217 protein-coding genes, 12 tRNA genes and 4 pseudogenes (2 of these 233 running past the window's edge) are annotated in these 230,686 nt (G+C 35.5%); 130 read left to right on the top strand and 103 right to left on the bottom strand.

Going from position 1 to position 230,686, the window contains the following annotated elements; genetic code table 11:
- Positions 1-818 carry the 5' portion of an iron-containing alcohol dehydrogenase gene (locus ABWU75_RS02400; RefSeq protein WP_353287001.1) on the bottom strand. Its footprint begins 520 nt before the window's first position, so the window shows 818 of its 1,338 coding nt (coding positions 1-818); its start codon is at positions 816-818; its stop codon lies beyond the left edge, outside the window.
- A gap of 42 nt (positions 819-860) precedes the next feature.
- Between ABWU75_RS02400 and dapE the strand changes: the two genes are divergently transcribed.
- From dapE to ABWU75_RS02385, 3 genes are all read left to right on the top strand, one after another.
- Positions 861-2,066, top strand: a complete 1,206-nt coding sequence (gene dapE, locus ABWU75_RS02395) for a succinyl-diaminopimelate desuccinylase (protein WP_353287000.1) — start codon at positions 861-863, stop codon at positions 2,064-2,066.
- Positions 2,067-2,720: 654 nt separating this feature from the next.
- Complete coding sequence (locus ABWU75_RS02390; RefSeq protein ID WP_253309627.1) at positions 2,721-3,248, top strand: c-type cytochrome; 528 nt, start codon at positions 2,721-2,723, stop codon at positions 3,246-3,248.
- A 1-nt stretch (position 3,249) separates the two neighbouring features.
- Complete coding sequence (locus tag ABWU75_RS02385; RefSeq protein ID WP_353286999.1) at positions 3,250-3,999, top strand: alpha/beta hydrolase; 750 nt, start codon at positions 3,250-3,252, stop codon at positions 3,997-3,999.
- On the opposite strand, the gene ABWU75_RS02380 is transcribed toward ABWU75_RS02385, so the two are convergent.
- Complete coding sequence (locus ABWU75_RS02380; protein ID WP_353286998.1) at positions 3,936-4,877, bottom strand: Rpn family recombination-promoting nuclease/putative transposase; 942 nt, start codon at positions 4,875-4,877, stop codon at positions 3,936-3,938. The two genes, ABWU75_RS02385 and ABWU75_RS02380, sit on opposite strands and share 64 nt — an antisense overlap.
- Before the next feature lie 200 nt (positions 4,878-5,077).
- Positions 5,078-6,991 (bottom strand): ATP-dependent helicase, encoded by a 1,914-nt coding sequence (locus tag ABWU75_RS02375; RefSeq protein ID WP_264731011.1) that lies wholly within the window; start codon positions 6,989-6,991, stop codon positions 5,078-5,080.
- 260 nt (positions 6,992-7,251) lie between these two features.
- Between ABWU75_RS02375 and ABWU75_RS02370 the strand changes: the two genes are divergently transcribed.
- The 10 genes from ABWU75_RS02370 (at position 7,252) to ccmE (ending at position 15,099) form a co-directional block, all read left to right on the top strand.
- Complete coding sequence (locus tag ABWU75_RS02370; protein WP_353286997.1) at positions 7,252-7,428, top strand: hypothetical protein; 177 nt, start codon at positions 7,252-7,254, stop codon at positions 7,426-7,428.
- Between the two features lie 155 nt (positions 7,429-7,583).
- On the top strand, positions 7,584-8,243 hold the full coding sequence (locus ABWU75_RS02365) for a hypothetical protein (RefSeq protein WP_353286996.1): 660 nt from the start codon (positions 7,584-7,586) through the stop codon (positions 8,241-8,243).
- A gap of 60 nt (positions 8,244-8,303) precedes the next feature.
- Entirely contained in the window at positions 8,304-8,891 is a 588-nt protein-coding gene (locus ABWU75_RS02360) for an NADH-quinone oxidoreductase subunit J (protein ID WP_353286995.1), read from the top strand.
- Positions 8,882-9,190 carry an NADH-quinone oxidoreductase subunit NuoK gene (gene nuoK / locus ABWU75_RS02355; RefSeq protein ID WP_019236815.1) on the top strand — a complete coding sequence of 103 codons (309 nt, stop codon included), beginning with the start codon at positions 8,882-8,884 and terminating at the stop codon, positions 9,188-9,190. Before ABWU75_RS02360 ends, nuoK begins: the two co-directional genes overlap by 10 nt.
- A 4-nt stretch (positions 9,191-9,194) precedes the next feature.
- Positions 9,195-11,042 (top strand): NADH-quinone oxidoreductase subunit L, encoded by a 1,848-nt coding sequence (nuoL, locus tag ABWU75_RS02350; RefSeq protein ID WP_353286994.1) that lies wholly within the window; start codon positions 9,195-9,197, stop codon positions 11,040-11,042.
- A 3-nt stretch (positions 11,043-11,045) separates the two neighbouring features.
- Positions 11,046-12,488, top strand: coding sequence for a NuoM family protein (locus ABWU75_RS02345; RefSeq protein ID WP_353286993.1), 1,443 nt, complete (start codon positions 11,046-11,048; stop codon positions 12,486-12,488).
- Positions 12,485-13,849, top strand: a complete 1,365-nt coding sequence (locus tag ABWU75_RS02340) for an NADH-quinone oxidoreductase subunit N (RefSeq protein ID WP_353286992.1) — start codon at positions 12,485-12,487, stop codon at positions 13,847-13,849. The genes ABWU75_RS02345 and ABWU75_RS02340 overlap by 4 nt, the downstream gene beginning before the upstream one ends.
- Positions 13,850-13,866: 17 nt before the next feature.
- Positions 13,867-14,589: a biotin--[acetyl-CoA-carboxylase] ligase gene (locus ABWU75_RS02335; protein ID WP_253309436.1), complete on the top strand. Its 723-nt coding sequence runs from the start codon at positions 13,867-13,869 to the stop codon at positions 14,587-14,589.
- Positions 14,586-14,723, top strand: coding sequence for a hypothetical protein (locus tag ABWU75_RS02330; protein WP_182158513.1), 138 nt, complete (start codon positions 14,586-14,588; stop codon positions 14,721-14,723). Before ABWU75_RS02335 ends, ABWU75_RS02330 begins: the two co-directional genes overlap by 4 nt.
- Positions 14,707-15,099, top strand: a complete 393-nt coding sequence (gene ccmE / locus ABWU75_RS02325; protein ID WP_253309438.1) for a cytochrome c maturation protein CcmE — start codon at positions 14,707-14,709, stop codon at positions 15,097-15,099. Before ABWU75_RS02330 ends, ccmE begins: the two co-directional genes overlap by 17 nt.
- Before the next feature lie 77 nt (positions 15,100-15,176).
- On the opposite strand, the gene ABWU75_RS02320 is transcribed toward ccmE, so the two are convergent.
- The 4 genes from ABWU75_RS02320 to ABWU75_RS02305 form a co-directional block, all read right to left on the bottom strand.
- The gene (locus tag ABWU75_RS02320; RefSeq protein WP_353286991.1) at positions 15,177-15,575 is read right to left on the bottom strand and encodes a hypothetical protein; all 399 of its coding nucleotides are present in this window, start codon (positions 15,573-15,575) and stop codon (positions 15,177-15,179) included.
- Positions 15,576-15,696: 121 nt separating this feature from the next.
- On the bottom strand, positions 15,697-16,011 hold the full coding sequence (locus ABWU75_RS02315; RefSeq protein WP_264730999.1) for a hypothetical protein: 315 nt from the start codon (positions 16,009-16,011) through the stop codon (positions 15,697-15,699).
- A gap of 62 nt (positions 16,012-16,073) precedes the next feature.
- A complete protein-coding gene (locus ABWU75_RS02310) occupies positions 16,074-17,309 on the bottom strand; it encodes an MgtE intracellular N domain protein (protein WP_353286990.1) in 1,236 nt (411 codons plus the stop codon).
- A gap of 369 nt (positions 17,310-17,678) precedes the next feature.
- Positions 17,679-17,754, bottom strand: a tRNA-Ala gene (locus ABWU75_RS02305).
- 442 nt (positions 17,755-18,196) lie between these two features.
- On the opposite strand from ABWU75_RS02305, the gene ABWU75_RS02300 reads away from it, so the two are divergent.
- Together ABWU75_RS02300 and nuoF are read left to right on the top strand one after the other, a co-directional pair.
- Positions 18,197-18,269 (top strand) — tRNA-Lys (locus tag ABWU75_RS02300).
- A 19-nt stretch (positions 18,270-18,288) separates the two neighbouring features.
- A complete protein-coding gene (gene nuoF / locus ABWU75_RS02295; RefSeq protein WP_353287062.1) occupies positions 18,289-19,542 on the top strand; it encodes an NADH-quinone oxidoreductase subunit NuoF in 1,254 nt (417 codons plus the stop codon).
- A gap of 28 nt (positions 19,543-19,570) precedes the next feature.
- On the opposite strand, the gene infC is transcribed toward nuoF, so the two are convergent.
- The 4 genes from infC to nuoI all read right to left on the bottom strand — a co-directional run bounded on the left by infC (position 19,571) and on the right by nuoI (position 22,736).
- Positions 19,571-20,089, bottom strand: a complete 519-nt coding sequence (gene infC, locus ABWU75_RS02290; protein ID WP_353286989.1) for a translation initiation factor IF-3 — start codon at positions 20,087-20,089, stop codon at positions 19,571-19,573.
- A 12-nt stretch (positions 20,090-20,101) separates the two neighbouring features.
- Positions 20,102-22,003: a threonine--tRNA ligase gene (gene thrS, locus ABWU75_RS02285; protein WP_264730991.1), complete on the bottom strand. Its 1,902-nt coding sequence runs from the start codon at positions 22,001-22,003 to the stop codon at positions 20,102-20,104.
- Positions 22,000-22,188 (bottom strand): hypothetical protein, encoded by a 189-nt coding sequence (locus ABWU75_RS02280; protein ID WP_187297136.1) that lies wholly within the window; start codon positions 22,186-22,188, stop codon positions 22,000-22,002. Before ABWU75_RS02280 ends, thrS begins: the two co-directional genes overlap by 4 nt.
- Positions 22,189-22,253: 65 nt before the next feature.
- Positions 22,254-22,736, bottom strand: a complete 483-nt coding sequence (gene nuoI / locus ABWU75_RS02275) for an NADH-quinone oxidoreductase subunit NuoI (RefSeq protein ID WP_038199316.1) — start codon at positions 22,734-22,736, stop codon at positions 22,254-22,256.
- Positions 22,737-22,949: 213 nt separating this feature from the next.
- Between nuoI and mnmE the strand changes: the two genes are divergently transcribed.
- The 3 genes from mnmE to ABWU75_RS02260 all read left to right on the top strand — a co-directional run bounded on the left by mnmE (position 22,950) and on the right by ABWU75_RS02260 (position 25,595).
- A complete protein-coding gene (mnmE, locus tag ABWU75_RS02270; protein ID WP_264328417.1) occupies positions 22,950-24,278 on the top strand; it encodes a tRNA uridine-5-carboxymethylaminomethyl(34) synthesis GTPase MnmE in 1,329 nt (442 codons plus the stop codon).
- 47 nt (positions 24,279-24,325) lie between these two features.
- Positions 24,326-24,413 (top strand) — tRNA-Ser (locus ABWU75_RS02265).
- 168 nt (positions 24,414-24,581) lie between these two features.
- The gene (locus tag ABWU75_RS02260; protein WP_353286988.1) at positions 24,582-25,595 is read left to right on the top strand and encodes an NAD(P)/FAD-dependent oxidoreductase; all 1,014 of its coding nucleotides are present in this window, start codon (positions 24,582-24,584) and stop codon (positions 25,593-25,595) included.
- A 750-nt stretch (positions 25,596-26,345) separates the two neighbouring features.
- On the opposite strand, the gene ABWU75_RS02255 is transcribed toward ABWU75_RS02260, so the two are convergent.
- From ABWU75_RS02255 to rpmE, 4 genes are all read right to left on the bottom strand, one after another.
- The gene (locus ABWU75_RS02255) at positions 26,346-26,540 is read right to left on the bottom strand and encodes a hypothetical protein (RefSeq protein ID WP_353286987.1); all 195 of its coding nucleotides are present in this window, start codon (positions 26,538-26,540) and stop codon (positions 26,346-26,348) included.
- Complete coding sequence (locus ABWU75_RS02250) at positions 26,509-27,477, bottom strand: hypothetical protein (protein WP_353286986.1); 969 nt, start codon at positions 27,475-27,477, stop codon at positions 26,509-26,511. The genes ABWU75_RS02255 and ABWU75_RS02250 overlap by 32 nt, the downstream gene beginning before the upstream one ends.
- A gap of 347 nt (positions 27,478-27,824) precedes the next feature.
- Positions 27,825-28,619, bottom strand: coding sequence for an NAD kinase (locus ABWU75_RS02245; RefSeq protein WP_264730981.1), 795 nt, complete (start codon positions 28,617-28,619; stop codon positions 27,825-27,827).
- A gap of 27 nt (positions 28,620-28,646) precedes the next feature.
- Entirely contained in the window at positions 28,647-28,859 is a 213-nt protein-coding gene (rpmE, locus tag ABWU75_RS02240) for a 50S ribosomal protein L31 (protein WP_253309449.1), read from the bottom strand.
- Positions 28,860-28,987: 128 nt separating this feature from the next.
- Between rpmE and fabD the strand changes: the two genes are divergently transcribed.
- Positions 28,988-29,968: an ACP S-malonyltransferase gene (gene fabD / locus ABWU75_RS02235; RefSeq protein ID WP_264730980.1), complete on the top strand. Its 981-nt coding sequence runs from the start codon at positions 28,988-28,990 to the stop codon at positions 29,966-29,968.
- A 31-nt stretch (positions 29,969-29,999) separates the two neighbouring features.
- On the opposite strand, the gene gpmI is transcribed toward fabD, so the two are convergent.
- The 3 genes and pseudogenes from gpmI to ABWU75_RS02220 all read right to left on the bottom strand — a co-directional run.
- Positions 30,000-31,574: a 2,3-bisphosphoglycerate-independent phosphoglycerate mutase gene (gene gpmI / locus ABWU75_RS02230; RefSeq protein WP_353286985.1), complete on the bottom strand. Its 1,575-nt coding sequence runs from the start codon at positions 31,572-31,574 to the stop codon at positions 30,000-30,002.
- 33 nt (positions 31,575-31,607) lie between these two features.
- Positions 31,608-31,679, bottom strand: a tRNA-Asn gene (locus tag ABWU75_RS02225).
- A 67-nt stretch (positions 31,680-31,746) separates the two neighbouring features.
- Positions 31,747-32,062 (bottom strand): annotated as a pseudogene (locus ABWU75_RS02220) (transposase); the annotation flags it as partial.
- Between the two features lie 89 nt (positions 32,063-32,151).
- Here ABWU75_RS02220 and gatA point away from each other — a divergent pair.
- Positions 32,152-33,621 carry an Asp-tRNA(Asn)/Glu-tRNA(Gln) amidotransferase subunit GatA gene (gatA, locus tag ABWU75_RS02215; RefSeq protein WP_353286984.1) on the top strand — a complete coding sequence of 490 codons (1,470 nt, stop codon included), beginning with the start codon at positions 32,152-32,154 and terminating at the stop codon, positions 33,619-33,621.
- Positions 33,622-34,473: 852 nt separating this feature from the next.
- On the opposite strand, the gene alaS is transcribed toward gatA, so the two are convergent.
- Positions 34,474-37,173 (bottom strand): alanine--tRNA ligase, encoded by a 2,700-nt coding sequence (gene alaS / locus ABWU75_RS02210; RefSeq protein WP_353286983.1) that lies wholly within the window; start codon positions 37,171-37,173, stop codon positions 34,474-34,476.
- A gap of 174 nt (positions 37,174-37,347) precedes the next feature.
- Here alaS and ABWU75_RS02205 point away from each other — a divergent pair, with 174 nt between their 5' ends.
- The 5 genes from ABWU75_RS02205 to purH all read left to right on the top strand — a co-directional run bounded on the left by ABWU75_RS02205 (position 37,348) and on the right by purH (position 40,986).
- Entirely contained in the window at positions 37,348-37,791 is a 444-nt protein-coding gene (locus tag ABWU75_RS02205; RefSeq protein WP_253309455.1) for a PAS domain-containing protein, read from the top strand.
- 98 nt (positions 37,792-37,889) lie between these two features.
- Positions 37,890-38,096: a 50S ribosomal protein L35 gene (rpmI, locus tag ABWU75_RS02200; protein WP_064125368.1), complete on the top strand. Its 207-nt coding sequence runs from the start codon at positions 37,890-37,892 to the stop codon at positions 38,094-38,096.
- 20 nt (positions 38,097-38,116) lie between these two features.
- Positions 38,117-38,482 (top strand): 50S ribosomal protein L20, encoded by a 366-nt coding sequence (rplT, locus tag ABWU75_RS02195; RefSeq protein WP_064125369.1) that lies wholly within the window; start codon positions 38,117-38,119, stop codon positions 38,480-38,482.
- Between the two features lie 12 nt (positions 38,483-38,494).
- The gene (gene fmt / locus ABWU75_RS02190) at positions 38,495-39,394 is read left to right on the top strand and encodes a methionyl-tRNA formyltransferase (RefSeq protein ID WP_353286982.1); all 900 of its coding nucleotides are present in this window, start codon (positions 38,495-38,497) and stop codon (positions 39,392-39,394) included.
- 80 nt (positions 39,395-39,474) lie between these two features.
- Positions 39,475-40,986: a bifunctional phosphoribosylaminoimidazolecarboxamide formyltransferase/IMP cyclohydrolase gene (gene purH / locus ABWU75_RS02185; protein ID WP_353286981.1), complete on the top strand. Its 1,512-nt coding sequence runs from the start codon at positions 39,475-39,477 to the stop codon at positions 40,984-40,986.
- A gap of 16 nt (positions 40,987-41,002) precedes the next feature.
- Here purH and ABWU75_RS02180 read toward each other — a convergent pair whose 3' ends face one another.
- Positions 41,003-41,137: a hypothetical protein gene (locus ABWU75_RS02180; RefSeq protein WP_264730966.1), complete on the bottom strand. Its 135-nt coding sequence runs from the start codon at positions 41,135-41,137 to the stop codon at positions 41,003-41,005.
- 855 nt (positions 41,138-41,992) lie between these two features.
- Positions 41,993-43,423 carry a glutamate--tRNA ligase gene (gltX, locus tag ABWU75_RS02175; protein WP_353286980.1) on the bottom strand — a complete coding sequence of 477 codons (1,431 nt, stop codon included), beginning with the start codon at positions 43,421-43,423 and terminating at the stop codon, positions 41,993-41,995.
- Positions 43,424-43,570: 147 nt separating this feature from the next.
- Between gltX and ABWU75_RS02170 the strand changes: the two genes are divergently transcribed.
- Both ABWU75_RS02170 and ABWU75_RS02165 read left to right on the top strand, forming a co-directional pair.
- Positions 43,571-44,287 carry a hypothetical protein gene (locus ABWU75_RS02170; RefSeq protein WP_264730962.1) on the top strand — a complete coding sequence of 239 codons (717 nt, stop codon included), beginning with the start codon at positions 43,571-43,573 and terminating at the stop codon, positions 44,285-44,287.
- Between the two features lie 63 nt (positions 44,288-44,350).
- The gene (locus ABWU75_RS02165; RefSeq protein ID WP_353286979.1) at positions 44,351-46,429 is read left to right on the top strand and encodes an acetyl-CoA carboxylase biotin carboxylase subunit; all 2,079 of its coding nucleotides are present in this window, start codon (positions 44,351-44,353) and stop codon (positions 46,427-46,429) included.
- Here ABWU75_RS02165 and ABWU75_RS02160 read toward each other — a convergent pair.
- Genes ABWU75_RS02160 through ABWU75_RS02135 form a run of 6 tightly spaced genes read right to left on the bottom strand, consistent with a single transcriptional unit; the run spans position 46,412 to position 50,985 of the window.
- The gene (locus ABWU75_RS02160) at positions 46,412-47,410 is read right to left on the bottom strand and encodes a COX15/CtaA family protein (protein ID WP_253309463.1); all 999 of its coding nucleotides are present in this window, start codon (positions 47,408-47,410) and stop codon (positions 46,412-46,414) included. The genes ABWU75_RS02165 and ABWU75_RS02160 overlap by 18 nt on opposite strands.
- Positions 47,392-48,990: a glycosyltransferase family 2 protein gene (locus ABWU75_RS02155; RefSeq protein ID WP_309166964.1), complete on the bottom strand. Its 1,599-nt coding sequence runs from the start codon at positions 48,988-48,990 to the stop codon at positions 47,392-47,394. The genes ABWU75_RS02160 and ABWU75_RS02155 overlap by 19 nt, the downstream gene beginning before the upstream one ends.
- A gap of 14 nt (positions 48,991-49,004) precedes the next feature.
- On the bottom strand, positions 49,005-49,481 hold the full coding sequence (locus ABWU75_RS02150) for a hypothetical protein (protein ID WP_064125097.1): 477 nt from the start codon (positions 49,479-49,481) through the stop codon (positions 49,005-49,007).
- An 8-nt stretch (positions 49,482-49,489) separates the two neighbouring features.
- Positions 49,490-49,969: a hypothetical protein gene (locus tag ABWU75_RS02145; protein ID WP_264730954.1), complete on the bottom strand. Its 480-nt coding sequence runs from the start codon at positions 49,967-49,969 to the stop codon at positions 49,490-49,492.
- 3 nt (positions 49,970-49,972) lie between these two features.
- On the bottom strand, positions 49,973-50,200 hold the full coding sequence (locus tag ABWU75_RS02140; RefSeq protein WP_353286978.1) for a F0F1 ATP synthase subunit C: 228 nt from the start codon (positions 50,198-50,200) through the stop codon (positions 49,973-49,975).
- 59 nt (positions 50,201-50,259) lie between these two features.
- On the bottom strand, positions 50,260-50,985 hold the full coding sequence (locus tag ABWU75_RS02135) for a F0F1 ATP synthase subunit A (protein ID WP_353286977.1): 726 nt from the start codon (positions 50,983-50,985) through the stop codon (positions 50,260-50,262).
- Positions 50,986-51,215: 230 nt separating this feature from the next.
- On the opposite strand from ABWU75_RS02135, the gene ABWU75_RS02130 reads away from it, so the two are divergent.
- Entirely contained in the window at positions 51,216-51,503 is a 288-nt protein-coding gene (locus tag ABWU75_RS02130; RefSeq protein ID WP_253309467.1) for a hypothetical protein, read from the top strand.
- A 120-nt stretch (positions 51,504-51,623) separates the two neighbouring features.
- Positions 51,624-54,020, top strand: coding sequence for a phenylalanine--tRNA ligase subunit beta (gene pheT / locus ABWU75_RS02125; RefSeq protein ID WP_353286976.1), 2,397 nt, complete (start codon positions 51,624-51,626; stop codon positions 54,018-54,020).
- Here the strand turns inward: pheT and ABWU75_RS02120 are convergent.
- From ABWU75_RS02120 to hemJ, 4 genes are all read right to left on the bottom strand, one after another.
- Positions 54,017-56,695, bottom strand: coding sequence for a hypothetical protein (locus tag ABWU75_RS02120; RefSeq protein WP_353286975.1), 2,679 nt, complete (start codon positions 56,693-56,695; stop codon positions 54,017-54,019). The two genes, pheT and ABWU75_RS02120, sit on opposite strands and share 4 nt — an antisense overlap.
- Positions 56,696-56,763: 68 nt before the next feature.
- Positions 56,764-60,150 (bottom strand): isoleucine--tRNA ligase, encoded by a 3,387-nt coding sequence (gene ileS / locus ABWU75_RS02115; protein WP_353287061.1) that lies wholly within the window; start codon positions 60,148-60,150, stop codon positions 56,764-56,766.
- 334 nt (positions 60,151-60,484) lie between these two features.
- Positions 60,485-61,804, bottom strand: a complete 1,320-nt coding sequence (gene miaB, locus ABWU75_RS02110) for a tRNA (N6-isopentenyl adenosine(37)-C2)-methylthiotransferase MiaB (RefSeq protein ID WP_264688421.1) — start codon at positions 61,802-61,804, stop codon at positions 60,485-60,487.
- A gap of 269 nt (positions 61,805-62,073) precedes the next feature.
- Positions 62,074-62,502, bottom strand: coding sequence for a protoporphyrinogen oxidase HemJ (hemJ, locus tag ABWU75_RS02105; RefSeq protein ID WP_353286974.1), 429 nt, complete (start codon positions 62,500-62,502; stop codon positions 62,074-62,076).
- Between the two features lie 65 nt (positions 62,503-62,567).
- Here hemJ and pdhA point away from each other — a divergent pair, with 65 nt between their 5' ends.
- Entirely contained in the window at positions 62,568-63,548 is a 981-nt protein-coding gene (gene pdhA, locus ABWU75_RS02100; RefSeq protein WP_253302779.1) for a pyruvate dehydrogenase (acetyl-transferring) E1 component subunit alpha, read from the top strand.
- An 86-nt stretch (positions 63,549-63,634) separates the two neighbouring features.
- Here the strand turns inward: pdhA and ABWU75_RS02095 are convergent, their stop codons facing one another.
- Complete coding sequence (locus ABWU75_RS02095) at positions 63,635-63,892, bottom strand: hypothetical protein (RefSeq protein ID WP_353286973.1); 258 nt, start codon at positions 63,890-63,892, stop codon at positions 63,635-63,637.
- Positions 63,893-64,120: 228 nt separating this feature from the next.
- Here ABWU75_RS02095 and radA point away from each other — a divergent pair, with 228 nt between their 5' ends.
- Complete coding sequence (gene radA, locus ABWU75_RS02090) at positions 64,121-65,464, top strand: DNA repair protein RadA (RefSeq protein ID WP_353287060.1); 1,344 nt, start codon at positions 64,121-64,123, stop codon at positions 65,462-65,464.
- On the opposite strand, the gene ftsY is transcribed toward radA, so the two are convergent.
- Positions 65,451-66,362, bottom strand: coding sequence for a signal recognition particle-docking protein FtsY (ftsY, locus tag ABWU75_RS02085; RefSeq protein ID WP_264731680.1), 912 nt, complete (start codon positions 66,360-66,362; stop codon positions 65,451-65,453). The two genes, radA and ftsY, sit on opposite strands and share 14 nt — an antisense overlap.
- 192 nt (positions 66,363-66,554) lie before the next feature.
- Here ftsY and iscU point away from each other — a divergent pair, with 192 nt between their 5' ends.
- From iscU to hscA, 4 genes are read left to right on the top strand one after another with little or no spacing between them, the layout of a single operon-like run.
- The gene (gene iscU, locus ABWU75_RS02080; RefSeq protein ID WP_114516867.1) at positions 66,555-66,947 is read left to right on the top strand and encodes a Fe-S cluster assembly scaffold IscU; all 393 of its coding nucleotides are present in this window, start codon (positions 66,555-66,557) and stop codon (positions 66,945-66,947) included.
- Between the two features lie 10 nt (positions 66,948-66,957).
- Positions 66,958-67,362: a HesB/IscA family protein gene (locus tag ABWU75_RS02075; RefSeq protein ID WP_264328899.1), complete on the top strand. Its 405-nt coding sequence runs from the start codon at positions 66,958-66,960 to the stop codon at positions 67,360-67,362.
- Positions 67,355-67,813, top strand: a complete 459-nt coding sequence (locus ABWU75_RS02070) for an iron-sulfur cluster co-chaperone HscB C-terminal domain-containing protein (RefSeq protein ID WP_353287059.1) — start codon at positions 67,355-67,357, stop codon at positions 67,811-67,813. The genes ABWU75_RS02075 and ABWU75_RS02070 overlap by 8 nt, the downstream gene beginning before the upstream one ends.
- Complete coding sequence (gene hscA, locus ABWU75_RS02065; RefSeq protein ID WP_353286972.1) at positions 67,791-69,548, top strand: Fe-S protein assembly chaperone HscA; 1,758 nt, start codon at positions 67,791-67,793, stop codon at positions 69,546-69,548. Before ABWU75_RS02070 ends, hscA begins: the two co-directional genes overlap by 23 nt.
- Positions 69,549-69,551: 3 nt before the next feature.
- Here the strand turns inward: hscA and lepB are convergent, their stop codons facing one another.
- Positions 69,552-70,298, bottom strand: a complete 747-nt coding sequence (gene lepB, locus ABWU75_RS02060) for a signal peptidase I (protein ID WP_264732601.1) — start codon at positions 70,296-70,298, stop codon at positions 69,552-69,554.
- Between the two features lie 45 nt (positions 70,299-70,343).
- Positions 70,344-70,598 (bottom strand): hypothetical protein, encoded by a 255-nt coding sequence (locus tag ABWU75_RS02055; RefSeq protein ID WP_353286971.1) that lies wholly within the window; start codon positions 70,596-70,598, stop codon positions 70,344-70,346.
- Between the two features lie 196 nt (positions 70,599-70,794).
- Here ABWU75_RS02055 and ABWU75_RS02050 point away from each other — a divergent pair, with 196 nt between their 5' ends.
- Complete coding sequence (locus ABWU75_RS02050; protein ID WP_353286970.1) at positions 70,795-71,982, top strand: phosphoglycerate kinase; 1,188 nt, start codon at positions 70,795-70,797, stop codon at positions 71,980-71,982.
- A 58-nt stretch (positions 71,983-72,040) separates the two neighbouring features.
- Positions 72,041-72,868, top strand: coding sequence for an EndoU domain-containing protein (locus tag ABWU75_RS02045; RefSeq protein ID WP_353286969.1), 828 nt, complete (start codon positions 72,041-72,043; stop codon positions 72,866-72,868).
- A gap of 177 nt (positions 72,869-73,045) precedes the next feature.
- Here ABWU75_RS02045 and ABWU75_RS02040 read toward each other — a convergent pair whose 3' ends face one another.
- The 6 genes from ABWU75_RS02040 to der form a co-directional block, all read right to left on the bottom strand.
- Positions 73,046-74,011: an RluA family pseudouridine synthase gene (locus tag ABWU75_RS02040; RefSeq protein ID WP_353287058.1), complete on the bottom strand. Its 966-nt coding sequence runs from the start codon at positions 74,009-74,011 to the stop codon at positions 73,046-73,048.
- Positions 74,002-75,768, bottom strand: coding sequence for a hypothetical protein (locus tag ABWU75_RS02035; protein ID WP_353286968.1), 1,767 nt, complete (start codon positions 75,766-75,768; stop codon positions 74,002-74,004). Before ABWU75_RS02035 ends, ABWU75_RS02040 begins: the two co-directional genes overlap by 10 nt.
- A 61-nt stretch (positions 75,769-75,829) precedes the next feature.
- Complete coding sequence (locus ABWU75_RS02030) at positions 75,830-77,836, bottom strand: collagen-like protein (RefSeq protein WP_353286967.1); 2,007 nt, start codon at positions 77,834-77,836, stop codon at positions 75,830-75,832.
- A 170-nt stretch (positions 77,837-78,006) separates the two neighbouring features.
- The gene (locus ABWU75_RS02025; protein WP_253302799.1) at positions 78,007-78,549 is read right to left on the bottom strand and encodes a demethoxyubiquinone hydroxylase family protein; all 543 of its coding nucleotides are present in this window, start codon (positions 78,547-78,549) and stop codon (positions 78,007-78,009) included.
- Positions 78,524-79,054 (bottom strand): disulfide bond formation protein B, encoded by a 531-nt coding sequence (locus ABWU75_RS02020; protein WP_353275574.1) that lies wholly within the window; start codon positions 79,052-79,054, stop codon positions 78,524-78,526. The genes ABWU75_RS02025 and ABWU75_RS02020 overlap by 26 nt, the downstream gene beginning before the upstream one ends.
- The gene (der, locus tag ABWU75_RS02015; RefSeq protein ID WP_353286966.1) at positions 79,051-80,376 is read right to left on the bottom strand and encodes a ribosome biogenesis GTPase Der; all 1,326 of its coding nucleotides are present in this window, start codon (positions 80,374-80,376) and stop codon (positions 79,051-79,053) included. Before der ends, ABWU75_RS02020 begins: the two co-directional genes overlap by 4 nt.
- A gap of 134 nt (positions 80,377-80,510) precedes the next feature.
- On the opposite strand from der, the gene ABWU75_RS02010 reads away from it, so the two are divergent.
- Positions 80,511-81,608: a hypothetical protein gene (locus ABWU75_RS02010; protein WP_353286965.1), complete on the top strand. Its 1,098-nt coding sequence runs from the start codon at positions 80,511-80,513 to the stop codon at positions 81,606-81,608.
- Positions 81,609-81,723: 115 nt separating this feature from the next.
- Positions 81,724-83,250 carry an acyl-CoA carboxylase subunit beta gene (locus ABWU75_RS02005; RefSeq protein WP_353286964.1) on the top strand — a complete coding sequence of 509 codons (1,527 nt, stop codon included), beginning with the start codon at positions 81,724-81,726 and terminating at the stop codon, positions 83,248-83,250.
- 53 nt (positions 83,251-83,303) lie between these two features.
- On the opposite strand, the gene ABWU75_RS02000 is transcribed toward ABWU75_RS02005, so the two are convergent.
- Positions 83,304-83,376: transfer RNA gene (locus ABWU75_RS02000), tRNA-Thr, on the bottom strand.
- 19 nt (positions 83,377-83,395) lie between these two features.
- Between ABWU75_RS02000 and ABWU75_RS01995 the strand changes: the two genes are divergently transcribed.
- Genes ABWU75_RS01995 through pdxH form a run of 3 tightly spaced genes read left to right on the top strand, consistent with a single transcriptional unit; the run spans position 83,396 to position 84,930 of the window.
- The gene (locus tag ABWU75_RS01995; protein WP_264731704.1) at positions 83,396-83,539 is read left to right on the top strand and encodes a hypothetical protein; all 144 of its coding nucleotides are present in this window, start codon (positions 83,396-83,398) and stop codon (positions 83,537-83,539) included.
- Positions 83,505-84,320 carry a bifunctional DNA-formamidopyrimidine glycosylase/DNA-(apurinic or apyrimidinic site) lyase gene (mutM, locus tag ABWU75_RS01990; protein ID WP_264731702.1) on the top strand — a complete coding sequence of 272 codons (816 nt, stop codon included), beginning with the start codon at positions 83,505-83,507 and terminating at the stop codon, positions 84,318-84,320. The genes ABWU75_RS01995 and mutM overlap by 35 nt, the downstream gene beginning before the upstream one ends.
- 16 nt (positions 84,321-84,336) lie before the next feature.
- On the top strand, positions 84,337-84,930 hold the full coding sequence (gene pdxH / locus ABWU75_RS01985) for a pyridoxamine 5'-phosphate oxidase (protein WP_264731700.1): 594 nt from the start codon (positions 84,337-84,339) through the stop codon (positions 84,928-84,930).
- Positions 84,931-84,968: 38 nt separating this feature from the next.
- Here the strand turns inward: pdxH and ABWU75_RS01980 are convergent, their stop codons facing one another.
- Positions 84,969-85,148, bottom strand: a complete 180-nt coding sequence (locus tag ABWU75_RS01980; protein ID WP_353286963.1) for a hypothetical protein — start codon at positions 85,146-85,148, stop codon at positions 84,969-84,971.
- A gap of 82 nt (positions 85,149-85,230) precedes the next feature.
- Positions 85,231-85,944 carry a helix-turn-helix domain-containing protein gene (locus ABWU75_RS01975; protein WP_353286962.1) on the bottom strand — a complete coding sequence of 238 codons (714 nt, stop codon included), beginning with the start codon at positions 85,942-85,944 and terminating at the stop codon, positions 85,231-85,233.
- Between the two features lie 67 nt (positions 85,945-86,011).
- On the opposite strand from ABWU75_RS01975, the gene ABWU75_RS01970 reads away from it, so the two are divergent.
- A complete protein-coding gene (locus ABWU75_RS01970) occupies positions 86,012-87,022 on the top strand; it encodes a DNA-methyltransferase (protein WP_353286961.1) in 1,011 nt (336 codons plus the stop codon).
- Positions 87,023-87,851: 829 nt separating this feature from the next.
- Here the strand turns inward: ABWU75_RS01970 and ABWU75_RS01965 are convergent.
- Positions 87,852-87,928 (bottom strand) — tRNA-Met (locus tag ABWU75_RS01965).
- A 59-nt stretch (positions 87,929-87,987) separates the two neighbouring features.
- Between ABWU75_RS01965 and ABWU75_RS01960 the strand changes: the two are divergent.
- Positions 87,988-89,538 (top strand): annotated as a pseudogene (locus ABWU75_RS01960) (ComEC/Rec2 family competence protein); the annotation flags it as partial.
- Here ABWU75_RS01960 and ABWU75_RS01955 read toward each other — a convergent pair.
- Positions 89,479-89,772: a hypothetical protein gene (locus ABWU75_RS01955; RefSeq protein ID WP_353286960.1), complete on the bottom strand. Its 294-nt coding sequence runs from the start codon at positions 89,770-89,772 to the stop codon at positions 89,479-89,481. The pseudogene ABWU75_RS01960 and the gene ABWU75_RS01955 sit on opposite strands and share 60 nt — an antisense overlap.
- A gap of 334 nt (positions 89,773-90,106) precedes the next feature.
- Here ABWU75_RS01955 and ABWU75_RS01950 point away from each other — a divergent pair, with 334 nt between their 5' ends.
- The 5 genes from ABWU75_RS01950 to pyrF all read left to right on the top strand — a co-directional run bounded on the left by ABWU75_RS01950 (position 90,107) and on the right by pyrF (position 96,061).
- Positions 90,107-92,755 carry a valine--tRNA ligase gene (locus ABWU75_RS01950; RefSeq protein ID WP_353286959.1) on the top strand — a complete coding sequence of 883 codons (2,649 nt, stop codon included), beginning with the start codon at positions 90,107-90,109 and terminating at the stop codon, positions 92,753-92,755.
- A gap of 68 nt (positions 92,756-92,823) precedes the next feature.
- On the top strand, positions 92,824-93,012 hold the full coding sequence (locus tag ABWU75_RS01945) for a hypothetical protein (protein WP_264732436.1): 189 nt from the start codon (positions 92,824-92,826) through the stop codon (positions 93,010-93,012).
- 3 nt (positions 93,013-93,015) lie between these two features.
- Positions 93,016-93,912, top strand: a complete 897-nt coding sequence (locus ABWU75_RS01940) for a hypothetical protein (protein WP_264732435.1) — start codon at positions 93,016-93,018, stop codon at positions 93,910-93,912.
- An 82-nt stretch (positions 93,913-93,994) separates the two neighbouring features.
- Entirely contained in the window at positions 93,995-95,356 is a 1,362-nt protein-coding gene (locus ABWU75_RS01935; protein WP_353286958.1) for a hypothetical protein, read from the top strand.
- A gap of 36 nt (positions 95,357-95,392) precedes the next feature.
- On the top strand, positions 95,393-96,061 hold the full coding sequence (pyrF, locus tag ABWU75_RS01930; RefSeq protein WP_264732429.1) for an orotidine-5'-phosphate decarboxylase: 669 nt from the start codon (positions 95,393-95,395) through the stop codon (positions 96,059-96,061).
- Between the two features lie 229 nt (positions 96,062-96,290).
- Here pyrF and ABWU75_RS05900 read toward each other — a convergent pair whose 3' ends face one another.
- A complete protein-coding gene (locus ABWU75_RS05900) occupies positions 96,291-96,548 on the bottom strand; it encodes a hypothetical protein (protein ID WP_264688133.1) in 258 nt (85 codons plus the stop codon).
- Between the two features lie 92 nt (positions 96,549-96,640).
- Between ABWU75_RS05900 and ABWU75_RS01920 the strand changes: the two are divergent.
- The 4 genes and pseudogenes from ABWU75_RS01920 (at position 96,641) to ABWU75_RS01905 (ending at position 101,891) form a co-directional block, all read left to right on the top strand.
- Positions 96,641-97,840 (top strand): annotated as a pseudogene (locus ABWU75_RS01920) (phage major capsid protein).
- A gap of 336 nt (positions 97,841-98,176) precedes the next feature.
- On the top strand, positions 98,177-98,512 hold the full coding sequence (locus tag ABWU75_RS01915; RefSeq protein WP_353286957.1) for a hypothetical protein: 336 nt from the start codon (positions 98,177-98,179) through the stop codon (positions 98,510-98,512).
- Between the two features lie 487 nt (positions 98,513-98,999).
- Entirely contained in the window at positions 99,000-100,331 is a 1,332-nt protein-coding gene (gene rmuC / locus ABWU75_RS01910; protein WP_353286956.1) for a DNA recombination protein RmuC, read from the top strand.
- Positions 100,332-100,487: 156 nt separating this feature from the next.
- Positions 100,488-101,891: a hypothetical protein gene (locus tag ABWU75_RS01905; RefSeq protein WP_265017649.1), complete on the top strand. Its 1,404-nt coding sequence runs from the start codon at positions 100,488-100,490 to the stop codon at positions 101,889-101,891.
- A gap of 206 nt (positions 101,892-102,097) precedes the next feature.
- Here ABWU75_RS01905 and pstB read toward each other — a convergent pair whose 3' ends face one another.
- The 8 genes from pstB to ABWU75_RS01865 form a co-directional block, all read right to left on the bottom strand.
- Complete coding sequence (gene pstB, locus ABWU75_RS01900; RefSeq protein WP_253307333.1) at positions 102,098-102,856, bottom strand: phosphate ABC transporter ATP-binding protein PstB; 759 nt, start codon at positions 102,854-102,856, stop codon at positions 102,098-102,100.
- On the bottom strand, positions 102,853-103,638 hold the full coding sequence (dapB, locus tag ABWU75_RS01895; RefSeq protein ID WP_253307334.1) for a 4-hydroxy-tetrahydrodipicolinate reductase: 786 nt from the start codon (positions 103,636-103,638) through the stop codon (positions 102,853-102,855). The genes pstB and dapB overlap by 4 nt, the downstream gene beginning before the upstream one ends.
- Before the next feature lie 470 nt (positions 103,639-104,108).
- Positions 104,109-105,002, bottom strand: a complete 894-nt coding sequence (locus ABWU75_RS01890) for an Rpn family recombination-promoting nuclease/putative transposase (protein WP_353286721.1) — start codon at positions 105,000-105,002, stop codon at positions 104,109-104,111.
- 324 nt (positions 105,003-105,326) lie between these two features.
- A complete protein-coding gene (gene holA / locus ABWU75_RS01885; RefSeq protein ID WP_264732416.1) occupies positions 105,327-106,343 on the bottom strand; it encodes a DNA polymerase III subunit delta in 1,017 nt (338 codons plus the stop codon).
- A gap of 5 nt (positions 106,344-106,348) precedes the next feature.
- Positions 106,349-106,537, bottom strand: coding sequence for a hypothetical protein (locus tag ABWU75_RS01880; RefSeq protein ID WP_096618007.1), 189 nt, complete (start codon positions 106,535-106,537; stop codon positions 106,349-106,351).
- A 131-nt stretch (positions 106,538-106,668) separates the two neighbouring features.
- The gene (locus ABWU75_RS01875; RefSeq protein WP_353286955.1) at positions 106,669-107,478 is read right to left on the bottom strand and encodes a metal ABC transporter permease; all 810 of its coding nucleotides are present in this window, start codon (positions 107,476-107,478) and stop codon (positions 106,669-106,671) included.
- Between the two features lies 1 nt (position 107,479).
- Positions 107,480-107,836: an Mth938-like domain-containing protein gene (locus ABWU75_RS01870; RefSeq protein ID WP_253307338.1), complete on the bottom strand. Its 357-nt coding sequence runs from the start codon at positions 107,834-107,836 to the stop codon at positions 107,480-107,482.
- Between the two features lie 4 nt (positions 107,837-107,840).
- On the bottom strand, positions 107,841-108,707 hold the full coding sequence (locus tag ABWU75_RS01865) for a 4-(cytidine 5'-diphospho)-2-C-methyl-D-erythritol kinase (protein WP_353286954.1): 867 nt from the start codon (positions 108,705-108,707) through the stop codon (positions 107,841-107,843).
- 81 nt (positions 108,708-108,788) lie between these two features.
- Here ABWU75_RS01865 and ABWU75_RS01860 point away from each other — a divergent pair, with 81 nt between their 5' ends.
- From ABWU75_RS01860 to ABWU75_RS01845, 4 genes are all read left to right on the top strand, one after another.
- Positions 108,789-112,151 carry a UvrD-helicase domain-containing protein gene (locus ABWU75_RS01860; RefSeq protein ID WP_353287057.1) on the top strand — a complete coding sequence of 1,121 codons (3,363 nt, stop codon included), beginning with the start codon at positions 108,789-108,791 and terminating at the stop codon, positions 112,149-112,151.
- Between the two features lie 394 nt (positions 112,152-112,545).
- The gene (locus ABWU75_RS01855; protein WP_353286953.1) at positions 112,546-113,652 is read left to right on the top strand and encodes a D-alanyl-D-alanine carboxypeptidase family protein; all 1,107 of its coding nucleotides are present in this window, start codon (positions 112,546-112,548) and stop codon (positions 113,650-113,652) included.
- Between the two features lie 108 nt (positions 113,653-113,760).
- The gene (locus tag ABWU75_RS01850; RefSeq protein WP_064124961.1) at positions 113,761-114,075 is read left to right on the top strand and encodes a DMT family transporter; all 315 of its coding nucleotides are present in this window, start codon (positions 113,761-113,763) and stop codon (positions 114,073-114,075) included.
- 16 nt (positions 114,076-114,091) lie between these two features.
- Positions 114,092-114,436: a DMT family transporter gene (locus ABWU75_RS01845; RefSeq protein ID WP_264732404.1), complete on the top strand. Its 345-nt coding sequence runs from the start codon at positions 114,092-114,094 to the stop codon at positions 114,434-114,436.
- Between the two features lie 23 nt (positions 114,437-114,459).
- On the opposite strand, the gene ABWU75_RS01840 is transcribed toward ABWU75_RS01845, so the two are convergent.
- The 3 genes from ABWU75_RS01840 to prfB all read right to left on the bottom strand — a co-directional run bounded on the left by ABWU75_RS01840 (position 114,460) and on the right by prfB (position 116,893).
- A complete protein-coding gene (locus ABWU75_RS01840; protein WP_353286952.1) occupies positions 114,460-114,756 on the bottom strand; it encodes a hypothetical protein in 297 nt (98 codons plus the stop codon).
- Positions 114,729-115,724 carry an ankyrin repeat domain-containing protein gene (locus ABWU75_RS01835; protein ID WP_353286951.1) on the bottom strand — a complete coding sequence of 332 codons (996 nt, stop codon included), beginning with the start codon at positions 115,722-115,724 and terminating at the stop codon, positions 114,729-114,731. The genes ABWU75_RS01840 and ABWU75_RS01835 overlap by 28 nt, the downstream gene beginning before the upstream one ends.
- 64 nt (positions 115,725-115,788) lie before the next feature.
- Positions 115,789-116,893, bottom strand: a protein-coding gene (gene prfB, locus ABWU75_RS01830) for a peptide chain release factor 2 (protein WP_353286950.1) whose coding sequence is annotated in 2 segments (ribosomal slippage) — positions 115,789-116,817 and positions 116,819-116,893 — 1,104 coding nt in all. Because the reading frame shifts where the segments join, the coding sequence is not laid out codon by codon here.
- 154 nt (positions 116,894-117,047) lie between these two features.
- On the opposite strand from prfB, the gene mgtE reads away from it, so the two are divergent.
- The gene (gene mgtE / locus ABWU75_RS01825) at positions 117,048-118,418 is read left to right on the top strand and encodes a magnesium transporter (RefSeq protein WP_253308930.1); all 1,371 of its coding nucleotides are present in this window, start codon (positions 117,048-117,050) and stop codon (positions 118,416-118,418) included.
- 361 nt (positions 118,419-118,779) lie between these two features.
- On the opposite strand, the gene ABWU75_RS01815 is transcribed toward mgtE, so the two are convergent.
- Positions 118,780-120,249 (bottom strand): TrkH family potassium uptake protein, encoded by a 1,470-nt coding sequence (locus ABWU75_RS01815; RefSeq protein WP_353286949.1) that lies wholly within the window; start codon positions 120,247-120,249, stop codon positions 118,780-118,782.
- Positions 120,250-120,397: 148 nt separating this feature from the next.
- Here ABWU75_RS01815 and ABWU75_RS01810 point away from each other — a divergent pair, with 148 nt between their 5' ends.
- Complete coding sequence (locus tag ABWU75_RS01810) at positions 120,398-121,642, top strand: hypothetical protein (RefSeq protein ID WP_353286948.1); 1,245 nt, start codon at positions 120,398-120,400, stop codon at positions 121,640-121,642.
- Between the two features lie 569 nt (positions 121,643-122,211).
- On the opposite strand, the gene ABWU75_RS01805 is transcribed toward ABWU75_RS01810, so the two are convergent.
- Both ABWU75_RS01805 and ABWU75_RS01800 read right to left on the bottom strand, forming a co-directional pair.
- Positions 122,212-123,234, bottom strand: coding sequence for an IS110 family transposase (locus ABWU75_RS01805; protein ID WP_353286589.1), 1,023 nt, complete (start codon positions 123,232-123,234; stop codon positions 122,212-122,214).
- 144 nt (positions 123,235-123,378) lie between these two features.
- Complete coding sequence (locus tag ABWU75_RS01800; protein ID WP_353286947.1) at positions 123,379-123,588, bottom strand: hypothetical protein; 210 nt, start codon at positions 123,586-123,588, stop codon at positions 123,379-123,381.
- 107 nt (positions 123,589-123,695) lie between these two features.
- On the opposite strand from ABWU75_RS01800, the gene ABWU75_RS01795 reads away from it, so the two are divergent.
- Entirely contained in the window at positions 123,696-124,943 is a 1,248-nt protein-coding gene (locus ABWU75_RS01795) for an IscS subfamily cysteine desulfurase (protein WP_253309635.1), read from the top strand.
- Between the two features lie 89 nt (positions 124,944-125,032).
- Here ABWU75_RS01795 and ABWU75_RS01790 read toward each other — a convergent pair whose 3' ends face one another.
- From ABWU75_RS01790 to lipB, 3 genes are all read right to left on the bottom strand, one after another.
- The gene (locus tag ABWU75_RS01790) at positions 125,033-125,251 is read right to left on the bottom strand and encodes a hypothetical protein (RefSeq protein WP_265017528.1); all 219 of its coding nucleotides are present in this window, start codon (positions 125,249-125,251) and stop codon (positions 125,033-125,035) included.
- A 519-nt stretch (positions 125,252-125,770) separates the two neighbouring features.
- Positions 125,771-126,748, bottom strand: coding sequence for an LD-carboxypeptidase (locus ABWU75_RS01785; protein ID WP_253309636.1), 978 nt, complete (start codon positions 126,746-126,748; stop codon positions 125,771-125,773).
- Positions 126,748-127,365, bottom strand: a complete 618-nt coding sequence (gene lipB, locus ABWU75_RS01780) for a lipoyl(octanoyl) transferase LipB (RefSeq protein ID WP_253309637.1) — start codon at positions 127,363-127,365, stop codon at positions 126,748-126,750. The genes ABWU75_RS01785 and lipB overlap by 1 nt, the downstream gene beginning before the upstream one ends.
- A gap of 251 nt (positions 127,366-127,616) precedes the next feature.
- Between lipB and ABWU75_RS01775 the strand changes: the two genes are divergently transcribed.
- The 3 genes from ABWU75_RS01775 (at position 127,617) to ABWU75_RS01765 (ending at position 129,518) form a co-directional block, all read left to right on the top strand.
- Positions 127,617-127,850, top strand: coding sequence for a DUF6290 family protein (locus ABWU75_RS01775; protein ID WP_010081986.1), 234 nt, complete (start codon positions 127,617-127,619; stop codon positions 127,848-127,850).
- Positions 127,826-128,089: a type II toxin-antitoxin system RelE/ParE family toxin gene (locus ABWU75_RS01770; protein ID WP_309166922.1), complete on the top strand. Its 264-nt coding sequence runs from the start codon at positions 127,826-127,828 to the stop codon at positions 128,087-128,089. The genes ABWU75_RS01775 and ABWU75_RS01770 overlap by 25 nt, the downstream gene beginning before the upstream one ends.
- 235 nt (positions 128,090-128,324) lie before the next feature.
- Entirely contained in the window at positions 128,325-129,518 is a 1,194-nt protein-coding gene (locus ABWU75_RS01765) for a phage portal protein (protein ID WP_353286946.1), read from the top strand.
- A 302-nt stretch (positions 129,519-129,820) separates the two neighbouring features.
- On the opposite strand, the gene ABWU75_RS01760 is transcribed toward ABWU75_RS01765, so the two are convergent.
- The 3 genes from ABWU75_RS01760 to murJ all read right to left on the bottom strand — a co-directional run bounded on the left by ABWU75_RS01760 (position 129,821) and on the right by murJ (position 134,737).
- A complete protein-coding gene (locus ABWU75_RS01760) occupies positions 129,821-130,495 on the bottom strand; it encodes a hypothetical protein (RefSeq protein WP_341822732.1) in 675 nt (224 codons plus the stop codon).
- Positions 130,496-130,592: 97 nt separating this feature from the next.
- Entirely contained in the window at positions 130,593-133,145 is a 2,553-nt protein-coding gene (locus ABWU75_RS01755) for an AsmA-like C-terminal region-containing protein (protein ID WP_353286945.1), read from the bottom strand.
- Positions 133,146-133,240: 95 nt separating this feature from the next.
- The gene (gene murJ / locus ABWU75_RS01750; protein ID WP_353286944.1) at positions 133,241-134,737 is read right to left on the bottom strand and encodes a murein biosynthesis integral membrane protein MurJ; all 1,497 of its coding nucleotides are present in this window, start codon (positions 134,735-134,737) and stop codon (positions 133,241-133,243) included.
- Between the two features lie 150 nt (positions 134,738-134,887).
- Here murJ and ABWU75_RS01745 point away from each other — a divergent pair.
- Both ABWU75_RS01745 and ABWU75_RS01740 read left to right on the top strand, forming a co-directional pair.
- Positions 134,888-134,963 (top strand) — tRNA-His (locus ABWU75_RS01745).
- A 73-nt stretch (positions 134,964-135,036) separates the two neighbouring features.
- Positions 135,037-135,456: a hypothetical protein gene (locus ABWU75_RS01740; RefSeq protein WP_353286943.1), complete on the top strand. Its 420-nt coding sequence runs from the start codon at positions 135,037-135,039 to the stop codon at positions 135,454-135,456.
- A gap of 265 nt (positions 135,457-135,721) precedes the next feature.
- Here the strand turns inward: ABWU75_RS01740 and ABWU75_RS01735 are convergent, their stop codons facing one another.
- From ABWU75_RS01735 to ABWU75_RS01715, 5 genes are all read right to left on the bottom strand, one after another.
- Entirely contained in the window at positions 135,722-137,923 is a 2,202-nt protein-coding gene (locus ABWU75_RS01735; RefSeq protein ID WP_353286942.1) for a hypothetical protein, read from the bottom strand.
- A gap of 119 nt (positions 137,924-138,042) precedes the next feature.
- Positions 138,043-139,377 carry an alanine:cation symporter family protein gene (locus ABWU75_RS01730; RefSeq protein ID WP_353286941.1) on the bottom strand — a complete coding sequence of 445 codons (1,335 nt, stop codon included), beginning with the start codon at positions 139,375-139,377 and terminating at the stop codon, positions 138,043-138,045.
- A gap of 262 nt (positions 139,378-139,639) precedes the next feature.
- Positions 139,640-140,143 (bottom strand): protein-disulfide reductase DsbD domain-containing protein, encoded by a 504-nt coding sequence (locus tag ABWU75_RS01725; protein WP_353276210.1) that lies wholly within the window; start codon positions 140,141-140,143, stop codon positions 139,640-139,642.
- 567 nt (positions 140,144-140,710) lie between these two features.
- A complete protein-coding gene (gene groL / locus ABWU75_RS01720) occupies positions 140,711-142,360 on the bottom strand; it encodes a chaperonin GroEL (protein WP_353286940.1) in 1,650 nt (549 codons plus the stop codon).
- Between the two features lie 100 nt (positions 142,361-142,460).
- Positions 142,461-142,751: a co-chaperone GroES gene (locus ABWU75_RS01715; protein ID WP_373457551.1), complete on the bottom strand. Its 291-nt coding sequence runs from the start codon at positions 142,749-142,751 to the stop codon at positions 142,461-142,463.
- 173 nt (positions 142,752-142,924) lie between these two features.
- Here ABWU75_RS01715 and ABWU75_RS01710 point away from each other — a divergent pair, with 173 nt between their 5' ends.
- Together ABWU75_RS01710 and dut are read left to right on the top strand one after the other, a co-directional pair.
- Positions 142,925-143,731 (top strand): YgfZ/GcvT domain-containing protein, encoded by an 807-nt coding sequence (locus tag ABWU75_RS01710; protein WP_264732065.1) that lies wholly within the window; start codon positions 142,925-142,927, stop codon positions 143,729-143,731.
- Positions 143,732-143,880: 149 nt separating this feature from the next.
- Complete coding sequence (gene dut / locus ABWU75_RS01705) at positions 143,881-144,342, top strand: dUTP diphosphatase (RefSeq protein ID WP_264688252.1); 462 nt, start codon at positions 143,881-143,883, stop codon at positions 144,340-144,342.
- Positions 144,343-144,560: 218 nt separating this feature from the next.
- Here dut and nusB read toward each other — a convergent pair whose 3' ends face one another.
- From nusB to yidC, 3 genes are read right to left on the bottom strand one after another with little or no spacing between them, the layout of a single operon-like run.
- Positions 144,561-145,043 carry a transcription antitermination factor NusB gene (nusB, locus tag ABWU75_RS01700; protein WP_264732067.1) on the bottom strand — a complete coding sequence of 161 codons (483 nt, stop codon included), beginning with the start codon at positions 145,041-145,043 and terminating at the stop codon, positions 144,561-144,563.
- Positions 145,043-145,471: a 6,7-dimethyl-8-ribityllumazine synthase gene (locus ABWU75_RS01695; RefSeq protein ID WP_253309653.1), complete on the bottom strand. Its 429-nt coding sequence runs from the start codon at positions 145,469-145,471 to the stop codon at positions 145,043-145,045. Before ABWU75_RS01695 ends, nusB begins: the two co-directional genes overlap by 1 nt.
- Positions 145,449-147,149 (bottom strand): membrane protein insertase YidC, encoded by a 1,701-nt coding sequence (yidC, locus tag ABWU75_RS01690; protein ID WP_353286939.1) that lies wholly within the window; start codon positions 147,147-147,149, stop codon positions 145,449-145,451. Before yidC ends, ABWU75_RS01695 begins: the two co-directional genes overlap by 23 nt.
- Positions 147,150-147,283: 134 nt before the next feature.
- Between yidC and ABWU75_RS01685 the strand changes: the two genes are divergently transcribed.
- Positions 147,284-147,799: a TIGR02281 family clan AA aspartic protease gene (locus tag ABWU75_RS01685; protein ID WP_182182693.1), complete on the top strand. Its 516-nt coding sequence runs from the start codon at positions 147,284-147,286 to the stop codon at positions 147,797-147,799.
- Positions 147,800-147,805: 6 nt separating this feature from the next.
- On the opposite strand, the gene secF is transcribed toward ABWU75_RS01685, so the two are convergent.
- Together secF and ABWU75_RS01675 are read right to left on the bottom strand one after the other, a co-directional pair.
- Entirely contained in the window at positions 147,806-148,681 is an 876-nt protein-coding gene (gene secF, locus ABWU75_RS01680; protein WP_353286938.1) for a protein translocase subunit SecF, read from the bottom strand.
- Between the two features lie 1,633 nt (positions 148,682-150,314).
- Entirely contained in the window at positions 150,315-152,135 is a 1,821-nt protein-coding gene (locus ABWU75_RS01675; RefSeq protein ID WP_353286937.1) for a heme lyase CcmF/NrfE family subunit, read from the bottom strand.
- Positions 152,136-152,157: 22 nt separating this feature from the next.
- Between ABWU75_RS01675 and ABWU75_RS01670 the strand changes: the two genes are divergently transcribed.
- From ABWU75_RS01670 to typA, 6 genes are all read left to right on the top strand, one after another.
- Complete coding sequence (locus ABWU75_RS01670) at positions 152,158-152,337, top strand: hypothetical protein (RefSeq protein ID WP_253302580.1); 180 nt, start codon at positions 152,158-152,160, stop codon at positions 152,335-152,337.
- A 102-nt stretch (positions 152,338-152,439) separates the two neighbouring features.
- The gene (locus ABWU75_RS01665) at positions 152,440-153,681 is read left to right on the top strand and encodes a hypothetical protein (RefSeq protein ID WP_353286936.1); all 1,242 of its coding nucleotides are present in this window, start codon (positions 152,440-152,442) and stop codon (positions 153,679-153,681) included.
- 122 nt (positions 153,682-153,803) lie between these two features.
- A complete protein-coding gene (locus tag ABWU75_RS01660; RefSeq protein WP_264732082.1) occupies positions 153,804-155,129 on the top strand; it encodes a dihydroorotase in 1,326 nt (441 codons plus the stop codon).
- 1,007 nt (positions 155,130-156,136) lie between these two features.
- Positions 156,137-157,321, top strand: coding sequence for a dicarboxylate/amino acid:cation symporter (locus tag ABWU75_RS01655; protein WP_353286935.1), 1,185 nt, complete (start codon positions 156,137-156,139; stop codon positions 157,319-157,321).
- 3 nt (positions 157,322-157,324) lie between these two features.
- On the top strand, positions 157,325-157,921 hold the full coding sequence (gene pyrE / locus ABWU75_RS01650; RefSeq protein ID WP_253309661.1) for an orotate phosphoribosyltransferase: 597 nt from the start codon (positions 157,325-157,327) through the stop codon (positions 157,919-157,921).
- A 105-nt stretch (positions 157,922-158,026) separates the two neighbouring features.
- Positions 158,027-159,856 (top strand): translational GTPase TypA, encoded by a 1,830-nt coding sequence (gene typA / locus ABWU75_RS01645; RefSeq protein ID WP_353286934.1) that lies wholly within the window; start codon positions 158,027-158,029, stop codon positions 159,854-159,856.
- A gap of 631 nt (positions 159,857-160,487) precedes the next feature.
- Here the strand turns inward: typA and ABWU75_RS01640 are convergent.
- On the bottom strand, positions 160,488-161,510 hold the full coding sequence (locus tag ABWU75_RS01640) for an IS110 family transposase (RefSeq protein ID WP_353286589.1): 1,023 nt from the start codon (positions 161,508-161,510) through the stop codon (positions 160,488-160,490).
- 383 nt (positions 161,511-161,893) lie between these two features.
- On the opposite strand from ABWU75_RS01640, the gene ABWU75_RS01635 reads away from it, so the two are divergent.
- Positions 161,894-162,904 carry an Mrp/NBP35 family ATP-binding protein gene (locus tag ABWU75_RS01635; RefSeq protein WP_353286933.1) on the top strand — a complete coding sequence of 337 codons (1,011 nt, stop codon included), beginning with the start codon at positions 161,894-161,896 and terminating at the stop codon, positions 162,902-162,904.
- A gap of 560 nt (positions 162,905-163,464) precedes the next feature.
- Positions 163,465-164,613: a 2-octaprenyl-6-methoxyphenyl hydroxylase gene (gene ubiH, locus ABWU75_RS01630; RefSeq protein WP_353286932.1), complete on the top strand. Its 1,149-nt coding sequence runs from the start codon at positions 163,465-163,467 to the stop codon at positions 164,611-164,613.
- 120 nt (positions 164,614-164,733) lie between these two features.
- Here the strand turns inward: ubiH and ABWU75_RS01625 are convergent, their stop codons facing one another.
- Both ABWU75_RS01625 and ABWU75_RS01620 read right to left on the bottom strand, forming a co-directional pair.
- Positions 164,734-165,735, bottom strand: coding sequence for a gamma-glutamyl-gamma-aminobutyrate hydrolase family protein (locus ABWU75_RS01625; protein WP_353286931.1), 1,002 nt, complete (start codon positions 165,733-165,735; stop codon positions 164,734-164,736).
- A gap of 90 nt (positions 165,736-165,825) precedes the next feature.
- Positions 165,826-165,898 (bottom strand) — tRNA-Phe (locus ABWU75_RS01620).
- A gap of 79 nt (positions 165,899-165,977) precedes the next feature.
- Here ABWU75_RS01620 and coaD point away from each other — a divergent pair.
- Positions 165,978-166,484: a pantetheine-phosphate adenylyltransferase gene (gene coaD, locus ABWU75_RS01615; RefSeq protein WP_264732168.1), complete on the top strand. Its 507-nt coding sequence runs from the start codon at positions 165,978-165,980 to the stop codon at positions 166,482-166,484.
- 68 nt (positions 166,485-166,552) lie between these two features.
- Positions 166,553-166,744 (top strand): zinc-finger domain-containing protein, encoded by a 192-nt coding sequence (locus tag ABWU75_RS01610; protein WP_006279326.1) that lies wholly within the window; start codon positions 166,553-166,555, stop codon positions 166,742-166,744.
- A 24-nt stretch (positions 166,745-166,768) separates the two neighbouring features.
- Here ABWU75_RS01610 and ABWU75_RS01605 read toward each other — a convergent pair whose 3' ends face one another.
- Both ABWU75_RS01605 and uppS read right to left on the bottom strand, forming a co-directional pair.
- Positions 166,769-167,395: a phosphatidate cytidylyltransferase gene (locus ABWU75_RS01605; protein ID WP_353286930.1), complete on the bottom strand. Its 627-nt coding sequence runs from the start codon at positions 167,393-167,395 to the stop codon at positions 166,769-166,771.
- Complete coding sequence (gene uppS, locus ABWU75_RS01600; RefSeq protein ID WP_015589050.1) at positions 167,385-168,080, bottom strand: polyprenyl diphosphate synthase; 696 nt, start codon at positions 168,078-168,080, stop codon at positions 167,385-167,387. Before uppS ends, ABWU75_RS01605 begins: the two co-directional genes overlap by 11 nt.
- A gap of 173 nt (positions 168,081-168,253) precedes the next feature.
- On the opposite strand from uppS, the gene ABWU75_RS01595 reads away from it, so the two are divergent.
- Complete coding sequence (locus ABWU75_RS01595; RefSeq protein ID WP_265016780.1) at positions 168,254-168,466, top strand: hypothetical protein; 213 nt, start codon at positions 168,254-168,256, stop codon at positions 168,464-168,466.
- A 124-nt stretch (positions 168,467-168,590) separates the two neighbouring features.
- Here the strand turns inward: ABWU75_RS01595 and frr are convergent, their stop codons facing one another.
- From frr to rpsB, 4 genes are read right to left on the bottom strand one after another with little or no spacing between them, the layout of a single operon-like run.
- Complete coding sequence (gene frr, locus ABWU75_RS01590) at positions 168,591-169,148, bottom strand: ribosome recycling factor (protein WP_353286929.1); 558 nt, start codon at positions 169,146-169,148, stop codon at positions 168,591-168,593.
- 7 nt (positions 169,149-169,155) lie between these two features.
- Positions 169,156-169,890, bottom strand: a complete 735-nt coding sequence (gene pyrH, locus ABWU75_RS01585) for a UMP kinase (RefSeq protein WP_182182811.1) — start codon at positions 169,888-169,890, stop codon at positions 169,156-169,158.
- Between the two features lie 10 nt (positions 169,891-169,900).
- Positions 169,901-170,761, bottom strand: a complete 861-nt coding sequence (gene tsf, locus ABWU75_RS01580) for a translation elongation factor Ts (RefSeq protein WP_264732175.1) — start codon at positions 170,759-170,761, stop codon at positions 169,901-169,903.
- Positions 170,742-171,590 (bottom strand): 30S ribosomal protein S2, encoded by an 849-nt coding sequence (gene rpsB / locus ABWU75_RS01575; protein WP_341822394.1) that lies wholly within the window; start codon positions 171,588-171,590, stop codon positions 170,742-170,744. Before rpsB ends, tsf begins: the two co-directional genes overlap by 20 nt.
- A 191-nt stretch (positions 171,591-171,781) precedes the next feature.
- Here rpsB and ABWU75_RS01570 point away from each other — a divergent pair.
- The 4 genes and pseudogenes from ABWU75_RS01570 to ABWU75_RS05895 all read left to right on the top strand — a co-directional run.
- Positions 171,782-171,858, top strand: a tRNA-Asp gene (locus tag ABWU75_RS01570).
- A 137-nt stretch (positions 171,859-171,995) separates the two neighbouring features.
- Positions 171,996-172,442 (top strand): preprotein translocase subunit YajC, encoded by a 447-nt coding sequence (gene yajC, locus ABWU75_RS01565; RefSeq protein WP_264732179.1) that lies wholly within the window; start codon positions 171,996-171,998, stop codon positions 172,440-172,442.
- Between the two features lie 32 nt (positions 172,443-172,474).
- Positions 172,475-174,286: a glutamine--fructose-6-phosphate transaminase (isomerizing) gene (gene glmS, locus ABWU75_RS01560; protein ID WP_353286928.1), complete on the top strand. Its 1,812-nt coding sequence runs from the start codon at positions 172,475-172,477 to the stop codon at positions 174,284-174,286.
- A 204-nt stretch (positions 174,287-174,490) separates the two neighbouring features.
- Positions 174,491-174,627: pseudogene (locus ABWU75_RS05895) on the top strand (IS4 family transposase); the annotation flags it as partial.
- 648 nt (positions 174,628-175,275) lie between these two features.
- On the opposite strand, the gene ABWU75_RS01555 reads toward ABWU75_RS05895, so the two are convergent.
- Both ABWU75_RS01555 and ABWU75_RS01550 read right to left on the bottom strand, forming a co-directional pair.
- Entirely contained in the window at positions 175,276-175,623 is a 348-nt protein-coding gene (locus ABWU75_RS01555; RefSeq protein ID WP_353286927.1) for a hypothetical protein, read from the bottom strand.
- 26 nt (positions 175,624-175,649) lie between these two features.
- Complete coding sequence (locus ABWU75_RS01550) at positions 175,650-177,173, bottom strand: ankyrin repeat domain-containing protein (RefSeq protein WP_353286926.1); 1,524 nt, start codon at positions 177,171-177,173, stop codon at positions 175,650-175,652.
- A gap of 117 nt (positions 177,174-177,290) precedes the next feature.
- Between ABWU75_RS01550 and glpX the strand changes: the two genes are divergently transcribed.
- Positions 177,291-178,208 (top strand): class II fructose-bisphosphatase, encoded by a 918-nt coding sequence (gene glpX, locus ABWU75_RS01545; protein ID WP_353287056.1) that lies wholly within the window; start codon positions 177,291-177,293, stop codon positions 178,206-178,208.
- Positions 178,209-178,389: 181 nt separating this feature from the next.
- Here the strand turns inward: glpX and ABWU75_RS01540 are convergent, their stop codons facing one another.
- Positions 178,390-178,890 carry a hypothetical protein gene (locus tag ABWU75_RS01540; RefSeq protein ID WP_353286925.1) on the bottom strand — a complete coding sequence of 167 codons (501 nt, stop codon included), beginning with the start codon at positions 178,888-178,890 and terminating at the stop codon, positions 178,390-178,392.
- 184 nt (positions 178,891-179,074) lie between these two features.
- On the opposite strand from ABWU75_RS01540, the gene carA reads away from it, so the two are divergent.
- The 36 genes from carA (at position 179,075) to ABWU75_RS01360 (ending at position 199,915) form a co-directional block, all read left to right on the top strand.
- Positions 179,075-180,166: a glutamine-hydrolyzing carbamoyl-phosphate synthase small subunit gene (carA, locus tag ABWU75_RS01535; protein ID WP_353286924.1), complete on the top strand. Its 1,092-nt coding sequence runs from the start codon at positions 179,075-179,077 to the stop codon at positions 180,164-180,166.
- Between the two features lie 114 nt (positions 180,167-180,280).
- Positions 180,281-180,362 (top strand) — tRNA-Tyr (locus ABWU75_RS01530).
- 4 nt (positions 180,363-180,366) lie between these two features.
- Positions 180,367-180,437 (top strand) — tRNA-Gly (locus ABWU75_RS01525).
- A gap of 79 nt (positions 180,438-180,516) precedes the next feature.
- Positions 180,517-181,689, top strand: a complete 1,173-nt coding sequence (tuf, locus tag ABWU75_RS01520) for an elongation factor Tu (RefSeq protein WP_264329094.1) — start codon at positions 180,517-180,519, stop codon at positions 181,687-181,689.
- A gap of 14 nt (positions 181,690-181,703) precedes the next feature.
- A complete protein-coding gene (rpsJ, locus tag ABWU75_RS01515) occupies positions 181,704-182,024 on the top strand; it encodes a 30S ribosomal protein S10 (protein ID WP_096616846.1) in 321 nt (106 codons plus the stop codon).
- Between the two features lie 9 nt (positions 182,025-182,033).
- The gene (gene rplC / locus ABWU75_RS01510) at positions 182,034-182,756 is read left to right on the top strand and encodes a 50S ribosomal protein L3 (protein ID WP_353286923.1); all 723 of its coding nucleotides are present in this window, start codon (positions 182,034-182,036) and stop codon (positions 182,754-182,756) included.
- 2 nt (positions 182,757-182,758) lie between these two features.
- Positions 182,759-183,373, top strand: coding sequence for a 50S ribosomal protein L4 (gene rplD / locus ABWU75_RS01505; RefSeq protein ID WP_064124641.1), 615 nt, complete (start codon positions 182,759-182,761; stop codon positions 183,371-183,373).
- Complete coding sequence (locus ABWU75_RS01500) at positions 183,370-183,657, top strand: 50S ribosomal protein L23 (RefSeq protein ID WP_064124642.1); 288 nt, start codon at positions 183,370-183,372, stop codon at positions 183,655-183,657. The genes rplD and ABWU75_RS01500 overlap by 4 nt, the downstream gene beginning before the upstream one ends.
- A 1-nt stretch (position 183,658) precedes the next feature.
- Positions 183,659-184,483, top strand: coding sequence for a 50S ribosomal protein L2 (gene rplB, locus ABWU75_RS01495; RefSeq protein WP_253309089.1), 825 nt, complete (start codon positions 183,659-183,661; stop codon positions 184,481-184,483).
- Positions 184,484-184,486: 3 nt separating this feature from the next.
- A complete protein-coding gene (rpsS, locus tag ABWU75_RS01490; protein WP_006279181.1) occupies positions 184,487-184,771 on the top strand; it encodes a 30S ribosomal protein S19 in 285 nt (94 codons plus the stop codon).
- 5 nt (positions 184,772-184,776) lie between these two features.
- Positions 184,777-185,127, top strand: a complete 351-nt coding sequence (rplV, locus tag ABWU75_RS01485; protein ID WP_096616838.1) for a 50S ribosomal protein L22 — start codon at positions 184,777-184,779, stop codon at positions 185,125-185,127.
- A gap of 39 nt (positions 185,128-185,166) precedes the next feature.
- Complete coding sequence (gene rpsC, locus ABWU75_RS01480; RefSeq protein ID WP_253309088.1) at positions 185,167-185,781, top strand: 30S ribosomal protein S3; 615 nt, start codon at positions 185,167-185,169, stop codon at positions 185,779-185,781.
- A gap of 11 nt (positions 185,782-185,792) precedes the next feature.
- Positions 185,793-186,206: a 50S ribosomal protein L16 gene (rplP, locus tag ABWU75_RS01475; RefSeq protein WP_353286922.1), complete on the top strand. Its 414-nt coding sequence runs from the start codon at positions 185,793-185,795 to the stop codon at positions 186,204-186,206.
- Between the two features lie 11 nt (positions 186,207-186,217).
- Positions 186,218-186,421, top strand: coding sequence for a 50S ribosomal protein L29 (gene rpmC / locus ABWU75_RS01470; protein WP_006279350.1), 204 nt, complete (start codon positions 186,218-186,220; stop codon positions 186,419-186,421).
- Positions 186,414-186,650: a 30S ribosomal protein S17 gene (gene rpsQ, locus ABWU75_RS01465; RefSeq protein WP_264732192.1), complete on the top strand. Its 237-nt coding sequence runs from the start codon at positions 186,414-186,416 to the stop codon at positions 186,648-186,650. The genes rpmC and rpsQ overlap by 8 nt, the downstream gene beginning before the upstream one ends.
- Before the next feature lie 13 nt (positions 186,651-186,663).
- Positions 186,664-187,023, top strand: coding sequence for a 50S ribosomal protein L14 (gene rplN / locus ABWU75_RS01460; RefSeq protein WP_006279348.1), 360 nt, complete (start codon positions 186,664-186,666; stop codon positions 187,021-187,023).
- Positions 187,023-187,340, top strand: a complete 318-nt coding sequence (rplX, locus tag ABWU75_RS01455; RefSeq protein ID WP_182182782.1) for a 50S ribosomal protein L24 — start codon at positions 187,023-187,025, stop codon at positions 187,338-187,340. The genes rplN and rplX overlap by 1 nt, the downstream gene beginning before the upstream one ends.
- Positions 187,341-187,346: 6 nt before the next feature.
- Entirely contained in the window at positions 187,347-187,880 is a 534-nt protein-coding gene (gene rplE, locus ABWU75_RS01450; RefSeq protein WP_010962750.1) for a 50S ribosomal protein L5, read from the top strand.
- Positions 187,881-187,896: 16 nt separating this feature from the next.
- A complete protein-coding gene (gene rpsN, locus ABWU75_RS01445; RefSeq protein WP_264732194.1) occupies positions 187,897-188,205 on the top strand; it encodes a 30S ribosomal protein S14 in 309 nt (102 codons plus the stop codon).
- A gap of 21 nt (positions 188,206-188,226) precedes the next feature.
- On the top strand, positions 188,227-188,622 hold the full coding sequence (gene rpsH / locus ABWU75_RS01440; RefSeq protein WP_064124654.1) for a 30S ribosomal protein S8: 396 nt from the start codon (positions 188,227-188,229) through the stop codon (positions 188,620-188,622).
- A 16-nt stretch (positions 188,623-188,638) separates the two neighbouring features.
- Complete coding sequence (gene rplF, locus ABWU75_RS01435) at positions 188,639-189,184, top strand: 50S ribosomal protein L6 (RefSeq protein ID WP_353286921.1); 546 nt, start codon at positions 188,639-188,641, stop codon at positions 189,182-189,184.
- Positions 189,185-189,189: 5 nt separating this feature from the next.
- On the top strand, positions 189,190-189,561 hold the full coding sequence (rplR, locus tag ABWU75_RS01430) for a 50S ribosomal protein L18 (protein WP_353286920.1): 372 nt from the start codon (positions 189,190-189,192) through the stop codon (positions 189,559-189,561).
- A 12-nt stretch (positions 189,562-189,573) separates the two neighbouring features.
- On the top strand, positions 189,574-190,086 hold the full coding sequence (rpsE, locus tag ABWU75_RS01425) for a 30S ribosomal protein S5 (protein WP_253309082.1): 513 nt from the start codon (positions 189,574-189,576) through the stop codon (positions 190,084-190,086).
- Between the two features lie 3 nt (positions 190,087-190,089).
- Positions 190,090-190,560 (top strand): 50S ribosomal protein L15, encoded by a 471-nt coding sequence (gene rplO / locus ABWU75_RS01420; protein ID WP_096616812.1) that lies wholly within the window; start codon positions 190,090-190,092, stop codon positions 190,558-190,560.
- A 3-nt stretch (positions 190,561-190,563) separates the two neighbouring features.
- Positions 190,564-191,892, top strand: a complete 1,329-nt coding sequence (gene secY / locus ABWU75_RS01415) for a preprotein translocase subunit SecY (RefSeq protein ID WP_353286919.1) — start codon at positions 190,564-190,566, stop codon at positions 191,890-191,892.
- On the top strand, positions 191,889-192,530 hold the full coding sequence (locus ABWU75_RS01410) for an adenylate kinase family protein (protein WP_353286918.1): 642 nt from the start codon (positions 191,889-191,891) through the stop codon (positions 192,528-192,530). The genes secY and ABWU75_RS01410 overlap by 4 nt, the downstream gene beginning before the upstream one ends.
- A 59-nt stretch (positions 192,531-192,589) precedes the next feature.
- Positions 192,590-192,958 carry a 30S ribosomal protein S13 gene (gene rpsM / locus ABWU75_RS01405; RefSeq protein WP_007550179.1) on the top strand — a complete coding sequence of 123 codons (369 nt, stop codon included), beginning with the start codon at positions 192,590-192,592 and terminating at the stop codon, positions 192,956-192,958.
- A 24-nt stretch (positions 192,959-192,982) separates the two neighbouring features.
- Positions 192,983-193,369, top strand: coding sequence for a 30S ribosomal protein S11 (gene rpsK, locus ABWU75_RS01400; protein WP_264732204.1), 387 nt, complete (start codon positions 192,983-192,985; stop codon positions 193,367-193,369).
- A gap of 21 nt (positions 193,370-193,390) precedes the next feature.
- Positions 193,391-194,458 (top strand): DNA-directed RNA polymerase subunit alpha, encoded by a 1,068-nt coding sequence (locus tag ABWU75_RS01395; RefSeq protein WP_353286917.1) that lies wholly within the window; start codon positions 193,391-193,393, stop codon positions 194,456-194,458.
- Positions 194,459-194,465: 7 nt separating this feature from the next.
- Positions 194,466-194,894 carry a 50S ribosomal protein L17 gene (gene rplQ / locus ABWU75_RS01390; protein ID WP_353286916.1) on the top strand — a complete coding sequence of 143 codons (429 nt, stop codon included), beginning with the start codon at positions 194,466-194,468 and terminating at the stop codon, positions 194,892-194,894.
- 23 nt (positions 194,895-194,917) lie between these two features.
- Positions 194,918-195,283, top strand: coding sequence for a YraN family protein (locus tag ABWU75_RS01385; RefSeq protein ID WP_253309076.1), 366 nt, complete (start codon positions 194,918-194,920; stop codon positions 195,281-195,283).
- A gap of 26 nt (positions 195,284-195,309) precedes the next feature.
- Positions 195,310-195,870: an ATP synthase F1 subunit delta gene (gene atpH, locus ABWU75_RS01380; protein WP_253309075.1), complete on the top strand. Its 561-nt coding sequence runs from the start codon at positions 195,310-195,312 to the stop codon at positions 195,868-195,870.
- Entirely contained in the window at positions 195,867-197,408 is a 1,542-nt protein-coding gene (atpA, locus tag ABWU75_RS01375; protein WP_253309074.1) for a F0F1 ATP synthase subunit alpha, read from the top strand. Before atpH ends, atpA begins: the two co-directional genes overlap by 4 nt.
- A 9-nt stretch (positions 197,409-197,417) precedes the next feature.
- Positions 197,418-197,912: a transcription elongation factor GreA gene (gene greA / locus ABWU75_RS01370; protein WP_264732212.1), complete on the top strand. Its 495-nt coding sequence runs from the start codon at positions 197,418-197,420 to the stop codon at positions 197,910-197,912.
- Between the two features lie 6 nt (positions 197,913-197,918).
- Positions 197,919-198,563, top strand: coding sequence for a 3,4-dihydroxy-2-butanone-4-phosphate synthase (gene ribB / locus ABWU75_RS01365; RefSeq protein ID WP_353286915.1), 645 nt, complete (start codon positions 197,919-197,921; stop codon positions 198,561-198,563).
- Between the two features lie 71 nt (positions 198,564-198,634).
- Positions 198,635-199,915, top strand: a complete 1,281-nt coding sequence (locus tag ABWU75_RS01360; protein WP_264732214.1) for a M48 family metalloprotease — start codon at positions 198,635-198,637, stop codon at positions 199,913-199,915.
- Between the two features lie 28 nt (positions 199,916-199,943).
- On the opposite strand, the gene ABWU75_RS01355 is transcribed toward ABWU75_RS01360, so the two are convergent.
- Entirely contained in the window at positions 199,944-200,279 is a 336-nt protein-coding gene (locus ABWU75_RS01355; protein ID WP_264732216.1) for a TrbC/VirB2 family protein, read from the bottom strand.
- A 95-nt stretch (positions 200,280-200,374) separates the two neighbouring features.
- Complete coding sequence (gene fabG, locus ABWU75_RS01350) at positions 200,375-201,109, bottom strand: 3-oxoacyl-[acyl-carrier-protein] reductase (RefSeq protein ID WP_253309071.1); 735 nt, start codon at positions 201,107-201,109, stop codon at positions 200,375-200,377.
- 266 nt (positions 201,110-201,375) lie between these two features.
- Between fabG and ABWU75_RS01345 the strand changes: the two genes are divergently transcribed.
- The 6 genes from ABWU75_RS01345 (at position 201,376) to ABWU75_RS01320 (ending at position 210,381) form a co-directional block, all read left to right on the top strand.
- Complete coding sequence (locus tag ABWU75_RS01345; protein ID WP_253309070.1) at positions 201,376-202,896, top strand: HlyD family type I secretion periplasmic adaptor subunit; 1,521 nt, start codon at positions 201,376-201,378, stop codon at positions 202,894-202,896.
- Positions 202,897-203,439: 543 nt separating this feature from the next.
- The gene (gene coxB, locus ABWU75_RS01340) at positions 203,440-204,204 is read left to right on the top strand and encodes a cytochrome c oxidase subunit II (protein ID WP_182182743.1); all 765 of its coding nucleotides are present in this window, start codon (positions 203,440-203,442) and stop codon (positions 204,202-204,204) included.
- Between the two features lie 15 nt (positions 204,205-204,219).
- Positions 204,220-205,770 carry a cytochrome c oxidase subunit I gene (gene ctaD, locus ABWU75_RS01335; protein ID WP_353286914.1) on the top strand — a complete coding sequence of 517 codons (1,551 nt, stop codon included), beginning with the start codon at positions 204,220-204,222 and terminating at the stop codon, positions 205,768-205,770.
- A gap of 1 nt (position 205,771) precedes the next feature.
- The gene (locus tag ABWU75_RS01330; RefSeq protein ID WP_353286913.1) at positions 205,772-206,659 is read left to right on the top strand and encodes a heme o synthase; all 888 of its coding nucleotides are present in this window, start codon (positions 205,772-205,774) and stop codon (positions 206,657-206,659) included.
- A gap of 175 nt (positions 206,660-206,834) precedes the next feature.
- Positions 206,835-207,272, top strand: a complete 438-nt coding sequence (gene rnhA / locus ABWU75_RS01325; RefSeq protein ID WP_253309066.1) for a ribonuclease HI — start codon at positions 206,835-206,837, stop codon at positions 207,270-207,272.
- Entirely contained in the window at positions 207,265-210,381 is a 3,117-nt protein-coding gene (locus ABWU75_RS01320) for an AsmA-like C-terminal domain-containing protein (protein WP_353286912.1), read from the top strand. Before rnhA ends, ABWU75_RS01320 begins: the two co-directional genes overlap by 8 nt.
- A gap of 163 nt (positions 210,382-210,544) precedes the next feature.
- On the opposite strand, the gene ABWU75_RS01315 is transcribed toward ABWU75_RS01320, so the two are convergent.
- The 5 genes from ABWU75_RS01315 to ABWU75_RS01295 all read right to left on the bottom strand — a co-directional run bounded on the left by ABWU75_RS01315 (position 210,545) and on the right by ABWU75_RS01295 (position 217,782).
- Entirely contained in the window at positions 210,545-212,479 is a 1,935-nt protein-coding gene (locus ABWU75_RS01315; protein ID WP_353286911.1) for a hypothetical protein, read from the bottom strand.
- 541 nt (positions 212,480-213,020) lie between these two features.
- On the bottom strand, positions 213,021-213,626 hold the full coding sequence (locus tag ABWU75_RS01310; RefSeq protein WP_353286910.1) for a hypothetical protein: 606 nt from the start codon (positions 213,624-213,626) through the stop codon (positions 213,021-213,023).
- A 150-nt stretch (positions 213,627-213,776) separates the two neighbouring features.
- The gene (gene tatC / locus ABWU75_RS01305; protein ID WP_264736339.1) at positions 213,777-214,535 is read right to left on the bottom strand and encodes a twin-arginine translocase subunit TatC; all 759 of its coding nucleotides are present in this window, start codon (positions 214,533-214,535) and stop codon (positions 213,777-213,779) included.
- Entirely contained in the window at positions 214,532-215,629 is a 1,098-nt protein-coding gene (locus tag ABWU75_RS01300; RefSeq protein ID WP_341823200.1) for a type I glyceraldehyde-3-phosphate dehydrogenase, read from the bottom strand. Before ABWU75_RS01300 ends, tatC begins: the two co-directional genes overlap by 4 nt.
- Before the next feature lie 1,130 nt (positions 215,630-216,759).
- On the bottom strand, positions 216,760-217,782 hold the full coding sequence (locus tag ABWU75_RS01295) for an IS110 family transposase (protein WP_353286589.1): 1,023 nt from the start codon (positions 217,780-217,782) through the stop codon (positions 216,760-216,762).
- Between the two features lie 331 nt (positions 217,783-218,113).
- Here ABWU75_RS01295 and ABWU75_RS01290 point away from each other — a divergent pair, with 331 nt between their 5' ends.
- Positions 218,114-218,236 (top strand): hypothetical protein, encoded by a 123-nt coding sequence (locus ABWU75_RS01290; RefSeq protein ID WP_264732096.1) that lies wholly within the window; start codon positions 218,114-218,116, stop codon positions 218,234-218,236.
- A 336-nt stretch (positions 218,237-218,572) separates the two neighbouring features.
- Here ABWU75_RS01290 and ABWU75_RS01285 read toward each other — a convergent pair whose 3' ends face one another.
- The 3 genes from ABWU75_RS01285 to ABWU75_RS01270 all read right to left on the bottom strand — a co-directional run bounded on the left by ABWU75_RS01285 (position 218,573) and on the right by ABWU75_RS01270 (position 223,463).
- Positions 218,573-219,478: a hypothetical protein gene (locus tag ABWU75_RS01285; protein ID WP_353286909.1), complete on the bottom strand. Its 906-nt coding sequence runs from the start codon at positions 219,476-219,478 to the stop codon at positions 218,573-218,575.
- Positions 219,479-219,639: 161 nt separating this feature from the next.
- The gene (locus tag ABWU75_RS01280; protein WP_265036635.1) at positions 219,640-219,930 is read right to left on the bottom strand and encodes a GIY-YIG nuclease family protein; all 291 of its coding nucleotides are present in this window, start codon (positions 219,928-219,930) and stop codon (positions 219,640-219,642) included.
- A 377-nt stretch (positions 219,931-220,307) separates the two neighbouring features.
- A complete protein-coding gene (locus tag ABWU75_RS01270; RefSeq protein WP_353286908.1) occupies positions 220,308-223,463 on the bottom strand; it encodes a peptidase M2 in 3,156 nt (1,051 codons plus the stop codon).
- A gap of 397 nt (positions 223,464-223,860) precedes the next feature.
- Between ABWU75_RS01270 and ABWU75_RS01265 the strand changes: the two genes are divergently transcribed.
- From ABWU75_RS01265 to ABWU75_RS01255, 3 genes are all read left to right on the top strand, one after another.
- Positions 223,861-223,933: transfer RNA gene (locus tag ABWU75_RS01265), tRNA-Val, on the top strand.
- Between the two features lie 26 nt (positions 223,934-223,959).
- Positions 223,960-224,856, top strand: coding sequence for a cation diffusion facilitator family transporter (locus ABWU75_RS01260; RefSeq protein ID WP_353286907.1), 897 nt, complete (start codon positions 223,960-223,962; stop codon positions 224,854-224,856).
- 52 nt (positions 224,857-224,908) lie between these two features.
- Positions 224,909-226,786, top strand: coding sequence for a hypothetical protein (locus ABWU75_RS01255; RefSeq protein ID WP_353286906.1), 1,878 nt, complete (start codon positions 224,909-224,911; stop codon positions 226,784-226,786).
- Here the strand turns inward: ABWU75_RS01255 and plsY are convergent.
- The 4 genes in view from plsY to ABWU75_RS01235 are tightly spaced (at most 31 nt apart) and all read right to left on the bottom strand, a layout consistent with a single transcriptional unit that may run on beyond the window.
- Complete coding sequence (gene plsY / locus ABWU75_RS01250) at positions 226,777-227,355, bottom strand: glycerol-3-phosphate 1-O-acyltransferase PlsY (protein ID WP_264732027.1); 579 nt, start codon at positions 227,353-227,355, stop codon at positions 226,777-226,779. The genes ABWU75_RS01255 and plsY overlap by 10 nt on opposite strands.
- A 12-nt stretch (positions 227,356-227,367) precedes the next feature.
- Positions 227,368-228,834 carry an alanine/glycine:cation symporter family protein gene (locus ABWU75_RS01245; RefSeq protein ID WP_253309422.1) on the bottom strand — a complete coding sequence of 489 codons (1,467 nt, stop codon included), beginning with the start codon at positions 228,832-228,834 and terminating at the stop codon, positions 227,368-227,370.
- Between the two features lies 1 nt (position 228,835).
- Positions 228,836-230,164, bottom strand: a complete 1,329-nt coding sequence (locus ABWU75_RS01240) for an alanine/glycine:cation symporter family protein (protein WP_353286905.1) — start codon at positions 230,162-230,164, stop codon at positions 228,836-228,838.
- Between the two features lie 31 nt (positions 230,165-230,195).
- Positions 230,196-230,686, bottom strand: partial view of a CDP-alcohol phosphatidyltransferase family protein gene (locus ABWU75_RS01235; RefSeq protein WP_182183504.1) — the 3' portion only. The gene runs 280 nt beyond the window's last position; only the last 491 of its 771 coding nucleotides appear in the window; the start codon falls outside the window, past its right edge — the gene reads right to left on this strand; the stop codon is at positions 230,196-230,198.

The raw sequence follows: 230,686 nt of genomic DNA, 5'->3' as shown, positions 1-230,686 counted from the left end.
ACTTCCATAAGTAATAGGACCACTTTTCTACTTCTTTTAGTAAGCGCCGTATACTCTCTTAGCAAAATTTGCTCCAAATCGCGAACAAGTGTAAAAGGTAATTCATTGTATTCTGTGCCAAGCAACAAATGAGATAGTAGCCAGTCAGCCTGAACTGTCGAACGGCAAATGAAATCTGCAAATCCGCTTAATGTGAGGCGCAGTGGTGCATTGGTAAGTATGTCTATATCTATATATATCGCTCTTGGAAGATGTGCTTTGAACGATTTTTTGTATCCATTTACTAATATTGAAGCATTTGCGGATGTATATCCATTCATGGAAGCGGCTGTTGGGAACGATATATAATCTTTTTTCCCGAGGTAGCTTGCATATTTGCAGATGTCGTTAACGGTGCCGCTACCAAATGCAACTATTAAGTCACTGTCTTTTGCTTTGTTTCTAACTAGATTTATGGTTTCAAGAGAGGCAAGTGAAAGATTAGTACCCATGGTTGGTGTCATTCCAGCGCGTGACGCTGATTTTTTTTCCTGGATCCCAGTCTCGAAGGACTGGGATGATAAAATGTAGGGAGCATCCGAAATGATATGAGGTTTTGCAAGAGGCCTAATGGTATTGCTCGGGATAATTAAGTGAGAAATTTTATTAAATACGTTTTTGTTTAAAAGTTTTGCTGTATTTTCATCTGCAACTAGAAAGATGTCATTTCCGTGTCGTGTACATATTTTATAGATATCATCAGCAAGGTGGTAATCTGTTATTACTTCCCTTAGAAAAGTTTGTTCGGCTTGATGTAATATTTGTTTTAAATAGTGCATAGAGTGTTTACAATATAGCAATATAAGTATTTTAAGATTGACATGAAAATTGACCCTGTAGAGCTAACTAAGAAATTGATCTCTTTTGAGAGTATAACACCAAGGGACGGCGGGGCAATAGAGCATATAGCAACAATCTTCAAGAAAAGTGGCTTTGACTGTGAGATTTTAGAATTTGGTGATGATGGAACTAAAGTTAAAAATCTTTATGCGAAATATATAAATGGAGTACCAAATTTGTGCTTTGCTGGGCATGTTGATGTTGTACCACCGGGTCAGTTAAAAGATTGGGCATTTGGTCCATTTAATCCAGAAGTTAGAGATGGAATGCTATATGGAAGAGGAGCAGCTGATATGAAAAGCGGAATAGCTGCATTTATTGCTGCTATGGCAAATTTAATTGCAGAAAAGTTTCAATTTAATGGTTCGATAAGTGCATTGATTACCAGTGCTGAAGAAAGCACGGAAGAATATGGAACAAAGGCAGTTTTGGAATGGATGAAAAGTAAGCAAAAAAAGATAGATTTTTGTGTAGTTGCCGAACCAACCAGTAGTGAGAAATTAGGTGATACCATAAAAATAGGCAGAAGAGGTTCTGTAACATTTGAATTAATTTGCCATGGAAAACAAGGACACGTTGCCTACCCAGACCTAGCAGATAATCCAATATATAAGGTAACATCGATATTGAGTAAGGTAAAAAATACTACTTTTGATCATGGTAATAAATATTTTCAGCCTTCACATTGCGAAGTTACTACTATCGATGTTGGAAATAATACTAGCAATCTAATACCTAGTTCAGCAACTACACGTTTTAACATTCGATATAACGATACACAAACACCTGACGGCTTATATAAGCTGATTGATGAAATATGCTCCAGTGTAACTAACGATTATAAACTTTCTATGCATAGCAGCAGGGACGTTTTCCTCTCTACTCCTGATAGAAATACTGATATTATGCTTGATGCGATAAATAAAGTTACCAGTATTGATGCTGTGCTGAGCACAAGTGGTGGCACATCTGACGCTGCGTTTATCAAAGATGTTTGTCCAGTGATTGAATTTGGTATAATCAACAAAACCGCACATCAGATAAACGAATGCATATTAGTAAATGATATACATAAATTAACAGCTATATATAAGGAATTTATAGAAAATTATTTCAATCCCACTAATAAAATATTGAGTCAGGTCAACGTAGTTAGTAATATATCTAGTGGTCCATTGTTAGCTTAGATGTAATCAGATCTCTTGCATAACTGTTGTTTGAGTAACAACTGGTATCATCCCAGCGTGTGACGTTAGAATCCAAAAACCATGAGAGCTACAAAAACCACTTGACAAACTCCGCCAGTCCCCTTATCATGACAGTGAAGCTATTGTATTTGCTTTCGCCAATCTGCAGATTAAAAGGTAAGGATTACTTAATGTATCGGCGTCTTATGTTCAATTTTTTGCAGTATATAGATACTGTATGTCTTTACAAAACTTCATCTACATCTAGATTTTTATCTAAATAAGCTGAACGCGCTTACAAAGCGTTACAAGACATCAAAAAATGCCAATACTCGACAAAGATAGTAAAAGACTAGCTAACTCGGAGATTCTTTGTCTTTTTTTCTGCTTAGTAAATTTCTTAAACATTTGCAGCGTAGGTTAGTTGCAATTAAAAGCAGCTGAATTTCGCTTGTCAAGCGTTTAAAACATAAAAAACGCCAATATTTTAAAGCGGATAATAACCACGGGGCTTCTTTTGCCTTTTTTTTGTTTGGTAAATTCCTTAATATTTATAGCTAGAGACTCTCATCTTTAGCGAGCTTCAAGGTAATTGGTTGCTATTTGCGAAAATATTTGCATAATTTGAGCAACATTAATTGATAAAAATTAACTATGGAGCTTAATAAGATTGCAGCATCGATTTTACTTTCTGGGCTAATCATTATGATAGTCAGCAACGTAGTTGATATGCTGTATAGTCCAGAGGAATATAAGATTGAACACCAAACGATAGTAGCTGCTGGTAACAATGAGTTCCAGCAAAAAATCGAGCAAGTGGCGCTCGATATTGGAGCGCTCATGCAGAATGCTAGCTTTGAAAAAGGCAAGTCAGCAGCGAAGAAATGTATAGCCTGCCATAGTTTTGAGAAAGGTGGAATGAATAAAGTAGGACCAAACTTATGGAACGTAGTTGGAAACAAAAAGGCTCATCTTGGTAACTCATTCAATTACTCAAAAGCAGTGCTTGAAAGAGGTGGAAAATGGGGGTATGAGGAGCTATTTGCTTTCTTAAAGAACCCAAAAGCCTATATAAAAGGTACGCGTATGGCATTTGCAGGTATTTCCAATCCACAAGAAATTGCAGATCTAGTTAGTTATTTGCGTCAATTGAGTGATAACCCGGTTGCTTTGCCAAAGTAGTATGGATTATTGTAATGATGGAAATAATGGTCACATAGCATATCGAAAGCTACAAGGAAAGAAAGCTTCTGTAGTTTTTTTCGGTGGATTTGCATCTAATATGGATGGAACTAAAGCAACTGCTATTTACAAATTTTGCCAAGAAAACGAGATAGCACTTGTGCTATTTGATTATTTTGGTCACGGTCATTCAAGTGGTGATTTTATTGATTACACGATAAGTGATTGGCAAGAAAATTGTGCTAAAGTGATAAGTGAATTAACTAGCGATAAACAAATAATTATAGGTTCAAGTATGGGAGGATGGCTGATGCTGCTCATTGCCCTTCAATTTCCAGAAAAAATTGCAGCATTAATCGGCATATCGTCTGCTCCTGATTTTACTGAAGATTTGATATTCAAGCAATTGTCAGGCAAGCAAAAAGAAGAACTAGGTTCTAAAGGTGTAATAGATTTTACTTCAGAGCATTGTAGATACAAAATAACTAAAAATTTGATCGAAGATGGCAGAAAGAACCTTCTTTTAAACAGAGAAGCAATAGATATAAACTGTCCTGTGCGCTTATTGCATAGCATTAATGATAAAGATGTTCCTTATCAAACTTCATTGAATTTAGCTGAAAAAATTAAGTCAACCGATGTTGAAGTATACTTGATGAAATCAGCAGAGCACAACATGTCTGACAATCACTCACTGAAAGTTTTATTTAAGACCATTAGAGAATTTTTGCCAGCAAAAACATATAGGTAACCGTTCACACTTAATTCTTCAATCTCACTAATAGAAAGGCCAGTAAACTTGACAATAGTGTTGACATCAACATTATTAGCCAGCATTGCTTTTGCAACTTCAATTTTTCCTTTCTCTATACCTTTTTCTATACCTTTCTCTTCAGCAAGATCAAGTCTGTATTCAAGAATGGCTTCTTCTTTGCGTAGATCCATTATTCTTTCTTCGTAAGCTACTAAATCTTTTTCGTTCCAACGAAACTTATCTAACTCATCATATGCTAGCTTTATTATTGGTGCCTTTTCTGCAATTTTCTTTAGATCTTCATCTGTCGTTTCTTCAGCATATTTAAAGAAAAATAGCCAACGATCTACTATGCTTTCTAGCTGTTCTACTTTGCTTTTTGTAAATTTAGGTAACTCAATAAAGACAAATTGAAAATCTTTTAAGTAATGGCCGTTGGTTTTTATATCACGTATATTATGAGTAGAGATATAACCAACTTCTTCAGGAAGTAAGTTACAATTGGAAATAGCAATAAAGAAGACTTTCTTTAAATCAATGTAGTTGCCAGATTTATCTAATTGTCTTGAGTAAGCCTTAGCAGCATATAGTTGAGCGCGTTTCTCAAAACCTTTATCACGAGCCAGTTGCATCTCAATCACAAACCTATTACCAATAGAATCCTTGCAGAGAACATCAACAATACTTTGTTTATCAGAGGCAATTTCGGGATCCATGATAGTACTTAAGAATTCTACTTCTTGTATTGCACTTGCCTCAGCAAATCCTAAAATATCGTTCAAAAAGTGAATAAGGATATTCTTATTTTTTTCCGTTCCAAAGATTTTTTTGAAACACAAATCATTGCGAGGATCGAGAAATTTTGAAAGAGCCATAATGCTTGGAAAATATTAATAATTATACACTATTATTAACAATTATTCAACTATATTTTTGAAGATAGCTAGTTTCTGTATTTACTTTAAATTGAAGAAAGCTCAAATGAAAGATCGTGTTTTTCACAGAATGCAGTCTGGTTACACATATAGTTGAAGTAATTCAGATTTGTAAGATATGTTTATCTGCAGTTATAGCTTCAACAGTAGGCGTTACTCTTGATTACCTCAACATTTTCTCTTGGCAATTCTTTAATGAACCGAGAAGTGCGCATCGGTTGCCACTGGTTGTTAATTTCCCTCCTATCTGCACATGAAATGATTAACCTTTCCTTTGCCCTGGTTATGCCAACATATGCAAGTCTCCTTTCTTCTTCTAAAGCTTTACCACTTTTATCTTCAAAAGATCTTTGATGAGGAAATAATCCCTCTTCCCAACCAGGTAGAAACACGCACGGGAATTCAAGTCCTTTGGCTGCATGAAGAGTCATAACATATACAGTGTCATCGTTATTCATATTATCCACTTCCATCACTAGACTTATATGCTCCAAGAAAGTTGTGGCATTATCGAAATTTTTTAAAGATGAGATGAGCTCCTTGACATTTTCTATTCGTGCTAAGCCTGTTACCTCCTCATTTTCAAGCATTTCAATATACCCTGATTGGTTTGCTACGATTTTAACGAATTCATGCAGTGGTTTTACGCTTACTATTTCTTCCCAAGCTTTAATTTTATTTAAAAAATCATTTAGTGAGAGTTTAATTCTTTCGGTTACTTGATTACTATTAACTAATATTTTTGCTGCCTCAAAAAAAGAAATTTTGTTATCCTGAGCAGTCGTGTATATTTTCTTTAGAGTTGTAGCTCCTATGCTTCTTTTTGGCCGGTTTACGATCCTTTCAAAAGCTAAGTCATCGTTATTGTTTGTAACGAGTCTTAAATATGCAATTATATCCCTGACTTCCTGACGTTCGTAGAATTTTACGCCACTTATAATCTTGTAGGGAATTGAATATTTTATAAAATACTCTTCGAGAACTCTAGTTTGAAAAGTGGCCCTTACCAGCACTGCAATGTCACTAAATCTGTATTTATTGAGCTTTAATATCTGTTCGCTTATGAACCTTGCTTCAGCTTTTCCGTCCCATAATTTTATTAGATTTACCTTTTCCCCTTCAACGTTTGTTGTCCACAATTTTTTTTCTAGCCGAGTTTTATTGTGATTGATAACATATGACGCAGTTGCAAGTATGTGAGATGTTGATCTATAGTTACACTCTAGTTTGACAGTTTTTGCATTTTTAAAATCATCAGAAAATTTTAAAATGTTTTCAACTTCTGCACCACGCCAACTGTATATTGACTGATCGTCATCTCCCACACAGCAAATATTTGAGTGCTTTTTTGCAAGGTATTTTAGCCAAAGATATTGTATTGCATTTGTATCTTGATACTCATCTACCATGACATACTTAAACTTGTTTTGGTAATAGGACAGAACTTCGGTCTTTTGATTAAAGAGTTGTATGTTATATAGCAATAAGTCACCAAAATCGACAGAGTTAAGGAATTTTAACCTTTCCTGATACTGGTGATAGACTTTGAGTGCAGTTACGTACACTGGCCTAAATGATTGAACGTCTTCCACTTCAGATGGCAGTAAACACTTCTCTTTCCATTGCTGAATAATATTCATAATGGTCTTACATTTTTCTGATAGGTAATCAGGGCTGATTTCATTCATGATGTTTTTTATTACCTGTAATTGGTCATCCACACCAATAATTGTAAAATTGGAATTTAGCCCCACGACTTCAGCATGATGACGTAGAATTTTTGCTGCAATTGCATGGAAAGTGCCAAGCCATGGTATGTTTGTGCCTGTTAGCTCAAGTACCCTTGATACCATCTCATTTGCTGCTTTGTTTGTGAATGTAACAGCTAATATTTCATCAGAATAAGCGTGACCGTTTCTAATTATGTGCGCTATTCTTGAAGTAATCGTTCTTGTTTTTCCCGTTCCTGCTCCTGCCAGTATCAAAACTGGTCCATCTATGTTAGTTACAGCTGATTGTTGTTCTGGATTTAGCAGTGAGAGATAATCGTTCATTTGCAGCCCTATAGATTATAACTTCGTAAAGTTAAACCTATGATCGAAATATTGTAAAGGTTTTATTGAATAGAACAGTTAAAGAATGTCCTAGGTGTATGGTCCCACCATACCAATTTATTGTACTAATTCTAGTATAACCTGCCGGGACAATCTATTTCAGTTCCAATACCTTACATTATAAGGATACAAGTCAATAATTGACAATCACTGAGATACAGGCTAAAATGTTTATATGATAATTCTTGTGAGGAGGAAAAATGGATTTTGACAAATATATTAAAGGCAATGCACTTTTTATACATGGATGTGTTGCTGTAGATATAGTGGTTAAAGAGCTAGTAAGGTTTTTACAAAATGAAACACACATTACAGAACTTGGTCTAGAATGGTGTAAAATTGATGATGAAGATGCAAAAGAGTTAGCAAAGCTCTAGCTAACGGTAATCTTACAAGTCTTGAATGGCTTAAATTATCATGTAACAAAATTGGTGGTAAAGGTGCAAAAGCTTTAGCTAATGGTAAGCTTGAAAATCTTAAATATCTTGATTTAACGCAAAATAATATTGGTGCTTCTGAAGGTGCAAAAGGGTTGGCTGAAGGTAATCTTATCAATCTTGTTCAACTTAATTTAACCCGGAATAAGATTGGTAAAAAGGGCGCAAAAGTTTTAGCCAATGGTAAGTTTGAAAATCTCGAGCAGCTTAACTTAGAAAACAACAATATTGGTGATGAAGGTGCAAAAGCTTTAGCTAATAACAATCTTACAAAGCTTGAATACCTTAGTTTAAAAGACAACTACATTCGTAATGAAGGTGCAAAAGCTTTAGCTAATGGTAACTTTACAAAGCTTCAACATCTTATCTTAACCGAAGGTGTTGGTGATGAAGTTAGAAAAGAGCTAGAAGCTAAGCTTACAAATTGTATTGTTGTTGTAGATTACCGTAATCGAAATCTACCATTCAGTCCTGAAAACAATAGCAAATACTATGTTTGTGGTGGGAAAGCAGTAGGTTTATTTCTAGGTTTGAGCATAGCATACCTTGCAGGAGCCGCCACTTTAGCTCCTGCTATTGTTGCTGTTGCAGTATTTATTGCAGCCACTGTTGTTGGTGCACTGGTGGGTTATGGTATTGGAAAGTTTTGCGAGAAAGTAAGTGAAGAGAAGCAAAATGATCCTGATATGAGTATGTGTACTGCAATTAAGAATGTCCTTATCCCTGAGTGTTTAATCCATAAGGTAGGCATTTAGTATTGACTTTACAACGATAGTCACTTTAAATTAGTAATTGTTGTTGCAGTTAAAGTATCGATGCCTTTTTTCTTTTATTTTTTCGCAATTCTTAGCATTTTATCTGCTGTTTGTGTAATTAGTGTAAGAAATCCTGTGCATGCAGTATTATTTTTAATTTTCACCTTCGTTAATTCTGCAGTTCTTTTTATTCTCCTTGGAGCTGAATTCATCGCTATGATGGTGCTGATAGTATACATCGGTGCGGTTGCAGTGTTATTCCTTTTTGTAGTTATGATGCTCGATATTGACTACATAAGGTTGCGCCAGGGTTTTGCGAAGCATTTCACTCCTGGTGCTATATTATGTGTTGTGTTTCTTCTGATTATCAGTTTTGTAATCCGCAGCTCAACGCTGAATATAAGTAATGTTATAAACTATAATGCCAATAACGTGAAAGCTATCGGTAATTTGCTCTACACTGACTACATGTACGCTTTTCATCTTTCTGGTATTCTGCTGCTTGTTGCAATTGTTGGTGCAATTGCTCTTACCTTGCAGGACAAGAAAAAAGGAGTTAAAAAACAGAATGTATTAAAGCAATTGACACAATCTTCATCTGTAAAATTGGTTAAGGCTAAATTTGGAAAAGGAGTAGAATGGAAATAGGATTAAATCATTTTTTGATAGTTGCTGCTATTTTGTTCACTATTGGGGTGTGCGGTATTTTCATTAACCGTAAGAGCATAATCAATATATTATTATCAATAGAAATATTATTGCTGGCGATTAATATCAATTTAGTTGCTTTTTCTGCCTTTATGAATGATATAGTTGGGCAAATTTTTGTGATGTTTGTGTTGACTGTTGCGGCAGCAGAGTCAGGAGTTGGGCTTGCAATATTGGTTGTATATTATAGAAGTCGTGGCAATATAGATGTTGAACAAGCGAACTTAATGAAAGAATGAAAGTATGATGGATATACTGAAATTAATAGTATTTTTGCCACTCTTTGGTTCGCTATTTGCAGCACTTTTTAGAAAAAGTCAGTTAGTTACAACGGCAGGGATTGGAATATCTGCAGTTTTATCTTGGTATGTTTTTCTCACCTTCTCTGAAAATTATCACTTGAGTTTATTTCCTCTATTTTCATTAAGTGTATTAAAAGTAAATTGGGCAATTAGTGTGGATGCTCTCTCATCCTTAATGCTTATTGTTATTACCACCGTTTCACTAGTAGTCCACCTCTATTCTATCGGTTATATGGAGCATGACAAAGGGAAGTCGAGGTTTTTTTCTTACCTATCGCTATTTACGTTTTGCATGATTGTGCTGGTTGTAAGCGATAATTTCGTGCAGCTTTTTTTTGGCTGGGAAGGGGTTGGCCTATGTTCTTATTTACTCATAGGATTTTGGTTCCAAAAATATTCTGCAAATAATGCAGCAATTAAAGCATTTGTTGTGAATAGGGTAGGAGACTTTGCACTATTGATTGGGATCTTTCTCATTTATTATACATTTCACTCTTTGAAATTTACTGAAGTTTTTGACACAGCTGATCTTCTTGGCGCACAGAACATTAGGGCATTCTGCTGTGAATTTAAAATAATTCATATAATATGCATATTACTTTTTATTGGCTGTATGGGTAAATCTGCACAGCTTGGTTTACATGTTTGGTTGCCAGATGCAATGGAAGGGCCAACCCCTGTTTCTGCACTCATTCACGCAGCAACGATGGTAACAGCAGGTATATTTTTAGTAGCAAAATGTTCTCCATTGTTTGAGCTATCAAATGTGGCACGAGAATTAATAGTTATTGTTGGGGCACTTACTGCTTTTTTTGCAGCTACGGTTGCGATTACTCAGAACGATATAAAAAAAATAATTGCTTATTCAACCTGCAGCCAACTTGGTTATATGTTCATGGCATGTGGGCTTTCTGCTTACAATGTTGCTATTTTTCATTTAATGACACACGCTTTTTTTAAAGCTCTACTATTTCTTGGTGCTGGCAATGTGATTCATGCAATGCATCATGAGCAAAACATTCAGAAAATGGGAAATTGCTGGAAGAAAATCCCTTGCACTTACACTCTCATGTGGATTGGGTCTCTTGCGCTTTCTGGAATATTTCCATTTGCAGGTTTTTACTCAAAGGATTTGATAATTGAACATGCTTATAGCACGGATAGCTTTGCTTTTGTAATAAGCTTAGTTGTTGCATTCTTCACAGCGTTTTACTCTTGGAGGTTATTGCTTCTTGTGTTCCATAGCCAAAAACAAAGTAAAATTAATATACATGAAGCACCGAAGATTATGCTTATACCATTACTGATACTTGCTTTTGGATCGGTATTTTCTGGAATATGGGGAGCAAATATTTTGAACATAACTAGTAATGCGTTTTGGAAATCAAGTTTAATGGTGATTGATGAGCATGGAGTTCATAATTTCTTTATAAAATTACTACCAACCTTGGCAAGCCTAAGTGGAATAGCTCTTGCGTACCTGATTTACCAATATCAAGTAATTAGGCAAATTAAGAGTAAATTTTTACTTAAGTTTTTGCAGAATAAATGGTACTTTGATGAGGTGTATGAGTTTGTTATAATTGCACCGATAAGATTTATGTCTAGGCTTCTATGGAAGTTTGATGTTAAGGCTATTGATTCATTTGGGCCAAATGGTGTTGTAAGGTTGGTTAATGAATGTTCAAAAAGTTCTATAAAGTTACAAACTGGTTATATATTTGATTATGCATTTATTATGTTTGTTACTTTAATAATCGGTGCTTTATATATTATTGGAATTAAATAGAAGGTGTTGTTACTTAGTATATTCTTGCTTCCACTGATAGGAGCGTTGATTTTATCCTCGATCAGGATTAATCATCAATCTATACACCTAAGATTCCTTGCCCTATTTTTTGCTGTACTTCCATTTTTGCTTAGCATTGTAGCTTGTATAGAATTTGATTATAACAATACGGACTTTCAGTTTGTCAGCTATCCAGTAAGAGATATTGGAATAGGGGTGGATGGAATATCGTTGCTTTTCCTTCTACTTACGACCTTCTTGTTTGTTATTTGTATGCTCTATAATTGCAAAATGAGTTATACGACCCTAAAAGCCTATATGGCATTATTTCTACTGCTTGAGAGTTTTGTAGTCGGTTTTTTCGTTTCACTGAATGCTATAAGCTTTTATGTGTTTTTTGAAGCTGTCTTAATACCAATGTTCTTTATTATTGGCATTTGGGGAGGGAAGCAAAGGATATATGCGACGTTTAAGTTATTTCTTTATACATTAACTGGCTCATTATTATTTCTACTTGGGTTGGTATACATCTATAGTGTTTTTGGAACGTTTAGTATACAAAAATTAGCTACATTAGTGCCAAGCCTTGATCTTGAAGTGCAGTCATTGCTGTGGATTGCATTTTTTATTTCTTTTGCAATAAAAGTACCTATGTTTCCATTTCACACTTGGCTTCCTGATGCGCATGTGCAATCACCAACTTCTGGGTCTGTGATTTTAGCTGGCTTGCTTATTAAAATGGGGGGATATGGATTTTTAAGGTTTTCTATTCCAATGCTTCCTCAGGCAAGTTTGTATTTTTCAAATTTCGTTGTTGTGCTGAGCATTATTGCGGTGATATATGCTTCTCTAGTTGCGTTTGCTCAAGATGATATAAAGAAGTTAATAGCTTATTCTTCAATAGCACATATGGGGATCGTTACTGCTGGCCTCTTTTCATTTTGTGAGGAAGGAGTACTGGGTAGCATATTTCAAATGATTAGTCATGGCCTTATTTCTGCTGCTTTATTTTTGTGTGTTGGAATGCTATATACTCGAACTGGAACTTTGGAGATTGCAAAGTACTTTGGCATAGTAAACACAATGCCAAAATTTGGTTTTATGTTCATTTTATTTTCAATGGCTTCAATAGGGCTACCTGGAACATCTGGATTCATAGGTGAGTTTTTGGCTATGGTTGGAATGTTTAAGAGCATAGGGTTTTTTACAGGATTTATCGCACTTGGCACTATTTTAAGCGCAGTTTATATGCTGAATTTATGTAAGCAAATAATATGGGGGGTTAGCTATTCTAAATTATTAAATAACCGCTTGGATAACATAGAATTTTCTGTCTTAATTCTGCTTGCAGTGTTTGTTATTTTGCTTGGATTCTACCCAACCCTTGCACTGAATTATTTGAAGCCATGTATGGCAAATTTGTTAGTCAAATATAATGCGCTATGAATTATATACAGATATTGCCGGAAACGTTCTCTATTATCTCCTCGTTAGTGTTGCTACTGCTTGGAATTATATTTAACCGCCGAACTATCAACTTATTAGCACTTGGCTGCACAGTGGTAACTTTGATTATTTTAATTATTTCGGCAGAAAACAATGAAATTTTTCTCTTTAATTCGTTGTTAAAACTCAATTTATACATCAGGTCAGCCCAAGGGTTAATTCTCAGCACAGGAATTTTAATACTTTTGATGCTGAATTTATCAAAATATGACTATAAATATGAATTTTCAATACTGATTCTTTTTGCGCTATTTGGCATGATAACTTTGGTTTCAGCAAATAGTCTGATTTCTTTTTATTTAGCTTTTGAGTTGATGAGTATATCTTTGTATGTTCTTGCGAGCTTTAATAAAGATTCAGCTTATTCATGTGAAGCAGGAGTGAAATATTTTACACTTAGTGCACTATCTTCCTGCATTATGCTATATGGAATGTCGCTGCTTTATGGATATACAGGACAAGTCAATTTCTCTGAGCTCGGTTCATTCTTGCAAAACCATCAGATAACTTATGGAATAGTTTTTGGGTTAGTTTTTATCCTTATTGGTTTGTGTTTCAAGCTTGCTATTGCTCCTTTTCATATGTGGGCTCCAGATGTCTATCAAGGTGCACCTACCATAGTAACTGCGTTTTTTTCTACGGCCCCAAAAGCTGCACTTGTAACATTTTTAATTCGATTGATGAATGAAGAGTTAGTAAATGTAAAAAGTTATGTTCAGCCTATTTTCTTATACGTTTCAGCATTGTCTGTGCTTATCTCAGCTTTTGGGGCCTTGCATCAGCAAAACTTAAAAAGGCTGCTTGCTTACAGTTCAATTGGTCACATTGGTTTTATATTTGCTTCACTTTCTATTTTTACACAAGCAGGAACAGATAGTGCCTTAATGTATCTGGTGATATATATCATCACAAGCATAGGGCTATTCTCATATCTCGTACAAATTGACGATGACGATTGTGATATTGCAAATTTATCTGGTATAGGAAAAAAGCAACCAATTTTAGCATTCCATCTTTCTATACTATTACTCTCGATGTCGGGAATACCTCCACTTGCAGGTTTTATCGCTAAATTTTTTATATTCAAAAGTTTAATAAATTCTGGCTTTATCAGCCTGTCTTTGGTCCTTGTAATAGCGAGTGTGATATCATGCTACTATTATTTAAATATCATGAAAGTTATGTATTTTGATAAAGCTAGTGGTAATAAGGTTGCTTATTCTAAGGGTCTATTCATTATCACTTCAGTGGCTTCACTGATCAACCTCGTTCTTTTCTTGTACGTTTTACTCACTCATTGAACTAAAGGGCTGACAAGGTGATCCCTAAGGGCTTTCATATTCATCATTACAAAGAAGTTTCAAGCACTAACGAAGAAGCGTTAGATTTAATTGATAAAGGAATATCAAATGAAACTGTCATTATTGCTGATAAACAAACAGAAGGTAGGGGACGCACTGGAAAAAGCTGGATTTCTCCAGAGGGTAATCTCTATGCGAGTTTGATAATTAACCAAGAAACGGATGTCAGCAAATTGACAGAATTGACTTTTGTTACTGCTCTTGCTGTTGGCAACACGTTACTATCATTTATAAGTGACAGTAACGTTCAACATAAATGGCCAAATGACATTCTAATCGATGGCAAGAAAATAAGTGGAATATTGCTTGAAAAAAGATCCAATTCGAATTGGCTCATTATAGGAATTGGAATTAATGTCAATCATGCACCACTTCCAGGAACAACGTGCATTAGCAATTACGGTGAATCTGTGTCTAACATGGATCTGTTAAAGGAATTAATAATAAATTTTAATAAGCTAAGAAAGCAATGGCTATTTGATGGGTTTTATGCTATAAGAGAAATGTGGTTAAAAAAAGCATTCAAAATGAATGAGCAAATCAGTGTAAAGTTAGCTGACAAATTGTATGAAGGAATTTTTGCTGATATAGATAAAAGTGGTAAATTGGTGTTGCAGCAAAAGGATGGAAGCTTAATTTATTTTGATGCAGGTGAGTTATTTATTGATAATGCATTATGAATACATATGTAATTTTTGCTTACCTTATTAGTTTTACGTTGATTACCGGAGAACTGATTTTTACCATTTCTTGCTATACTAAAAGTAAAAAAATTCTAGAAAGCCTGAAAGATAATAATGAAGAAGAAACATAAGCGATTACTTATAACTTCAGGAATTTTCTGCTTTTTAAGTTGTGCAGTTTTTTTTATTTTAACAACGCTCAAAGAAAATATCTCATTTTTCTATACAGTAAGTGAGGCAATAGTTTTACCAAATAATCAAAAGCCAATCCGTGTTGGTGGAATGGTTGTTGAAAATAGTGTGATACGGAGCGAAAGCGAAGTGATTTTTCAAATGACAGATTTTAATAAGAGCGTTATGGTGAAATATCAGGGAATACTTCCACCGATGTTTTCAGAAAAAAGTGGTGTTGTTGTGCAAGGTAAAATGTTTGATAATAGTACTTTTCTTGCAGATACAGTGTTTGCAAAACATGATGAGAACTATATGCCGAAAGTTTTAAAATAGATTCCCTAATTCAGCTGTATTGAAACGATATGTAGAGAGAGTAACAGCCTGCTAGCAAGCTGTTACTTTCCTAACTACTATAATATATCAAAGTGAGTTGGTGCCTCCCATTCATCTATGTTATCACCACCAGTTGTTCCTGTTTTTAATTTTTCAACCTCTTCGTTTAGGTTGTCAAAGTTTTCTTTCAAAAATTTATAATCTTGACTATTTGTGTGAATTCTCTCGGTATAATCTATAAAAGTCTTAGTCAATATGTTATCCAAATTAAGAACAAACGTGTCGTTTAAATCTTTGACTAGTTTGTCTAGAATTTTGTGGACGTAATCGACCGACGCATTCTTTTCTTTATTGCCTTCAAAAGATTTAGGCTTAATTTTGACCTCTATGTCATTTATTATTCTACGATTGGTACCGCTCATTCTGCTTGTTACTCCAAAGTTGCTTTCGCTTTCTTTTACACTGTAATTACTCATATTAACTCCTATAAAAAATTAGAATTTAAAACTAACTAGTTACCTTGAAATGGTATGTGAAAAAAGTAATAGCCCAGTGGGCTATTACTTTTTCTTATTTTTGCTAATTATTAGCTATTTTCTATCCTAGTGGATTTAACTCTGGAGAAAAAAAGGTGTTGGGATTTGTTATGTCAGAATCCGTGAATGAATCTACTTCCTCTCTCAATTTATCGATTTTCCCAATTAAACCTGAATCTTTATCACCAATTTCCTTCTTTATTGTAGATAAGTGCTGTGCGGTTTGGTTTACTACATTATTGATATGTTTTATTATGGGATTGACTGATTCTACAAATGTGTCAGCTTTTACCATCCCTTTAGTTCCTGTTATCTCTTTTAATGGTGCCTCAATTAACTCCACATTAAATTTTTTATCTTCTGTTGAATTATTCATGTTTATTAACTCCTTAAATAATAATATTAAAAATAATGTTATTCATTATCTTCTGTAATCTGCTAAACAGATATGGAGTAATCCTGAACAGTATAAGCATCATTACTGTTAAGGTAATACTCTTCATTTACTACAGAAGAATGTTGATAGCTAAATTGATTGGGGTTAACTATATCATCACCTTCCAGCAATTCCTTAAGTTCTTCAAGTTTTTCTTTCATTTCCTCTTGTTTCTTGTTTTGTTCATCAAACTTCTCTTTTAATGCATCAATAATAGCTTTAGACTGATCTTGATTGCTGAGATCACCAATCACAGCTGTCACTTTCTCATAAGGCAGTTTGTGAATGATGTCTTTAAGCTCTTCTGCGCCTATGTTATCCAAAAGTTCTTTAAACTGCTCATTAGACATATTGCGAGCAAAAGCTTGAAGTTTGTCTGGGTTATCAACTAAAGACTTAATGATAATCTGAATCTTATTAGGATCAGTTAAATCTCGAGCTACTATTGCAAGTTTCTTGTGGTCTAGCTTATTAATTAAATCATGTAATCTATCTCCTTCTAAATTGTGTACTAGGATTGGAAGTCGATCTTTCAACGCTTCATCAAAAAGAGTGTTTAAAATTTTCTCATCTGCATCTTTTATTAATTCTACAAACTGATCATTGCTTATTGTCTTGATAGCCTCCAGAAACTGATTCATTTTAAGGTGAGGGAAAATTTCTTTTACTTGGTCTAGATTTAAGTCTTTCACTAGGTTTGTAAGCTGATTTTTATCTAAAAGAGGAACAATTATTTGTAACTTTTCTGGATTTAGTTCCTGAGCAAGGGTTTTTAGCTGGTGATTGGTTAGATGATCCACTAAAGCTTGGAGTTGTTCATCCATTAAGTTCTCTGCTAAGACCTGCAACTGGGTTGAATTTAGTTCAGGAATTATTTTTTGCAGCTGCTCATTCGTTAAATTCTGTGCTAAAATCTGGAGTTGATTTGAATTCAGTTCAAAAATTATTTTTTGCAGTTGAATAGGTATATCAAGTAACATATTATTCACTATTTCCTTTATTTCCCCTGCATTACAAGGTGCTACGTTTTTTTGCAGCGCTGTATTGTAAGGTGAATCGATAATATTTCCTTTTTTATCTGAGAAATAGTATTTACCACTTTCGTCTCGCGTTACGTATTGATACGATACAGCTTGTGCAAGAAAATCCACACTACTGTACCTTTCACTGTTATCTCCTACACTAGTTATACCAAACTTCGTTATTGGGAAGACAAATAGAATATACGATAAATTCACTTAAACCTCCAGTTATAGGCGGAAAGCACTCTTTTTCATTTGTCTCATTATTATTGAGAATTGGTATTACTACGTTTACTAGCTGATCATTAAGGTATATAAGAGAATTCCTTCGCTTATCACAAGAGACTTTCCAGGTACCATCTTAAAAACATGCTTTTTTCCACTCATAGGCATTACCAATAAATTAACTGTTAGTATTCTAACATTTATTGATTAATTTATTATTAAATTGGTATATATTAGAATTATAATAACAAACATTACTTGCATAAAGAAAAGTTACAGAAAGAGGGATTTTTTAGGGAACTAGTATAAAATACTAATGGGCTAAAATAAGCTGACTTTATGATATGCTAGAACCTATATTGGTGGAGGCAAGCGGGATCGAACCGCTGACCTTCTGCGTGCAAAACAGATGCTCTACCAGCTGAGCTATGCCCCCAATTCTTGCTTAAAGCATAAATCACTCAGGCTGAAATGCAAGAAATATTTATCTGTTATAGCTAAACTGACTTAGATTTACTGACAATTTGAAAAACCGTCATTCCGCTGCGTGTTAGCGGAATCTATCTGCAGCAGTGTGACGTGTTAGCTATAGGCTATTGCTAAGCATTATAATAGTGCACAAATTCTGCAGGGTATATACAGTTTTCTATTTTTCTTATCTCCTTAGCGTTATACTTCACACCATCCAAATAAATCTGTGAACTGAAAATTAACAAGAAGTTTTCCTTTAAAAATTTTTTAAATTATCCATAGATTTTTTAACTAAATTATCACTAACGCAGTATATTATATAATTTATTTAACCACACATGAAAATTTTAGTTTGATTAAAACGGATAAAAACTGTATTGATGTTTAGTATAGCTGAAAAATGAAATGATCCCGTAGCTCAGCCGGTAGAGCAACTGACTTTTAATCAGTGGGTCACGCGTTCGAATCGCGTCGGGATCACTCACAAATTTTGAAAAACATGCTAAAAGAACAAGACAAAATATTCACCAACCTAAATGGTAAAGAAACTCCACTACTTAAGGGTGCAAAAAAACGTGGTAGCTGGCAAAAAACAAAGGAGTTACTAGATTTAGGATCAGAAAAGATCATTGATGAAGTAAAGAAATCTGGTTTGAGAGGTCGAGGGGGTGCAGGATTTTCCACCGGCCTTAAGTGGAGCTTTATGCCCAAAAATCTCCCAAAAGCATATTTAGTAGTCAATGCAGATGAGTCAGAACCTGGTACATGTAAAGATAGAGATATATTGCGATATGAGCCACATAAGTTACTTGAGGGAATTCTCCTAGCCGGCAAAGCGATCAGCGCATCAGCTGCGTATATTTATATCAGGGGTGAATTTTATAATGAATATTTAGTTCTAAAAAAAGCACTTGAGGAAGCCTATAAAGAAAACTTAATTGGAAAAAATGCCTGCAAATCAGGTTATGATCTTGATGTGTTTATCCATAGGGGTGCAGGAGCTTACATATGTGGGGAAGAAACAGCTCAACTCGAATCAATTGAAGGAAAAAAGGGCTTTCCTCACATGAAACCTCCATTTCCCGCAGGTGTTGGACTTTTTGGCTGTCCAACCACAATAAACAACGTTGAAACTATAGCCATGGTTCCAGATATTCTAAATCGTGGAGGAGAATGGTTTGCATCTCTTGGTAAACCAAATAATACTGGTACTAAGATTTTTTGTATTTCAGGACATGTAAACAACCCGTGTAATGTTGAAGAAGAGCTCGGAATTCCACTACGTGAATTGATTGAAAAATACGCAGGTGGAGTGCGAGGGGGTTGGGATAATTTACTTGCTGTAATACCTGGTGGGTCTTCAGTGCCATTAATTCCAAAATCTATATGCGATACTATTGAAATGGATTTTGATTCATTAAGAACCGCACAATCAGGGCTTGGTACTGCTGCTGTAATAGTGATGGATAAATCAACTGATATAATAGCTGCAATAGAGAGGTTATCACACTTTTACATGCATGAGTCCTGTGGACAATGCACACCATGCCGTGAAGGTACTGGATGGATGTGGAGGATTATGAAGAGGATGGTGGCAGGAGATATTAAGCCTGATGAAATAGATAAGCTGCTTGACCTTACAACTCAAATAGAAGGACATACAATTTGTGCGCTTGGTGATGCTGCAGCTTGGCCGATTCAAGGATTAATAAGACATTTTCGCCATGTTATCAAAGAGAGAGCGATAATTTAACTCTACTTATACTTCTTAAGCCGTCTTGCTACTTAGCAACCAGAGCTAAAAAATATTGATTCCCTTCTCTTTTAGGTGCCAATTCTACCTTTGCAATATCTTCAGTGTCTCTAATTAGCCGTTCTAATTTTTCCAGTCCGACTTCAGTGTTTATAAGCTCTCTGCCCTTAAATCTCATTGTAACTTTGATTTTATGTCCGTGGGCAAGTAAGTCTCTTGCTTGACGCAATTTTGTTTCGTAGTCGTGATCACCAATATTAGGACCCAGTTTAATTTCTTTTATAGTTAATGTTTTTTGTTTCTTTTTTGCTTCACTTGCTTTCTTTTTTATATCATACTTTTGTTTGCTATAATCCAGAATTTTACATACTGGAGGGGTTGAATCAGGTGCAATTTCCACCAAGTCTAAACCAACACCCTGTGCACATTCCAAAGCTCGTTCTATTGGCACGATTCCGACCATTTCACCACTATGATCAATTAAGCGTACCTCCTTAGCTGTGATGAATCCATTAATTCTGTTTTTATTGTTCTTTTTAACTTGCAAACTTTAACTCCCTTAATTCAAATTAATACTTTTTAACAGCGATTCAGTAGCCTTTTCCAAAGAAAAAGACTCCTGTCTTTCTGATCCTAAATTTCTCACTGACACAGTTTTACTTGTAACTTCATTTTTGCCTATAATCCATAATATAGGAACCTTGTTTGAACTATGCAAACGTATCTTATAACTAATTTTTTCATTGGTCAAATCAGTCTTGACTCTCACACCTTGTTCTTTTAAAATATTGCTAATTTCTGTGGCGTAACCGTCAGCTTCATTTGTAATATTCAGGATAGCAAGCTGTGTTGGAGCAAGCCAAACTGGAAATTTTCCTGCATAATTTTCTATCAAAATTCCGATAAAACGCTCAAAAGTCCCAAGAATTGCCCTATGTAACATGACAGGGTGATGCTTGTGCCCATCTGCCCCTATATAAAAAGCTCCCAGACGTTCTGGTAAAATGAAATCAACTTGTAATGTTCCACATTGCCAATTTCTGCCTATTGCGTCTTTCAAAACGAACTCTAACTTTGGACCATAAAATGCACCTTCACCAGGGCTCAGTTCATAACTCAAGCCCGCTTCTTTAATGGCTTCAAGCAGCGCTTTTTCAGCTCTATCCCACACTTCATCATTACCGGCTCTAATATCTGGACGGTCTGAAAATTTCACAGAAATTTCATTGAATCCAAGCTCTGAATATACTTCTTTTAAAAGGTCACAAAACTTTACAGTTTCAGAATTTACTTGTTCTTCCATACAAAAAATGTGTGCATCGTCTTGCGTAAAACCACGCACTCGCATCAGTCCGTGCAATGAGCCTGAGCTTTCATTTCTATGGCATGTGCCAAACTCTGCCATACGTATTGGTAGATCGCGATAGCTTCTGGTGTGAGAATTAAAAATCTGCACATGACAAGGGCAATTCATAGGTTTTATTGCTAGCTTTTTGCTTTCAGATTCATCAACAATAAACATATTTTCACGAAATTTATCCCAATGTCCCGACTTTTCCCACAGTTCCTTGCTTACTAAAATAGGGGTTTTTACCTCAAAATAGCCATTATTTATTAGCTTCTTTCTGATGTAAGACTCAAGAACATTATATAAAATATATCCTTGTTCATGCCAAAAAACCTGCCCGACAGCTTCCTCTTGGATGTGAAATAAATCCATATCCTTAGCAATTTTGCGGTGATCACGTTTTTCTGCTTCTTTGAGACACTCAAGGTAAGCGTTTAATTCATCCTTATTTCTCCATGCGGTGCCATATATTCGCTGTAACATTGGACCCTTAGAATCACCACGCCAGTATGCTCCTGCAACTTTCATAAGCTTAAACGCTTTGACTCTGCCAGTTGAAGGAGAATGTGGACCGCGGCATAAGTCAACAAAATCGCCTTGTCTATAAACAGTTAGGTTTTCACTCTCTGATATAGAGGATATAATTTCAACCTTATATTTTTCGCCTATACCACTAAAGAAATCAACTGCCTGCTTGCGAGTCCAAACCTCTCGAACAAATCTGTGATTACTTTTTACAATCTCTTTCATTTTCTTTTCTATTGCAGCAAGATCATCCGTAGTGAAGGTACGATCTGTAGCAAAATCATAGTAAAAACCGTCCTGAATTGTTGGGCCAATAGTAATCTGAGTATTAGGAAAGAGCTCTTTCACTGCCTGGGCCATTATATGAGCAGCATCATGCCTTATTATATCTAAACCCGCTTCGTCACTCAGTTGTATCACCTCTATCTCTGCATCAGATTCAATTTCACGTGAGAGATCATACAACTCACCGTTTACTTTCAATGCAACTGCTTCTTTCAAAGCATCCGGTTGTAATATATCAAAGCCAGTGACTTTATCGTCATATTCTTCTATTCTTTTTTCAGCTGGAAAAGTAATTTTAATCATTTATCGACCCTTTTGTCTAACCCTCTCTTTGTCATCCCAGTGCGTGACACTGGGATCCATCTTATTTTTATAATGGAAATTAGTTTAACGTATGCTCCTAAAATCTGTTGTCCATTGCACAATTTGCAAATATTTTTATACCTGGATCCCAGTGTCACGCACTGGGATGACAAAAAAAGGAACACTGAAATGACAGAAAAACAGCACCTGGGTAACAGAGGAATGATTTGAAAGCTATAAATTTTTAACATCAGTAGTACGGTCTATTCTTTTTTAACCTGAGTGCAATTGCGTCTTCCCAAACTTCACCATTACGCAATAACTTTTCTTTATTGTACATTAGCTCCTCTCTTGTTTCAGTAGCAAATTCAAAGTTAGGACCCTCCACAATTGCATCAACTGGACATGCCTCTTGGCAAAGCCCGCAGTATATGCATTTTGTCATGTCAATATCATAGCGTGTGGTGCGGCGACTACCGTCTTCTCTTTCCTCTGCTTCAATAACTATTGCTTGAGCAGGGCAGATAACTTCGCATAATTTACAAGCTATGCATCGTTCTTCACCGTTTGGATACCTACGCAACGCATGCTCACCACGAAACCTTGGACTTAAAGGGCCCTTCTCCATAGGATACCTCAAAGTAACCTTTGGCTTAAACATATATTTTAATGTAATAACAAACCCTTTAATTAACTCTACAAAAGACCAATACCAAGCTAATTTCTTGAGCATAAAATATTTAAAACCTATGTTGATAATTATAAATCATATTATCAGTTTTCAAAATAAATATTTTCACCTGAGTGACCTTTGCAGTTTTTTATATAATGTATTTATTAATATGATATTACTATAAACTAGCAAGATAGATAAAAATTTTGAATATTTTCAAATTAGGTATTTTGGTTTCTTAAGTGTAATATTGCTAAGTAGTTTATATAAATAATGACAAACACAAATGAAACTATTTTCGCTTTATCGACCGTATTGGGTAAGTCAGGAGTTGCAGTAATCAGAATTTCAGGCAACTACGCGCTTAAAGCTTTAAATCATTTTCATATTAAGAAAGAAATTAAACCAAGATTTGCTACTTTAGTTGATCTATATGATGATTCCAATCAATTGATAGATAATGGAATCATCATCTATTTCCCTGCTCCAAACAGTTTCACTGGCGAGAACGTTATAGAGTTACAAGTGCATGGAAGCAAGGCAGTCATAAAAATCATCTTGGAGGAATTATCAAAAATTTTTGTTATGGCCAGGCCTGGAGAATTCTCACTTAGGGCTTTTCTAAATGGTAAATTTGACTTAACGCAAATAGAAGGGATTGCAGACTTAATTGATGCTGAGACGAAAATGCAAGCTAAACAAGCGATTAAGCAGATATCGGGAGAATTGGAGAGACTATACAGCAATTGGAGGCAAAGATTAATAACGATACAATCCAAAATCGAAGCATATATAGACTTTCCAGAGGACATTTGGGCAGAAAAAAGTGAATTGAAAAAAATTAATAATGAAGTGCAATCTCTCGTGCAGTTGATACAAGAGCATTTAAATGATAATAGACGGGGCGAAAGGTTGCGTGAGGGTTTACATATTGTAATAACTGGTGAACCAAATGTCGGTAAATCAACTCTGTTTAATTTCTTAGCCAAGCGTGATATTGCTATTGTCTCTGAATATGCAGGCACAACAAGAGACGTGCTTGAAGCTCATATTGACATTGGCGGATACCCAATCATTCTCTCTGATACTGCTGGAATTCGTGAGAGTTCAGACCCGATAGAATCAGAAGGCATAAGTCGAGCAAAAAAGAGGTCTTTTGAAGCTGATCTAAGAATAGAACTATTTCCTTTTGAACAACGTTATAATATCAATTGCAACGTTGTAAATAGCGATACTATTTATGTATTGAGCAAAGCTGACGATGCAATTAATGACAGAAATATACTGATTGGCGGTGTAGATTTTCTACCTATTTCTATTTTAAAGGGAATAGGTACAAACAAGTTGATCTCTCTCATAAAAAAGAAGGCAGAGGAAAAATTTGGGCATGATAGAGACACTCCTGTGATTACTCGGCAAAGACATAGGAGTCACATGCAGAAAGCACTGGAACATTTACAACGTTTTAATATCGATAATCCAATTGAGTTGATATCTGAAGATTTGAGGCTTGCTGCATTTGAACTTGGTGCGGTGATTGGAATTATTAATGTTGAGGAAATATTGAGTAGTGTGTTTAGCAATTTTTGCGTGGGCAAGTAAAGCTTTTATAGATTGCTTAAAATCAAATGTTGTGATAGAAAAGAAATGGACGGATGGCCGAGCGGTTTAAGGCACCAGTCTTGAAAACTGACGTACGTGATGAGCGTACCATGGGTTCGAATCCCATTCCGTCCGCACAGCATCCCGCGATGTTAGCTGATTTTTAGAGCTTATTTGGACTATGTGGTTCATAACGCTGGAAATCTTATCTAATCTAGCCACATCTTTTAAAAATACATCCCTTTGTAAATTGACCTTATTAGCGAAGAAAGCTAATATCTATAAATAGATTACCATCTGAATATGAAAACCGATATAGTAATAATAGGTGCAGGGCCTATTGGAATATTCACTGCTTTTCAAGCGGGAATGCTTGATATGAGATGTCATATAATAGATGTTTTGGATCAAGCAGGAGGACAATGCACAGCTCTTTACCCAGAAAAGCCAATATATGATATACCTGGTTATCCTGTAATTACTGCCCAAAAATTAATTGAGCAATTAATGGAGCAAGCTTCACCATTTGAGCCTGTTTACCATTTAAGTCAAAAAGTGGAAAAGATTTCGAATAACTGTGATCAAAGCTTTACTATCATAACTAACACAGGTACAGAGGTAAAATGTAAGGCTGTTATTGTTGCTGCAGGTAACGGAATGTTTGAACCTAACCGTCCACCCTTAAGTGGTATATTAGAATATGAAAATCAATCTGTATTTTACAGTGTAAATAAAATTTCTGATTTTCAGGACAAAACTATAGTCATTGCAGGGGGGGGTGATTCTGCATCTGATTGGACTGTAGAACTTTCTAAAGTTGCAAAGAAAATTTATGTGATACATAGAAGAAAGGAATTTCGCTGCACTCCTGAAACTAGAAATAAATTAGAATCACTTGAAAATGATGGAAAGATAGAACTGGTAGTGCCATATCAATTACACGAACTAGCAGGAGGTAATGGGCAGTTGAGCGCAGTGATAGTAAAAAACATTGCCTCTAAGAAAGAAAAAGAAATATCCGCTGATTCTTTGCTGCCATTTTTTGGATTGTCAATGAATCTTGGTCCAATAAACAGTTGGTGTATAGAGTTAGAACATGGCCGCATAATTGTCGACCCAGCTACACTTAGAACCAGTAGAGATAGAATATATGCAATCGGAGATATAGCTACTTATTCAGGCAAACTAAAGTTAATATTAAGTGGTTTTGCCGAGAGTGCCATGGCTTGTTATGACATATACAAAGTAATCCACAACTCTCCAGTCAATTTTCAATACTCGACTTCAAAGGGAATTCACGGGAAAGAAAGTGAGTAAATCTGGAATAACCCGGGGCATCTGTTTTCGAAGGCAGTTGCCTAAAACACAAAGATGTTACCCAAGTAGAAACGAAAAAACTTGCTTGACAAACTCCGCCAGCGCCCTTATCATGAAACTGAAGGTATTCAGTTATCTTCATCTGTGCAGATTAAACAGCAAAAAAACAACGTAGTTGGCGTCTTATTTTTAATTTTTTGCACTATGTGCACCTTATGTCTTCACAACATTTCTGGGTTTTTACCTACATAAGCTGAAACGCGCTTATAAGTCGTTTAAGACAGTATAGTACGCCAATTTGCAGGATTAGAGAGTGAACACTAATTACCACGGGGTTTCTTTTGCCTTTTTTTCTGCTTAGTAAATTTCTTAAACATTTAAACTAAGGTTAGTTGCATTTAAAAGCAGCTAAATTGCAGTGTTTAAGGCTTAAAAAACGCCAATACTGAAAATAGACAATGACTAGGGCTTCTTTTGCCTTTTTTTTCGTTTAGTAAATTTCTTAACGTTTGTAGCTAAACGACAACCGTCATCCCGCTACGTGTTAGCGGGATCTCTTGTTAGCGGCTGAGATACCGCGGCAGTATGACGGTGTAGATGATGGTTAAGTATCCCGCTACTTGTTAGCGGCTAAGAGATACCGCGGCGGTATATTCGTCATCCCGCTACGTGTTAGCGGGATCTCTTGTTAGCGGCTGAGATACCGCGGCGGTATGACGTAGGGTTGCACTAGCTATATCATGCATTTTATTAACCGACACTATAAACAACATCCTTACAATTATGAGATTGGACTACAACTTGCTCAAGCGTTAAGCTGTTGCGTTTAGCGTCTTTACTGTGGTTTTCTCCAAGAACCTCTGTTCTTTCTTGTTTTATTTCTTCAATGAATTTCTTGTTAACGCTTTCAGTGTCAATCTTTTCCTGAGAATATATTTGCAGCAACTACACCGGTCAGTAACGCAGTAAATAGTGGCCTATTGTTAATTACTGATTCTATTTTATTAGTTCTACCAACTACTTTTTCGTCAATGTTAATGAAGTTGTTTTTAGCTTCCCAAGAATTAAGTACAAAATTTGAATGAGTGCCATTGCTATATTCCAGTCTTACAGATTTTATAGCTTTATTTTTTGGCTGATGCTCCAACACATTAGCTAAAATTTCATTCGCATCTTCTTTTTGAATGTGATGTTCTTCAGTATTTCTAAACTGTTTTATTGCAAAAAATATTGGACTAATTGCAAGCAACGCAGCAAGTGCGATAACTGGTATAGTGATATATTTTGGGCTGTTTGTAAAAAATGCAATAAATTTTGCTTTATCTTGTAAATATACTAAAGCTGCAGATGTGCTGAGTATAATAGCAGTGGCAGTAAAAATTATAAAGCCCTTCTGCTGCATGGCATACTTTGCTCTTGGCCAGGATCTGTTTGCTTTCTTTTGTGAATTGATTAAGGAAGTTTTTGAATTCATTTCACCTGTACTATATTCTGTACTGAACTCTTCTTTTAGGGTTTCGAGAGTTTTATCAGAATCCCAAGGGTCACTAAATTCCGTTTCTTGTGAAACTGATCTTTTCATTCCTGAGCTTTGATTATCTATTCCACTGTCTAAACTCTTTTTCGAAGATTTTGTATCTGGGTTTATAGTTGCATAAATAGGTTCTTCTGATCCATTATCAGATGATCCTCCTAAACCTAAACTTGCTGTTGGTGATAGTGTATCTGAGGTAAAATTTTCTGCTCCTTCAAGCGATGCTTGTTTGGGAGTACTTGTCCTAAGTGCTGGTATTGGTGGAATTCCTGGCTTCGTCCCGTCATCTTTACCTATTGGTGTATAAGAAAGTGGTTTTACTGTATCTTGATCTTGTGTTCCTGGCATATTTACTCCAAAATTAATTACTATGTTGTGTTGATTACGCTATAGTTATTAAGATGTAGTAAATACCAATTTACAGATAATATATCTGCTTAGCAGAGTGGCAAAATAAGGTAGACGAGAAAAGACAACTATAGGAACAAATGGGTGTCATGCAAGTAGCTGACACTGGCATCCAGTCCTTTCACACAGTTCCATCAAAAACGTTGTAAAGCGCTTTCGTGTTTACCAACTTAGTGCCCAATCTGGATCCCAGTGTCAAGCACTGGGATGACAAGAAAGGGAGCACTGGAATTTTTGTTTCAGTATTTGTACATTAGCCATGCATCTGAACAGATACCGGATAATTATTAGTATAGAAATTGTCTATCAAAGATCCTTTCATTCAGAGGGTAATCTTTGTCAAAGAGCAAAGTTATTGTGTTTTCATGGTCTTTTTGTATTTTTATCTGTGATATATCATGAAATTCTTTATAATCTGATACTACAAGCGCTGGACGATTTTTTGTGTCGTTAATGTCAATTTGTACGATCGTATCATTTGAGATTAGTGCTCCATTCCAATGCCTTGGGTAATAGCTATTGATGGAGGTCAGTGCAAGTAAGTTTGAATTTAGTGGCAAGATTGGGCCACCGGCAGAGAAGTTATATGCAGTGCTGCCTGTGGGAGTAGATAATATTACTCCATCCCCTCTAAATTTTTCTACTTTTAGTTTATCATTAATAGTAATATTCATCTCTACTATTTGGTTTGCTTTCCTAAAAACATATACTTCGTTTACCGCTATATAGTGGTATTTCTTGCCACTTGTGTCTGTTGCTTCCATTTTTAGTAAAGTTAACTGAGTTGAAGTTGCGTGCTCTATATGATCAATTAAATCTTCACTGCGGCTAAAGCATTTATTCATCAAAAACCCAACATTGCCAGTGTTTACTCCGTATACGTGTGTGTTTTTGTTTTCTATAACGTAATTATGCAAGGTGCGTAGCATAAAGCCATCACCGCCAACAACTATCAATAGATCGATTTCGGACTTATTTTCTTCTGTTATATTGATAAAATTAAGTTTCTTTAATAGTTTAGATACTTCCTGCGATTTTGGTGACTCAGAAGCGATATAGCCTATATTTTTGTATTTATGCATGCTTCACTCTGAAAAAGAAGCGAAAAACTAGAAAATATCCCCATATTTATCGTTAAACTTAGCTAATTTGCTAGTTTTACTTGCTGACCCGCTTGTCAAACTTCCAGTCCATGCAGGGTGAGTGAGAGGATCCCTATCAAGTTTTATCTTATCACCTTCCTTTCCATAAGTGGAACGAGTTTCAAACTCTTGACCATCTGTCATGACTATAGTAACCTTATGATAATCAATTTCTGCCATTGTTGCTTATAAACTTTTAGTCAGTTAATATTCTAGTGAACTTAATTCACTAAGTCAATCATTATTCTAAAATATTGACAAAAAATAAATAAAATGTTATACTTAATAAGGAATAAATAATAGTTATCATGATTTTTGCTTTCCCTGGTCAGGGCTCTCAGTTTGTAGGAATGGGAAAGAGCTTATATAGTGAGTTTTCCGTTGCAAGACAAGTATTTAATGAAGTGGATAGCATATTGGGTAGAAAGCTGTCTCATTTAATCTTCAACGGTCCTATTGAAGAATTAACCATTACAGAAAACGCTCAGCCAGCTATAATGGCAGTGTCAATCGCGACGCTACGTGTTATCGAGCATGTGTTTGGTGAATCTCTTTTTTCTGGTCATAATGTTAAATATGTTTGTGGGCATTCAGTCGGTGAATATACAGCGCTATGTGCTGCAGGGGCATTGACTCTTGAGTCTGCAATCAAGCTGCTGAAAGTTCGCAGCGAAGCAATGCATGAAGCTTCTTTGAAATGTGAAGGGGGAATGGTTGCGTTGCTTGGAGCAGAGATAAATGAAGTGGAAGATATATTGAAATCAGTTCAAATTGACGGAATTTGTGAAATTGCAAACGATAACGGTGGCGGACAAGTGGTTATAAGTGGTACTAGAGAGGGTCTTGAAATATTACCCGATTTGCTCAAGAACTTGAACATCAAGAGATTAGTTAAGTTACAGGTTAGTGGACCTTTTCACTCATCTCTTATGAAACCTGCTGATGAAAAAGTTTTGGAATTTTTGGAGGGTATTAAAATAACCCGTCCTATAGTTCCTTTGATATCAAATGTTACAGCTAAAGAGGAGAGTGATCCCAAAGTTATAAAAGCTTTACTTGCTAAACAAGTCATAAGCAGAGTGAAATGGAGAGAAATGGTTTTGTATATGGCAAGCCGTGGCATTAACAAATTTGTTGAAATTGGCCCTAATAAAGTTTTATCTAATCTAGTTAAAAGAATTGACCAATCTATCAGTACAAAAAGTATAGGTAATATTGGTGATATAGACAGCTTCTTTAATGAATCATTAGTACTAACAGCGAAAAATTTAAAAGTTGGGTTAAGTTAAAACACATCTATTTGCCAGCGCATGACGCTGCCTAGCTGGAATGGCAGAGGGTAATGCAAGAAATCAACGAACTGCCTGTCATTTCATCCGGTTTCTTAATTCCAAGTAGCTGTAAAATAGTGGGAGCGATATCAGATAATCTTCCGTCTCTTAGTTTTAGATTATCGCAAGACACAATAAATGGCACTTTATTTAGAGTGTGCGCTGTATGAGGTGTATTATTTTCTTCATCGAACATACATTCCACATTACCATGGTCTGCAGTAACAATTAATGCAGTGTTGCTTGACTTTTTAACAGCACTCAGCACTTTCGCAAGACAATCATCTACAGCTAGCACAGCTTTCTCGGCTGCTTTTATATTACCTGTATGCCCTACCATATCAGGATTAGCGTAATTTACAACTATCAGTGCAAATTCTTGGGAGTGAATTTTTTCTACAAGCTTTTCTGTGAGCTTGAAGGCTGACATTTCGGGCTGCAAATCATAAGTTTGAACTTTTGGTGAGGGAATGAGTATTCTTTCTTCACCAGAGAAAGGTTCTTCTTTTCCACAATTGAAAAAGAAAGTCACATGAGCGTATTTTTCGGTTTCGGCGATGCGTAATTGTTGCAATTTATTGTCTTCTATTGTTTGTCCTAAAGTGTTAGCAAAAGATATAGGAGGAAAAATATAAGGAATTTTAAGATCTTCTTTATACTTCATCATACTTAGAATTGAAGAAAATGGTTTTCGTTTACGACCTTCTGTCGTACGAGTAGTTTGACCATAGATTCCAGCGTCACGCGCTGGAATGACACCTGATTGGTTTAGTAAAATACTTGCTAATTGTATCATTCGATCAGCACGAAAGTTAGCCAATAGCACTCCATCTTCTGGTTTTATACCTTGATAGTCACCTATTACTGCGGGCCTGATAAACTCATCAGTTATGTTATTTTGATAATTTTCATCAATCAACGATACTGCATTATCATGACGAGGTGCCTTTGCAAATGCGATAGCCTCATAAGCTTCAATTGTTCTCTCCCACCTGTTATCACGGTCCATAGCATAGTAACGCCCAGAAACAGTAGCAATTCTTATGTCATTTCCCTTTATACTCTTTATAAATTCTTGAATGCATTTTTTTCCTGAATTTGGTAATGTGTCTCTGCCATCTAAAAATGCATGTATCACCACTTTGATTCCATGCTGTGATATTTTATTTGCTAAAATCGAAATATGCTTTTGATGCGAATGAACACCGCCATCTGACACTAATCCCATTATATGGCATACTCCGTTCTTATTTTTTAGATTACTAATAAAGCTTTGTAGATTTGCATTGTTTTCTATTGTTCCAATCTCTTGATTAATGCGCTGAAGGCTTTGCATTACTACTCTACCACTGCCAATATTCATATGGCCAACTTCTGAATTACCTATTTGACCACCAGGTAACCCCACATCAGCACCACAAGCAGATAAGCTGCATTTTGGATAATTAGAGCTAATATATTGCCAACAGGGTGGATTTGCGTTGCTAATAGCATTATATTTACTGCTTTCTACTCCATTTCCCCAGCCATCTAGTATACATAAGACAGCTGATTTAATGCCCATATAAGATTAACACTAGAATTTCACAGAGAAGAGCTCCCCGGGCCGGATTCGAACCAGCGACCAATTGGTTAACAGCCAACTGCTCTACCACTGAGCTACCGAGGAATAAACCGTCTTTAATTTATCACGTTGAACGTTGATTGTAAACGTTTTTTGTATACTTTGTAAGAGCCTGTTCAAATTCACTTCGCTTTATTACTTCAACAGTTGCACCAATAATATCTTTTATTTGAGTTGCAAAATTCTCTCCTGTATAGCCCGCATCAACCAGTATATTTTTAACTCCAGAAAGGTTTTCTTTTGCATTGTTGACCATTCTCACAGCACTGCTGCAGTCAGTTGTTCCTGCAGTTGTTACATAAATTGCATGTGGTAAACCTTGAGTATCAACTGCGATATGGCCCTGAGATTTTTTTACCAGCGTCATAGCCTTTTTCTTCAGCAGTATCTGCGTTCTTTACACTCTGAGCATCAATTATGTACAGGTTCTTAGCTATATTTCTAGCTGTAACTATAAATGTATGGATTTTTTATCGTGCCATGTTATAATTAACGTCTTGCTAAAAATTAAATATTGATGAATGAACTAAAAAAGTTAAGTATTACACAAATGCACGACGGGCTCAAAAAAAGGAGTTTTTCCGCTGTTGAACTCGTGGAGGCGCACATCAGTGCGGTTGAAAATGAGAAATTAAATGCATTTATAACAAAAACCCCAGAGATAGCAATGAAAGCTGCTAAAGCTGCAGATGAACATTTCTCTAGGCAAAAGGATGATTTAATCTCGCCGCTCATGGGTATACCAGTTGGCATCAAAGATCTATTCTGTACAAAAGGAATAAAAACAACAGCATGCTCAAAAATGCTGGAAAATTTCGTTCCGACTTACGAATCTACGGTGTCTGACTTGCTTTTAAAAAGTGGAGCAGCCATGCTCGGTAAGCTTAATATGGATGAATTTGCTATGGGTTCTGCGAACACAAACAGCTATTTTGGCCCTGTTGAAAATGTGTGGATTAGAAAAAGTGATGGGGAAAAAGTTGTTCCTGGTGGATCATCTGGTGGATCTGCAGCATCGGTTGCTGGATTTTTATGCGCTGGAGCGTTAGGAAGCGACACCGGTGGATCTGTACGCCAACCAGCAGCTTATTGTGGAGTAGTTGGAATAAAGCCAACTTATGGAAGATGCTCGCGTTTTGGTATGATTGCATTTGCGAGTTCTCTGGATCAAGCAGGAGTCATTACTCGTTCTGTCTCTGATTCAGCATTAATGCTGGAAGCAATTTGTGGCTATGATAAAAAAGATTCAATATCGAGCGAAAAGCCAGTGCCTAAATTTTCTAGCTTTATAAATGGTGATGTCAAGGGTAAGTGTATTGGTATACCAAAAGAATATAGGATGGATGGAATTTCAGAGGAAATAGTTCATAATTGGGAAAGAGTTGCTTCCTATTTAAAAGAAAATGGCGCTGAAGTTGTTGACATTACTCTGCCACATACTAAATATGCAATACCGGTCTATTATTTAATCTGTTCTGCTGAAACTTCATCCAATCTTGCTCGTTACGATGGTGTGCGTTATGGATTAAGGGTTGATGCTGATACCCTTGAAGAAATGTATTCACTAACAAGAGCAGAAGGTTTTGGTAAAGAGGTGAAAAGAAGAATTTTAATTGGCGCTTATGCGCTTTCTTCAGGTCATTATAATGAATATTACGAAAAAGCGCAGTGCATTAGAGCATTAATCAGAAATGATTTTATAAAAGCGTTTGAAAAAATAGATTACATACTTGTGCCATCTGCTCCAACAGAAGCTTTTGGCTTAAATGAAAAGCCAGATCCGCTAATTATGTGCATCAATGATGTGTTTACCGTGCCAGCAAGCCTTGCAGGATTGCCTGCTATTTCTGTTCCTGTTGGGCTTTCCAATGAGGGTTTACCACTTGCCTTGCAAGTGATTGGAAATTATTATGACGAAGCTGGAATATTAAATGTGGCAAGTTTGATAGAGCAAAATTGCGGCAGAATAATTAGATCTCTTGCATAATCTATTTTCTGATAGTAATTTTTGCATTAAAATTTGCTTATGCTCATCAACGTACTCTATGGCTCCATTTTTAGATGAATAGCAAAAACAGGGCATATTAATCTGTTTACAAAATTTTCGTGTAACAGTTCACACTTAATTAAACAGACTAAATTCTGTAATTTTGGGATGTTGAAAAATTCACCTTACGTTGTCATTCCAGCGCATAACGCATAACTGTACGAACATTGTGATTTGGGCCTACCAGAAGGGCAATGCCTCTTATCCAAGTACCCTCTTCTTGTCATTCCAGTGCTTGACACTGGAATCTAGTCTTTATTATGCAGCCACTTATTTAAAGTTAAGTTTTCTGGATCCAAGTAGTCAAGCTACTCGGATGACACCCTCTTGGATGGAAACCAGTGTCAGCTACTTTCATGACACTATGACAACCGTCATCCCGCTGCTTGTTAGCGGGATCTATGCTAAGAGATACCGCGAATGAATCGCGGTATGACGATCTGCGGCAGTATGACGGTTCGCGGCGGCATGACGTAGGACTGCTGTCATCCCGCTACTTGTTAGCGGATGAGATACCGCGAATTAATCACGGTATGACGGTCTGTGGCGGTATGACGGTTCGCGGCGGCATGACGTAGGACTGCTGTCATCCCGCTACGTGTTAGCGGATGAGATACCGCGAATGAATCGCGGTATGACGGTCTGTGGCGGTATGACGGTTCGCGGTGGCATGACGTAGGACTGCTGTCATCCCGCTACGTGTTAGCGGATGAGATACCGCGAATGAATCGCGGTATGACGGTCTGCGGCGGTATGACGGTTCGCGGCAGCATCTCGTCATCCCGCTACGTGTTAGCGGGATCTAGAGATACCGCGGCGGTATGACGTAGAGTGCTTAGAAGCGGTTATTTTGCTATAAATAGCTGTAATGGCATCATCTATTTTATTGCTATCACAGCCTGTTTGTGCAAGTTCAGCATTCCCACCACAGTTCTTTTCAACTGCTATTGATATTAGTTCTTTTGCGCTAATTTTATTGATTAAGTCTTTACTTACTTTAATAATCAAGACTGTTTTATCTTTTTCTGTTGTCGTGAAAGCTATTACCGTTTTTGGTTTTTGTTGCTGCAAAACAAACTCTCTTATTACATTTGCTGGAATATCAGTGAAAGTGTGGCTTATAAAATTTATTCCATTTATTTCAGTGCTTTTTATATCCTCTGCACTCACAAGCTTTTTATATAGGTTTCTTATTTTGGTTTCGGATTTTTTGTGTTCTTGACTTAAAACACTTAATTTGCTTGTTATTTCACTTACTGGCACTTTTACGAATTCTGCAACTTTTTTTAAGTTAATTTCATTATCACGTACATAATTGATTGCTTCCTGACCAGTTAAAGCTTCAATTCTCCTCACTCCAAAAGCAACAGAACTTTCTGTTACTATCTTAAATAAACCGATTTCTCCAGTATGTTCAACGTGCGTGCCACCACATAGCTCTTTCGAATCTCCAATATTTACAACTCTAACCTGATCACCATATTTTTCACCAAACAACGCCATGGCTCCTTCTTCTATTGCCTGATTCATGCTTTGAATTTTTGTAGATGCAGAAAGATTTTCTCTGATTAGAGAGTTTACCATATCCTCTACCCAGAATAACTGATCTTGAGTCACTTGAGTGTTATGGCTGAAGTCGAATCTCAGTCCATCTGGTGCAACTAGGGAACCTTTTTGAGTGACATGATCACCCAAGATTTTCCTCAATGCAAAGTGCAGAAGATGCGTAGCCGAATGATTTCTTCTTAAGGTTTGCCTTCTTTCCTTGTCGATGCTTGCTGTAACTACATCACCTTTACAAATTGAGCCGAATTTAACTATGCATCTGTGCAAACATAGGTCATTAATCTTATTGGTATTTTCGACTATAACCATACTTCCAGCAATGCGATCTGTCGTCATTCCAGCGCGTGACCACGTGTTTTCTTCTTTCTGGATCCCAGTGTCCGCTACTTGGATGACAGAAGGGACAATGAAACTTCCAGTATCCCCCACCTGTCCACCTGACTCGCCATAAAAAGGTGTTTTATCAAGTATAATGGTTATCTTTTCTCCCTCCTTTGCAGAATCAATTACTTCATTTTTAGAGGAAACTATAGCTAGTATTTTCGCATCACTTACTTCATTGAACTCATAACCAACAAATTTTGTTTTGCCAAATTTATTGATCAAATCAAACCATACTTGCTCAACAGATTTTTCACCAGATCCAGCCCATTTAGCACGTGCTCTCTCTTTTTGTTCTCCCATTGCATCATCAAAACCCTTCTGGTCAAAATTTATTTTTTTCTCTTTTAAAACATCAAGTGTAATATCCAAAGGAAACCCATAGGTGTCATATAGCTTAAATGCTGATTCTCCAGGTAAAGTATCGCCCGATTTTAAATCTGTAGTGAATTTCTCCAGAAGATTGATACCTTTCATCAAAGTGTCTTTAAAGTTTTCTTCCTCTGATTTTAACGTCGTTTCTATTAAGCTTTTGGCTCTGACTAATTCAGGATAAACATCTCCCATATAAGCCGAACTCGTGCTATCTATCAGCGCCGGAAAAATGCGATGGAGTAGAGAATCATTATATCCAAGCAGGTGGATATAACGCGCGGCTCTCCTAATTAATCTGCGTAATACGTAATTCCTGCCCTCATTTCCAGGAAGCACTCCTTCTGCGATGAGAAATGCAGCCGCGCGAAGATGATCTGCTACGATCTTATGCGCTATTTTATTTTCCGTTCTTCCACAGTACTCTTGAGATTTATTGATCAGAGCAGAAAATAGATCAATATCATAGTTATCATGGACATTTTGCATTACAGTAGCTATTCTCTCAAGACCCATTCCAGTATCGATGCATTTTTTTGGCAATTTGTGTAAATTACCTTCTTCATCTTTGTTAAACTCCATGAATACCAGATTCCAGATTTCAACAATTCTATCATCATCTTGTAAATTAGGACTCCCATGGTCATAAAAAATTTCAGAACATGGACCACATGGACCAGTGCTTCCCATACTCCAAAAGTTATCATCCGTTGTAATTCTTATGATTTTATCACTTGAAAAGCCACTTATCTTACGCCAAATCTCGTACGCCTCATCATCAGTATGGTAGGTGGTTATGGATAGTCTGTTTTTATCAAGAGATAACTCCTTAGTGATAAATTTCCACGCAAATTCTATTGCAGTTTCCTTAAAGTAATCACCGAAGCTAAAATTTCCGAGCATTTCAAAAAATGTGTGATGCCGAGTTGTATAGCCAACATTTTCAAGATCGTTGTGTTTACCGCCTGCTCTTAGGCACTTTTGACTTGAGACAGCACGTTTCATTTCAGTTTTTTGAGCACCAGTAAAAATATTTTTAAACTGCACCATACCAGCATTTGTGAACATGAGCGTTGGGTCATGTTCTGGAATCAAAGGAGAAGAAGAAACCTGCTCGTGGTCATTACTTAAAAAAAATTTTATAAATCTTTCTCTGATTTCACTTAACTTCATTATTTTTATTGAGATTATTCATGAATAATAAGCTGCAATGGAAATAAAATCAATTACAATACCACCACTCTCTAGATCTCAGAACTTCTAGTGATATGCACCTTGTGGTAAGGAAAAATCAATATATTCACGATAAATTTACCTCATATCTGTGTTTTATATGTGGAAATTGGAATGGAAATTTATGTAGGCAAAGAAAAAAGAATAGCAAATGTGGTAACTGAGCACTGGAGTGACATAAAAGGACCAGACAGAGATTGGCCAGAAAGGCACGAAATAGACACTGCAGAAATAATGGAGTCATGGCAGCATTGTTTTATCATTGAAGTCAAGGATCAAGGTTATATTTGTGAAAATGCAGGAGAAAAGGCTGTTGAATTCTATGGTTTTGAGAAAAAGACGCGCATTGATAATAAGTATGCAATTGATGCACCATTTTTGCGACTATATAAAATAGATGCAGTTATTGATAAACTTGATGCTGTAATAGAGAGTAAATGCCCAATCAATGAAGAGGAAGAAAGTGAAAGTGTTAAAATGAGGCAAGTATTGTTACCACTTGGGAATAAAGAAGGTATAACACACATATTGGGCGTAATTACTTTTAAACTCCTTTAATATACAATTTTAATTTGATTCTTTAATAAAATTATTTATACTAATGCTTAATTACTATTAAAGAACTCAATAGTAGTGTTTGTAAATTTATTTGGAATATGAAGAGAATAAAATTAAAAACCAAATCTTCTGTTAAAAAGCGCTTTCACCTTACAGCTAAGGGTAAAGTCATTTCTACTCAGTCAGGCAAAAGGCATGGCATGGTAAAGAGAAGTAAATCTAATATTCGTAATCAGCGCGGTACAACGATTCTTGGTAAATCTGACTCGCGTATAGTTAAGCTTTATATGCCTTATGGTATTTAACAAAATGGAGGTAAAATAAAATGGCTCGGGTAAAACGTGGAGTCACTACTCACGCTCGTCATAAAAAAATATTGAAACTGGCAAAGGGTTATAGAGGACGCGCAAAAAGTTGTTATAGAATTGCATTACAAAGAGTTGAAAAAGCATTGCAATATGCTTATAGAGACAGAAGAACTCGTAAACGTGATTTCCGTAGCTTATGGATAATACGTATTAATGCAGCAGCAAGAGAGCATGGGCTTACTTATGGTAGGTTTATGCATGGTCTTACACTTGCTGGCATTGATTTAAATAGAAAAATTCTTGCTGAGATGGCCGTTAATTATAAGGATGATTTTGCCAAATTAGTAGAAGCTGTAAGTGGTAAATTAGCGGAGAATTCTTAAAGCAAAAACACCATGAGAATTATTTTCATGGGATCACCAGGATTTGCTGTTAATTCTCTGAGCTTGTTACTGAAATCAAAGAGCGAAGTGGTAGCAGTATACACCAAGGCTCCAAAACCTTCAGGACGTGGACAGAAGCCAACGAAATCTCCAGTACATGTTATCGCTGAAGAAAGTAACATAGAGGTATGTACTCCTATCTCTCTAAAGTTTTTGGCAGAGCAAGAAAAATTTAGAAATTTCAAACCAGACGTTGCAGCTGTTGCTGCGTATGGATTGATACTTCCAAGAAAAATTTTGAATATTCCTAAATATGGTTGTATTAATATTCATCCTTCATTACTACCAAGGTGGCGTGGTGCAGCTCCGATACAGCACACAATTTTAGCAGGAGATCAAGAAACCGGGGTTAGCATTATGCAATTGGATGAAGGATTAGATTCCGGCCCTATTTTAAAACAGGAAAAATTTCTTATCGAAAAGAACGATAACTACAAGACATTGCATGATAAATTGTCTGAATTAGGCAGTGATTTACTGCTGAAAGTGCTAAACGAAATTGAAAAACAGGTTCCCTTAAAACAGAACGATAATGATGCATGTTACGCTGACAAAGTGGAAGACTATAAAATTTATGCAAGTGATGCTTGTGAGGTTGCTTATAGAAAGGTTAAAGCGTTTTACCCAAAAGCGTTCATCAAGATAGAGAATAAACGTATCAGGATACTTGATGCTGACTTTGAAGCTCTCGCTTCAGAACAAGGTAAGATTGTTAACGATAATATGCACATAAGTTTAAAAGGTGGCACTTTAATTCCTAAAGTTGTACAAATGGAAGGGAGAAATCCTTGCAGTATTGAAGATTTTATTCGTGGCTTGAAATCAAGCATGGTAAAAAAATTTATAGAATAGACTGCTTTAAATTAGTGTAGAAATGTAATAGCTAAATTTCCTTTTGTTAGATATAATCTTAAAAAACTTTCCGTACAAAAATGAAAATAAAAAGAGCTTTAATATCAGTATACGACAAAACGAATATAATTGATCTTGCATCGTTTTTAATGCAGCAACAAATAGAAATTCTCTCAACGGGAAATACTTATAAAGCACTATCTGATGCCGGAATAAAAACACAAGAGGTCTCAGATTACACACAATTTCCAGAGATACTGGGTGGTAGAGTAAAAACTTTACACCCTAAAATTCATGGAGGAATACTTTGCAATAGAGAAAAGCACAAAACGGAAATGCAAAATCTAGGTGTTGAGCCAATAGACCTGCTTATAACTAACCTATACCCATTTTGGGAGACAGTAAGTAGCGGCTCAAATGAAGATCAAATTATAGAACAAATTGATATCGGCGGAGTGGCGTTAATTAGAGCTGCAGCAAAAAACTTTTGTTTTACTTCAGTTATTTCTAGCATTCAAGACTATGAAGCACTAAAAGCTGAGATGATAAAAAATAACAATGAAACAACATTGGAATATAGAAAACATTTAGCAACCAAAGCATTTGCTCTCACTGCACACTATGATTCTAATATTCACAGTTGGTTTTTATCCCAGAGTAAAAATAATGAGTTGCCAGAGTTTTTTGCACTATATGGACATAAAGTACAAGAACTCAGGTATGGTGAAAATCCCCATCAAAAAGCTGCATTTTATAGTAATCAATTTACCAAATATCCGCTAGAAAAAATACATGGGAAAGAGTTGAGTTATAATAATATAGTAGATATAGAGTCCGCACTTAACATAATTTCTGAGTTTAAAGAGCCTGCAGCAGTGATAATAAAGCACAATAACCCATGTGGCACTGCTGTTAGTGATAATGCTTTGGAGGCATATGAAAAGGCCCTATCGTGTGATGAAGTAAGCAGTTTTGGTAGTATAGTAGCTTTAAATCGGGAGATAGATTTAAAGCTAGCAGAAAAATTAAACGAGATATTTTTGGAAGTAGTGATAGCACCTTCAGTCAGCAATGAAGCACTAAAAATTTTGCAAAGAAAGAAAAATTTAAGAGTGATTATTCATAAATCTTTCCAACAAAATGTGAAATACCAAACTAAAAATGTTGTTGGTGGGTTTTTGGTGCAAGAAAATAATGACCACACAATAAAAGCAGAACAAGTAACAGAATGCACTACAACAGAAAAAGAAAAGGAAGATCTTATTTTTGCCTGGAAAATATGTAAACATGTGAAATCCAACGCAATAGTTATAGCAAAAGATGGTTGTGCTATTGGCATCGGTGCAGGGCAAACAAGCAGAATAGATAGTGTGAACATTGCAGTAAAAAAAGCAGGTGAAAAATGTAAAGGTGCAGTGCTTGCTTCAGATGCATTTTTTCCATTCCCAGATAGCATAGTAGAAAGTGCAAAACATGGAATTACAGCTATAATTCAGCCTGGTGGCTCGCTGAAAGATCAAGATGTGATAAAAGCTGCAAATGAAAATAAAATTGCTATGTTTTTCACTGGCGTTCGCAGTTTTTTCCATTAGGCTTTGTGTCTTATGGCTAGAGATTTTTCCATATCATACCACCATAACTGTACGAACGTTGTGATTTGAGTCCACAAGGTAGGATGTCATTCAAGTAGCCTCCTTCCCCTGTCATCCCAGTGCCCTGACTACTTGGATCCAGATTGGACACTGAGCTGGTGAGTATAAAAGTATAGCTTCTACGTCATACCGTGATTTATTCACGGTATCTCACATAGATCCCGCTAACACGTAGCGGGATGACGATTGTCAAGGTGTCATCCGAGTAGCTTGACTACTTGGATCCAGGAAACTTAACTTTAAATAAGTGGCTGCATAATAAAGACTAGATTCCAGCGTCACGCGCTGGAATGACAAGTTCGCGGCGGCATCCTCGTCATCCCGCCACGGTATCTCTAGATCCCGCTAACAAGCAGCGGGATGACGGTTGTCAGGCTAGCTGTCATCCCAGTGCTCCTTTTTTTGCCATCCGAGTAGCCCCTTTTTTGTCATCCCAGTGCTTGACACTGGGATGACACCCTACTTAACCATCATACTGCCGCGGTATCTCTTAGCCGCTAACACATAGCGGAATGATGAAGTTATCGTCATTCCACCGCGAACCGTCATACCGCGATTCATTCGCGGTATCTCATCCGCTAACAAGAGATCCCGCTAACACGTAGCGGGATGACGGTTGTCGTTTAGCTATAAATGTTTAAGAAATTTACCAAATAAAAAAAAGGCAAAAGAAGCCCCGTGGTGCGAGTTTTGACTCTATATTACTGTAAGTGGCGCTGTAATAATGTGCTAACGCTTAAAATAAGCGCGATTTGGCTGAATGTAGAAAAAATAAAAAAGACATGCAGCCGCTATAATTTTATGTAATCCGCCAATAAATACCCTGAGTTTTTTACTGAATTTTGTCATTGAGCCTGCAGGTCAAAAACAAGTTTTGAGTCATAAATACCCTTACTGTCATAATAAGGGGGCTGGCGGAGTTTGTCAAGGAATTTTCTTATTTCATTTAAATTGCTTGTAACCTTCTTATACACTCGTCTTTACCAAGAATCACCATGATATCGATGATTCCAGGTGCATCCATTACTCCAGTTATAGGGGCACGTAATGAGTGGTATACACTGCTTATTTTCATATCATGTGATTTTGCACATTCCTTGATCTGAGAAGATAAAAAACCCTTATTCCAATTTTCATCACCGATCTTTGACAGAAATGATGCGAGTAACTTAATTATATTGAGGTTAGATTTGACAATTTGACAAGCTTCTTTACTTAAATCAAGTGGCGGATCTTGAATATAAAATTTTGCTAAATCCAATAATTCGGTCAGGTAGTTTGCTCTTTTTTTCAGCTCTGTCAGTCCCTGCAGTAAATAGCCCTTTTTTTTGTCAGTTAGAGTATTTTCTCTAAGCATTAGAGTCAGAATATCTTTATTGCTCATATTACTAATATAGTGGTTATTCAAATGCTCCAGTTTTTTGAAATCGAGCCGTGCAGGTGAACGACCAATACTTTCTAAATTAAACCACTCTATTGCTTGCTCATCGCTAATAATCTCATCGTTGCCGTGACTCCAGCCAAGTCTCAGCAAGTAATTACGCATCGCTTTTGGCAATATTCCCATCTTTTCATAATCGCAAACGCTTGTGGCACCATGCCTTTTGGATAGCTTATTCCCATCTTCCCCATGGATAAGCGGCACATGCGCAAAACGTGGAACATCAAAATCAAGAGCCTGGTATATTAGCAATTGCTTAAAAGTATTAGTGAGATGGTCAGAACCGCGTATTATATCAGTTATTCCAGCATCATGATCGTCAACTACCACGGCAAAAATATATGTTGGAGTGTTATCAGAGCGTAAGATCACTATATCATCAAGCTGGTCGCTATTTACTTTGATTTGGCCGTATATTTTATCATCAACGACGATCTCTTGCGAGTCTGGCACTTTGAAACGGATAACTGACCTCACACCCGATGTCATTCCAGCGCGTGACCACATATTTTTTTCTGGATCCCAGTGTCGAGCACTGGGATGACAAGAAGGAGGTTTTGTAGTACATTTATGCTTGTATATCTTGCCCTCTTCTCTTGCTTTTATTTTCTTTTCTGCAACTTCATCTTCAGGGCAGTAACAGTGATACGCCCTACCCTTCTCAACTAAAAGGTTTGCTACTTCTTTATGCCGCTCTATTCTTTTTGACTGATATACTATTTCCCCATCACAGCTCACACCGAGCCATTTTAGCCCTTCTATAATTGCATCAATTGCTTCTTGTGTTAAACGTTTTCTGTCGGTGTCCTCAATCCTTAGCAAAAACCTGCCACCATGATGCTTTGCATAGAGCCAATTAAATAAAGCAGTACGAGCCCCTCCAATGTGCAAAAACCCTGTTGGCGATGGAGCGAATCTCGTGACTACGTCTGGCATGTTATTGTTACAGTAAAGTATAGGCTATGATACCCAAAATCCACGTTTGTAACAATGTAGAATTTATTTATTCTGAGAGATTAAATTTTATTTATTTTTAATAAACTACATTGTATAATTTATTATTGGTTAATAGTTAGGTACGTTATGACTGGATCTACAGATGAGATAAAAGAATTGCTCTCAGCTAATGAAGATAATGTCAATTGGCGTTACACCGGCCCATTTGATAAAACAAAACAAAGAATTAGGGGAGATAATCTCCTGCATTTAGCTGCAAAAACAGGAAAGGTTGATAAGTTTTTATCTATTTTCAAGAAAAGTGTTGAAAGTAATGTTCATTTGTTAGAGTACAATAAAGATCATGAAAATCCATTTCATATAGCAGCAGAAGTGGGGATATTACCAAGTGTAGTAAAAGGAATATTCAAGCATTTGGAGTCTGAAAAAACTAACCCAAATTGTGATCCGAAAAAATTAGAAAATGTCAAGAATTATGTTAAAGAGGCATTGTGCAATAGATGTGCGCTAGATAAATCTAAAAAGACTCCTCTTGACTGGGTTAGTAAGACAGTCAAAAAAGAAATAAAAGAAATCGCAGGCATAAAAGACAGCTTTATATGTAACCAGAAGTTTCGCCTATGCTTATATATAGTAGGAGCGATAGCATGTATTGCTGCTTTATGTTTGTCTTTATACTTTTTATTTTTAGTTTCTCAGTCTCTTGCATTGGCTTCGATGGCTGGGATAATTTCTGGTGGGGCTGCGTATCTGTCAGGCAAAGTATTTAGTGAGATACATGACTTGCATGACGTGAGCACTCCAGTAGAAACTTTTAGTAATGCGGATCTTGCAAGGATATAACAAAAAGTTGCAGGCAATGATATAGAAATTTACTTTCTCAACTTAAGAAAGTATACTGATACGATGACGGAAAAGAAGTACAGTAAGATTTTAATAGCAAACAGAGGAGAGATTGCTTGCAGGATTATCAGAACTGCCCATAAGATGGATATATCTTGTGTATGCGTATATTCGGATGCGGATATAAATTCTGTGCATGTAAGGCAAGCAGATGAGTCGAGGTATATTGGCCCTTCGCCATCTTGCCTCAGTTACTTAAACATCGAAAAAATATGCGAGGTAGCAGTTGAAACAGGTGCACAGGCAGTTCATCCTGGTTATGGGTTTTTAGCGGAAAATCCAGATTTTCCACGTGCTCTTCAAAAACATAATATAGACTTCATCGGCCCCAGTGCAGAAACAATAGAAGTTACAGCCAACAAAATAACGGCAAAAGAAGAGGCAAGAAAGGCTGGAGTAAATGTAGTACCAGGATATATGGGCAAGATTAAAGATGTCGCTCATGCAGCCATCGTTGCTGAAGAGATTGGTTTTCCAGTTATGCTAAAAGCTGCATCAGGCGGTGGTGGCAAAGGAATGCGAATTGTAAATTCCAAAAAAGAAATTGAACTAGCGTTCATATCAGCAACAAATGAGGCGGAGAAAAGTTTTAAGGATGGCAGTATCTTTATAGAGAAATATATAGAACTACCAAGACATATTGAAATACAAATCATAGCAGATAAATATGGCAATATAGTGTGTCTTGGAGAAAGAGAATGCTCGATACAAAGGAATAACCAGAAAATAATGGAAGAAACGCCAAGTCCATTCATTAGTGAAGAAGTAAGACAAAAAATGTATGTCCAATGTGTTTCTCTGGCAAAGCAAGTTGGCTATTTTTCAGCAGGCACTGTTGAGTTTGTTGTAGATAAAGACCAAAACTTCTATTTTCTTGAGGTAAATACGAGATTGCAAGTTGAGCATCCAGTAACAGAATTTATAACTGGAATAGACATAGTAGAAGAAATGATTAGAACTTCCTGTGGAGAGAAATTGAGATTCAATCAGGATGATATTAAACTTACTGGTTCTGCAATAGAAAGTAGAATTTGCGCTGAAGACCCATCGAAGAAATTTTTCCCTTCCAGCGGAAGAATAAAATATTACGATAAACCGGATGAAAATGATTATGTAAGAATAGATGATGGAGTTGCTGCAGGTTCAGAAATTAGCACGTTCTATGACTCAATGATTGCAAAAGTTATAACATATGGAAAAGATAGAGTAGAAGCGATCAGTAGAATGCAAAAAGCATTGTCTGAATGCTATATAGAAGGAGTAACAAATAATATAGAATTTCTAGAATCCATCTTCCATCACCCAAATTTTATTGCAGCAAAGCTCCATACGAGATTCATTCCAGACCATTACCCTAGTGGGTTTCACGGCGATTTTGTTACAGAGGAGTATATTAAAATATTTATTTTCACTGCGTTATATGTTCATTTGGAAAATGAAGAAAGGTACCATCATAAAGCAGTGAATGAAACACCTCAGGTGTCATTCCAGTGCGTGACACTGGAATCTAGTAAAAAAGAAGGGGCACCAGTATCAGCTACTCGGATGGCAGGTGACCGTGCAAGAGATTTATTCATAGTGAATATAAATGACAATGAGTACTCCGTAAGTGCAAGATATCAAGATAATATATTAACAACAGTATATAACCACAATACATACTCTGTAGTAGGCAAGTGGAAATCAAGTCATAAGTTACTATATATTACAATTAATGATGATGCTGATATAACATTTAAAGTAGAAAAACAAGGCAGCAAATACTTCATAAGACATGCAGGCATGAAAGCTGAGTGTTGTATATTTAAGCCTCATGTAGCTGAATTAAGTAGGTTAATGCTAAATAATGAAACAGAAGGGATTTCAGCAGATGCTGTAAAATCCCCAATATCTGGCTTATTAGTTAAGTTGCACGTAAATATAGGAGATCAGGTGGAAATAGGACAACCTTTATTTGTGGTGGAGGCAATGAAAATGGAAAATATCATATGTGCTGAAGCAGCAATGGTGATAAAAAATATTCTCGTTCAAGAAGGAAAAAATGTGCAGATTGGTGATGTAGTATTAGCTCTGCTTTCTTAAATAACACAAGAAGTATAAACTTGACCCAAACAAGATAAATGAAAACACTTGATGAGCTATGGCAATGGCTATTGGTATGTGCAATAATAGAGTAATTACACCCAAAATGATCTGAATGATAACGGAGAGCAGCATAATATATACCGGTTTTACGCTAGCATTTTTTACTGTGAGTATTACTACCAAAGCTAGTATTAGCAATGCCAGTGCTCGATGTATAAATTGCACTGTTGCTCTGTTCTCAAAGATATTCAGCCATATAGGGTGTAAGAAAAATAAATCTTCTGGAACGATTTGTCCGTCCATTAGTGGAAAGGTATTGTAAATCAAACCAGCATTTAATCCCGCAACAAACGCACCGAAAATTATTTGTATTACAATTAGGGCCAAAATCATCCCTGTGTAGTATATAGTGTCACTACTAATCTTAAGTTTAGTTTGCTTTGGCCTGATTTGGTAATCAAAAAATTGATATGACAATAATGCAAAGACAATTAATGCTAATAATAAGTGAAGTGCAAGCCTATAGTGGCTAACATGAGGTTCAGTTACTAAACCACTTTTAACCATATACCAACCAGCAAAAGCTTGTAAAGCTCCAAATAATAATGCCACAAATAGCCTTATTACTACCTTTTTAGATATTTTTCTTCTTAATGTAAAATATATAAATGGCAGGACAAAAACTAAACCTGTTAGTCTTGCAACCAATCTGTGTACATATTCTATTAAGTATATAGCCTGAAATTCCTCCATACTCATACCATAGTTGAATGCTTTATACTCAGGTGTAGTTTCATATTTTAATTTTTCTTGTAGCCAATCTTGTCCACTCAGTGGTGGCAATGTTCCAGTGATGGGTTTCCACTCCGTGATTGACAATCCTGCTTTTGAAAGTCTGGTAAATCCACCAATCCCCACCATGAGAATTACCATAATACAGCAGAGAAAAAGCCAAATAGCTACAGGTTTTGATTCCATAAACCATGCTGAGTTTTGTTCCATCGCTCAGGGTAAAGAATAAATTCCCATAAGGCAAGAAAAGCTGCAACACTATGTAGCAGACTATAGACCGGAAAAAATATCGATACTATATAAAAATAAAAAGGCATCTTTTGCTGTTTGACAGCTATTACCAAAAGAATCAGGTTAGTAACGTATACCACTACAAAGTAGTACAAAAATAATTCATTTAAAACTTTAGTTAATATCAATGAAAGCAGTAAAAATGGAGTAGTAAAAAATATAAAAGCTGCAGAGCCAACAAAAAGATTCAATAGCAAAATTCCCTTAAATCCAGTGTGTTTATAAAGTGACTTTATATTTTTTAAATGAACAATATAAGTTTGCATATAGCCTTTGATCCAGCGCGCTCTTTGCTTAATCCAAGCAAATACAGCAATTGGTGACTCTTCCAATGTTTCTGAGTCAATCATCCTGGTTTTATATCCCATTTGCGCAAGTCTCAAACCAAGGTCAGCATCTTCGGTAACACTATAAGCATCCCAGAAAAACAATTTTTTTAGAATTTTTACTGAAAAATGATTACTGCTACCACCCAAAGGCATTGGCATGTTCATTTTTTGGAATCCAGGCAATAAGTATTGAAACCAGTTCATATACTCCAGAGAAAAGGATTTTGTGAGAAAATTATGATCATAATTATAGTAATTCAACCTTGCCTGTACACAGGCAAGCTTATCGTCGCCCTTATTAAATTCAATCAGTGCTTTTTTTAACTGCAATGGGTCTGGTTTATCATCCGCATCATATATTACTGCATACTTTCCTCTAGCAAAGCTCATAGCATAATTGCATGACTTGGCTTTTGTTCTAGGCAAAGAATGAGGCACTTTTATTACTTCAAAATACTGTGGTAAAGTGTACTTTTCTATAGCTGCTAGCGTTTCCTGGTCATCACTTTCTACCTGAAGCTTCACATCTAATTTCGATTTTGGATAATCCAAACTTTCAATGCTTTCGATCAATTGCTCTATCACTGCACTTTCTTTAAAAGCAGGCAATAAAATAGTATATATAGGAAAATCTTCTTCATTCAGCTTACTATAATCCACTTTTTGGTTGGAGGTTTCACATAAGTTAAAAATTGTAGCTATAAACTTGAATAAATAACTAGAACATCCGATTATAAATATCAACATCAAAGCAAAATATGTATATTTCTCTGTTAGTGTTAAAATTGAAGTTACAATAAAGAAAGAAGCAAAAAATATTGAGCTTAGTTTAATGCTTTTAGCTGAAAAATTAGCATTCTTGTAATATAAGTAGTTGCTTGCAAATTCTGAAATACCAAAGTGCGAGTTAAGAAGATTTAAAATCTGTTCGCTATCCACTTTTATTAATACATAGTCAATACCGTAATGAGCTTCGACCCAACGGTTGATATCTCGGCTTGTGTCTTCAACCATAAAAAAAGTAGTATCATTTAATTTTTGCCAAGGAATTATATTAAATTTATAGTAAAAAAGTTTCTCTTGCTCTTTGCATAAACTAGAATCAAACTTAATTTTTTCTACATTATCAGCTTGAAGTATAGGCAATTGTTGCATTAAACCTAATGCAATTTTTTATTTAAGTCACGTGAAAATGAAGATATGACCTCGCTACTACGCTTATCATCTTTACGTTCATGCATTATTTTTTTTACAGCATCAGCAGCTATATTCGCTGTGTTAGCCTGTAAGTCTCCAAGAGCTTTTTCAACTTGGTCAGTGACTTTCTTCAAGTTAGAATGGGCATTGTCATCTAATGTCTGATCTAGCTGCTGTCTATTGTGCTTAATGATACTATTAGCTTTATCAAGTGCTTCATTCATCATTTTATTAACTTCTGCATCTAATTCTTTGTATTTTTCAGAAGATTTTTTGTAATACTCCAACATATCTTTCCTGAATTTTTCAGTTTCTTCACTTGAAAATTTGCTTTTGTTACGCTTATTGTTAAGCGCATTTTTTATCACTTTCTTTAGCAATTTATACGAAAGGACAAAACTTACCAAGAAGGCAAGACCGATAATCAGTGATGTAGACATAAAAACCCCTAAAATTCTTTGGACACCAAGTCAGCAACAAACTCCTCTTCAATTTCAGAATTGGTCAATTTAGTATAATAAATTAAAGCAATACTAGTAGCCATTTGTTTTAACTGATCAGTATATTCAGATTTAAATTCTGCCACTTTTTCTTCAATAAGCTTGCTCTTTTTTTTGTCCTCCTCTTCTAATATATTCTTAACATTAGCTCTCATTTCTTCTACCTGAGCAAGTGCATCATCTATGATCCTTTTTGCCTGTATTCTAGCTTGGTTTAAAGCGGCATTATACTTGGCAATCTGCTCTTCCGTGAGTCTTAAAAGATGAACAGAACTATTAAAAGAATCCAATACTTTTTTACTTCTAGTGCTTATTATTTCATCTAACTTTGGTAAAAATAAACAACTTACTACGAAAAAAAGTGAAGAGAAAAAAATTAAAAACCAAAAAACTTGAGAAAAGAAGGTTGAAACATCAAGCTGTGGCATGTGTTAAGCAACAAATATTAATAATACTGCAAGTAAAAACGCAAGCAATCCCATTATTTCAACCATAGCAGCACCAATATAAACGTAAGTTTTCATTTTACCTTCCGATTCAGGATTCCTCGCAACCCCATTCAGCATAGCAGAAAAGATATTAGCTATACCTAAACCAGCACCGAGCATTCCAAACGCAACTAAACCAATTGCTATAAATTTTAAAGCTACTAAATCCATATATTACCTTTAAACATTTCTTTATAATATAATTGTAAAATATTCTGCAAGGAAGTCAATTACTTTACTGCATCTGACAAATATACACATGTTAATATAGTAAATATATAAGCTTGTAAAACTGCAACAAATACTTCAAACCCTATCAATGCAATTATGAACAAAAACGGCGCAGGAGTGAGAAATATGTTCATATTTACAATAAACCCTGCTATCACTTTGATAACTGTATGACCCGCAATCATATTTGCTGCAAGCCTTATTGATAGGCTAATCGGCCTTACTAAATAAGCAAACAACTTAATAATAATTATTATAGGTGCAAGCCACGAAGGAGTTCCTTTTGGTAGCAATATGCGTAAAAATTCTACTCCCCTTTCTTTAAATCCAACAATCGTTATATAAATAAAAACCACCATCGATAAAGCGAAGGTGACTATCACATGACTTGTGACCGTGAAACTATAAGGAAGAACACCAACCAAATTACATGATAAAATGAAAATAAACACTGTAAATATCAATGGAATGTGCTGCAAGCCTTTGCTTCCAGTGTTACTTTCTATTATTGAAACAACAAAATCATATACATATTCAACTGCAGCTTGCAAATATCCTGGTATTACTGACCCCTTCTTTATTCCAAAAAGCAAAAAGAGTATCACCAATATCACCGAAATCATCATGAAAAGAGATGAATTGGTAAAGCTTACGTCATACCCAAATAACCTAGGTAACTCTATTATTGTATATACTTTAAACTGTTCCAGTGGATTTAATGCCATTTTAATCTGAACTATAAACAGTAAATAAAGTATGAATTTTATAGGACAAAGTCAAGAATTAAGATAAAGCCCTGTATCATTATAACATTGATACATTAACAAAATATGTAATTAGAGTGTTAATTACAGTCAGCTCTGTATTTTAAAACTTACTAATCTTATTAAATAATTCAATATCTTGACTTAACATCTTATTTTAATTATAATTTAATTTTTAGTGAGGTATTATTATGAACGAAATAGATTTTATTAACACTAATCATCCTTTAAATTTAGAGCAGGAATTTGGTAGTGGATACATTAAACTAACAGATGGCTCCTTTAACGAATATACTGGCCATTATCAAATGGGAAGCGAAATACTAGATAAAAGCCATAATATGATAGGAAACTTAACTATTGATGGTTACATTCATAACTTCCATGAAGATAACCACAATATGAATCTTAAGCTCTCTATGGAGATAGATTTAAAAGGTGATATCGAGAAGATAAATTCTCTCTACAATAATATATAAAATTACAAAAACTTCTGCATCCTTGTTTATGATGTAGAAGTTACCTTTTATTCCATTACAACAAGCTTTAAAAGCACTACATTTTATATTACAATAACTTTTTTATTTCTTTAAAGGTTCATGAAATTCACATTATCTTGGTTATTAGAACACTTAGAAACCAATGCTAGTTTAGAAGAAATTACCGATAAATTAACTCACATAGGGTTAGAAGTAGAAGATGTGATCGACAATACCAAATTAGCTGGTTTTATTGTTGCAAAAGTATTAGAAGTTGCACCTCATCCAAATGCCGATAAATTAAAATTATGTAAAGTAGATGACAGAAGTAAAACTCTACAAATAGTTTGCGGAGCAAACAATGTTAGAGAAGGTATGAAAACTGTGCTTGCATCTCTTGGTAGCACATTGCCAGAAAGTGATTTCACAATCAAGCCTACAAAAATACGAGAAGTGCTAAGTGAAGGGATGCTCTGCTCTGCTTCTGAACTTGCGCTAGTTCAAGAGGAAAGTGAAGGAATAATCGAGCTTTCCGATGATTATAAAGTAGGGGATAAATTTTTCAATTGTGACCCTGTAATTGATATAAATGTTACTCCAAACCGTGGAGATTGCTTAGGCATTTATGGAATAGCTCGCGACCTTGCTGCAACTGGAATTGGGACATTAAAGACTTTAAGCATTCCACAACTTACCAGCTCCATAAATTCACCAATCGATGTTGAAGTGACTGACGGAGAAAGTTTTATTAGTGGAATATACATCGCCAATGTAAAAAATCAAGAAAGCCCAAAGTGGCTAAAAGATAAATTGGAATCGATAGGAATGCGCTCCATTTCTACAATAGTTGACATTACTAACTATATTATGATATCTTTTAATCGTCCAATGCATGCGTTTGATGCAAACAAAGTAGATGGCAAACTTACAATAAGAAAAGCAAATGATGGAGAAAGCTTCTTTGCTTTAAATGGTAAGGAATATTTACTGGACAATAATATAAACATTTATTCTGATAGTAAAAATATTCATGGAGTTGCTGGAATTATAGGTGGAAAGTGCAGTGAATGTACTCTTGAAACCACCAATATTTTTTTGGAATTAGCTTTGCTCGATCCAATCTCTATCACTAAATCTTCAAGACAGCTCAGCATCTCCACAGACGCTAGTTACAGATTTGCACGTTCAATCGATCCTGGATTTACCCTTGATGGACTCAATCTTGCAGCCAAAATGATTTTGGATTTATGTGGTGGAGAAGTCTCAAGCGTAGTGTCTGCCGGTAATCTAGATAAAGAATACACCTCTGTCATCCAAGTAGCTGACACTGGGATCCAGAAAAAACCATGCCGGAATGATGCTAAGATAAGCCTTGATTACCAAGATATAAACAAGTTTGGAAGTGTATCTGTATCACCTGATGAGACGTTCGATATCTTAACGAAACTAGGGTTTAGTATTGATAAAAAAACCGAAGGCAATTGGAATGTACAAGTACCAAGCTGGAGACCGGACGTGACTATACCTGCTGACCTAATTGAAGAAGTAACAAGAATATACGGCTATGACAAAATAAAAGAAGAACCACTACCAAATAATGTTGAAGAAGTAGATAGTACATACGACAATTTGCGTATTTTGATGACAAACAGAGGGTTTCATGAAGTGCTAACCTGGTCGTTTATGAGTGAATCAACAGCTGAAAAATTTGGTTACTCGAATAAGTTATTTATCATCGATAATCCGTTTAACAATAACTTTAATATGATGAGACCAAGTATTATGCCAAATTTATTGCAAGTCACTGCTGATAATATTGCCCATGGAGTATCTGATCTTGCAATCTTCGAAATTGGGCCGATTTACGATGGTGAAGCTCAGTCTAAACATGTCTTAAGTGGAATAAGAACAGGAAATAATTTACCGCGAAACCATTATAATATTGATAGGAAAGTAGATGTTTTTGACGCAAAGGCTGATTGCATAGCAGCTTTGGAGTTTTTTAACGTCAATTGCGATAATTTAACGATAGAGAGAGCAGAAAAAGAATATTATCATCCAGGAAAGTCAGGCACCTTATCTTTTAGAAGTAAAATAGTTGTTTATTTTGGAGAGTTGCATCCTAATATATTAGATCTTTTTGACATCAAGCAAAAAGTTGTAGGTTTTGAGGTAATACTAGAAAATATTGAAAATTTACCTGTAAGTAGAAAGAAATTTATCGATTATAAATACCAAAGTGTAAAACGTGATTTTGCATTTATTGTAAATAAGGATGTGGAAGTAGGTAACATAATCAATGTGGTAAAAAAAAGCTCAGAGCTCATCACAGAAGTTTTAGTATTTGACGTATACCATGGAAACAATATAGAACCGAATAAGATGTCTATAGCATTGTCAGTTACTTTCTGCTCTCCAATCCACACTTTAACTGAAAAAGAGATCCAAAAAGAATCAAGTGCTATAGTTAATTTAGTATGTGAAAATACCGGAGGAACCTTGAGAACTAGTCATTAAAACGTAATCACAGTTTCCTGATTTTGCTGTGTCACACTTACTTCATCCAATCTATTCCCTATCTTGAATTCAATATCCTTAAAAAATCTATTCCACATTCCATGCAAATGCTCTTCTATTTTAGGCCATACATCATCCTTAAATGTTTCACCATCATCAGAAAATACATCACCTATCAAGGCTCCTACTTCTTCATAACTTGATTCGAAATGTTGAAGAAATGTCTCTATTTCCTTATGAGTATCATGTGCCACACTCAACGCTTTTCCTTCTACGTTGCCATTTTTGTTTATAACAGTAGCTGATAACCCCAACCGAATATAACCCAAACCTACCTGCAAAGAGTTCCAGGCCTTCTGAGCAATATTCTGATTATCTTTGGGTACATTACTTATTACAAGGTTTACCAGCCGGTTTATTAAAGGGGATAACAAATTTTGACAAAAATGCTTGATATTATCTTTCGTTTTAATCACAGGATATTTGATGCATTTCTCTGCTAAACAGTATTCAAGTTCTGCTTTCTCCAGCAACTCCTTGATTTTTGCTTCATCAAAATTTTCTTCCTTGAGCACCTCCAACAACTTATCTTCTATTATTGCAAACTTTATTTTTTCGCGAGATTCCAGCTCTTCTCTATAATTATTTTTTGTTTCTTCATTTATCAACAATCCTTCTTTTTTTAACTCTAATTGTTTTAATGCTTCTAGAATCGCTTTATTCCTTTCTAGAAGGACTTTTATTGACTTTGTAATTGGATGACCTTTTTCCCTTTGTTTAGCTTGTAAACGCTCATTTTGATCTTTGAGTGTTTGTTCTAATTTAGATTCTTCTAAATGTTTTTCATCTTGTACACGAAAAGCTTCAATTATTTCTGCTAGATCTGATTCATCATATCTTTTTAATGTCCCGCATAAATTTAAAACACCCTCTTTTTGTTCTTTAAGCAACCTTTGTACTTTATATTTTTTTATTTCTAAATACGCCTCTTCTATGAAGTCATTTATTTTAGCTGAAGCTTCCTTATCCGATAGAACCTTTACTTTTTTTTCTAAATCTTCAAGCTGCTTCCTTAGGCTTTGCTTCTCCTTATCCGGTATACCTGATTGACTTAACTCACCTTGAGCTTTTTTTATTACTGATTTTATCAGCCTGTGCTCAACCTCTTGATCATCATATTCAAATTTAAAAAGGTCTTCTAACCTCCTTTTTAAGGTGCCATCTGTTAAGCTACTGTTTCCATGTATTTCTTTTAATTCCTTATGTCTATTGTTATACCTTATTTGACCTATTCCTCTTAAACGTTCAATCTCTTCTTTCGCATTATCCAAGGCTTTCTCTGTTGCTTGGGGATGATCATTTTTATAAATATCAATTGCTTTTCTTTCAACTATTTTGCCTTTCTCTTTAAGCTCTTTCCATTCCGCCTCATGTACAGAAAATTCATCATCTTTTGAGTCACTTGGTACTTCTATTCCTACGTTTTTCAAATCTTCTATTATCATCTCTTTCTCATTTGGTAATTCTTTACCTTGGCTTTCTAGTTTCTGTTTCACTAAAGTATTTCTTAGCTCATCTTCCAGTGAAAAATCTTCTCCCCGTCTATCTCGCTGAAATTTAATTGCTTGTATAAAAGCAACTCGATAAGCATTTTGTATTAAGTAATTCACCAGTTTAGAATCTACACTATCCACCACTTTCAGTCTGAATTCGTCCAACAATTCCTTCAGCTTATCATATGTAATATCTTTTCCTTCTAGCTTCATTAGCTCTTCCATAGTCTTTGCGAATTCCTGAATCGAAATTGCAAGCACATTCTTGATCTCATTACGTAAAGGCCTAAGGCCGTTTTTTAAATTGATATTAGCTGATAATTTCAGTATGGTATTATGTTCTGAATCACGTGCAACATTAAACCAACTACCATCTTTATCTTCATATAAATCTCTAAGTAATTGTTCAAATTGCGGTGGAAACTTAACTTCCATATCCCACTTAATGTCTGACTTACCAGCATCTATTTCACGAAAAGACACTTCAATATTCTGGTATTCATTCTGATATAACCCATTACTTATTTTTAGAGCAGCAACCAAAGAATGAGATAACTTTCTGTTTGTAAGATAAAAAGTAGCTAAGGCGGGTGTTGCAGGAATAATTAAGGCTATAAGCACAGCTATATCAACAAGAATTGCAATTGCAGCAAGAACGCCATATGCCAATCTTTTTGCTGTACTTACCTCACTCTTTTTTGTTTTACTTTCCTCTGAACTGGTTTGTGTTTTACTGTTTGTTTTATATATAACTAACCCCAATGCAACAGAAGCAACATAAGGAAACATTAAAACTGATAGAGCTGAATTTAATACTTTCTTCTCCAGGCAAGCTCTGTTTATTTCCTTAAATATTTCGCTTGATATATTATACCAGGAAGTAAAAAAATCGGAGCCGTAACCTTTATAATGAAATATACTTAGTGGAATGCTAAAATCAGCACCTATTTTTTTTAAATTACTAACAGATTCTTGCTCTTCCAAAGTAGCAACAGGTCCTTCCTGTTTTTCTGAAGTAGCAAAAGATTCTCTTTGTAAATTAGGTTGTCCATTTAATGCATCTAAATCACCACTATTGTTATTTAAGTCAACAACTTCCTCACAACCTACAACAGCATTCATACCATAACCTTATCCAATTACCTTAAGTATAGCATAAATACTGACAATCTTGCAACTTTATTAAAAATCTAACGCTCAATGCTAACATTTAAATCCTGATATTCCTTAGAATAAAAGTTAGTTCCAATTTCTGTATTAATGTCCAAAGATAAGGCAAGGGTCTGCTCTTTTATATATTCAATCCACGTATTTATTGCTTCCTTAATTTTCTCATCTTCTGTTTTGATTATTACTCTGATTCTATCGGACATATGAAAATCAGCTTGTTTCCTAGTTTCCTGAATGAGCCTCACTACATCTCTTGCAAGCCCTTCTAGAATCAATTCATCATTTAAAGTAGTGTTTAGGATAACAACCCCTTTGTTGTTATCAAATACAGAGGAGAATTCACTGTTTGCTTTTAATAATAGTTCATATTCGCCTTTTTCTATGATATAACTTTCTGACTCGTCCCCCAAAAATATGAGACCTCTTTCTGTCATTCCAGCGCGTGACGCTGGAATCTGCGTCTGGATCCCAGTGTCAGCTACTCGGATGACACCGGATTCAACTTGTTTCCACTTTCCTTGTTTAACATATTGAACCAGTGTCTTAATCTTCTCCGGAATTCTTTTTCCAAGCACAGGGAAGTTGAGTTTTAACTCTAGTGATGCAATATCTTCAAGTCTGTTTACTAACTTCAGTTTTTTTACATTTACCTCATCTTTTATCATCTCTTGGTACTCATTTGAGTTTTCAGCACACTGGATCCCAGTGTCACGCACTGGGATGACAGAAAACGGCTCACCTTCCAGAAAACTACAGGAAGACTGATGATAAATGATCATACTGCCAAGTGGCTGTCTGATACGTATATTAAAAGTGTTTCTAATAGAGAGTGCAGAGTTACATATCTCTCTCACTAGATCCATTTTGGCAATGAGCTGACTATCAAACTTCTCTAATTGTGGGAAATCAGCCAAATGAACAGATGTTTCTTCATACTTAAGCCCTTGCCATATATTCTCTGTTATAAGTGGCAACAAAGGGGCTGCAGCTCTTAGTATGTAATAAAAAACCGTATATAGAACATTATAAGCATCAGTTTTATCCTGATCCAAATCACTTTTCCAAAAACGCTCGCGACTGCGACGAATATACCAATTATTTAGCACTTCAAAAAAGTTCATCAAAATTTTGCAAGCCTCTTGGGAGTTATAGCTGTTCATAGAAGTTTGGATACTTTCTACAGCTTCAAAACATTTGGAAATCATGTAGCGATCAATAGTACTTTGATAATCCTTACAAACTTCAGCTTTAATTCCATCTGCATTTGCATACATGGTAAAAAAGTGATAACTGTTCCAAATAGGTTTTATTACGTTTTTCAGAACATCTCGTATTGAGTTTCCTTTTTTATCGAGTAGCAAATTACCACCACAAACAATAGATCCAGAAAGCATAAGAAAACGCAGTGCATCAGAACCGTATCTATCAAAAACCTCCATTGGATCTGCATAGTTATTCAAACGCTTGGACAATTTTTGCCCTTTTACATCCAAAACAACACCGTGGCATATGCAGTTCTTAAATGGTTCCCTATCAAACAAAGCAGTGGACAATACAAAGAGCGTATAAAACCACCCCCTGGTTTGCGCTATGTATTCAGTGATAAAATCTGCAGTTTCAAACCACTCCTTATTTTCAAACGGATAGTGGACTTGTGCGAATGGCATCGAGCCAGATTCAAACCAGCAGTCAAATACGTCAGGCACACGACGCATAACTGATTTTCCTGTTGGATCATCAGGATTTGGCCTCGTTAAAGTATCGATAAATGGTCTGTGCAAATCATCTACTTTAACATTAAAATCTCGCTCTAGTTCTTCTATCGAACCATATACATCCACTCTTGGATATCTTGTATCATCTGATTGCCACACAGGAATCGGAGTACCCCAGAATCGATTGCGTGAAATTGACCAGTCGTGTGCCCCTTCAAGCCATTTTCCAAATTGACCATCTCTAATGTGGTTTGGTATCCAATTAACTCTCTTATTTAGCTCTACCATTCTGCTTTTGAATTTTGTAACGGCAACATACCAAGAAGGCATAGTGCGATAGATCAAAGGAGTGTCAGTTCTCCAGCAGTGTGGATAATTGTGAATATATTGTTCAGTTTTGAACCAGTTTCCTTGTTCTTTCAATTTTTTTATTACTGTATCATTGGTATCAAAAACATGAACCCCTGCCAAATCTGAAACTTCAGCAGTAAATTTTCCACTGTTATCAATTGGACAAATAACTGAAATATCATGGCTTTGGCAAAGGTAAAAATCTTCCTCACCAAATCCAGGAGCAGTGTGTACAACGCCAGTACCATCTTCTCCTGTAACATAATCAGCAACAAAAACACGGAATGCATTCTTTGTATCTTTAAAGTAATCAAACAGCGGCTTATAGGAAAGGCCTGCAAGATCATTCGCTTTAAGTTTTATATTGCAGTTTTCATATGGAATATTGTTTTGTTCAGAGTGGCTGATAAATTTTTCTAGGTAGCTTTCAGCGAAAATATAAATTTCACTGTTCACTGAACTCCTTTCATTAACTTCTGTCATCCCAGTGCTTCGACACTGGGATCCAGAAATAGATTCCAGCGTCACGCGCTGGAATGACACCAAAGAGTGGACTGACACTGCACAATACTTGATGTCCTTTCCTATCGCCAATGCCAGATTGCTAGGAAGAGTCCAAGGAGTTGTAGTCCAAGCAAGTAATTTACATTTTTGTTTAACACTTTTAAACTGCTGTGGGTTTTCTAAAAGCTCAAATGCAACAGTTACAGCTTTGCTAGTCTTTTCTCTATACGCGTTATCAAGCCTTGTTTCAAAATTGGATAATGGAGTTTCGCACGCCCAGCTATATGGAACAACGCGTACTGATTCATACACTAGACCCTTATCATAAAGCTGTTTAAATGCCCACATGACCGACTCCATGAATGATTTATCCATGGTTTTATAGTCATTATGAAAATCCACCCACCTTGCCTGCCTATTGACATATTTTTCCCACTCTGATGAAAATCTCATTACAGAAGTACGACAATGGTTATTGAATTTTTCAATGCCGAATTTTTCTATCTCAGTTCTACCAGATATTCCAAGTTCTTTTTCTGCACCCATCTCAGCCGGTAATCCATGGCAATCCCAACCAAATCTACGTTCAACCCTTTTTTGAAGCATAGTTTGATATCTTGCAAATGCGTCTTTGATGAAACCAGTGAGTAAATGTCCATAATGTGGAAGTCCATTTGCAAACGGAGGCCCATCATAAAACACAAAACAATTATCCTTGGAACGTTCTCCAACTGACCGCTCAAAAACTTTATTTTCCTGCCAAAATTTTATGATTTCTTTTTCTAACGACGAAAAATCAGGACTACTTACTGTATCAGGATAATGCTTTAACTTCACGTTCATTTTGACCGGATAAAGCCAAAGAATATAGGGCTTTCTAGAAAATTACAAATGCAAAAAGAAACAAACTTATTCCTGCACCCCACACCCTATAGCTAACACAATCCCACGTCATACCGCGATTCATTCGCGGTATCTCAGCTTAACCGTCATATCGTCACGGTATCTCTAGATCCCGCTAACAAGTAGCGGGATGACGGTTGTCGGTAAGCCTAAATTACTTTAGCTATAGTTGATAAACTTGAAATAAACTACGTGAAGTACTTCTATCTTGTTCTATAGGGGTACTTTCTCTCAATCAAAATAATTCTCTGACGGATGTCCAACAGAGCTATCCTGCACCACACCCCAACAAACTGTTCTGCCGAGCTTCCAACACTTTCACGTTTACTATTTTGTCCCTGTATTTACCTTCAGGATCATCAATGCACACTGATTGCATATATGGGCTTTTACCAATAATTTGGTTTTGGTGTTTGCCTTTTTTATCACTGAACAAAGCAGGTATAGTTTTGCCTACCATACTCTGGTTAAACTCAAGTTGTTGCTTACTAATTAATTTCTGTAAACGAAGAAGGCGTTCTGTTTTAACCTCTTCTGGTACTTGATCTTTTCTTTCTGCTCCTGGTGTACCTGGTCTTGGGCTATATTTAAAGCTATAAGCCTGAGCATATCTAATTTTTTCTACTAATTTTACAGTTTCTTCAAAATCTTTTTCGGTTTCTCCAGGAAAACCAACAATAAAATCAGAAGAAAATTCGATTTCAGGTTTCAATTTGCGAAATCTGTCTATTATTTCCAAATACTCCTCTGCAGTGTGCTTTCTGTTCATCGCGTGCAATATTTTATTCGAACCTGACTGCACAGGCAGGTGAATAAATGGCATGAGTTTTGGCTCTTCCGCATGCGCCAAGTAGAGAGATTCATGCATATCTCTTGGATGAGAAGTTGTATAACGAATCCTCTCTAGCTTTTCAATTTTAGCAATATGACTAACTAATTTGCCTAAATCCCACACTTCCCCTTCGCATTTCCCATGGTAAGCATTGACGTTCTGACCAAGCAAATTGATTTCCTTCGCCCCATTTGCAACTAATTTCAATGCTTCACGAAATATTTCATTCACTGGCCGTGAATACTCAGCTCCACGAGTATATGGTACTACACAAAACGTACAAAATTTATCACAACCTTCTTGTATGGCAAGAAACGCAGAAGACCCCTGGCTATTGCCATAGCATTCATCTGGCAATTTATCAAACTTTGCAACTTCAGGAAAATCAGTGTTTATTACATGACCTTTACTTCTGCTTGCTTTGACTATCAGCTCCGGTAAGGTAGCGATACTCTGCGGACCAACAACAATATCAACAAAAGGAGCCCTTCTGAATACTTCTTCTCCCTCTGCTTGCGCTACACATCCAGCCACCACTATAGTAATTTCTTTTCGTGACGAATGAATCTTCCCGAGCTCAGAATAAAGCTTTTCTGCTGCCTTCTCTCTAATGTGACAAGTGTTCAGTATCACCAAATCAGCTTTTTCTGCATCACTAACAACGTTGAACCCCAAAGGTTTAATTATATTTTCCATTAAAACGGAGTCATAAACGTTCATCTGACAGCCGTAAGTTTTAATATATAGGCCTTTCATATTTGGTATGTCTTTTTCAAAACCCTACATATAATCACATTAAATGTCCAACAGACCAGCGCGTGACGCTAGTGAACTTGCTAGCACAATAGATTTTTATAAAATTGGATCCCAATGTCAAGCACACAGCTATTGCAACTCGACTTCACCAGTATCCCTGTAAAAATCATTGGTAAACCTCAGTAACTTTAGCTTATGTTATTTTCAAAAAAGTCAAAAATGAAAATAGAAGAGTAGCTGAGCTTTCTGCTTTTTCTGGGTAAGGTCAGTCAAAAAGGTTTTACAACAACCATAATAACTATAACTATTATCAATACTGTAACTGCTTCATTTAAAACACGAAAATAAACGTGTTTTTTTTCATTTGAACCCATTGCAAAATTTTTCCTATATTTTGCAAGTAGCATATGAATAATTAACATCAAAAGTATTGCAAATGCTTTTACATGAAACCATCCTTCACGATATGCTTTCCTAATAACCATTAATGTGATTCCAAGACCAAGTGAGAAAAGCATTGCAGGGTTTATGATATATCTAAGTAGCCTCTTTTCCATTGTTTGAAGCAAGCTATCATTTTCCGATCCCGGTTTTACAGTTGCGTGGTAGACATAAAGCCTGGGTAAATAAAGCATACCTGCCATCCACATAATGGCGGAGATAACGTGAAAAGCTTCAAGCCAGTGGTAGTAATCCATTGAGATTTATTACAAAATGTTAAAAATTTCTGATATTATTTTAGTTTAATGAAAAAGAAATCGATATGAAAGCAGAAAATTTCACTAAAGAACAGATAATTGGATTCTACAGGAAAATGCTACTCATACGCAGATTTGAAGAAAAAGCAGGACAATTATATGGAATGGGATTAATAGGTGGGTTCTGTCACCTATCAATAGGGCAAGAAGCAGTTGCAGTTGGAACTCAAGCTGCATCAAAATTAGGTGACGCTTTTATCACAAGTTATAGAGACCATGGCTTAATGCTCGCATGTAATTCTGATCCAAATGTTGTAATGGCAGAACTCACTGGCAAAGAAACAGGATGCTCGAAAGGTAAAGGTGGTTCGATGCACGTATTTGACGTTGCAAAAAAATTCTTCGGCGGACATGGAATAGTGGGGGCACAAGTTCCAATTGGCACAGGAATAGCATTTGCTAATAAATATAAGAAAAGAGACAACGTGGTATTCACGTATTTTGGTGACGGTGCTGTAAATCAAGGGCAAACATATGAATCATTTAATATGGCAGCTTTATGGAAGTTACCTGTAGTTTATATTATAGAGAATAACGGATATGCAATGGGTACTTCTGTAGAAAGATCCACTTTGGTAACTGAGCTATATAAAAAAGGAGAAAGTTTTGGTATTCCTGGAAAACAAGTTGATGGAATGGATTTTTTCTCTGTTTATGCGGCTACAAGCGAAGCAGCGGAACACACACGCAGCGGAAAAGGGCCTATCCTGCTTGAAATGAAGACATATCGATATCGCGGCCATTCGATGTCAGATCCTGCTACTTATCGCTTAAAAGAAGAAGTTGAAGATATGAAGCAAAATCATGACCCTATAGGCACTTTAAAGAAATACATGATAGATAATAAAATTGCTTCAGAAGAAGAATGTAAAGTAATTGATAAGGAAGTACGTGATTTAGTAAAAAAGTCGGAAGATTTTGCCAAAAATAGTAAAGAACCAAGCGTTGATGAGTTGTATACTGATGTTTATAAATTTGTTAGCTAAGTAGGCTTCTTTTTTTTATCCAGGTGGCAACTAACTGTACGAACATTGTATAGTAAACGATGTCATTCAAGTAGCTCCTTCTCCCGTCATCTAAGTAGCCTTCTTCTTGTCATCTGAGTAGCTGAAACTGATTCCTTTATGACGGCCCAGTGCCCTCTTCTTGTCATCCCAGTGCCCAGACACTGGGATCCAGTTTTCCATATAATCTCATCGAAAATGTTGTAACCACTTTCTATGCTAGTTTGCTTGCTTACAAGCAAACTTTTCTGGATCCCAGTGTCGGGGCACTGGGATGACACCATTCTTTTTCCTGGATCCAAGTAGTCAGGGCACTGGGATGACAAAAAAGGGGCTACTCGGATGACAAAAAAAGGATGCTACTGGAATGACAGGAGAATGGGCTACTTGGATCCTAGAGGAAAGCGTTCGTGCAATTATTGTGCATGAATTTAAATGGCACAACTTATGACAATTATCTTCGCACCAAAACGTTTGTGAGACTCAGTGGTTAGATTTACTTCGCCTATTCAGCTAATTTTTATTACAATTATAACAAAATAATTTTGGCTTTGATGAAAACTGTATATGTATGTCAATCCTGTGGTCATAGCACTGGTAGGTGGGTAGGAAAGTGCATTGCATGTGACAATTGGGATACAGTTGTTGAAGAAATAGCAGTAAAAACGGGCAAAAGAAGTATATCTGCGCCAATTTTAATAAAGGCGTTATCGGGTAGCGAAATTATCACTCCAAGTCGTTTTCTAACAGGAGTAGAAGAATTAGATAGAGTTTTTGGTGGGAGTATCGTTCAAGGTGCTAGCATTCTAATTGGAGGCGAACCTGGTATTGGAAAATCTACCCTTTTGCTTAGAATTGCAGCTAATGTCGTGCAACTTTCCTCTTTTGAATGTCTTTATGTATCTGGCGAGGAATCTTTAGAGCAGGTGAGCCTCAGAGCAAAGCGTCTTAAGATAAATGAACCTAAAATTAAGCTTTTATCTACAGTGTCTTTAACTGATGTAGTAGCAACAATAAAGGAAAATAAAAGTATTAAATTTTTAGTAATTGACTCTATACAAACAATGTATGATAGCAGAATTACATCGGCACCAGGAACTGTAACTCAGGTTCGTACTTGTGCCCATGAATTAACCATTCTTGCAAAACAATATGGTGTTTCTCTTTTAATAGTTGGTCATATAACTAAGGATGGGCAAATAGCTGGACCTAAAACTTTGGAGCATATGGTAGATACGGTATTATATTTTGAAGGTGAAAATAGCAATCAATACCGTATTTTGCGTACTATTAAAAATAGATTTGGCCCTGCAAATGAAATTGGTGTTTTTGAGATGTCTGAAGCAGGACTTGTGCCTGTTGATAATCCATCATCATTGTTTCTGATGGCCCATGACAGAGAAGTAGTTGGCAGCGCCGTATTTGCAGGAATTGAAGGCTCAAGACCAATTTTAATGGAAGTTCAAGCGTTAATAGCAGGAACTAATATGGCAACCCCAAGAAGGACAGTAGTTGGGTGGGATATTAATCGATTGGCTATGATCATCGCGGTGCTAAATGCTCGCTGTAAAATGTTTTTGCATGATAAAGAGGTATACCTAAACATTGCAGGGGGACTCAAAATACAGGAACCATCGGCTGATCTTGCTGTTGCTGCTTCCCTTATCTCAAGTGTAGTAAATTTACCGCTGCCAACTTCTTCAATAATCTGCGGTGAAGTTGCACTTTCTGGAGAAATTAGGAATGTCTCGCATGCTGATCTTAGACTAAAAGAAGCACAAAAGTTAGGATTCAAAAAAGCAATTATGCCTAAAAATGGTAATTACTCTTCTCATGATATTGAGATAATCAAGCTTGGTCACGTAAGGGAATTAAGAGAAATTTTTAATTACAATTAAATAATGCTTCAGCAAACTCTTTACTAGTAAACTCCTTTAAGTCCTCTATACTTTCACCAATTCCTATAGCATGTAACTTTACCTTATAAGCTTCTGCAAGTCCAATTACTACTCCGCCCTTAGCAGTGCCATCTAGCTTTGTTATGATTAACCCTGTAACACTAACCATCTTACTAAATGCCTCTAATTGGCTATAAGCATTTTGGCCGGTAGTTGCGTCAAGAACTAAAATAACATCATGAGGGGCAGTGTCATCCAATTTCTTTATCGTTCTATATATTTTTGATAACTCCTCCATAAGGTTCACATTATTTTGCAGCCTTCCTGCTGTGTCAATTAGAACAACATCAACGTTATCTTTTATAGCTTGACTTACAGCTCTATATGCCACACTCGCAGAATCGCTACCATGCTCTCCAGTAACAATCAAGCAATCAGAACGTTCTGCCCAAATGTTTAATTGTTCACTAGCAGCAGCTCTAAATGTATCACATGCAACAAGCATAACGGACTTTCCCATCTCCTTATATTTATATGCGAGCTTACCTATAGTTGTGGTTTTACCATTACCATTTACTCCACATACCATTATTATATGTGGTTTTCTGTTTAAAATTAACGGTTGCACGACAGGGTTTAATATAGCTTCTATTTCGTTCATTAACTGCTGTGTGATAATGTTATGTTCAACTTCCTTGTCAAACTTGATGCTTGTGAGCCTGTCAATAATCAACTTGGAAGTTTTATGACCAATATCCATGCTAATTAGCAATTCTTCTAGCTCATCTAAAAGCGACTGATCTAATTTTTTTTTGCCAGAAAAAATACTTTTCACCCCGTCGCTAAAGCGAGAAGAAGTTTTTAACAAGCCTTTATAAAGGTTACTAAACAAACTCAAGGGAATACTCCTTTTTAAATTATAAACTTAATGACAATATAAAGAATGACATGCACTACGTGTATTTGTAAAGTTAAATACACTCACTTTTGTGTTATTCTGTGAGTAAAATATACCGTTTGCTAGTGTATTTCACTTTAGTTTTTAACCTAAATATGTTATAATGTAGGACAGTGGTTTATAGGTAATTTTATGAGTTATAATGAAAAAATTTTAGATCATTACGAAAATCCAAGGAATGTTGGCTCTCTGGATAAAAATGATCCAAATGTTGGTACTGGTTTAGTTGGTGCACCATCGTGCGGTGATGTAATGAAATTGCAGATAAAGGTCAATGACAAAGGTGTTATTGAAGATGCAAAATTTAAAACTTTTGGTTGTGGTTCTGCCATTGCTTCAAGTTCCTTGTTAACAGAGATGATAAAGGGAAGAACCATCAGTGACGTTACACAGATAAAGAATACTCAAATAGTGGAAGAGTTGTCTTTACCTCCAGTGAAGATACACTGTTCGGTGCTTGCTGAAGATGCTATAAAGGCTGCTATTCATGATTATCAAAGCAAACAAAGTAAAGGTGGACATTGAGAACTAAAGCATGAGTGAATATCAAGGAGTAAACGCTATAAAGAAAGATAAAAAACTTATTACTATAACTGCGAAAGCAGTAGAAAGGATAAGGTATTTATTGGACCAAAAGAAGCATACTAACCTTGAGAAACCGGAAGAAGCAATAGGAATAAGAGTGCTAATTAAACAAAAAGGATGTTCTGGTTTAAAATATGATATTGAATATGCGTATGATACTCGTCCTTTAGAGTCGATAATTGAGGAAAACTGCAGTGATGACCAAAAAGTCAAAGTGTTGATCGATCCAAAATCTGTCATGTTTATTCTTGGCTCTGAAATGGATTATGTAGAAGAAAAATTTTCATCGGGTTTTGTTTTCAAAAATCCTAATGAGAAAGGAAAATGTGGTTGTGGAGAGAGTTTTCATGTCTAGCAGCTATTTTACATTGTTTGAAATTGAACCAACTTTCAATATCAGCTTTGATGAGTTAGAGAAAAAATATATTGAGCTAAGCAGGACTGATATAAACGAAGGACAATCTAAAAATATAATTAATATTAACAAAGCTTATCAGGTGCTAAAGTCACCTCTAAAACGTGCCGAGCATTTGTTGAATCTTTTTGGTATGAAAAGCCAAAAGGATCATCTAAATTCTGAAATACTAAATGAATCAATGGAAATAAGAGAATATTTGCTGGACTGCGATGATCTACAATTTGCAAGTAGGATGGTTGATGAAAAAATAAAAGATTGCGTTAAAAACCTAATTAACACTTTTGCTGTAAAGAATTTTGATGGAGCTGCTACACAAGTCTTAAGATTGAAATATTTATGTAAGTCATTTGAGGAGGTGAAAAAGAATGCAACCAATTCAAATTTCTGAACCAAATTCAAGTGAAGTAGTTTTTGGTATAGATCTTGGCACTACTAACTCTTTAATTGCTATGGTAAATAAAGCTGGCAACGTGGAGATATTTAAAGATGAGCAGGGAAGAGAGCTACTGCCTTCTGTTATTTCGTATGAAAATAATACATTGAAAACTGGCTGTGACGTCGGTCAAAATGCAATCTACTCAATAAAGCGTTTAATGGGTGAAAGTGTTGAAGAATTAAATAAAGAAGGCCTCAATTTTGAAATAGATAACGAAAGTGAAAAAGTTATTAGAGTAAAATGCTCAGAGGAAAAGTATCTTACTCCTGTTGAGATTTCTGCTGAGATATTAAAAGCTTTATGCGAGAGGGTGAAAAAGTCTACAGGAATGGAAGTAAAAAAAGCAGTGATCACTGTGCCAGCTTACTTTGACGATTCAGCACGTAACGCAACTAAATATGCAGCAAAATTAGCTGGCATAGAAGTTCTTCGTCTCGTTAATGAACCAACTGCTGCTGCACTTTCTTACTCCATTGAAAAGAACAACAGCAGCGGAATATATGCAGTTTACGACCTTGGTGGAGGAACATTTGATATTTCAATATTGAAATTACATCAAGGAGTGTTTCAAGTCCTTGCGGTTGGTGGTGATACCAAACTCGGCGGTGATGATTTTGATCACCTACTAAGTTCAATTGTACTTGATAAGTATAGAGAAAAAGTAGGTTTAAACAAGGAGTCGACAACACACCTTAATGTCATTCCAACACATAACGCTGGAACCTGCAATATCCGTACCGCGAAAGAATACTTAAGTGAAAATGTATCAGGCACTTTTGGCTTTAACATTAACGGCAAGCCATTTGAATGTGAAATAACTAGAGAGAAGTTCGAACAGGCAATAAGTCCTTTAGTTAATAAGACTATCAATATAGTCACTCGTACTATAAGTGATATAGATCTTAAAATTGATGATATAAAAGGAGTAATTTTAGTTGGTGGTGCAACTAGAACACCATTGGTTCAAAATTCACTAGTCAAGCTCTTTGGAAATAAAGTACTAAGTGACGCAGATCCAGATAAAGCAGTGGTCATTGGAGCAGCTTTGCAGGCTCATTCTGTTCTCCTGGATGTTTTACCTTTATCACTTGGCATAGAAACTATGGGAGGCATAGTTGAAAAAATCATACCAAGAAATACGCCACTACCAGTTTCAGAAACAAAAGAGTTTACAACTTATGTTGATGGGCAAACAGCAATGAAAATTCACGTTTGTCAGGGAGAACGTGAAATGATCGAGGATAACAAATCTCTAGCACAGTTTGAACTAAAAGGTATACCGCCACTACCTGCAGGTTCTGCAAGAGTTGAAATAGAATTTACAGTTAACGTTGACGGAATATTGACTGTTACTGCAAGAGAAAAAACCACCAGAATCGAGCAGACAGTTGAAGTAAATTCAAGTTTTGGCTTAAGTGGAGCCGATATTCAAAATATGGTTGACCAGTCAATAAACAGCTTTGACGAAGATATGAAGGCTCGTTCCCTTGCAGGCGCTAAAATTAATGGAAATAAACTTATACACTTGGTTGAAAACAATAATAACCTTTCCACTGATCAAAAGTTAAAAAACCTATTACAAAACGCAAAAAACGCTTTACAAGGCAATGACTTGAATGAAATTAACAACGCTATCGCTGAGTTAGAAAGTTCTGCTTTAGAATTATGTGAATTAACAGATAGGTAGAGTTTACACAACTTTATGCAATATCCTGTCAAATCTCAAAGCAACAGGTAACCTGAAATTAAATGGTAACCAATCGACCTTTCCTAATTTAAATGATAAACCAACTATGCTTACACGCCCGATTATATTTTCCATTGGTACAAAACCAACTTCAGGAAACCTGCTATCCAAAGAATTGTTTCTATTGTCTCCCATAACAAAAAATTGATCGTTAGGTACATAATAAACCGTAGTGTTATATGATAGCTTATTAGAAATGTTATCTACCAAAATCTCATGCTCCTTGCCACTTAAAAGCGTTTCTATATATCTTGGTATGTTACGATTTGACTCATAATCAAAAAAACTTTCAATTTGCCTTCGCTCTACTTTCTGATCATTTAGGTATAATTCTCCCTCTATCATTTGCACTTTGTCACCTGGTGTTCCTATTACTCGCTTAACAAACCTGATGCTGTCATTTCTTGTGGGTTTGAAAACTACTATGTCGCCACGCTTTGGAGGGGTATAAAAAATCCTGCCGCTAAAAATGTTTGGAGAAAATGGAAATGAGTGTTTACTGTAACCGTATGAATATTTACTAGTAAAAATGTAATCCCCTTCAAGTAGGGTGCTTTTCATTGAACCAGAAGGTATATGAAATGGCTCGAATAAAAAACTACGTATTGATAGCGCAATCAACAGTAAAAAAAACAATGAAGATAAAAATCTTCCCGTTCTTATCACCCAGTTTTTGCTTAGTTCTTCCAACTTTTCCAACTTTTCCAACTTTGTTTTTCTTATAGATTAAGCTTATTATAATACATAAATTAAAAAATGGTAATATGAAATTTTACTTGTGAATGTTATTCCTCTATTCAAAACAATTTTGAAAAGGCGGTTCATTTCTTTCAACGGTGTCATCCAAGTAGCGTGACACATAACTGTACGAACATTGCAATTTGCAGGTGGCAGATGAAAGTAGCTGACACTGAGATCCAGAAAAAAGAATGGTGTCATCCGAGTAGCTGACACTGGTTCCTGCAATCTCATCGAAAATGTTGTAACCACTTTCTATGCTAATTTGCTTGTAAGCAACCTGGATCCCAGTGTCGGCTACTCGGATGACACCATTCTTTTTTCTGGATCTCAGTGTCAGCTACTTTCATGACACCATCTGGATGCAAATTTCCTTAAACGTTCGTAAACTTAAAACTTTACTTTAGGTCAAACCGCTGTATAGTGGCTTTATAGCTTTAGTTTTACAATGAATATACCTAGTATAGAAAATTGTGATCTTCACAATAAAACCGTTTTACTCAGAGTTGACTTCAATGTTCCTATAAAAGATGGAGAAATTCGTGACGTCACTCGTATTTTGAGAGCATTGCCTACTATTGAGTATTTAGTGAATGCAAGTGCAAAGATTATTATTATATCGCATTTCGGACGCCCAAAGGCCAGAGACAATAATCTGTCGCTAAAAAATGTAATTGACACTTTATCGCAGTTACTAAATAAAAAAGTGAAATTCATTGATGATTGCGTTGGTGAAAAAGTGCAAAAAGCAGTGAGTGCTATGGATGCAAGAGATATAATATTACTAGAGAATCTAAGATTTTATAAAGAGGAAGAGCAGAGTGACTCAAATTTTGCCAAACAACTAGCATCTCTAGCGGATATATATGTAAATGATGCATTTTCTTGCTCTCACAGAGCTCACGCTTCTATTTCACGCATTACAGAGTTTTTACCTTCCTACGCGGGATTTTGCTTACAAGATGAGCTAAAGTATCTTGAAAAAGCTGTATCGTTTAAAGCTAAACCTATTACTGCGATAGTTGGGGGAGCCAAAATGTCAACTAAGATAAAAATGCTTATAAAGCTAACAGAAAAGGTTGATTACCTAGTTCTCGGAGGTGCAATTGCTAATAATTTTTTGTTATTTAGCAAAGTAAATATAGGAAAATCTTTCTTTCAAAATGGTGTTGACGACCTTCTACATAATATTGTTGAAACAGCAAATAAAAACAATTGCAAAATAGTTGTGCCAGAAGACGTTCTGGTTGCAGTAAACTCTGATTACAGCACTAGTATTTCAAGAAGAACTGAGTCCATTTTGGACGGTGATATAATTTTGGATATCGGATCACAAACTTTGAGTACAATAAGCAGTATAATAGCAAGCAGTAAGACTCTGCTGTGGAATGGACCTATTGGTGTTTTTGAACATTCAGCTTTTGCAAGTGGTACAATAGGGGTAATGAAAGTCGTAAGTGACTTAACGCACAAAGGAAAGTTAACCAGCATAATAGGGGGAGGTGATAGTCTATCTGCAATAAGCGCTGCAGGCCTTACCGATAAGGATTTTACATATGTTTCCACTGGTGGAGGAGCGTTTTTAAGTTGGCTGGGTGGTGATGAAATGCCGGGAGTTGCTGCTCTGCAAAAATGATTAGATTAAAACTTTTTTAAATTGTTTCTTATAAGCTAGCTTTTTTGTGAACGTGATTATGTCGAAGACAGTTAAACTAATTTTGTGTTTAATAATACCAATAATAGGATTTATTTTTTATATTAAGGATCATTATTTTCACACCAGTTATGTAGAAGAAAATGTTAAGGTCAATTTTGAACCATTTTTCAGTTCACAACCAGGTTATATACCACCGTTTCCAGAATTAACTGACTTCGATAGAGGAGTGTTGAAAGTTTGTGGAGATTGGGGAGCACATCCAGATAAAGAAGATTTCAAAATTTTACTTAGTTGTCCGCAGCATCAAGAAGTAGTGAAAGGAATATATGATAAGCTTGATCATCAAGTGATTACGCCAGATGCGGATTTGGAGTTATTTAAAGATGAACTGGCTAACATTTGGTTTACAAATAGTGGAAGTGAAAAAGAAACTATAGGGTTTGGACATATTTTTTGTGGTGAGCCAAACGATAAATTAGGTGGTATGCATTTTGTAGGTAGATATGTTGAAGCTCAAGAAGATAAATGGGCAGGTGCAATTTGGAATGATAAGTCCCTATGCAATAAATCAGATATTAAGCCACCAGTTTATACATTTGGAATGAAATATTTGGGTAAGGATGGGGAAGTGAAAGTTAAATGCCCAAATGGATACGCATATAACCTTCATGCCGATGATATTTTAATTTCTGCAACTAAGGCATTCAAGGAATTAGGAAAAGATGGAATGTGCCTATATGAAATGGAAGATGACAATTATCAATCAATGTTTGTAAGAAAGAATGATGCTATACTCACGTTCTATCCCGACTTAACACCAAAATGTGATGATAAGAGTACTTATTGTAGCTGCAGTAAATCTTAATTTATTTCAGCCAAAGATATATATAGCTAAAGTGGCTTAGGTTTACCTACAATTTGAAAAACAAAAATTCGTCATCCCGCTGCTCGTTAGCGGGATCTAGAGATACCGCGAATGAATCGCGGTATGACGTAGGGAAACCTTTCTTGGGTTAGCTATACCAGCAATGATGCCGTTACTTCAAAAATCAGGTAAACCTTTCTTAGGTATATTTTCAAACTCACCAATTAAAGTTTTTATATCTTGCGGTAAATCAGAGACAAATTCCATGTATTCCTTACTTTTTGGGTGGTATAAGCCCAGTATATAAGCATGTAGTGCTTGCCTATTGAAATTATGAATGAAACTAGAGTTTTTAGCATATTTTGTGCTTTTACTACTATTTTTTCCGTAAACTTGATCACCAACTATGGAATGTCCTATGTGGCTCATGTGGACTCGAATTTGGTGTGTTCTGCCTGTCTCTAAAGTGCATTTAACCAGGCTTGCTTGTCCTATAATTTTCTGCACTAAATAGTGAGTGATTGCTAATTTGCCTGTGATTTTTGTTACACACATCATTTCTTTATTACCGCGTTTGGGAGCAATGTTAGTTTTTATAGTTCCCTGCTGGGAAGATAATGCTCCCCAAACTACTGCTAAATATTCTCGCTTTATTTTACGATTTGATAACAATTCAGACAAAAAACTATGGGCTTCCTCATTTTTTGCAATTACCATCAGCCCACTAGTATCTTTATCGAGTCTATGAACAATTCCTGGTCTTACATCAAGGCGAGCGATAACTGCGTTCAAGAGCGTATCATTGTTTGTCCCAGCACCAGGGTGCACTGTTAATCCACTTTGTTTACTCAGAACTATAATGTCCTCATCTTCATAGACGATATCAAGTTTTATGTCATAATTAGGCTCAATTGATGTGGATATGTTAGGTTGAACGAGATGTACTATATACTCTTCACCTGATTTTACTATGTGATCATTATTAATTATCGGTGTGCCAAGTAATTTCACCTGCTCATTCTGTATCAATCTTTGCGCTTTACTGCGCGATATGTTGCATTTTTCAGCTATACAGGTGTCTAACCTTAATTTCTCTTTATCATTATTAACACTTAAGGTTATTACTGAGTGATCTATAGTGATTTACCCCGCGCCATTTCCCATGCTGCTTGAATATTTTGATTTACGAAATCAACTTTTGTACTAGGAAGATCACCTTGTTTTTTAATATGGCAAGTTGTTTGAGAGCCATCTTTCCAGTGAATTATTATCTTGTTATCAAAATCCCGTAGTGTTGCCTCAACCTTTTTTTCTTTATTATCTTTTTCTTCCAGCTTAATAGATTCTAATAAATAATATAGAAAGTCACTTGGTTTGCCGTTGATTTTTTCTTTCCACTTGTCTGTTCTTTTTCGTTCAAGTAAATCTTTTTCCAGCTGCCTTACTCTGTCTTGTTTTTCTAAGACTACCATTTGTTCTTGTAGCTTCTTCTCTTCATCTACTAATTGATCAGTATTATCTTCATTATCAGGCTCACTTGGTCGGTTGTGTTCTTCTAATAACTGTGTCTGTATCTCTTGATCTGCAGATTCATTAGTACTAGTTTGCATATCTTTATTTGCAGATCGATCAGTATTAGATTGACCACTGCTTCCTTGCCCATTTTGTTGAGGGTTGGGGTTATTAGGTGCGTTAGGCAGTCTTTCATCTGCAAAAGTTGCTCCGGATAATCCCATACGGGCTCCAGGTTTAAGTCTAGATATTCTATCTTCTAAAGTCTCTGCTAGATTACTCAAGTTGTTTACTAAACTCATTACCTTTTCTACGTCCACTTCACTCAGTTTACCTTTTACGTCTCCGCTAACTTCTTTACACAGAACATCCACACTTTTACTAATATTTTTCAGGCAGTCAGTTATTTCTTTACTAGCAGTTGTTTTCACCTCATCCACATTTTTCTTTATATCTTTTTCTAATTTATCAAGTAAAGCTTTGAGATCCTTCCCTATACTGCCAAGCGTTTCTTTAATGTTAATATTTGCAGGCTTTAAAAGACTATTATCAAGTAAATCGCAAGCTTTTTTAAGGTTACTGCGAAATGAGTCGCAAAACGGACCAAACAGTTCTTTTATTAGAGATATTAGTTCATTTTCCTTTTTACCAAGCTTATTTTCTATTACTGATACAACCATGCCCTTTCCAGACCAGTATGGAAGTAGAAGACCTAAAGTACTGTGGTTTCTAATAGTATGATTTTCATAATCTACGCTATTACTTATTAGATTGCTAAGTGTTGATATGATGCATACAAGAATAATAACTAATAAAGATATTAATGTTATTGAAATATTAATGGATTGTGATATTGCTGAAACTACTATAATAGCACCAAATACATATGATCCAGTAAACAAGAAAATCCTATTTCTATTTTCTGCTTTTATATCTTCTAGTATTTCTCTCTGCATCTTAGAAATTGGTAAAACTATTGAAAGCTTTTTCCTCTTACGATCTAAATTTGTTACAATTTCAATTTTTTCGGCTTCTTGAACAATCTGGCTGTACTGTTCATCAACTTGATAGTTTCCTACTTTTTTATCTATCTCATTCTCTTTTATTTTTTGTGTATTTATAAAGTTTATAACAGCAGTAAATAAGAGAACTGCAAGAGGAATAAAGGCAAGAGGTGCTGGCGTGAACGTAAACCCAGCAATACTTACTGTAACAGGCTGAATAGAAAAGGCAGTAAATGCTATAAGAGTAGCAATGGTACTTGCTATCGATATAGTACCAGAATACTTTCTTATAGAGCTCAAAATTCTACTGGGCTGGTCAGCAAGTTTTCTAAATCCTAAAAAATCAAAATAGTCTTTGAAAGGATCTTTAGTGTCTGTAACCATAACATTTTTCTAGTTTTAATTTATTTAGGTATACATTAACCAAACCTTAAAATCAAGTTTCTTAATTTTTCAACATGTGCCAAGGCCGGTTAGAGCGCACTGTATTAATCTTTACGTAACGATTTGTTAACCAAATTGAATGTGTGCCATATGTTTTTAGATTGGTGTATTTAATAGTTCTAGTATTACAAACTGAATAGTCGAATTCACTTAATTGAATTATTAAATCAACTTTATCACAATTTTCTGAAATATCTTCTTTTTTATAAGCAAGCAGTACTGATTTATTATTTCCTTTATTATATATACAGCCATAATCGTTGCACTTTAGTCTTTTATCTGGATTGCTATATTTTGTATGATTCAAAATTTGGTTCTGCCCATTTTGTTTCGCCCATGTTTTGACAACAAAGTTCCTATTTTTTCTGGTGAGAGAATATAGTAAGTTATCACTCTCCTTTGCAGCAACATTATCAGCATTTATTAGGATGTCGGGGGTTTTATATGCGGTGCTAAAGCAAATACCTAGTACAATAAAGAAAATTCCGAAGAAACGCCAATTTCTTTCCCACAAGCACAGCCACAATAAACCAAGTGTTATGATAATAATTGATGAGGCAGGAAAAGTACGAATGGGAATAACCAAATACTGAAGACTAGCGATTGCATTTGTTATATACAAGACGGTATCTCCTCTTAATCCTTGATCGCCCTTTTCACCCTTTATACTTTTTTTAAAGTTTTTATCATTTGCAATGTCCTTCGACAGATCTTGAGTAACATAGTTCTCAAGTGTTTTACCTTTTAATTCAGTTATAGGTGTATTAAACAGCACTTTTTTGAATCTTTCTAGTTCACTTGATAATAAAATAGCTGCCACATTCTCGGGCTTTGCATCTCTTCCTGGCTCACCTTTTTGACCTGGATAACCTTTTCCACCTGGAAGACCTGAATGATCTCTAAAGCCTGGCGACCCAGGCTCGCCCTGTCTACCTTTTTCACCTGGAATACCTCTAGGACCTGGAAAACCTTCATAACCTCTTAGACCTTTATCACCTGGAGGACCTCGATAACCTGGAGGACCTCGATAACCTGGAAGTCTAGGCATTCCTTCTACTTGTTCTGTATGTCTTAATTGCTTAATTTGCTCTTTTAAATGTTGAACTTCTGCTTTTAAGTCTTCAAATTCTCTAGTATTCACCACATCAACCTCCAAAAAGTTACCAAAATTTTCTAAGTTATAATAATAAGGATATAAAGCTAAGTTATGATCGTATTTATACCCAAAAGAATTAGGGTTTAACGAATAGAAGTTTTTGCATTCGCCATTTTCATCCGATATGCAGCCAACGTAATTGTCACCTAACTTTTCTGTTGTGAAATAGCTATTTTTCACATTCAATCTCTTTATTTCATGAAAAGGAGATAATTTGAAATCATCACTTCTCCTATCGAATATTGGAACAACATTATTCAACATACCAACCTTACTACCAGTGGAGTTATGTATTTCAACGCTCTTATAAAATTTGTATTCATATTGTGATTCTTTAAAAACATTGTCTCCAATTCGTATATCAAGTCTACTGCCAATAAGACTCATATTTTTACTACTTATTACATCTTTTGGATCTATTAAAACCTTACTACTTTCAAGTGGTTTAAATTTTATAGAACGTGTATCATAATCATATACATGAACATATTCACCATTCTTGCGGGATTGAGGTATAAAATCAATAGTAGCTATACTAATAATATTGCCATCATGGTAATAATAGTAATATTCACCTGAGTCAGTAACCAAAGCTAACTTGTTGTCATCTCCTACTTTTTCTAGCTTTAGTTGTAGTCCTTGAGATAAACCATTCAGCACCTTTTGTGTTCCACAGCTATAGTCAATCACAATAAGGCGCTGATCTATAGGCTCATCAATAATAACGTAAGATGTAGTAGGTAGACTAACTGTTGTTTCGCTATTTACTCTTACTTTAGTAGTTATCACATAACGAGCTGCGTTACTACAGTCTTTACCTGGGGCATCTTCCTTTTCTAGTTTAAAACGCATTTTCCCTTCCTTTGTGGTCTATGTTTTAGACACAGTTAATTTACAAACACTAATTATTGATTAATAATGGTGATATGTAAATATAGTTATAAAATAATTGTTACACTTGAATTTCTTCCTGGTTTCTGTTGTCATCATAACATTAAAAACACTTTAAGAAAGCTGCTTAGTTAAATTAACTTGGACAAGTAAATAGCAGTTTTGCAGCCTGTTTTTATGAATGAAGATAAAATGTTGTAGCCAAATGCGCTTTCAGCATTGTGCTGAATTGCAATATCTCTGTGTTCTAGCTCCTCATCGCGGAATTTACTTATAGTTTCTCTTAATTCTCCATCTTCTAAATGTGAAACTTGCTCTTTGTAGTGCTCCCCTATAACTTCTTCAACTGCAGCAGTGCAAGCCATAGCAGCTTTTTTGCCCATAATGGCAGTTGCAACGCCAAGTGACACTCCTAAAACACGCCAAACTGGCAACAAAACAGTAGGACGAACTTTTTGCTCTTTGATTTTCTCATTAAAATAGTGAAAATGCTTTTTTTCCTGCTCTTCCATTTCAATTATTTCATTGATTATAGAAGATTTTTTAAGAATAAATTTTTGACCAGAATAAATGCAAATAGCTCCATATTCCCCAGCATGATTTACTCTAATTGCCTGTTGCAAGAACTGATTGTTGCTGTACCTTAAATTATTTAGATTTCTTTCTTTCTCCACAATACACCTTACCTGATACGAACAGAGCTGCTATGAGATAAATTAAATTCCATGTTGCTAAGGAAACACCTAGAACGTAATGAGGTCTGTCACAAGATGGAGAGTAATTAGGATTTAGTAGATTATTTCTGAGCTCTTCTATACTAACGTTACCACTTGCTTGCTCTGTACAACCTAAAACATCATGAAATAAGTGGAGTTCAAGACCTACATGATAAAAAGATATTACTGCACCTATGAGGTAGCTGCAAAACATTGCATAGATTAGAATTTTGTTGTCTTTAAGCATGCATACTACTGCAAGTAACCCTGCAACATAGTAAACTACCCGCTCGTATGTACATAACTTGCATGGCAGCATGTTGAAAAAATATTCTAGCACATATGCAAAAATTAGAGCAAAAGCACTTGATAGCAGAAAGATTGTAGGAATTCTGGAGTTATTACACACGACTTTAAGTAAATTATTATAAAGACCCCTGAAAGTATAAAGCAGAGTATTCATTTTGCATAGGGATTTTTATTTTTTTTCAAAAGTAATCTGACTGGCACACCATCTACGAAGAAATTTTTTCTAAGATCATTAATTAAATAGCGTTTATAACTTTCATCAACACTTTCAGGTATGTTACATATCAAAGAAAAAGCTGGAGGTTTAGTACCAATTTGAGCGATATACTTCATTTTAACTGCTTTACCTTTTACAAGCGGGTGAGAGTGCCTATCTAAAGCATCAATTAGCCACTTATTCAGTTTTGCAGTGCTGACTTTCTTGTTCAAAGATTCACTCACTTCAAGACACTTATCTATCACATCGCCGCAGCGCATGCCTTTCAATGCAGAAATTGTTACAGTTGGCACTTCCAAGAATAACCGAGTCACTTCCTGTTGTTTGACAAATTTTATTAACTTACTTCTGTCATCCTTACCTATTAAATCCCACTTATTTAAAACAACAATAATCCCTTTCCCTCCCTTAATTGCAGCTTCACCAATTGATAAATCCTGCTGCTCAATACCAACTAGGGAGTCTAGCATTAAAACTACCACATGAGAGCGCTTGATTGATTCTAAGCTTTTTTCAACAAATCTTGATTCTAAGTCATCTATAACATTCGCCTTTCTGCGGATTCCTGCAGTATCAATGAGAGTAATTAGCTCCCCATTATGATCATATACAATATCTACAGAATCACGTGTGGTGCCTGGCTCTGAATTCACTATTACTCTGTTTTCTGTAAGTAGGCTGTTTAAAAAAGTTGATTTTCCGACATTTGGGCGACCGATGATTGCAATTCTAAGTTTACTGGACTCACTGCCCAATAGATCAGTGTCTTCGTTCAAATTTTCAATAACATCAGCTAATGCATCATAAAGATCAACCATGCCAAGATTATGTTCGGCAGAGATATACACCGGGCCAAGAAAATCAAAAAACTGCAAATAATCAACATTTTCAGACTTATGACTCTCGCATTTATTTGCTATCAGTATCACAGGTTTATTTATTTTTCTCTTCAGCCACTTTGCAAATTCTTTGTTTTGCTCATTTTGCACTTTTGCGTCAACAAGAAAGAAAATTATATCTGCACTCAATAAAGAAAACTCTATTTGCTCAATAACTTGTAGTGAAAAATTAGTTTGGTCGTTCCATCCTCCTGTATCTATAACTTTAAACTCTAAATCGCTAATTCTGCCTATTCCTTCTCTTCTATCTCGTGTAACCCCTGGAATATTGCTGACCACCGCTGCTTTTCTTCCCACCAATCTATTAAAAAGAGTTGATTTACCAGCATTTGGTAGGCCTACTATAGAGATTTTTAGCATAATTTAAGAGCACCTTCTATACACAGTAAATTATAACCGAAATCTTGCAATTTAACTATTGACTTTATAGGTTATATCAATATTCTCAAGTCAAGATATTTTATCTTAACTTTATTATGTGAAATGGAGGAGTTATGTTAAAGCTAGAGCAAATAGAAAGTGTAGGTAATGGAAAATTAGAACAACAAGGGTCACAAAACCATTCATATAAAGATATAAAGCGTCCAGAAAAGACGGATGAATTCCTATTAATTAGGACAGTATATAAACAAATTGAGAGAGAGAAGCGAAAAAAGATCCTAGAGCAAGTAGAAGATATAGAAAAAAAATATAAAGTGCTTTCTGATAGTCAGATTGCGGGAAAAGTGGTTGACGAATTACTAGAAATTGTAAAGCTTGCATATCAGGACCAAATTATGTTTGGTATGCCGTATGGTTTGGTGCATGGTATACTATCTAATGAAGAAAAAGAACGAGCAGCAAAAGAAATATCACTGATAGGGCACTTGATAAAAAATATAGACCTAATCAAAAGACAAAATTTAAGCCTTGAAAATAGTGAAAAAGAAAAGTTGGATTCTCTTTGCTCAAAGATAACTGATTTAATTTCAACAGGCACGTATGTGAGTAAAGAAATCTTGGACTTGTGTTGCAACAATATACCAATAAATTCGGCTCTAGAAGAAAAGCGTAACAGCTACTTATTGAGCCTAGAGAAAGCTGTGTGTGACAGTATTGAAAATGACAAAAAAGAAGGAATTGTAGTAGAAAGAGATAATAAATTTTATTGTGTAAAATGTTCAGAAGAAAGTGTGATCACTCCTGCAAAGTTTATGAATTCTCCGGAATTTAAGGATTTAGAATATGGTGCATTGCTAATGGGAGAAGGAGATAATATAATTCGGACACGAAATGGGCAATATCATGATATGAAAGGCAAAGTAAAGATGACTTTTAAAGTAGATAATGGTGAAATGATTGAAATGATTTTATCTTCTGAAAAAGCTGAGAGTTTTGGTGCAATAACAGTACAGATGGATGATAAAAGTTGTGAAATCTTCTCAAAGTACCTTGAAGAGCTAGAAAAAGAATCTCGTGTAAGCAAGGTCGTCGAAGCTGCTAAAAGTTTTGTGCAAAGTAAAACTGTTTCACCTCCTCTTTCTTCTATGGGCGATACTAATACATCCAATCACCTTGAAAACATTGGCAAGAGCGCTGAACAGAGAAGTTGAGAAGCAATAGCTGTCCACACATACACTGTTGCATATAGCAATAGTGTATGTGTATAGTTAATAGGGTTTGTAAACTTAATAAAGTCTACAACTAATTTGAAAACTACTTTATTGTATGCAAGACTTTGAAATACTAGAAAATCTAAAAACCAAAGCACTAGAAGCTGAAAAAGGAGGCGGTTCTAACAGAATCAATAAACAACACGAAAAAGGGAAATTAACTGCTAGAGAAAGGCTCAGTGTATTACTCGATGAAAATTCGTTCGAAGAATACGATAAATTCGTGAAGCATCACGCAACTGATTTTGGCATGCAAAATGCTAATTTTTTAGGTGATGGAGTAGTGATTGGTCATGGTACTATCTTCGGCAAGAAAGTTTTTGTTTATTCTCAGGACTTTACTGTCTTTGGTGGATCACTTGGTGCATCACATGCAAAAAAAATATGCAAAATTATGGATATGGCAATTAATGCCAGGGTTCCAATTATCGGACTAAATGATTCTGGTGGAGCCAGAATTCAGGAAGGAGTAAATTCCCTTGCTGGTTATGGAGAAATTTTCCAAAGAAACGTAAATGCATCGGGCGTTATACCACAAATCTCTTTAATTATGGGTCCATGTGCAGGAGGGGCTGTTTATTCTCCAGCATTAACTGACTTTACTTTCATGGTAAAGAATAGTTCATACATGTTTATAACCGGACCAGATGTAGTAAAAAAGGTTACCTATGAAGATGTAAGCTTCGAAGACCTCGGTGGAGCAAAAATTCATACAAGCAAAACAGGAGTGGCAGATTTTGCATTCAATAATGATGTTGAAATGCTGCTAAAAATGCGTGAATTCCTTACCTTTTTACCAGCAAATAATCAAGAACCACCGAAATCTGTACCAACCTGTAATGATGTTAATGAGATTGATGAATCCTTAAACACTCTAGTTCCTACCAATCCTAACACTCCTTATGATATGTATGAACTCATTGAAAAAGTTTGTGATGAGAAGAAATTCTTTGAACTAAAACCTGATTTTGCTCGTAATATTATAATTGGTTTTAGTAGAATTGGAGGAAATACTGTTGGTATTGTTGCAAATCAACCTATGCACCTTGCAGGATGTTTGGATATTGATTCTTCAAGAAAAGCTGCAAGGTTTGTAAGATTCTGTGACGCATTTAACATTCCCATCATCACACTTATTGATGTTCCGGGGTTTTTACCTGGTACAAATCAAGAATACAATAATATAATACAACACGGAGCAAAGTTGCTTTACGCTCACGCTGAAGCGACCGTGCCGAAAATTAGCCTTATCACTAGAAAAGCGTATGGTGGTGCATATATCGTTATGAACTCGAAACATTTAAAAGGTGACATAAATTATGCTTGGCCAACTGCTGAAATAGCTGTAATGGGCCCTGAAAGTGCAGTTGAAATTATATTTAGGCATGAAAAAGACCAGCAAACGTTAATCAAAGAATATAAAGAGAAATTTGCTAATCCATTTTTTGCTGCATCACATGGATACATTGATGACATTATAGTGCCAAGTAAAACAAGGCATTACTTTTGTAAAGCATTAGAGCTACTCAAAAACAAGAAAGTAGAAAGGATATGGAAAAAGCATGATAACCTGCCTCTGTAACTTTCTTCTAAGCCTTGCTTACAAGTTATGCAATATTATAAGTGTAATCAGTGTGCCGTTACCAAGACTCGAACTTGGGACCTCGTCATTACCAATGACGTACTCTACCACCTGAGCTACAACGGCAAGTTTATATATTATGATAATGAATAATACAAAAAAGAATAAGGAAAAAGAAGAGGAGAAAAAAAGATTAGCGAAAGCTTTAAAGCAAAATATTTTGAAAAGAAAAAAGCAGCAACAGAGTAGACAAGATGCCAGAACTACCAGAAGTAGAAATAATCTCTAACTTCTTGCTTGATAAAATTAAAAACAAGCAAATTAGCAATGTTATAGTTAATAATTGGAATTTACGTGCCCCAATAACAAAAAATATTGATGATATGCTAAAGGGCAAAGTCATAAGCAACATCAAGCGTAGAGGTAAGTATACGATCTGGAATACAGATGGTAGTATGGCTGTAATCATACATCTTGGCATGAGCGGAAAGCTTATATATGCTGACCATGATCAAGTGCGGAATAAGCACGATCACGTGGTATTTTTATTTTCCGATAATACTTCAATAATCTTTAATGATCCAAGAAGATTTGGATTAGTTATTATTTTAAGCAAAGAACAAGAAATAAATTTTTTTGATGGTTTTGGAATAGAGCCCCTCACGGATGAATTCAGTGGAGACTATTTACAAGAGTTGCTGAAAAACAAAAAAGTGAATATCAAATCAGCATTAATGGACAATAAATTAATAGTTGGCGTAGGCAATATATATGCTTCTGAAAGTTTGTTTAGAGCCCGCATATCACCACTCAGGTCAGCAAAAGACTTGACCTATAGAGAGTGCGAAAAACTTGCTGCTGAAATAAAAAATACTCTGAGTGATGCAATTGCTGCAGGCGGTTCAACACTGAAAGATTATGCACAGCCATCTGGATCTGCTGGATACTTTCAAAATAACTTTTACGTATATGGTAAAGTTCAAAAACCTTGCAAAATCTGCAACAATATCATAACACTTATACGACAAAATGGCCGTAGCACTTATTTCTGCAACGTATGTCAGAATTAAGATTTTATTTTTGAATATGACATTTTTACCTGAAAAAGATCCGATTAACTTGTTTTCAAAGTGGTATGAAGAAGTACTTAATTCTCCGTGTAAACAACCAACTGCAATGACGCTAGCAACTTGTAGCAAAGACTGCATTCCATCTGCAAGAGTAGTATTACTAAAGGAATATAGTAAAGAAGGTTTTGTGTTCTTCACTAACATAAATAGTAGAAAAGGAAAAGAATTGACCGAGAACCCTAAAGCTGCGTTAGTGTTTCACTGGGTAGAATTTGCTAGGCAAGTACGAATTGAAGGAGATGTTAAACTTCTAAACGATGAAAGAACTGACAAATACTTCTCTTCTCGAGCGCGCGATAGTCAAATTAGCGCATGGTGCTCAAAACAATCGAGCATTCTGAAAGATTGGCAAGATTTTGAGCAAGCTATAAAATTGAAGGAGAAAGAATTTTACAATACACAAGTTTCTCGTCCTGACTTTTGGGTGGGATTTTGCGTAATCCCAAAAGTAATTGAATTTTGGCAAGAAGGTGAATATAGGAAGCATATTAGATTTAGATACACCCTTGTTGAGGGAAGCGATTGGAAAATAGAACAACTATATCCCTAGCTACATTCGTTATTGGAAAGCTGAAGGAAGGTATCCGTTCAGCAGAGTGGCAAAATAGGTAGACAAAGTGCTCTAAAAAGATAGTCATAGAGTAAATGTGAGCTTACAATAAATGGTGTCATCCCAGTGCCCAGACACTGGGATTCAGAAAAATTGACTGTAAACAGGCACACTATACAACATTTTCGATCAAAAGCTGGATCCCAGTGTCTGGGCACTGGGATGACAAGAAAGGGAACACTGGAATTTTTGTTTCAGTATTTGTACATTAGCCATGCACCTGAACAGATACGAAGGAAGTTAGTGGCGGTCACATACTCTTTCATCACAAAGAAGCTTACCTTTATCTCTGACGTATTTTAAAGGAATTTTGGGATTATTGATGTCTTTACCACCAGTATCATGCCATTTCTTTTCCCATGTAATATAATATGGTTCAAGGTCTTGCGGCGTTAATTTATATATTTCTTTTAGCTCTATTCCTTCATAAATAGCAAATACCCAATCCACCTTTCGGTATTTTGCAATTATTGTCGGATTCATATGATGATGAGTAGAAAAGCTTTTTGTAAGAAGAGCATTTACTAATTTAAGCTCATATTCATTACCATACTCATCAATGGCATCATTTCCCTCGCGTGCTGGAAGAATAGTGAGTCCAGTTAGTAATAAGACTTGTAGGATTTTCCCGCCGTTATCCTGAAAGATATCATTTATACCATGCTTAACAGCAAACTCCTGGTACTTCCGTATATGAGGAAATATATCTTTCAGACATTTTCTGTCTTGATCCTGATTTAGAAGTGCAGTAGGTTCAACACCAAGGGCATCTGCTGTGCGCTCAACATTATCTATAGAGATATTTCTCTCACCACGTTCAACGGAGCCTATATATGTTCTGTGTAATTCACATAAATCAGCAAGAGTTTCTTGGGAAAGCCCTTTTATATTTCTTATCTTTCGTATATTCTGGGAAAGAAGTAACCGCAAAGATTGTTTTTTTATTTTTGTCATCTTTGTAAGATAATAGTTGACAATTATAAGTCTACAGACTATAAGTATCTTTCATATGGCACATATATTGGAAAAATTTAAATTTAATAATAAACCCACATATACTACAGACAGGGGAGCTGCATATTGTGGAGACTCTCTTAACCTATTGCCGCAATTACCAGATAATAGCTTAGATCTCGTAATCACCAGTCCACCGTTTGCTTTGCAAAGAAAAAAAGAATACGGAAATGAATCCCAAGCCGAATATGTTGCATGGCTTAGTCAATTTGCAAAATTAGTACATAGCAAACTCAAAGATACAGGCAGTTTTGTACTTGATCTAGGTGGGGCTTATGAAAAAGACGTGCCATCCAGAAGTTTATATAATTTTAGAGTGCTTATACATTTCTGTGATGACATAGGCTTCTTCCTTGCAGAAGATTTCTATTGGTATAATCCTTCTAAATTGCCAAGTCCAATTGAATGGGTAAATAAGAGAAAAATCAGAGCAAAAGATTCTGTTAATACAGTATGGTGGTTCAGCAAAACCGAGTGGCCTAAAGCAGATGTCACAAAGGTGCTAGTGGAATACAGTGGCCGCATGAAAAAACTTATCGAGAACCCAAAGGCTTATTATACTCCAAAAGAACGACCATCAGGACATAATATTGGTAGTAGCTTTGGTAAAGATAATGGAGGAGCTATTCCATCAAATCTTTTGCAGATTCCCAATTCAGAATCTAACAGCCAGTATCTTGCTGCATGTAAGGAACTAGGTGTAAAAGAGCATCCAGCTCGATTCCCTGCTAAATTACCTCAATTTTTTATTCAGTTTCTAACACAACCAGGAGATGTTGTTTTAGATATTTTTGCTGGCTCTAACACAACAGGTTTTGTATGTGAGCAAGAAAACCGTTACTGGTTAGCATTTGAAGAAAATAGAGAATATCTTGCTGCATCTGCTTTTAGGTTCTTAAAAAAAGAATGCTCAAAAGAAACTATTTATCAACGCATTGTTCATGGTGAAGAGCAAGTGTTAAAGGCTAAGCAGTCTGTATTGGATCTTAAGTTCACTCAGCAGTCATTAGTAGTTTAGTTATGCTCTTTGTTCGTATCCGTTCAGCGGAGCGGCAAAATAAGGTAGACAAGGTAGTATAAAAAGATAACCATAGAGTAAAAGTGAGTTTACAACAAATGCCAGTGCGTGACACTGGGATGACAAAAAAGGGGCTACTCGGATGACAAAAAAAGGAGCACTGGAATGACAGCAGCCCTACGTCATACCGCCGCGGTATCTCTTAACATAGATCCCGCTAACAAGTAGCGGGATGACGAATATACCGCCACGAACCGTCATACCGCGATTCATTCGCGGTATCTCATCCGCTAACAAGTAGCGGGATACTTGACCTTTACAGGGATGACGGTTGTCGGTAGGCCTAAATTACTTTAGCTACAAACATTAAGAAATTTACCAAATAAAAAAAAAGGCAAAAGAAGCCCTAGTCACTGTCTATTTTCTGTATTGGCGTTTTTTAAGTCTTAAACACTGCAATTTAGCTGCTTTTAAGTGCAACTCACCTTATCTTAAATGTTTAAGAAATTTACTAAGCAGAAAAAAAAGGCAAAAGAAACCCCGTGTTAGCTAGTTGTCACTCTCTAATCCTGCAAATCGGCGTTCTATACTGTCTTAAACGACTTATAAGCGCGTTTCAGCTTGTGTAGGTAAAAACCCAGAAATGTTGTGAAGACATAAGGTGCACATAGTGCAAAAAATTAAAAATAAGACGCCAACTACGTTGTTTTTTGCTGTTTAATCTGCACAGATGAAGATAACTGAATACCTTCAGTATCATGATAAGGGGACTGGGGGAATTTGTCAAGTAGTTTCTACCTGAAACCACAATATTCGCACAGTTGGAAAATGGTTGCGGGAGTAGGATTTGAACCTACGGCCTTCAGGTTATGAGCCTGATGAGCTACCGAGCTGCTCCATCCCGCGTCGTTGTTTATTTAGCTATTATACTTGCAATTATAGGATATACAAGGATAAAATCCGCTATGGGTCGTATATTAGTATATTTATTAACTTTTTTTGACATAATAGTTAGCTATATACGTCATAACCTACGTAATGAAAAATATAACTTGATACTGTGGTTTCCTGTGTGCCAGTGTGTAGGGATTTTAACCTATTTTTCCCTAAGTTTTGAACCAAGCTGCATTTTCACTATATCTATTTTTCTTTTGCTTCCACCTACACTAACTCTGATTGCGATACTGCACAAAAGGTACACAATACTATGCATTGCTTTAATTGCAGTGCTCATAGGATTTACAGCTAGTAAATTAAGAACAGCTTTAGTTGATACTCAAATTCTTGATAAAGAGAGATACGTAAAAGATATAATTGCCACAGTGAAGGATATTAACGACAGGGGCTCATACAAACAATTTCTGCTTTCTGTCTCTACTATCTCAAAATCCTCTCCTGTCATCCCAGCACCCCCTTTTGTCATCCCAGTACTTGATACTGGGATCCAGAAAAAAAAGATATGGATTCCAGCGTTACGCGCTGGAATGACACCGGATAGAGCTCTAGATAACATCAGAATATCAGTTAGAACCAAAGTGGAAAAAGGCATTAAAATAGGCGATCAAGTAAAATTATCAGCAAAACTCTTCCCTCTAAAGATTGCGCCCTCGGAGCATGCATATGATTTTGCAAGAATAGCATATTATCAGAAAATAAGTGCAACAGGTTTTGCAACAAGCAAAATAGCTTTGCACAAAAAGGCTGAAGCAAGGAAATTTCAAGAATATATAGAATCTTTCCGTCAATACATTTATGAAAACCTGCAGCAAAATATTAAAAAACCACATGCAGACATAATTTCTGCATTACTAATCGGCAAAAAGGACGGAATAGACCAAAAAACTATGGATGCGATAAGAGATTCAGGTATAGCACATTTGTTTGCCATATCTGGTTTGCATTTATCATTTGTTGCTGGCCTGTTTTTTATAGTGTTTCGTAATTTATTCGCAATATCTGAAACTTTGACTCTTAAGTATAACACCAAGAAAATATCTGCATTCCTTACTATCTTGCCAACCACGTTTTATTTGTTGATTACCGGTATGCAAATTTCTGCTCAGCGTGCCTACATCATGGTGATTTTAGTACTCGTTGCAATAATGATAGAGAGAAAATATCGAGGGTTAATAGCAATTGCGTTTGCTGCTGCAGTGATACTCTCAGTAGAACCAGAAGCAATTTTAAAGCCAGGCTTTCAGATGTCATTTTCTGCGGTTTTGGCACTGGTTGCCAGTTATCAAATTAATGCTAATAAATTGTTCAAAATAAAAATAATGAAATATTTTGTGTCGATAATGATCAGCTCAGTAATAGCAAGTTTAGCAACTATTCCGTACACGATATACAATTTTAATTATTTTTCAATTAGTGGTATTATCACAAATTTAGTTGCTATACCAATAGTTACATTAATTATTATTCCACTTGGAATAATTTATGTCTTATTGATTCCTTTAGGTATTGAATGGATTATAGCGCCATTTATAGAGCGCCCAATTGACAGTATCTTGTATTTCATTTAATAGTTCAGCTTTGAGTTGAGTTTTCACTCCCTCTGTTAACTCAGTTTTTAGTTCATTTATTATTTTGTTTCTTATTTCAACTACTTTGTCTTCTATTTTTTGTGCATCTTTTACTTCTAATATATCTTTTAAAAGAGTCTTTAGTTTTTGTTTTGTTTCTTTGTTTATATTAGAACCATTATCTAAGCCACTACTGATACTTCTTAAATTATCATAATTCAACATATTAAACCTCAATATAAATAATATTTAAGGTAGTATGATGCCTTTAAAACTTAACGTCAAGTAATATTTTCCATAGTGTGTTATGCTCGTAAAATTTTGGCGTAGCCGTATTTGCTTAATTGTGCTATAGCTAAAGTAATTTAGGTTTATCGACAATCGTCATCCCGCTGCTTGTTAGCGGGATCTATGCTAAGAGATACCGCGAATGAATCGCGGTATGACGGTTCGTGGCGGCATGACGGTTGAGTATTCCGCTACGTGTTAGCGGCTTAGATACCGCGAATGAATCGCGGTATGACGTTGCTAGCTTAAGGTTTAAAATTGAGAAATATTTATGTTAAAAGAAAAATACGGCTTTAAAGAAATTGAAGACAAATACAACATATTATGGGAAGGTAGTAAAGTTTATAAATGGAATGGTGAAAAGGATAACACTTTCACTATAGACACACCTCCACCAACAATATCGGGAAAACTCCATATTGGCCATATATTCAGCTATTGCCATACAGACTTTATTGCAAGGTTTCAGCGCATGCTGGGAAAAGATGTGTTTTATCCAATTGGGTTTGATGATAACGGGCTTCCCACTGAAAGATTGGTTGAACAAACCTATAAAACACGTGCAAAAGAAGTTGGCAGAGAAAAATTTATAGAGATGTGCCATGAAGTTATTGAAAAATCAAAGCAAGAATTTAAGGAACTATTTAAATCGGTCGGCATTAGTTATGACTGGAGTTTGGAATATCACACGATCAGCAAGGAAACTGTGACACTTTCTCAAATGTCGTTTATCGATCTATATAATAAAGGGTATGCATATAGAAAAATGCAACCTATTCTTTGGGATCCGGTTGATAAAACCGCAATTGCGCAAGCAGAAATAGAAGATAAAGTTTTTGAGTCATCCTTAAATACGATAGTTTTCTCTACTCACGAAAATGAGCAGATCAATATTGCAACTACGCGACCTGAGTTACTTCCCGCATGTGTTGCAGTTTTTTGCCACCCAGAGGATGCACGCTACACCCATCTGATTGGCAAAACAGCCGTAGCGCCAATAACAAAGGAAAAAGTTCCAATAATAGCTGATGATAAGGTTAAAGTAGATAAAGGCACTGGGCTTGTTATGTGTTGTACATTCGGTGATGAGCTCGACATATATTGGCAGCAAAAGCATAATCTGCCGATGAAAATTATCATCGATCAGGATGGGAGGATGAACCTGCATCCACCACATGGTCAGAAGGAAAGAGCATGGATCCCAGTGTCTGGGCACTGGGATGACACCATAGGTGGCACTGGAATCCAGGAAATAGAAGAATGGATCCCAGTGTCTGGGCACTGGGATGACACCATAGGGGCTACTCGGATGACAGGAGAAAGGGCTACTCAGATGACAAAAGAAGACGTCATTCCACCACACCCCGGCGTCATTCCAGCGCGTGACGCTGGAATCTACAATGAAATCAATGGATTGAAAGTTACAGCAGCAAGAAAGAGGATGATCGAAATCCTAACTGAGAAGGAGTTACTAATAGAAAGCACTAACATTTCTCATTCTGTTAAGTGCGCAGAAAGGTCTGGTGCACCACTTGAGATATTGCCTACTTATCAATGGTTTATCAAGACCTTAGAGCAAAAAGCTCAAGTATTAGATAAAGCAAAAGAATGCAATTGGCATCCAGCTACTATGCGTAAACGTATGGAAGTGTGGATAGAAGGGCTAAATTGGGACTGGTGCATCTCAAGGCAGCGCTATTTTGGTGTGCCATTTCCAGCGTGGTATTCCAAACGTAAGGGAGAAGAAGGTAAAATTATTCTAGCTGAGATAAAGGACCTACCTATAGATCCACTCAAAGATTTGCCAAAAGGGTATAGCAAAGAAGAGGTTATCCCAGATCAAGATGTAATGGATACCTGGGCCACAAGTTCAATTACTCCTCAACTAAGTGCACTGGCAGTAAACAGTGAGTTTAGCTTACCAAATCATCGCTATAATACAATATTTCCTGCAGATCTGCGCAGCCAGAGCCATGAGATAATAAGAACTTGGGCTTTTTATACGATTTTGAAAGCACATTATCATGCAGATTCTTTACCTTGGAAAAACATTATGATCAGCGGTTGGTGTTTAGCCGATGATAAGAAAAAGATGAGTAAATCAAAAGGTAACATCATCACTCCTCATGTAATACTTGAAACTTATGGAGCTGATGTAGTACGCTATTGGGCAGCGAACTCAAGGCTTGGAGTTGATACAGTCTACTCTGAAAATATATTTAAAATTGGCAAGCGCCTAGTTACAAAACTTTGGAACGCTAGCAAGTTTGTTTCCATGTTCATGGAAAAGCATCAAGTAATGAGCATAAATTCTGCTCACGAGACAATAGATAAGTGGATATTGTCTAAGTTATACAAAGTTATAGAAAGAGCAACGAATAACCTATTACAGTTTGAATACTGCGAAGCTTTGGACGTAATAGAGGAATTTTTTTGGAAGGATTTTTGTGATAACTACTTGGAATTAGTAAAAAAACGCGCGTACGGAAGCAGTGAAGCAACCTTAAGTGCAAAACAAAGCTTGGCGTATGTGTTAAATGTTATTTTGCGGTTATTTGCACCTTTTTTGCCTTACATTACAGAAGAGATATACCACCAGCTGTATAGTTATAATTCTGTACACAATCAAAGTAATTGGCCGAGCAAAGAAGAGCTTATCTACGATAAATATTCAGAGGAAATGGGAGACAATTGCGTGCAGATATTAAACATTATCAGAAAGATAAAAGCAGATAATAATGTATCAGTTAAGCATTTGATAAAGAAATTAGTGATAAAAGCAGATCTACGAGAGGACAAATTGAATCAATCCGCGCAGAATGACCTACAAGCAGTTTGCAATGCGGAAATGATAGAGTGGATGCAGTCTGAGCTTGAAACTGAAGACGGGAAATACATAGTGAATATAGACTTATACTGATTTTTATAGCTTTACTTCCTTTGATATCCATACTATTATAATCATTATTAGTTGTGAGGATGAGGGATTTGTATAGTAAAACCAATGCACCATATCTTATAGCTGGTGCTTTTGCTACTTTGGTATTGCTTGCATCTGGGACACTTGCTGTTGCTCCTTATGTTGCATTCTTATCTCCAATTGCAGCCTTTAATGTAGCTCTTCCTGTTGCCTTGAGTTTATCTATACTATCTACTTTGATACTCGCACTTTCATGAAAGATGATTAGTAATAATAAGAAAATAGAGGTTGAGAAAAATAAATTTGCTGAAAAAGAGCAAGAGTTAGAAAGCGTAAAACAACAATTTGAGAGTAAGGTACAAGAGTTAGAAAATAAAATAACTCTAGAAAAAGAAGCTAAAGAAGCTGCAAGCAAAGAAGTGGAGGAATTGAATAATCAACTAAATGAATTAACTCGAGAAAAGCAGGGTTTAGAAAGCGAAATTGAAAGGCTAAATGAGGAAATAGAGTGGTTAAAGAAACAGTTAGAATCACAAGAAGAACTATATGATGAATCAGGAGAAGAACTGTATGATGAATCAGAAGGAAAAGGGGGAGATGAAAATAAAAATGAGGAGTTAGAAAAAAAGATAACAAAAGAAATAGAGGATCTAAAGGCATCCCTCAATATGACAAGTAGAAATATTGGTTTACATAAACAAAACAAAAAGCACTCATCTGAAAATTCTAATATTGATAAAACTCTTTTTAATAAAGCTCTAAAAGCGGAAAAGAAGTTCAACGAAAATATTAACAAGTACGAGGAAACGCTAAGCATGCTGGAACGAATTTCATTACAAGAAAATGCAGTACAAGAAGCAACTAATTCACTGGAAATGATAAAGGATCTGAGTAGTAAACATTCATCAGAATTTGAAGGAACAGGTGAAAATAAGCTTGCTAATGGACTAACTTTCCCGAAACCACTTTCTCCTCGCACATCCACACCAAGAAGATATTCTAGAAAATCTCTATCTCCTAAAAAGGAAGATGAGGATGAGAATAAAGAAAATTCAGAGCAACTAAATCACGAAAATCCTAATACAAGTACCGGCAGCCCTAATTTATCGCTTTTTAGAGATGCAACAAATAATTCCTATCACACCTTAACGATGTAAGTGCAGGGACCTCCACAGATAAGAGAATCTTAACAAATATATACAAGACTGCTGAAGTTTTGTTCATGAGGGGAGGGGAGTAATGAGCAATTTGTTTAACAAAGCTAACACATTTTATTTTGTAGCTAGTTCCTTAGCTACTCTTACGTTACTTACATCTTTAGCGCTTACTGTAACTTCTAATGTGTCTCTTCCTCTAATTCTTGCTTTAGCTACATTATCTGTTTTGGTGCTTGCACTTTCGTATAAAATAATTAGTAATAATAAGAAACTGGAAGTTGAGAGAAATAAATTCGCTCAGAAAGAGCAAGAGTTAGAAAATAAAATAACTCTAGGAAAGGAAGCTGAAGAAGCTGCAAACAAAGAAGTGGAAAAATTAAAGAATCAATCACGTGAATTAACTCGAGAAAAGCAAAATTTAGACAAGAGAGCAAAAAAATTGGATCAGAAAGTAAATGAGTCAGAAGTTGAGAGAGAATCTCTTCTTGAAGAAAAAAAATCTTTAGAGAAAAGATTAGAAGCCAAAGCGAATCACATATTTGAAATAACAGACGAATTGAAAAAGATAACGAAGGAAAAAGATGAGCTTGGTAAGCAAGAAGAAGAATTACTTTATGAAATCACGCGTTTATGTGAACATTTACAAGAAAAAGAAGGTAATCTAGCTGAAAAAGAAAAACGCATAACGGAATTGAAAAGGAAAATAGACAATAATAAACATGCAGAATTAAAAAATGAAGAATTGCATAAGGAAATAGAAAAATTATCTAAAGAAAAAGAGAAATTAGATAAGGAAATAAACAAGTTATGTAAGGAAAAACATATATTATGTAAAAAAAAAGAAGAATTACATAAAAGACAAGAAGAACTTTGTGTAGAATTAGATGAATTACAATATAGATTTAAAGAAATTAATCAGAAAAATAAAAACTTATCTCAAGAATTAAAAAGGAAATTTGAAGAGCTATATAAAGCAGATGATTTAATTAAAAATCAATCTTTTGAGTTAGATGGGATAAGAAAAGATTGTAATAACGAAGTGAAAAGTTTAAAAAATTTACTTTTGAAGCAAGACGCTCAAATAGAACAACTTGAAGAAGGTTTGTTGAGAAATGCAGAAGAAAAAAAGGGTTATTTACTGGAAATGTTAGAATCTGTGATAGACAAGGTAGAAAAATTGGTAAACGCTAATGAAGCGATCGGAGATCATAGTAGAAAAATAATATTACAGGAGACTCAAAAAATAAAGTTTATATTGAAGGAAATTATGCAATTTATGCCAGGTGAAGATTCTAGATGTGAATCACCATCAGAGGAAACGTTTGATTTTTTACTGGAAGATTCTGGATATAACAGTCGCTCATCCACCCCGATCAAATTGCCAAATTCACTATTGACAGAATCTTATGAACGTAGTCAGAGTGAAGGTATTTGCAAAACATAATAATTAGCTTTATTATAAAAAAAATTATGCAAGATAATGAACCCAATAATATGCGCACTGGATACACAAGACTTAAATAAGGCTATTTCTCTAGCTAATGCCTTACGTAATAAAGTTGGCATGGTAAAGCTGGGATTAGAATTTTTTGCTGCTCATGGTCTCTCTGGAGTGCAAGAAGTTGCAAAATGCAATGTACCAATTTTTTTAGATCTGAAATTGTATGATATTCCGAGCACTGTAGCTAAAACAGTTGAAGTAATAAAAGTTCTAAGTGTTGAAATGTTAACTCTGCACATCAGTGGCGGAACAAAAATGCTTGAAGAAGCGCTAAGTGTATTGCAAGGCACAAAAATAAAGCTGATTGGAGTGACAGTGCTAACTAGTATGAGCAATGAGGATTTAAACGAGCTTGGAGTAGCAAGAGAGGCAAAATCACAGGTAATTTTGCTTGCAAAACTTGCAAAAAAGATTGGACTCTATGGAATAGTCTGCTCTGCACTAGAAGCTCAAGAAGTGCGCCGAGAATGCGGTGAAGACTTTAAAATTATTACTCCAGGAATTCGTATAGATCCAGGTCATGACGACCAAAAAAGAACAGCAACACCAAGAGAAGCAATAAATTTAGGAGCTGATTATATCGTCATTGGCAGACCCATTACAAAAACTGCAAGTAGTGCAGAATTAATATTGAAATCCCTTATCTAATCGAAGCAGATAAAAAAAAGTTTGAAGTAGATAAAAAAAGTGCTTGACATAAAAAAACGAACATTATATATTGTTGTTATCTTTTGTTTTACCTCGCTTAATTTAATTACTGGATTAAGCTTACATCACTAAGCGTGGTACAAAGTGCCACGCTATTTTCCGACTTACATTTTCAACAGATAAACAAATGATGTCATGCCAGTGTCTGGGCACATAACTGTACGAATATTCATTTTTGAAGATAAATTGCACAACAGATGATGTCATTCCAGTCTGGAATCCAGAAATTTTGCTTATAACTGAGCTGATGAGCTAAAGGTAGTTGTCTTACGCTAAAACAAACGTTTTTAATTAAGTTGCATAGAAGCTGGATCCCAGTGTCTGGGCACTGGGATGACACCCCACTGGTAGGGAATTGCTCCCAAACTACAATGTTCGTACAGTTATGTGCCCAGACACTGGAATGACATCGTTTACTATGTACCATATTGCAATATTCGTACAACTGTGGGAAACATCTATGGGTGCCATTCCTATTACCTTATTTCCATTCTAATTTTATTTTCAAAGGAGGCTATTATGTCACTTACCGATATCGCTCACCGTATCAATGAACTCGCTTCATCATGGGAGCAATTTAAATTAATAAATGATCGCAAATTAAAAGAAATTGAGAGCAAAGGGCGTGCTGATTCTGCAACGATTGAGCAGCTATGCAAGGTAAATAATGCCATTGATAGTTGCAAAGAGCGTTTAGACTTGATCGAAACTGCAGCTCAACGTCCAGAAGTAAATACAGATTTTAGCACAAGTGATAAATATTTTTCTGATTATATCCGCAAGGGAATGGAAAGCGGTTTATCACACAAAACCCTCAGTGGAGATGATAATGATATCGGAGGGTATCTAGTTACTCCGCATATTGTAAAACGCATAAACAAGCGCGTAACTGATTCGTCCCCAATGCGACAAATATGCTCCAGTCAAAGAATCTCTACTGAAACATTGGATTACATTATAGAAGATTTTGACCGTGCCGGTGCAGGTTGGAGCAGTGAAACAGTAGATGATGAGGACAGTGGCAATAAATCTAAGTATGATTTTGCAAAAGATACGGACACGCCTAAAATCCAAAAGATTTCTATCACGACTTACGAGTTATATGCTCAACCACAGATATCACAAAAGTTACTCGATGATGCGTTTGTCGATGTTGAGAGTTGGCTGGTGGAAAAGATTGCCGAGACTTTTAGTAAGAAAGAAAACGAAGCCTTCATTAAGGGTGATGGCACTTTTCAACCCAAAGGAATTTTAGCTTATGATGATGGAAAGGGCTACAATAAAATAGAGCAAGTTAAAACTGAAAAATTGGATAGCGATTCAATAATGATATTGTATTACTCTCTGGATGAATATTATTCCAAAAATGCATCATTTTTGATGAACAGGAGTACGTTGAAGAATGTTAGGCTACTAAAAGCTCAAACAGGTCAATATCTTTGGCAACCAAGTTTGTCGCTTGAAGCTCCAGATACCTTAATGGGAATACCAGTATATCAATCTGCCGATATGCCACCGGTGCCAAACAATCAGCTACCGGTAATTGCGATGGCAGATTTCAAACAAGCTTATAAGATTGTAGATAACAGAGGAATGAGAATATTATGAGACCCTTATACGAATAAACCTTATGTGAGGTTTTTTGTCACTAAGCGTGTCGGCGGAGAGGTTGTAAACACCAGTGCTATTAAATTGTTGAAAGTTGCAAGCAAGTACTAAAAACTTCTATAGCATCATCTTTAGAGCCGTTTTACTTCTTTTTGTATAGCTCCGCTCCTGTCATCCCATGCCCTCTTCTTGTCATTCCAGTGCTTGACACATATAGCTAAACTGACTTAGATTTACCGACAGTTTGAAAAACAAAAATTCGTCATTCCGCTACTTGTTAGCGGAATCTATGCTGAGATATCGCGGCGGTATGACGTAGGAAAACCTTTCTTGGGTTAGCTATATAATGTGAGAAGTCTATTTTCTCTTTAAAGTAAAAAATAGTTGACATGTTATACTATTTATGAAATAATTAAGTTAATTTATTATTAATTTAAGGGGTAAAATATGTGGAAAAGTATAAAAAAGTTTTTTAAGTGGATTGCTGATCACACGGGAATTTCGTGGATTGCAAGAAAAATTTCATCAGGGTGGAAGTCTGGTAACAAGACAAATCAAGCAGGTGGAACTAGTCAACCGAGAAGTCAAGTACCAAGTGAATCTCAAGTTAATGGTACTGCTATTAATGATATTGTTATTCCAGAGGGAGCAAACTCACCTTCTGCTTTAGAAGAGGGGTTTTTTGATGCAGAAGAAAACCAACCTTGGTTACCAAATTCAGAAACTACTAATTCAGAAGCAGAACAACACACTGTTGGTGATGATCTATCAGTTAATGCATAATCATTGTAGCAAACTCTTCAAAAAGAGCACCTCTTTAGGTGTTCTTTTTTTTATATTATACTATATAAATAAGTACGTCATACCGTGCAAACTGTATGAACGTTGTCATCCCAGCTCCTACTTGTGTCATCCCAGTGCGTGACACTGGAATCCAGCCTTTTCATAATCATCAAAACGTTGTATTTTAACATAAAACGGCTACTTTTATGCTTACCAACTTAATAAAATTCCTGGATCCCAGTGTCACGCACTGGGATGACACCCTCCTGGTAGACAATGTTCATACATCTGTGGGCTTGACCATAAGATCCAGTCTAAAAAATTTGGATCCCAGTGTCACGCACTGGGATGACATCAGCGGTTAATATTTTATATACATTTTATAACTAAACTAGACATTCGTACAGTTGTGTGCGGTATGACGTCGTTACTTATAGCTATACACACAAAAATCATATAGAATTGTAAACGCAGTTTTTTTATTCTGATGCTTTTCAATTCTATAGCTCTGGTTGTCTCTCTATTACTATTTTTCTACATTATTGTAAAAAAACTGAGCGAAAAGAAAGCAAACCTTGAGGGTAATTTATGTAAATTAGAGCAAGAACTTCAAGAAACAAAGCAAACTTTACTTACAAAGAATGAAGAAATAGTTGATTTAAGGGTCAAAAGAGCAGAGCTTGAAGTAACTCTGCAAAAAGAACGTGAGGAAAAGAAAAAGGAAATAGAATTACTAACAAAAGCAGAGGAGAGATTAACAAACACTTTTAAAGCGCTCTCTCTTGATGCTTTGCAGACAAATAACAATAATTTTCTGAACTTAGCAAAGGAAGTAATTGATAGTAAATTAAAAGAAACAGAAAGCGATTTCAAAAAAAGACAAGCAACGATCAACGAAGTTGTAACGCCAATAAAAGAAAAATTAGAAAAATTCGATAATGAAATACGTGAGCTAGAAAAGGAGAGGGTAGGGGCCTATGAAGGTTTAAAGGAGCAAATTGGAGCGCTGATGAACCAAACTTCTAGCCTTGCTAATGCCTTGAGAAAGCCCCACATTAGAGGAAAATGGGGTGAAATGCAGTTAAAGAGAGTGGTAGAAATGGCAGGAATGATTGAATATTGCGATTTTTTTACTCAGCCGTCAGTGGTTGATAAAAACGAGGATAATTTATTGCGTCCTGATTTAATAATCAAAATGCCATCTGGAAAGCAAATAATAATAGATGCTAAAGTGCCGCTTGATTCTTACATGGATGCTATATCACAAAATGATTTGCAAATACAAAAGGAGAAATTAAAGAATCATTCCCTGGCAATAAAAAAACACATAAATGACTTGGGTAAAAAAGAGTATTGGAATCAATTTGAAAATACGCCAGAACTTGTGGTGCTTTTCTTAACAGGGGAGGGGGTTTTTAGCGCAGCACTGGAATATGAGCCTGCTTTGATAGAGATTGGAGTGGAAAAAAAAGTGATCATTGCAACACCGATCACTCTAATTGCGTTGCTGAGAGCAATAGCATATGGATGGAAGCAAGAAATGATAGCTGAAAATGCAAAGAAAATCAGTGAACTAGGTCATATTTTATATGAGCGCATTTGCACAATGGGCGAAAACTTTGATAATTTGCGCAGGAGCTTAAAAAGTGCTGTCGATCATTATAATAAAACTGCTGGTTCGCTTGAAGCAAGGGTGTTTCCTGCTGCCCGAGAATTCAATAAGCTTGGTATACATGCAAAAAATAAAAACTTAAGTACTGCAAAGGAATTAGAGTCCTTACCGCGCAGTTTACATACTGGGGAATTGAAAGTAGATTAGACTTCTATTGCACTAGCAAACAAAGAAAGTATTGTTTGTGGCGGAAAATTATTACTTAAATATTTCTCACTCAAGTTTCATTTTGTTAACATATTAAGAAAAATTGACTTTTTGTCTAAAATAATATAAAATAAAATAATAGTTGGTGAGGTAAAAATGTCAGTATCAAAAGAGCGTAAGGAATATTTACTAGAAAAGTTTAAATATGCTGCCAAAGAATTTGGCAAATCTGGTACAAAGTCCAATCATAAAACAGTACCAAAAGAACAGCAACTCTCTATTGATTTAGGTAACAAAAAAGTTTTTGGTATTATAAACAGAATTTTACACTGGATAGAAAGTAAATTTACATATTTTTTTCCACGCTATAATTTATTTTCAGAAGTTGGAGTTAAAGGAAGAAAAATTCCTAGAACTAATACAAAGGTTAAGTATTTTAACTCTGATGAACAGTTTGATCAAAGCAAATTTATTGGTGAGGAAGATGGGGAACTAAGGTTATACGACTTAGAAGGCAAGCTATATGATACAACTGATAAAATTAGTAAGGGTAAAAAAGGTTGTGTAGCTTATGTGATCACGCTTGATGGCAGATTGGTAACTCATGAACATATTAATGTTAATAAAAACGAGTGGGCTTATCGTCATTCAACTCTTGCAGGTGGTAGGCCAGTTTTATGTTCTGGTTTAATAAAAGTGGTAAATGGTAAAATAACTTATATAGACAATAATAGTGGGCATTATAAACCAGAATCAGCAAACTTATACAATGCAGTGAAAAAATTAGAAGGTCTATTTTCGAAAGATGCAAAAGTTGTCTGCTTACCATATTGGGTTGGCTTGCAAAAACAAATTCCGTTTATACGCAAAATTATTCCAGCTAAACAAGAGCCAGCAGAGGAATTCTTGAAAAGGATGGAGAAAAAAGGAAAAGATGGATTGACTCAATATGAAAGACATTTTAAAGGGGTAAAAGAATATAATGAACAGTATGAACAAAAGTTGCTTCTTGCAAGCTATAAGTCACCTACAAATGAACTGCCCTGCAAACCAACTATACATAAAAAACACAGGTTGAAATACTCTGAATATATTAACTTACACCTTAATTTTTTGAAAGAGTTCGATGAAAATCCCAAAGTGCAAAAAATGGCAATAGAGCACTCAATAAGAAGGATTATTGGAGCAAATTATGGCCATAAACCTACAGTTGCGCTTGCTAAGGCACAGATAGCTAAAGATGGAAAGTTGCAAGAAACGGACGAAATAGTAGGTATAAATGTAACCTTTCACCATGAGAACGATTGTAATAGCTTTGCTAAATTTCTGGATCTCAAAAAGCATAGCTATAATTGCACATCTCATCTGAAGGACAAAGAAATTGATGAGCTTCTTAAATATACATATGACGAAAAAGATAGAGCCACTATAGAAAAATTAATGCCCAATAAACATACAGTTTTTATGAGTACAGACCAGGCTGATAAGTTTATAAAGGACACTTTACAAATTGAAATAGACAGTGTTGAACAATTGGGTATCCGTTTAGTGGAGCGTTAAAACAGATAAACAAAGCAAGACAAAAAGGTAATCAGAGAGTAAATGTGAGAGAATTCTGCAAAAATTTACAGTAAAAAATAGAAAAGTTAGAAGCAAAAAGAATGAAGTGGTATTTTTTGAATGATCCAACCGCTACCATGCTGAATGACAAATACGGCATACGGATACATTTTTTAAAGTAGCCAAGCTACTTTGATGACAGAAACCTAATGATCCAGGATATACTCCTTTGTTAAGGGAGATTGAGCATTTTCGAATATTTCTTGAGTGCTTCCAGACTCAACAATTCTGCCATTATGAAAGAAAATTACACTATCAGATAACTTTTTAGCTTGCTTCATTGAATGAGTTACCATAATTATAGTAAACCTTAATTTCAGCTCTTGTATAAGATTTTCGATTGCATTGGTTGCCATTGGATCAAGAGCGGAGCACGGTTCATCCATTAATAAAATAGTTGGCTTCACTGCAATTGCGCGAGCGATGCATAGCCTCTGTTGTTGGCCACCGGATAAATCGAGTGCACTATCTTGCAATCTGTCTTTTAATTCTTCCCATAAGCCAACTTTAGTTAAACTATTTTCCACCATCTCATTCAATTTTTGCTTATCCTTCACCATACCATGCAGTTTTGGCCCATAAGCAACATTGTCATATATTGATTTTGGAAAAGGATTTGGCTTTTGAAATACCATGCCAACTTTTGCTCTGAGTAGCACAACATCCATATCGCGTGAATATATATCACCCAGCCCATCGATATCTAATTCACCAACAGTTTTGCATCCAGGTACATAGTCATTCATACGATTAAAACAACGCAAAAATGTTGATTTACCGCACCCGGATGGTCCGATAAAAGTAGTAACTTTTCTTTTATAAATATTCAAATTTATATCGAATAAAACTTGCTTAGAGCCATACCAGAGATTTAAATCTTTAACAGAGGCACGTGTATTGCTCATATCACATCCTGCATTGAATAGAGCCCCGGAATTTCTCTTTTATTTTCATATAGCCATACTGCTGCTTGAACAGCTCCTCTAGCAAATGTTGTGCGATCAATTGCTTTGTGGTTTAGTTCTATCCGTTCATCAGAATTAACAAACATCACGCTGTGATCTCCTATTACTCCACCTCCACGAGATACTGCAAAACCTATTCCCCCCTTTTTTCTTATGTTTGAACCACTATGTAAATATTGATTGGACTGAAAATCCACTTTTGAAGCGTTAGCAATTGTTTTGCCAAGTTCTATAGCTGTTCCAGATGGTGAATCCTTTTTTAAGTTATGATGCATTTCCCAAATCTCAACGTCATATTCATTACCTAAAAGCTCAGCAGCTTTTTTTACCAATTTCAGCAACACATTAACCCCAACACTCATATTTGCTGACCATAATATTGGAACTTCAGCAGCATATTCTTTCAAATCGACACCTTCTATTCCAGTTGTGCCACTAACCAGCGGTGTTTTAAATTTTACAGCTGCTTTAAGGCAGTCTAACATACATTCTTTAGTTGTAAAATCTATTACAACGTCGGATAACTCAAATATGCCACTAATAGAACTTGTAACCTTGATTCCTAGATTGGCTATAATTGGTCCAATATCTGAATCTATGTACTTACTGCCTGAACGGGCAACAGCACCTGCTATTTCCACTTCGGCATTTGTAATTAATTCATTGAGTATTTTCTTGCCCATTCTGCCTAAGCAGCCTATTACTCCAACTCTGATTTTCATAAAGCTTTTTACGTTTATTAAGAATGTTATGCCTTTTTTTAAGCTCTGTCACTTCTGATCTATATTCTATAGCTGACCCAAGCAACACGTCATGCCGTTGCGGATAGATTCCGCTAACTAGTAGCGGAATGACGATTGTCGGTGAACCTAAGTTACTTTAGCTATAGCTGACCCAAGCAACACGTCATACCGCCGCGGCGCTAACTAGTAGCGGAATGACGGTTTTTCAAATTGTCGGTAAATCTAAGTCAGTTTAGCTATATATGACTCATTTCTTTACTGTAACTTAACAAGAACTGGTATGTAGCTAATAGTTATTGACAATAAGGGTAATTAACTTTGATAAGAATCTTTTCTGTGTTCAATTGAAGTCTATATGTTCTGGAATATCTATATAGTAAATTATGCGGTAATCGTAGACTACGCTGCCCACTTAAATTATGCCACAAAGGTTTTCCAAGTGTAACCGTTCACAGATTTCCACTTAATTCTTCAATCTCACTAATAGAAAGGCCTGTAAACTTGACAATAGTGTTGACATCAACATTATTAGCCAGCATTGCTTTTGCGACTTCAATTTTCCCTTCAATTTTTCCTTTCTCTATACCTTTTTGTATACCTTTCTCTTCAGCAAGATCAAGTCTGTATTCAAGAATGGCTTCTTCTTTCCGTAGATCCATTATTCTTTCTTCGTAAGCTACTAAATCTTTTTCGTTCCAACGAAACTTGTCTAATTCATCATATGCTAGCTTTATTATTGGCGCTTTTTCTGCTATCTCTTTTAAGTCCTCTTCTGTTGTTTCTTCTGCGTATTTAAAAAAGAAACACCACCTTTCTACTATACTTTCTAACTGCTCTACTTTACTTTTTGAAAATTTGGGCAATTCTATAAAGATAAATTGAAAATCTTTTAAGTAATGGCCGTTAGTTTTTATATCACGTATATTGTGAGTAGAAATATAATCAACTTCTTCAGGAAGTAAGTTACAATTTGATATAGCAATAAAGAAGACTTTCTTTAAATCAATGTAGTTGCCAGATTTATCTAATTGTCTTGAGTAGGCTTTAGCGGCATATAATTGAGCGCGTTTTTCGAAGCCCTTGTCTCTAGCGAGCTGCATTTCTGCTATATATCTATTTTCGTGAGAATCCTTGCAGAGAACATCAACAATACTTTGTTTATCAGAGGCAACTTCGGGATCCATAATAGTGCTAAGAAACTCAACTTCTTGTATTGCATTTATCTCAGTAAACCCTAAAATATCGTTCAAAAAGTGGATCAGGATATTCTTATTTTTTTCCGTTCCAAAGATTTTTTTGAAACACAAATCATTGCGAGGATCGAGAAATTTTGAAAGAGCCATGGCAAAAATGCTTGAAAATATTAATAATTATACACTATTATTAACAATTATTCAACCATATTTTTGAAGATAGCTATAGCTATGCTGCCGCGGTATCTCTTAGCATAGATCCCGCTAACAAGTAGCGGGATGACGAGGTTATCGTCATGCCGCCGCGGCGCTAACTAGTAGCGGAATGACGGTTTTTCAAATTGTCGGTAAATCTAAGTCAGTTTAGCTATAGGCAGCAATTTTCTGTATTTATTTTAAATTGAAGAAAGCTCAAATGAAAGATCATGTTTTGCTAAAAATCACAGAATGTAGTCTGGTTACACCTTATCTTTGTTAGCTATAGCAAGTAATTGTATTTGTAATATGACAAATCACCTGCTGAAAAATCATTTTATGATCTAAATCAGTTTTTTTACAGGTAACTTCTAAGCTTATCAATTCTTCCAAAATCTTTTTAAGTTCTGAAAGTTGCAAACTTTTCAAATGAGATTTAAAGCTCTGCAATTGTTTAAAAAACAATGGAGGGCTTAGCTGATCAATCGCATCCTGCTCACTCATTCCACCTTGCACTGACAGCAAAACGTTTTCAAGGCGTAGGAAATAATTTGATATAATGCGAATTAGCGCTATCGGTGAAAAATTTTCTTGCGATATCAATGCATCAGAAATTCTAATGAAGCGCGACATATCTTTACTTGCTATGGCAGAGCATAGATCATCAAGTGTAGCATAGTCGTTGCCGGAAGTTGAAAAGCATAATTCTATATCAGTAAGTTTTAGGTCTTTTCTTTCCCCTAAGTACAAAACTAACTTCTCAAGTTCTGAACATATAGGCAGCTTGCTATGATTAAAGTAAGATTGCAAATGGTAGATTATCTCATTTGTGCATTTTATATCATTTTGTTTTAAGTAACTTGATATAATGTCATAAAGATTGCTGTTGCTGTCCTTATAGCAAGCAATCACACCAAAAATTTTTGAACTCTCCATATAACTTTTAGTCGCAGAATTATATGGAAGATCACTTGCTACCATCATTACATAGTGACCACTTGCGTTATAATCCAATACGTTTTTTAACTCTTTGGATATACCTCCACTCACATTTATCAGCTTAATTAATTTTTTGCTGGTAAACATCGAAATGTTTGCCAATTCAGAAAACAGTAAACCGGGTGACTTATTCACTATTGCAAAATCCATCACCTGAACTGAATACTCATCCAAATTGGCAATTATTTCTTGTACATAAAAACCAACCCTACTGTTATCACTTCCATGAATTAACACACCACTTAAAGCATCAGGTTTCTCTAGGAATTTTTTAACTTTGGATGGTATGACCCTCATGCCATCTATATGATATCATTCTCATTTGATTGTACATGAGTATCCAAAGACTCTGAGTTTTCTTGCGCAATATTGTGCACATCATCTGCCGTACTCTGCACATTATCCGACTCTTCTGTTTTTCCTGTAATATAATTATAAAATTTTTTCACAGGTTGAGATATATATTTGGAAAAAAATCCTTCTTCGCTCATATTGCTTACTCCATAAAATTAACAGCTTATCATTAGCACATAAACAATAATATAGCAAAGACTATTTTGTGCTAAGATAGTGATGTTTTATAATGAGTATATTACAAAATTATTAACATTCGAGACTAAAATCAAGCCAACCTGCTTAATACTAACCTTATAAAATAAGCGATAATTAAATATATGGCTGCAACAAGTATAATTGCAGGTCCAGTTAACAAATCAAAACTTGCAGATAACATCAGACCTGATATCCCAGAAATCACAGAAAAAACTGTTGCAACAATAATCATCTGCATTGGAGTTTTCGAAATGAGCCTTGCAGATGCTGCTGGTATTAGCAAAAATGCAGCAATGAGTAATATTCCTATTAATTGGGCAGCAATTGCTATAAATATAGCAAGAGTGATTAAAAATTCTAGTCTAACAAAATTAACATTAATCTTTTCAACTACTGCTAAATCTTGATTAATTGAAATCATTAACCAATAACGCCATCTAAATATTAATATCAAAGTAACTATTACAGAGATTAAAAAAATCAATATTATATCACTTTGATCGAGCGTTAATATATCACCAAACAGTGAGCTAATAATACTATTATTGCCCGATGGAAGAAAAGACATAAGTATTAAACTCGATGATAAAACTACATTGGTAACAATGTTCAATATCGTATCAGCAGAATATAATCTGTTAAAATTAAGAGAAAGTAGTATAGCAAATGTAATTGCAATGAGCATTATGCTAAGCGATGGGCTAATCTTAAAGATTAAAGCAAGTGCAACACCAAGCAACGAAGAATGGGATAAACTATCACCAAGATAAGATAACCTTTGCCATATCATAAACGATCCTAAAGCGCCTGTTACTAGGCTAATTACGACTACTGCAACTAGACTATTGATGAAAAAGTCCTGGGTAAACATTTCAAGCATGCTATATGGCTATTAGATAACTGACAACAAATCTATCTTCGGATATTAAAACGTTATGGGTTCTGCATGCTGCACCGGTTGTCATAAATTCAAAATTTAAACCTTTTTGTTCCATAAGATAGGACTTCACTGAAGAACTTGGTATATTGCGTGTTTTACCAGTACCTATTATCAAAATTTCTATTTCCTCTGTTAAAAAAGATTTAAAATGTTCCTTGCTATTTATATCACTTTCTTTCAATTTAATCACCTTTTCAGGAAAAACTATAATTGAGCCGCAATATTCTCTATTATTCACCAAAAATTTTCCTTCCCTGTAACCATTTATAAGATTTTTATTCTCGGAAATTAAGGGCATAAAGTCAAACTATTAATTGAGTGTCACATACCCACCATTCTGGTTGCTTTTCTCTGATATTAACTGCAGCAGCTTTTGCATTTTCCTCACTATCGAATATTCCAAAGCATGATACACCACTGCCTGACATGCGAGAAAGTATAGAGCCTTCTTGTGACTCAAGTGTTGATATCACATCCTGAATTTCAGGTACAAGACTTACTGCTATCTCTTGAAGATCGTTTCTCGTCTCTTTAAGAAGCTTCAACAAATCCTTTTCAGCGTCATCGCTCCATTTAATTGGCTCAGAAAATTCTCCTTCATGTTTGGAAAATACCTCTAGTGTGCTCAAAAACTTTTTTTTCGGCTTCACCAGTACTATATTTGTGGGTAGAGAGAATTTTTTTATGGGACACAACTCTTCACCAATACCTCTAACAAAAACTGGCTTGCTATCTATACTCGCAGGAACATCAGCACCAACGCTTAAAGCTATTTCATTTAAAATCGTCCTATCAATCTTCCACAGCTTCCTTAGTATGCGTACCACAGCTCCAGCATCTGAGGAGCCACTGCCCAAACCCGCAGCAATTGGTATATTTTTCACAACCTTTACAATGACTTTAGTTCGCGCAGGAGCATATCTAAGCAATAGATTAACTGCTCTCATTACGGTGTTGTACCTGTTATTAATTCTAAGTTCGGAATTTACAAATTCAACTGTAGAGTTATCGTATCTAGAATCCTTCTCACCTACTTTTATTTCCAAAAAATTAGAGAGATTAGCAAAGACAAATAAACCTTCAATCAAGTGATATCCTGTTTCCTTCTTATTTATAACATGCAAAAAAAGATTGATTTTTGCAGGCGCCTTTACACAAAAACTTTTCATTATATATCTTCACTAAGATTATTTTTACATTATATGTATAATGCTATTTTAGTCAACTTCTATAAGGTTTTCGCACTTCTGATGAGATCAAATGCCATAAATCCCAATTTCTCTGTATGGGTAAATGCGTCCGCTGGTACAGGCAAAACAAAAATCTTAATAGACAGAGTATTGAGACTTTTATTAGAAAACAAAAGAAATATTCTCTGCTTAACGTTCACCAATGCTGCAGCAAACGAGATGGAGAATCGCATTCACAGCATACTCAGTAAGTGGGCAATATGCTCAGAAAGTGAATTAATAATGGATCTGGAACAACTAGACCTATTGCAAATCAGAAAAAAAGAAACCTGGATCCCAGTGTCGAGCACTGGGATGACAAAAGAAGGTGAAATACTTGATCGTCACTTAACAAGAGCAAGAAGGCTTTTCTCTGAATTGGAAAATCTTGGTCTAACTATACAAACCATACACGCTTTCTGTTACAAACTAATTTCCAACTTTCCCATAGAAGCTGGCATCGCCCCAAATTGTACGCTGAGTGAATGTAAAGAATTACATTCCATCATATTCAATAAAGTGCTTCATAACGAAACTGTGCAGGATGATATCAATCTTATTGCGGCTGAATTTGATGAAAATAAGCTACGCGATTTGCTTTATACTTTATGTATAAAAAGATCGATATCAGAAAATGATTCAGAATATATCAAAGATAAACTCAGTGCTCCAGATGAAATTCATGACTTACAGAGTGAAACGACTGAGCACATAAAAAGATTAGCCGAGATATTAAGTGAAGGCAGTAAAAGAGATCAGAGTTATAGTGAAATACTTTATTCTACTGTCATCCCAGTGCTTGACACTGGGATCCAGAAGAAAAGAAGTGTAGATTCCAGCGTCACGCGCTGGAATGACACCAAAATAGAAAACCTAGCCAAGGTATTTCTCAAATCAGAATCGCACGAAAAAAAGAGCATATCATCCATTGCAACAAAAAGTACTTTAGAAAAATTTAGAGATGCAGAGCAAATAATAGAGAGCGTTCAGAATGTAGTGTTTACTCATATAAAAGACATGAACTCTTATCAAATATTCAAGAGAACCAGTAGCTTACTTGGTATATTTAAAGTATATGTTGATCTATACAGTAGCGAAAAATCAAAAAACGCACTGCTTGACTGCAATGATATAATTGGCTTAGCAACAAATCTTCTCAGCAATCCAAACTACAAAGATTGGATATTGTTTAACTTGGATCAAAAAATAGATCACATCCTTGTTGACGAGGCACAAGACAATAGCATCAGTCAGTGGAAAATTATAACAAATCTCTGCGATGAATTTTTTGCCGGTAATGATGAAAAGCGAACCTTATTTGTAGTTGGTGACGTAAAACAATCCATATACAGATTTCAAGGAGCAAATCCCCATCTATTCAACTATATGCAACAATACTTTCATACGAAAACTGGTGGCAGAGATTGGATATCATGCCAACTTGAAAAGTCATTTCGTTCAACTCCAGAAGTTTTAATGCTTGTAGATAGAATATTTAACAACTTCCGCGCAGAAATATCTTTTGTTGATAATGAAATAAAACATGTTCCACATAGAGAAAATGATCAAGGATATATTGAAATTTGGCCAGCGTTACCAAAGTGTAAAGAGAAAGAACAGCGAGCTTTACAAATTCCTCTGACATGCAGGGAAAATTATATAATAACAGATCGATTACTTGCTCAAACAATAGCCAACAGAATTCACAATTGGTTAAACGAAGGGCGGATTTTAGTCGCTAAAGATCGCCATATAGAGCCAAGGGATATTGTGATTCTGGTACGGCAACGAAACGTGTTAGTTGATTACATAATAAGCGAACTTAAAAAAGCAAACGTGCCAGTTGTAGGCCGAGATTATTTTAGAATTATGGACTATATAGCCGTGCAGGACTTAATAGCTTTGGCCGAATTTTTACTCCTCCAGGCAAATGATCTAGCTCTTGCAAATGCTTTAAAATCACCGTTATTCAATTTTACCGAGGATGATTTATTTAACATTGCATATGACCGTAAAGAGCATTCACTATGGGAAAGAATTCAGGATTATTCTGTGGTTATCTATAGTGAATTAAACTATCTCATTAACTTATCTCGCATAGAGTCTCCTCTTGCACTATTTACACATATATTGCGTACAGGTAAGAAGAAATTTGCTGCAAGGCTAGGTCTTGAGTGCTTCGAGGTTCTAGACGAATTTATGAACCTTGTGTTGCAATTTGAAAACCCATCTCTTCAAGCGTTTGTTCAGTGGATCAAGGAGAATAACCCGGAGATTAAGAATGATATGCAATCAGAACGCAATGCTGTGCGAATAATGACAATTCACAAATCAAAAGGTCTGCAAGCTCCCATAGTATTTTTGGTTGATACAAACACAGTGCCAAGAAACAGTGAAAGCATTATCTTTGATGGAACGGAAGTGCCATTTTGGTGTGGAAAAAACAATAACGCTTATTGTGATCAAGTAAAAAGAGAGAAAAAACTAGAGGATTATAACGAATATTTGCGTTTATTATACGTAGCACTCACACGTGCTGAAGATGAGTTATACATCTTAAGTAAAGAGCCAGTGCAAAAGGGCTCTTGGTATGATCTAATCACTCAGTATGGAGAACCATATGAAAAGAAACAAGCATACTTACAGCCAATATTTAAAGAAAAAGTTGAAGTGCTATGTGTGAACGCAAACTACCCTTACATTTATAAAAAACGTGATTATTTTGACGTTCCAGTCATTTCGCTTCCGCCAAACCTATCAATGTCATTCCAGTGCTTGACACTGGAATCCAGTAAAAAAGAAGGAGAACCAGCATCAGCTACTCACTCTCCGGTGTCATTCCAGCACTCTCTTTCGTCATTCCAGCGCGTGACGCTGGAATCTAATTTCTGGATCCCAGTGTCAGAGCACTGGGATGACAAAAAAAGGAGCACTGGGATGATAGATGGTTATACAAGAGGTCTGATAATTCACAGCATATTACAATATATGCCCAAGATAGAAAAAGAAAGGAGAAAAAACTGGGTCAGAAAATATCTTGACAATATAAACACCAGTGAAGATAAGGATGAAATTTACAGTAAAATATTGGCCTTTAATGAAAAATATGGCTATTTGTTTGACTTAGAAGGCAAATCAGAGATTACACTGAGTGGAATAATCGATGGCGAACCAGTATTAGTACGACTAGATAGGCTATGCATAACGCAAGATAAAGCGATCATAATTGACTATAAATCACACCGTAACGTTTCTGTTTCCTTATTAAATGAAATAAAAAAGCAAATGCTGACCTATAAAACCTTAGTACAAGAAATATATCCAAACAAGCAAGTAGATGTGGTTATTTGGGTGGAAGATTTAACTCTGCAATCTGACTTTTGATGAAACTTGATTACAAGAAATAGCTACTACGTCATACCCCGCGGTATCTCTTAGCATAGATCCCTTACTTAACCGTCATACCGCGATCCATTCGCGGTATCTCTAGATCCCGCTAACAAGTAGCGGGATGACGAATTAATTAACTGTCATGCCGCCGCGAACCGTCTGTTGTGAAGACATAAGGTGCACATAGTGCAAAAAATTAAAAATAAGACGCCAACTACGTTGTTTTCTTGCTGTTTAATCTGCACAGATGAAGATAACTGAATACCTTCACTATCATAATAAGGGGGCTGGCGGAGTTTGTCAAGCAAGTTTTATGCAAGAGATCTATTGAAATGCCCCTGTAAAATTATACTATTAATTAGTGCACTGTAAATTTAAAATTATAGATATGTTAAGCAGATTGGTAATTTTGCTATTAGTTTTTATACTTCCTTTTTCTTCATACTCATACCAGTTTAGAACCAAAGCAAAGCAAGCAGTAGTCTTAGATTTAGCTTCAGACTCGTTCATTTTTGACCATAATTCCGATGAAAAAATGGCCCCATCTTCAATGAGCAAGTTAATGACTTTATATATAGCCTTCGATTATCTAAAAGCTGGAATAATAAATATGGAGGATAAATTTCGAGTAAGCAGAAAAGCGTGGGAAAGAAAAGGCTCTTCTATGTTTTTGAAAGAAGGTCAATCCGTTACGGTGAGGGAATTACTCGAAGGAATTACAATAGTCTCAGGTAATGATGCCTGCATAACACTAGCCGAGGGTATTGCAGGATCAGAAGAGAATTTTGTGGCTGAAATGAATGAGGTTGCACAAAATTTGAACCTGAATGACAGTCATTTTGTCAACTCAAGCGGGTGGCCAGATGGAGATCATTTTATGAGCGCAAAAGACTTGGTAATGCTGGCAAAAAGGATTTTCACTGATTTTCCTGAATATTACGATTTATTTTCTGAACAATATTTGACATATAACGAAATTGCACAAAAGAATAAAAATCTTCTACTTTTTCACGACATTGGGGTTGACGGTTTAAAAACCGGTTATACAAATGCTGGTGGTTATGGCATTGTAGCATCTGCAAAACGAAATGATAGGAGAATTTTTGCTGTCGTAAATGGTTTAAACACTGAGAAAGAGCGAATAGAAGAAGCAAAAAGACTGATACAATACTCCTTAAAACATTTTAATACTAAGAAAATATTTGCTAAAGACAGTGTAGTTGAGGAAGTAAATGTTCTCTATGGAAAAGATAAAAAAGTGCCTATTACAGCTGCAAACGATGTTACCATAACTTACAACCGCAAATTGCATGACCAAATTAAGGTGCGTATTGAATATAAAGATATGATACCTGCACCCATTAAAAAAGGTCAAGAAGTGGGCAAAGTTTTTGTAGAAATACCAGGTGTTGAGCAACAAACTACACCTCTTTATGCAGCAAATGACGTACAGGAATTGAATTTCGTAGAAAAGTTTTTTAGAATGTTATTTTAAGTTTAATATATTGGCTTTCAAAGCAATTTCGAAAGAGAGATCTATTGCACTTTAGTGTAGTTTTAACTAACAATTTCTGTTACAATACAAGATTGAAATGTTACGAAAATGTGCTGGTTATATTTGTTGCTGTCTAGTATCCTAGAGATACTGTGGGCTGTAACGTTAAAGTTTAGTAACAGTTTTACTAAAGTTGTGCCTTCGATTGCAACATTGGTAATTATGATCATTAGCATTTACTTTTTATCTCTTGCAGCATGCTTTCTACCTATTAGAGTATGCTATGCAGTTTCCTCTGGAATATGCACAATTGGAATAACTATAATTGGTGCAACCGCTTTCACAGAGAATATTAATTTATCTCAAGTTTTATGTATCATTTTAATTGTAATAGGAACCATAGGGCTAAAGCTCTCTATTTAAACCTAAAAATTTATGCATGAATTGGATATATTTACTCTTATCGTCACTAATTGAAGTGTTCTGGGTCATAACACTTAAGCATAGTTGTGGATTTACTCATCTCGTACCATCAATAATTAGCATACTCTCCATGGCTCTTAGTACGTATTTACTTTCGCTCGCTATACGTTCTATACCTATCGGAGTATGCTATGCAATTTGGACTGGAGTAGGTGCTATAGGAGCTTCGATACTTGGAGTTTACCTATTTAATGAACCAGTTAATTTATTCGAAGTAATATGCTTTATTTTAGTTACATTCGGGATTATAGGATTAAAATTGTTTGATACTGCAAAACAAACTGTTGATAAAATGGAATAAGAGATCCCACAATTGGAATTATATTAAGGAAATACTTCCTGCACATTCCCATTTACGTTTTGCGCTTCTTTCGTTTCGTCCATTTTAGTACTAGGTTTTAATATGCTATATGTAATACCACCAACTGCTAGTGCCGCTGCTGTAATGATAGCTGCTGCTATCATTACGGACATCAATTCAACTGCAACTGTCCCGGTTGCAAAAAGTGTCACTGCTATTGCAGTACTGAGTGCCGCAGCTGCACAGCCGGCAATAATACCGTTTTTAATTGCCTTCTTTTCCAAAAACTGTTTTATATATCCGCTTTTGTCAAGATCCATTGGGCTTTACCATTTTTATTCTTTAATGAGTAGTCTGCTCCGTTTTCTATTAGAATCTCAATATTTGTGCTGCTGAAGCAATCTGTAGCAAAGTGTAAGGGAGTCCTTCCACATTTATCTACCGCATCAATATTCGCCTTCCCCTTTATCAGGGTTTTCACAATCTCTCCACTCAAGCCACATGAAGCAGCTATGTGTAAAGGAGTCAAACCATCTTTACTTACCGCTTTAACATTTGCTCCTTTTTCTATTAGAGCCTGTACAACTTCTTGATTAGCATTATGTCCTCTAGCAGCCATATGTAGAGGAGTGATCATAGATTCATCTAATGATGCGTTAACATCTGCTCCTTCCTTTACTAGAATTTCTACTATCTCCTTATTATTGCTACTCAAAGCAGCATAATGTAAAGGAGTACATCTATCTTGATTTTTTGCATTAACATCTGCCCCGTTTTCTATTAGAGCTTTTACAATTCCTTCATCGCTATAATGTGAAGCGGCCAAATGTAGAGGAGTATTCCCATACTTATCTACCGCTTTAACATTTGCTCCTTTTTTTATTAGAGCATTAACCACTTCCACATGACCACTACCAGCAGCCTCGTGTAAAGGAGTCAAACCATCTTTATCTACTGTATTAATGTCTATCCCTCTTTCTATTAGAGCTTCTACTATCTTCACATGACCAGTAATAGCAGCTAAAATAAATAATGTTCTATGATGGATTTCCACTTGGTTACGTATGGATGGTAAGCCAAAAAATCCAGGTTCTATGCAACTACTAGTATACTCTATATTTAAGCAGGTGAGACTCGCATCAAAACCAGTTTCGCTCAACTGAGTATATTCATCTGAATCTCGTGACAATTTCTCTCTAATTTTCTCAATTACATTGTCCTTACTTAAATTCCCTTCTTCATTAACTGTACTTAATATTCTTTTCCACTTATCATTGCTCATTGTCATAACTTTACTCCTACTTTAACAATATTTTAATTATCATATATTATGACAAGAAAGTCAACCCTACCTAATTTTGCTTAGTAAGCACACTAACTATGAAACAATCTATATTACCATCAAAAACAGAATTTATATTACCCACTTCATGTCCGGTTCTTAAATCCTTCACCATTTGATATGGATGCATAACGTACGATCTGATCTGATTGCCCCAGCCTATATCGCATTTTTTACCATATTCTTCAGCCATCTTTTGTTCTTTTTTTTCCAGTTCAATTTGGTACAAACGTCCTTTAAGTAATTTTAATGCCTCATCCTTATTTCTGTGTTGAGAACGACCATTTTGGCATTGAACTACAACACCAGTTGGAATATGCGTAATGCGTACCGCACTTTCAGTCTTGTTCACGTGCTGACCGCCTGCTCCGGAAGCACGGTAGGTGTCGATCTTTAGATCCTTTTCATCCACAGCAATATCAATTGAATCTTCTATCACTGGAGTTACTCCTACACTTGCAAAACTGGTATGACGTTTACCATTTGCATCAAACGGCGATATTCTAACCAGCCTGTGAATTCCACTTTCACTTTTTGCCCACCCATAAGCTTTTTCTCCAACGATTTTTATCATTGCAGACTTTATACCAACCGACTCTCCTTCTAATTTTTCTACAACTTCAACTTTAAAGTTGTGATAAATTTCTGCCCATCTTACATACATGCGCATCAGCATTTCAGCCCAATCATTGCTCTCTGTTCCACCAGCTCCTGAGTGGATTTCTAAAAAGCAGTTATTGTTATCTGCTTCACCAGTAAATAAGGATTCTGTCTCTTTAGGTTTGATTAATTTCTCTAGCTTAGCTAATTCACTTTCAACTTCAGAGAAAAATTCTTCATCATTCTCATCAATAGCAGACTTCATTAAGCTAATGGCATCGTTGTAATCGCTTTCCAACTTTAAAAACAATTCTACGTCATTATTAATTTTAGAACGTTCTTTTAAAATTTCTTGTGCCTTTTGATTGTCTTGCCACAGATTATCATTCGACGCTTGGGAATCCAGCTCTTCAAGACGCAACTTTAATTTTTCTATGTCAAAGACACCTCCTGATAAGAGAAATACTTTTATTTAAGCCTTGAAAGTATTCGAAAATTTCTGAATAAGTTTTCATTATACTTTAGATTTTAATATATTTACTATTACTAACAATAACAGCAAACAAAATAGAAATTTAACCATATGATAGTTAATTCAAAATAATTTCATTATACTTTAATGTTTAAGGAAATCAAGTGTGTATATTTATTAAAAAACAAGGTAAAGTAATGAATATTAAAATAAGTTCTCATTATGGTTTAGACAAAAAGGCTATTGATGACTTAATAGAGTCACTTGATAACGAGGAGCTAGAAAATGTTTGTAATATTGTAAAAACGATAGATAGCGTTCAGTTAGCTTATTTTTTATCTACTTCAATCAGTGATCACAGGGAGAAATTAGTTAATATCCTCGATCAACATTTGTTAAGTGATGCCCTAGTGCATGTAGTGCCAGATTTACAAAGAGAGATCATAGAAACATTGGGAATAGAAAATACAGCAAAGTTACTAATGCTCCTTGATGTAGAAGATATAGTAACCATAGTGAAAGATTTGGATAGAAAGTCTATAGAAAACATACTTAACTACTTACCCAATGCAACTCAAAAATTAGTAGAGGAATTGTTATCATACCCAGAAGAAAGTGCAGGAAGGTTGATACATAAAAATATGGTTATAGCTCCATATTATTGGACGATAAATCAGCTAATGGAATTCTTGCGCAACTATAAAAAAATACCAGAAAGATTTCACCAGATATTCATTATCAACTCAAAATTAGAGCCTATAGGCAGTGTTAATTTAAATAAGGTAATATCTCACTCAGGAGACACAATAATAAAAGAGATAATGGATCATGACATAAAAATCATTAAAACTGGAGTAGACCAAGAGGAAGTAGCAAGAATATTTAAAGATTACTCTCTATTATCGGCTCCGGTAGTAAATAAGAATGGTAAAATTATTGGTGTGATCTTAATTGAAGATGTGATAAAAGTTGTTCAACAAGAAACAGAAGAGGATGTACTCAAAATAAGCGGTGTATCTTCTAAAGCCGATATAAATGCCCCTATACATAAAACTATAATTAAAAGGCTACCTTGGTTACTGTTTAACCTCTTAGCTGCAACAATGTGTTCCATAGTAGTTGGCTTTTTCGATGATGTAATAAAAAGTTTTATAGTACTGCCAATAATCATGCCGATAATTGCATCAATGAGCGGAAATGCAGGATCCCAAACAGTAACGCTAACCATCCGGGCAATCGCAACAAAATATCTAACTGAGCAAAATGCAAAAAGAGTACTGATGAAAGAATTTTTAATAGGTCTTATAAACGGGGTAATTTTATCTACCATTTCACTCGTAGTATTAGCAATAAGATTTCACAATTTCAAAGTGGAGATGATTTTTGTGGTCTCCATGATTATGATGTCAATTATTGCAACGTTCATCGGAACTTTCATTCCTATAATGCTTCACCGTTTAAAGTCTGACCCTGCAGTTTCTTCTTCAATCCTAACATCGGCAACAACTGATATTCTCTCAGCTCTTATGTTTCTTGGTTTAGCTACGATCTTTTTATTAAACAGCTGATACTATCTATAGCTAACACGTCATACCGCGATTTATTCCATAGCTGTACGAACATTCATTTTTAAAGGTAAACTGTACAGCGAATGGTGTCATTCCAGTGCTTGACACTGGAATCTAGCCTTTTCATAATCATCAAAATGTTGTATTTTTACATAAAATGGCTACTTTTATGCTTACCAACTTAATAAAATTCCTGGATCCCAGTGTCTGGGCACTGGGATGACACCCTCCTGATAGACAATGTTCGTACATCTGTAGATTTATTCGCGGTATAGATTCTGCTAACAAGTAGCGGAATGACGGTTTTTCAAATTGTCGTAAGTCAGTTTAGCTATAATATCAAGTTTCACAACTTTACCAACTATTTCTTTCTATTAAATAAGAATAAATTACCTATACAAAAATAGATTGGCAATATTTCAAGTCTACCAAGCAGCATCAAAAACGACAAAAATAATTTTACTTCATTACTGAAAGAAGAATAGTTACCTGAAGGGCCTATTAAATTACTAAATCCCGGGCCAGAATTTGTAAGCGTTGCAGAGACTGAGCTGATGCTAGTTATAAAGTCTGCATTGCTTAAGTAAGACATCACTATTGATGAAATGGTAAACGTTAACATGAAAATTGCAAAAAATATAAAGACAGAGTGAACTTCATCATTCTCCAGGTTTTTCCGTATTCTCCAGGTTTTTCCGTTGAATTTTACCCTATTACCTGCACCTGGGTTTAATAAAAGGCGAAAGTGATTTCCTATAGACTTTAGAAAAATGATCAAACGAAAGATTTTGATGCCACCACTTGAAGAACCACTACATCCACCAACAAAGGTTAGAAAAAAAGCTAAGACTGAAATGAAGCTCCAATCTATATGATTACAGATTGCATAACCAGTTGACGTAATTAAAGAGGTGATGGTAAACGTGCTGTATCTAAATGATAATGACACTCCTAAATCAACATTTTGATACAACCAAAAACAAGCAAATGAAGATGAAACAATAGCTATCTTAACAAAGTAAGAGACCTGTTCATCATAGCAAATGTCTAACCGTCTTATGATTTTTAAATAGCTAAAAAAAGGCAGAGAACCCAAAATCATAAAAATGATCGTTATGACTTCTAACATAGGGTTATTGTAGTGCCCTATAGAATCATTATAGTTAGCAAATCCACCAGTTGATACAGCGGACATTCCGTGACATATTGCGTCAAATAGTGGCATACCAGCCAGATAATAGGAAAATATACATAACAAAATTAGGCCATAATATATTGCTGTAATATGAATTACTACGCTTCGCGTGTTCGGCAACTTCCTTTTTGTAGCATCTGAATATTCAGAATAAAGTAAATTATTTAGGCTGAGAATCTTAAACATAGGAAAAACTGCAATTCCTAAAGTGATTACACCAAAACCCCCCATGCCATGTAGCATTGCTCTCCATAGCAGTATTCCTGGAGATTGTTTTTCAATATCATTAAATATAGTTGCCCCTGTGGTTGTGATGCCAGATATCGTTTCAAATAATGCATCAACATAGCTCAGATTGTCAAAATAGAAAGGAATAGCTGCAAACAAAGACAAGGCAATCCAGGTGCAACTAGTAATTGCAAAAATTGCCGGCATGCCATTTAATTTACCGAGTAAAATAAAAATTACGCCAGATGTGCAGGTAATTATGAATCCAGCGAGAAAATTTTTCCATTCGTAGCTGAGACATTTATTAGTAATAGCAGGAATAAGCATTGCTAAGCTAAATAACAATAGGAATATTCCCACAATAAATACAATTGAACGTAAAGTTTGTAAACGTTGATGATTTTTCATAGAGTTACTTCCTCGCTATACAAAGCCATAAAAGCTACTCTAACGTCAAGCATTTTGTTGGCCTTTATTAACAGTTATTAACAATATACTTGACTTACCCGTAAATATGTGTGATAATTAAACTTGTTATAAAAAATAGAGGTAAAATATGACTGAATTAACTGACATACAACAACAAATTAAAACTTCATTAATAACAGCAATCATCAGTAACAACCTTAAAACGGTCCAGGAAACATTCAACAGTAATGGAAATGATGATATACAAGCAGCTTTGAGACACAAGGGGACTTTGACTAGTGACAAAGGTACCATTTTAGATTTTGTTATTGGCCGTCTTGAAGCTAGCGTTAACACTAAAAAAGAAAATGTAGGGATCATTGAACTAATTTGGAAGAGAGCTGATCAAAACACTCGTGATTTTTTGTGTGGTTACGAGGTAATAGAACATTTTAGTAATGAACCATACACTACGGGTATAATAGATGATCTTAAACGCTATCAAAGAAAAATTGACCCTAATAACACAGATATATATCCTGTTCTTGCACAAGTTATTCAAGAAATGGAAGAGCACAAGAGAGTAAAGGATCTTAATATTGAACTAATGGATGCAATAGAAAGTCTTGATGTTAATCAAGTTAAAGCAGCATTAGAGAATTGTGGTACAGATGCAGCAAGGGTTTTAGAGCGAGAGTTATATTGGACGAATAGCGTAGATCTCCTTTTAGTTTATCCTCTGATAGTTGACTATGAAAGAAATCCTGACAAAGAAGAATTAAAAAAGATAAAAGAGATCACTAAACTTCTTTGGGATAAAGCTTCCCATGATGTTCGTAACTCCTGGCTTAAAGACTACATGGTTAATAGAGAAGGTCAAAATACAGGACGTAACTATATAATAGATTCTCTTGAAGAGCAACAAGAACGCTTTAGGGATATAGCTGGTGAGGGATGGCTTGAAGACTTTATTCAAGAAGTTAAGGATTATAGAAAGGACAGAGAAATAGAGCTTAATGAACCTGTATTGAAAGAAGTTGAGGAAAAAGAGCGTATTGCCCAAAATGATAGAGAGATTGCAGAGAGATTGCAAAATGAAGAACAGAACACGTTCATGTCTTCAATAAATAGTACTGATGTAGCTGCGGCCCCAGAAAAGAACGATACAAACTTCTGGAGTGAACACAAAGGGAAGATTGCTCTAGGCGTTACTGGACTATGCGTAGCTGGTGCTGTTGCAGCCTATGTGCTAGCGTATCCTGTAGTTGCACTGGCTTTAGCAGCTTTGGCAGCCGTTATATTAATAGGTGCTGGTATTGCTAAGGTTCGTGAGAAAGTGGAAAATCCAAGTGTAGAAAAACATTTTACAACAGAACAAGGAGTACAACATTAATAATGTCATCCCAGCGCGCCGCGCTGGGATCTGACTACGCTAGACAAAGAATATGTATCCGTTCAGGAAAGCGACAAAATAAGGTAGACAAGGTAGTATAAAAAGATAACCATAAAAGTGAGTTTACAACAAATGGTGTCATGCCAGTGCGTGACACTGGCATCCAGTTGAACTATTTCAACAAAAATACTGCATTTGAGGTGAACTTTTTTCTCACCAGGACCATTATCTATTACACTTATTTACGAGTATAATAATTAAAGTCTGGATCCCAGTGTCACGCACTGGGATGACAAAAAAAGGAGGCTGCTTGGATGACAGGAGATACCGTCTTGTTAGTCAACAAAAAAATTATAAAAATTTCCCAAGTTGCATCATAAAATCAAAAAATACTTCCAATTGTGTAACAGTACACAGATTATAGTTAGTGGATATGTTGATAAGTAAATTAGTTTTATACGCACAAAACAGATGAAGTTTACTTATCAACATATCCACTAACCAACAACACTCAATAAATTTGTGTAAGATACCACTTTACATAAGATAGATAGGAAGCATTTTTGATTTTAAAGTACTAAACCTTCAGTCAACCTCCTAGCCCTGTAGTTTTTGATATGGTTAGGATCAAAAGCACTTTTGGATGTCAGAATACCGAAAATGATATGGAGTAGCTTACGCATTGCAGCACCAACGATGGCCATATTATGCTTACCCTTTTCCTTTAATCTTTGGCAAAAGCTCATAATGATAGGATTGTGATTCTTAGCTACTATGGCAGGAAAGAAAAGTGCCTTACGTAATGTTTGTGAACCGGATTTACTTAATCTGGGTTTGGCATATACAGAGGAACCTGACGTCATATTTCGTGGTATAACTCCTGTATATGCTGCCAATTGCCTGGCATCTCTAAAAACCTCTATATCAGAAACTTCAGCTAAAATAGCTATTGCTGATTCTTCTCCTATGCCTGGAATAGTCAATAGAAGTTGAAAATTTTCCAACAATTCTTTGTGTTGATTTAATAGTTCACGTACGGAGTTTTTTATTGTTTCTATTTTTTGAGCTATATTCATTGCAAGGTCTTCCCAAGCATTTGCAACTTCTTTAGGCAGTCTCTCTTTTTTTTCTAAGTGGTTATTTACTAATGTTAACTCATCTTTTAACGCAACTGAGCAACGATAAAGATGTTTTAATTTTTTCATTTCAGGAGAAGGTGGTGTCCAACTAGAAGGTTCCTGTCTTTGGCAATAATCAGCAATAACTTCTGCATCGGTCTGATCATTCTTTTGTCGTATCAGCTTACTCCTTGCATAAGATTTTATGCAATAAGGATTTACAACACTTACAAAATGTCCAGCATTGTGTAGAAATTCAGCCAGTGCTTCGCTATAACAACCAGTAGATTCCATGCAGGTTTTTACTTTTTCTACATTATGTTTGTGTAGAAAATTCAGTAGACTTTGAAACCCATGATCATCGTTCTTAAAGCTTCTTTTTCTAGTTTCACGCTTTCCTTTTTTGCTTATAAATGAGAGAAAAACATCAAAGCGATCTTTTGATATATCTATGCCCAAAAAGTTGTTGATCATATATAACCCCATACGTTACCATTAAAAATGAAAAGTAAGGCTAGTCTTGTGAATACAGAATTAGAACCATTCAGGTCTTTCTACGATACCGTCCAGCCTATACTTTTGAGAAGGGAATTCTTATCTCCTCTACAGATTTTATATCTAAGAGGAAGCACAGAGTTCCTCCCTTCTCCACCTAATGCTTAAGCTTAAAACATTAGATGCTTTTGACAAGATACAAGAAGGGGCTACTCGGATGATACTATTATAGAGTGAACCAGTGTCAGCTACTCGGATGACAAAAAAAGGAGCTACTCGGATGACATCATAGGGGCGCTGGAATGACACCATCACAGAGTGAACCAGCGTCATACACACATCCCTTTGGTGACAATGTTTGTTGATGCAAGATTATACCTTGAAAAAATTAAGTTTTAGTGCTATTAAATAGTTGTAAATTTTGTCCCTGTGGTAGCTTTATGAATGTTGAAAGTAAGAAAATACATGATACTAAAATAAAATTACCAATATTTCTTGATTATCAATCTACTACTAAAGTGGATCCCCGTGTTTTGGAGGTAATGATACCTTATTTTGGTGAGTTCAGTAATGCACACTCTCGCAGCCATTCATTTGGTTGGACTGCTGAAGAAGCAGTGGAAAAAGCAAGGAAACACATCGCTGATCTGGTGAACGCAGATAGCAAAGAAATTATCTTTACCTCAGGTGCAACTGAGTCAAATAATACAGCAATCAAGGGCATTGCTCACTTTTACAAAAATAAAGGAAATCATATAATAACTGTCTGCACGGAGCATAAGTGTGTTCTGGATTCTTGTCGGCATCTGGAAAATGAAGGCTTTAAAGTTACATATTTGCCTGTTAAGCAAAACGGAATTATAGATTTATCAAAGCTTGAGGAAGCAATTACTGATAAAACAATCCTGGTTTCAGTGATGATGGTAAATAATGAAATCGGAGTAATTCAGCCTGTAAAGGAGATTGGTAAAATATGCAGAAAGCATAATATATTTTTCCATACAGATGCAGCTCAAAGCTTTGGAAAAGTTCCAATTGATGTTAATGAGATGTGCATTGATCTTATGAGTCTCTCTAGCCACAAAATTTATGGACCTATGGGAATAGGCGCATTATATGTCCGTAGAAAGAATCCTCGTGTTAGGCTAATACCATTGATTAGTGGTGGTGGACAAGAAAGAGGTATGCGTTCTGGAACAGTTCCAACACCTCTTGCAGTTGGTTTTGGTGAAGCGGCACGTATCGCTAAAGAAGAAATGGAAACAGAAGCAAGCAAATTGGAAGGACTGAGAGATATTTTGTACAATAAGATAAAAGAAGCATTTCCTGATATCGTTTTAAATGGTGATTATGAAAATAGAATTCCTGGCAACCTAAACTTGAGCTTTCCCTATGTTGAGGGTGAGTCTCTCATCATGGCAATCAAGGATTTAGCAGTAAGTTCTGGTTCTGCGTGCACGTCTGCGTCTCTTGAGCCCTCCTATGTCATACGGTCGCTAAATAATGGCCACGACCTTGAGCATTCATCAATTAGATTTGGCCTAGGCCGATTTACAACTAAAGAAGAAGTTTTGTACGCAGCAGATCTTGTTGCTAAAAATATTGGCCGACTGAGAGAAATGAGCCCACTTTGGGAGATGGTACAAGAAGGAGTAGATTTGAACACCGTGAAATGGGACTTTCATTAAGTATCTCCATTCAGCCAGTCCAACTGCAAATGCACTTTGAAATTACTCTGTAACCATTCACACTTAATTCTGCAATTCTTTGATCTCACTCATAGCTGTACGAACATTCGTTTTTGAAGGTAAATTGCACAGCAAATGGTGTCATCCCAGTGCCCAGACACTGGGATCCAGAAATTTTGCTTATAACTGAGCTGATGAGCTAAAGGTAGTTGTCTTACGCTAAAACAAACGTTTTTAATTAAGTTGCATAGAAGCTGGATCCCAGTGTCTGGGCACTGGGATGACACCCATAAGTGTTGAAAGTGCAATCACACAAGGTGATTAATGGTATGTAAATCTCCTCTTGATATCAACCTTCGTTGTTGGGAAAGCAGATAAACCACGTCGAAAATTCGCTTAAACCTTCTAACCACAGGCAAAAAGGCGCTTTTTTAATTTATTTTATTACCATTGAAATTTATGCCGTTAACCACCTTATATAATGCCACTTATAGCACTTTCAACACTTATGGATGACACCCCACTGGTGGCCCAAACTACAACGTTCGTACAGTTGTTAGCGCCGCGGCAGTATGACGGTTAAGTACGTGTTAGCGGGATCTAGAGATACCGCGAATGAATCGCGGTATGACGGTTAAGTACGTGTTAGCGGCTAAGAGATACCGCGGCGGCATGACGGTTCGCGGCGGTATAATAACTCGTCATCCCGCTACGTGTTAGCGGGATCTAGAGATACCGCGAATGAATCGCGGTATGACGGTTAAGTACGTGTTAGCGGCTAAGAGATACCGTGGCGGCATGACGTAGAGCTCGCATTAGCTATAAGATTAGCTAACATTCTGCACATCCATAAAAAACAAACCTTCTTTTTCGTCTTGAACGCTAATAATAGCGTGAGTGTTAAGAGGTAAAGGGTCATTTGTATGTCCATGGCCTACCCCTTTCATTGTAAATACAGGAAAGTTAACACTTTTTGCAAGCCTTTCTTTTACAACTTCAACAAGATTATCATTATAACAGTTAACGAAATCCCCAAAGATTACTGCATGCACTCCATCAAAAATGTGAGCTTGTTTTAGGTGATCTAAACTGCGCTCTATTGCGTATGGGTAAACTCTTATGTCCTCTAAAAATAGAATTTTACCTTTCGCATTTATTTGCCAAGCGGTTCCTATACTATTTTCAACTAAAGTCATATTACCACCGATGACTTTAGACTCTAATCTGCCATCTTTTAGTCTAATGCCATTGTTTATCATCTTTAGGTTATCAAATCTGATAGAATCCCGCTTGTTAAGAATTAACTCTTTCAATTTTTCAACAGAGCTTTCAGAAACGGAGCTATTTACTATCATTTCCAACATGGTGCCGTGAAGAGTTTGCCAATCATATTTAGCTTGTAGATAGATGTGCAAGGCAGTTATATCGCTATAGCCTATGAGGATTTTTTTGTTTTGAGCAATCCTTTCTTTTTTATCATTGGGTAACTTTTCTAGATAGGGAATTAACCGAGAAGCCCCTTCTCCTCCTCTGATACACCAAATTATTTTACTATCATTAGTTAGTGCACTAACCAAATCATTTGCTCTGAATTCATCAGAGTTGGAATAAAATGGATTGTCATTACTATATATTTTTTCCGAAATATGGGGATTAAAATCCGAAGCTTCTACATATTCTTTTATAGTAGTCAGATCTGATTCTTTTCCCTTGGAAGAAGGAGCAATAATATCAACTCGGTCGATTGCATGAATACCTGTGTTAGCACATAAAGTGAAAATAAAATATAAAAGGTAAATGATCATTAAAATATCTTATAAAACTCTTTTTTTAGTATATCATCCAATTCAGAGAGTGGAACTTTCACTCCTAGTTCTTCCATTGATGTGACGCCATAACCTTGCAGTCCACAAGGAATAATACCCTTATAGTGAGAGAGATCTGGAAAGACGTTAAGCGCTATGCCATGATAAGTTACCCATTTTCTTAAGCGAATACCAAAAGCTGCAATTTTTTTTTCTACTCCATTGTTATTCACCCAAACACCTATTCTATCCTCTTTAAATTCTCCAAGTATATTAAATTGCTTTAAAACATTTATTATCCACTTACTTAGGTCTCTAATATATAGCTTTATGTCGCATTTATTTCTTTTTTTAAGGTTTAACATTAAATATATGATGCGCTGTCCTGGACCATGATATGTGTGTTTACCACCCCTTCCTGTTTTATATATAGGAAATAGTTTTTCAACAATATCATCATCTGTTGCACTGATTCCTGCAGTATAAAGTGGAGGGTGCTGGAGTAGCCATACCAATTCGTCTGCTGAATTATTGTAAATTTGTTGAATTTTTTCTTCCATAGATTTTACGGCACAGTTATAATCAATAAGCTGATTAGATATTAGCCATTCTGTCATATTCTATTTCTTTTTTTTTAGTATAGCAGTTCGTTTTTTCCTGTTATTCCAGTGTGTGACACTGAGCGCAGCCTTTCTTATTCCTAATATACTTAATACTAACTTCTGTGCTATTTCTCCTTAACAAACATAGTACATGACAAATGTTTAATTGTTTGTCAACACAGGTCCTCTTTACGTATAGGCAACTTTTTTTATTGAAAAATTCAGAAAAATGTTGTATAATTATTAGTAGATTTTAGGTAAAATATATGGCAAACTCAAAATTTAGCATAACTTTCAACAACGAAATTTCAGAGTGTCTTGCTGGACTAGCTAAAATAAGAAATAAGTCCATTAAAGAACTAACAGAGAAGCTAATACAAGAAGCAATTGAAAATGAGGAAGATAAAATACTAATTGAGCGTGCTGCTAAACGTAATGTTTCAGGTGTAAAGAAAATTAGAAGTGAGGATGTAGACTGGAATACAATATTATCTTCATAGAAAGCGTTCTTGAGAAAGACCTTCCAGCTCTTCCAAAAACAATAAGATTAAGGATCATAAATGCGATAAATAAGCGCCTTACAATTGATCCCATTAACCTTGGTGAGCCATTATATTACAGATTTAAAGGACAAAGAAGATTAAGGGTAGGTGATTATCGCGTTATCTATTCCGTAAATATTATAAAATATGAAGTGGTTATCACAGAGATAGGACACAGAAAAGATATTTATAAGTAAGTACATCATATAAACATTAAATATATTTTTACTCCTTCCTGATTCATTTTCTACCTTAGGTGGCTTCGCTCAGCTCAAAAAAAAAGCTCATTCTTTTTGCTACCCCTTATTGTGCCTGCCATTTAACTACTGTGTAGAGATTGCTCTCAAACATAATGTTCGTACGTTAGTATATCCTTCCTGTGACACCAATTGATATAATTCTACCACAAATTCAATTTTTTAGGAGGCACATATGAATTTCAACATCTTTCAAAGAAAAAAAAGCGCAGTATTTACTAAATATTCTGCTTTGCAACTAATGATGGAGCCAAGTTGGAGTAAGCGTGATTATGTAAGTTTTGCTGAGGAAGGTTACATAAAAAATGTTATTGCCTTTCGAGCAATTAATATGATTGCAAGTGCTGCATCTTCGGTACCTTTTACTCTCTGCCAGCTTACTGAACAGGGAAAATCGCAACTAAAAGCCCATCCATTACTGAAATTACTTTATTCTCCTAATCCAATGACATCAAAATCGGAATTTATTGAGGGGATTGTAACTTATCGGTTAGTTAACGGCAATTCTTATATATTGATGGTTGAGTCGCAGAACAATAGAAAACCACCAACAGAGCTTTATCTTCTGCGCCCTGATAGGGTTGAAATTGTTCCAGGGAGAAATAACGTTCCTTATATCTATCGTTATACCATAAATAACAACGGTTATGACTTTAAAGTTGATAAACTAACCGGACGTTCAGCAGTGTTGCACCTAAAGACCTTTAACCCTTTGAATGATTGGTATGGATTATCACCAATTGAGGCAGCTGCATACAGTATAGATCAGCATAATCAGGCGGGTGCTTGGAATCAAGCGATATTGCAAAATGGGGCAAGACCAAGTGGTGCAATAGTTGTGAAATCAGCGAAGGACGGGAGTGGTGGAAGTTTAAGTCAAGAGCAGTACCAACGCTTAAAAGAGCAAATAAATGATCATTATTCAGGTTCTGTCAATGCTGGAAGACCGATATTGCTTGAAGGAGGCTTGGAGTGGAAAGAAATGAGCTTATCACCAAGGGATATGGATTTTATTGAGTCCAAACACAGTTCAGCCCGCGATATTGCCCTGGCTTTTGGTGTCCCGCCGCAGTTGCTTGGCATACCAGGTGATAACACTTATAGCAATTTAGTCGAAGCACGCTTATCCCTCTGGGAACAGACGGTTTTACCAACGCTAGAAAATATTATCTGTCACCTGAATTCTTGGCTAACACCAAAATTTGGCGAGGATCTGTGCTTGTCGTACGACAAAGATGCAATAGAAATTCTCATGGAAAAGAGGCAAAAGTTGTGGAAATACGTAGAAAACGCAAGCTTTATGACACTCAATGAAAAAAGGGAAGCATTTGGCTTGCCACCACTGCCAGGTGGTGATGAGTTAGGTTAAGTTTGATCCGTTCAGTTGTGCGGCTAAAAGACAACTTAAAAGAGTTTAAGTTTTTGCTTTGTACTTTGTAAAATATTAAAAAAATCAGCCAAATTACACCATATTTAGTCTATTTTATCCTATAGTTTTGGGTTTACTGAGGGTTCGTCATTCTGCTACATGTTAGCGCCGCGGCGGTGTGACGTAGGGTTGCACTAGCTATAGCAACTTTGTCTGCGCAACCATTTTCTACCGCACCATTGAACAGATATGCTTGAAGATATCCGTTCAGATGAGTTTATTGTCTCCTAAACCGTACACGCCTAACAAGCTACCGCTAGAGCTTGTGAAAAATTCTCTATTTTTATTCCCTTTAATTTACTGGATAAGTTGTCTACAAACAAATCTGATTTAGTGCAGATCTGCTCTATTTTTTCAGGAGATAAAGAGGAATCTAATTGATTCGCTATACCAGACACTCCATTTAAAACTACTCCAGCACCATATGGTACATATGACACAGTATATATAGCACCTGACGTAAAATCTAGTAAGTTCTGAGAAGAAGTGGTAATTTTATACCCTACTGTGTTTTTATCTTCTCCTTTGCATTTTTTAAGCACTTTTGATGCACCATGAGGAATATAAGATATACCAGCTATACCATATGAAGCCCCATTTAAGGCGTACGATACAACTACCGTTGTTGCTGATAGCGCTTTAGCTCCATATTTTGCAGTATAAAGCAATGGCTTAAGGGCATAAGAAATAGTTTTACCTTGTGATTCAGATTCAAGCAACGAATTTAGTTCTTCTTGTGTTGCTGCACATTCAAAAAATTCTTTCTCATCAATTTCTGCAAGATCAATCTCTTCAAAACCCTCATCAATATCTACAGGAGTCACTGTTTCTTTTATAGGGCTAACTTCTACATCACTTCCAATAACACTTGAATTATTAGAATTTTTGCCAAAAAGATTCGAAAACATACTAAACATTTTTTTTTACCTACAACTTAACGCTCATATCAATATATTAACCTAATATTAACCAGGTGTCAAGCACATATGACTCTTATAAACAGATGTTAGTAAATTAACTATTCCTCTTGCCAACCAGAGCGATGAAGATTTGGTCTACATCAAAACTCATCTTAGGACGCCAAATAGGGCCATCCAAATGCATATCGATATAGATTGGATTACTATAGTTTGGTGGTATGAAAAAGAACCTGAATATAGAAGCTAAAGCGAAGTTAGATAAGGTTAAATTAGAAGAGATCGACCCTGATGCTTGATCAATCCCGAATTGTAAACTAGTTGAACATATACCACTCTTAATACTTGCTTTTCCGCTAATATTTTCAAAAAATGTACTGCCATTATATATATCAACATAAGCAAATGTGGAAATTTCAGACTTATTCTTACTGCTTAACAAATTAGCGATAAATGAATTGAAATCTACATTAGTAACTTCTATTCCCTGCGCTTGTAAGTTTACATCTCCTGATAAGCTATTAGCCCAATCATGAAAACTTTTTCCTTGAGTTTTGATTGCACCACTTAAGCTTATCTGACCATTTACATTGTCAATTCCTATAACCTTACCAATCTTTTTAGTGTCCAAATTTACAATAGAAAATCTTGTATTCATTGAGTCTGATCTTAAATAACCCTGAAAAAACACTTGCCCGTGTTCTAATACGTAACTTGCCTGCCTGATAGTGATAACGTTGTTTCTCATTACCGCATCCAAATTAAAATCTTTCAAAACATTCTGCTCGGTTTTAAATTCTGCAGTATTGATTTGCACATTTGCATCAAAGCCTTCTTTGTCATCCAAAAAATCAAGCTGCTTTGTTGACCATTGAATTTGATCTATCTCATTTCTTGAATTTCTTTTTACCTCTACTAAATTTGGTAATTTAAAGATATTTCCATTAAATTTATTGCCCGTAAGGTTCACATCTAATAAAGGTTTGGCGTATTTTTGATCTACTAATATTTTTGCATTACCGGTAATATCGAAATCTTCTCCAGATAGTTTTATTTTATCTGCAACTAGCTTACCTTTTTCCATTTTCAGCAAAAAATCCAAATTTTTAATTTTCGTATCATTCAATGTAAGGTTATTAACACTGGCCTTTATATTTGCATCATACTGAAAATTTTTCAGCCGTTGCATTTTAGATAAACTGCTAAATAATGAATGATCATATTTATCTGCATCAAGATTATGCATGCTAAATTTACCATCAATCACACTGCGTTTTTTTGTGTGGCTTACTCTAATTGACCCTTGCAAGGATTCCTTATTATTTAGCAGTCTAATGTCTGAGATAGATAATATTCTTGGTGCAAGGTGCAGTTTAGAACTTAGTGTAAATTGATTTTTCTGGTTTTCTTTCATCTTTATAGAAGGAAAAAAACATGAAATGAATGACTCAAAATCATTTCCTTCTACTAACAAATCACCGTTGAATTCAGATAGGGCATTATTGTTTGAGATCTCTCCTGATAAATAAGATATATTATTGATTCCAGGAAATTTGAGAAGCGTATTAACTTTTACTTTGCCATCAGTGGATTTTAGTACAGCACGGAAATTGTCCAATATTTTGTTTTGATATTGAATGTTAGAAGCTTCCATATTAAAATTTAAGCTCAAGTTCTTTGGCACAACTGCTCTAAAACATTCCAGAAGGTCTTTTATATTCGTTGTTTTTTGTGAATTGTCTTGTATGGAATCTAAGTCAACTTTACTGAAGCTAATATTGAAATTAGTGTGATCGCTTTTTCTATCATTTTGTATTGTACCGCTGGCTTGCATGCTTTTGGAATCAATTTTCAAGTCAGTTACCGTAAACTCATTTTCATCGAGGTTGATATTAGATGATATCTCAATATTTTCACTAGGAATAACACAAGAGAGAAAGCTAAGATTAATGATTTTTGCTAAATCACTCACAGAACCGGAACTATTATTAATCGTTAGTGTTAAATTACCCTGGAGTTCTTCTTGATTTCTATTACCTGTAAATAGCAAATTTACAAAATTTGATTCAACACTAATGTATGCATTCTTTTTTGTGATATTAACCTTTCCTGAAAAATCGTAATTATTATCACCTACCTTTACTTTACCAGAGAATTGCCTATTTTTTTTTACAGCAACTTCCTTTATATTAACAATGCTGCTATAATTAGCGAAATCATTCTTAAAACTTACTTGGCTGTCTTTTATTACTATATCGACTGTGTTACCACTGGCTTTTGTATTTATAATATTAATTAAATTTTCTTTATTGCTTTTCATGCCAAACAATGTGATTGACTTTGGTTGCAACGAGAATAAAAGCAACGATAGGAACGATGGCCTTATTTCAATTTTTCTTACACTAATTAAATCTGATAGCTTTTGCTCTTTATTTTCGTTGTATTGTATATATACATTATGAATAGTGAGCTTTGGAGTAATGAGTGAAACTTCAACTTTCCCTCCAATATGCACTTTAGCATCATACGTTCTCTCCAACTCTTTTATGATATATTCCCTGTAGTCACTCCAATCCTTAAAAACTGCGGCAACATGAAGAAGGACTAATACTAAAGAAATTGATAATATGGCGTATAAAGAAAGTTTCATAGTAGACCTCTCATTCCGGCATCTCTTCGTCTTGTCATCCCAGTGCGCGACACTGGGATGACACCGTTTGCTGTTCCTTTAGCAAAAGATCTAGTTTATACATATTTCAAATTATTCAAATTTCCTCTAAACATTAAATAGAGAATACCAAAATAAACAATAACACTCAAAGCTATTAAAGTCGTTAAATAAACAATACGAGCCAATATTTTATCAAAAAATAATCCTGCCAACAAAGAATTAAAAATATAAAGGGCTATTGACATGACTACCGTTGCTACAAAAATTTTCATGATATTTAACAATAACGCTTGGCTAACCTTATACATTTTATTTATTGTTAAATAACTAATTAATAGAATGGAGTTTATCCAAGTGGAAACGAAAGTAGCGATAGCAATCCCCGTGTGCTGATACTCGTTCATTAACAAAAGGTTTAGCACTACATTAATTCCAAGGCACATTAGTGAGAACATAGTTGGTATTTTTAGATTGCCTTTAGCAAAAAACGTGGGTAGCAATACTTTATTTATAATAAATGCAGGTAAAGAAAGAGAAAATGCTATTAACGTGGGAGCAGTTTGCTGCACTGCATAATGATCAAACCGGCCGTAAGAAAAAAGCGTAAGTAAAATTATGTCGGGAATAATAATAAAGGCAGCAGTTGTTGGCATAATTAACATTAATCCTATGTTGAGAGCCTTGTTCTGTATTTTGACTATATTTTCAGTATTATTTACCTGTTTTGAAATTAAAGGAAGAAGCACTGTACCGATTGCAGTACCGATTATTCCCTGCGGTAGTTGATTTAGTCTATCGGCATAATATATATAGGATACCGCATTTGGTATAAAACTCGCCATGATTGTGTCAATCCATACACTTATTTGAGTTACACAATTGTTGATAATTGCAGGTATCACACGCTTAAAAAACAACCTTACTTCATTGCTTAATTCAAGGCTAAAAGAAAAAGCTGCCTTTAACTTGTATGCACTAAATAGTATCAAAAGTAGCTGGAAAATTCCTCCTATAAGGACAGCTATAGAAAGGTTGTGCGCTGGAGTTTTTACGTAAGGCACAAACAAACTGATGATTAAACAGAGATTCAAAACGATTGGTGCAATAGCTGTTGAAGCAAAATGCTGCTTTACTTGCAGCATTCCACCAATAAGTGATGCAATTGAAACAAAGATTATGTAGGGCATCATAATTCTTGATAAAGTAACAGTAAGGGTAAACTTACTTTGGTCAAATCCAGGAGCAAAAATTTGAATCATATAAGGGGAGAAAGTTTGCATGATAAGGCAAAAAATTACTAAGATAATAAACGTAATGGATATTACACTACTTGCAAAATTAAATGCCTTTTTATCATCGTGTGATTCTGTTGAATATAACGGTATAAAGGACGTGGTAAATGCTCCCTCTGCAAAAAATGCGCGAAATAGATTGGCAAAACGAAACGAAGAAAAAAATATGTCTGCAAGAGAGTTTGCACCAATAACCGTAGCAATTAATACATCTCTTATTAACCCTGAGATCCTTGAAATAGCCGTAAAAAAACTAAATGTGAAAATACTTTTAAACATACCACTACTTCATTAGTATCAATACAATTAACTATAATAGTAAAAGTATCAATGAAAATATTTATTGGCTAAACTTAAAACCCTCTACAAAAGGAGAGTTAAATAATCAATTGACTATTTGCGCTCGTATGTTAGATATTTTATATCTTGGCGGGCGTAGCTCAGTTGGTAGAGCGTCAGTTTGTGGTACTGAATGTCGCCAGTTCGATCCTGGTCGCTCGCCCCACTAAAATTTTCTGCTTGACGGAGATGTGAACAAATGGTAATATTATTATTTATTGATTAATTAGGGAGGTTGTATGGATAAAGGAGGTTTAATACTTTTAGGTGTAGCATCAGTAATAGGAGCACTTACAGGTTTGGGATTGAGTTTCACAGCTTTGTCACCTTTGGTTATAGGTGGAATTGTTGCTGCCGTTCCTGTAATATTATTGGCTGCATGTAGTATATGCAAAGGAGGATGCTCCAAGAAAGATCTTTTCAGTATGGCCGTTTCATGCGTTGCAAGCGCTGCAATTGGAGTTGGCCTTGCTGCAGCCGCAACTGCTATTTTTCCTGGTGCAATGCTTGGAATGGGCTCTGCAGCTTTAGCAGGTGCAACAATAGGAGTCATAGCGCCGATTGCAGGGTTGTTTGTAGTTGAGAAAGTGGACGATTATATTATATCACCTATAATTGAGCACTTTTCTTCAAAAGGGAATGGGTGCGAATCACCTTAAACCAATTAAGTAAGGTTTCTGCTTTCTGTTATTCTAGTGTGCAGCATATAGCTGTACGAACATTTGTTTGCAAAGGCAGTGTGTTAAGTGTTATAGCCGGTTTTGCCTCAAACACAAAGGCAGTGCCTGGACTCTTGCTTCAATGTTAAACAAAATACTATAGAATTCAAAATGCAAAAAGAAATGTTCAACATTGTATCAGAATGGTGCTATATTGGGCCTTAACTTGACGCGTATGCTTTTTTGAACATTCCCTAACCTCAATTTATATTGAAATACCTTTATTGGTATCTTTTTCTTGTTGTGACTCGGCAATACGTTTAGTCCAATCCAGTGGCCTTTTATTTCTGTTACCTAATGCAATTCTATTGCGATCATAACTATCAGTGTGTTCCGTTAAAGTATCTTTTCTTTCTTCTTCTATTACTCCAATTTTCAGTTGTGCTTCATCTTTCTCTAGTAATTTATATAGATTACTATTTTTATCTACAATTGAATTAGTGTCATTGTTTTCTTGTTCTGCCACTGTTTTTATGTCTGTTGAACTGTCTTTTAACAATCCTGCTGCTAATAAATGTTCTTTGGTTTGTTCACTAATTCCTTTTTGATCCACCGGTTTTAGTGGGAACTTCTGAGTTTCTTTATCCAACTTACTGGTAAATTCCGTAAGTAGAGTGTCATCTCTTTGTTCAACATTCATTAGGCTCGCTTTTAACTGTCCAGGATTTACTTGAGATTGTCCATGATTGGCATGAGTTGGAGATGAATAGCCCGAATCGTTTGTTTTTACATCTGTTGAACTGTCTTTTAGCAACCCATCTTCTTTATCTTGTGACAGTTTATCAGTAGGATCAACTTGCCTTAATCCTCTATTATCTTGCTGTGATCTATCTCTGATTTCTTTAAGAAGATTTTCAGGTGGAGTTTGGTCACTTTGTTCAATGTTCTCTAAGCTCCTCTTTGGCTGCTCAGGATCTACTTGAGGTTGAGCATGAATTTGAGGTGAATAGCCCGAGTCACTTTTGCTATTGGGTTTTGGAACAGAAAGTGGCTGTTTACTTTCTTCCCACTCAGCATCACTAGCACCACGGTTATCACTGTCATGTTCATGTATATTTGAATAAGGCAAGTAAGGAACTTTGTCCTTTAATGTTTCTAATATAGAAGACGTTGATTCATTTTTCCTGCCTCCTTCCATTGATGCTCCGCTACCATCAACAACACCAGTGCGCCGTAAGCTGTTTCTCTTGAAATTTCTGATGTCTTGTAATAGATCGCCTTTGCTATTTCCTTCTTGTTGCTGGGTTTTAGGTTGTTGCTGATTATTAGGTGTTTGCTCACTTCTATCTGGTTTTTGGCTTCCAGGTACAGCATGTCCAAATGTAGGATTGTCATACCGTTCATCTTTTTGCCTATTATCTTGATTGTGGCTTACAGACTTGGTGAAAGTAGAACTGTCCGAAGGATCAGAAGTTGCACCTTTTTGCTGATTATTAGGTGTTTGCTCATTTCCGCGCAAGCCATCTGGTTTTTGGCTTCCACTCCCTTGCTCATTGAAAACATCTTTTTCAGGTGTAGTTCTAAGTGGTGGCAGCGAAGGGGTCTGAGACCCAATTTCTCGATTCATATGAGTAGCTTGGTGTTTTTGAACAGGTTTTTTGACCTCTTGCTCAATATCTCTACTGTTACTTTTTATTGCGATTTCAGATGATTTGTTAAGGACTTGATTGTCTTTTCCGTCATGTTGCACCTCATTCACTTTTCCTTTTTCCCTGAATTTTATTTCATGCAAGAATAAACCACCTATTTTTACATCTTGATTCGCTTCTAACCGTTCTAGAGAAAAATCATCACCTTTAACAAGGTCTACACCGTTAGCATCAATCTTAATTTTGATCTTGCATTCTTCCCCTTTCGCGTACCATTTCAGAGTCATCTCATATGAACCATCGGTTACGACATAATGTCTTATTTTTTTCCCTCCTTCCTCGGCAACAAAACCATGCATTCCGCTCTTTCCATCACTATGCAACGTTGAAAATCCCGAGATTCCATTCTTCTGACAAAAATCACTGTTTAAAAATTCGCTGATTTTGAACTCTTTCTTGTTATCCTCCAGTGTAATACTGGCATGATTACCGTATATTGAAACTTTTTTATCTTCAACATCATCATTAATGTTATTAGCACTAGTAATATATTTATTCAACTCTTCTTTAGCTTTATCTTCAAGCTCTTGTCTAGCTGTCTTGTTGCATTCCTGAAGAATAACTCCACATGCTTTATTTTTGTTTTCATCTTCGTCCCAATTCCAGTCGGCGTGTTCTGTTAAAAACTTTACTATGTTAAAATCAACTCTAACATTATAAATTAGGTCGTCTTCCTTTTTTATTTCATCAAATAAAGGAAAAAATTCTTGAACGCGCTCATTATAAATGTGTTTTTGTTGTATATTGTTAGTGTTCATATACCCCTCACTAATAACCCTCTGCCTTTAGTTCTAGCTAATACTAGCTAATGTAATTATCACGAGCATTGGTTGAATTTTTATTAAGGAAGGTTGTGTTGTTACTCAGATGGCAACTTTTAGTTGGCGCCTAATTTTAAATATCTGTTGCTCACAGTAAACACTTCTGGATCTTTAGAAGTTAGCTTGAGTATGGCGAGTATGTTGATAAATAACAAAGCAGCAATCGAGATATCAGCGACATCCCATAGCAACCGGACTTTACCCATCGCACCAAGCGGAATGATCATGGTAAAAATTACAATCCAGATTTTAGTGTATTTATTATCCATAGACACATAGCGTATTGTCTGTTTTGAGCAAAAAAACCAAGTAAAAATAGTAGTAAAGGCAAAACAAAACATTATGGCCATAATTAAATAGTCAATATAGGGCCAATTCATAGCTTTTCTAAAAGCAAATATGCACATGTTAGTACTCTCTAAATCAGTGATCCAAGAATCTGTGACAAGCAGTACCATTGTTGTAATAAACACTATAAATGCAACTATAAAAGGCGATATTATTGTAATTAGACTCTGCTCAATAATAAATTTATTATTATTTTTCTTAGGAACAATTGAAGAATGTACGATTCCTTCGAGGCCAAGCCCTATATCTGTTGCAAAAATACCTCGCAAAGTTCCGACTTGAATAATAGTCAACATTTCTAAAATCAAACCTAGAGATAAACCAGAGTTAAAGCTACTAGTTGTAAAAAAACTGCTTGTTATTAATTTTAGAGAAGGAAGGATATTTTCACTAAACTTAAATAATATGATACCGCAAAGTGTGAGGTAACTTACCGTCATTATCGGTATCATAGCCGATATAAAAATTTTAATTTTTTTTAAGCTGAGAACTGCAACAACAAAAAATATTATGGCCATTACAATGCCACCAATGACTACAGGCACATCTATCATGTTAAGTGGTATTGATAGAGAATTTACCTGAACAAGGTTACCAACTGTTATTGAAACCATCATCATAACAACCAGAAACACAATTGTAGCTTTTCTAGAATTAAATGCATCAGCCATGTAGACTACAGGGCCACCTATAAACCGTCCGTTCTTTTCCTTTCTGGTTTTTATACTTAGATAACAAGTGACATATTTTATCACAGAAGTGATAACAATAATTATTGCCATCCATAAAATAGAGCCCGGTCCTCCGGTTTTTAGAGCAACAGCAGTTCCTGAAATGTTTCCTACTCCTAAATTTCCCCCTAAGATTGTAAACAGGGCGGCTATAGAAGAAAATTTATTTTCCCCTCTTTTAACTCCAATGAGTGAAAGGGCGTACGGCAATCTAAATATCTGTAGCCATTTTAGTTTAACCGATAGGTAAACACCAGCAACTAGCATGAGTAATATTGTTGGCAGTAATAAAACAAACTTTACTGTATCCATCTGTAAAAGTGAGATTTTTATTTAAGTATACAACAAAAATTGAGAATACCTAACCTATTTTCTATTAGAGTTCGTATGACTTCGTTCCTGTCATCCTAGCGCTCCTTTCTTGTCATCCCAGTGCGTGACACTGGGATCTAAATTTTTTATGCGAAACCATTATGTTTATATACTTGTAGGCCCAAGTTCCTCACATAGTGAACAAAAAAGTAAATGAGATTCCAGTGTCACGCACTGGAATGACACCTACCCCATGAGAACTCTATTTTTCATACCACTCATTTATAAGTTTATTGATATCAGAATCTATGAAATCCTTTAGTGGTTGCCTGGTTTTTATCTCAACATTTTTAGGGATGCATCTATCTTTACATATCGCATAATTTATATGGAAGTTAAGGTCAATATACCCTTGATTTGAAAACACATTCATCTTAAAGGGAAATAATACCATATCCTTATATACGTTACTGATAAATATCTCTCTTCCTACTTTATCTCTATGTTCCTTTGGAGTAGGCCAGTAAATATCTATGTTTAATGTGTTACCCTTACAATCAAAAGAAGTGGGAAGACCGAAATCTCCAGGATCTTTATAATATATGTGCCAGCCTGGTTCTACTGTAACCTTTATTGCACCTTTAAGAGTGAGGTTTGCTTCATTTATCTCGCCAATAAGTAAATCAAATTTTGCAATTTCCTCGTCAGCATATAGTTGAGCGCAAGAAAAAAATAAAAACAATATTAAATATATATATATTTTCATTAAGTTAAATTTCTCCTTTTATAGAGAAAGTGATTTAGATTTTAATTATTACATTTAATAGCATTATATAGATTATTTATTAATATAGCATTATGCTATAGCTAAACTGACTTACAACAATCTAAAAAACGACAAATTCGTCATTCCGCTACTTGTTAGCGGAATCTATGCCGAGATACCGCGAATGAATCACGGTATGACGTAGGATTGCTGTCGTCCTGCTACGTGTTAGCGGATGAGATACCGCGAATGAATCGCGGTATGACGGTTCGCGGCAGCATGACAATAAGCTCGTCATCCCGCTACGTGTTAGCGGGATCTATGCCAAGAGATACCGTGAATGAATCGCGGTATGACGTGTTGCTTGGGTCAGCTATAGTATAAATATACTAGGGATTATAGTTTTCTTATGCTGCCTTTTTGTTATTAGACAACCACAATATAAAAGAGTGAAACGGATGCAAACAGTAGTGCCTTTCTGCACCAAACGTATTACCTTTAACGAATAGTAAAATGTGAGATTTTTTGGAACTACCGTGGAGCAATTGCTCCACGGCTTCACTCTACTCAGAATCCACCCATGCCACCCATTTCTCCTGCGCCCATAGGAGATGAAGCATTTTCTTTGCTTGGTACATCAACTATCATAGATTCAGTAGTAATCAGCACACTCGCAACAGATATCGCTGTTTCAAAAGCAATACGCACCACTTTTGCTGGATCAATCACACCAGCTGTAAATGCATTAGCGTAATTCATAGCCTCAACGTTGTATATAAGCTCTTTATCATTCTGCTTAATCAAATAGTCAATGATAACAGCAGATTCAAGACCAGCATTTTTAACTAACCTTCTAATTGGAGCACTGAGAACTTTCTTGATAATGTTTATGCCTATTTGCTCTTCGTCACTTGCACCTTTTAATTTGTCGAGAACAGATGAAGCATAAAGAAGTGCAACTCCACCACCTGGAACTATGCCTTCTTCAATTGCAGCTCTTGTTGCATGCAGCGCATCTTCAACTCTATCTCTACGTTCTTTAACTTCCACTTCAGTTGCTCCACCAACTTTTAGCACAGCAACACCACCTGATAATTTCGCTAAACGTTCTCTTAGCTTTTCTTTATCATAATCAGAAGTTGAAGTTTCAATTTGAGATTTGATCTGCTCGATTCTAGCTTTCACACTGTCAGAATCGCTATTTTCGCTGACAACTGTGGTATTATCTTTAGTAATTTTAACATTTTTAGCAGTACCAAGATCATCAAGTGTCAGATCTTCCATCTTGATTCCAAGTTCATCTTTTATGACGTACTTAGCACCAGTCAAAGTTGCTATATCTTCGAGCATTTCCTTTCTTCTGTCACCAAAACCTAGAGCTTTTACTGCAGCAACTTTTAAACCACCACGCAATTTATTGATAACTAAAGTGCTTAATGCTTCACCTTCGATATCCTCTGCAATAATAACCAAAGGTTTACCAGATTTAACAACAGCTTCAAGAATAGGAAGTAAAGGTTGAATAATATTTAATTTTTTCTCTGTAATTAATAGATAAGGATTATCAAGCTCCACGATCATTTTTTCATTATTTGTAATAAAATACGGAGAGAGATAACCGCGATCAAATTGCATGCCAGTAGTCAGCTCAACTTCTAACTCTTTTGAACCTTTACTTTCTTCAACAGTGATTACACCCTCTTTTCCAACTTTTTTCACGGAATCAGCGATACTGTTACCTATATCCTTATCACCATTTGCAGAGATTATCGCAACTTGCGCTACTTCATCCATTTTCTCTAGAGAAATTGTACGAGACATTGATGCAATTTCCTTTAATATTACATCTTTTGCCTTCTGTATTCCGTTTTTAATACCAACACGATCGTTTCCAGCAGCAATTGATTTTGAAGCTTCCATGATCATGCTGCTAGTTAATATTGAGCACGTTGTTGTACCATCACCAACTTTGTCGTTACATTGAGAACAACTTTGGGCAAAGATGCTTGCTATTGCAGCATTTAGTGGTTTTTCAGGCTTGATACCCTTCATCACCTTATAACCATCTTTTGTAATTTCTGGTGCTCCATAGGGCTTATTAATCCCTACTGTTTTTCCTCTAGGTCCCGCAGTTATTGCTACCGTTGAATCCACTATTGCTGCGACTTCACGAAAGGCTTCTTGTAACTGCTCACCTGATACTACTACATTAGTCATTTTTATCACCTCTTGTTAATAAAAAATTTAGAAAACTATAATAAAACCATTTACAATGCGTCATGTTGCGCTTTGTTTCAATTTAGTAAAATAAAGACTGCTATTTAATGACAGCAAGTATATCGGACTCTTTCATCACGATAAGCTTTTCATCATTATGTTCTATTTCTGTACCAGCCCATTGACGATAGAACACTTTATCACCAGCCTTTACAGTTAAAGCTATGCGTTCGCCATTTGAGTTGCGTGAACCTTCACCAGTTGCTACAATTTCACCTTTAGTAGGTTTCTTTTCAGCACTTGATGGAAGCATAATTCCACCCTGCTTTTCCTCGCTAATAGGCTTGATCAGCACGCTATCATCCAATACATTTAAACTTATACTTGACATTTGCTTTTCCTCTCAACAAATTAACCTATAACTTTATATATATACTCGTAAGTTAGATTTCAAGGGCTGGAGCTTGTAAAATATGCACACCATATAAAATATGCACGCCAAAAGCAGTTTCTAAAAGAGCCTAATGTTATATAATAAAATTTAGGTTTATTTATAGAGATTTCATGAGTTATATACCATTCTTAAGTCGTGGTGTGATAGTGCTATATGGGCCTGACACTAGAGATTTTCTGCAGGGCATTATAACCAATGATATTAATAAGCTAGATAGCCAAAAAGCTATTTACTCTTTATTGCTTAGCCCTCAGGGAAAATACCTATATGATTTTTTTCTTATTGAATATGGTAGATATATTTTCTTAGAGTGCGAAAATGTGCACTTACAGCAAATAATCGAGAAACTAGATTTACTTAAAACTTATTTGAGAGTGAAAATTAAAGACATTAGTGCACTATATAAGGTTGGAGTTTTGTTTGATACTAAGTTGGCGGAGTGTAGTAGTAAGTCACGAGTTATTTTTCAAGATCCAAGGCACAAGCTGCTAGGAATGAGGATCATACATAAAGATGAAATAAAAGAACCGGTTGGAGATTTTATTCAGTATGAAAAAGTTAGAATTAAAAACCTTGTCCCAGATGGAGCAAAAGATATGGTACAAAATTCATCGTTCCCATTGCAATATTTAATCGATAAGGCAAACGGTATAAGCTTTAATAAGGGGTGTTACGTAGGTCAGGAAGTCGTAAATCGAATGAGCAGACAAGAAATATTCAGAAGAAAACTTTATCTTGTTGAGGGGGATAACGCACTTCCAGATATTGGCACTAAAGTGACAAATGAAAATAATGAGGAAATAGGGGAACTGCGCTCTAGTGTAGACAACATTGGACTTGCATTGCTTAATACTCAAAAAAGTCATGCAAATTTATATGTCGATGGGGTTAAGTGCGTTAAGACGTTGTATAATTAAAGTCTTAAGGTAGCGCATATAGAAACGAAAAACTTATTTTATGGCCTAGCGTCACGCACTAGAATGACATCATTTACGGTGTAACATTTATTACTTTTGCAGATACAATTTACATGCTATAATTGAATCTTCATAGTTGGTAAATTGGAGTGCAAAGAAGTAAAATTAAAGTAGAAATAAAGAGATTATCACACGGAGAAGACTTGTCTCTTCCATGTTATGCAACTACGCAGAGTGCTGGTATGGATCTTTATGCTGCATTGAATGACTCTGCTGTTTTAAATCCACTTGAGAGATTACTTGTTCCAACTGGAATTGTGATTGCAATACCAAACGGTTTTGAGGGGCAAATCCGCCCACGTTCTGGTCTTGCTGCAAAACATGGAATTACTGTCTTAAATTCTCCGGGCACTATAGACTCTGATTATCGAGGTGAGGTGAAGATTTGCCTAATTAATCTAAGTAATCAGTCGTATGAGATAAAAAGAGGAGATAGAATTGCACAAATCCTTATTTCTCCTGTATCTCAGGTAATTTGGGATGACAGAGAAGAATTCTGCACAGAAGAAACCGGTCGCAATGCAGGGGGCTTTGGCTCAAGTGGCAGGTAACTTACGAAAAAGCTTGACTATGGTGTCATCCCAGTCTGGGATCCAGCTAAGTTGGTAAGCATAAAAGCAGCCGTTTTATGTTAAAATACAACGTTTTGATGATTATGAAAAGGCTGGATTCCAGACTGGAATGACACCACCTGCCACGCAAATTGCAATGTTCATACAGCTATGTGTCAGCTACTCGGATGACACCCTGTGTTTGCTGGCTATAATTGCTAAGGATTTTTATTTAATTTAACTGCATCTTTTGCCTTATCCAATAACCCATTAATAAAACCAATTTCGCTTGGTTTATCAAGTAAATCAGATGCAATGTTAGTATATTCATTAATGACAACTGGAACTGGCGTATCACAATTAGCTAACTCACATATTGCAACACGCAAAATAGATAAGCTTATAAGATTTAACCGTGAAAGGGACCAGCTTGGGTGTAAGTAAGACTCTATTATTTTATCATATTCTTCACTGCTTTTTATAACCTTATATAACAAGTTTTCTAAGAACTGATGTTCAAATTCTTCACATTCAAATATATCTTTCAACTTACTTATGTAGTTCTTAAGTTCACAATTTTCCAATTTAAAAGTGCTTTTGTTGTAACCTACAAAAATATTTGAATAAGCAACTTGTACAGCAAGAAATCTTGCCGTACTTCTTTTTATGCGCCACTTTTTATCTACTGGTTTTTCCTCCATTATTTTAATTTATTGTGTAAATCTATCATATGCAAAACAGTTGAGGCTGCATGGCCACCAACGTTCTTTTTGTTTTTGTCAGCTCTAACTAGTGCTTTATCTTTGCTGTCAGCGGTAATTACGCCCATACCAAAGGGTATTGCATAATGCATAACAACCTCATTTAAACCTTCGATTACCCCTTTACAAACGTATTGATAATGATCAGTTTCACCGCGAATCACGCACCCAAGAGCTAAATAACCGTCATAATTAGCATTCTTGCTTTTTACTGCAAAGAGAATTGTAGCTGGTATCTCAAATGCACCAGGAACTTCAATTATGTCATAGCTTGCATGACTTTCTTTTAATCTATCGACTGCACCTTCAAGCAAAAGGTTTGCTATTTCAGCATAATAAATTGAATTAACTATTAGTATTTTCGACATTTACTACCACTTTTTTCGTTAAAAACAACTTTATTAATGATTGTTGAATTAAAGTTATAATATTACTAAATATCCAATATATTACCAGGCCGGCAGGAAAAGAAGAAAAAATAAAGACAGAAATGTAAGGTAAAAACTTCATAACATTTACTTGAATATCATCTTTATTGGTTTGATCTTTCTCACTTAGCTTCTGCTGAATTATCATGGTGGCACCGAAAATTATAGGTAAAATGCCTATAGAAATAGGAAAGTTATAATTAAACAACCCAAATAATGTAAAGATGTTCGTTGGGTCAGGAGCTGAAAGATCCTTAATCCATAAAAAAAAAGGAGCATGTCTCATCTCTATAGTAACAAATAATACTTTATATAGAGCAAAAAATACCGGTATTTGTATTAGCATGGGAAAAATGCTCGACATTGGGTTTACATTGTTTCTCTTGAACAACGCAATTGTCTCTTTGTGCTGCTTTAAGCTGTCATTTTTATACAACTCTTTTATACGAGTTAATTCAGGCTGCAGGCTTTTCACCTTGAACATCGAAATATATGATCTATTAGATAAGGGAAGCATCAAAAGTTTGATTACTAAAGTCAGCAATAATATTGCTAAGCCAAAATTTTTTAAAACGAAGTTAAAATATTCAAGCAGTAAAAACACTGGCTTGGTTATAAAATAAAGAACACCAAAATCTACAGCTTTATCAAACAAAGGTATATTGAGAGTATCCTTATAAGAATCCAGTAAATTCAACTTTTTTGCTCCAGCAAAAAAATAATTCACATTAGAAACACTTGCGCCAGGAAGTATGCTCTTATAAGGCTTGACAAAATCTACTTGAAATTTATCAATATCATTAGCGTTAGTATGCTTAATGCTTACATTTATTTTATCGGATTTCTCAGGTATGATGGCTGTAAGCCAGTATTTATCAGCAAAACCAAACCAATTTTTTTCACTCGTGCTTGCTTTTATTAAATGTTTTTTGGAAATATCCTTATATGTCCACTCCTCTAGTTTATTATCAAATGCACCCAGTACTCCTTCATGGGATATCCAATAAGATTCGTTGATATTGTCACGTTTACGGTTAATTCTACCATAAGGAACCAAAACTACATTATCTTTTGTATTGTTTTCAATAATTTGCTCAACTTTAAACATGTAGTTATCGTCAAGGCTAATTTTCATTCTAAATAAAATGCCATTTTCATTATCCCAAAATAAATTGACCTCTTTTTGATTGAGTTTATCTGCTTGCCAGACTGTTTTAGAATCTGGAACTTTAATCTTTTCATTCGGATCGAGCCACCCAAATTCTGCGAAATATACATCTTTTGATTCTGCAGGTGACAGTAACACCACTTGTGGAGAAGAAGAACTCGGTTCTAAGTGGTAGTTAGTTAAGATTAAGTCATCAAACCTTGCACCTTTCAAAGAAATTGATCCTTTAATCATGTTATTGGTTAAACTAACCCTCTGTTCTCGAGTGGAATTAATAATTTCAGAACGATTTTGGTGTATTATAGGAGCAAGGTCGTTAAAAGATTCGATATGTTCAATCAATGGCTGGTTTTGGTTTGCACTAAAAAAATTATCATAAATAATGCGCCAAGATACCATGATCAACATGGAAAGGATAGCTGCTAAAATTAAACTTTTTGCTTCTGACATGAAATTAAATCAAACATATCTTCTTAAAGTGTACATTAAATATTGTACTAAAACAATAAAATTTACTTATTTTTAATAATAACTTTTAACGCTAATCTTTAAAATTTATTTTAATAGCTTCAAATTTTAACAATATGAACGCGGTGAAAAATCTAGTTATTTGGTTACTAATAATAGCTGCCACTTCAATGCTTATTGATTCACAAAGGGACAAACTAAGCGACAGATTTCTCAGTACTTTTTTACCATATAAAGGGAGAATTCAGAATAGTGGTCAGAATAGTGGAAGTATCGAATTTACGAAATCATACGATGGACACTTTTATATTCAGGCTCAGGTCAATGATCGCAATATAACGTTTTTGCTTGATACCGGAGCAACCGATATTGTTCTATCACAAAAAGACGCATTACATGTTGGTATTAACTTACAAAACGTTCAGGATTTTAAAATATATGAAACTGCTAAAGGTCAAATAAAAGCTGGTGTTGTTCACATCCCTCAGGTTAAAATAGGGAATTTTTTAGTTAATGATGTACAGGCGAGCGTTAACACTCATTCTATGTCTCATTCACTACTTGGAATGAGCTTTTTAAGGTATTTTCATTTCACTATAAGAGATAATAAGTTGATATTATACCGCGACTAAACACTTCTACAATCTACTTATCAAAGCTCTGTAGGTTAATATAGGAGCAGAAATAAATATTGCAGAACAAGTGCCAATCAAAATACCAAAAAAAATGATCAAGCTGAAGTCTCTCACTGCATCTGTGCAGATTAATGTCAAAGGAAGAGCAGCAAGAAGGGTTGTACCCGAGGTTAATATAGTGCGAAATAATGTAGCGTTGATACTTGCATCTACTATCTCACTCATCCGCCCACTTTTACCACTCTTGCAATACTCTCGAATCCGATCGTATATAATTACTGAGTTATTGATTGAATAACCAATGACAGTGAGGAGAGCTGCAGCTGATGAAATATTAAACTCAATGCCAGTTAGGCTAATAAAACCAACAGTTAAAATCACGTCATGAATCAGTGCTGTTATTCCACTGAATCCACATTGCCAATTAAATCTAAACCAAACGTAAAAAAATATTCCAACAATCGCGATCAACATGGATAACATTCCTTCAAATATTTGTGTTGAGCTTATTTGTGGGCCAACATAGTCTATTTTACGATAGCATATTGAGCTACCTAGCTTTTCTTCTAGTATGCTTTTTATCTTTTTGATTTTATCTTCATCTCCTTCATCTTTAAAACGCATGACTAAATTATCACCCGCTTTTGAACTCTGCACTGTAAAACCATTTTCTTTTAATGCATCGAGAATAGAGTGATTCTCATCTGAAGATTTTATCTCTATCAAAATTCCGCCTGCAAAGTCTATGCCTAAGTTCACTCCACGCAGCACAACAGTGAGCATTGAAAAGATGATAAGAATAATGCTAACGAGTGCAGTCAAATCCCTATATTTACTAAACTTGATATCGAGATTATCTGGAATGAGTCTAAGTGCCATGCTATTTACTTAAAATAATCACTTGAATTTTATATACTTTTCAAAAAATTCACTAGTTTATTCTGTGATTGGACTTCTCTGTCATCCGAGTAGCTGACACACAACTATACGAACATTAGACTTCTTGCATAACCCAAACTAAGCAGAAAAAAGATACAAGGTGTCATCAAAGTAGCTTGACACTGGTTCCTTTATGACGGCAGTGTCCCTATGATGTCATGCAAGTAACCTCTATGATGTCATTCAAGTAGCTGACACTGGTTTCCATCCAAAAGGGTGTCGTCCCAGTGCCCAGACTACTTGGATCCAGGAAACTTAACTCTACACTAAGTAAATGTACAATAAGAACTAGATTCCAGACTGGAATGACAGCGGTCCTACGTCATACCGCCGCGGATAGATCCCGCTAACAAGTAGCGGGATGACGAATTACTATACCGCCGCGAACCGTCATACCGCCACGAACCGTCATACCGCGATTCATTCGCGGTATCTCTTAGCCGCTAACAAGCAGCGGGATGACGAGGTTATCGTCATGCCACCGCGAACCGTCATACCGCCACGAACCGTCATACCGCGATTCATTCGCGGTATCTCTTAGCATAGATCCCGCTAACACGTAGCGGGATGACGAATTGCTTAACCGTCATGTCACCGCAGACCGTCATACCGCCACGAACCGTCATACCGCGATTCATTCGCGGTATCTCTTAGCCGCTAACACATAGCGGAATGACGAAGTTATCGTCATGCCACCGCGAACCGTCATACCGCCGCGAATCGTCATACCGCCGCAGACCGTCATACCGCCGCGGTATCTCTAGATCCCGCTAACAAGCAGCGGGATGACGGTTGTCAAGGTAGTACCTTCCCCCGTCATCCCAGTGCCCTTATAATGTCATCCCAGTGCGTGACACTGGGATCTCATTTTACTTTATGACGGTGTCATCCTAATACCTTCCCCTTTCATCCCAGTACTGGGATGACACCCTACTTAACCGTCATACTGCCGCGGTATCTCTTAGCCGCTAACACATAGCGGAATGACGAAGTTATCGTCATGCCACCGCGAACCGTCATACCGCCGCGAATCGTCATACCGCCGCGGTATCTCATCCGCTAACAAGAGATCCCGCTAACACGTAGCGGGATGACGGTTGTCGTTTAGCCATAAATATTTAAGAAATTTACCAAACGAAAAAAAAGGCAAAAGAAGCCCTAGTCATTGTCTACTTTCAGTATTGGCGTTTTTTAAGTCTTAAACACTGCAATTTAGCTGCTTTTAAATGCAACTCACCTTTGTTTAAATGTTTAAGAAATTTACTAAGCAGAAAAAAAGGCAAAAGAAACCCCGTGTTAGCTAGTTGTCACTCTCTAATCCTGCAAATTGGCGTACTATACTGTCTTAAACGACTTATAAGCGCGTTTCAGCTTATATAGGTAAAAACCCAGAAATGTTGTGAAGACATAAGGTGCACATAGTGCAAAAAATTAAAAATAAGACGCCAACTACGTTGTTTTCTTGCTGTTTAATCTGCACAGATGAAGATAACTGAATACCTTCACTATCATAATAAGGGGGCTGGCGGAGTTTGTCAAGGAAGTTTTTTCGTTATAGTATAAAGGAGTCCTATTAAAATCTTCTCAATAAAGGAAAAGCAGCAAGGAGCGAACCAAAAGCGATGAGGAAGGATCCAAGCCAGATTATAGACATTCCAGGTTTATAGTGCACTTTAGCTGCGATTTTGCTCTTACTCTTATCAATCTCTCCAATTACAACATAAATATCAGAAAGCAAATTGTGGTAGATACTGCTTTCAACATTTTTCTGACCTTCCACAAGGTAAAATCTATATTCAGGGGTTATCTCACCCAATATCTTATTATTCAGCAAATTCCTAATGTCCATTGTACCTCTCACTGCATGGAAATTTTTTTCTTTTATTAGCTCAATATTTCGTAAAGTAACTTTAAATTTATTGACTGTTATGCTATCCCCTATTTTTAAGTAATTTTCTTTTTTCTCCTGCCAACCAACTGAATAAGCTATACCAAGCACTAAAATTGCCACTCCAGCGTGAGCTGCCATCATTGCATAGTAGGATTTAGAAACTTTTCTTGCTAATAAAATTGATTCACCAAATGCTACCTTAAATAAACAAATTCTTTTACTATATGCTTCTAAAACAAAGATTAATAATGCTATGGAGATAGTAATTGATAGCACAATTATTAGCTCCATGTGAAAGATAAACGGCAAAATAGCTGCAGCACTACAGAATGAAAATCTGTATTCACGAAATATTGTCAATAGACTATTTCCCTGCCAACGGCAGTATTGCCCGATCATGGTGAGCACTAGAATAGCCAGTGCAATAGGATTAAATAAAGAATTGTAATATGGTGCTCCAACTGAAATTAATTCACCGGTTAAATACTCAAGCACTGTAGGGTATAAAGTGCCAACGAACACGATGAAAAAGGCAGTAATAAATAATAAATTGTTCATCAGCATCATCGTAAGGCGTGAAAAGAATCTTCTACCCTCTGTCACTTGAGTAGCAGATTTCTTTCTGGATTCCAATGTCGAGCACTGGAAAGATGTGCGATTTTTTCTCGTAAACACTACAAATATTACTAAGCTACTGACTGTAATTACACCAAGTAGAGCTAATATATACAGTCCATACCTTGAGTCATCTGCAAACGTGTGCACTGAGGTGAGTATTCCTGAGCGGACTAGAAATGTTCCAGTTACACTCAATATAAAAGTTGTAAGCGTAAGTAAAATAGCGAAATTCCTTAAAGTATTGAAATTTCGTACAACAAGCAACAAATGTGTCAGCGCCACTGCAATTAGCCACGGCATCAAAGAAACGTTTTCCACTGGATCCCAAAACCAAAATCCACCCCACCCAAGTTCGCGATATGCCCACCAGCTACCCAAGCTGATGCCCAAAGTGAGCAGCGACCAAGAAATAAGTACCCAAGGCCTGACAATTTTAGCCCAAACATTTCCTTCAGTATTTGCAATTAATCCAGCTATAGAGAGCGAAAAAGGAACGCTAAATCCAAGGTACCCCAAATATAATATCGGTGGATGAATAGCAAGGCCTATATCTTGCAATATCGGATTAAAACCCAATCCATCTTTTTCAACGCTTGGCATTTTAGTGAAGGGGCTGGATTCAAGTAAAGTGAACAGTAAAAAACAAAAGCAAATCAAGCCTTGGGTGATCAAGGATACTTTCTTCAATTTACTGTCGTTATCAGTAAAAATACCCATCAGAAATAGGTAAAAGGTAAGCACTAATGTCCAAAGCAACATAGACCCTTCTTTATTTCCCCAAACTCCACAAATCTTATAGATCAAAGGTTTTGTTGTGTGTGAGTGGTAATATACGTTTTCGAGTGAGAAATCATTTGTAATGTGGCAGTAGATCAAAATAGCCATTGATGTTGATACACAAAAAAATATGGCAGTGGTAATAAACCGACAAGAACTAAGTGGTAAAAACAAATATGTCAAAGACAATAAGCAGGCTATGAGTAGCAATATATTCCCAAGTTCAGGCATAAAAAATTATAGTTTTTATATAAACAATATTACTGATGACAAGTTAGAAGTTAAAGTGTTAATTGACGCTTGCTATTGATGCTAGCATAATGCCCCCGTAGTTAGCTGTGCTAGTATTAATTAAAAATTAAATATTAAATCTTTATACTTTTATAGATAGCGTTAATATTGAGGTAACATTGTGGGTACAACTAAGATTAGTAAATTTCCATTCAATATAAAAGGTAAAGTGGCAAAACAACATGCCGAACCAATAGTTGAAAAAAATCTCTATACTATTTTAGGATTCAAAAGTAGAGAAGATTTTGAAAATAAGACAAGTAAGCTTGTTAATAAAAAAGTTTGGCAATCATTTGTTGACTGCTTTGCAAAAGAAATAGATTATGCAGCAACTGAAAAAGTTGTAAAAAACATCGTTTGTAACATTGCAAAGAGTGATCAAGGTAATGCTTTTACCAAAACTGAACATCTGATATTAAATGAAAAGCAAGATAATAAAAAGAGAGAAAAAGCGATTAGAAAAACTGTTGGTATTTTGAGAAAAATCAATCCAGAAAAAGCCTTCAATGAACTTTCAGTAATAAAAAAACAAGCTGAAGATTTTTTACAAACCGATTTTTATAAAGCTCAGAGTAAACCACTTCAAGGATTTGCTCCATCTGGTGGACAGCTCTTTGCGGAAGTTCTGAAATATATAGAAACACTAGAAAAATTAGCTGAAGTTAAAAAGGAAGAGCTAGTTAAAGATTTCTTGTTAAATCATGTTAGTTCATTGAATAAAAAGTATCCTAAATCACAAGGCAAAAGGGAAGATGCTATAACAATACTATCAAGTGATGAGTTGAAGAATTTTTACAATAAAGGTGTAGAAGAAGGAATATTACAACCAATGGTATCTTACAAAGAATGCAGAAACCTGTATGACAAAATGAACCAAATGAAAAATGAATCCAAAAGTATAATTAAAAGAGAAGGACGGGAAGAAAATTTGAAGAAAATAGATAAGTCGATAGTCAGTGCAATTAATGACATAAAAAAACATAGAGAAGCAATCCTTAACTGTAAAGACTTTCAAAGTTCTTACATAAAAGAGAAAAAAGAACATCCATTTAGAGGCAACGCATGTCAAAAAATAATTGATATATATCAAGAGAGAATTGCTGGATATCAGGAGAAAATTCGTCAAAATTTAAACCAAATAAAAGCGATATTAAAAAGTGCGCCGCAAGAAATGGATGATGTGGAAGAATTAGAGGAAATAATCGATAGTATGCATGAAGCGAAGCAGTGTGATGAAAATTTTGACTCAGCTTTGATTTGTTTATCGAACATACAGAATGAGCTAGATATTCAACTGGAAAATCCTTCAACAGAGCTAAGAGTTTTTCATATTAACGTTAAAACTGAAGTAACTCGGTTATAAGAGCCAAATTTTTGGGACAATTTTAATTCAAGACAGCTCTCGCAACTTTAGTCTGCGTTTTTATTTGGTTGTGTTTTGTAAAAAAAACTTTAGATTTATTTTATAATCGATACTCAAATATAATGACTCAAACTTGGAATTTGTTGCAAACAGGGCAAAAAGAAGGCTATAAAATTGCGTATACTAATGCTCGTATTATCGACCCGGAAACTAAACTTGATATAAAAGGTTCATTATTGACTGAAGGGGATAAAATTGTTGACTTTGGTGAATCATTATTTTCAACAAGTGGGGTCGATGAAACAATAGACTGTAAAGGGCTTGTTCTAATGCCAGGCCTTATTGACATTCACGTACATTTTCGTGAACCAGGCCAAGAACATAAAGAAACTATATATACAGGCAGCAAATCTGCAGCTGCGGGAGGCGTTACAACTGTAGTTTGTCAGCCGAACACTGTTCCAGCAATTGATAGCGTTGTTTTGGCTAAATATTTGAAATATAGAGCACTTGAAACTTCACATGTAAACGTTGAATTTTACGCTAAAATCACCACTTCGGAAGAAAAGTTGACTGAAATGGCACTTTTAAAGGAAGCAGGTGCGGTTGGGTTCACTGATGATGGCATGCCAGTTATGAACCCAATGATTATGAGACAGGCGCTGCTTTATTCAAGTATGCTGGGTGTTCCTATTGCTCAACATGCAGAAGATTTAAATTTATCAGCAGGTGGTGCAATCAACGAAGGTAAAATTTCTGAAGAATTGGGAGTAAAGGGAATCTTGAGTGCGTCAGAATCGGTTATGGTAAATCGTGATATACTGCTCATGAAAGATATGGAAAATGTGCACTACCATATTCTACATGTCTCTTCAAAAGATTCACTTGATGCTATTAAACGTGCGAAAGATTTGGGATTAAATGTTACATGTGAAGTAACCCCTCATCACTTCACTTTGACTGAAAATATAGTAAAACAACATGGAGCAATTGCAAAAATGAACCCGCCGCTTCGCACTGAAGAAGATCGTTTAGCTATGGTTGAAGGTTTAAAGACAGGTGTGATTGATTGCATTGCAACCGATCACGCTCCGCATGATCGTAATTCTAAAGATCTTCCACTTGAAAATGCTGCATTTGGTATTGTTGGCCTTGAAACAATGCTGCCCCTTTCACTTGAACTTTACCACAGTGGGCAAATGGGTCTACTTGATGTGCTTGCAAAATTGACATATAAGCCTGCAGATATAATACACGTATCACGTGGTCGTATACAAAAAAACCTTGCTGCAGACTTAATTTTAGTTGACCTCAATCATGAATGGGAAATTAAAACTGACAACTTTGCTAGTAAATCAAAGAATTCCCCTTTCGATGGGCGCAAAGTAAAAGGGCACGTGGTACGTACTGTTGTGTCTGGCAAAACTATATACTCACAGAAAAGTTAGTTATCATACCTTATCTGTTCCAATTTGTTATCACCAGAATGGGCTAAGTGCACCTGAATTTAAATTAAGAAATATTAGCCAATTCCACTAGACTTCTTGCATAACCATATAATAAACTTTTATTGGGAATAGAAACGAAAAACTTCCTTGACAAACTCCGCCAGCTCCCTTATCATGAAACTGAAGCTAATTATTTATCTTCACAATCTCTGCAGTGGATTAATAACAAAAAAACTTAATGTATTTGGCGTAAATCATGCTTAATTTTTTGCACTATGTGCACCTCATGTTTTTATAAAACTTTTAGGTTTCTACCTATACAAGCCGAAACGCGCTTATAAAGCGTTTAAGACAGCAAAAGACGTCAAATAGACAAGGGAGAATTTGAATACTAGCTACCTTAGGGTTTCTTTGCCTTTTTTTCCACTTAGTAAATTTCTTAATGTTTGTAATTTAGGTTAGTCGCATTTAAAAGCGGCTGAATCGCGGTTATTAAGCGTTTAGAAAAAAAACGCCAATATTTTGAAGTACATATAAATAACTAGTTAACCATGGGGCTTCTTTTGCCTTTTTTTTCATTCGGTAAATTTCTTAATATTTATGGCTAAACGACAATCGTCATCCCGCTGCTTGTTAGCGGGATCTATGTTAAGAGATACCGCGAATGAATCGCGGTATGACGGTTAAGTAGGGTGTCATCCCAGTGCCCAGACATTGGGATCCAGGAAAGTTTGCTTGCTTACAAGCAAACTAGCATAGAAAAACGTTCTCGATGAGATTGCAGAAAGGCTGGATTCCAGTATCTGGGCACTGCCGTCATAAAGGAACCAGTGTCAACTACTCGGATGATACCTTTTTCTACTTAGTTTGGGTTATGCAAGAAGTCTACTGTCTCCGAATAAACGCATCCTCTTATCTTTTCCTAATTTGTAAAGTTATTTTGTCTATCAATCTGATTCCAAAACAGCAAAATTGTTGTATAATGTTACTTTGAAGTTTTATTTTCAATGCACAAGTTTGCAATACTCTTTTCTATACTGTTTGCAATAGTTGCTTACTATTTAAACAGTGAGATTATATTTGAAATAGCAAAGCTGTTTAGTGACATATTTGTTAGTTTGTTGAAATTAATAAGTTTACCTTTAGTTTTTCTATCAATAGTTTCCACAATTTCAGGACTTAAAGACTCAATCGAAATTAAAACCTTAGTTAAGAAAACACTATTTTATACGCTGCTTACAACTATTATAGCTGCGTTTGTTGCATTATTGTTTTACCTGCTAATAGACCCAGTGAAAAAAAATTTCATATGTAACACGATAGGAAGTTTGGATAATAACAATTACAGTTACTTTTCATACTTAAAATCACTCATTCCTTCGAATTTTGTGCAAGTTTTTCTTGAAAATAACGTTATTGGTAGCATATTGATCGCTTTTTTGATGGGTGGAGCTATTGTTTCACTTTCAAAAGAAAAGCAGGACATATTACATCAAATATTCTCTGCACTTTTCGATACGTCACTTAAAATTGCTCAGGGGTTACTAAAGCTTGTTCCACTTGCTGTGTGGTCTTTTATTACATGTTTTTTGCACGAATTAAAAGGTGGTAGCGAGTTCTACAGTCTTTTATGGTATTTTGTTTGCATAATGTCTGCAAATTTTGTGCAGGCATTTCTGATTTTACCGCTACTTATGTGGTATAAAGGCATATCACCAATTCAAACGCTGAAAGGGGTTATGCCGGCACTCACACTTGCGTTTTTTTCTAAATCATCCAGTGCAACATTGCCAACAACTATAGACTGTGTGCAAAATAAGCTAAAGGTGCCAAAGAAATTGTCGTCCTTTATTTTACCAATATGCACAACAATTAATATGAATGCATGTGCTGCATTTATACTAATCACTGTAATGTTTGTTGCAGAGATGAATGGATGCGCATTTTCCTTAAGCGAAATGTTTATATGGATTTTTTTAGCAACTAGTGCAGCAATTGGTAACGCTGGAGTGCCGATGGGGTGCTATTTTATGGCAACCAGTTATCTCATGTCGATGAATGTTCCTCTGCATATTATGGGACTGATTTTGCCTATTTATACAATCATCGATATGTTTGAAACTGCAATAAACGTGTGGTCTGATATTTGTATCACTCAGATAATTAATAAAGAATGTAATAGTGAAACTTAAAAAATGATATTAGACGAAAACAACCTAATAATAAAAGAATTTAAAGAAGCAGAAGCAATTTTGCATGGGCATTTTGTTTTATCTTCTGGATTGCATAGCAATACATATATACAATGCGCTAAAATTTTTGAAAATCCAAGCAGAGCCATGAAAGTTTGCGCATTACTGGCAGATAAAATAAAAAAAGAATTAAATAGCTCCATAGATTTAATATTATCTCCTGCAATTGGCGGAATAGTTGTAGGTTATGAGATTGGCAGGCAGCTTGGAATAAAGACAATGTTTTGCGAGCGCGTTAATGGCAAGTTTGAATTACGCCGTGGATTTAAGATCAAAAAGGGTGAGAAAATATTACTTATCGAGGATGTGATAACCACAGGCAAATCTTCACTTGAAGCAGTGAAATGTGCAGAAGGGGAGGGAGGTAAAGTCATTGCTGAAGCTTCTCTAATAAAGAGGAATAGTGAAACGAAACTGCCTTTTCCTGTCATATCTTTGATTGAACTGAACATCCAAAACTACAGCGAGGAAGAACTTCCAAGTGAATTAAAACAACTACCCATAACAAAACCTGGGAGTAGAGAATATTTAACAAAGTAATCCTATAATATCTTGGAAACACAGCACTTATACACAGCTTTAGTTATTTACTCCAAGTGTATTTTATGTATACTTATTACTAAATTAATTTTGAAATGATAGAAAATGAACGAATTTAAATCGATCCGTAATATAGCAATAATCGCACACGTTGACCACGGTAAAACTACTTTGCTTGATAACATGTTAAAACAAAGTGGCACGTTCCGTGAGAATCAAGAAGTTCAAGAGCGAGTTATGGATAGTGGCGACCAAGAACGTGAGCGCGGAATTACAATACTTGCAAAATGCACATCAATAATGTGGGGTGATGAAAAAATCAATATTATTGATACGCCAGGGCACGCAGACTTTGGTGGAGAAGTAGAAAGGGTATTGTGCATGGCAGATGGTGTGTTGCTGCTGGTTGACGCTGCGGAAGGTCCCATGCCACAAACTAAATTTGTGTTGTCAAAAGCACTAAAAGCAAATTTGAAGCCAATTGTGATAATCAATAAGGTCGACCGACCAGACAGCAGAATTGATGAAGTATTAAATGAAATATATGAGTTATTTTTTAACCTTGATGCAACCAACGAGCAGCTAGATTTTCCAGTGTTGTATGCTTCAGGTAGAAATGGTTGGTGTGCTAAGGAGCTTTCTGATGAAAGAAAAGATTTAAGCCCATTATTTTCAACGGTTATAGATTATATAAAACCTTCTGTTTATGATCAAAATGCCCCTTTTGCTATGTTGGTCACTCTACTTGAGTCTGATAAGTTTCTTGGCAGAATATTGACAGGAAAGGTTTATCAGGGCGTTGCAAAAGTCAATTCAGATCTTAAGGTACTTGATCTGGACGGTAAAGTAATTGAACGAGGGAGATTAACTAAGTTGCTCTCATTTTCTGGCTTGAAACGTATTCCAGTAGAACAAGCTGTGGCGGGAGACATAATTGCAATTGCAGGACTTGAGAAAGCTTCAGTTTCTGACACTATAGCAGTACCAGAGGTTACAACTGCAGTAAGCTCAACTCCAGTTGATCCGCCGACGATGGCGATTACTCTGAGTGTTAATGATTCACCTTTTGCCGGACAAGAGGGAACAAAGCTTACCTCAACCGTTATAAAGGATCGTTTATATGCAGAAGCAGAAACAAATGTTGCAATTACCGTAACTTTGGCATCAAGTGGTGAAGCGTTTGAAGTAGGTGGACGTGGTGAGCTACAGCTTGGAGTGTTAATTGAAAATATGAGGAGAGAAGGTTTTGAGCTTTCAGTATCACGCCCTCGCGTGCTATTTAAGGAAGAAGATGGCAAAAAACTTGAACCTATAGAGGAAGTAGTAATTGATGTAGATGATGAATATAGTGGAATCATCATGGAAAAACTCAGCTTCCGAAAAGGTGAAGTGACTGACATGAGACCTTCTGGTAATGGTAGGACAAGATTAACGTTTTTAGTGCCATCAAGAGGATTAATTGGTTATCAAGGAGAGTTTTTAACTGATTCTCGGGGCACAGGCATAATTAACCGTTTATTTCATAGTTATGCTCCACATAAAGGTCCAATTTCTGGAAGGCGCAATGGAGTTTTAATTTCTACAGATAAGGGTGAGGCTGTGGCGTATGCAATTTTCAATTTGCAAGACAGGGGAATTATGTTTATCAAGCCACAGGATAAGGTATATTGTGGCATGATTGTCGGCCAGCATAGCCGTGACAATGATTTGGAGATAAACGTGCTAAAAGGTAAGCAATTAACAAACGTAAGAGCTTCAGGTAGTGATGAAGCCATAAAACTCACTCCTCCAAAGATAATGACACTGGAGGATGTGATAGCGTATATAGATGATGATGAATTGGTGGAAGTAACTCCAAAATCTATACGTTTACGCAAGAAATTCCTTGATCCAAATGAACGTAAGCGTGCAGGAAGGGCAAAAAATAAGGAGTAGAGGTTTCTTTTTGCAGGTAATTTTCGTAGCAGCGTACTATCTCGCTTGTCAAGCGTTTAAAACATAAAAAACGCCAATATTTTAAAGCGGATAATAACCACGGGGCTTCTTTTGCCTTTTTTTTCATTTGGTAAGTTTCTTAATGTTTGTAGCTAAAGTAACTTAGGTTCACCGACAACCGTCATCCCACTACGTGTTAGCGGGATCTATGTTAAGAGATACCGCGAATGAATCGCGGTATGACGTGGGACTGCTGTCATTCCAGTGCTCCTTTTTTTGTCATCCCAGTGCGTGACACTGGGATCTAGAAAAAAAGAACCAGTGTCAGCTACTTTCATGACATCATCATAAAGTAAACCAGTGTCAAGCTACTTGGATGACAGGAGATACCGTCTTGTTAGTCAACAAAAAAATTATAAAAATTTCCCAAGTTGCATCATAAAATCAAAAAATACTTCCAATTGTGTAACAGTACACAGATTATAGTTAGTGGATATGTTGATAAGTAAATTAGTTTTATACGCACAAAACAGATGAAGTTTACTTATCAACATATCCACTAACCAACAACACTCAATAAATTTGTGTAAGATACCACTTTACATAAGATAGATAGGAAGCATTTTTGATTTTAAAGTACTAAACCTTCAGTCAACCTCCTAGCCCTGTAGTTTTTGATATGGTTAGGATCAAAAGCACTTTTGGATGTCAGAATACCGAAAATGATATGGAGTAGCTTACGCATTGCAGCACCAACGATGGCCATATTATGCTTACCCTTTTCCTTTAATCTTTGGCAAAAGCTCATAATGATAGGATTGTGATTCTTAGCTACTATGGCAGGAAAGAAAAGTGCCTTACGTAATGTTTGTGAACCGGATTTACTTAATCTGGGTTTGGCATATACAGAGGAACCTGACGTCATATTTCGTGGTATAACTCCTGTATATGCTGCCAATTGCCTGGCATCTCTAAAAACCTCTATATCAGAAACTTCAGCTAAAATAGCTATTGCTGATTCTTCTCCTATGCCTGGAATAGTCAATAGAAGTTGAAAATTTTCCAACAATTCTTTGTGTTGATTTAATAGTTCACGTACGGAGTTTTTTATTGTTTCTATTTTTTGAGCTATATTCATTGCAAGGTCTTCCCAAGCATTTGCAACTTCTTTAGGCAGTCTCTCTTTTTTTTCTAAGTGGTTATTTACTAATGTTAACTCATCTTTTAACGCAACTGAGCAACGATAAAGATGTTTTAATTTTTTCATTTCAGGAGAAGGTGGTGTCCAACTAGAAGGTTCCTGTCTTTGGCAATAATCAGCAATAACTTCTGCATCGGTCTGATCATTCTTTTGTCGTATCAGCTTACTCCTTGCATAAGATTTTATGCAATAAGGATTTACAACACTTACAAAATGTCCAGCATTGTGTAGAAATTCAGCCAGTGCTTCGCTATAACAACCAGTAGATTCCATGCAGGTTTTTACTTTTTCTACATTATGTTTGTGTAGAAAATTCAGTAGACTTTGAAACCCATGATCATCGTTCTTAAAGCTTCTTTTTCTAGTTTCACGCTTTCCTTTTTTGCTTATAAATGAGAGAAAAACATCAAAGCGATCTTTTGATATATCTATGCCCAAAAAGTTGTTGATCATATATAACCCCATACGTTACCATTAAAAATGAAAAGTAAGGCTAGTCTTGTGAATACAGAATTAGAACCATTCAGGTCTTTCTACGATACCGTCCAGCCTATACTTTTGAGAAGGGAATTCTTATCTCCTCTACAGATTTTATATCTAAGAGGAAGCACAGAGTTCCTCCCTTCTCCACCTAATGCTTAAGCTTAAAACATTAGATGCTTTTGACAAGATACAAGAAGGGGCTACTTGGATGACAAGAAAGAGGCTACTTTCATGATACTGTCATAAAGTGAACCAGTACTTGGCTTGTGTTCTAGGCAAAACCTGCTATAACATTTAACATACTGTTTCCGAAACAAATGTTCCGCACTGGGATCTGCTATGTAAGAGGTCTAATGATCAACGAAGAAATTGTAAGAGAGAACTTAAAAAAAGTCATAGAGCAAAAAAGCGGTAAAGATGTGATCGCTCTTGGCATAATATCCTCAATCATTATTAAAGGCGGGGACATTGGTTTTGCGCTTGAAGTTGCCGGTAACACGCAAGCAAACGAAGAATTAAGAAGAAATTGTGAGCAAGCTGTTAAAGCTATACTGGGGGTGACAAAAGTGATCGTGGTTGCTACTTGTCAAAAACAAACTGGGCAACAAAAAGCTAAATTACATATCGAAGGAGTGAAAAATATAATCGTTGTGGCCTCTGGTAAAGGCGGTGTGGGCAAGTCCACAGTTGCGCTAAATCTTGCTCTCTCATTAGCAAAGTTGAAACATAAAGTTGCGCTGGTTGATGCAGATATATATGGTCCTTCAATTCCTAAAATGCTTAGCACTGAAAAATTAAAGCCAGAAATACAGGGTGGAAAAGCAATACCTATAGAAAGGTATGGACTGCATACTATTTCAATCGGCTATTTTGTTGACAAGGATCGTGCAGCAATATGGCGCGGACCTATGATCACAAAAGCACTTTATAATCTGCTCATGGGAACAAAATGGTCCGATATAGAGTATTTGATAGTTGATACACCACCTGGAACTGGCGATGTGCATTTAAGTCTTATGGAAAATTTTAACTTAACCGGGGCGATAATAGTTTCAACTCCACAGGAGCTCTCTTTAATCGATGCTCGCAAAATTTACGATATGCTTAAAAAGCTCAGCGTACCGGTTATTGGAATTGTGGAAAATATGAGTTATTTCATTCAAAATGACTCAGAAATATACATATTTGGAAAAGACGGCGCAAAAAGAATGTCTGAGGAGCTGAGCATCAAACTCCTAGGCAGGATTCCTCTGGATCCACAAATATGTCATGCTTCTGATTGTGGAAATCCTTTAATGCTAAGTGAAGATTTGGCAGAGATTTATGAAGACATTGCTAAAGATGTTATAGCTAAAGTGGCTTAGGTTTACCTACAATTTGAAAAACCGTCATTCCGCTACTAGTTAGCGGAATTTATACCGCGAATGAATCCACAACTGTACGAACATTGTCTACCAGAAGGGTGTCATCCCAGTGCTTGACACTGGGATCCAGGAATTTTATTAAGTATAAAAATAGCTGTTTTATGTTAAAATACAACGTTTTGATGATTATGGAAAGGCTGGATTCCAGACTGGAATGACATCATCCTTTTTTCTGAATTCCAGTGTCAGCTACTTCCATGACATCATTATAAAGTAAAATGAGATCCCAGTGTCACGCACTGGGATGACAAGAAAGGGCTACTGGGATTACAAGAAGAGGGCTACTGGGATGACAGGGGAGTTGCCTTTTTTCTACTTAGTTTGGGTTATGCAAGAAATCTAATATGATTACTTCTATGCTTAGCCATTTTCAAGACAGGTTCTAAGAGACTTAATTTGTATATAGGAAAACCTTAAAGTCTTTTACTCATAGTATACAAAGTTTGTTTAAACTATTTTCAAAATAGATAAAATATAATTTTACAATTAGCGTGAATAAAATGAATTACGATGTAATCATTTCAGGTGGTGGGTTGCTTGGTCTTATTACTGCAATTGGCCTCAGTTGTGACTCTGTGTCTGTAGCTGTGATTGAAAAAAATAGTCTACCACGTGTAGTAGATGACAACCGAGCATTTGCTATTTCTCAAGGCTCGAAAAAAATATTGGAAAAATTAGGGATTTGGCAGTTTATAGAAAGCGAAGCTGAGCCAATACTTGATATATGCATATTAGATGCGGTTACTGTGCATTACAATCATAAAATGGTTGGTGAAGAACCAATGGGTTATGTTATTAACAATGCTACTATATGGAATGCAATCAACAATAATTTTCTGAATAAACTAAATATATACTCTCCACATTCCTATAAAACAATTGCTTGTGATTCAGGATATGTGGAAGTTATTCTTGATAATAACCAGGAATTAATATCATCGCTACTTATCTGCGCTGAAGGCAAAAACTCTAAACTACCAGAGTTATTTTCTATACCGACAGTGAAATTTGATTATAAACAAAGTAGCATAGTATTTAATGTAAAGCATGAACTGCATCACCAAAACTTAGCTGTAGAGCGTTTTTTTCCTGGCGGTCCATTTGCAATTCTACCGATGAAGGGTGGCTATACTTCTTCGATAGTTTGGACAGAAAAATCTGGAATTTCAAAAATGCTAATGGATCTGTCTGAAGAAGAATTTATTATAGAGCTCAAAAAAAGATTTGGTTCTTATTTAGGAGAGATAAAATTAGAGGGTGAAAGAAAACTTTATCCTTTAAGTTTTGTTTTCGCAAAAAAGTTATATAAGGGTAGAGTTTTGCTTATCGGCGATGCAGCACATTCAATTCATCCAGTTGCAGGTCAAGGGCTTAATCTTGGAATTAGAGATGTAGAAAGTGTTATAAAGCACATAGTTGCTGCAAAAGCATCTGGTACTGATGTTGGCAGTAGTTATTTATTAAAGAAAATTTCACGTAACAGATACTTTGATAATTTTACAATGGCGCTTGCAGCTGATGGATTAAATAGGATGTTCTCCAACAGAATATTCTGCGCTAGAGCACTAAGAAATCTTGGCTTGATTGCAGTTGAAAATTCAAAATTTCTCAAAAAAAGCTTCATTCGGCATGCTATGGGATTTATATAAACTACTATTTTATAGCTAATGCAAGTCATACCGCCGCGGTATCTCTAGATCCCGCTAACAAGCAGCGGGATGACGAATTTGTCGTTTATCAAATCGTTGGTAAATCTAAAGCTATAGCCATTAAGCACGATAAAGAAAATCATTTATAATCGCTATAGCAACTAGTGTAGACACTTGACGTTCCTTGTGATTTGATAAATAGAGGTTTTTATATGATTTTACAACAAGGGCTTCTGGATGACATTGAAAGTAAATATTACCGTGCTTATCTTCAATAGCCTCTATTACCCCATCACTGGAAAATGCTGCAACTTTATATCCAAGTAACTCCAATTTTCTTCTATTTTCTGGTGTATTACTTACTGCCCCTGAATGAGCATCTGGAAAATATGTTGAAAACCAGCCATTTTCATTAGGTATTAAGAATTTAGCTACTAATTCCGCTAAACGACTGTTTGGAACGATCTTTATCTGCTGGAGAGGTGCATCCTCTTTATGTGGATTAGGTGCTGATTTTAAATGAGATCTTCGCTTCTCTTCATCACTCACAACACTCACTACTTCAATTCCCTTTGCATTCATTATGCCTTCACATATGCCAAGTAAATGAATTGCAGGGTTATCATCCACTATTTTTGCAATTGCTTCAGTAACAAGCTGGCGACAAGGAGTGGGTGCTGAGTGTAAATTATCCGGAATAAATATTCTATTTATTTTGTGCTCTTTAATAAACTTTGCAACTTCAATTTTTATTCGGTCTAATGTCAGCTTCTTTGCCAATGTTTCATCTTGTTTTGCGAGATTAAGTGACTCTGTCTGAATTTTTTTAAGGCTAATTATCTTATTATAATCAATCAGTACAGTCTTAACCCCAAAGTTATTAAACATCTCGTAGATATTTTGAGATAGCCCAAGCTCATGTGCTTCTTCCGTTTTCAACAAACCAACAACTATGTCATTATTTACTGTATTTTCTGCCGTCAAGGCAGTTGACGCTGGTTCTTCTTTTCTGGTTACATGTTGAGATGCCGGTTTTTCACTAACGCCAGCATAAGTAATATTGCTTAATAATAGAACTATAATTAATAAGATGTTAAATACTCTACTATAACATTTATACATATAGTTTACCTTCTCAACACTTATATTAATACCATAACATATTATAGAACGTTTTATAACAAAAAGGCAAATTTGCCAAGAAAGAGAAGGTGGCCTGAGCAGGAATCGAACCAGCGACACAAGGATTTTCAGTCCTTTGCTCTACCAACTGAGCTATCAGGCCAACTGTATACTTTCATTTTTAGATAAAAAATGTTATTATGTCTATCAAAAGTTTTTAAAGTAGTTTATAAAAATAAAGGATGAACATTAATGACAAAATAGGAATCTACCCTGGCACATTTGACCCTATAACTTTTGGGCATATTGACATAATCAAAAGAGCGTGTAAACTAGTCGATAAATTAATAATAGGAGTTGCAGAAAACGTTAATAAGCATGTTGCCTTTGACACAAAGCTACGCACAAGCATGGCTGAAAGTGAAATCAAAGGGCTAGGAATTGATGCAGATGTTATATCTTTTAATGGGTTGCTAGTGAAGTTTGCCAAAGAGCAGAATGCTTCTGTTATTATTAGAGGATTAAGAGCAGTATCGGATTTTGATTACGAGTTTCAAATGAGTTGGGTAAATTATAAACTTCTTCCTGAAATCGAAACCATATTTCTTCCTGCTTCTGAAGATACTCAATTTATCTCATCAAGTTTTGTAAAGGAAATAGCAAGATTAGGAGAAGATGTTAGCAAATTTGTATCAAAAGGCGTTCAAAACGAATTGATTAACCTGAATAGGATAAAAAATGGAGAATAGTGCTTGTTGTTTTTTATTTCTGAATGGGTATATTCAATATATAAAATGTTATAAGCTAAAGGAGTAGCATGTCAAAAGTGAGGGTTAATAATAGAAAAGTTTGTTGTCATGGTGATGAGAATGATGAGGGTTCTGGCCATCCATTAATATATTTAGATATGGGAGAAGAAGAGGAAATAGCCTGCCCTTATTGTGAAAAGACGTTTGTCCATGACTGTACTGTAGAAGCGGTTGGGGAGCTGACTAGGGATGAACTCTAATGGCACTTTATTTCTTCTGCAGACTTAGCTTATGTAAATAGCAAGAAGAGGGGCAGTAAAAATGAAACTATCCATACGATCGAGCACTCCTCCATGGCCAGGTATCATACTTCCACTATCTTTAACACCGTAAGCTCTTTTAACAAGCGACTCAGTGAAATCGCCAAGTTGCGCTAGAATAGCGATTGCAAGGCCAATGATTGGAGAACAAAAAATTGAAAATAGACCAAAAAATATTGATCCAAAAATTGTGCACACTACTCCAGCTAAAATCGCACCAAGAAGTCCTGTCCAAGTTTTTCCAGGGCTAAGAATTGGGCAAATTTTAGCTCCACCAAAATTCTTACCAAATAGGTAGGCAGTAATGTCAATTCCCCAAATGGTTAAGACGAACCATACTAATGCGTATTTTCCCTGTGGTAGGTTATATAAATATATTAATGAGGCGCTTGGTAGTGCAATCAATAATAATGCGAAAACGTATAAAATTTTGTTTCCTTGGGTTAGATTATACCATTCAAAAGAAGATAAAACTGCTATTGAAAAAATCAATAGGTAAAACGATAAATCACTGAAATATGTAGCAAAAGAAAATATGAATAATATTACTATTGAGGACAATATTCTAATTATAAAATTATTATCTACCATATTTTTTCTCTCTTTTTGTATAATCTTCTAATGCTTTGCTCAAATCTTGACAAGAAAAATCAGGCCATAAAGTATCACAAAAATATAATTCAGCATAAGCTGCTTGCCATAATAAAAAGTTGCTTAACCTTTTTTCGCCGCCAGTGCGAATTAATAAATCCAATTTTGGCAGATCTTTAGTATATAGAAATTTTTCAAATTCCTCTTCTGATACATAAGCAATATTTTCTTTTATAATATTGCTTATAGCTTGTGTAATTTCTTGCTTTGCTCCGTAACTGACTGCCACAGTGAGTAATAAACCATCGTTCTTATGTGTCATTTCTTCTGCTTTTTTAATTTGATCCAATATTTTACTGGATAACAGACTTAAATTGCCAATAAAATTCAACTTAATGTTACAGTTGCAAATGAAATTGACTTTATCTTCATTAGTTAAAACGGAGTAAAATAAATCAAATAGACAGTCAGTTTCGTTTTTGGGTCTAAGCCAATTCTCCATAGAGAATGCATACAAAGTTAAGTAGGGTATGGTTAGGTCCGTACAATACTTGGCAATATCGTATGCAACTTCACTGCCCTTTTTATAACCATCAATTTTTACCTTTCCTTGATTGTTCGCCCATCTACCATTACCATCCATAATAATTGCTAAATGTTTCGGTAAAGATTCTTGATTCAACATTTAAAGTTTACCTAAACCACCCGATATCATCTGAGTGCTTAACATATCACTGTACAAAAATAGTGATTTAGTAGCAATCTCTACTTGAAAGGTGTCATCCCAGTAGCCCTTTTTCCTGTCATCCCAGTGCGTGACACTGGGATCTAAGTATAAAAATATTTGCAAATTATGCAATGAACAACAGATTCTTGGGGCATATAATGTCCATGATGAAAATAAGATGTATCCCAGTGTCACGCACTGGGATGACAGGAAAGAGGGAAATGGATAACAGATTCTTAGAGCATATAATGTCCATGATGAAAATAAGATGTATCCCAGTGTTACGCACTGGGATGACAGGGAAAAAAGGCACTGGGATGACAAAAAAGAGGACACTGGAATGACATCATTTACTGTATAATACTGTGCAATATTGCAACGTTCATACAGTTGTGTGTCGACTACCTCCATGACACCTTTGCATATAATTTTTTCTTTTTCACTACTGAAGGTTTCTTTCATATTGCCTTAGTGATGCAATATATCCTTTTCTTTGATGGACAATTCACCATCAATCTTTTTTATATTATCATCAGTAATATTTTGTATTTCCTTCTTAGCACCATGAAAATCATCTTCTGAGATCTCCTTATTTCCCTTCATTTTCTCTATTTCTTCCATAACATCTCTGCGTATATTTCTGATGGCAATCCGCGCATTTTCAGAAAACTGATGCAATAATTTTACTAATTTTTCACGGGTTTCTTGTGTTAAATCCGGAAGAGCTATACGTATGGTATTGCCCTCAACAACAGGATTTAAATTCAAGTTGGCATTTAATATAGCATTTTTCACTTCACCTACAACATTAATATCCCAAACTTTAATTGATAGGGTTTTGTTATCTATAACTGAAACGCCTGCAACCTGATTTAACTTTTGATGTCCACCATAGATATTTACAACTATACCATCAAGCAACGATGCGCTAGCTCTACCAGTGCGTACGCCTTTAATATCATCATGAAAGGACTGAATAGTTTTTAGCATTCTTTCTTTTGTTTTAGCTTTTATTTTATTTAACATAAATTACCTACTGTTTACAATCTGAAACTATAGTATAAGTACCTTGACCCTTAATAATATTGACTATTTTTTCTCCCTTCAAAGAAAAAACTATAATTGGAATAGAATTCTCACGAGCAAGTGAAATTGCTGATGCATCCATAACTTTTAAATCACGAGTCAATAAATCCGTGTAAGAAAGCCTATCATACATTACAGCATCCTCATTTTTTTTCGGATCTGCGGAGTATACACCATTTACTTGTGTACCCTTTAGAATAACATCACAATTCATTTCAACAGCACGTAAGGCTGCAGCTGTATCTGTAGTAAAAAATGGGTTGCCTGTGCCTGCTGCAAAAATTACCACTCTACCTTTTTCTAAATGACGAATAGCTTTCCTTCTTATGTAAGGTTCACATACAGTGGCCATGGGTATTGCAGATAATACCCTAGAAGCTACTAAATTTTTTTCTAAAAAGTTTTGTAAAATTAAAGCATTGATTATAGTTGCAAGCATTCCAATATAATCACTGCTTGCTCTTTCACAGCCACTTAAAGACGCAGATGCGCCACGAAAGATATTACCACCACCAACAACAATACATACCTGAACTCCAAGCCTGTTAACATCAGCTATATCTTTGCATAATTGGCTTATTATTCCCATATCATGGCCAAAAGACTGTGACCCCATCAAAGCTTCACCAGAGATCTTCAATAACACTCTAGAGTATTTTACTTTATCTGCTAAGGAAGACATTTCTTGCCATTTAGTTTGCACTGCCCAAAACAAGTAACTTGTAATCAGATAATTTAATAGCACTCACCTCGCTTGATTTTATAAAATCAGAAACCTTCATTTTATCATCTTTTATGAACTTTTGTTCTAGTAAAACAACTTCTTCATAGTACTTAGCCATTCGTCCATCTACTATTTTTTTTGCTACTTCTTCAGGTTTATTTAAGCTCCTTACTTGCTCTTCAATTATAGAACGTTCATTTTTCAACTTCATTTGATCTAAATCATCTATAGACAAAGCTTCAGGCTTCATAGCAACTATGTGCATCGCTATTTGTTTTCCAATTTCCTGTAACTTTGCCTTATCACCGGGTGATTGCAATGCAACTAAAGCGCCAGTTTTACCTAAACCACGTACATCACCGTGTACATAACCAGCAACAACTCCATCCTTAGTCTCTAGGTAACAAAGCTTGCTCAACTCTAACTTTTCACCAAGAACTGACGTACCATTCATAATAGCTTCCTGCACTGTGCCAATGCTTTCATACTTGGCATTTTTTAACTCATCAACGCTGATACAGCGTTCTTGATGAGCAATTGATGCTAAATTTGAAACTAACTCTATAAATTTCTCATTCCTTGCAACAAAATCGGTTTCGCAATTGAGTTCAACCAATGCACCATAATTTTCAGTCAAACACATAGCAACGAGCCCATCTGAAGCTACTCTATCAGATTTTTTGTCAGCTTTAGCAAGACCTATTGTACGCAACTTATCAACGGCTTTCTTGATGTCACCATCACATTCTTCTAATGCTTTTTTACAGTCACTTAAGCCAAGCCCTGTCCTATCACGTAATTCCCTTATATTATCTGGATTCATCTTCATTTGTTACTACCTCCCTTTCTTCTTCTTTGTAAACTTTACTACGTTTCCTTTTAGTTTGCACAATACTATCTTCTTTTTCTTGAATAAACTCATCACCTTTTATATTATCAATCTTAACTCCAGATCTTGCTAGACTAGACTCTATTCCAGCTAATATAGAGTCGGTAGCTAATTTACAATAGAGCTCTATTGATTTTCTTGAGTCATCATTTCCAGGTATTAGATAAGTAATATCATCTGGATCAGAATTAGTATCAAGTATTGCAACTATTGGAATTCCTAACTTTTTAGCCTCCTTAACCGCAATATGCTCTTTATTAGTATCAATGATGAATAAGATATCAGGAATTGCTCCCATTTCTCTAATACCACCAAGCGCCTTATCAAGCTTTTGCTTTTTCTTTTCAATGTTCCCCAATTCTTTCTTTGTTAAAATGCTATCCTCGTCATTTAATATTTTCTCATATTGCATCAAGGTTTTTATCGAAGAAGAAACAGTGCCCCAATTAGTAAGCATACCACCAAGCCATCGATGATTCACATAATATTGACCACAACGAATCGCTTCACTTGCAATAATATCAAAAGCTTGAAACTTTGTACCAACAAATAGAATGCGACCACCTTGAGATGCAACGTCATATAAAGCCTTCATGGCCACCTGTAGCAATGGTAATGTTTTTCGCAAGTCAATTATATGTATACGATTTTCTTGATGCACTCCATATATGTATGGAGCCATTTTTGCGTTCCAGCGACTAATTTTGTGACCAAAGTGTACACCAGATTCGGCTAAATCACGCACAGTGACTTCAGGCAAATTTGTCATATATCATTCCTCCAAATAGTTTATCTTCCATGGCATAACCCTAATGGGACTACTTGTACAAGCCATGTGTGAAATTAAATTATTTACATAGTAATAGAAAAGACAGCAAAGCGCAAACAAAAAATATTGACAAAGGGCAACATGTTTATTAGCTTTAAAGTCGAAGCCCGAAAACGCTAAAAAGAAATTAGGGGGGTGTAGCTCAGTTGGTTAGAGCGCATGCCTGTCACGCATGAGGTCGTGAGTTCAAGTCTCATCACTCCCGCCATAGTGGTTTTAGCATAATCTAAAATCCGCAATATTATTGCCGTTATTTAGAAACGTTTTCACCAGACTTGACATGGCATGGTATTGTAATTAATACTTAAATAGGTTTGTTTTTATCATTAACAATTAGGATTAAATATGCTCATTTCTGAAGTTTTTGCAGCAGATGCAACTAGCAATGCATCAAGTATCGGCGCATCTTTTGCTAGTTTTATTCCATTGATTTTAATATTTGTGGTATTTTATTTTCTCATTATTCGCCCAAACCACAAAAAACTAAAAGAACATAGAAAAATTATAGATCAAATAAAACGTGGTGATACAGTCATTACTTCTGGCGGGATAATAGGTGAAGTTAATAAAGTTGATGAGGCAAATGCACAATTTATAATAGAAATAGCACCAAAAGTTGAGGTGAAAGTCCTAAAGTCCGCTATATCTGAAGTTTTAAACAAAGAAACTCAAAAAGTGGAAGCTAAACCAATTGAAAAAGGCAAAATCGAAAAGAGTGATAAAAAGAATAAAAATCAACCACCAGAGGAAAGTAAAAAGGGAAAAGATGATAAAGGCAAAAATGCTGCATAACTTTAAAAGAAAGTTCATTTGGTGATCCATTTGTGTGCGGAATATTTGGTGTAGTAAGTAGCGGTGATTCAGTAATACCAACTTTACTAACTGGGTTGCAAAAATTGGAATATAGGGGATATGATTCCTCAGGTATAGCAATCATAAATAACGAAGGCGAGATAGAAGTCAAAAAATCAGAAGGTAAAGTTAAAAGATTGTATGAAGTTGTTGATGAAAGCAAGATGTCTCACAGTACAGTTGGTATAGCACATACTCGCTGGGCTACACATGGAGTTCCAGGCCTTAAAAATGCTCATCCCATTCATACAAATAATGTTGTTGTTGCTCATAACGGCATAATTGAGAATTACAATCTGCTAAAAAAGGGTCTAGAAGAAAGGGGAATGTTATTCCATACTGATACTGACACAGAGATCATACCAAATATGCTAACCTTATATCTGGATGAAGGATTGTCGCCAGTTGATTCTCTATTTAAGTGTTTAAACAACTTACATGGCTCATTTGCCTTGGTCTTATTATTTGCAGAATATCCAGATGCCTTATTTGTTGCGAAGAGAAATTTGCCTTTAGCAATAGGCTATAACTGTAACACAGTGTTTGCTGCATCTGACTCTAATGCTTTAAGTGCATTTGTGGAAAGAATATCGTATTTGGAAGATGGTGACATTGCAGTGATAAAATCTAGTGGAGTTAGTATATACAACAATGGTACACAAGTTAAACGTAGTATAGAAAATAGTAGTCCAAGTGATTTTCTAATTAGCAAAAATGGGTATCCTAGCTTCATGTTAAAAGAGATTTTTGAGCAACCGTGTGCATTAAACAAAACAATAAATCAATTTTACAAGCAATATAAAGAGGTCAACAAAAAATTGTTTTCTGAGCGGAGTTACATTACTATAGTTGGATGCGGGTCATCTTATTTTGCCGGGCTAATAGCAAAATATTGGCTGGAAAGTGTCGCTCAAGTTCGAGTATATCTAGAAATCTCATCAGAATTTAGGTATAGCAACGTCAAGCTAGAAGAAGGCAGCATTGGGTTATTCATCTCTCAATCTGGCGAAACTGCAGATACCATAGAAGCGCTGCGTTATGCGAAATCACAGAAGCAAACAATCATTAGTATAACTAACACATTTAACAGCAGCATTGAAAAGATCTCAGATATTGTGTTACATACTCTTGCTGGGCCAGAAATTGGTGTTGCTTCAACAAAAACCTTTTCTGCGCAACTTGCAACTTTAGCATGCTTTGCCGTGGAGCTTGGAAAAATAAAAGGTATACTGGGTGGAGAGAGAATAAAACAGCTAAGCAGTGCTATCAATTCTATTCCCGAGTATGTTGAGCACGTTTTGAATGTGATGCAAATACGACATATATCGGGCAGTATATTAGAACACAATAACGTTATTTTAATCGGCAGAGGAAGTTCATACGGAGTTGCAATGGAAGGCGCATTGAAGATAAAAGAGCTTTCATACATTAATACCATTGGCATTGCAGCGGGAGAAATGAAGCACGGTTCTATTGCTTTAATAGACTCTACTGTGCTTGTTATAGCAATTATCCCTTATGATAGTTTATTCTTTAAAACGCTATCTAATATACAAGAGATTATTGCAAGAAAAGGCAAAGTAATTGCCTTCAGTGATAAGCAAGGAGCGCCATTCCTAAGGGGAGTTTGCGCAGATGTGGTGCAACTTCCAGACACTGATAATTTTATCTCTCCTATCATCTATAGTGTTGCTATGCAATTCCTTGCTTACTATACTGCAGCAAAAAAAGGGTTAGATGCCGATTGTCCAAGAAATTTAGCTAAGTCTGTCACGGTTGAGTAGTCCATTTAAAGTTAAAGCTAGACTTCTAATTAAGGTAACCGTTCACTCAATGGCGTCAACTTAAGGAAAAATGTCTGCGATTGTGTGTAAAATTTCTCTCTAAAATTTTTACCATTAAATTACCCAAAAGCTGCAATAAACAGCACTTTTATTTCTGTTTTATTTCAACAAAGAAGTCTAAAATGTGTCCTTTTTAGGTGAAACATGCAAAAAGGGAAAAATCTTATTTTACAAATTAAAAATACAATATACTCGAAAACTTTTCAGAAGATCCATTGTGTTGGAAAAAAAGTTTCACACGCACAAGAAAACTTCCTTTTACGACAGTATTAGACTTCCTGCATAACCAATAACGAACTTTTATTGGGAATAGAGACGAAAAAACCTACTTGACAAACTCCGCCAGCCCCCCTTATCATGAGTATTGAAGGTATTCATTTATCTTCAATCTGTGCAGATTAAACGACAACAGTATTACGTAATTGGCGTCTTATTTTTAATTTTTTGTACTATGCGCACCTTATGTCTTCACAACATTTCTAGCTATATAAGCTGAAACGCGCTTATAAAGCGTTTAAGACAGTATAGAACGCCAATTTGCAGGATTAGAGAGTGACAACTAGCTAACATGGGATTTCTTTTGCCTTTTTTTCTGCTTAGTAAATTTCTTAAACATTTAAACTAAGGTGAGTTGCATTTAAAAGCAGCTGAGTCGCGGTTATTAGACGTTTAAAACATAAAAAAACGCCAATGTTTTTAAATAGATATTAACCGGGGTTTCTTTTGCCTTTTTTTTCATTTGGTAAATTTCTTAAATGTTTATGGCTAAAGTAATTTAGGCCTACCGACAACCGTCATCCCGCTACGTGTTAGCGGGATCTATGCTAAGATACCGTGAATGAATCGCGGTATGACGTAGGGCTGTGCTAGTATAGATCCCAGTTTTAGCTACTCGGATGACACCCTTCCTAGTGGAGATTTTTCTCAAATCACAATGTTTGTGCAGTTTTTGGACTCACGTGTTCAACTTTTGGACTCACGTGTTCAACTTTATTTTTTTCCATTTCTCTATAGCTTGGTAATGTAGAATTTTTTACATGTAATCCGATATATGTTGCAACCAAAGCAGCTATAACACCACAAACCACCGCACCAGCCGCAAATGGAACCATTACAGCAGCAGCAATGAATAATCCCGTAATAACAACTCCAACAACATCTTTTGTTAATGAGGTGTAAAAATTTTCCTTGCTTTCTTTATATTTAGCTTCTTTTTCATTTGGCACAGAAAATTGAGCATTTGTGAGGTTGCTAGACTTATCATTACCGCTTGACATAGCGGGTGTGCCGGCGTTTGTTGATACTACAGGAGATACTGGTTATTACTAACACTCCTACCGTTACCACTATTTGGTACAGTAGTTGGATTTGTTTCCTTTGTTAATATAGGAGACACTGTTGCCGTAGGTTTATTACTAATATTTTTGTTAGGTTCTGTTCTATTTTCTTCTACGCTTGGCGTAGTAACAACCTGGTCAGTTCCTGTTACTACAGGTGTTTCATCCTTGTTTACTGCTGATGCGCGTGTTTCTTGATCGTTCTGTATTAGCACTGTCGCTGCTACAGAATTCTTTTCTGCAAAAGCAGTGCAGAATGCATCATCTTTTAATTGTTGGTATAATCTGTACAATTCATCTTCAGGATTTAACTTTGATTGCTCTGCATTAATATTTCGCAGTAGCGTGCCTAGAATCTCAGCATTACTGTTATCAGTATAATGAACAACAGAGCATAATATAGATTTGTCTTCTTCAATTTTGCTAACGTAATACCTTCCTTCTTGACCGATTGCATTGATGATGGTCATTCCATTTTGTAAGAGAAATTTTATAACGTTCAAATTTTGATCTTTAATTGCATATTCTAGTACAGCATTTTTTTCACATTTGCTCTGAAGATTAATTCCCTTCCTTTTTAACCTTTTTTGCAAATCTTCAAAACTAGTAACTGTGCTATCCTGTTTTGTAACCCTATCTATATCAAGACACAGATTCCTAATGTCATCATTACTTAGCGTGAGACCAGTGCTTGTATTACTGACATTGGACTCCGCTCCATCAGGTGTGTTTTGCTTCTCTTTTTTGTTTATTGCTGATCTAAGTAGTGCAATTATTACATAATTTGAGAGGTATTTACAGTGATCAGAATTGTTGAAGTCCACTTTAAATTCAGAATCTATCTCAAGTGATGATTTACTTTCTTTAATCATTTCTAAAAGACTCCTTATACCATTTGCTGGTATACCTGTCATATGCTTTAAAAGCAACCTAACCTTTGGTAGATCACCATCTATGGAAGCATTACTCAGAGCATCAACCTTTTCTCCTTCAGTAAATCTCTTATTATCTAAAAGCACCTTCATAATGTCAATGTTCTCATTACAAGAAGCTGTGTTGAGAGCCTCCAGTATTTTCGCATGATCTATGTAATCTAAAAACGGCTCAAACTCTTGAACATTGCCTTGAATAATAGCACTATTTAAAGCACTAATTTTTTCTTCTTCTTCAAACTTACCACTATTCAAAAGTATCCTTACAACGTCAGCTTGTTTATTTATTGCAGCTGTACCCAACACAGTTCTGGAAGCAGTATCTTTAAAATCGATTCCAATGTTTAAATTTGTGAACAACTCAACAATCTTTAGAAATATACTGCGATCGCCGATAATACTAGGCCCTTCTGAACGGACAGCATAATAAAGCAAAGTCCAACCATTTTGATCTATTATTTCTTTATCTATTTTCTCCTTTTTGAGTTCCTTATCAAACTCCTCAGCAGTTATATCAGGATTTTGAGTTACAATTTCCTTTATCTTTTCATAAGTCATGTCAAATTTTACCACTATTACTATCTAATTTATTATGCAACTTTCCCACAACCAGTCAAGACATATTGCAGTTTCAAGTAGCATGATATATATTGAATATAGTTCTTAAAGCAAATGATGGAAGATTTAGCCTATAAATTAGTTAAAGTGACCGAAGCTGCAGCACTTGCTGCATATAAACTAGCAGGCTTCGGCGATGAAAAAAGGGCTGATCAGGTTGCAGTTGATGCAATGCGTACAGTATTAAATTCAATGGAAATAAATGGTACTATCGTAATTGGTGAAGGTGAGAGAGATTCAGCACCAATGCTATATATTGGCGAGAAGGTTGGCACTGGAAATGGTCCTGAAATCGACATTGCTGTTGACCCACTTGAGGGTACCACAATTTGCGCTCACTACAAACAGGGGGCAATGTCCGTTCTTGCTGCAACGAAAAAAGGTGATTTTTTACACGCACCTGATGTTTATATGGAAAAGATAGCAGTAGGAAAAAATCTCCCAGAGGGTGTAGTCTCACTAAAAAATAGCATTGAAAAGAATCTAGACAATTTAGCCAAGGCAAAAGGATGTAAAGTAAATGATCTTACAGTAACTGTACTTAACCGTGAAAGGCATGATGAATTAATAGTGAAAATCAGGAAGTTAGGAGCAAAAGTTAAACTAATAGATGATGGTGATGTTGCGGCCGTAGTTTCACTAGTAAATGGCAATCATGATATGTATATCGGCATAGGAGGAGCACCAGAAGGGGTGCTTTCGGCTGCAGCGCTAAGTTCAATCGGTGGACAGATGGAGGGAAGATTAATATTTGACACGGATCAGTTAAGAGAAAGAGCAAAAAGTCTGAATATTGATGACCCAGAAAAAATCTACACCGTAAAAGACATGGCAAGAGGTGAATCAGTGTTCATTGCAGCTGGAGTAACAAGCGGAGAACTTGTGGATGGAGTTGAATTTAGTCATAACGTCTGTTCAACTAGTTCTTTAATAATTCTACCTAACAAGCTGATAAAGGTGCAAGTTATAAGTTAGGTTAATTATTTTTCAATATATGATGTAAGAGTTAAAGGGAGTGTTAAAATGTTAGATTCATTTTCTCAAGAAAAACTAATTGTACAAGAAGTTCCTCAAGACCGACATAAAAAGAAGGCTGAACCCTTTTCAAAACCTTCTATCTATTGTTTCTTAAACCACTCTGCTGAACGGAGACAGTTTAGGCTGTTATGCCTGGCGGCTTTGTTGGAATAAGTTTTTCAACATTGCTAACAATAAAATTGATTGTATCGTTAGCTACCTTATCGAATTTATCATTTATCTCTTTTCCTATTTTTTCATTTTTAACATATTCGTGTAGAGCTAAAGCAGTTATAGCTGCACATGCTGCAATTAAGCCAGTTTTTGCTATAATGAGCATTGATAATCCTCCTGCAAATATAAATGTTAATCCAATAGCTAGGTTTATAATTTTACTTTGTGTTGTTTGTTGTGCTGCCTGATTCTGATCTACTTTTTCTTTTTCAAGAGCGTTTGATATTGTTTTTGAGAAAATTTTTACCGCGATTGTTGCAATTGCGATCATAGCTAATCCTATGGCTATTTTTGCTAAGAGAAAAAATGATGGGAACACCATCGCAAAGAATAGTAAGCCAGCTCCTACAATTAGTAACTTATTTTTAGGTTGGATTTCATTTGATATAATAAACCTCCATTTCATAACTGCCGGAGTATACCTAATATAAAATACGGAGATAGTCAACATATTTTATGAAAGGGCACGTTAAAAGTTTTTTTTCATGTTGTTCTTCGCCGCCTCGTGGTTAAATTTGGAATTTTAGAAAGAGTTACGTATTATTTGAAATTCTTGTATACTGTTTTGAATCAGTTAAATAGATAATGAAGTGCAGGACGCAGTTTTAATTTTACAAGATGGCAAGTGCTTTTGGGGAAAATCAGTAGGTAAAAAAGGCAAGTGCATAGGTGAGGTCTGTTTTACCACTGGTATGACCGGTTATCAGCATACTATAACTGATCCTTCTTTTGCTGATCAAATTATAACATTCACTTTTCCTCATATTGGTAACATTGGAATAAACCATAAAGATAATGAAGGAGAGAAAATTTTTGCAAGTGGTGTGGTTATGCGTGAACTTTCTTCTATGTCCCACCCTTCTTCATATATCAGTTTAAATGATTGGTTAGAGAAAAATAACGTGGTTGGGATATCAGGAATTGATACTAGAGCTTTAACGAGACATTTGAGAAAACATGGATCTCAAAGTGGAATGATATGCCCGTCAAGCGAGACGCATGTGTTGGACAAATTGAAGGAATACAAATCTGTAAATGGGATAGAAATAACCAATAAAGTCAGCTTGCATAGTAATTTTAAAAGTGACCTTAATGCAAAATATAGGGTTGTAATCGTTGATTTTGGCGTAAAAATCAGTATAGTTTCACGCTTAATAGAACTTGGTTGTACAGCTGAATTAATCAGACCAAGCACAGGTTTTGCTCAAAAAGTGTTGAGTATGAATCCAGATGGTATAGTGCTTTCAAATGGTCCTGGTGATCCGCAAGAAATAGGAGAAAGTGTAGTTTCAGAGATAGACATTATTATAAAATCTAAAATACCAATTTTTGGCATATGCATGGGTCATCAATTACTTGCGATTACTTTGGGAGCAAAGACCATCAAGATGGATATTGGTCACCGAGGGAGTAACCATCCAGTTTATGATGTAATTAGTGGAAAAGTTGAGATCACTAGCCAAAATCATGGTTTTGTTGTTGATTCAGCTTCTCTTCCAAGTAATGTTGAAATTACTCACATTTCTCTATTTGATAATAGTGTAGAGGGGATAATGATGAAGGATTACTTAGTCTTTTCTGTGCAATATCATCCAGAAGAAGCGCCAGGTACGCATGATTCGCATTATTTATTTAGACGTTTTATTGGCAATATTGTGTTGTATAAAATGAAATCTGCATGATTTTAATCAGGGTAGGTTTTATTGCTTGATTTTTTAATTTTAGGCGTTTAGTATTAAATACAATAAAAGCTTGAGTTAAGGTACTAAAATAGCGTTCTCTTAACAAATTTTTGTGGAGGAGTGACCGAGTGGTTAAAGGTAACAGACTGTAAATCTGTCCGCATTGCGTACGTAGGTTCGAACCCTACCTCCTCCATTGTGCGGGTATAGCTCAATGGTAGAGCTCTAGCCTTCCAAGCTAGTGACGTGGGTTCGATTCCCACTATCCGCTCTTTTTTTTTGTTGTATTTTTATAAAATCAACATATTATTTATTGATGTATTTGTATTTTAGGTAGAAAAGTTTAAATTATGACAGCAGTAGTGGAAGCATTTGGAAAGCCGCATGTAAATGTGGGAACAATAGGACATGTGGATCATGGGAAGACAACGTTAACAGCGGCGATAACAAAGCATTATGGAAATTTTGTAGCGTACGATCAGATAGATAAGGCGCCAGAAGAAAGGAAAAGGGGGATAACGATAGCAACAGCGCATGTTGAGTATCAGACGGAAAAAAGGCATTATGCACACGTTGATTGTCCTGGACATGCTGACTATGTAAAGAACATGATAGTAGGTGCAGCACAGATGGATGCGGCGATATTGGTAGTGTCGGGGGTTGATGGGCCAATGCCACAAACGAGAGAGCATATATTGCTAGCGAAGCAGGTAGGTGTTGGATATATCGTGGTGTATATAAATAAAGCTGATGTTGCTGACGCTGATATGATAGATTTGGTAGAAATGGAAGTGAGGGAATTGCTGAATAAATACGGATTTCCAGGGGATGAAGTGCCTGTGGTAGTGGGGTCTGCATTGAAAGCGCTGGAGGATGACAGTAGCGAATATGGAAAGAAATCAATAGATAAATTGATGGAAAAGTTAGATGAGTATGTGGCGGTTCCACCAAGGCCTGTGGATTTACCATTTTTATTGCCAATCGAGGATGTATTTTCGATATCGGGGCGAGGAACGGTGGTAACAGGAAGGATAGAGAAGGGAGAGATAAAGACGGGAGAAGAGATAGAGATAATAGGTCTGAAAGCGACGCAAAAGACGATATGCACAGGTGTAGAAATGTTTAAGAAGTTGCTGGATAAGGGGAGTGCAGGACTCAATGTAGGAATATTGTTAAGAGGAACAAAAAGAGAAGAAGTGGAGAGAGGGCAAGTATTAGCAAAACCGGGGACGATAACGCCGCATAGAAAGTTTAGGGCGGAGGTTTATATATTAAAGAAAGAGGAAGGAGGAAGGCATACACCATTTTTTGCGAATTACCAGCCACAGTTTTATTTAAGGACAACGGATGTAACCGGGAGCATAAAATTGCTAGATGGGAAGGAGATGGTAATGCCAGGAGATAATGTGAGTGTAGAAGTAGAATTGCAAGTACCGATAGCAATGGATAAGGGATTGCGTTTTGCGATAAGAGAAGGCGGTAGAACTGTTGGTTCTGGTGTTGTTTCTGAAATTTTGGAGTGAGAGTAGTAACTAAGATGAAGCAAGATATATATATTAACATTAAGGCTTTCGATTGTTCTTTATTGGAGGAGTGTGTTCGAAAATTTGTTGATGAATTAAAGCGGTCCAATGCAAAATTATCTGGTCCGATTGCGTTGCCAAGAAAAGATTCTAAATTTATTGTTAATAGATCTCCTCACGTTGATAAAAAATCTCGTGAACAGTTTGAAATGAGAACTTCTAGGCGTTTGATTGTTTTACATGATCTTACTCCTACTATGATGCAGATGCTTACAGGTTTATCTTTTTCTGCTGGCGTAGAAGTGGATTTAAAAGTCAAGGAAGTTAAGGTTTAGGAGAAGGAAATGAAGAGAATAAATTCACTGAGGAGAATTGGTTTACTAATGATGAATATTGGTCATACTGCTATGTATTCTGACAATAGTCGCATGGCTGTAACTTTATTGCATCTCAGCGAAACTCATATTGTTGATATAAAAGGACAAGATAAATGTGGCTATAATTCAGTCATTTTGGGCACAGGAGATTTTAAAAATATAGCAAAACCTCAGTTGGAATATTTAAAGAAAAAGGGTATAAATAATAAATGTAAGTTATACGAAAGTAGATTAAATGACCTGTCGGGAATAGAATGTGGTAAAAAAGTGGGAATCAATCATTTTGTGGTTGGTCAATATCTTGATATTACGGGTTATTCTATAGGTAAAGGATTTGCTGGTGTAATGAAGCGGCATAACTTCAGTGGGCTTAGGGCATCTCATGGTGTTTCTATTGCTCACAGATCACAAGGTTCCACTGGTCAATGTCAGGATCCTGGTAGAGTATTCAAAGGAAAGAAAATGGCTGGTCATTTAGGTAACAGCAGAATAACTGTACAAAATATGAAGATATTATCCATTGATCATGAAAATAGTATAATTGCTGTGAAGGGTAATAATGTTCCTGGGTTTAAAAATTCCTATGTTTTTGTAAGAGATGCAGTTAAAAAATCTTTACATAAAGATGTTCCTTTTCCGGTAGGTTTACTGTTAGATGTAAATGATGATGCTAGTAATTTGGTAAGTTAGTTATGGAATGTAATTTAGTTAATCTATCTAATAATAATGTAGGTACTGCTCAGCTCAATCCTTTGATATTTTCTGCTAAGCAAAAATTGAGTATTTTGCATGATATAGTGAGATGGCAATTAGCGAAGAGAAGAGCTGGTACTCATAAAACAAAAGGTATCAGTGATGTCTCTGGTACAACAGCTAAACCTTATGGTCAAAAACGTACCGGTAGGGCAAGACAAGGGAGCTTGCGATCTCCTCAATTTAGAGGTGGTGGGATTATTTTCGGCCCTGTTGTGAGGAGTCATACTTATTCTCTTAATAAGAAGGTACGCAAATTTGGTTTAAAAATTGCTTTATCTCTAAAGTATTTAAATAATCAAGTGATTATTCTGGATAATTTAAATATTGATGTGAAGAAAACGTCTGAAATGTGTAAATGTATTAAAAATTTTAAATTTTCTTCCTTTTTGATAGTTGGTGATTATGGAGATGATTTGTTGCGTGCTGTTAGAAACTTGCATTATGTAGACTTAATCAAACCTATTGGGTTAAATGTCTTTGATATATTGAATCACGAATGCGTGATGTTGACAAAGGATACTTTAAAGCATCTTGAAGGTAGATTGTTATGATCAAATATAATAATATAATAAAATCTCCTATAATTACAGAAAAGGCCTCTTTTTTGAGGGAGAAGTTTAATAAATATTCTTTGTATGTTTTTGTAAATGTAAATAAGCGTCAAATAAAGTTGGCAATAGAGTCTCTATTTGATGTTAAAATTTCTTCTATAAATGTTGTTAGAATTAAGCCTAAATATAGGCGTTTCAGGGGTGTGATTGGTTGTGAAAAACAGAAAAAGAAAGTTTATTTTTCTTTGATAGATGGTCAAAAATTAGATATAATGAGCGTTTAATATGGGTATGAAATTTTTTAATCCTGTTACTCCGTCTTCTCGTGGGACTGTGTTAGTAAGTAAAGTTGGTTTATCAAAAGATGAGCCAGAAAAGTCTCTTACATCCGGTAAAAAGTCCAGTGGTGGAAGAAATAATTATGGTAGAATTACAACTCGTCATAGGGGTGGTGGTCACAAAAAGAAGTATAGAGTTATAGATTTTAAGCGTAATAGAAGTGGTCAGGGTATAGTTGAAAAAATAGAGTATGATCCAAATAGAAGTGGGTTTTTAGCGTTAATATCATATAAGGAAGATGATATTAAGTCTTATATATTAGCTCCTCAAGGTATGAAGCCTGGTGATATTGTTACAGCTGGAAATGATGCTGATATTTTGCCAGGTAATTGTTTGCTACTCAAGTATATACCTGTTGGTTCTTTCGTTCATAATGTTGAGCTGAAGCCAGGTAATGGTGCTGCGATTGCTAGAGCTGCTGGTTGTTATGCGCAAATCGTTGGTCGTGATGGCCAATATGTTTTATTACGACTCAGGTCTGGTCAAATTAGGTTGATTTTATCTTCTTGCAAGGCTACTATTGGTGTAGTATCTAACCCTGACCATAAGAATAGAAAGCTGGGTAAAGCTGGAAGAAGTAGGTGGCTTGGAATTAGACCTACTGTGCGTGGGGTTGCAATGAATCCGGTTGACCATCCTCATGGAGGTGGGGAAGGAAAAACCTCTGGTGGTCGTCATCCTGTTACTCCTTGGGGTGTTGCAACAAAAGGAAAGAAAACTCGGAGGAAAAATAAATCTAGTGATAAGTATATAAAACAATTGAAAGGTTAGTTTATGAGTAGATCTGCGTGGAAGCCTCCTTTTTGTCATCCTTCTATATTAAAGTCGGTGAATAATGCTTTAAACAAGGGGTTTGTTAACATGGCTATAAAAGTTCATTCCAGGGCTTCTGTAATTCTTCCTAATTGTTTAGGTTTAAAGTTTGCTGTTTATAATGGTAAGGATTACATTCCTGTTAATGTTAATGATCAGAATATGATAGGTCATAAGTTTGGTGAATTTTCGCCCACTCGTAAATTTACTGGGCATAGTGGTGATAAAAAGGCGACAAGAAGGTAATTGATATGAAAAACAGAGATGTAATAGTTAAAGCTGGTTCTAGGGTTTTAAAATCAACTCCTCGTAAATTGAATTTGGTTGCTGGTTTAGTACGTAATAAAAAAGTTTCTTTTGCCACTGTGCAATTAAGATTTTGTGAAAAGAAAGCTGCGGGTCTTATAAGGAAGGTATTAAATTCTGCGATTGCTAATGCTCAATATAATTATGGATTGGATATCGATAATTTATATATAAAAGAAATTTCAATAGGTAAGTCTCTTACTTTGCGTAGGGTATGTCCAAAAGCTATGGGTAGAGCTAATAGAGTTAGTAAACGTTATAGTAATATAACTGTAAAATTGGGAGAAATTATATGATTCATAAAAATAGAAAATTAATAAGGAAAGTGCAAAAGTATGGGAAACGTTAATCCTAAAGGATTTAGGTTAAAAATAATTAATACTTGGTCATCTGTTTGGTATGCTGAGAAGGGTTATAAACAAGGGTTGCATCAAGATTTATCTATTCGCAGTTATATAAATGAATCTTTTAAGCATGCTGGTGTTTCTAAAGTAATTATAGAGCGTACAATCGATTTGGTGTCTGTAATAATACATTCTTCTAGACCTGGAGTGATAATAGGTAAGAAAGGCTCAGATATTGAGAAGATAAAGCAAAAAATAGCTGAAAAAGTAAAAAATAATGTGGAAGTGAATGTAGTAGGAGTTAAAAGGTCTGAAATAGATGCAGTTTTAATATCAAGCAGCATTGCACAACAGTTAGAAAAAAGGGTTTCATTTAGAAGAGCGATGAAAAAAGCTATTCAAAGTTGTTTGAGGATGGGTGCTAGAGGTATTAAAGTAAGTTGTTCTGGGCGCCTTGGCGGAGCTGAGATAGCTCGTACTGAATGGTATAAAGAAGGTCGTTTGCCTTTACACACTTTACGTGCTAATATAGATTATGCTTTTTGTGAAGCAAAAACTATATATGGTATTATAGGAGTTAAGGTTTGGGTTTATATTGGTAATTAAGGTATATTGAGATGTCTGTTCCCAAAAAGAGTAAATATAAGAAGGTATTTAAGGGGCGAATTAAGGGTAATACAAAAGGTGGTAGCACATTATCTTTTGGAGATTATGGCTTAAAAGCTGTAGAAGCAGGTAGGATTCAGTCTAAGCATATTGAAACTGCAAGGCGTGTAATATCTAGAACATTAAAACGCTCTGGTAAAGTGTGGATAAGAATTTTTCCTGATACCCCTGTTAGTAAAAAGCCGGCAGATGTACGTATGGGTAAGGGAAAAGGTAGTGTTGAATTTTGGGTGTTTAAAGCTAAGCCCGGTAGAATGTTGTTTGAGATTAGCAGTGATGTTCCCATGCATTTAGCAAGATTGGCGCTTGAAAAGGCAACCGCTAAGCTTCCTATGAAGTGTAAATTTGTATCTAATCATAATTAAATGGAGTTGCAATGGATATAGCTGACATTGAATCGAGGTCTTCACAAGAATTGCATGAAATTCTTGTAAATTTGAGAAAAGAGTTTGTTAATTTGGTTTTTCAAAAGAAGTTGGGGCAGTGCAACAATATTTCGCGTTTTAGCTTAATAAGAAAGAGCATAGCTCGTATTCTAACTACATTAAATAAAAGAAGAAGAGAGGAAAAGAATGCCTAAAAAGGTTTTTTGTGGTACTGTAACTAAGGCTAAGTGTGATAAGACTGTAAAGGTTTCGGTATTACAAGTGTATAAGGATCAGCTGTATAAAAAGGTTATAAAAAAATACAAGAAGTATACAGCACATGATGAGAATAATAGTTGTAAAGAAGGGGACAAGGTTTTAATACAAGAACACAAGCCTATTTCTACTACTAAAAAATGGGTTGTTGTTAATAGCTCACATTGAATAGGATATTTATATGATTCAAAAAAATACATTGTTGGAAGTAGCTGATAATTCTGGTGCGCGTGCAGTGCTTTGTATTGGTTTATTGGGTGGTAGAAAGTCTGCATCTATAGGTGACACAGTTATTGTATCTACTAAATCTATTACTCCAAGAGGGAAGGTTGAGAAGGGAAAAGTATATAGAGCAGTTGTGGTGAGGGTGAAAAGCCCTATTAGAAAATCTGATGGTTCTGTAATTCGTTTTTCTAGCAATGCTGTAGTTTTGATTAACGATCAAGGTGAACCACTTGGCACTCGGGTATTTGGTCCGGTAAAAAAGTTATCATCTGGTTCTTTTATGAAGATAATGTCATTAGCTGTTGAGGTTTTATAATGAGTGCTAAAATAAAAAGTGGTGACGACGTTATAGTTTTAACTGGTAGAGATAAGGGAAAAATTGGTAAAGTGATTAAAGTTGTGGCATGTGATGCTAAAAAGAAAGTAATTGTTTCTGGGGTAAATGTACATAAGAGACACACTAAACCAAAAGCTGGTAGTAGTGGTGGTATATTAAATAAAGAGTTAGCTATTGATATATCCAACGTTGCAACATTGGACCCTAAATATAAAACTCCAACTAGAGTGGGGTTTAAGGTTATAGACGGTAGAAAAGTGCGTTTTGCAAAAGTTTCTGGAGAAGTGATAGATTAGGTTGATATGTTTAAAGAATTGTATAAAGATAGCATAGTAAAGTCCTTAAAGGATAAGTTTAATTACGGCAATATCATGCAAGTGCCTAAACTTGTCAAGGTGTGTATCAATATGGGCGTTGGAGATGCTGCTACAGATAGTAAAGCAATAAATGAACCACTTGATAGCCTATATTTGATTGCTGGGCAGAAGCCTTTATCAACTTTTGCAAAAAAATCTATTTCTGGCTTCAAGATCAGAAAAGGTGCTACAGTAGGTTGCAAAGTAACTTTGCGTAGAGATAAAATGTATGAGTTTTTAGAAAGATTGATATATATTGCTTTGCCAAGGGAAAAAGATTTTAGAGGATTTAGTGTGAAGCAATTTGACGGTAATGGTAATTTTTCCTTTGGTATAAAGGAACATATCTCGTTTTTAGAAATAGACTATGATAAAATAAGTAAAATTAGAGGTATGGATATTAATATTATAACAAGTGCAGTTAGTGATAAGGAAGCAAAGGAATTATTACTGGCTCTTAAATTTCCTTTTTTTGATTAATTGAGAGGAGAAATATATGGCAAAAAAATCTATGATAGAAAGAAATCTTCGCAGAATAAAGCTGTGCGATCAATATAAAGAAAAAAGAGAGAAATTGAAATCTATAATAAATAATAAGAATTTGTCTATTGTAGAAAGGTTTACAGCTCAAAATAAATTAATTAAAAAATTGCCTAGAAGTTCTTCTAAAACCAAAATTAGAAATAGGTGTGCTTTAACTGGGAGACCAAGAGGAGTATATAGAAAATTTGGTTTATGTAGAATTGTTTTGCGTGATTTATGTTCTTTTGGGCAAGTTCCAGGGGTTACAAAGTCTAGTTGGTAAATATAATATAAGGAGTATATTGTGGCGTTATCTGATAGTATTGGTGATTTTTTAACAAGGATACGTAATGCTCAATTGGCAATGCATAGAACAACAAGAGTGTTGTTTTCTAAAGTGAATTCTTCTATACTGAAGATTTTAAAAGATGAAGGGTATATCCTTGATTATGAAAAGCAAGTTGTAGATAATTTACCTTCTTTCATTGTAAAATTGAAGTATTATGAGAAGTCACCTGTAATTAGTGACATAGTTAGGGTGTCAAAGCCTGGTTGTCGTTGTTATTCTAAGTATAAGGACATTTCTAAAGCATATAATGGTCTTGGTATTTTTATTATATCGACACCCAAAGGAGTGATGACTGATTATAATGCACATAAGTTAAAGGTTGGTGGAGAAGTTTTGTGTCGTGTGTTTTAAATAATAGGAGAAATTCATGTCTCGTATAGGTGCTGCTCCTATCAATATTCCTGCTGGTATTTCAGTTGAATATAATAATGGTAGGATGTTAATAAAGAGTGCTAAGGCTGAAAAAGAGCTTAGCTTAATCAGTGATGTTGTGTGCCGGATTGTTGATAATCAGCTACTCCTTTCTGTGGATCAAGATAAAGATGATTATGATGAAATAAAGCCTATGTGGGGCACTTATAGGAGTAATATTAATAATATTATTAACGGCATGGTTGATGGTTTTTCTGTTAATCTTGAGATTAATGGTGTTGGATATAAGGCAGAGTGTGATGGTAAGTATTTGACTTTGTATCTTGGTTATAGCCATAATGTTAAATATAAAGTTCCTAAAGATGTTGAGATTAAGTGCGTAAAGCCAACTCACTTAGTAGTTAGTGGTATGGATAAGCAAAAAGTTTATATGGTGGCATCTGATATATGCAGGATTAGGAAGTACGATCCTTATAAAGGTAAGGGTATTGTAATAAAGGGTAAATTTATGTTGCGTAAAGTTGTAAGTAAAAAGAAGTAATTAAGATGAGAAGGTTATATAATTTTTTAAGTAACTATGAAAAAAGGAAGTTGCGTAATAGAGCGAAGCTTGACAAGAGCGCTGAACCTTTGCGTATATCCATATTTAAATCTAATAGGCATTTTTATGTCCAGTTAATTAATGATGTAAAAGGAGTAACTCTCACTTCAGCTTCTACTTTGGATGCTAAAATTAAGGATGTATGTAAAGGAAAAGTCAATGCTGAAACTATAAAACAGGTTTCTTCTTTAATGATTGAGCGCTTATCTGGTCTGAAATTAGAACAAAAGCTAGTATTTGATCGTGGAGCGTATAAATATACAGGATTAGTTTCTCAATTTGCTGAGGCTTTAAGAAGTTCTGGATTTGAGTTTTAGAAGGTTTTGAATATGGCTATAAAGAATTTACAAAATAATAATGATTTATCAGAGCTTTTAGTTTCGGTACGAAGAGTAACAACGGTTACCAAAGGTGGCAGAAGATTTTCATTTTCAATTTTGGTTGTTGTTGGTGATGGGAAGGGTAGGGTAGGATGTGGAATAGGTAAGCACGCAGAAGTTGCTGAAGCAAGAGTCAAAGCTGTAAATGCTGCAAAGAAATCGATGATTAGAGTGTACTTGCGTGAAGGTAGAACTTTGCATCATGATATTAAAGCTAAATTTTGTTCTGGTGAGATAGTTTTAAGAACCGCAAGAGCCGGAACAGGTATTATTGCTGGTGGAGCGATTAGATCAGTTTTTGAGGTGTTAGGTATAAAGGATGTGGTAGCTAAATCCACTAGATCAAATAATCCTCATAATGTTATATGTGCGGTATTTAAGGCTTTTGATAGTATGTTATCTCCTCGTCAGGTAGCAAGCAAAAGAGGCAAAAAGATTAGCGAGATAGTTGGAAACAGGTAAAGTATGAATAATGCTGTAAAATTAAACTCTATATTTACTAAGTTATCTAAGAAAAAGAAGCCTAAGTTGCTGGGTAGAGGTATCGGTTGTGGTAAAGGTAAAACATCCGGTAGAGGGCATAAAGGGCAAAAGGCTAGAAGTGGAGTTTCCATAAATGGTTTTGAGGGTGGACAACAGTCTATATATACTCGTTTGCCTAAAAGAGGTTTTAAGCCTATACGTAGGAACATATATTCTATAATTAATGTTGGCGATATACAGCGCTTAATGGAAGCTAAAAAAATAGTGAAAGACTCTGTTATAGATAAGGAGAGGCTGTATAGATTAGGTTTTATAAAGTCTATTAAGGATAAAATTAAACTTCTTAATAAAGGTAAGTTGAGCGAAAAATTTGTGTTTCATGTTGATTTTGCGTCAGAAGCTGCAAAAAAATCTGTAGCTTCAGTCGGTGGTAGTGTGGAAATACTATCGTAAATCATGGGCAATAAATCCGCATTTAATAGCTTGGATCCTACGTTGTTATATAAAGGCGATTTATTAAAACGTATATTTTTTACGCTAATAGCTTTAATTTGCTATCGCTTGGGTACTTATGTGCCTATTCCTGGAATTAATCTTGATGTAATTAATGATATATTTCCCAAAGAGGGCTCAGGTGTTTTTGGAGTATTTAATTTATTTTCTGGTGGTGCATTGGCTAGAATGACAATTCTAGCATTGAACGTTATGCCATATATAATGGCTTCTATCATTATTCAGTTGCTTTCTTCTGCGATTAAAGGAATGAAGGAAGTTAAGAATGATGGAGAGTCAGGCCGTAGAAAGATGAATTCTTATATACGCTACCTGACCATAGTAATTTGTGTATTTCAATCAATTCCAATTTTGGTTGGATTGGAAGGGATGAATAGGGAAGGGGTATTGGTTGTAATCGAACCTGGTGTTATGTTTCGTACAATAGGTGTTTTCAGCCTTTTAGGTGGAACTATGCTTTTAATATGGCTTGGTGAACGAATCAGTGCTAGCGGTATAGGCAATGGTATCTCATTAATCATTTTCACGGGCATAATATCAGAGTTACACAGCGCTTTGTCATCTCTGTTAACGTTAAATAAAAACGGTAGCGTATCGTTATTTATTATCCTTTTTGTTTTGGTATTGTTTTTTTTGCTGCTAGTCTTAGTCATTTTTGTAGAGTCTTCTTATAGAAAAGTTATTGTTCAACATCCTAAAAAGCAATTTAAAAGATTACATAATGACAATTTTACTTATATTCCATTGAAGATTAATTTATCTGGTGTAGTACCAACCATTTTTGCTAATGCAATTTTATTGACACCTATTTCAATTGCAAATTTCTATAAGGGGCACGCTTTTTCTGATTTTATTTTAAATTACTTTATGGCAAATAAAGTAGTATATATTGTAGCCTATTTGGTGCTGATAGTATTTTTTAATTTTTTCTATACCAATTTTATATTTAATCCAGAGGAAAACGCAGATTTTCTTAAAAAAAATGGTGGTTTTATACCTGGTAGAAGGCCTGGGAAACATACTTCTGATTACCTTCAAGATATAGTTTTTAAGTTGACATTCATTGGCTCTGCGTATTTGGTAGTCATATGTACTGTACCTGAAGTTATGAGATATTATTATGATATACCATTTATTTTTGGTGGGACGAGTTTACTGATTATAGTGAACGTTATTACTGATACTATTATGCAAATACAATCTTATATTTTTTCGAATAGGTACGATAGCTGGATAAAGAAATATGAGTCTAAAACGAGGAAAGTAAGATGATCATTACGATTTTTGGTCCTCCAGGTTCTGGTAAAGGTACTCAGTCAAGCTTGTTAATAGCAAAATATAATTTAAAATTAATTTCAGTGGGGGATTTATTAAGGAATATTATATCTGATGGCAATGAGTTAGGTAAAAAAATAAAGGGTACCGTGGAATCTGGTAATTTAATTCAAGATGAAATTATATGTGGATTATTGCATGACCAGCTTGCATTAATGGATGATAATTGCTTATTAGATGGTTTTCCGAGAAATTTAAACCAGGCTCATTTTTTGACTCAAGTTTTGCAAGAAAAATATAATAGGGATGTTGATATTGTAATTGAACTGCAGCTTGACGATAATATTGCAATCGATAGATTAAAAAATCGTCTCGCGTGTTTGGACTGTAAAAGCATATATAGTGTATCTTCTTTTAAGAGTACTACTTGTGCTAAATGTAAAAGTACGAGGTTAGAGAAAAGAATTGATGATGCTGATATGTCTGCAATTAATAAGAGAATAAGTGAATATCACCTTCAAATGAAAGGTTTACGCGAGTATTATAAAGGCAAATTATTAACAATTGACGCTAATTTGAGTGTTGATGAGGTAACGCAAGAGATTGAAAGTAAAATTTCTTGTAATTTGGTTTGACTCTGAGTTGTTTTATGGTATAAATTAAGGGTTGTTATTAATAAAGTATCGAGGTACCAGTGGCACGTATTGCAGGCATAAATATTCCAGTGAGGAAATGTGTTCCTTTTGCATTAACTTATATATATGGTATAGGTATTGCTACTGCGAATGTAATTTGTCACGCTTGTGAAGTTGATAAGCGCAAACGTGTTTCAGAATTACGAGATGAAGATATAGAAAAGATCAGCAGTTTCATTAGACAAAATTATGTTATAGAAGGTGAGCTCAGAAAAGAAGTGGCTATGAACATAAAATCTTTAGTGGAAATGGGATGCTATAGAGGAGTGAGACATAGAAAAGGTTTACCTGTGAGAGGACAAAGGACTCATACTAATGCTAAGACTCGTAAAGGTAGATCTCGGTTGCCTATTGCTGGGAAAAAATAAAATTTATTATTATTGTGAGTTTTAATGAAAAAAGTCAAAACGGTTGGTAAGAGTACAAAGGAGTTTATTACTGGTGTTGTTCATATTCGTGCAACTTTTAATAATACTTTTGTAAATGTAACTGATGTTCATGGTAATACGCTATGTCAAACTTCTGTGGGTGCATGTGGTTTTTCAGGTTCGAGAAAATCCACACCTTATGCTGCAGGTAAGGCTGCGGAGGCTGCTGCGAAGAATGCAATGGAGAGATTTGGTATGAAGGTTGTCTCTGTAATAATTCGTGGTCCTGGCTTTGGTACCGAAGCTGCGGTTAAAGCACTTCAGAGCTGTGGGTTGACTGTGACTTCAATTGCAGATAAAACCGCAATTCCTCATAATGGGTGCAGGTTAAGAAAAAAAAGAAGAGTATAGGATATTTGAAAAGGTTGTTTTATGTATTATAATAATAATGTTTCTCTCTGTAGCAATTTAGATAAATTGATTAAACCTAGTTCAGTTAAGGTAATATCAGATGATTCAAGTGAAAAAGGTGATATAGTCCTAGAACCGTTGGAAAGAGGTTTTGCTTTAACATTAGGTAATGCATTAAGACGTGTAATGTTATCTTCTCTTAAAGGTAGTGCTGTTTATGGAATAAAAATTGAAGGTATAACTCATGAGTTTACTTCAATTCAAGGGGTAAGAGAAGACGTAACTGATATAGTATTAAATATGGGCATGTTGAGTTGTAAATTAAATGGTGCTTCTAATAAATGCTTAAATTTAAACGCTAAAGGGCCTTGCCAGGTATTAGCTGGGATGATAGAAACTGATGATCAATGCTCTATTGTTAATAAAGATTTGTTAATATGTACGCTGGGGCAAAATGTAGAGCTTAACATGACCATATATGTGGCTAGCGGAAAAGGTTATCTTCCTGTAACTAAGTATAAAGAAAATGAACTTTTGAAGCTTATGAGTGAACAGGATTTAATTGGTTTTATTCCAGTTAATGCTTTGTATAGCCCTGTCAACAGGGTTTCGTACAGGGTAGAGAATAGTCGTGTTGGCCAAGTGACTGATAAGGATAAGCTGATATTGTCAATTGAAACTGATGGTACAATCTCTCCAAGTCAAGCTGTTGACTCTGCTGCAAGAATATTACAGGAGCAACTTCAGCCCTTTATTAGTTCTGATGTAAGTTATAAAAAATCGCAGGTTTCTTCGTCTAGTGGTGCTAAAGATTTGGGTTATGACCCTGTCTTATTGCGTAAGGTAGATGAAATGGAATTATCTGTCAGGTCTCATAACTGTCTGAAAAACGAAAACATCACTTATATAGGTGATCTTGTGCAAAAGACAGAAGGTGAAATGTTAAGAACTACTAATTTTGGCAGGAAGTCTTTGAATGAGATTAAGGCAGTTTTGGCTAATTTTGGCTTGTCTTTGGGTATGAATGTGCTAAACTGGCCGCCTAAGGATATAGATGAGTTGGCTAAACAACATACTGATGAAGATTAGGTGATATATGAAACATGGAATAAAAAAACGTAAACTATCTCGTTGCACTGAACATAGATTATCGACGTTAAAGAATCTATCTATCTCATTAATTAACCATGAGCAGATTGTAACTACTTTACCAAAAGCTAAGGAACTTCGTCCATATGTCGAAAAGTTTATTACAATTGCTAAGAATAAGAACACTTTACATGGTAGAAGACTTTTGCTTTCACGCCTTCATAATAGTAAGTTAGCAGCTGATAAGTTATTAAACGTCTTAGCCAGCCGTTATCAAGATCGTAAAGGTGGGTATTCTAGAATAATAAAATTTAGCACTCGAAAGGGTGATTGCGCTTCAATGGCAGTGATAGAACTGGTTAATAGGGATATTGCAGCAAGAGGTAAGGTTTATAGTAAAAATAGAGAAGGAGGCAAAGCAGTTACACAAAGTTAATTGTTATCATAATTGTTCTTCTTATGGTAAGTAGGTTACGCTACTTTGTAGGTTACTTTGGCGAATTGTTAGTTTTGGCATATTTAAAGCTGAAATGGTATAATGTTATAAAACGCCGTTACCGTTGTAAGTTCGGTGAAATTGACTTAATTGTATCTAAAAAAAAGGAGCTGATTTTTATAGAAGTTAAAACAAGTTTACTTGGAAAAGAAATACCGATATCTCATCTTCAATGTCAGTCTATTATAAATTCTTCTAAGTATTTCTTAAGTACAAACCTTAGTTTTTTAGATTATTCAGTCAGATATGATTTATGTTTTCTTTCCTTAAAGAGAGGACCTGTTTATATAAAAAATGCTTGGATTGAAGAATGGAAGGTTTGTAGCTGAATTAATTTAGATTTACTGGATTTAATATGAAAAAGACCCAATACAATAATTTAGTTTCATCTTACGCTAGAGTGCTGTTTCATGTCTCAGGAAGCAGGTTAGGTATTATAAGGAAAGAAGTAGAATTTTTATTGGCTTTTTTTAAGGATCAACGTGATGTTTTTGTGTACCTATCTCATCCTATGATTTCTTTTGCACACAAAAAAGAAGTGATGCTTTCTATAAATGAGCACTTGAGTGAAAATTTAGTAAAATTTATTATGGTTATATTTGCAAACAAACGCTCTAGTTTATTGATCCTTATATTAGAAAAATTCTTAAGTCTTGCAAAAGAAAATGAAAATGAATTCGAAATTACTATAAAGTCAGCAGAAGCTTTAAAGGAATCTGATATAAAAATAATTACTGAATCTTTGAGCTTTCTTGGTAAAATAATAAAAGTAAGCAATGTGGTTGACCCTTCTATACTAGGTGGCTTCGTAGTTAGGTATGGTTTTAATTTGATCGATGCTTCGCTAAAAAGTTACTTAGATAGGTTAGTTGACTTAAGTAAAATGGAAATATTAAAAGTAAGGAATTTTGTATGAAGAACAGTATGAATGTTTCTGAGATAGCAAGTGTAATAAGGGAAAAAGTTGAGACGTTTGATAATCCTATAAAGCGGGAAAATATAGGTGAAGTAATTTCAGTAACAGATGGTATCGCATTGGTTTATGGGCTGGAAAAAGCAAAATTCGGTGAAAAGGTATTTTTTGCAAGCGGTGTAGAAGGAATAGTTCTTGATTTAGATCATGATACGGCTGGAATAGTTGTGCTTGGTAATGACCGTGATGTGAAAGAAGGGGACGTTGTAAAATGTAGTGGTGATGTTGTGCAGGTGCCTATAGGGCATGAATTGTTAGGGAGAGTTGTAAATGCGTTGGGCCATCCTATAGACGACGGTGGGGAAATTAGAGCCAAAAACAGAATGGATATAGAATCTAAAGCGCCAGGCATTATTGATCGTAAGTCTGTGCATGAGCCACTGCAAACAGGAATTAAAATTATAGATTTGCTAATTCCAATAGGTAGAGGGCAGCGTGAATTAATTATTGGCGATAGACAAATTGGTAAAACTACTATTGCGCTTGATACTATTATCAATCAGAAGAAGATTAACGATGAGGTAAACGAAAATCAAAAAATTTACTGTGTTTATGTTGCTATTGGACAAAAAATTTCAACAGTAGCAAAAGTGGTAAATAAGCTGAAAGAAAGCGGAGCATTAGAGTATACAACTGTAGTTGTGGCTAGTGCATCTGACTGCGCGCCTATGCAATTTTTAGCACCTTATGCTGGTTGCACTATTGGGGAATTTTTCCGTGACAATGGAATGCATTGTTTGATTATATATGATGATTTATCTAAGCATGCTGTGGCATATAGGCAGATGTCTTTATTGCTCAGACGTCCTCCTGGTCGTGAAGCTTACCCTGGAGATATATTCTATGTACATTCTCGCTTGCTTGAAAGAGCTGCTAAAATGTCTGATAAAAAAGGGCAGGGGTCTTTAACTGCTTTGCCGATTGTCGAAACTCAAGCTGGTGATGTATCTGCATATGTGCCAACAAATGTTATTTCAATTACCGATGGGCAGATCTTTCTTGAGTCTGAATTATTTTATAAAGGATTTCGACCTGCAGTAAATATAGGTTTGTCAGTTTCACGGGTTGGTTCTGCTGCACAACTAAAGTCTGTGAAGAAAGTTGCTAGTTCTATAAAGCTAAGCTTAGCTCAGTATAGAGAATTAGAAGATTTTGCAAAATTTGGTTCTGATCTTGATGCTAGTGTTCAATTATCCTTGAATAAGGGTAAATATCTTGTCGAGTTATTAAAGCAAAAACAACATTTACCTATGTCAATAGAAGAGCAAGTAGTGCTGATGTATATTTTTTCTAACCTATATAATCAGTTAAGTAAAATACAAATAAGTTACATTAATAAATTTGAACATGATCTTATTAATTATTTTCATACTGTACACCCTGGGGTTTTAAAAAAGTTGTCAAATGACATGAGTGATGATATAAAAGGTGATATTTTTAACATTGTGAGTAATTTCGTTACTCAATTTAATTGCGTTTAGGTGGTGATTATGGCTTCATCCATTATTAATAAATTTCCTATGACGAGGGAAGGTTTTGAGAATATGCAAGCCGAACTTGAAAAATTAAAGGAAGAAAAACCTTCTGTGATACAGGATATTTCTGATGCTCGTGATCAAGGTGATTTGTCTGAAAATGCAGAGTATCATGCAGCACGGGAAAGGTTAGGTTTTATTGAAGGCCGTATAATGGAGATAGAAAGTAAGCTCTCACATGCGGAAGTAATAGAAGTAAAAAATTTGTCTGGTGATTCAGTAATGTTTGGTGCAACTGTGACATTAAGCATGTTAAGTGATAATAACGGTGAAGTGGAATATGTTTATAAGGTTGTAGGCGAATATGAAGCTGATGTTTCAAAGCAGTTAATATCTACTAGTTCACCACTCGGGAGTGCCTTAATCGGCAAAAAAGTCGGTGAGTATGTGGAAGTGACAGTGCCAAATGGAGAGAAATTGTATAAAATAGTTAAGATTGAATTTAAGTAAATTATTATGGTACAGGCCACTTATGCTTCAATGAGTCTACCCGGTATTTCTTCTGTGGAAGATGTATTAGAGGATGCTCGTTCCGGTAAATTATTCATTTTAGTTGATGATGAAAGTAGAGAGAATGAAGGTGATTTGGTTGTCTTAGCTGAAAAAGTAAAACCAGAACATATGGCTTTTATGGTTAGGTACGGTACAGGGGTTGTGTGCTTAGCAATGACTAAATTTCACATGAAGAGGTTGGGCCTTAATTTCATGGAAAAGAAAAATATTGGTGAAAATCATACCGCATTTACTACATCAATTGATGCACGTTATGGCATTACAACCGGTGTTTCAGCAGAGGATAGAACGAAAACTATACATGCTGCTATCAACAAGGATGGCACTCAGGATGACATCATAACTCCAGGTCATGTTTTTCCTGTAATTGCACATAAAGGTGGGGTGGCACAACGTGCTGGTCATACTGAAGCGAGTGTTGAAATGGCGAAGTTAGTAGGGTTTGATCATTCAGCAGTTATTTGTGAATTAGTGAATGATGATGGCTCTATGATGCGCTTACCTCAGTTACTTAAATTTGCTGAACAACATAAAATTAAGTTAACTACCATCGACAAACTTAACAGTTACGTTAAAAAATTAAACTAGCGTTTATAAATTTGTATAATTTAAGTGTTAAAATATAGAATTCCTATAAATTATACAAGCACAGAATTTCCATGTTTAGAATTGCTAAGTTTTTGACCTTATTGTTCTTTTTTGCATATTATAATAATGCTTACTCTATTAACATTATTAGAGATAGTGAAGTGGAAGCAATAGTGAAAGAGCTAGCGCAACCTTTATTTTTCGCTGCAAACATTGATAGTGACCGAATGAAAGTTTTTATAATTAATGATAATTCGATTAATGCTTTTGTAATTAACAACAACAGTATCTTCATTCATTTAGGACTTTTACAATACTCGGCTAAACCTTATGTCCTGCTTGGTATATTAGCACATGAGATTGCTCACATATCTGCTGGTCATATATTGCAAATGAGTAGTGCTATGGGTTATTTTCAATCGATAGCAATGATTAGTTATATGGTAGGATTAGTTTCTAGTATTATCATTAACCCTCAGGTTGCTGGTGCAATTTTGCTTAGTGGTGTAGCACTCAGTTCAGGGCTATTTTTTAACTATTCTCAAGAGCAAGAAAGTATAGCAGATAGCTATGCTTTAAGGTACCTTGATGAATCTGGCTATGATAATTCAGGTATGAAAGAGATTTTTGATTATTTTAAAAGTATTGAGCATGAGAACACCGAGGAATATTTCCGCACTCACCCACTTAGTGAGAAACGCATATTTGCTGTACAAAATTATAAGGTCAAAAACAACGTAAAACCAATTTTTGCGGATAAGTTACTAAAGTTTGAGCGTGTGGTTGCAAAGCTAGACTCTTTCTTTGCTCCTATTCATGTGTTATCTAATAAATATGAAAATAATTCTGAGTATGTAAATGCTATAGTTTGCTATAGGCAAGGAAAGATAGAAGAGGCTATTGCTAAAGTTAATTCATTGATTCAAGAGTCACGCAATGACCCATACCTATATGAATTAAAAGCAGAAATGCTATACAAGGCCGGAAATTTAAGTGAAGCAATAAAAATGTATGAGGAATCGCTTAGGTATTTATCTGAGAAAAACAGTTATTTAGTGAAACTTGCATTATCTCATACTTTATTATTACACGGTGATGCAAAAAAGGCGATTTTTTACCTGGAGCAGATTTTGAATGTAGAACCAAATAACGCTTTTGTCTGGAAATATTTAAGCATTGCATATAAATGTGAAGCTGATACGGCAATGCATTATTTTGCCTTGACAAAAAAGGCTTGTATTGAAGGTGATTTAAAGCAATTTACAAAATATGCTGAGCTAGCTGTTAAAACTCTACCAAAAGATAGTCCTTATTTGTTGCAAGTTGAAGATATGAAGCAATTTAATGGATAACAAAAAAGCATTTCTGCACTTTTATGGGTTATTTTCCACACTTTTCCAACATAGCTTTTGCTTCATTACTTACGTTGGGCATAATTTTCGTTATGATAGTTTTAGCGCCAAAAAATACACCACAGAACATGCCTAGAGCAAAGAGGGCTGGCCACGGCATCCTGCCAAATATTGCAAGCAAAGCTGCACCAATTATTACTACCGTCATAAGTGGACCGCCTATTCCCCAAACGTAACCAATAATATTGCATATTACTTTAGTTGTGTCATCCATATCAGGATCAGTGGTAGCTGCATAACCTGAGAAAGAGAAAAGTAATACTACACAAAAAACACTAAAAAATCTTTTTATTATAGAGCTCATTTTCTTGCCTTTAAATAACAAATTAACGCAAACGCAAACCTACACATATTTTTATTTTAAAGTAAAAATTATAATTTGTCTATACATAAGTGTTGCTACATAAATAACCCACCATTAATGTTAAGCACATGCCCTGTTATATATTTTGCTTCATCACTTGCTAAAAATAATACCCCTGCTGCTATTTCTTCCCCTGTTCCCATTCTTTTCATTGGAATATTATCTAATATTTTTCCCTTTTGTCCTTCATTTAAAACTTCAGTCATTTTAGTATCTATAAACCCAGGAGCAATACAATTTACTGTTATATTACGACTTGCAACTTCTTTTGCTATAGATTTGCTCATAGCTATTATTCCAGCTTTAGACGCTGCATAATTTGCTTGCCCGGCGTTTCCTGTCAGCCCTATTATTGAGGAAATATTTATAATTCTTCCCCAATTATTCTTAATTAGTCTCTTACATGCTTCTCTACTCAGCTTAAATGTAGAGCTCAAGTTAATATCAATTACTTTTTGCCATGCTTCATCTGTCATTCTCAATAATAAACTGTCTCGCGTAATGCCCGCATTGCATATAAGCCCGTCAAAGCCTTCCATCAACTCACTTGCTCTATTTACTAGTTGATTTACTTCCTCAGCATTTGATAAGTCACAAGGGAGTATGTGCATATTTTTTTCATATTGTTTAGCAACTTCTTCGAGCACTTCTTTTTTTGTGCCAGAAATACATAAAGTTGCTCCGGCTTTGTGCATAATTTTTACAATTGCTTGCCCTATTCCGCCTGATGCGCCAGTGATCAGGAACTTTCTACTTTCCAATCTAAACATAATAACTTTATATTATCTTAATTCCTAACAGAATATCGACTGGTTGGCAATAGATTTCTTACATAATATAAGTAACTCAGATATTCACAAAATAAAGGAAAAGTTATAATAAAGTTAAACGTCAAAAAATTTTAAAAACATAGTTGATGCAGGAATTGTTACTAAATAGTTTATTCTGGTGCTCTGCAGTCTAAATGGAATGCCTAAATTATAGATTCTTTGTTTTTGTGTGTTATCTTGAGTTAACACAAATTCACAGTAGTATTATGATAAGTAAGTTAAAAAAGCTTAGCGCTGGATTTTCTTTGACAGGCCTGATTGGCCATAGTGATAATATAAATATGCAAGGAGCAAAAAATAAAAAGAAGAAGTACCCAAAATTTTTGGATAAGACGTTTGCATTGATTGATGCAGTGATAAATTTTATTTTAAAACGCGAAAGTAATAACGTAAATGAAGTTCTGAGAGTAACATGGGGACCACTATTTTTTGGTCTGGTAGTAATACTCATCTTTTTTGGGATAGGTGGTATTTGGTCGGCTATAGCTCCAATTGACGGTGCGGTGCATGCAAGTGGAGAAGTTATTGTATCTTCAAATAGGAAAATAGTTCAACACTTGGGCGGAGGAATAATAAGCAAAATTTTAGTCAAAGAGAGCCAAGCAGTTAAAAAAGATGAGCCTCTAGTTTTGTTGAGTGATGTTAACGAGAAGGCGAATTTAAGTATTATCAAAGAGAAGCTCTTATCATTTTTAGCAACAGAAGCAAGGCTTATTGCAATCAGAGGAGATTTAGACACGCTCGAGTTTCCTGATGAGGTTAAAAAATTATCTCATGATGAACTTGTAAATAAAGCGATAAAGAATCAAGTAAAGTTGTTCAACTCTCAGAGAAAGAGCATATTGGGAAAAACAGACATACTGCAACAACGTATAAAGCAGTTAAATGATGAATTAGCTGGGCTAAACTTTCAACTAAATGCAGCTCATAAGCAATATGACTTGATAACTGAGGAGTTGGAAACAAAAAGACAATTACTTGATAGTGGCCATATAAGCAAACCACACATTTTAGCTTTAGAAAAACAGTTTGCTGAAATTGAAGGCAGAGTTGGACATTACCGTTCTGCAATATCTCAAGTGCAGCAAAAAATTGGAGAGAACGAATTAGAAATTATAAACGTGAGAAATGATTCTCAAGAAAGAGCAAACGCTGAACTTAAGGAAGTTAGTACGTCTATTGCAGACTTGAAAGAGAGGCTGATGGTTGCTGAAGATTCATTAGCACGTACAATAATTAAATCCCCTCAAGATGGGATAGTCACAGATATAAGATACCATACTGAAGGTGGTGTTATACAATCTGGAGTTCCAATCATGAGCGTAGTGCCATCGGATGATGACCTAATAATAGATGCTAAAATTCAGACCAGAAACATAGAAGAGGTACTGTCAGCACAAAAGAAAGATAGCAACATAGTCTCTATTGATGGGCTAGAAGGGCTAAAGGTTAAAGTCCGGCTGAGTGCTTACAGTGCACGTCGTTTAAGTTTAATTAGTGGTATAGTAAGCCATATTTCTCCTGATGCTCTTGATGATCCAAGACTAGGGCGTTATTATTCAGTGCGCGTGGTGATACCAAAGTCAGAGCTTGCTCAGTTTAAAAACGTATACCTATACCCTGGTATGCCAGCAGAAGTGTACATAGTTACTCAATCCCGTACTCTTTTATCATTCTTGTTTACACCTATAATTGCAACAGTCGATAGGTCTTTTATAGAAAGGTAGCTCTATTTGGCTTCTCTAAAGATTTCGTTTACAGAATCTAGTAACTCAGCTATGCAGAATGAAAAAAGTTTGTATGGTATACAAATATAGTGTGTTTTTTTATAATTATTTTCTATAATGCGTAAACCTTTGGTCCAAGCTGTAGATGCTACCATAGGCATTAAAAGTTAATTAACAAACTGCAATGTATAATAAAATAAAGGAACTTGTAAGATTTTGATCTTGCAAATTATAAACTTGTCATAAAGTTTAATAGTGTCTGTTACTGCTTTTAGGTGTGAGGCTAGAGGGTTATTAGCAGTAACAGACACTATTAAACTTATTATAGAATTTACTTAAAGTAAATACTTAATTTAAAATATTATAATATTTTTCCTTACAATAGATTTATGTAAATGCTTTTTTCCTCAAATTAGTATTGTACTATTATACTTATTGAATGCTAAAAAATTATTAACCATCACTAATCTCTATTTGCATAGTAAGTTTATATATACTATTATACAGTATATCATTTAGTTTTATAGCAAACAAACAAAAGATATGGTGAAGTTATTTGCACTATTGATAATATTTTACTCAAATATATCTGTTGCCTCTGCTCCTACTTCCTGGCAATTTGGATTTCCTGCTCCTGCAACTGAAGTAATGGAGGCTGTAGTTAGGTCACATTCGTTTGTAATGGTTGTGATGGTTGCAATAATGCTTTTTGTGTGGGCGCTGCTTGCTTATGTAGTATTTCGCTTTCGTAAAAGCAAAGTGGCAAACGTAAGCCAAACTAACCACAATGTCCTTTTAGAAATTGTTTGGTTTGTTATACCAACGATTATTGTTGGTATATTAGCCTTTGAAAACGCTAAATTACTGAAGCTACAGGAAGAAATACCGAAAGCTGATATAACACTGAAAGTTATTGGCCATCAATGGTATTGGAGTTACCAATATCCAGAATATCAAGGTGTGTCATTTGATAGTTATATTAAGGGAAAAGAAGACTTTATCGAAGGAGATTTAAAGCTATTCTCTGTTGATAACAACATCGTTTTACCCATTAATACTAACGTTCGTTTACAAGTTACAGCAGGAGATGTGATACACAGCTGGGGAGTACCGGCTTTCGGTGTAAAAATTGATGCGATACCAGGTAGGCTGAATGAGGCGTGGTTTAATATCAAAAAGTCTGGTGTTTATTACGGGCAGTGCTATGAATTGTGTGGTCAAGGCCATGGATTTATGCCAATTGTTGTTGAAGCAGTAAGCAAAGAAGATTTTAATAAGTGGATTGAAAATAGAAAATTAGTGAGTTAAATTTGGAGTATAGATATGAGTGACGTACCAAAGGGCATAAAGCGTTGGTTGTTTTCCACTAATCATAAAGACATAGGGACACTGTACATTATTTTTTCCATATTAGCTGGAATTATTGGTGGATTATTATCGGTGATTATTCGCACTCAGCTAATGCACATTAATATACTTAACAATAATTATCAATTATATAACGTAATGGTTACAGGGCATGCGTTGATAATGGTGTTTTTTATGATAATGCCAGCCCTCATGGGAGGATTTGGTAACTGGTTTGTACCTCTCATGATTGGCGCACCAGATATGGCATTTCCTCGTATGAATAATTTAAGTTTTTGGTTATTAGTGTCATCTTTTATTTTGCTCATTCTCTCAGTGTTTATTGGTGAAGGTCCAGGTACAGGTTGGACTTTATATCCACCTTTATCACAGGTAATGTCCCATCCAAGTGCAGGAGTTGACATTGCTATACTTGCACTTCATGTTGCTGGTATGTCGTCAATTGTTGGGGCGATCAACTTTATAGTTACTATATTTAACATGCGCACAAAAGGAATGTCATTAACTAAGATGCCACTGTTTGTTTGGTCTGTCTTGCTAACAGCATTTATGTTGATTGTTGCCTTACCAGTGCTTGCCGGTGCTATAACTATGCTTCTTACTGATCGCAATGTTGGTACTTCCTTTTTTGATCCTGCCGGTGGCGGAGATCCTGTGTTATTTCAACATCTATTTTGGTTTTTTGGTCATCCAGAAGTTTACGTAACTATTTTTCCTGCATTTGGCATCATAAGTCAGGTTGTATCAACTTTTTCTCACAGACCTGTATTTGGTTACATAGGGATGGTTTATGCTGTGATAGGTATAGCAGTATTTGGCTTTATGGTGTGGGCTCATCATATGTTCACTGTTGGGCTTAGTGCTGACGCTGCTGCATTTTTTAGCACTACCACAATTTTTATCGGTGTTATAACTGGTGTAAAAGTCTTTAGCTGGATTGCAACTATGTGGGGTGGAGCAATTGAGTTTAAGACCCCTATGCTATTTGCACTAGGTTTTATTTTTATGTTTGTTGGCGGTGGCATAACGGGAATAATTCTTTCTCATGGTGGAATAGATAAGCTTCTGCATGATACCTACTATGTTGTTGCTCACTTCCATTATGTCATGTCACTTGCTGCATTATTTGGAGCTTTTGCTGGCTTTTATTATTGGATTGGTAAAATGTCGGGTAAACAATATAATGAGCGCTTAGGTCAAATCCACTTTTGGCTTACTTTTATTAGTACCAATATCACTTTTTTACCTCAACATTTCTTAGGATTAGCTGGTATGCCGAGGCGTATACCTGATTATCCTGATGCGTTTATCCCTTGGAATTATATATCCTCAATTGGCTCATATATGTCCTTTGTTTCAGTTATGTTTTTTGTGTTTATAGTTATACATCTCTTTAAATGGGGCAAAAAAGCTGGAGATAATCCTTGGGAAGGTGACACCTTGGAATGGACAGTGTCTTCACCACCGCCTTTTCATACTTTCGAAAAGCCACCAGTGGTAAAATAGAATGTACACAAGTGTTTTGCTAAATGTTGAATCAACAATACTGGATTTTTGGCGTTTGCTGAAGCCAAGGATAATGTATCTTGTGGTATTTACTGCAGTTGCTGGTATGGTTACTGCACCAGGTAGTATGCACCCTTTTCTAGCACTAATATCTCTTATATGTGTTGCTCTTGGCTCAGGATCTGCAGGTGCTATAAATATGTGGTATGACAGAGACATAGATCTGCTCATGGAAAGGACAAAAAACCGCCCTATACCCTCAGGAAGAATTCTTGCAGAAGGTGCGCTTGAATTTGGTATAACTCTTGGAATATTGTCAGTATTTATCATGGCAATAGCAGTAAACTATATTTCTGCTGCTTTGCTTGCAGTTAGCATATTATTTTACGTTTTCGTATATACAATTTGGCTAAAAAGGCGTACTCCACAGAATATCGTTATCGGTGGTGCAGCAGGTGCTTTTCCTCCAATGATTGGCTGGGCAGCTGTGACTAATTCTGTCAGCTGGGAAAGTTTCATTTTATTTTTAGTAATTTTTATGTGGACTCCACCACACTTTTGGGCCCTATCTTTAAATAAGTCTGAAGACTATGCAAGAGCATCGATTCCTATGTTCAATATTGTTTATGGTCCGGAAAAAACAAGAAAATATATATTAATTTATAGTGTGTTGCTGGTATTAACCAGCTTGCTTCCAGCTCTATTTTTGAAAAAGGCTTTACTTTATCTAAGCATGGCAATTTTTGCAGGTTGCATCTTTATTTGGTACGCTATATCAATTCTCAGATTCAAGAACCACAACTCACAGAAACAAATGTTTTCTTATTCAATTTCTTATCTATTTTCCCTATTCGCCAGTATTATTTTTTGTTCTATTGATTTATTTTAGTTATGAAAGAACGGCAGAAGCATAAAAACTATTTTTTACTTTTCCTTTTGGTAATGCTCGTTGTCACACTTTTTTTTGTTTCTATAATAAAATTTAAAGGTGCAGCTTAAACTACCTTTAGAAATTGTGCTTTCATAAAAGCAACTATATACTTTGTTAACCGATATAAACAAAGATGAGTAAGAAAGAAGTGACAATATACACGGATGGGGCGTGTTCTGGTAATCCTGGAGCGGGAGGATGGGCAGCTATCATATTATTTCAAGATTATAGAAAAGACATTTATGGTAGGGAAGAAAATACCACAAACAATAAAATGGAGTTAACAGCGGTGATCAATGGGCTAAAAGTATTGAAATTTTCTTGTAATATTAATTTATATACGGATAGTCTTTATATTAAGCATGGCATAACAGAGTGGATAAATAAGTGGAAAATGAATGGCTGGAAAACAAGTAATAAAAAATCAGTAAAAAATATGGAATTGTGGAAAGAGCTAGACAACGTTGCTTCACAACACGAAATTGATTGGAAGTGGGTTAAAGCACACAGTGGCAATAAATATAATGAGGAGGCTGATATTTTAGCAAGAAAAGCAATAATCGATGCTTAAAAAAATTACTATATTATTTTCCGTAGCTTTATTGTTCATATTGTGCTTCTTTATTTTTTTAAAGCCTTTAGAAATCAATATTAATTATATTAATTTTTATGTTAAACATAAAATATCAAAAATATTTGTTGGCTCAAGCGTTAATATGGAGAATACCTCAGTTGTTTGGCAGAAAGATGGCAAAGATCCGTATTTAGTCATTACAGATTTGGCAATAGCAAACCCTAATTTTACTATAAAAGTTCCTGAGCTTTTTGTACATTTTAAGTTAAGTTCCTTATTTAAAGCTAGCACAAATCTCTCTCAGGTTTCAGCTGATAATGTGCATGTATGTATCAAGAGAGAAGAAACTAATGTTAATCCGCAAAACTCATTAGACCTTTTGGATAATCATTATTTAAATAGTAACCGCCTTCCTTCGGTGTCATTCCAGCGCGTGACGCTGGAATCTAGAAAAAAAGAAACAAGTAGTCAAGCTACTTGGATGACAAGGACGAGTGCTGGAATGACAGGGAAGAATTTTAAGATGACAGAAAGCAGTGCAAAAAATCTATTAAAAACAATAAGGGATTTTTTTTTTGACTTAAATGCGGATTCAAAAATTGAATTTACTAACATCGCTATTGATAAAAGCACAGAAGATGAATTTTTTATTGATAAATTATATATAGGGAAGGGGGAAGATTTTAATGTTTTAGATATTCATGTGAATACAAAAGATGGAAAGGGATTTTTGGATGATTTATCAATTACAATAAAAAATCGCAACAATTTGCTAAATGTATACGGGACATTTTATAATCTAAAATTGGGACTATTGAGCGAGTTTTCTACATTAGTTAAAAGCTACAATTTGGACAAAAATATAGGATTCAAAGGAAGCTTCTCAGTGAAAATTGATAAAAAGGATGAAATTGTAGATGGAAATATATACGTATTGAATACAGAAAATTATTTGAACAAAAATTTGGCCTTAACTAATGTAAATATAAATTTAACATATAGTGATGGAATTATTAGTGTAAAAAACTTCCATTTTAAGTTAAATGACACGTATCTCTCTTTAATAGGCAAGATGAACTTTAGTACAAGTCATGCTTTGCTTAGAATTAATATTAGCAAGTTTGCTGCAAAGGATTTATGTACTTATGTACCAGATGGTGTAGTGAATAGTAAATTTAGAAGCTGGTATTGTGATAATATTAATGGGGATGTTTTAAATACCATTGTAAGTTTCAATGGCAAAATTAACAATTTGGTTGATGACGATCTGTCAGACATTGTAATTGTTGCTGATATAGAAAATGGTAGCGTAAAATTTGATGAAGATTTTGAGCAAGTAAAGGAATTAAAGGGTGATTTGATCATCAAGAATAACGATCTCAAAATTACTGCAAATAGCGCTAAGTTTCAGAATTTCACTATTAATGGTGGTGATATTGAAATGAAATCTCTCAATAAGGAAAATTCAGTTCTAACCATTAATGGCCAAGCTGTAAGTGATGCGTATGGTTTATATGAGCCTATAAGATTTAAGCTGGATGATGTGGTGAAGGTTGAAAGGGATAAAGTAAGTGGAATGGCAAAATCTGTATTTAATTTTCGCATTTTTAATCTAAATGCTGATGACAAAAAAGTAGACTTCTCAGCAAATTTTCATTCTGAAATTGACAATTTGGCCGTCTATAATGCAAGTCTTGGTAAATATGACATTAAGCTTAGTTTTGGCAGTGACTTTATAGATTTAAATGGTAGTGGTATGGTGAATAACACACAGCTATTATTTGACCTGAAAAGTAGCAATAGGAATGAAAGTTTTGCCTGGAATTTGACCGGAGATTTACCCGCTCAAATACTTGATTTTGATGAAAATATAGGTGGCTATGTCAATACAAATATAGAATTGGTAATAAATCAAGATAAGACGGGACATGTTAATGGTAATATGGATTTATCAGAGCTTGAATCACGTTCAAGTTATTTTGGGTGGAAAAATCGTTTTGAAGATCACAATAAAGTTTTGTTCTCTGTAAAATTAAAAGGTGCCGATGAATTGTTAATAGACAAATTAGATGTTATAGGAAATGACCTAGATATAAAATTCAGCGGAAGAGTAGGAAATGGAAATTTATATTTAAATTCTAGTAGTTTTAAATTGCCTGATAATGATTTTAGTATAGAAATTGAATCAGGTAAGGAAAAAAATGCCATAACTATTTATGGTGAGAAAATCAATTTGAGTGATATTTTAGGCTTGCTTGGCAAAAACAATAATGGATTAAACAAAGATATGGAAATTAGTATGAATGTTGACAATGTAATTATGAAAGAAGGCGTCGTTATCAAAAATGCTAAGCTGAATGTAACCTGTACTAAAGGTAATTGCAATGGAAGTCAATTTACAGGACAGTTTCTAGAAGATAGCAGCAACATACTAGCGGAATACAGTGGAATAGGGCTCGAAATATATGCGGATAATGCAGGTATACTTTCGCGTTCCTTAGGCATTAGTAAATCAGTCAAAAATGGTAAACTTTCTCTTTATCTATCTCCTCAAAGAGAAAATGAAGAACATTATGGCATGTTATCTATTAGTAATTTTTATATCAAAGATGCTCCACTACTCACTACTTTATTATCGATGTCTTCGCTTCCTGGTATTGTAAATGCTATAAAGGATGAAGGTGTATACTTTTATAAATGTAATGTACCTTTCTCATACAAAGATGGCTCTGTCGAAATTGAAGAATCTTGGCTTGAAGGGGCGGAATTAGGCATTAGCACTAGCGGTAAGCTCGACATTAGAAATTATAAATTCCAAGTTGAAGGACAGGTAATACCAGCATATTCAATTAATAAATCTTTGTTAAAAATTCCTATAATTGGGAAACTTCTTACTGGCGGGAAAAGTAGGGGAATCGTTTCAATAGACTATAAAGCAAGTGGTGATGACAAAAACAATAACGTATCTGTTGATCTTATCTCTTCGCTAACTCCAAACCTATTAAAGAGGTTATTGGGAGTGTTTGATCGCATTATGACAAAAACTAACGAAGCTGTCATCGGTGGCTTAAAAGGTGGTGTGAAAAAGAAATTTGGTTCGACATGACCAAAAGGGAAGTTGTTTAACAAAATTATGGACAAAAATGCAAGAATTTCAGAATGATCCACCTGGTTTTTTATCCAGTTGTTTAAGTACCCTTTATCGCCTCCCATATCTGCAAAGTTATAAATACAACTAGAAGGGTAGGGGATAAAAGTTCGTTATTTCACTATATTAGGTCATCATGTTGGTGATAATCTGAGTAATTGCCTACGTAATTTTCGTCAGCATCGTGATTAACATCAGGTTTAAGCAAAGAAAGATTGTCATCGGATTGTTCTTCTGATAAGTTAAGCAAAGAAAGGTTGTTATCAGATTGTTCTTCCTCTTTAGACTCAAATAACCATGAAAAGAATGATGAGATAGAATCAATAACGGATTTAATTGCTGGAAAAATAATACTGGATAAGAAGTTACTGGGTTGCTGAGTGTCTTGCTGGTTACTTTTTTCCTCTTCTACATCTACATTACTTTGCTCTACTTCATTTGATTTTTCCACCTCTTGTTCAGGTTTACTTCTGCTTATATCCTCTTTGGGTTCTTTTCCTGATTCTGGTTCAGGCTCTTTTCCTGGTTTTGGATCTGTGTCATCCACATCTTCTTCAGACTTACTTCTGCTTATAAGTGTCTTATCTAACCATTCGGACATATTCTTGTCTGGATTATGAAAATACATTCGACTTATCTCCTTATTTTCATCAATAGAAATTACTACAGCTGCATTCTGACTTAATGGCCCCTCATTTAATCCATCACATTCACTAATGAGCGATTCATGAGAGTTCTTAATGTCTTTGATAAATTGAAGTTTTTCTTTTTCTGCTGAAAGATAACCTTTGTGTTGTATATCATAATTGGTCCCTTTGTACTTAAATTGCAACACTCCTGTAAACTCTGTGTATTCATCGCCTTTTTGTTCTTCTTCTGGTTCTGGATTCGTGCGGTTTTCATTTGCCTCTTCTTCAGACTTACTTCTGCTTATAAGCGTCTTATCTAGCTGTTTGAATATATTTTTGTCGGAGTTTTGAAAATATATTCGACTTATCTCCTTATTTTCATCAACGTAAATCGATAAAGCTGTATTCTCATTCCCCAATCCATCACATTCACTAACGAGCGATTCATGAGAGTTCTTTATATCTTGAATAAATTGAAATTTCTCTTCTTCTGAAAGGTCCTTGCGGTATATACTATAAGTTGTATCTTTATATTTAAATTTAAACATCGATCCACGATCTTCATATTCATCTAGTCCAGAATTCTTGACACGTTGTATAATTTGAAATTTCTCTTCTTCTGAAAGATCCTTGCAGTATATACTACCAGTTGTATCTTTATATTTAAATTGAAACATCGATCCATGGTCTTTATATTCATCTACACCCATCTGCTTGCAAATAGCTTTATAATTTTTTTCTTCTACTTCAAGTCCAATTGCATTTGCCATCAGCTGATTATTTATACGGTCTAACTCCTCTACTTTTGCTTCGGAAAGCTTAAATTGAAACACATGACCGAATTCATGAGCTAAAACGTTGTCCGTATAAACATCTTTATAGAGTAATACGCTTTCTCCATTTGTCATCCCACCAGAAGTATTGAGCGAAGATTGACTCCGTGAAAACCCAGGAACCAAAGTGCCATATCCCCTATAATTATCTCTATTATTAAAAACATAGGTATGCACAGTCACTTGAGTATCACTATCCATACAAAACTTTGCTTTATATGCCTCATAGGCATTTTGAATATCAAGCTTCATTTGCTCCTGCTCTTGTTGCGATACATTGTCATAATGTATTACGCAATTCAACTTTCCGTATTCAAAATTAAATTGATTAGGCAGCACATCTTGTACTCCTACGTATTTTGTATTCTCACTAAAGTTTTTTGATTGTGCAGTTTTATATAAATCATTACGGTATGTAATAGAGTTTCCATTAGGCAGCTTAGGTATCTGCGCAATCACTGTTCCATTACTATCATAGAAGAAAATATCAGAATCACCAATCCTAAAATCCGTTATAGCTTGCCCACAAGTGCCATCGTTTGCACAATCGTGATTATCTTTCTTATAAAACCATGCGTTAGTGTATTTTCCCATTTTGATACCTCACTACCAAACCTTACTATATTATTATCTTGGTAAAAATCATAATAATTCGTTAACTTGTATTTTAAATCTGTATATCAAATGTACTTTTCTCGTAAGGTGCCAATTGTGAAGCTAATGAACTTTATTTGTTTAAAATTTTGCTGAAATAGCTCTTTTTATACTATGTTTTATATAGCTAAACTGACTTAGATTTACCGACAATTTGAAAGACGACAAATTCGTCATCCCGCTACTAGTTAGCGGCTGAGAGATACCGCGGCGGTATGACGTAGGAAAACCTTTCTTAGGTTAGCTATAGTTCGCTATATTATGTGATTTTATTTTTAGCATTGCTTTTTATATTATGTGATTTTATTTTCCATAATGTATATTATGTAATTTTCAATGCTAATAAAACTACTTCCTAACCTTTTAAACAGCAACTTGTCGAACCTCCAGATTAGTACTTAAGAGAAAGTGTTAAAGTATCTCTTTAAGTATTATATATTAGTATTTGGAGATCATACTTATTTAACTATATGGCGAATTTCTAAGCAGGTACCTTTTCTTTTTCTTCTTGTTCTTGTGCGTGAGCTTCTTCTAGTCTACCACTAGGTTTTAATACTGCATACGTAATACCACCAGCAACAAGTCCAACTGCCAGCGCAGCAGCTACAGCTATACCAGCTATAGCCAATATTGATAATTGAGCACCGGCAACACCACATCCACCACCGACTACCAATGCAGCTATAACACCACAAATGATACCAATTCCTATTGCTTTATTAGTTACTTGTTTAGTTTCTATCTCATGTTTCTCTTTCATTTTATCATTAAAACCTTTGGCAAAACCCTTGGCAAAACCCTCGAAAAAATCCCAAAGTTCATCAAAAAGCATTTGCTCTTCTTCAGGCGGCGTCCCATCAAATTTTACAACGTTGGGGAATTCAATATTTATAATCTCAACATTTAATAGGTTTTTAGTATATCTTTCACCATTTTTGAACTCTATGGTTGTACCACGAGCACTAAGAACTGCTAGTAAATCATCTTTTGAAACTCCTTGTAGAATTTCAGCAACGTTACCATGATCTTTTATTGCGTTCTGTAACCGATCATATAATTTCCTTTGTTCTTCTGTTAAACCAAACATACAATTACTCCCATAAGTCTACTAAGTTTAATTATTGCATATTTTATGTAAAAAATCAAATACACAAAGTCTTATTAGTAATGATCACACACGCTTAAGCAAGAAAAAGGTGCTCGTGCTCGAAAAAGAACGTTACAAATACATATTTATTCAATCCTTTGCCTTCTTCTCAATATACCTACATATCAAAATGGACAATTCATATAGAATCAGCATTGGTATTGCAAGCCCTACTTGGCTTAATACATCAGGTGGAGTTAAGATTGCAGCGATAATAAAAATTACCACTATCGCGATTCTGCGTTTATTTGACAAACTTTGTGTAGTGAGTAACCCTACTCTCACCATCAATGTGAGTATTACTGGAATTTGAAATGCAGTGCCAAATGCAAACATAAATTGGAGAACGAGGTCTAAATATTCGCTAACTGATGGCATAAACTCTATCGGTATATCGAAGGATTTACCACTGTGTTCGAAGTTGATAAAAAACTTCCAGGCTAAAGGAAATATATAGTAATAGACTACAGTAGCTCCCGTTACAAATAAAACCGGGGTTGCAATTAAGTATGGCAACAACACTGCCCTTTCACTTTTATATAACCCAGGTGCTAAGAACATATAGAATTGCCATGCAAACACAGGAAAAGAAAACAAAAGTGCGCTCATTATTGCGACTCTAAGATACACAAAAAATGCCTCTGTTAAGTCTGTGTAAATTAAAGAAAAACCTTCGCTATCTTTTGTTGCTTCTATTAAAGGTGCAAGTAAAAAACGGTATATATTTTCCTTAAAGTAGTAACAAAAACCAAAAGTAACGCAAAAAAATAGAAAGCAAAAGATAACTCTTTTTCTGAGTTCCGCAAAGTGCTCACAAAATGAAGCATATTTGTTTGGGTTTCCATTCATACTTTACTATGGCTCAATAATGCTATGTCTAACATTCTCAGCGAAAAAGCCCACTCATTGTCATACCACGCTGCAACTCTACAGATGTCGCCTGTAACATATGTACCAGTTGAATCCACAATTGCGCTATAAGGGTTATGCACAAAGTCTATTGAAACTAAAGGTTCCGTGCATATAGAAAGTACATTTGACATTGGAGAACCCTCTGTCATCCTAGTACCCTCTGATGTCATCCGAGTAGCTGACACTGGGATCCAGAAATTAGATTCCAGCGTCACGCGCTGGAATGACGTAGAGGAGAGAGCTGCATCCTTAAATATTTCATTGATTTCTTCAACGGTCGCTTTCTTATCAGTCGTAAATTTAAAATCAACCATAGAAACATTGCTAACTGGAACTCTGACGGCAGTGCCATCTAGCTTTCCCTTTAATTCAGGAATTACAGAACCGATTGTTTTTGCTGCCCCGGTTGTAGTTGGCACCATAGATAATCCGCAAGCCCTTGCTCTGCATAAGTCTCTATGATTGCCATCAAGAACATTTTGATCATTCGTATAGGCGTGTATAGTAGTCATAAAGCCACTTTTTATACCTAGATTAGAGTGTAGGACTTTCACAATCGGAGCAAGGCAATTTGTAGTGCAAGAACCTGCTGATATTACTTTATGCTCTTTTTTGAGCATATCATTATTCACACCATAAACTATAGTTACATCAGCATCTGGAACTGGAGCAGAGACAATCACTTTCTCTGCATTGTGCCTTATTGCTTCTTCACGCTTGTTAAATGCACCAGTACATTCAAGTATTACATCAACATTCCAAGGAATATTTTCAGGGCTCCGTTCTCTATATAAAGAAAATTTTCTGCCATTTATAGATAGCCAATTTTGAGACTCATTAAAGTCAATATCACCACTGAATTTGCCATGAACAGAATCATATTTAATCAAATGTGCATGCTGCTTTGCACTGAGCGATCCATTGACAGCTACAACTTCTATTTGTTTGCTATATTCTTCTATTTCGAAAATAGCACGCAATACGCCTCTGCCTATTCTACCCAGACCATTAATTCCTACACGAATCGTCATCTCTTCATTCAAAAAATTTAATTATAGAGGATATCACTTGATATTTCATTCTATTCTTTTGCTTTTCTATCGATATGAACATTATAGCAAGGAGACAGGGCTAAAAAATTGCTTTACAAACTCCGCCAGCTCCCTTATTGTAGTATTAAGGGTATTTCTGACTCAAAACTTGTTTTTGACCTGCAGGCTCAATGACAAAATTCAGTAAAAAACTTAGGGTATTTTTTGGCGGATTACATAAAATTATAGCGGCTGCATGTCTTTTAAATTTTTTCTACATTCAGCCAAATCGCGCTTATTTTAAGCGTTAGCACATTATTACAGCGCCACTTACAGTAATATAGAGTCAAAACTCGCACCACGGGGCTTCTTTTGCCTTTTTTTTCGTTTGGTAAATTTCTTAATGTTTGTAGCTAAAAGAGCCCAAGAGAGGTGTCATCCCGCTGCTTGTTAGCGGGATCTATGTTAAGAGATACCGCGAATGAATCGCGGTATGACGTAGGAATGAATCGCGGTATGACGTAGGACTGCTGTCATCCCAGTGCCCCTATGATGTCATTCCAGTCTGGAATCTAGCCTTTATTATTTGGTTGAAATTAAGTCTTCTGGATCCCAGTGTCAGCTACTTTCATAACATCATCATAAAGTAAAATGAGATCCCAGTGTTAGCTACTTGGATGACAGGGGAAGGTATTAGGATGACACCGTCATAAGGTGAACCAGTGCTCCTTTTTTTGTTATCCCAGTGCGTGACACTGGGATCTAGCGAACTTTGCTCGCAAACGAACTTAATGGATAAATACCAAACTTTACACTAAAACATAATACTATAGCGGAATTACATGCAAAATGGATCCCAGTGTCTGGGCACTGGGATGACAGGAGATACCGTCTTGTTAGTCAACAAAAAAATTATAAAAATTTCCCAAGTTGCATCATAAAATCAAAAAATACTTCCAATTGTGTAACAGTACACAGATTATAGTTAGTGGATATGTTGATAAGTAAATTAGTTTTATACGCACAAAACAGATGAAGTTTACTTATCAACATATCCACTAACCAACAACACTCAATAAATTTGTGTAAGATACCACTTTACATAAGATAGATAGGAAGCATTTTTGATTTTAAAGTACTAAACCTTCAGTCAACCTCCTAGCCCTGTAGTTTTTGATATGGTTAGGATCAAAAGCACTTTTGGATGTCAGAATACCGAAAATGATATGGAGTAGCTTACGCATTGCAGCACCAACGATGGCCATATTATGCTTACCCTTTTCCTTTAATCTTTGGCAAAAGCTCATAATGATAGGATTGTGATTCTTAGCTACTATGGCAGGAAAGAAAAGTGCCTTACGTAATGTTTGTGAACCGGATTTACTTAATCTGGGTTTGGCATATACAGAGGAACCTGACGTCATATTTCGTGGTATAACTCCTGTATATGCTGCCAATTGCCTGGCATCTCTAAAAACCTCTATATCAGAAACTTCAGCTAAAATAGCTATTGCTGATTCTTCTCCTATGCCTGGAATAGTCAATAGAAGTTGAAAATTTTCCAACAATTCTTTGTGTTGATTTAATAGTTCACGTACGGAGTTTTTTATTGTTTCTATTTTTTGAGCTATATTCATTGCAAGGTCTTCCCAAGCATTTGCAACTTCTTTAGGCAGTCTCTCTTTTTTTTCTAAGTGGTTATTTACTAATGTTAACTCATCTTTTAACGCAACTGAGCAACGATAAAGATGTTTTAATTTTTTCATTTCAGGAGAAGGTGGTGTCCAACTAGAAGGTTCCTGTCTTTGGCAATAATCAGCAATAACTTCTGCATCGGTCTGATCATTCTTTTGTCGTATCAGCTTACTCCTTGCATAAGATTTTATGCAATAAGGATTTACAACACTTACAAAATGTCCAGCATTGTGTAGAAATTCAGCCAGTGCTTCGCTATAACAACCAGTAGATTCCATGCAGGTTTTTACTTTTTCTACATTATGTTTGTGTAGAAAATTCAGTAGACTTTGAAACCCATGATCATCGTTCTTAAAGCTTCTTTTTCTAGTTTCACGCTTTCCTTTTTTGCTTATAAATGAGAGAAAAACATCAAAGCGATCTTTTGATATATCTATGCCCAAAAAGTTGTTGATCATATATAACCCCATACGTTACCATTAAAAATGAAAAGTAAGGCTAGTCTTGTGAATACAGAATTAGAACCATTCAGGTCTTTCTACGATACCGTCCAGCCTATACTTTTGAGAAGGGAATTCTTATCTCCTCTACAGATTTTATATCTAAGAGGAAGCACAGAGTTCCTCCCTTCTCCACCTAATGCTTAAGCTTAAAACATTAGATGCTTTTGACAAGATACAAGAAGGAGGCTACTTTCATGACATCATCATAAAGTAAAATGAGATCCCAGTGTTAGCTACTTGGATGACAGGAGAAGGTATTAGGATGACACCGTCATAAGGTGAACCAGTGCTCCTTTTTTTGTCATCTCAGCACCTTCTTCTGTCATCCCAGTGCGTGACACTGGGATCTAGCCTTTATTATTTGGTTGAAATTAAGTCTTCTGGATCCCAGTGTCAGCTACTTTCATAACATCATCATAAAGTAAAATGAGATCCCAGTGTCACGCACTGGGATGACATTATAGGGGCTACTGGGATGACATTATAGAGAGGCGCTGGGATGACACCCTGACAATCGTCATCCCGCTGCTTGTTAGCGGGATCTAGAGATACCGCGGCGGTATGGCGTAGAGCTCGCGTTAGCTATGCTTTTATACTCACCAAATAAGTTTGCTTGCTTACAAGCAAACTTTCCTAGATTCCAGCGTCACGCGCTGGAATGACATTGTAGGGTGTTATCCGAGTCCTTTTTTTCGTCATCCGAGGACCGTATGACGTTATCCAAGTAGCGTGACTACTTGCTGGATTACCAATCCGCAGAAATTGGAACATCTGCTGCGTCTGGAATCTCAAAATGCTGTTGTGACATTACTTCTCTTACATTAGTTTTGAATACTTCACTTTCCATGTTTATTCTTGCTACAGCCGTTTGTAAATTTGGAATAGCTGCTATCGCTGCTGGATCTGATACAACTGCTCGTAAGGCAGGATCAGCTGCTACAGCTGTTTGTAAGGCAGCATTAGTTGCTACAGCTGTTTGTAAGGCAGCATTACCTGCTACAGCTGTTCGTAAGTCAGCATTACCTGCTACAGCCGTGTGTAAGGCAGCATTACCTGCTACAGCCGTGTGTAAGTCAGGATTAGTTGCTGCAGCCGTTTGTAAATTTGGAATAGCTGCTATCGCTGCTGGATCTGATACAACTGCTCGTAAGGCAGGATCAGCTGCTACAGTTGTTCGTAAGTTAGCATTAGTTGCTACAGCTGTTTGTAAGGCAGGATTATCTGCTACAGATGCTTGTAAGGCAGCATTAGCTGCCACATCATTAGCTGATGGAAGACCTTTTGCAATTAAGAAATCCTTTGCTGTTTGATTAGTTTGACCATCATACATTACTAGATCTTGCTTCTCAAGAGATTCTCCTAATTTTTCCACTAAAACTAATTTATTAGCACCATTTTCTGTACTAAGTGACTTTCCTATCGCGTTTGCTAAACCATCTACTGTGTACTCTGTTTTATTACCACCATTTGGTGTATATGCTACTTTAAGATTATTTGCGATAGTATCCAAGGCCAAGGTATATTTATTACCCGTACCATCTTCTAAAATTATAATTTTAACCTCACCTAGATTTGTTGCAGCGTCAGTTGCATTTTTATTAAATTTTAAACTAGCCGGCATATTACCCTCTCCGTTAATTATAAAAACCATAGCATGCATGAAAATAGTATAATTTTCGTTAATGCTAGATTTTACATAAGATTTCCTTGAAACTTTTCATTTTAGAATTCTTCTCTTGTCATCCCACTCCCCTCTCCTGTCATCCCAGTTCCCTCTCCTGTCATCCCAGTGCTTGACACTGGGATCTCATTTTATTTTGTAATTTCATCATATAAATCAGCCCAATTTGGGTTTTCCCTTTCAACTAAATCAATTTTCCATTCTCTTTTCCAGCTTTTCAAAAGTTTTTCTCTGTTCAGAGCTGAACCTACATCTTGAAATACCTCAAAGTAAACTAATTTCTGCACATTGTACTTTGATGTAAAGCCAGAAATAACTTTATTTTTATGTTCCCAAATTCGTTTAGTTAAATTTGACGTTATACCTATATACAGAGCCTTATTGTGCTTGCTTGTAAGTATATAAACATAATAACTTTTCATATATAGTAAATAAATTCCCAGTGTCAAGCTACTTGGATGACACCGAAGGGGCTACTCGGATCTGTCATTCCAGCGCGTGACCCAGATGCAGCCACTTATTTAAAGTTAAGTTTTCTGGATCCCAGTGTCTGGGCACTGGGATGACACCGAAGGGGCTACTTGGATGACACCGAAGGGGCTACTCGCATGACAGCTAGCCTGACAACCGTCATCCCGCTACGTGTTAGCGGGATCTAGAGATACCGCTGCGGTATGACGGTTCGCGGTGGTATGACGTAGGACTGCTGTCATCCCGCGACTTGTTAGCGGCTAAGAGATACCGCGAATGAATCGCGGTATGACGTGTTGCTTGGGTCAGCTATACTTGCTTCCCTGTATTAGATGTAGGCCGAGTTGTGGTCGTGATAAATGTGGTCGCTTGCGCAATCGAACATTTTCACAAAGCCATTTTCCAGATAAGAGTTATATTCATTATGTTGACCTAAAAATATAGTGCTATCTTGTGTTTCTAGGCTGACCTCATTTGTACCTGACAGCAACCCATAGTTTAAGTCACCTATCTTACCAATGCTACTTATCACTTTACCATTATCATTATTAGATATAGCTAGATCATAATGATTGCCATCCTTCACTATCTTAATAGATACCTTATCCGCAGGTAATAATATACATTTTCCCGCATCACTATCGCGAATTACAAATTTGCCATCTTTAAAGTAATATTTGTCTTCGGGCAAAGCACCAACCTTATATCCCGATTCAGCCAATTTGTGCCAGAACTTTAACACAGAGTTTTTATCTTCCCCTTCTGCCCTATTGTACAAAGCTTTTAGGTCATGATAATCTATGGTTACATTTGCCTTGTGCTTCCCTTCTGAGTCCTGCTCGTAGCTCTTTTCTATTTTCAAGATTGTATCTTTCAATACCTGCTCTTTCTCTTCCACTGAAGATGACCTTTTTGCCCTTGTTGGAATTTGTGGCTGATCAGACTGCATTTCACTATTGTCGTTTGATACAGTTCTCTCTTCAGCAGCTTGTGCAACAACATTAGTAGTATTGTGACTTATGTGTGATGTATCAACTTCTGTCTTAGTTTCACTTACTTGCCCTTTTGGACTTTCGGTTTGTTTCTCTTTTGTGAATATTCTCTGATAGTCCGTGTAGCCTCTATTAGTGTCACCGATATCACCATCACCTTGATCGAAAGTTATTTTTTTACTTCCATTCCCCATGTCCTCAATTTCAACTTGAGGAGAAACAGATGCGAGGAAATCGTTATAACTGTAGTTGTAGTCAGCAGAAAAGAATATTTTCCCTTTGAAGTTATGGAAATTATTAGATAACATTCCAATTTCTTCATCAGTATCACCATCAAATAGTTTTACTTTAGTGAAATATGCTTGATCTTTTATTCTAACTATTTCACCGCTAGAGTTTCTTTGTATTTGGTAATCATTTGGGTCGTACTTTATAGCAAAAAGTTTGCCAGAGCCATATTTCTCTAAGTTTATAAGGCCCACATTTACATGTTTATGGGAATAATCTCTCTTCTCATATTCATGTGCAAATATTGGATCTATATATCTATATTCATCTGGTATGCCATTATACTCTCTCCCTTCAGAATCAGATGGTGCTAACTTATATTGTCCATCCTTTTGCACTAACTTTAGATGAGTAACTTTTTCAGGTAACTCATAGCGCACATTTTTTCCGTGATCATGAATGAACAAGTTACTTCCATTTGTAATTTCACCTCTTTCATTTTTCACCTCTTCGGTAATATAAAAGCCCATATTTTTGAATTCATGTAAGCGCTCGTCTCCTTGCTTTACAACCGCTTCGTATACATCGTCGTCTGTCCTGTCGGTTCCCTTATTATCCAGTAGTTTTCCTTTTTCTACGATTACTCCATTTGCCTTTTGCTCATCAGAATATTGGGCATGCTCTGAATCCTGATGATTCAAAATTTTGGTACCTCTAAGGAGCAGAGAATCTAAATCTTTTTGGATGTGTCCAGTGCTAGGATGCAACAATTCATTTTCATGTAAATGTGCTTCATCAAAGTATTCATCGCGTTCAACTGTTCTGCCATCTATCAGAGAAGCTTTATAATGACCATTTTCTTTTGTAACCGCCATATAAGCACTACCATCATATTGAACATTTAAGTTGTGCAATATATCCTCAAAAACAAAAGTTTCTTTAGTTTGGCCTTCAACTTGCTTAAAAAATCCTGATTCGCTCAATAACTCTCCAAGCTTTGCATTTCCGTCATATATAGACAGTGCACCCATATTTCCTTGACCATGAGCTTGCATAGAAAAAATCTTACCTTCTTGTAGATCAATATGAGTACCTCTGATTAAGTTTGGATCGATATTGACCAGCCCATCTAATATTTTTGCTGCTTGGGAATTATTTTCAATCTTATCAACAGCTTTGTTTTTTAGTTGATCAAACTTTAAAAATGCTGGTCTGTATTTTGTATTTTCCTCATTACGTAACTCTTCAATAGTAATCTCTCCTTTATGATATTTTTGATACATTTCACCACGTTCTTTATTCAAATTATCAAACTCATCTACCTGATTCTTAATTTCTGTATCGTATTTTGATAATATCCTTAAAGCCTGATTTTTATACTCTTGACTGTTTTGGTACTCATTACCTTGTTGGTCAGAGTAAGTCAGCTTAACCTGCCCATCAGCAGTTTTTACTGCCTTTAAGAAATGATATTCCTTTGATATATCGAGCCAACTTTTGAAGTCAGCATCATGTCCTTTTATGTCTTTCAAGAAACTTTTTGACTCATCTGAGTTACCTTGACGTAAAGCATCTAGGTAGTCTCTTAATAAACTAGGATCTTTTTCCTGTAAGTACATTATCAACGCATGACCTGTTTTATAAACCAGGCTATTTGCTTCGCTGTCCTTTGAATATTCTAAACTTAAAATTTTATCTAAATCCAAATTTTCAGCTTCAGTTTTGTCGATACTTGATCCTTGAGAATTGAATTTATGATCTGAATGATGCTCAAAGTAATCTGCAATTCCTTCCATTAATACTGTAGGTAGGTGCTTACCTCCTGTAGCCAAGTAAGTTAAACCATGTGCAAATTCATGCTGAAGGTTATGAACGCCACCTTGCTGATAGACATACATTTCAGCAAAAACATCAGCTTCTCCTTTGTAGTAACATTTACCACCTTCATCTCCAAGGTAAGAACCAAAACGCTCGCTTCCGCCAAGGTGAGTGTAATCATCCTTGTCATCAAACATATAAATTTTAAATGTTTGTTCTGAGTTGCTGTGTTCTAACTTGAATGTATCTTTAAAACTAGTAGCTGTTTCTTTTATCTCACTTTCAATTGTTGCAATTTTACTTGCTCTTAAATTATGAGAATAAACTTCTACTTTAATATTTAAATCTTTAACTTCTACAACATGTGGCGAATTAAACCCTTTGCCGTTATTGTTAAAGTATTCTTCTTTAGTTATATTTTTATTTATTTGTTGATTGATTGTCATAATTCTAACCTCTAATTTATTAACTCTTCAAATATAAGGTGATCTCTACTAAAAAAGTGTGAATTTTCATATTGGTATAATCTATATCTTAGTGAAGAAATATAAGTAATTAATTTAATATGAACAATATAAGATATAGCTATAACTAAAGCAATTTAGATTTACCGATAATTTGGTAAGCTATGAACTCGTCATTCCGCTACGTGTTAGCGGAATCTATGCTGAGATGCCGCGAATGAATCGCGGTATGACGTAGGAAAACCTGACCTGCACTAGCTATAGGCTCTATAGCTTGACCACAAAAAAAATCTAAATTCTAACGTTACATTAGGATAGGGTAAGAATTTAAAAGCAAATTGACTTTCATTCCACCAAAGCACTATACTAAAACCACGATGGGTAATTAGCTCAGTTGGTAGAGCACTTGCTTGACGTGCAAGCGGTCGCTGGTTCGAACCCAGTGTTACCCACGTTTTTGTTCATGAAAAGATTTTATATGACAGCAGTGCATAACGGCAAACACTCAGCAGCACAGTCCAAGCGCTTAATCTATTCCATAATAATAGTTGCGATAACAATGTTTATGGAAATAGTAGGTGGAATAATTTCACATTCGCTTGCTCTACTATCAGATGCAGGGCATATGCTCACTGACCTCTTTGCCTTAGTTTTAAGCTGGTTAGCACACAAATTTTCAGCTAAGAAATCTGATTTGCAAAGATCATACGGGTATCATCGGTTGCAGATAATTGCAGCATTTGTTAATGGTTTAACTTTATTCTTCATTGCAGTAATCATTATAATTGAGTCAATAAAAAGATTTATTTTTCCGGTAAATGTTGAGTGGAAAGTAATGTTAGTAATTGCTACACTTGGCCTGATCTCTAATATTATAGTCTTTTTTATATTACATAGTAAATGCGAGAGCAATATAAACATAAAAAGTGCTGTACTACACGTTATAGGAGATATTTTAGGTTCTGTAGCTGCTATACTTGCATCCATAATTATCATGTTTACTGGATGGCAAATGGTGGATCCGATTTTATCGGTATTTGTCAGTGTAATCATTTTGAATAGTGGCTACAAAATTCTAAAGAATTCTTGCCACATACTTCTTGAAGGCACACCTGAAGGGATATCTACTGAGGAAATAAAAAGTAAGATCACATCAGAATTATCTGAAGTGATAGATGTGCACCACATACATGCATGGTCACTGTCTGATAATTATTTTATAATTACCATGCATGCCAAAGTAAAGCAAGATTCACAACACACTGATATTTTGTATGAGATAAAAAAAATACTACTAAATAGGTTCGAGATAGCACACTCTACAGTCGAGATCGAATACGATGAGTGTGCGGATAATAAGATACTTAAACATTGACGTTTTAAATTACTATGCTATTACTAGAGTGTAATGATGTTGAAGATAAGCTATGATAGGTATTTCTCAATTACAATTTCCTTCAAAGGAATCTAGCAGGCTAAAGTTTGTTAGTTACTTTGCAACTTTTGTTTCTTTAAGCATTATCACTAACCCTGTTAATGTTCTTTTTTCTCTTGGTACTATATTCTTCAGGTCTGAAATTAAAACTCTTTATATCTACAAAGAAATAAAAGCGGCAAAACAGCAAAAAATGAGCAAAAGGGAATATTGGGAAATATTTTTTAAGAACAATGCAATCAAGGTAGCAGCCTTCCTCTTGTTTTCTGCTTTCATAACATATCTCACTTTCACCTCCACTTTCTTACTAATTTCGTTACTGGGAACTATACCACTTACAATGCTATTAATTTTATTGCAGAGTGAACTAAGGCCAAAAGATTTTAACCCATTTACGCTGCTTAAAGCTTCTATAAATTTCTTTTTGGAAGGTATAAAAGAGAATTTACGTGGTATGGTTAATAGTTTTGATGTTAAGCTCGAACATTTGCTTCCTCATAAATTAAATGATGATATCAATAATAACGTTCACAAATTAAGACATAAGTATAGTGAACAAGTACCTGAAGACGTAATCAAAAATGATGAATATATTCAATTCATTGGACATATAGATAGTTCATATGAGTTTAGTGATGAAAATAAAGGAAGAGTAATTACATTTTTAAATGACTTTTGCAAAGATGATCAAAAGCATAGCTCTGGCTTTACAGGTGGACAGATTTTACTTTTAGTTCTGAAAGCCTGCAATGATGGAGACAGAGAAGCTGTAAAAAATAAAAAAGACGCGTTAATTACAAATTTGCTTGATAGCCAAACTTTCTCTAGAAAAGAGCGAATCCCTAACACCTGTTTTACCGGTATTGTCTACAGGATGTTAAGTACGCTAGAGGGTATTCGTCCTGATCCAGAAATTAGATTTACTCCCCCAAGGGAAATGTTGCTCTCAGAAGCACAAAATAAAGCACGTGAGTTTATATTAGACAAGTTAAAAAACAAGAAAAACAATAAAGAAATCTTTAATGCTTGGTATAAGGTTCAGAACAATCCTGGTGACAATGAAAGTCAAAAAATAGTTGATGATTTCATTTCAGAAGTAAGTATTCCCTTAATGAGAAAATTACTGAGTTTTATTTCTCAATATAGTGAACAAATTGTGCTGACGTTAATGAAAAATATTAGCCCTATAAAGTTAAATAAATTACAATGTTGTGAGCTGGTTCAGCACATGAGAAATAAACTGCAGGAGCATGATTTAGATGACCAAGAAAGTTTACTTGAAAGTATTAAAGAAAAAGTATTCTTGGGACTATTAAATCGAGATTTACTTAGGACAGATTTTTCTCTCAAGGGTTCATCTTTGGATGAAGCTAAGAGAGTAGCTGACACGATAATAGTGGAAGAAGTAAAGGAATTTAAATTAAAAGCTGAGAGGACTATTGAAGGTCAAGTGGTTAGAATGTTAGATAAGTTAAAGATGCTGCCACAAAGTAAAAGATGCTATAGAGTATATGTAGAACTCAGTAAAAATAACGAAAATGATAAGGAAAAAATAAAGAAAATTTTGCAAGAAAGGTTAGAAGTAACAAAAGCAGCAATGGATGAAATGTTAAAAAAAGAAGCTTCACATAAGCTAGAGTTAGAAATTGAAAGTGTATATGAAGGAAATAAAGATCATGTTACTCAACTTTATGAAAAAATAAAGGAAGCGAAGCAAGGATTTATTGAAGACGGACTTTTAACACCTCAAGAAGTAGAGAATATAACAAAAGCAAAAATCATAGACTTAAACGAAAAGGACAAAATCATACCGTCAAGCAATTTGTCTCGTAGTTTAAGTGTCAATAATTTGGCAGCACATTATCTATAAAATTTATACTCTTTACCTTGTAAAAGATTCGCAATATTTCTATGGTGTTTTAGGAAAACTAGTGTTCCTATAACTAGTAATGTTAAAAACAAATTCCTCTGAAAAAAAAAGGACCATGCTACAGCCACTATAGTAGCCGTCAAGGAAGCAAGGGAAGAATATCGAAAGGTAAAAAACACTGCTAGCCAAACAAATATAAACACTAATGCCACAGGTATGTTAAACGCTATCAACACTCCCAGAGTTGTTGCAACTCCTTTACCTCCTTTAAATTTTAGCCAAATAGGAAACATGTGCCCTAAAACTGCTAAAATTGCAGATACATATATATAAAAATCGTTATTATCACAAAATTGTTGTGCTATATAAACGGCGATGAATCCTTTTAAGGAATCCAGAAGTAATGCCAGAGCAGCAAGACATTTATTTCCTGTTCTTGCAACGTTTGTAGCGCCAATGTTTCCTGAACCTACTTCTCTTAAGTTTATCCCTTTTATTTTTGTAATGATTAAGCTAAACGGTATTGAACCTAATATGCAGGATAGTATAAGGACTACATGCTTTTCCATTATACCAAGAACCTAATTAATTTTATTATTCCTCAGCCTCTTTAGGTAGCACTGAACTTCATCGTTAATCTGATTACTAAACAGTATAAGCGCTGTCATGTTGATGAGAGCTAAACAAGAGAACAAAGTTCCACCGATATTGGCAATAGCCATTATATCTTTAGAAAGAGCAGAAAAAAACGCTACAATTATTACTGCTATGCGATATATCACTATACTTTTTGCACCGAATAAATATAGCCACCCCATTTCACAACAATATACAAACGAAATTACTGAAGAAAATGCAAACAAAGGTGCAGCTATGGTTAAAAGTATAGGAAACCATGAAGAAACAGTTTCAAATGCCTTTTGAGTGATTAATATCCCTTCACCAACACTAGTCTGGTATGCACCTGTTATTACTATCGTTATTCCAGTTAAACAGCAAGTGAGCATTGTATCAAAACACGGTTCTATCATAGCAACAAGCCCAGTTCTTACTGGTTCTTCATCTTTAGTTGTTGCATGAGTAATTGCAGCAGAGCCGACACCAGCTTCGCTGGCAAAAATTGCTCTTTGAATTCCAGCAACAAATGCTCCTACCATCCCTCCGCCAACAGCATTAAAATCTATCATGCTGGAAAATAATATCTTAAATGTGTGACCAAGATTGTGGATATTAAATCCAATAATAATAAGGCAGCTACATATATATATGAGTGACATAATAGGCACTAGTGCAGAAGATACTCTAGCTATCCTTTTAATTCCGCCAATAATCACTAGAGCAAGCAGCGCAGAGATTATGGAAGAAAGAAACCAAGAGTGACCATCTACCCAACTTGAATAGCCAGATAATATTGAAACCATTTGGTTGGTTTGAAACGCTACACTTCCACCAAGACCTGATAATACAAAGAATACTGCATATATTGCAGCTAAAACAATACCAAGTTTTTTAAATCCAAATTCCTCCAGACCATTCCTTATATACTGAAAGGGACCACTAAACAATTGCTCCTGATCTTCTGTTCTATGTCTAAATGCTAAAGTCACTTCGGCAAATTTTGCTGACATACCAAAAAAACCTGTAATCATCATCCAAGGCACCGCTCCTGGCCCTCCCATTGAAACTGCAATTGCGACTCCAGCAACAGTTCCAAGGCCTACTGTGCTTGAAAGTGCAGTCATAAATGCCTGAAAATGCGTAATATGACCATCATGGTGATTCGTGTCATATTTTCCACATAAAATAGCAAACGCATGCTTAAACATTCTTATGTTGAGAAATCCAAAACGTAATGTTAGAAACACATAACCAAAAGCTAGTAGAAAGATTATAAATGGCACGTAAAGGATTTTGAAAAACAGCACTTCATTCATGAAGTTATTTATTCCATTCAACACAGCATCATAACTTTCATAAAAACCTGAAGCAGCGTACACATCATTAAACAATAGGCAAAATAACACCATACAAAGTAATCTATAAATCATGTTAATACCCTTTAGAATTGTAATAAGAATCTATTGTATTCAAAACTTCCCTTCTTAGTAGATATATTGCAACAGCATTTGGAATCATAAGGCACATGAACAAACTGTCGCCTAGGTAAGATATAAATTCTATATTTTTTGACATACAACTAATATACACTGAAACCACTATAAGAATTTGGAACGGTATCAGTATTTTTTTATTACCAAATAAATACAGCAGAGCAACTTCACAGTAGTAACAATAAGCTATTATTGTAGAAAATGCAAAGGAAAACATCATTAGCGGAAAAACTAACTTGCTGAACAAGGGCAAAACTGTTGAAAATACCGAACTAATTAGTGTAATATCACCCACGTTATCAGTGCTATGCATACCAGTAATAATTATCACGATACCAGTCAAAAATGAGATTAGTATTGTGTCTATAAGTGGTGCAATCATTGCAACGCATCCAACTTTAATTGGATCTTCTTCTTTTACAGCTGAATGTGCTATAGCTGCTGTTCCGGTACCTGCTTCGTTAGCAAACACTGATCTTCTCACTCCTGCTATTAATCCGCTCAATACTCCGCCTCCTATAGCTGATTTATTGAAGATGTCTTGGAATATTATGGATAGAGCATTCAGCAAATTACTTCTGTTTACATAAATTAAATATATACACATACCCATATATAGCACTATCATAATTGGTGCTAAGCTCGTTGAAACGAAAGCAATGCGCTTTATTCCTCCCAATATTACAATAAAGACAAGCAGGGATATAATAATAGATGCGTTGTATTCGAAGAGGTTATTTGACAATGCTGCTATCTGATTCGCTTGAAATGGTATACCGCCCAAAATCATTGCAATAAGTAGCATAATTGCATAAGTAAAGGCAAGAAATCTACCAGTTTTTGCAAGCCCGTACTTCATGTAATAAAAAGCCCCGCCAGTTGCATTTTCAGAGCGATAGGTGAATGCAAGCACCACCTCGGCAAACTTTATCGACATACCAAGTATTCCGGTAATTACCATCCAAAAAACTGCACTTGGGCCCCCTATTGTGATAGCTATTGCAACTCCTGATATTGTTCCAAGACCAACTGTTCCTGAAATTACTGTTGCAAACGCTTGAATATGAGTGATTATGCCATTGTTATTGTTATTACACTTTAGATTGAATAGCGTCTGTATTCCATGCTTGAACAATCTAAAGTTAGTGAATTTGAATTGGATGGTACAAAAAACCCCAGTTGCAATTACCCAAATAATTATAAATGGAATGTTAAATATCTTTATGTACAGAAATGAATTTAACAGTTCACTTATTTTTACAATCATGCTGCTCACTACTTTTTATTACAACTTATAGCTAACGAGCTTTATACGAGTAATATATATAAAGCCCAGTGCTTACTGGAATAGTAAGTACATACACTACACCTAAAATTGGTAGCGTCATCCAGGGCTTACTGATGAAAAATATAATAAGTACTCCAAAAAATGACACAAATATATAGGATAGGCTTTTGGGAACATAAATATATTTTGCAGAGAAAGTTGGAATGTGACTTATCGAAAAAAATGAAATGGCCAGAAAGTAACAAGCTACGTTTCTTGTGTTAAAAAATCGCTCTATGAGAAGTAAGTATTCACTCTCATGAGATTGAAAGGTAATAATTATTGGTAACAAAGAAAGTAAAGCACACACTGGAGCTGGAACACCAGAAAAGAAAAATTTTTCCCAGTGTGATTGTTCTGAGTGTAGCGAAACATTAAATCTTGCAAGTCTTATTGATATGCAGATTACGTATATCATTACTAAAATCCAACCTATGACTTTGATTTCGTTTAGCTTCCAAA

The organism is Wolbachia endosymbiont (group A) of Anthophora plumipes (genome assembly GCF_964028115.1).
Taxonomy (GTDB): domain Bacteria; phylum Pseudomonadota; class Alphaproteobacteria; order Rickettsiales; family Anaplasmataceae; genus Wolbachia.
Note: the sequence above shows the minus strand (reverse complement) of the source record. Positions and strands in the feature narration are given on the sequence as shown.

Coding starts and splice junctions, on each gene's coding strand:
- dapE (WP_353287000.1), top strand. CDS start 861: ATGAAAATTGACCCTGTAGAGCTAACTAAGAAATTGATCTCTTTTGAG.
- ABWU75_RS02390 (WP_253309627.1), top strand. CDS start 2,721: ATGGAGCTTAATAAGATTGCAGCATCGATTTTACTTTCTGGGCTAATC.
- ABWU75_RS02385 (WP_353286999.1), top strand. CDS start 3,250: ATGGATTATTGTAATGATGGAAATAATGGTCACATAGCATATCGAAAG.
- ABWU75_RS02380 (WP_353286998.1), bottom strand. CDS start 4,877: ATGGCTCTTTCAAAATTTCTCGATCCTCGCAATGATTTGTGTTTCAAA.
- ABWU75_RS02375 (WP_264731011.1), bottom strand. CDS start 6,991: ATGAACGATTATCTCTCACTGCTAAATCCAGAACAACAATCAGCTGTA.
- ABWU75_RS02370 (WP_353286997.1), top strand. CDS start 7,252: ATGGATTTTGACAAATATATTAAAGGCAATGCACTTTTTATACATGGA.
- ABWU75_RS02360 (WP_353286995.1), top strand. CDS start 8,304: ATGCCTTTTTTCTTTTATTTTTTCGCAATTCTTAGCATTTTATCTGCT.
- nuoK (WP_019236815.1), top strand. CDS start 8,882: ATGGAAATAGGATTAAATCATTTTTTGATAGTTGCTGCTATTTTGTTC.
- nuoL (WP_353286994.1), top strand. CDS start 9,195: ATGATGGATATACTGAAATTAATAGTATTTTTGCCACTCTTTGGTTCG.
- ABWU75_RS02340 (WP_353286992.1), top strand. CDS start 12,485: ATGAATTATATACAGATATTGCCGGAAACGTTCTCTATTATCTCCTCG.
- ABWU75_RS02330 (WP_182158513.1), top strand. CDS start 14,586: ATGAATACATATGTAATTTTTGCTTACCTTATTAGTTTTACGTTGATT.
- ccmE (WP_253309438.1), top strand. CDS start 14,707: ATGAAGAAGAAACATAAGCGATTACTTATAACTTCAGGAATTTTCTGC.
- ABWU75_RS02320 (WP_353286991.1), bottom strand. CDS start 15,575: ATGAGTAATTACAGTGTAAAAGAAAGCGAAAGCAACTTTGGAGTAACA.
- ABWU75_RS02315 (WP_264730999.1), bottom strand. CDS start 16,011: ATGAATAATTCAACAGAAGATAAAAAATTTAATGTGGAGTTAATTGAG.
- nuoF (WP_353287062.1), top strand. CDS start 18,289: ATGCTAAAAGAACAAGACAAAATATTCACCAACCTAAATGGTAAAGAA.
- thrS (WP_264730991.1), bottom strand. CDS start 22,003: ATGATTAAAATTACTTTTCCAGCTGAAAAAAGAATAGAAGAATATGAC.
- nuoI (WP_038199316.1), bottom strand. CDS start 22,736: ATGCTCAAGAAATTAGCTTGGTATTGGTCTTTTGTAGAGTTAATTAAA.
- mnmE (WP_264328417.1), top strand. CDS start 22,950: ATGACAAACACAAATGAAACTATTTTCGCTTTATCGACCGTATTGGGT.
- ABWU75_RS02260 (WP_353286988.1), top strand. CDS start 24,582: ATGAAAACCGATATAGTAATAATAGGTGCAGGGCCTATTGGAATATTC.
- ABWU75_RS02250 (WP_353286986.1), bottom strand. CDS start 27,477: ATGCCAGGAACACAAGATCAAGATACAGTAAAACCACTTTCTTATACA.
- ABWU75_RS02245 (WP_264730981.1), bottom strand. CDS start 28,619: ATGCATAAATACAAAAATATAGGCTATATCGCTTCTGAGTCACCAAAA.
- rpmE (WP_253309449.1), bottom strand. CDS start 28,859: ATGGCAGAAATTGATTATCATAAGGTTACTATAGTCATGACAGATGGT.
- fabD (WP_264730980.1), top strand. CDS start 28,988: ATGATTTTTGCTTTCCCTGGTCAGGGCTCTCAGTTTGTAGGAATGGGA.
- gpmI (WP_353286985.1), bottom strand. CDS start 31,574: ATGGGCATTAAATCAGCTGTCTTATGTATACTAGATGGCTGGGGAAAT.
- gatA (WP_353286984.1), top strand. CDS start 32,152: ATGAATGAACTAAAAAAGTTAAGTATTACACAAATGCACGACGGGCTC.
- alaS (WP_353286983.1), bottom strand. CDS start 37,173: ATGAAGTTAAGTGAAATCAGAGAAAGATTTATAAAATTTTTTTTAAGT.
- ABWU75_RS02205 (WP_253309455.1), top strand. CDS start 37,348: ATGGAAATTTATGTAGGCAAAGAAAAAAGAATAGCAAATGTGGTAACT.
- rpmI (WP_064125368.1), top strand. CDS start 37,890: ATGAAGAGAATAAAATTAAAAACCAAATCTTCTGTTAAAAAGCGCTTT.
- rplT (WP_064125369.1), top strand. CDS start 38,117: ATGGCTCGGGTAAAACGTGGAGTCACTACTCACGCTCGTCATAAAAAA.
- fmt (WP_353286982.1), top strand. CDS start 38,495: ATGAGAATTATTTTCATGGGATCACCAGGATTTGCTGTTAATTCTCTG.
- purH (WP_353286981.1), top strand. CDS start 39,475: ATGAAAATAAAAAGAGCTTTAATATCAGTATACGACAAAACGAATATA.
- gltX (WP_353286980.1), bottom strand. CDS start 43,423: ATGCCAGACGTAGTCACGAGATTCGCTCCATCGCCAACAGGGTTTTTG.
- ABWU75_RS02170 (WP_264730962.1), top strand. CDS start 43,571: ATGACTGGATCTACAGATGAGATAAAAGAATTGCTCTCAGCTAATGAA.
- ABWU75_RS02165 (WP_353286979.1), top strand. CDS start 44,351: ATGACGGAAAAGAAGTACAGTAAGATTTTAATAGCAAACAGAGGAGAG.
- ABWU75_RS02160 (WP_253309463.1), bottom strand. CDS start 47,410: ATGGAATCAAAACCTGTAGCTATTTGGCTTTTTCTCTGCTGTATTATG.
- ABWU75_RS02150 (WP_064125097.1), bottom strand. CDS start 49,481: ATGTCTACATCACTGATTATCGGTCTTGCCTTCTTGGTAAGTTTTGTC.
- ABWU75_RS02145 (WP_264730954.1), bottom strand. CDS start 49,969: ATGCCACAGCTTGATGTTTCAACCTTCTTTTCTCAAGTTTTTTGGTTT.
- ABWU75_RS02140 (WP_353286978.1), bottom strand. CDS start 50,200: ATGGATTTAGTAGCTTTAAAATTTATAGCAATTGGTTTAGTTGCGTTT.
- ABWU75_RS02135 (WP_353286977.1), bottom strand. CDS start 50,985: ATGGCATTAAATCCACTGGAACAGTTTAAAGTATATACAATAATAGAG.
- ABWU75_RS02130 (WP_253309467.1), top strand. CDS start 51,216: ATGAACGAAATAGATTTTATTAACACTAATCATCCTTTAAATTTAGAG.
- pheT (WP_353286976.1), top strand. CDS start 51,624: ATGAAATTCACATTATCTTGGTTATTAGAACACTTAGAAACCAATGCT.
- ABWU75_RS02120 (WP_353286975.1), bottom strand. CDS start 56,695: ATGAATGCTGTTGTAGGTTGTGAGGAAGTTGTTGACTTAAATAACAAT.
- miaB (WP_264688421.1), bottom strand. CDS start 61,804: ATGAAAGGCCTATATATTAAAACTTACGGCTGTCAGATGAACGTTTAT.
- hemJ (WP_353286974.1), bottom strand. CDS start 62,502: ATGGATTACTACCACTGGCTTGAAGCTTTTCACGTTATCTCCGCCATT.
- pdhA (WP_253302779.1), top strand. CDS start 62,568: ATGAAAGCAGAAAATTTCACTAAAGAACAGATAATTGGATTCTACAGG.
- radA (WP_353287060.1), top strand. CDS start 64,121: ATGAAAACTGTATATGTATGTCAATCCTGTGGTCATAGCACTGGTAGG.
- iscU (WP_114516867.1), top strand. CDS start 66,555: ATGAGTTATAATGAAAAAATTTTAGATCATTACGAAAATCCAAGGAAT.
- ABWU75_RS02075 (WP_264328899.1), top strand. CDS start 66,958: ATGAGTGAATATCAAGGAGTAAACGCTATAAAGAAAGATAAAAAACTT.
- ABWU75_RS02070 (WP_353287059.1), top strand. CDS start 67,355: ATGTCTAGCAGCTATTTTACATTGTTTGAAATTGAACCAACTTTCAAT.
- hscA (WP_353286972.1), top strand. CDS start 67,791: ATGCAACCAATTCAAATTTCTGAACCAAATTCAAGTGAAGTAGTTTTT.
- ABWU75_RS02050 (WP_353286970.1), top strand. CDS start 70,795: ATGAATATACCTAGTATAGAAAATTGTGATCTTCACAATAAAACCGTT.
- ABWU75_RS02045 (WP_353286969.1), top strand. CDS start 72,041: ATGTCGAAGACAGTTAAACTAATTTTGTGTTTAATAATACCAATAATA.
- ABWU75_RS02035 (WP_353286968.1), bottom strand. CDS start 75,768: ATGGTTACAGACACTAAAGATCCTTTCAAAGACTATTTTGATTTTTTA.
- ABWU75_RS02030 (WP_353286967.1), bottom strand. CDS start 77,836: ATGCGTTTTAAACTAGAAAAGGAAGATGCCCCAGGTAAAGACTGTAGT.
- ABWU75_RS02020 (WP_353275574.1), bottom strand. CDS start 79,054: ATGAATACTCTGCTTTATACTTTCAGGGGTCTTTATAATAATTTACTT.
- der (WP_353286966.1), bottom strand. CDS start 80,376: ATGCTAAAAATCTCTATAGTAGGCCTACCAAATGCTGGTAAATCAACT.
- ABWU75_RS02010 (WP_353286965.1), top strand. CDS start 80,511: ATGTTAAAGCTAGAGCAAATAGAAAGTGTAGGTAATGGAAAATTAGAA.
- ABWU75_RS02005 (WP_353286964.1), top strand. CDS start 81,724: ATGCAAGACTTTGAAATACTAGAAAATCTAAAAACCAAAGCACTAGAA.
- ABWU75_RS01995 (WP_264731704.1), top strand. CDS start 83,396: ATGAATAATACAAAAAAGAATAAGGAAAAAGAAGAGGAGAAAAAAAGA.
- mutM (WP_264731702.1), top strand. CDS start 83,505: ATGCCAGAACTACCAGAAGTAGAAATAATCTCTAACTTCTTGCTTGAT.
- pdxH (WP_264731700.1), top strand. CDS start 84,337: ATGACATTTTTACCTGAAAAAGATCCGATTAACTTGTTTTCAAAGTGG.
- ABWU75_RS01975 (WP_353286962.1), bottom strand. CDS start 85,944: ATGACAAAAATAAAAAAACAATCTTTGCGGTTACTTCTTTCCCAGAAT.
- ABWU75_RS01955 (WP_353286960.1), bottom strand. CDS start 89,772: ATGTTGAATTATGATAATTTAAGAAGTATCAGTAGTGGCTTAGATAAT.
- ABWU75_RS01950 (WP_353286959.1), top strand. CDS start 90,107: ATGTTAAAAGAAAAATACGGCTTTAAAGAAATTGAAGACAAATACAAC.
- ABWU75_RS01940 (WP_264732435.1), top strand. CDS start 93,016: ATGATTAGTAATAATAAGAAAATAGAGGTTGAGAAAAATAAATTTGCT.
- ABWU75_RS01935 (WP_353286958.1), top strand. CDS start 93,995: ATGAGCAATTTGTTTAACAAAGCTAACACATTTTATTTTGTAGCTAGT.
- pyrF (WP_264732429.1), top strand. CDS start 95,393: ATGAACCCAATAATATGCGCACTGGATACACAAGACTTAAATAAGGCT.
- ABWU75_RS05900 (WP_264688133.1), bottom strand. CDS start 96,548: ATGGTACATAGTAAACGATGTCATTCCAGTGTCTGGGCACATAACTGT.
- ABWU75_RS01915 (WP_353286957.1), top strand. CDS start 98,177: ATGTGGAAAAGTATAAAAAAGTTTTTTAAGTGGATTGCTGATCACACG.
- rmuC (WP_353286956.1), top strand. CDS start 99,000: ATGCTTTTCAATTCTATAGCTCTGGTTGTCTCTCTATTACTATTTTTC.
- ABWU75_RS01905 (WP_265017649.1), top strand. CDS start 100,488: ATGTCAGTATCAAAAGAGCGTAAGGAATATTTACTAGAAAAGTTTAAA.
- pstB (WP_253307333.1), bottom strand. CDS start 102,856: ATGAGCAATACACGTGCCTCTGTTAAAGATTTAAATCTCTGGTATGGC.
- dapB (WP_253307334.1), bottom strand. CDS start 103,638: ATGAAAATCAGAGTTGGAGTAATAGGCTGCTTAGGCAGAATGGGCAAG.
- ABWU75_RS01890 (WP_353286721.1), bottom strand. CDS start 105,002: ATGGCTCTTTCAAAATTTCTCGATCCTCGCAATGATTTGTGTTTCAAA.
- holA (WP_264732416.1), bottom strand. CDS start 106,343: ATGAGGGTCATACCATCCAAAGTTAAAAAATTCCTAGAGAAACCTGAT.
- ABWU75_RS01880 (WP_096618007.1), bottom strand. CDS start 106,537: ATGAGCGAAGAAGGATTTTTTTCCAAATATATATCTCAACCTGTGAAA.
- ABWU75_RS01875 (WP_353286955.1), bottom strand. CDS start 107,478: ATGCTTGAAATGTTTACCCAGGACTTTTTCATCAATAGTCTAGTTGCA.
- ABWU75_RS01870 (WP_253307338.1), bottom strand. CDS start 107,836: ATGCCCTTAATTTCCGAGAATAAAAATCTTATAAATGGTTACAGGGAA.
- ABWU75_RS01865 (WP_353286954.1), bottom strand. CDS start 108,707: ATGAAAAGTTTTTGTGTAAAGGCGCCTGCAAAAATCAATCTTTTTTTG.
- ABWU75_RS01860 (WP_353287057.1), top strand. CDS start 108,789: ATGAGATCAAATGCCATAAATCCCAATTTCTCTGTATGGGTAAATGCG.
- ABWU75_RS01855 (WP_353286953.1), top strand. CDS start 112,546: ATGTTAAGCAGATTGGTAATTTTGCTATTAGTTTTTATACTTCCTTTT.
- ABWU75_RS01850 (WP_064124961.1), top strand. CDS start 113,761: ATGTGCTGGTTATATTTGTTGCTGTCTAGTATCCTAGAGATACTGTGG.
- ABWU75_RS01845 (WP_264732404.1), top strand. CDS start 114,092: ATGAATTGGATATATTTACTCTTATCGTCACTAATTGAAGTGTTCTGG.
- ABWU75_RS01840 (WP_353286952.1), bottom strand. CDS start 114,756: ATGGATCTTGACAAAAGCGGATATATAAAACAGTTTTTGGAAAAGAAG.
- ABWU75_RS01835 (WP_353286951.1), bottom strand. CDS start 115,724: ATGACAATGAGCAATGATAAGTGGAAAAGAATATTAAGTACAGTTAAT.
- mgtE (WP_253308930.1), top strand. CDS start 117,048: ATGAATATTAAAATAAGTTCTCATTATGGTTTAGACAAAAAGGCTATT.
- ABWU75_RS01815 (WP_353286949.1), bottom strand. CDS start 120,249: ATGAAAAATCATCAACGTTTACAAACTTTACGTTCAATTGTATTTATT.
- ABWU75_RS01810 (WP_353286948.1), top strand. CDS start 120,398: ATGACTGAATTAACTGACATACAACAACAAATTAAAACTTCATTAATA.
- ABWU75_RS01805 (WP_353286589.1), bottom strand. CDS start 123,234: ATGATCAACAACTTTTTGGGCATAGATATATCAAAAGATCGCTTTGAT.
- ABWU75_RS01800 (WP_353286947.1), bottom strand. CDS start 123,588: ATGACGCTGGTTCACTCTGTGATGGTGTCATTCCAGCGCCCCTATGAT.
- ABWU75_RS01795 (WP_253309635.1), top strand. CDS start 123,696: ATGAATGTTGAAAGTAAGAAAATACATGATACTAAAATAAAATTACCA.
- ABWU75_RS01785 (WP_253309636.1), bottom strand. CDS start 126,748: ATGATCATTTACCTTTTATATTTTATTTTCACTTTATGTGCTAACACA.
- lipB (WP_253309637.1), bottom strand. CDS start 127,365: ATGACAGAATGGCTAATATCTAATCAGCTTATTGATTATAACTGTGCC.
- ABWU75_RS01775 (WP_010081986.1), top strand. CDS start 127,617: ATGGCAAACTCAAAATTTAGCATAACTTTCAACAACGAAATTTCAGAG.
- ABWU75_RS01765 (WP_353286946.1), top strand. CDS start 128,325: ATGAATTTCAACATCTTTCAAAGAAAAAAAAGCGCAGTATTTACTAAA.
- ABWU75_RS01760 (WP_341822732.1), bottom strand. CDS start 130,495: ATGTTTAGTATGTTTTCGAATCTTTTTGGCAAAAATTCTAATAATTCA.
- ABWU75_RS01755 (WP_353286945.1), bottom strand. CDS start 133,145: ATGAAACTTTCTTTATACGCCATATTATCAATTTCTTTAGTATTAGTC.
- murJ (WP_353286944.1), bottom strand. CDS start 134,737: ATGTTTAAAAGTATTTTCACATTTAGTTTTTTTACGGCTATTTCAAGG.
- ABWU75_RS01740 (WP_353286943.1), top strand. CDS start 135,037: ATGGATAAAGGAGGTTTAATACTTTTAGGTGTAGCATCAGTAATAGGA.
- ABWU75_RS01735 (WP_353286942.1), bottom strand. CDS start 137,923: ATGAACACTAACAATATACAACAAAAACACATTTATAATGAGCGCGTT.
- ABWU75_RS01730 (WP_353286941.1), bottom strand. CDS start 139,377: ATGGATACAGTAAAGTTTGTTTTATTACTGCCAACAATATTACTCATG.
- ABWU75_RS01725 (WP_353276210.1), bottom strand. CDS start 140,143: ATGAAAATATATATATATTTAATATTGTTTTTATTTTTTTCTTGCGCT.
- groL (WP_353286940.1), bottom strand. CDS start 142,360: ATGACTAATGTAGTAGTATCAGGTGAGCAGTTACAAGAAGCCTTTCGT.
- ABWU75_RS01715 (WP_373457551.1), bottom strand. CDS start 142,751: ATGTCAAGTATAAGTTTAAATGTATTGGATGATAGCGTGCTGATCAAG.
- ABWU75_RS01710 (WP_264732065.1), top strand. CDS start 142,925: ATGAGTTATATACCATTCTTAAGTCGTGGTGTGATAGTGCTATATGGG.
- nusB (WP_264732067.1), bottom strand. CDS start 145,043: ATGGAGGAAAAACCAGTAGATAAAAAGTGGCGCATAAAAAGAAGTACG.
- ABWU75_RS01695 (WP_253309653.1), bottom strand. CDS start 145,471: ATGTCGAAAATACTAATAGTTAATTCAATTTATTATGCTGAAATAGCA.
- yidC (WP_353286939.1), bottom strand. CDS start 147,149: ATGTCAGAAGCAAAAAGTTTAATTTTAGCAGCTATCCTTTCCATGTTG.
- ABWU75_RS01685 (WP_182182693.1), top strand. CDS start 147,284: ATGAACGCGGTGAAAAATCTAGTTATTTGGTTACTAATAATAGCTGCC.
- secF (WP_353286938.1), bottom strand. CDS start 148,681: ATGGCACTTAGACTCATTCCAGATAATCTCGATATCAAGTTTAGTAAA.
- ABWU75_RS01675 (WP_353286937.1), bottom strand. CDS start 152,135: ATGGCTATTTTGATCTACTGCCACATTACAAATGATTTCTCACTCGAA.
- ABWU75_RS01670 (WP_253302580.1), top strand. CDS start 152,158: ATGGCAGTGGTAATAAACCGACAAGAACTAAGTGGTAAAAACAAATAT.
- ABWU75_RS01660 (WP_264732082.1), top strand. CDS start 153,804: ATGACTCAAACTTGGAATTTGTTGCAAACAGGGCAAAAAGAAGGCTAT.
- ABWU75_RS01655 (WP_353286935.1), top strand. CDS start 156,137: ATGCACAAGTTTGCAATACTCTTTTCTATACTGTTTGCAATAGTTGCT.
- pyrE (WP_253309661.1), top strand. CDS start 157,325: ATGATATTAGACGAAAACAACCTAATAATAAAAGAATTTAAAGAAGCA.
- typA (WP_353286934.1), top strand. CDS start 158,027: ATGAACGAATTTAAATCGATCCGTAATATAGCAATAATCGCACACGTT.
- ABWU75_RS01640 (WP_353286589.1), bottom strand. CDS start 161,510: ATGATCAACAACTTTTTGGGCATAGATATATCAAAAGATCGCTTTGAT.
- ABWU75_RS01635 (WP_353286933.1), top strand. CDS start 161,894: ATGATCAACGAAGAAATTGTAAGAGAGAACTTAAAAAAAGTCATAGAG.
- ubiH (WP_353286932.1), top strand. CDS start 163,465: ATGAATTACGATGTAATCATTTCAGGTGGTGGGTTGCTTGGTCTTATT.
- ABWU75_RS01625 (WP_353286931.1), bottom strand. CDS start 165,735: ATGTATAAATGTTATAGTAGAGTATTTAACATCTTATTAATTATAGTT.
- coaD (WP_264732168.1), top strand. CDS start 165,978: ATGAACATTAATGACAAAATAGGAATCTACCCTGGCACATTTGACCCT.
- ABWU75_RS01610 (WP_006279326.1), top strand. CDS start 166,553: ATGTCAAAAGTGAGGGTTAATAATAGAAAAGTTTGTTGTCATGGTGAT.
- ABWU75_RS01605 (WP_353286930.1), bottom strand. CDS start 167,395: ATGGTAGATAATAATTTTATAATTAGAATATTGTCCTCAATAGTAATA.
- uppS (WP_015589050.1), bottom strand. CDS start 168,080: ATGTTGAATCAAGAATCTTTACCGAAACATTTAGCAATTATTATGGAT.
- ABWU75_RS01595 (WP_265016780.1), top strand. CDS start 168,254: ATGAACAACAGATTCTTGGGGCATATAATGTCCATGATGAAAATAAGA.
- frr (WP_353286929.1), bottom strand. CDS start 169,148: ATGTTAAATAAAATAAAAGCTAAAACAAAAGAAAGAATGCTAAAAACT.
- pyrH (WP_182182811.1), bottom strand. CDS start 169,890: ATGTCTTCCTTAGCAGATAAAGTAAAATACTCTAGAGTGTTATTGAAG.
- tsf (WP_264732175.1), bottom strand. CDS start 170,761: ATGAAGATGAATCCAGATAATATAAGGGAATTACGTGATAGGACAGGG.
- rpsB (WP_341822394.1), bottom strand. CDS start 171,590: ATGACAAATTTGCCTGAAGTCACTGTGCGTGATTTAGCCGAATCTGGT.
- yajC (WP_264732179.1), top strand. CDS start 171,996: ATGCTCATTTCTGAAGTTTTTGCAGCAGATGCAACTAGCAATGCATCA.
- ABWU75_RS01555 (WP_353286927.1), bottom strand. CDS start 175,623: ATGTCAAGCGGTAATGATAAGTCTAGCAACCTCACAAATGCTCAATTT.
- ABWU75_RS01550 (WP_353286926.1), bottom strand. CDS start 177,173: ATGACTTATGAAAAGATAAAGGAAATTGTAACTCAAAATCCTGATATA.
- glpX (WP_353287056.1), top strand. CDS start 177,291: ATGGAAGATTTAGCCTATAAATTAGTTAAAGTGACCGAAGCTGCAGCA.
- ABWU75_RS01540 (WP_353286925.1), bottom strand. CDS start 178,890: ATGAAATGGAGGTTTATTATATCAAATGAAATCCAACCTAAAAATAAG.
- tuf (WP_264329094.1), top strand. CDS start 180,517: ATGACAGCAGTAGTGGAAGCATTTGGAAAGCCGCATGTAAATGTGGGA.
- rpsJ (WP_096616846.1), top strand. CDS start 181,704: ATGAAGCAAGATATATATATTAACATTAAGGCTTTCGATTGTTCTTTA.
- rplC (WP_353286923.1), top strand. CDS start 182,034: ATGAAGAGAATAAATTCACTGAGGAGAATTGGTTTACTAATGATGAAT.
- rplD (WP_064124641.1), top strand. CDS start 182,759: ATGGAATGTAATTTAGTTAATCTATCTAATAATAATGTAGGTACTGCT.
- ABWU75_RS01500 (WP_064124642.1), top strand. CDS start 183,370: ATGATCAAATATAATAATATAATAAAATCTCCTATAATTACAGAAAAG.
- rplB (WP_253309089.1), top strand. CDS start 183,659: ATGGGTATGAAATTTTTTAATCCTGTTACTCCGTCTTCTCGTGGGACT.
- rpsS (WP_006279181.1), top strand. CDS start 184,487: ATGAGTAGATCTGCGTGGAAGCCTCCTTTTTGTCATCCTTCTATATTA.
- rplV (WP_096616838.1), top strand. CDS start 184,777: ATGAAAAACAGAGATGTAATAGTTAAAGCTGGTTCTAGGGTTTTAAAA.
- rpsC (WP_253309088.1), top strand. CDS start 185,167: ATGGGAAACGTTAATCCTAAAGGATTTAGGTTAAAAATAATTAATACT.
- rplP (WP_353286922.1), top strand. CDS start 185,793: ATGTCTGTTCCCAAAAAGAGTAAATATAAGAAGGTATTTAAGGGGCGA.
- rpmC (WP_006279350.1), top strand. CDS start 186,218: ATGGATATAGCTGACATTGAATCGAGGTCTTCACAAGAATTGCATGAA.
- rpsQ (WP_264732192.1), top strand. CDS start 186,414: ATGCCTAAAAAGGTTTTTTGTGGTACTGTAACTAAGGCTAAGTGTGAT.
- rplN (WP_006279348.1), top strand. CDS start 186,664: ATGATTCAAAAAAATACATTGTTGGAAGTAGCTGATAATTCTGGTGCG.
- rplX (WP_182182782.1), top strand. CDS start 187,023: ATGAGTGCTAAAATAAAAAGTGGTGACGACGTTATAGTTTTAACTGGT.
- rplE (WP_010962750.1), top strand. CDS start 187,347: ATGTTTAAAGAATTGTATAAAGATAGCATAGTAAAGTCCTTAAAGGAT.
- rpsN (WP_264732194.1), top strand. CDS start 187,897: ATGGCAAAAAAATCTATGATAGAAAGAAATCTTCGCAGAATAAAGCTG.
- rplF (WP_353286921.1), top strand. CDS start 188,639: ATGTCTCGTATAGGTGCTGCTCCTATCAATATTCCTGCTGGTATTTCA.
- rplR (WP_353286920.1), top strand. CDS start 189,190: ATGAGAAGGTTATATAATTTTTTAAGTAACTATGAAAAAAGGAAGTTG.
- rpsE (WP_253309082.1), top strand. CDS start 189,574: ATGGCTATAAAGAATTTACAAAATAATAATGATTTATCAGAGCTTTTA.
- rplO (WP_096616812.1), top strand. CDS start 190,090: ATGAATAATGCTGTAAAATTAAACTCTATATTTACTAAGTTATCTAAG.
- secY (WP_353286919.1), top strand. CDS start 190,564: ATGGGCAATAAATCCGCATTTAATAGCTTGGATCCTACGTTGTTATAT.
- ABWU75_RS01410 (WP_353286918.1), top strand. CDS start 191,889: ATGATCATTACGATTTTTGGTCCTCCAGGTTCTGGTAAAGGTACTCAG.
- rpsK (WP_264732204.1), top strand. CDS start 192,983: ATGAAAAAAGTCAAAACGGTTGGTAAGAGTACAAAGGAGTTTATTACT.
- ABWU75_RS01395 (WP_353286917.1), top strand. CDS start 193,391: ATGTATTATAATAATAATGTTTCTCTCTGTAGCAATTTAGATAAATTG.
- rplQ (WP_353286916.1), top strand. CDS start 194,466: ATGAAACATGGAATAAAAAAACGTAAACTATCTCGTTGCACTGAACAT.
- ABWU75_RS01385 (WP_253309076.1), top strand. CDS start 194,918: ATGGTAAGTAGGTTACGCTACTTTGTAGGTTACTTTGGCGAATTGTTA.
- atpH (WP_253309075.1), top strand. CDS start 195,310: ATGAAAAAGACCCAATACAATAATTTAGTTTCATCTTACGCTAGAGTG.
- atpA (WP_253309074.1), top strand. CDS start 195,867: ATGAAGAACAGTATGAATGTTTCTGAGATAGCAAGTGTAATAAGGGAA.
- greA (WP_264732212.1), top strand. CDS start 197,418: ATGGCTTCATCCATTATTAATAAATTTCCTATGACGAGGGAAGGTTTT.
- ribB (WP_353286915.1), top strand. CDS start 197,919: ATGGTACAGGCCACTTATGCTTCAATGAGTCTACCCGGTATTTCTTCT.
- ABWU75_RS01360 (WP_264732214.1), top strand. CDS start 198,635: ATGTTTAGAATTGCTAAGTTTTTGACCTTATTGTTCTTTTTTGCATAT.
- ABWU75_RS01355 (WP_264732216.1), bottom strand. CDS start 200,279: ATGAGCTCTATAATAAAAAGATTTTTTAGTGTTTTTTGTGTAGTATTA.
- fabG (WP_253309071.1), bottom strand. CDS start 201,109: ATGTTTAGATTGGAAAGTAGAAAGTTCCTGATCACTGGCGCATCAGGC.
- ABWU75_RS01345 (WP_253309070.1), top strand. CDS start 201,376: ATGATAAGTAAGTTAAAAAAGCTTAGCGCTGGATTTTCTTTGACAGGC.
- coxB (WP_182182743.1), top strand. CDS start 203,440: ATGGTGAAGTTATTTGCACTATTGATAATATTTTACTCAAATATATCT.
- ctaD (WP_353286914.1), top strand. CDS start 204,220: ATGAGTGACGTACCAAAGGGCATAAAGCGTTGGTTGTTTTCCACTAAT.
- ABWU75_RS01330 (WP_353286913.1), top strand. CDS start 205,772: ATGTACACAAGTGTTTTGCTAAATGTTGAATCAACAATACTGGATTTT.
- rnhA (WP_253309066.1), top strand. CDS start 206,835: ATGAGTAAGAAAGAAGTGACAATATACACGGATGGGGCGTGTTCTGGT.
- ABWU75_RS01320 (WP_353286912.1), top strand. CDS start 207,265: ATGCTTAAAAAAATTACTATATTATTTTCCGTAGCTTTATTGTTCATA.
- ABWU75_RS01315 (WP_353286911.1), bottom strand. CDS start 212,479: ATGGGAAAATACACTAACGCATGGTTTTATAAGAAAGATAATCACGAT.
- ABWU75_RS01310 (WP_353286910.1), bottom strand. CDS start 213,626: ATGTTTGGTTTAACAGAAGAACAAAGGAAATTATATGATCGGTTACAG.
- tatC (WP_264736339.1), bottom strand. CDS start 214,535: ATGAATGGAAACCCAAACAAATATGCTTCATTTTGTGAGCACTTTGCG.
- ABWU75_RS01300 (WP_341823200.1), bottom strand. CDS start 215,629: ATGACGATTCGTGTAGGAATTAATGGTCTGGGTAGAATAGGCAGAGGC.
- ABWU75_RS01295 (WP_353286589.1), bottom strand. CDS start 217,782: ATGATCAACAACTTTTTGGGCATAGATATATCAAAAGATCGCTTTGAT.
- ABWU75_RS01285 (WP_353286909.1), bottom strand. CDS start 219,478: ATGGTTTTTATAATTAACGGAGAGGGTAATATGCCGGCTAGTTTAAAA.
- ABWU75_RS01280 (WP_265036635.1), bottom strand. CDS start 219,930: ATGAAAAGTTATTATGTTTATATACTTACAAGCAAGCACAATAAGGCT.
- ABWU75_RS01270 (WP_353286908.1), bottom strand. CDS start 223,463: ATGACAATCAATCAACAAATAAATAAAAATATAACTAAAGAAGAATAC.
- ABWU75_RS01260 (WP_353286907.1), top strand. CDS start 223,960: ATGACAGCAGTGCATAACGGCAAACACTCAGCAGCACAGTCCAAGCGC.
- ABWU75_RS01255 (WP_353286906.1), top strand. CDS start 224,909: ATGATAGGTATTTCTCAATTACAATTTCCTTCAAAGGAATCTAGCAGG.
- plsY (WP_264732027.1), bottom strand. CDS start 227,355: ATGGAAAAGCATGTAGTCCTTATACTATCCTGCATATTAGGTTCAATA.
- ABWU75_RS01245 (WP_253309422.1), bottom strand. CDS start 228,834: ATGATTTATAGATTACTTTGTATGGTGTTATTTTGCCTATTGTTTAAT.
- ABWU75_RS01240 (WP_353286905.1), bottom strand. CDS start 230,164: ATGATTGTAAAAATAAGTGAACTGTTAAATTCATTTCTGTACATAAAG.